Source organism: Leptolyngbya sp. PL-A3, from assembly GCF_039962325.1.
In the GTDB taxonomy this organism is placed as follows: Bacteria; Cyanobacteriota; Cyanobacteriia; order Elainellales; family Elainellaceae; genus Vacuolonema.
The window spans coordinates 1-230,686 of the sequence record NZ_JAMPLB010000005.1 but is presented as its reverse complement, the minus strand read 5'-3'; the positions used below and the strand labels follow the sequence as shown (position 1 = coordinate 230,686).

At 52.1% G+C, this 230,686-nt stretch carries 187 protein-coding genes (1 of these 187 cut by a window edge); 83 read left to right on the top strand and 104 right to left on the bottom strand.

The window, feature by feature from the left end; genetic code table 11:
- Together mnmG and NDI52_RS06840 are read left to right on the top strand one after the other, a co-directional pair.
- Nucleotides 1-1,287, top strand: partial view of a tRNA uridine-5-carboxymethylaminomethyl(34) synthesis enzyme MnmG gene (mnmG, locus tag NDI52_RS06845; RefSeq protein WP_190771857.1) — the 3' portion only. The gene continues 624 nt to the left of window position 1, outside the view; the window shows 1,287 of its 1,911 coding nt (coding positions 625-1,911); its start codon lies off the left edge, out of view; the stop codon is at nt 1,285-1,287.
- 284 nt (nt 1,288-1,571) lie between these two features.
- On the top strand, nt 1,572-2,531 hold the full coding sequence (locus NDI52_RS06840; protein ID WP_190771858.1) for an aldo/keto reductase family protein: 960 nt from the start codon (nt 1,572-1,574) through the stop codon (nt 2,529-2,531).
- 177 nt (nt 2,532-2,708) lie between these two features.
- On the opposite strand, the gene NDI52_RS06835 is transcribed toward NDI52_RS06840, so the two are convergent.
- Nucleotides 2,709-2,996, bottom strand: a complete 288-nt coding sequence (locus tag NDI52_RS06835) for a hypothetical protein (protein WP_190771859.1) — start codon at nt 2,994-2,996, stop codon at nt 2,709-2,711.
- Nucleotides 2,997-4,023: 1,027 nt separating this feature from the next.
- Here NDI52_RS06835 and NDI52_RS06830 point away from each other — a divergent pair.
- Both NDI52_RS06830 and NDI52_RS06825 read left to right on the top strand, forming a co-directional pair.
- Nucleotides 4,024-4,527: a DUF4149 domain-containing protein gene (locus tag NDI52_RS06830; RefSeq protein ID WP_190771860.1), complete on the top strand. Its 504-nt coding sequence runs from the start codon at nt 4,024-4,026 to the stop codon at nt 4,525-4,527.
- A 336-nt stretch (nt 4,528-4,863) separates the two neighbouring features.
- Complete coding sequence (locus tag NDI52_RS06825) at nt 4,864-5,118, top strand: UPF0175 family protein (RefSeq protein ID WP_190771861.1); 255 nt, start codon at nt 4,864-4,866, stop codon at nt 5,116-5,118.
- Between the two features lie 242 nt (nt 5,119-5,360).
- Here NDI52_RS06825 and NDI52_RS06820 read toward each other — a convergent pair whose 3' ends face one another.
- The 4 genes from NDI52_RS06820 to NDI52_RS06805 all read right to left on the bottom strand — a co-directional run bounded on the left by NDI52_RS06820 (nt 5,361) and on the right by NDI52_RS06805 (nt 10,820).
- On the bottom strand, nt 5,361-6,881 hold the full coding sequence (locus NDI52_RS06820; RefSeq protein ID WP_190789402.1) for a TolC family protein: 1,521 nt from the start codon (nt 6,879-6,881) through the stop codon (nt 5,361-5,363).
- 36 nt (nt 6,882-6,917) lie between these two features.
- Nucleotides 6,918-8,114 (bottom strand): ABC transporter permease, encoded by a 1,197-nt coding sequence (locus NDI52_RS06815; protein WP_190771863.1) that lies wholly within the window; start codon nt 8,112-8,114, stop codon nt 6,918-6,920.
- Nucleotides 8,111-9,433 carry an efflux RND transporter periplasmic adaptor subunit gene (locus tag NDI52_RS06810; protein ID WP_190771864.1) on the bottom strand — a complete coding sequence of 441 codons (1,323 nt, stop codon included), beginning with the start codon at nt 9,431-9,433 and terminating at the stop codon, nt 8,111-8,113. Before NDI52_RS06810 ends, NDI52_RS06815 begins: the two co-directional genes overlap by 4 nt.
- Before the next feature lie 652 nt (nt 9,434-10,085).
- Nucleotides 10,086-10,820: an ABC transporter ATP-binding protein gene (locus tag NDI52_RS06805; RefSeq protein WP_199307872.1), complete on the bottom strand. Its 735-nt coding sequence runs from the start codon at nt 10,818-10,820 to the stop codon at nt 10,086-10,088.
- A gap of 608 nt (nt 10,821-11,428) precedes the next feature.
- Between NDI52_RS06805 and NDI52_RS06800 the strand changes: the two genes are divergently transcribed.
- The 4 genes from NDI52_RS06800 (at nt 11,429) to NDI52_RS06785 (ending at nt 13,213) form a co-directional block, all read left to right on the top strand.
- Nucleotides 11,429-11,719 carry a hypothetical protein gene (locus NDI52_RS06800; protein WP_190771865.1) on the top strand — a complete coding sequence of 97 codons (291 nt, stop codon included), beginning with the start codon at nt 11,429-11,431 and terminating at the stop codon, nt 11,717-11,719.
- Nucleotides 11,720-11,756: 37 nt separating this feature from the next.
- Nucleotides 11,757-12,161 (top strand): hypothetical protein, encoded by a 405-nt coding sequence (locus tag NDI52_RS06795; protein WP_348256326.1) that lies wholly within the window; start codon nt 11,757-11,759, stop codon nt 12,159-12,161.
- Nucleotides 12,162-12,349: 188 nt separating this feature from the next.
- Nucleotides 12,350-12,598 (top strand): hypothetical protein, encoded by a 249-nt coding sequence (locus tag NDI52_RS06790; protein ID WP_190771867.1) that lies wholly within the window; start codon nt 12,350-12,352, stop codon nt 12,596-12,598.
- Between the two features lie 120 nt (nt 12,599-12,718).
- Nucleotides 12,719-13,213, top strand: a complete 495-nt coding sequence (locus NDI52_RS06785) for a DUF427 domain-containing protein (RefSeq protein WP_190771868.1) — start codon at nt 12,719-12,721, stop codon at nt 13,211-13,213.
- On the opposite strand, the gene NDI52_RS06780 is transcribed toward NDI52_RS06785, so the two are convergent.
- Complete coding sequence (locus NDI52_RS06780; RefSeq protein ID WP_190771869.1) at nt 13,182-13,937, bottom strand: cobalt-precorrin-6A reductase; 756 nt, start codon at nt 13,935-13,937, stop codon at nt 13,182-13,184. The genes NDI52_RS06785 and NDI52_RS06780 overlap by 32 nt on opposite strands.
- 499 nt (nt 13,938-14,436) lie before the next feature.
- Between NDI52_RS06780 and NDI52_RS06775 the strand changes: the two genes are divergently transcribed.
- The gene (locus NDI52_RS06775) at nt 14,437-14,889 is read left to right on the top strand and encodes an RNA-binding protein (protein ID WP_190771870.1); all 453 of its coding nucleotides are present in this window, start codon (nt 14,437-14,439) and stop codon (nt 14,887-14,889) included.
- A 100-nt stretch (nt 14,890-14,989) separates the two neighbouring features.
- Here NDI52_RS06775 and NDI52_RS06770 read toward each other — a convergent pair whose 3' ends face one another.
- Complete coding sequence (locus NDI52_RS06770; protein WP_190771871.1) at nt 14,990-17,338, bottom strand: ATP-dependent helicase; 2,349 nt, start codon at nt 17,336-17,338, stop codon at nt 14,990-14,992.
- Nucleotides 17,339-17,725: 387 nt separating this feature from the next.
- On the opposite strand from NDI52_RS06770, the gene NDI52_RS06765 reads away from it, so the two are divergent.
- Complete coding sequence (locus NDI52_RS06765; RefSeq protein WP_199307873.1) at nt 17,726-18,541, top strand: type II CAAX endopeptidase family protein; 816 nt, start codon at nt 17,726-17,728, stop codon at nt 18,539-18,541.
- A gap of 174 nt (nt 18,542-18,715) precedes the next feature.
- Here NDI52_RS06765 and thrS read toward each other — a convergent pair whose 3' ends face one another.
- On the bottom strand, nt 18,716-20,542 hold the full coding sequence (gene thrS / locus NDI52_RS06760) for a threonine--tRNA ligase (protein WP_190771872.1): 1,827 nt from the start codon (nt 20,540-20,542) through the stop codon (nt 18,716-18,718).
- A 491-nt stretch (nt 20,543-21,033) separates the two neighbouring features.
- On the opposite strand from thrS, the gene NDI52_RS06755 reads away from it, so the two are divergent.
- Together NDI52_RS06755 and NDI52_RS06750 are read left to right on the top strand one after the other, a co-directional pair.
- Nucleotides 21,034-21,360, top strand: coding sequence for a DUF2605 domain-containing protein (locus NDI52_RS06755; RefSeq protein ID WP_190771873.1), 327 nt, complete (start codon nt 21,034-21,036; stop codon nt 21,358-21,360).
- A gap of 48 nt (nt 21,361-21,408) precedes the next feature.
- Nucleotides 21,409-21,714 carry a DUF2973 domain-containing protein gene (locus NDI52_RS06750; protein ID WP_190771874.1) on the top strand — a complete coding sequence of 102 codons (306 nt, stop codon included), beginning with the start codon at nt 21,409-21,411 and terminating at the stop codon, nt 21,712-21,714.
- Nucleotides 21,715-22,187: 473 nt separating this feature from the next.
- Here the strand turns inward: NDI52_RS06750 and NDI52_RS06745 are convergent, their stop codons facing one another.
- Nucleotides 22,188-22,805, bottom strand: a complete 618-nt coding sequence (locus NDI52_RS06745) for a ParA family protein (protein ID WP_190771875.1) — start codon at nt 22,803-22,805, stop codon at nt 22,188-22,190.
- Nucleotides 22,806-22,968: 163 nt separating this feature from the next.
- Between NDI52_RS06745 and NDI52_RS06740 the strand changes: the two genes are divergently transcribed.
- Nucleotides 22,969-23,850 carry a 4-hydroxybenzoate solanesyltransferase gene (locus NDI52_RS06740; protein WP_190771876.1) on the top strand — a complete coding sequence of 294 codons (882 nt, stop codon included), beginning with the start codon at nt 22,969-22,971 and terminating at the stop codon, nt 23,848-23,850.
- 474 nt (nt 23,851-24,324) lie between these two features.
- On the top strand, nt 24,325-25,338 hold the full coding sequence (locus NDI52_RS06735) for a hypothetical protein (protein WP_190771877.1): 1,014 nt from the start codon (nt 24,325-24,327) through the stop codon (nt 25,336-25,338).
- A 106-nt stretch (nt 25,339-25,444) separates the two neighbouring features.
- On the opposite strand, the gene NDI52_RS06730 is transcribed toward NDI52_RS06735, so the two are convergent.
- From NDI52_RS06730 to NDI52_RS06720, 3 genes are all read right to left on the bottom strand, one after another.
- Complete coding sequence (locus NDI52_RS06730; protein ID WP_190771878.1) at nt 25,445-26,578, bottom strand: CO2 hydration protein; 1,134 nt, start codon at nt 26,576-26,578, stop codon at nt 25,445-25,447.
- Between the two features lie 10 nt (nt 26,579-26,588).
- Complete coding sequence (locus NDI52_RS06725) at nt 26,589-28,109, bottom strand: NADH-quinone oxidoreductase subunit M (protein ID WP_190789409.1); 1,521 nt, start codon at nt 28,107-28,109, stop codon at nt 26,589-26,591.
- 102 nt (nt 28,110-28,211) lie between these two features.
- On the bottom strand, nt 28,212-30,047 hold the full coding sequence (locus NDI52_RS06720; protein WP_190771879.1) for an NAD(P)H-quinone oxidoreductase subunit F: 1,836 nt from the start codon (nt 30,045-30,047) through the stop codon (nt 28,212-28,214).
- A 1,282-nt stretch (nt 30,048-31,329) separates the two neighbouring features.
- On the opposite strand from NDI52_RS06720, the gene NDI52_RS06715 reads away from it, so the two are divergent.
- From NDI52_RS06715 to NDI52_RS06695, 5 genes are all read left to right on the top strand, one after another.
- Complete coding sequence (locus NDI52_RS06715) at nt 31,330-31,671, top strand: carbon dioxide-concentrating mechanism protein CcmK (protein ID WP_068507759.1); 342 nt, start codon at nt 31,330-31,332, stop codon at nt 31,669-31,671.
- Nucleotides 31,672-31,676: 5 nt separating this feature from the next.
- Nucleotides 31,677-31,979 (top strand): EutN/CcmL family microcompartment protein, encoded by a 303-nt coding sequence (locus tag NDI52_RS06710; protein ID WP_190771880.1) that lies wholly within the window; start codon nt 31,677-31,679, stop codon nt 31,977-31,979.
- Between the two features lie 327 nt (nt 31,980-32,306).
- Nucleotides 32,307-33,977 (top strand): ribulose bisphosphate carboxylase small subunit, encoded by a 1,671-nt coding sequence (locus NDI52_RS06705; protein WP_190771881.1) that lies wholly within the window; start codon nt 32,307-32,309, stop codon nt 33,975-33,977.
- A gap of 149 nt (nt 33,978-34,126) precedes the next feature.
- Nucleotides 34,127-34,831, top strand: a complete 705-nt coding sequence (locus tag NDI52_RS06700; protein WP_190771882.1) for a hypothetical protein — start codon at nt 34,127-34,129, stop codon at nt 34,829-34,831.
- Nucleotides 34,832-34,911: 80 nt separating this feature from the next.
- Nucleotides 34,912-35,664 (top strand): carbon dioxide-concentrating mechanism protein, encoded by a 753-nt coding sequence (locus NDI52_RS06695; RefSeq protein WP_347280052.1) that lies wholly within the window; start codon nt 34,912-34,914, stop codon nt 35,662-35,664.
- A gap of 168 nt (nt 35,665-35,832) precedes the next feature.
- Here the strand turns inward: NDI52_RS06695 and NDI52_RS06690 are convergent, their stop codons facing one another.
- The gene (locus tag NDI52_RS06690; protein ID WP_199307874.1) at nt 35,833-37,779 is read right to left on the bottom strand and encodes a serine/threonine-protein kinase; all 1,947 of its coding nucleotides are present in this window, start codon (nt 37,777-37,779) and stop codon (nt 35,833-35,835) included.
- A gap of 1,232 nt (nt 37,780-39,011) precedes the next feature.
- On the opposite strand from NDI52_RS06690, the gene NDI52_RS06685 reads away from it, so the two are divergent.
- A complete protein-coding gene (locus NDI52_RS06685) occupies nt 39,012-43,856 on the top strand; it encodes a translocation/assembly module TamB (RefSeq protein WP_190771884.1) in 4,845 nt (1,614 codons plus the stop codon).
- A 70-nt stretch (nt 43,857-43,926) separates the two neighbouring features.
- Here NDI52_RS06685 and NDI52_RS06680 read toward each other — a convergent pair whose 3' ends face one another.
- The 3 genes from NDI52_RS06680 to NDI52_RS06670 form a co-directional block, all read right to left on the bottom strand.
- Entirely contained in the window at nt 43,927-44,280 is a 354-nt protein-coding gene (locus tag NDI52_RS06680) for a phenylpyruvate tautomerase MIF-related protein (protein ID WP_190771885.1), read from the bottom strand.
- A 156-nt stretch (nt 44,281-44,436) separates the two neighbouring features.
- Complete coding sequence (locus tag NDI52_RS06675; RefSeq protein ID WP_190771886.1) at nt 44,437-44,916, bottom strand: flavin reductase; 480 nt, start codon at nt 44,914-44,916, stop codon at nt 44,437-44,439.
- 61 nt (nt 44,917-44,977) lie between these two features.
- The gene (locus tag NDI52_RS06670; protein ID WP_190771887.1) at nt 44,978-46,030 is read right to left on the bottom strand and encodes a DUF1517 domain-containing protein; all 1,053 of its coding nucleotides are present in this window, start codon (nt 46,028-46,030) and stop codon (nt 44,978-44,980) included.
- 680 nt (nt 46,031-46,710) lie between these two features.
- Here NDI52_RS06670 and NDI52_RS06665 point away from each other — a divergent pair.
- Nucleotides 46,711-47,235 (top strand): GIY-YIG nuclease family protein, encoded by a 525-nt coding sequence (locus NDI52_RS06665; protein ID WP_190771888.1) that lies wholly within the window; start codon nt 46,711-46,713, stop codon nt 47,233-47,235.
- Between the two features lie 158 nt (nt 47,236-47,393).
- Here the strand turns inward: NDI52_RS06665 and NDI52_RS06660 are convergent, their stop codons facing one another.
- On the bottom strand, nt 47,394-48,908 hold the full coding sequence (locus NDI52_RS06660; RefSeq protein ID WP_190771889.1) for a CHASE2 domain-containing protein: 1,515 nt from the start codon (nt 48,906-48,908) through the stop codon (nt 47,394-47,396).
- A 265-nt stretch (nt 48,909-49,173) separates the two neighbouring features.
- On the opposite strand from NDI52_RS06660, the gene NDI52_RS06655 reads away from it, so the two are divergent.
- The 9 genes from NDI52_RS06655 to NDI52_RS06615 all read left to right on the top strand — a co-directional run bounded on the left by NDI52_RS06655 (nt 49,174) and on the right by NDI52_RS06615 (nt 59,262).
- Nucleotides 49,174-49,998 (top strand): DUF928 domain-containing protein, encoded by an 825-nt coding sequence (locus tag NDI52_RS06655; RefSeq protein WP_190771890.1) that lies wholly within the window; start codon nt 49,174-49,176, stop codon nt 49,996-49,998.
- Nucleotides 49,995-50,879, top strand: coding sequence for a sugar ABC transporter permease (locus tag NDI52_RS06650; protein ID WP_190771891.1), 885 nt, complete (start codon nt 49,995-49,997; stop codon nt 50,877-50,879). The genes NDI52_RS06655 and NDI52_RS06650 overlap by 4 nt, the downstream gene beginning before the upstream one ends.
- Before the next feature lie 133 nt (nt 50,880-51,012).
- Nucleotides 51,013-52,680: a glycosyltransferase family 39 protein gene (locus NDI52_RS06645; protein WP_190771892.1), complete on the top strand. Its 1,668-nt coding sequence runs from the start codon at nt 51,013-51,015 to the stop codon at nt 52,678-52,680.
- A gap of 324 nt (nt 52,681-53,004) precedes the next feature.
- A complete protein-coding gene (locus NDI52_RS06640; RefSeq protein WP_190771893.1) occupies nt 53,005-54,357 on the top strand; it encodes a mechanosensitive ion channel domain-containing protein in 1,353 nt (450 codons plus the stop codon).
- A gap of 750 nt (nt 54,358-55,107) precedes the next feature.
- Complete coding sequence (gene radC, locus NDI52_RS06635) at nt 55,108-55,839, top strand: DNA repair protein RadC (RefSeq protein WP_190771894.1); 732 nt, start codon at nt 55,108-55,110, stop codon at nt 55,837-55,839.
- A 532-nt stretch (nt 55,840-56,371) separates the two neighbouring features.
- Nucleotides 56,372-56,710: an STAS domain-containing protein gene (locus tag NDI52_RS06630; RefSeq protein ID WP_199307875.1), complete on the top strand. Its 339-nt coding sequence runs from the start codon at nt 56,372-56,374 to the stop codon at nt 56,708-56,710.
- Nucleotides 56,694-57,137, top strand: a complete 444-nt coding sequence (locus tag NDI52_RS06625; RefSeq protein ID WP_190771895.1) for a ribonuclease III domain-containing protein — start codon at nt 56,694-56,696, stop codon at nt 57,135-57,137. Before NDI52_RS06630 ends, NDI52_RS06625 begins: the two co-directional genes overlap by 17 nt.
- A 110-nt stretch (nt 57,138-57,247) precedes the next feature.
- The gene (rlmB, locus tag NDI52_RS06620) at nt 57,248-58,870 is read left to right on the top strand and encodes a 23S rRNA (guanosine(2251)-2'-O)-methyltransferase RlmB (protein ID WP_190771896.1); all 1,623 of its coding nucleotides are present in this window, start codon (nt 57,248-57,250) and stop codon (nt 58,868-58,870) included.
- Between the two features lie 116 nt (nt 58,871-58,986).
- A complete protein-coding gene (locus NDI52_RS06615; RefSeq protein ID WP_190771897.1) occupies nt 58,987-59,262 on the top strand; it encodes a DUF1816 domain-containing protein in 276 nt (91 codons plus the stop codon).
- Nucleotides 59,263-59,276: 14 nt separating this feature from the next.
- Here NDI52_RS06615 and NDI52_RS06610 read toward each other — a convergent pair whose 3' ends face one another.
- The 4 genes from NDI52_RS06610 to NDI52_RS06595 all read right to left on the bottom strand — a co-directional run bounded on the left by NDI52_RS06610 (nt 59,277) and on the right by NDI52_RS06595 (nt 63,474).
- Nucleotides 59,277-60,152: an alpha/beta hydrolase gene (locus tag NDI52_RS06610; RefSeq protein WP_190772019.1), complete on the bottom strand. Its 876-nt coding sequence runs from the start codon at nt 60,150-60,152 to the stop codon at nt 59,277-59,279.
- Nucleotides 60,153-60,263: 111 nt separating this feature from the next.
- On the bottom strand, nt 60,264-61,316 hold the full coding sequence (locus NDI52_RS06605; RefSeq protein ID WP_190771898.1) for an EI24 domain-containing protein: 1,053 nt from the start codon (nt 61,314-61,316) through the stop codon (nt 60,264-60,266).
- On the bottom strand, nt 61,313-62,221 hold the full coding sequence (locus NDI52_RS06600; RefSeq protein WP_190771899.1) for an alpha/beta fold hydrolase: 909 nt from the start codon (nt 62,219-62,221) through the stop codon (nt 61,313-61,315). The genes NDI52_RS06605 and NDI52_RS06600 overlap by 4 nt, the downstream gene beginning before the upstream one ends.
- A 335-nt stretch (nt 62,222-62,556) precedes the next feature.
- Nucleotides 62,557-63,474: a branched-chain amino acid transaminase gene (locus NDI52_RS06595; protein ID WP_190771900.1), complete on the bottom strand. Its 918-nt coding sequence runs from the start codon at nt 63,472-63,474 to the stop codon at nt 62,557-62,559.
- Nucleotides 63,475-64,084: 610 nt separating this feature from the next.
- Between NDI52_RS06595 and NDI52_RS06590 the strand changes: the two genes are divergently transcribed.
- Both NDI52_RS06590 and NDI52_RS06585 read left to right on the top strand, forming a co-directional pair.
- On the top strand, nt 64,085-65,755 hold the full coding sequence (locus tag NDI52_RS06590) for a SpoIIE family protein phosphatase (protein ID WP_190771901.1): 1,671 nt from the start codon (nt 64,085-64,087) through the stop codon (nt 65,753-65,755).
- Nucleotides 65,756-65,760: 5 nt separating this feature from the next.
- Nucleotides 65,761-66,228 carry an anti-sigma regulatory factor gene (locus NDI52_RS06585; RefSeq protein ID WP_190771902.1) on the top strand — a complete coding sequence of 156 codons (468 nt, stop codon included), beginning with the start codon at nt 65,761-65,763 and terminating at the stop codon, nt 66,226-66,228.
- A 322-nt stretch (nt 66,229-66,550) separates the two neighbouring features.
- Here the strand turns inward: NDI52_RS06585 and NDI52_RS06580 are convergent, their stop codons facing one another.
- The 3 genes from NDI52_RS06580 to NDI52_RS06570 are packed head-to-tail and all read right to left on the bottom strand — an operon-like array spanning nt 66,551 to nt 69,954.
- Nucleotides 66,551-67,042: an AEC family transporter gene (locus tag NDI52_RS06580; RefSeq protein ID WP_347280047.1), complete on the bottom strand. Its 492-nt coding sequence runs from the start codon at nt 67,040-67,042 to the stop codon at nt 66,551-66,553.
- Nucleotides 67,043-67,047: 5 nt separating this feature from the next.
- Nucleotides 67,048-67,542 carry a hypothetical protein gene (locus tag NDI52_RS06575; RefSeq protein WP_242035828.1) on the bottom strand — a complete coding sequence of 165 codons (495 nt, stop codon included), beginning with the start codon at nt 67,540-67,542 and terminating at the stop codon, nt 67,048-67,050.
- A 24-nt stretch (nt 67,543-67,566) separates the two neighbouring features.
- Nucleotides 67,567-69,954, bottom strand: coding sequence for an IMS domain-containing protein (locus tag NDI52_RS06570; protein ID WP_190771903.1), 2,388 nt, complete (start codon nt 69,952-69,954; stop codon nt 67,567-67,569).
- A 439-nt stretch (nt 69,955-70,393) separates the two neighbouring features.
- Between NDI52_RS06570 and NDI52_RS06565 the strand changes: the two genes are divergently transcribed.
- The 3 genes from NDI52_RS06565 to NDI52_RS06555 all read left to right on the top strand — a co-directional run bounded on the left by NDI52_RS06565 (nt 70,394) and on the right by NDI52_RS06555 (nt 72,655).
- A complete protein-coding gene (locus tag NDI52_RS06565; protein ID WP_190771904.1) occupies nt 70,394-71,122 on the top strand; it encodes an FkbM family methyltransferase in 729 nt (242 codons plus the stop codon).
- 216 nt (nt 71,123-71,338) lie between these two features.
- Nucleotides 71,339-72,370, top strand: a complete 1,032-nt coding sequence (gene pdhA / locus NDI52_RS06560) for a pyruvate dehydrogenase (acetyl-transferring) E1 component subunit alpha (protein ID WP_190771905.1) — start codon at nt 71,339-71,341, stop codon at nt 72,368-72,370.
- A 27-nt stretch (nt 72,371-72,397) separates the two neighbouring features.
- Nucleotides 72,398-72,655 carry a chlororespiratory reduction protein 7 gene (locus tag NDI52_RS06555; protein WP_190771906.1) on the top strand — a complete coding sequence of 86 codons (258 nt, stop codon included), beginning with the start codon at nt 72,398-72,400 and terminating at the stop codon, nt 72,653-72,655.
- Between the two features lie 203 nt (nt 72,656-72,858).
- Here NDI52_RS06555 and NDI52_RS06550 read toward each other — a convergent pair whose 3' ends face one another.
- On the bottom strand, nt 72,859-73,410 hold the full coding sequence (locus tag NDI52_RS06550) for a DUF2854 domain-containing protein (protein WP_190771907.1): 552 nt from the start codon (nt 73,408-73,410) through the stop codon (nt 72,859-72,861).
- A 377-nt stretch (nt 73,411-73,787) separates the two neighbouring features.
- Here NDI52_RS06550 and NDI52_RS06545 point away from each other — a divergent pair, with 377 nt between their 5' ends.
- The 5 genes from NDI52_RS06545 (at nt 73,788) to NDI52_RS06525 (ending at nt 76,402) form a co-directional block, all read left to right on the top strand.
- Complete coding sequence (locus tag NDI52_RS06545) at nt 73,788-73,979, top strand: hypothetical protein (RefSeq protein ID WP_190771908.1); 192 nt, start codon at nt 73,788-73,790, stop codon at nt 73,977-73,979.
- Between the two features lie 88 nt (nt 73,980-74,067).
- Nucleotides 74,068-74,397 carry a 2Fe-2S iron-sulfur cluster-binding protein gene (locus NDI52_RS06540; RefSeq protein ID WP_190771909.1) on the top strand — a complete coding sequence of 110 codons (330 nt, stop codon included), beginning with the start codon at nt 74,068-74,070 and terminating at the stop codon, nt 74,395-74,397.
- Nucleotides 74,398-74,405: 8 nt separating this feature from the next.
- Nucleotides 74,406-74,591 carry a hypothetical protein gene (locus NDI52_RS06535; protein WP_190771910.1) on the top strand — a complete coding sequence of 62 codons (186 nt, stop codon included), beginning with the start codon at nt 74,406-74,408 and terminating at the stop codon, nt 74,589-74,591.
- Entirely contained in the window at nt 74,588-75,664 is a 1,077-nt protein-coding gene (locus tag NDI52_RS06530) for a DUF3326 domain-containing protein (RefSeq protein WP_190771911.1), read from the top strand. The genes NDI52_RS06535 and NDI52_RS06530 overlap by 4 nt, the downstream gene beginning before the upstream one ends.
- 153 nt (nt 75,665-75,817) lie before the next feature.
- On the top strand, nt 75,818-76,402 hold the full coding sequence (locus NDI52_RS06525) for a CPBP family intramembrane glutamic endopeptidase (RefSeq protein WP_347280048.1): 585 nt from the start codon (nt 75,818-75,820) through the stop codon (nt 76,400-76,402).
- Nucleotides 76,403-76,604: 202 nt separating this feature from the next.
- Here NDI52_RS06525 and NDI52_RS06520 read toward each other — a convergent pair whose 3' ends face one another.
- The gene (locus tag NDI52_RS06520; RefSeq protein ID WP_190771912.1) at nt 76,605-76,820 is read right to left on the bottom strand and encodes a hypothetical protein; all 216 of its coding nucleotides are present in this window, start codon (nt 76,818-76,820) and stop codon (nt 76,605-76,607) included.
- A 368-nt stretch (nt 76,821-77,188) separates the two neighbouring features.
- Here NDI52_RS06520 and NDI52_RS06515 point away from each other — a divergent pair, with 368 nt between their 5' ends.
- Nucleotides 77,189-77,545 (top strand): DUF565 domain-containing protein, encoded by a 357-nt coding sequence (locus NDI52_RS06515; RefSeq protein WP_190771913.1) that lies wholly within the window; start codon nt 77,189-77,191, stop codon nt 77,543-77,545.
- Between the two features lie 9 nt (nt 77,546-77,554).
- Nucleotides 77,555-78,592, top strand: a complete 1,038-nt coding sequence (locus tag NDI52_RS06510; RefSeq protein ID WP_190771914.1) for a glycerate kinase — start codon at nt 77,555-77,557, stop codon at nt 78,590-78,592.
- A gap of 5 nt (nt 78,593-78,597) precedes the next feature.
- Here the strand turns inward: NDI52_RS06510 and NDI52_RS06505 are convergent, their stop codons facing one another.
- A complete protein-coding gene (locus NDI52_RS06505) occupies nt 78,598-78,987 on the bottom strand; it encodes a cupin domain-containing protein (RefSeq protein WP_190771915.1) in 390 nt (129 codons plus the stop codon).
- A gap of 118 nt (nt 78,988-79,105) precedes the next feature.
- Between NDI52_RS06505 and NDI52_RS06500 the strand changes: the two genes are divergently transcribed.
- A complete protein-coding gene (locus NDI52_RS06500) occupies nt 79,106-79,831 on the top strand; it encodes an aspartate/glutamate racemase family protein (RefSeq protein WP_190771916.1) in 726 nt (241 codons plus the stop codon).
- Between the two features lie 28 nt (nt 79,832-79,859).
- Here NDI52_RS06500 and NDI52_RS06495 read toward each other — a convergent pair whose 3' ends face one another.
- Entirely contained in the window at nt 79,860-80,417 is a 558-nt protein-coding gene (locus NDI52_RS06495; protein WP_190771917.1) for an alpha/beta hydrolase, read from the bottom strand.
- An 835-nt stretch (nt 80,418-81,252) separates the two neighbouring features.
- Between NDI52_RS06495 and NDI52_RS06490 the strand changes: the two genes are divergently transcribed.
- A complete protein-coding gene (locus tag NDI52_RS06490; protein WP_190771918.1) occupies nt 81,253-83,472 on the top strand; it encodes a serine/threonine-protein kinase in 2,220 nt (739 codons plus the stop codon).
- A 106-nt stretch (nt 83,473-83,578) separates the two neighbouring features.
- Here NDI52_RS06490 and NDI52_RS06485 read toward each other — a convergent pair whose 3' ends face one another.
- The 16 genes from NDI52_RS06485 to NDI52_RS06410 form a co-directional block, all read right to left on the bottom strand.
- The gene (locus NDI52_RS06485) at nt 83,579-85,366 is read right to left on the bottom strand and encodes a DUF3352 domain-containing protein (RefSeq protein WP_190771919.1); all 1,788 of its coding nucleotides are present in this window, start codon (nt 85,364-85,366) and stop codon (nt 83,579-83,581) included.
- A 492-nt stretch (nt 85,367-85,858) separates the two neighbouring features.
- The gene (locus tag NDI52_RS06480) at nt 85,859-86,146 is read right to left on the bottom strand and encodes a cupin domain-containing protein (RefSeq protein WP_190771920.1); all 288 of its coding nucleotides are present in this window, start codon (nt 86,144-86,146) and stop codon (nt 85,859-85,861) included.
- 67 nt (nt 86,147-86,213) lie between these two features.
- Nucleotides 86,214-87,083, bottom strand: a complete 870-nt coding sequence (locus tag NDI52_RS06475) for an NAD(P)-dependent oxidoreductase (protein ID WP_190771921.1) — start codon at nt 87,081-87,083, stop codon at nt 86,214-86,216.
- A 108-nt stretch (nt 87,084-87,191) separates the two neighbouring features.
- Entirely contained in the window at nt 87,192-87,452 is a 261-nt protein-coding gene (locus tag NDI52_RS06470; RefSeq protein ID WP_190771922.1) for a sulfiredoxin, read from the bottom strand.
- Between the two features lie 166 nt (nt 87,453-87,618).
- Nucleotides 87,619-87,933, bottom strand: a complete 315-nt coding sequence (locus NDI52_RS06465; RefSeq protein WP_190772021.1) for a resolvase — start codon at nt 87,931-87,933, stop codon at nt 87,619-87,621.
- Nucleotides 87,934-88,211: 278 nt separating this feature from the next.
- A complete protein-coding gene (locus NDI52_RS06460) occupies nt 88,212-89,507 on the bottom strand; it encodes a D-Ala-D-Ala carboxypeptidase family metallohydrolase (protein ID WP_190771923.1) in 1,296 nt (431 codons plus the stop codon).
- A 471-nt stretch (nt 89,508-89,978) separates the two neighbouring features.
- Nucleotides 89,979-90,989, bottom strand: a complete 1,011-nt coding sequence (locus NDI52_RS06455; RefSeq protein ID WP_190771924.1) for a threo-3-hydroxy-L-aspartate ammonia-lyase — start codon at nt 90,987-90,989, stop codon at nt 89,979-89,981.
- A gap of 310 nt (nt 90,990-91,299) precedes the next feature.
- The gene (locus NDI52_RS06450) at nt 91,300-91,716 is read right to left on the bottom strand and encodes a DUF1499 domain-containing protein (protein ID WP_347280053.1); all 417 of its coding nucleotides are present in this window, start codon (nt 91,714-91,716) and stop codon (nt 91,300-91,302) included.
- Between the two features lie 346 nt (nt 91,717-92,062).
- Nucleotides 92,063-92,497, bottom strand: coding sequence for an SRPBCC domain-containing protein (locus NDI52_RS06445; RefSeq protein ID WP_190771926.1), 435 nt, complete (start codon nt 92,495-92,497; stop codon nt 92,063-92,065).
- 2 nt (nt 92,498-92,499) lie between these two features.
- Nucleotides 92,500-92,982, bottom strand: coding sequence for a GNAT family N-acetyltransferase (locus NDI52_RS06440; protein WP_190771927.1), 483 nt, complete (start codon nt 92,980-92,982; stop codon nt 92,500-92,502).
- Between the two features lie 100 nt (nt 92,983-93,082).
- Nucleotides 93,083-93,682, bottom strand: coding sequence for a tRNA isopentenyl-2-thiomethyl-A-37 hydroxylase MiaE (gene miaE, locus NDI52_RS06435; RefSeq protein WP_347280049.1), 600 nt, complete (start codon nt 93,680-93,682; stop codon nt 93,083-93,085).
- Nucleotides 93,683-94,080: 398 nt separating this feature from the next.
- The gene (locus tag NDI52_RS06430; protein ID WP_190771928.1) at nt 94,081-103,140 is read right to left on the bottom strand and encodes a DUF4347 domain-containing protein; all 9,060 of its coding nucleotides are present in this window, start codon (nt 103,138-103,140) and stop codon (nt 94,081-94,083) included.
- Nucleotides 103,141-104,010: 870 nt separating this feature from the next.
- On the bottom strand, nt 104,011-104,547 hold the full coding sequence (locus NDI52_RS06425) for a helix-turn-helix transcriptional regulator (RefSeq protein WP_190771929.1): 537 nt from the start codon (nt 104,545-104,547) through the stop codon (nt 104,011-104,013).
- A 409-nt stretch (nt 104,548-104,956) separates the two neighbouring features.
- Nucleotides 104,957-106,747, bottom strand: coding sequence for a translational GTPase TypA (gene typA, locus NDI52_RS06420; RefSeq protein WP_190771930.1), 1,791 nt, complete (start codon nt 106,745-106,747; stop codon nt 104,957-104,959).
- A 175-nt stretch (nt 106,748-106,922) separates the two neighbouring features.
- Nucleotides 106,923-107,546 (bottom strand): TenA family protein, encoded by a 624-nt coding sequence (locus NDI52_RS06415; RefSeq protein WP_190771931.1) that lies wholly within the window; start codon nt 107,544-107,546, stop codon nt 106,923-106,925.
- 407 nt (nt 107,547-107,953) lie between these two features.
- Entirely contained in the window at nt 107,954-108,967 is a 1,014-nt protein-coding gene (locus NDI52_RS06410) for a phosphoribulokinase (RefSeq protein ID WP_190771932.1), read from the bottom strand.
- A gap of 632 nt (nt 108,968-109,599) precedes the next feature.
- On the opposite strand from NDI52_RS06410, the gene petH reads away from it, so the two are divergent.
- Nucleotides 109,600-110,817, top strand: coding sequence for a ferredoxin--NADP reductase (gene petH / locus NDI52_RS06405; protein ID WP_190789405.1), 1,218 nt, complete (start codon nt 109,600-109,602; stop codon nt 110,815-110,817).
- 378 nt (nt 110,818-111,195) lie between these two features.
- On the opposite strand, the gene purN is transcribed toward petH, so the two are convergent.
- Nucleotides 111,196-111,855, bottom strand: a complete 660-nt coding sequence (purN, locus tag NDI52_RS06400) for a phosphoribosylglycinamide formyltransferase (RefSeq protein ID WP_190771934.1) — start codon at nt 111,853-111,855, stop codon at nt 111,196-111,198.
- Nucleotides 111,856-112,350: 495 nt separating this feature from the next.
- Between purN and NDI52_RS06395 the strand changes: the two genes are divergently transcribed.
- Nucleotides 112,351-113,715: a hypothetical protein gene (locus NDI52_RS06395; protein WP_190771935.1), complete on the top strand. Its 1,365-nt coding sequence runs from the start codon at nt 112,351-112,353 to the stop codon at nt 113,713-113,715.
- A 163-nt stretch (nt 113,716-113,878) separates the two neighbouring features.
- On the opposite strand, the gene NDI52_RS06390 is transcribed toward NDI52_RS06395, so the two are convergent.
- Together NDI52_RS06390 and gatA are read right to left on the bottom strand one after the other, a co-directional pair.
- Nucleotides 113,879-114,730 (bottom strand): alpha/beta fold hydrolase, encoded by an 852-nt coding sequence (locus NDI52_RS06390; RefSeq protein WP_242035830.1) that lies wholly within the window; start codon nt 114,728-114,730, stop codon nt 113,879-113,881.
- A 156-nt stretch (nt 114,731-114,886) separates the two neighbouring features.
- Nucleotides 114,887-116,350 (bottom strand): Asp-tRNA(Asn)/Glu-tRNA(Gln) amidotransferase subunit GatA, encoded by a 1,464-nt coding sequence (gatA, locus tag NDI52_RS06385; protein ID WP_190771937.1) that lies wholly within the window; start codon nt 116,348-116,350, stop codon nt 114,887-114,889.
- A 639-nt stretch (nt 116,351-116,989) separates the two neighbouring features.
- Between gatA and NDI52_RS06380 the strand changes: the two genes are divergently transcribed.
- A complete protein-coding gene (locus tag NDI52_RS06380; RefSeq protein WP_190771938.1) occupies nt 116,990-118,330 on the top strand; it encodes a serine hydrolase in 1,341 nt (446 codons plus the stop codon).
- Nucleotides 118,331-118,353: 23 nt separating this feature from the next.
- On the opposite strand, the gene NDI52_RS06375 is transcribed toward NDI52_RS06380, so the two are convergent.
- The 3 genes from NDI52_RS06375 to NDI52_RS06365 form a co-directional block, all read right to left on the bottom strand.
- Nucleotides 118,354-120,159, bottom strand: a complete 1,806-nt coding sequence (locus NDI52_RS06375) for a serine/threonine-protein kinase (RefSeq protein ID WP_190771939.1) — start codon at nt 120,157-120,159, stop codon at nt 118,354-118,356.
- A 3-nt stretch (nt 120,160-120,162) separates the two neighbouring features.
- Complete coding sequence (locus NDI52_RS06370; RefSeq protein WP_190789406.1) at nt 120,163-122,094, bottom strand: serine/threonine-protein kinase; 1,932 nt, start codon at nt 122,092-122,094, stop codon at nt 120,163-120,165.
- Nucleotides 122,095-122,215: 121 nt separating this feature from the next.
- Nucleotides 122,216-122,500, bottom strand: a complete 285-nt coding sequence (locus tag NDI52_RS06365; protein WP_190771941.1) for a Ycf34 family protein — start codon at nt 122,498-122,500, stop codon at nt 122,216-122,218.
- Nucleotides 122,501-122,892: 392 nt separating this feature from the next.
- Here NDI52_RS06365 and NDI52_RS06360 point away from each other — a divergent pair, with 392 nt between their 5' ends.
- Both NDI52_RS06360 and NDI52_RS06355 read left to right on the top strand, forming a co-directional pair.
- The gene (locus NDI52_RS06360) at nt 122,893-124,239 is read left to right on the top strand and encodes a CCA tRNA nucleotidyltransferase (RefSeq protein WP_199307876.1); all 1,347 of its coding nucleotides are present in this window, start codon (nt 122,893-122,895) and stop codon (nt 124,237-124,239) included.
- 183 nt (nt 124,240-124,422) lie between these two features.
- Nucleotides 124,423-124,611, top strand: coding sequence for a hypothetical protein (locus NDI52_RS06355; protein WP_190771942.1), 189 nt, complete (start codon nt 124,423-124,425; stop codon nt 124,609-124,611).
- Nucleotides 124,612-124,862: 251 nt separating this feature from the next.
- On the opposite strand, the gene NDI52_RS06350 is transcribed toward NDI52_RS06355, so the two are convergent.
- From NDI52_RS06350 to NDI52_RS06340, 3 genes are all read right to left on the bottom strand, one after another.
- Nucleotides 124,863-125,561, bottom strand: a complete 699-nt coding sequence (locus tag NDI52_RS06350) for a hypothetical protein (RefSeq protein ID WP_190771943.1) — start codon at nt 125,559-125,561, stop codon at nt 124,863-124,865.
- A 144-nt stretch (nt 125,562-125,705) separates the two neighbouring features.
- Nucleotides 125,706-126,833 (bottom strand): aldo/keto reductase, encoded by a 1,128-nt coding sequence (locus NDI52_RS06345; protein WP_190771944.1) that lies wholly within the window; start codon nt 126,831-126,833, stop codon nt 125,706-125,708.
- Nucleotides 126,834-126,962: 129 nt separating this feature from the next.
- Complete coding sequence (locus NDI52_RS06340; RefSeq protein ID WP_190771945.1) at nt 126,963-127,466, bottom strand: bifunctional nuclease family protein; 504 nt, start codon at nt 127,464-127,466, stop codon at nt 126,963-126,965.
- Between the two features lie 399 nt (nt 127,467-127,865).
- Between NDI52_RS06340 and NDI52_RS06335 the strand changes: the two genes are divergently transcribed.
- A complete protein-coding gene (locus NDI52_RS06335; RefSeq protein WP_190771946.1) occupies nt 127,866-128,564 on the top strand; it encodes a riboflavin synthase in 699 nt (232 codons plus the stop codon).
- A 252-nt stretch (nt 128,565-128,816) separates the two neighbouring features.
- On the opposite strand, the gene NDI52_RS06330 is transcribed toward NDI52_RS06335, so the two are convergent.
- Together NDI52_RS06330 and NDI52_RS06325 are read right to left on the bottom strand one after the other, a co-directional pair.
- Complete coding sequence (locus tag NDI52_RS06330; protein WP_348256325.1) at nt 128,817-130,244, bottom strand: M23 family metallopeptidase; 1,428 nt, start codon at nt 130,242-130,244, stop codon at nt 128,817-128,819.
- A 466-nt stretch (nt 130,245-130,710) separates the two neighbouring features.
- On the bottom strand, nt 130,711-131,538 hold the full coding sequence (locus tag NDI52_RS06325; protein ID WP_190771947.1) for a biotin--[acetyl-CoA-carboxylase] ligase: 828 nt from the start codon (nt 131,536-131,538) through the stop codon (nt 130,711-130,713).
- Nucleotides 131,539-131,759: 221 nt separating this feature from the next.
- Here NDI52_RS06325 and pgeF point away from each other — a divergent pair, with 221 nt between their 5' ends.
- Nucleotides 131,760-132,563, top strand: a complete 804-nt coding sequence (gene pgeF, locus NDI52_RS06320; RefSeq protein ID WP_190771948.1) for a peptidoglycan editing factor PgeF — start codon at nt 131,760-131,762, stop codon at nt 132,561-132,563.
- A 251-nt stretch (nt 132,564-132,814) separates the two neighbouring features.
- Here the strand turns inward: pgeF and NDI52_RS06315 are convergent, their stop codons facing one another.
- The gene (locus NDI52_RS06315; protein ID WP_190771949.1) at nt 132,815-133,588 is read right to left on the bottom strand and encodes a phycobilisome rod-core linker polypeptide; all 774 of its coding nucleotides are present in this window, start codon (nt 133,586-133,588) and stop codon (nt 132,815-132,817) included.
- A 559-nt stretch (nt 133,589-134,147) separates the two neighbouring features.
- Nucleotides 134,148-136,325: a CHASE2 domain-containing protein gene (locus NDI52_RS06310; RefSeq protein ID WP_190771950.1), complete on the bottom strand. Its 2,178-nt coding sequence runs from the start codon at nt 136,323-136,325 to the stop codon at nt 134,148-134,150.
- A 508-nt stretch (nt 136,326-136,833) separates the two neighbouring features.
- Here NDI52_RS06310 and NDI52_RS06305 point away from each other — a divergent pair.
- Entirely contained in the window at nt 136,834-137,184 is a 351-nt protein-coding gene (locus NDI52_RS06305) for a hypothetical protein (RefSeq protein ID WP_190771951.1), read from the top strand.
- 125 nt (nt 137,185-137,309) lie between these two features.
- On the opposite strand, the gene NDI52_RS06300 is transcribed toward NDI52_RS06305, so the two are convergent.
- The 9 genes from NDI52_RS06300 to NDI52_RS06260 all read right to left on the bottom strand — a co-directional run bounded on the left by NDI52_RS06300 (nt 137,310) and on the right by NDI52_RS06260 (nt 148,233).
- A complete protein-coding gene (locus NDI52_RS06300) occupies nt 137,310-140,018 on the bottom strand; it encodes a tetratricopeptide repeat protein (protein ID WP_190771952.1) in 2,709 nt (902 codons plus the stop codon).
- On the bottom strand, nt 140,015-140,419 hold the full coding sequence (locus tag NDI52_RS06295) for a hypothetical protein (protein ID WP_190771953.1): 405 nt from the start codon (nt 140,417-140,419) through the stop codon (nt 140,015-140,017). The genes NDI52_RS06300 and NDI52_RS06295 overlap by 4 nt, the downstream gene beginning before the upstream one ends.
- Nucleotides 140,420-140,526: 107 nt before the next feature.
- Nucleotides 140,527-140,697 (bottom strand): ssl1498 family light-harvesting-like protein, encoded by a 171-nt coding sequence (locus tag NDI52_RS06290; RefSeq protein WP_190771954.1) that lies wholly within the window; start codon nt 140,695-140,697, stop codon nt 140,527-140,529.
- A gap of 381 nt (nt 140,698-141,078) precedes the next feature.
- Nucleotides 141,079-142,251 carry an LL-diaminopimelate aminotransferase gene (locus NDI52_RS06285; RefSeq protein WP_190771955.1) on the bottom strand — a complete coding sequence of 391 codons (1,173 nt, stop codon included), beginning with the start codon at nt 142,249-142,251 and terminating at the stop codon, nt 141,079-141,081.
- Nucleotides 142,252-142,320: 69 nt separating this feature from the next.
- Nucleotides 142,321-142,644, bottom strand: coding sequence for a thioredoxin (gene trxA, locus NDI52_RS06280; protein WP_190771956.1), 324 nt, complete (start codon nt 142,642-142,644; stop codon nt 142,321-142,323).
- Nucleotides 142,645-143,193: 549 nt separating this feature from the next.
- Nucleotides 143,194-144,225: a thiamine-phosphate kinase gene (gene thiL, locus NDI52_RS06275; RefSeq protein ID WP_190789407.1), complete on the bottom strand. Its 1,032-nt coding sequence runs from the start codon at nt 144,223-144,225 to the stop codon at nt 143,194-143,196.
- A gap of 198 nt (nt 144,226-144,423) precedes the next feature.
- Nucleotides 144,424-145,530 carry a peptidylprolyl isomerase gene (locus NDI52_RS06270; RefSeq protein ID WP_190771958.1) on the bottom strand — a complete coding sequence of 369 codons (1,107 nt, stop codon included), beginning with the start codon at nt 145,528-145,530 and terminating at the stop codon, nt 144,424-144,426.
- A 522-nt stretch (nt 145,531-146,052) separates the two neighbouring features.
- Nucleotides 146,053-146,925, bottom strand: coding sequence for an MBL fold metallo-hydrolase (locus NDI52_RS06265; RefSeq protein WP_190772025.1), 873 nt, complete (start codon nt 146,923-146,925; stop codon nt 146,053-146,055).
- Nucleotides 146,926-147,060: 135 nt separating this feature from the next.
- The gene (locus NDI52_RS06260) at nt 147,061-148,233 is read right to left on the bottom strand and encodes a benzoate/H(+) symporter BenE family transporter (protein ID WP_190771959.1); all 1,173 of its coding nucleotides are present in this window, start codon (nt 148,231-148,233) and stop codon (nt 147,061-147,063) included.
- 895 nt (nt 148,234-149,128) lie between these two features.
- On the opposite strand from NDI52_RS06260, the gene NDI52_RS06255 reads away from it, so the two are divergent.
- Nucleotides 149,129-151,642, top strand: a complete 2,514-nt coding sequence (locus NDI52_RS06255; protein ID WP_190771960.1) for an EAL domain-containing protein — start codon at nt 149,129-149,131, stop codon at nt 151,640-151,642.
- A gap of 113 nt (nt 151,643-151,755) precedes the next feature.
- Here NDI52_RS06255 and glyS read toward each other — a convergent pair whose 3' ends face one another.
- The gene (gene glyS / locus NDI52_RS06250; RefSeq protein WP_190772026.1) at nt 151,756-153,906 is read right to left on the bottom strand and encodes a glycine--tRNA ligase subunit beta; all 2,151 of its coding nucleotides are present in this window, start codon (nt 153,904-153,906) and stop codon (nt 151,756-151,758) included.
- A gap of 74 nt (nt 153,907-153,980) precedes the next feature.
- Nucleotides 153,981-154,208, bottom strand: a complete 228-nt coding sequence (locus NDI52_RS06245) for a hypothetical protein (RefSeq protein WP_190771961.1) — start codon at nt 154,206-154,208, stop codon at nt 153,981-153,983.
- Nucleotides 154,209-155,048: 840 nt separating this feature from the next.
- Here NDI52_RS06245 and NDI52_RS06240 point away from each other — a divergent pair.
- Nucleotides 155,049-155,246: a hypothetical protein gene (locus NDI52_RS06240; protein ID WP_190772038.1), complete on the top strand. Its 198-nt coding sequence runs from the start codon at nt 155,049-155,051 to the stop codon at nt 155,244-155,246.
- 198 nt (nt 155,247-155,444) lie between these two features.
- Nucleotides 155,445-155,984: a phycobiliprotein lyase gene (locus tag NDI52_RS06235; RefSeq protein WP_190771962.1), complete on the top strand. Its 540-nt coding sequence runs from the start codon at nt 155,445-155,447 to the stop codon at nt 155,982-155,984.
- Between the two features lie 194 nt (nt 155,985-156,178).
- On the opposite strand, the gene NDI52_RS06230 is transcribed toward NDI52_RS06235, so the two are convergent.
- The gene (locus NDI52_RS06230) at nt 156,179-159,694 is read right to left on the bottom strand and encodes a response regulator (RefSeq protein WP_190771963.1); all 3,516 of its coding nucleotides are present in this window, start codon (nt 159,692-159,694) and stop codon (nt 156,179-156,181) included.
- A gap of 716 nt (nt 159,695-160,410) precedes the next feature.
- Between NDI52_RS06230 and NDI52_RS06225 the strand changes: the two genes are divergently transcribed.
- From NDI52_RS06225 to NDI52_RS06210, 4 genes are all read left to right on the top strand, one after another.
- Complete coding sequence (locus tag NDI52_RS06225) at nt 160,411-161,073, top strand: GNAT family N-acetyltransferase (RefSeq protein ID WP_190771964.1); 663 nt, start codon at nt 160,411-160,413, stop codon at nt 161,071-161,073.
- A 100-nt stretch (nt 161,074-161,173) separates the two neighbouring features.
- Nucleotides 161,174-161,773 carry a hypothetical protein gene (locus tag NDI52_RS06220; RefSeq protein WP_242035833.1) on the top strand — a complete coding sequence of 200 codons (600 nt, stop codon included), beginning with the start codon at nt 161,174-161,176 and terminating at the stop codon, nt 161,771-161,773.
- Nucleotides 161,774-162,433: 660 nt separating this feature from the next.
- Nucleotides 162,434-162,844 carry a YggT family protein gene (locus NDI52_RS06215; protein WP_190771965.1) on the top strand — a complete coding sequence of 137 codons (411 nt, stop codon included), beginning with the start codon at nt 162,434-162,436 and terminating at the stop codon, nt 162,842-162,844.
- 135 nt (nt 162,845-162,979) lie between these two features.
- Nucleotides 162,980-163,840 carry an alpha/beta hydrolase gene (locus NDI52_RS06210; protein ID WP_190771966.1) on the top strand — a complete coding sequence of 287 codons (861 nt, stop codon included), beginning with the start codon at nt 162,980-162,982 and terminating at the stop codon, nt 163,838-163,840.
- A gap of 72 nt (nt 163,841-163,912) precedes the next feature.
- On the opposite strand, the gene NDI52_RS06205 is transcribed toward NDI52_RS06210, so the two are convergent.
- The 3 genes from NDI52_RS06205 to NDI52_RS06195 form a co-directional block, all read right to left on the bottom strand.
- Entirely contained in the window at nt 163,913-164,710 is a 798-nt protein-coding gene (locus tag NDI52_RS06205) for a pantothenate kinase (RefSeq protein WP_190771967.1), read from the bottom strand.
- 230 nt (nt 164,711-164,940) lie between these two features.
- Nucleotides 164,941-165,855, bottom strand: coding sequence for an inositol monophosphatase family protein (locus tag NDI52_RS06200; protein WP_348256324.1), 915 nt, complete (start codon nt 165,853-165,855; stop codon nt 164,941-164,943).
- 146 nt (nt 165,856-166,001) lie between these two features.
- Nucleotides 166,002-167,288 (bottom strand): GTP cyclohydrolase II, encoded by a 1,287-nt coding sequence (locus NDI52_RS06195; RefSeq protein WP_190771969.1) that lies wholly within the window; start codon nt 167,286-167,288, stop codon nt 166,002-166,004.
- A 429-nt stretch (nt 167,289-167,717) separates the two neighbouring features.
- On the opposite strand from NDI52_RS06195, the gene upp reads away from it, so the two are divergent.
- Nucleotides 167,718-168,353 carry a uracil phosphoribosyltransferase gene (gene upp, locus NDI52_RS06190; RefSeq protein ID WP_190771970.1) on the top strand — a complete coding sequence of 212 codons (636 nt, stop codon included), beginning with the start codon at nt 167,718-167,720 and terminating at the stop codon, nt 168,351-168,353.
- Between the two features lie 45 nt (nt 168,354-168,398).
- Here upp and NDI52_RS06185 read toward each other — a convergent pair whose 3' ends face one another.
- The 6 genes from NDI52_RS06185 to NDI52_RS06160 all read right to left on the bottom strand — a co-directional run bounded on the left by NDI52_RS06185 (nt 168,399) and on the right by NDI52_RS06160 (nt 173,512).
- Complete coding sequence (locus NDI52_RS06185; RefSeq protein ID WP_190772028.1) at nt 168,399-168,692, bottom strand: DUF3288 family protein; 294 nt, start codon at nt 168,690-168,692, stop codon at nt 168,399-168,401.
- A 230-nt stretch (nt 168,693-168,922) separates the two neighbouring features.
- Complete coding sequence (locus NDI52_RS06180) at nt 168,923-169,426, bottom strand: GNAT family N-acetyltransferase (RefSeq protein WP_347280051.1); 504 nt, start codon at nt 169,424-169,426, stop codon at nt 168,923-168,925.
- Nucleotides 169,427-169,447: 21 nt separating this feature from the next.
- The gene (locus NDI52_RS06175; RefSeq protein ID WP_190771971.1) at nt 169,448-169,693 is read right to left on the bottom strand and encodes a hypothetical protein; all 246 of its coding nucleotides are present in this window, start codon (nt 169,691-169,693) and stop codon (nt 169,448-169,450) included.
- A 200-nt stretch (nt 169,694-169,893) separates the two neighbouring features.
- Entirely contained in the window at nt 169,894-171,162 is a 1,269-nt protein-coding gene (locus tag NDI52_RS06170) for an AmpG family muropeptide MFS transporter (RefSeq protein ID WP_190771972.1), read from the bottom strand.
- A 431-nt stretch (nt 171,163-171,593) separates the two neighbouring features.
- A complete protein-coding gene (lexA, locus tag NDI52_RS06165; protein WP_190771973.1) occupies nt 171,594-172,211 on the bottom strand; it encodes a transcriptional repressor LexA in 618 nt (205 codons plus the stop codon).
- Nucleotides 172,212-172,357: 146 nt separating this feature from the next.
- Nucleotides 172,358-173,512: a GTP-binding protein gene (locus NDI52_RS06160; protein WP_199307877.1), complete on the bottom strand. Its 1,155-nt coding sequence runs from the start codon at nt 173,510-173,512 to the stop codon at nt 172,358-172,360.
- Nucleotides 173,513-173,877: 365 nt separating this feature from the next.
- Between NDI52_RS06160 and cysS the strand changes: the two genes are divergently transcribed.
- The gene (gene cysS / locus NDI52_RS06155) at nt 173,878-175,350 is read left to right on the top strand and encodes a cysteine--tRNA ligase (protein ID WP_190771974.1); all 1,473 of its coding nucleotides are present in this window, start codon (nt 173,878-173,880) and stop codon (nt 175,348-175,350) included.
- Here cysS and NDI52_RS06150 read toward each other — a convergent pair.
- Complete coding sequence (locus NDI52_RS06150; protein WP_190771975.1) at nt 175,328-175,489, bottom strand: hypothetical protein; 162 nt, start codon at nt 175,487-175,489, stop codon at nt 175,328-175,330. The genes cysS and NDI52_RS06150 overlap by 23 nt on opposite strands.
- Nucleotides 175,490-175,592: 103 nt before the next feature.
- On the opposite strand from NDI52_RS06150, the gene NDI52_RS06145 reads away from it, so the two are divergent.
- Both NDI52_RS06145 and NDI52_RS06140 read left to right on the top strand, forming a co-directional pair.
- On the top strand, nt 175,593-176,774 hold the full coding sequence (locus tag NDI52_RS06145; protein ID WP_190771976.1) for a spermidine/putrescine ABC transporter substrate-binding protein: 1,182 nt from the start codon (nt 175,593-175,595) through the stop codon (nt 176,772-176,774).
- Nucleotides 176,775-177,339: 565 nt separating this feature from the next.
- Nucleotides 177,340-177,552 carry a replication restart DNA helicase PriA gene (locus NDI52_RS06140; RefSeq protein ID WP_242035834.1) on the top strand — a complete coding sequence of 71 codons (213 nt, stop codon included), beginning with the start codon at nt 177,340-177,342 and terminating at the stop codon, nt 177,550-177,552.
- 355 nt (nt 177,553-177,907) lie between these two features.
- Here the strand turns inward: NDI52_RS06140 and NDI52_RS06135 are convergent, their stop codons facing one another.
- The 5 genes from NDI52_RS06135 to sufU all read right to left on the bottom strand — a co-directional run bounded on the left by NDI52_RS06135 (nt 177,908) and on the right by sufU (nt 181,771).
- On the bottom strand, nt 177,908-178,138 hold the full coding sequence (locus NDI52_RS06135) for a DUF3253 domain-containing protein (RefSeq protein WP_348256327.1): 231 nt from the start codon (nt 178,136-178,138) through the stop codon (nt 177,908-177,910).
- 15 nt (nt 178,139-178,153) lie between these two features.
- On the bottom strand, nt 178,154-179,380 hold the full coding sequence (locus NDI52_RS06130; protein WP_190771977.1) for an aspartate aminotransferase: 1,227 nt from the start codon (nt 179,378-179,380) through the stop codon (nt 178,154-178,156).
- Between the two features lie 3 nt (nt 179,381-179,383).
- Nucleotides 179,384-180,568, bottom strand: a complete 1,185-nt coding sequence (locus NDI52_RS06125) for an iron-containing alcohol dehydrogenase family protein (RefSeq protein WP_190771978.1) — start codon at nt 180,566-180,568, stop codon at nt 179,384-179,386.
- Between the two features lie 36 nt (nt 180,569-180,604).
- Entirely contained in the window at nt 180,605-181,138 is a 534-nt protein-coding gene (locus NDI52_RS06120; protein ID WP_190772032.1) for a DUF2518 family protein, read from the bottom strand.
- Between the two features lie 162 nt (nt 181,139-181,300).
- Nucleotides 181,301-181,771: a Fe-S cluster assembly sulfur transfer protein SufU gene (gene sufU, locus NDI52_RS06115; RefSeq protein WP_190771979.1), complete on the bottom strand. Its 471-nt coding sequence runs from the start codon at nt 181,769-181,771 to the stop codon at nt 181,301-181,303.
- Nucleotides 181,772-182,078: 307 nt separating this feature from the next.
- Between sufU and NDI52_RS06110 the strand changes: the two genes are divergently transcribed.
- The 5 genes from NDI52_RS06110 to NDI52_RS06090 all read left to right on the top strand — a co-directional run bounded on the left by NDI52_RS06110 (nt 182,079) and on the right by NDI52_RS06090 (nt 186,510).
- Nucleotides 182,079-182,858: a photosystem II S4 domain protein gene (locus NDI52_RS06110; RefSeq protein WP_190771980.1), complete on the top strand. Its 780-nt coding sequence runs from the start codon at nt 182,079-182,081 to the stop codon at nt 182,856-182,858.
- Nucleotides 182,859-183,463: 605 nt separating this feature from the next.
- Nucleotides 183,464-184,252 (top strand): DUF1868 domain-containing protein, encoded by a 789-nt coding sequence (locus tag NDI52_RS06105; RefSeq protein ID WP_190771981.1) that lies wholly within the window; start codon nt 183,464-183,466, stop codon nt 184,250-184,252.
- A 9-nt stretch (nt 184,253-184,261) separates the two neighbouring features.
- Nucleotides 184,262-184,702: an NUDIX domain-containing protein gene (locus NDI52_RS06100; protein ID WP_190771982.1), complete on the top strand. Its 441-nt coding sequence runs from the start codon at nt 184,262-184,264 to the stop codon at nt 184,700-184,702.
- 29 nt (nt 184,703-184,731) lie between these two features.
- Nucleotides 184,732-185,610 (top strand): PfkB family carbohydrate kinase, encoded by an 879-nt coding sequence (locus tag NDI52_RS06095; RefSeq protein ID WP_190772033.1) that lies wholly within the window; start codon nt 184,732-184,734, stop codon nt 185,608-185,610.
- A gap of 207 nt (nt 185,611-185,817) precedes the next feature.
- Nucleotides 185,818-186,510, top strand: coding sequence for a DUF3592 domain-containing protein (locus tag NDI52_RS06090; RefSeq protein WP_190771983.1), 693 nt, complete (start codon nt 185,818-185,820; stop codon nt 186,508-186,510).
- Nucleotides 186,511-186,665: 155 nt separating this feature from the next.
- Here NDI52_RS06090 and NDI52_RS06085 read toward each other — a convergent pair whose 3' ends face one another.
- The 4 genes from NDI52_RS06085 to NDI52_RS06070 are packed head-to-tail and all read right to left on the bottom strand — an operon-like array spanning nt 186,666 to nt 191,148.
- A complete protein-coding gene (locus NDI52_RS06085) occupies nt 186,666-188,411 on the bottom strand; it encodes an NAD+ synthase (RefSeq protein WP_190771984.1) in 1,746 nt (581 codons plus the stop codon).
- A gap of 9 nt (nt 188,412-188,420) precedes the next feature.
- The gene (locus NDI52_RS06080) at nt 188,421-189,158 is read right to left on the bottom strand and encodes an NUDIX domain-containing protein (protein WP_190771985.1); all 738 of its coding nucleotides are present in this window, start codon (nt 189,156-189,158) and stop codon (nt 188,421-188,423) included.
- Nucleotides 189,092-189,718 carry a nicotinate-nucleotide adenylyltransferase gene (locus tag NDI52_RS06075; RefSeq protein ID WP_190771986.1) on the bottom strand — a complete coding sequence of 209 codons (627 nt, stop codon included), beginning with the start codon at nt 189,716-189,718 and terminating at the stop codon, nt 189,092-189,094. Before NDI52_RS06075 ends, NDI52_RS06080 begins: the two co-directional genes overlap by 67 nt.
- Before the next feature lie 50 nt (nt 189,719-189,768).
- Nucleotides 189,769-191,148, bottom strand: coding sequence for a nicotinate phosphoribosyltransferase (locus NDI52_RS06070; RefSeq protein WP_190772034.1), 1,380 nt, complete (start codon nt 191,146-191,148; stop codon nt 189,769-189,771).
- A 2,176-nt stretch (nt 191,149-193,324) separates the two neighbouring features.
- On the opposite strand from NDI52_RS06070, the gene NDI52_RS06065 reads away from it, so the two are divergent.
- Nucleotides 193,325-194,419 carry a sn-glycerol-3-phosphate ABC transporter ATP-binding protein UgpC gene (locus tag NDI52_RS06065; RefSeq protein WP_190771987.1) on the top strand — a complete coding sequence of 365 codons (1,095 nt, stop codon included), beginning with the start codon at nt 193,325-193,327 and terminating at the stop codon, nt 194,417-194,419.
- A 16-nt stretch (nt 194,420-194,435) separates the two neighbouring features.
- On the opposite strand, the gene NDI52_RS06060 is transcribed toward NDI52_RS06065, so the two are convergent.
- On the bottom strand, nt 194,436-195,827 hold the full coding sequence (locus NDI52_RS06060; RefSeq protein ID WP_190771988.1) for an NYN domain-containing protein: 1,392 nt from the start codon (nt 195,825-195,827) through the stop codon (nt 194,436-194,438).
- Between the two features lie 281 nt (nt 195,828-196,108).
- Between NDI52_RS06060 and NDI52_RS06055 the strand changes: the two genes are divergently transcribed.
- A complete protein-coding gene (locus NDI52_RS06055; protein ID WP_190771989.1) occupies nt 196,109-196,609 on the top strand; it encodes a hypothetical protein in 501 nt (166 codons plus the stop codon).
- A 111-nt stretch (nt 196,610-196,720) separates the two neighbouring features.
- Here the strand turns inward: NDI52_RS06055 and NDI52_RS06050 are convergent, their stop codons facing one another.
- Complete coding sequence (locus NDI52_RS06050; RefSeq protein WP_190771990.1) at nt 196,721-197,854, bottom strand: SpoIIE family protein phosphatase; 1,134 nt, start codon at nt 197,852-197,854, stop codon at nt 196,721-196,723.
- Nucleotides 197,855-198,032: 178 nt separating this feature from the next.
- On the opposite strand from NDI52_RS06050, the gene NDI52_RS06045 reads away from it, so the two are divergent.
- Both NDI52_RS06045 and NDI52_RS06040 read left to right on the top strand, forming a co-directional pair.
- Nucleotides 198,033-198,461 carry an ATP-binding protein gene (locus NDI52_RS06045; protein ID WP_190771991.1) on the top strand — a complete coding sequence of 143 codons (429 nt, stop codon included), beginning with the start codon at nt 198,033-198,035 and terminating at the stop codon, nt 198,459-198,461.
- Nucleotides 198,462-198,709: 248 nt separating this feature from the next.
- Entirely contained in the window at nt 198,710-199,555 is an 846-nt protein-coding gene (locus tag NDI52_RS06040; RefSeq protein ID WP_190771992.1) for a neutral zinc metallopeptidase, read from the top strand.
- Nucleotides 199,556-199,762: 207 nt separating this feature from the next.
- Here the strand turns inward: NDI52_RS06040 and NDI52_RS06035 are convergent, their stop codons facing one another.
- Nucleotides 199,763-201,322, bottom strand: a complete 1,560-nt coding sequence (locus NDI52_RS06035; protein WP_190771993.1) for a peptide ligase PGM1-related protein — start codon at nt 201,320-201,322, stop codon at nt 199,763-199,765.
- A 227-nt stretch (nt 201,323-201,549) separates the two neighbouring features.
- On the opposite strand from NDI52_RS06035, the gene NDI52_RS06030 reads away from it, so the two are divergent.
- From NDI52_RS06030 to NDI52_RS06015, 4 genes are all read left to right on the top strand, one after another.
- Nucleotides 201,550-202,773: a DUF790 family protein gene (locus tag NDI52_RS06030; RefSeq protein ID WP_190771994.1), complete on the top strand. Its 1,224-nt coding sequence runs from the start codon at nt 201,550-201,552 to the stop codon at nt 202,771-202,773.
- Between the two features lie 297 nt (nt 202,774-203,070).
- Complete coding sequence (locus NDI52_RS06025) at nt 203,071-205,272, top strand: phosphoketolase (RefSeq protein ID WP_190771995.1); 2,202 nt, start codon at nt 203,071-203,073, stop codon at nt 205,270-205,272.
- A gap of 479 nt (nt 205,273-205,751) precedes the next feature.
- Nucleotides 205,752-206,240, top strand: a complete 489-nt coding sequence (locus tag NDI52_RS06020; protein WP_190771996.1) for a hypothetical protein — start codon at nt 205,752-205,754, stop codon at nt 206,238-206,240.
- Between the two features lie 128 nt (nt 206,241-206,368).
- Entirely contained in the window at nt 206,369-207,004 is a 636-nt protein-coding gene (locus tag NDI52_RS06015) for a hypothetical protein (RefSeq protein ID WP_190771997.1), read from the top strand.
- A 266-nt stretch (nt 207,005-207,270) separates the two neighbouring features.
- On the opposite strand, the gene pyrC is transcribed toward NDI52_RS06015, so the two are convergent.
- Nucleotides 207,271-208,299: a dihydroorotase gene (gene pyrC, locus NDI52_RS06010; protein WP_190771998.1), complete on the bottom strand. Its 1,029-nt coding sequence runs from the start codon at nt 208,297-208,299 to the stop codon at nt 207,271-207,273.
- Between the two features lie 272 nt (nt 208,300-208,571).
- Here pyrC and NDI52_RS06005 point away from each other — a divergent pair, with 272 nt between their 5' ends.
- Complete coding sequence (locus tag NDI52_RS06005) at nt 208,572-209,006, top strand: GNAT family N-acetyltransferase (protein ID WP_190789212.1); 435 nt, start codon at nt 208,572-208,574, stop codon at nt 209,004-209,006.
- 161 nt (nt 209,007-209,167) lie between these two features.
- Complete coding sequence (locus tag NDI52_RS06000; RefSeq protein ID WP_199307599.1) at nt 209,168-209,581, top strand: hypothetical protein; 414 nt, start codon at nt 209,168-209,170, stop codon at nt 209,579-209,581.
- 55 nt (nt 209,582-209,636) lie between these two features.
- On the opposite strand, the gene NDI52_RS05995 is transcribed toward NDI52_RS06000, so the two are convergent.
- Complete coding sequence (locus NDI52_RS05995; protein WP_190770243.1) at nt 209,637-211,184, bottom strand: hypothetical protein; 1,548 nt, start codon at nt 211,182-211,184, stop codon at nt 209,637-209,639.
- Nucleotides 211,185-211,709: 525 nt separating this feature from the next.
- Nucleotides 211,710-212,747, bottom strand: coding sequence for a polysaccharide pyruvyl transferase CsaB (csaB, locus tag NDI52_RS05990; protein WP_190770242.1), 1,038 nt, complete (start codon nt 212,745-212,747; stop codon nt 211,710-211,712).
- A 201-nt stretch (nt 212,748-212,948) separates the two neighbouring features.
- On the opposite strand from csaB, the gene NDI52_RS05985 reads away from it, so the two are divergent.
- Nucleotides 212,949-213,254 (top strand): DUF2499 domain-containing protein, encoded by a 306-nt coding sequence (locus NDI52_RS05985; RefSeq protein ID WP_190770241.1) that lies wholly within the window; start codon nt 212,949-212,951, stop codon nt 213,252-213,254.
- Nucleotides 213,255-213,621: 367 nt separating this feature from the next.
- Here the strand turns inward: NDI52_RS05985 and NDI52_RS05980 are convergent, their stop codons facing one another.
- A complete protein-coding gene (locus tag NDI52_RS05980) occupies nt 213,622-214,113 on the bottom strand; it encodes a hypothetical protein (protein WP_348256323.1) in 492 nt (163 codons plus the stop codon).
- A 277-nt stretch (nt 214,114-214,390) separates the two neighbouring features.
- On the opposite strand from NDI52_RS05980, the gene NDI52_RS05975 reads away from it, so the two are divergent.
- Together NDI52_RS05975 and NDI52_RS05970 are read left to right on the top strand one after the other, a co-directional pair.
- Nucleotides 214,391-214,702 carry a carbon dioxide-concentrating mechanism protein CcmK gene (locus NDI52_RS05975; protein WP_190770239.1) on the top strand — a complete coding sequence of 104 codons (312 nt, stop codon included), beginning with the start codon at nt 214,391-214,393 and terminating at the stop codon, nt 214,700-214,702.
- 134 nt (nt 214,703-214,836) lie between these two features.
- Nucleotides 214,837-215,184 (top strand): carbon dioxide-concentrating mechanism protein CcmK, encoded by a 348-nt coding sequence (locus NDI52_RS05970; protein WP_190770238.1) that lies wholly within the window; start codon nt 214,837-214,839, stop codon nt 215,182-215,184.
- A 113-nt stretch (nt 215,185-215,297) separates the two neighbouring features.
- Here the strand turns inward: NDI52_RS05970 and NDI52_RS05965 are convergent, their stop codons facing one another.
- From NDI52_RS05965 to ilvC, 3 genes are all read right to left on the bottom strand, one after another.
- Nucleotides 215,298-215,915: a DUF4126 domain-containing protein gene (locus NDI52_RS05965; protein WP_347280003.1), complete on the bottom strand. Its 618-nt coding sequence runs from the start codon at nt 215,913-215,915 to the stop codon at nt 215,298-215,300.
- Between the two features lie 80 nt (nt 215,916-215,995).
- A complete protein-coding gene (locus NDI52_RS05960) occupies nt 215,996-216,613 on the bottom strand; it encodes a DUF4126 domain-containing protein (protein WP_242035604.1) in 618 nt (205 codons plus the stop codon).
- Between the two features lie 181 nt (nt 216,614-216,794).
- A complete protein-coding gene (gene ilvC, locus NDI52_RS05955; RefSeq protein WP_190770237.1) occupies nt 216,795-217,790 on the bottom strand; it encodes a ketol-acid reductoisomerase in 996 nt (331 codons plus the stop codon).
- Between the two features lie 654 nt (nt 217,791-218,444).
- On the opposite strand from ilvC, the gene NDI52_RS05950 reads away from it, so the two are divergent.
- Together NDI52_RS05950 and NDI52_RS05945 are read left to right on the top strand one after the other, a co-directional pair.
- The gene (locus NDI52_RS05950) at nt 218,445-218,603 is read left to right on the top strand and encodes a hypothetical protein (protein ID WP_190770236.1); all 159 of its coding nucleotides are present in this window, start codon (nt 218,445-218,447) and stop codon (nt 218,601-218,603) included.
- Nucleotides 218,584-221,889 carry a DEAD/DEAH box helicase gene (locus NDI52_RS05945; RefSeq protein ID WP_190770235.1) on the top strand — a complete coding sequence of 1,102 codons (3,306 nt, stop codon included), beginning with the start codon at nt 218,584-218,586 and terminating at the stop codon, nt 221,887-221,889. Before NDI52_RS05950 ends, NDI52_RS05945 begins: the two co-directional genes overlap by 20 nt.
- Nucleotides 221,890-222,152: 263 nt before the next feature.
- Here NDI52_RS05945 and psbA read toward each other — a convergent pair whose 3' ends face one another.
- The 6 genes from psbA to NDI52_RS05915 all read right to left on the bottom strand — a co-directional run bounded on the left by psbA (nt 222,153) and on the right by NDI52_RS05915 (nt 230,028).
- Nucleotides 222,153-223,235, bottom strand: a complete 1,083-nt coding sequence (gene psbA / locus NDI52_RS05940) for a photosystem II q(b) protein (protein WP_190770234.1) — start codon at nt 223,233-223,235, stop codon at nt 222,153-222,155.
- Between the two features lie 636 nt (nt 223,236-223,871).
- Nucleotides 223,872-224,219, bottom strand: coding sequence for a histidine triad nucleotide-binding protein (locus tag NDI52_RS05935; RefSeq protein WP_190770233.1), 348 nt, complete (start codon nt 224,217-224,219; stop codon nt 223,872-223,874).
- A 215-nt stretch (nt 224,220-224,434) separates the two neighbouring features.
- The gene (locus NDI52_RS05930) at nt 224,435-224,821 is read right to left on the bottom strand and encodes a hypothetical protein (protein WP_190770232.1); all 387 of its coding nucleotides are present in this window, start codon (nt 224,819-224,821) and stop codon (nt 224,435-224,437) included.
- A gap of 347 nt (nt 224,822-225,168) precedes the next feature.
- The gene (locus NDI52_RS05925) at nt 225,169-227,034 is read right to left on the bottom strand and encodes a CheR family methyltransferase (RefSeq protein ID WP_348256322.1); all 1,866 of its coding nucleotides are present in this window, start codon (nt 227,032-227,034) and stop codon (nt 225,169-225,171) included.
- A gap of 370 nt (nt 227,035-227,404) precedes the next feature.
- Complete coding sequence (locus NDI52_RS05920; RefSeq protein ID WP_242035603.1) at nt 227,405-228,478, bottom strand: chemotaxis protein CheB; 1,074 nt, start codon at nt 228,476-228,478, stop codon at nt 227,405-227,407.
- A gap of 185 nt (nt 228,479-228,663) precedes the next feature.
- Nucleotides 228,664-230,028 (bottom strand): ATP-binding protein, encoded by a 1,365-nt coding sequence (locus NDI52_RS05915; RefSeq protein ID WP_190770230.1) that lies wholly within the window; start codon nt 230,026-230,028, stop codon nt 228,664-228,666.
- Nucleotides 230,029-230,686: the final 658 nt, after the last annotated feature.

Here is a 230,686-nt window from a genome sequence, read left to right as displayed (position 1 = left end):
CCAGCCCGGGTGGATCGGCGCTCAGTCGATTACACCGCCATGGAGTTGCAACCCGGTGATGAGGATGTGCGCTGGTTCAGCTTTGATCCGGAGGTCTGGGTAGAGCGGGAGCAGATGCCGTGCTATTTAACCCGCACGACAGCAGAAACTCACCGCCTGATTCGGGAAAACCTGCACATGTCTCCGGTCTATGGGGGTTGGGTTGATGCCAAGGGGCCACGCTACTGCCCCAGTATTGAAGACAAAATTGTACGGTTCGTCGATAAGGATTCTCACCAAATCTTCATTGAGCCAGAAGGACGGGATAGCCCAGAACTCTACATCCAGGGGTTCTCCACCGGGTTGCCCGAAAACCTACAGTTGCAGATGTTGCGATCGCTCCCCGGCCTCGAAAACTGCATTATGCTACGCCCTGCCTATGCCGTGGAGTACGATTACATTCCGGCTACCCAGTGCTACCCCACGCTAATGACGAAGAAAGTAGAGGGGCTATTCTGTGCCGGACAAATTAATGGCACCACTGGCTACGAAGAAGCCGCGGCTCAGGGCTTAGTAGCAGGCATTAACGCCGTACGCTTTGCCCAGGGCCAAGAGATGATCGTCTTTCCCCGTGAGCAGAGCTATATCGGCACGCTCATCGACGACCTGTGCACAAAGGATTTGCGGGAACCGTATCGGATGCTAACCTCACGATCCGAGTATCGGCTTATTCTGCGCTCCGACAATGCCGATCAGCGGCTCACCCCTCTGGGCCGCGAGATTGGCCTGATTGACGATCGCCGCTGGGATTTGTATACCCAGAAGCAGGAGGCGATCGCGGCTGAAAAAGAACGCCTTCACAGCACCCGCGTTAAACAACACGATGCGATCGGTCAACAGATCGTGGAGGATACTCAGCAAGCAATCAAAGGTTCGATTACGCTGGCCGATTTACTGCGTCGTCCCGGTTTCCACTACGGCAACCTGACACATTACGGATTAGGCAATGCATCCCTGAACCGGGAGGAACGGGATGGCGTCGAAATTGAAATTAAATATTCCGGATACTTACAACGGCAGCAGAATCAGATCGACCAGATCAGCCGCCAGGCAAACCGTCCCCTCCCCGCAGATCTGGATTACCACACCATCGACACTCTTTCTAAGGAGTCGCGTGAGAAGCTGGCAGCAGTACGGCCCCTGACCATTGGTCAGGCCGCACGTATTGGTGGCGTGAATCCAGCCGATATTAACGCGCTGCTCCTACATCTAGAGATCAGCGCTCGCCGAAAAGCCGCAGCAGTTTAGCCGCTGTAGGCTGACACCAGTTGATTACAAGTGATGCATTTTGTTGAGTCGAGTGTATGAGACGTACTCAACTCAACAAAATGGGTGACTTTGACTAAAACGCACTTCAGAATGGGCTGACTGATTCACCATCCGCTACATATGGCGTAATTTGCTGTGTTCGTTGAGTTTTCTCACCAGACACAGCAAGGTGAATAAGCTTTGAAAACCACCCAAATTGATGATGAATCCCTTCAGCATTTCCCTCACACTGCGGGAGACAACACTAAAACGGATTCATAGCTATGAAGTATCGGAGACTCGGTAGCAGTGATCTGAATGTTTCTGAGATCAGCTTGGGGTCGTGGTTAACCTACAGTGGGGGAGTCGAGCGGCAACAGGCCGAAGCGTGTATCCACAAAGCCTTTGATCTGGGCATCAACTTTATTGACACCGCCAATGTTTACGGGCGCGGTGCAGCAGAATCTCTGTTAGGGGAAGTGTTGCAGGGAGTCGATCGCAGCTCCTATGTTCTCGCGACCAAAGTGTACTTTCCCATGTCAGATACCGATCGCGGTCTATCTGCAGCACAAATCCGCAAACAAGTGGATGCCTCTCTACAACGACTTCGCGTAGATTATGTGGATCTCTACCAGTGCCATCGCTACGACGTGAATACACCTCTGGAAGAAACCATGATGGCGCTCACGGAAGTCGTACAGCAGGGAAAAGCCCGCTACATCGGCTTTAGCGAATGGAACGCTAGCCAAATTCAAGCCGCGTTAGATATGCCCGATGCGGCCAAGTTTGTGTCTAGCCAGCCCCAATACTCAATGTTATGGCGACAGCCTGAAGCAGAAGTTTTTCCCCTATGTGCAGCCCATGGGATTGGCCAAATTGTGTGGTCACCTTTAGCCCAAGGAGTCTTGACTGGAAAATACAAACCCGGTGAAGCACCACCCCAGGATTCCCGCGCATCCAATGACAAGATGAATGGATTTATGAATGATTTGATGAGCGATCGCACCCTCGCTGCCGTTCAAAACCTCAAACCTATTGCCGAACGGCTTAATATCTCCATGGCTCAACTGGCCCTCGCCTGGATTCTACGTGATGAGCGCGTGTCGTCGGCAATCGTTGGAGCCAGTCGCCCCGAACAGTTAGCGGACAACGCAGCTGCATCTGACGTTGAGCTGAGTGCTGAGATACTGCGGGAGATTGATAACGTTCTGGCTCCAGCCATGCCTCAAACCGCAGCCCGGTAAAGTAACGGGTTGCTTGCTAGGTGTCGTGTGCGTACACCATACCCAGCAAGTATGCATAAGCTAAAAAAAACTCGGCTCCAGTCGCAGGGCCGAGTTTTAGACTTTGTGTTGTTGATACAGTCTTCAGCAGGGAACACACTTAACAAAACCAAAGCAGGGGGCTAAAAGCCCGAAAAATTAGTCGAAAACCCAATCAAACAGGGAGGCATTTAGCGATCGCCATTCCTCCAGACTGAGTTGATGTTGCTCGTACCAATCCCGCACCAATTGGCTCAGTTGGCTACAGGCTTCATAGCGGCTAATCAGTTGTTTCGCCGCCCGAATGGCCTGAAACTGTTCTTCATACACCTGACGAATATGAAGACGCTTTCGAGAGGCCGAATAGCAAACGCTACGGTAGCCGTCTTCCTCCTTCACCAATTCGATTACCCAACTTTGGTAGAAATCAATCAAATCACCACTCATTCCGGTCAAATCCTTCAGGTAACAACACAACTCGAATAATGGAATGGGGCTTTGTTCAGGGATGTCTCTACTTTAACCAAGTCTTCTCCTAACAACCCATGGCAACTTAGCGGAATATAGTTCCGCCAACTGTGCAAATTTCATCCCAGAATCAAACTTGAACCATTAAATACGCACCTGAAAGTAACCCTTTTTCAAGGAACCACTGCGTTTAACTGAACTTGCTAAACAGCTCGCAGCCTTAATCGCACGATTTTTGAGAAGGTATTCTCCCTGCCCAAGCGTTGGATACAAGCAGTTTTACGAGGGCGGTGGACTTTACCCGCCCCCGGATAGCCTTGGCCTGGTTAGTTAGGCATTCGAAGCTAATTGAAGGCATTGCCTTTAATTAGCTTCGAATGCCCTAACTAACCAGGCGATCGCAATAAAACCGGATTTAACACTTACAGAAGTGAGATTTACCCGATACGTTTCACTCACAAAAAACACGACCTACAACACCAGCCCAAATTATTGTTGAAAAACTGTCCAGGAAACTGGTAGATCCAACATAGTTGGTATGCTTTGGATGAAACCTTGCAAGCTCGCTTATGTGTAACAGCACTTCTTCAAAGCCCTCATCAACTGGCCAGCACCTTGTGCTATATCCGTTGGGTTTCAACCGGTTCTATAGCTTCCTACACTCCTAAGGAGCGTGCGTCGAACAACCTGTAACTCTTTTTGTGGGAGTGGTGGCTTTGCTACCACTCCCACAAAAAGAGTTACAGGTTGTTTTATTTGTGATTCCTAAGAAACACAGCTGTTTCTTTCATGTTTCACGGTTCTACCCAGTGAGGAACTCACATCTTGTAGCCAACCCCAGAAGCTCTATTTTTCGTGGAGGCACACGAAAAATAGAGCTTCTGGGGTTTGGTGCAAAATCCGACCTGAGATAGGGCACGCCATCAACTCTAAGACAGACACGATAGTTCACACTTTCCACTAGCAGAATTCGATAAGCTAAAGGGGAGAGCAATCAGGAATTATTATGAGAGCAATCAATTTTGCCAATGAGCGCAGATCCTGGGCATCCGTCATTCTATTCACCCTGGGTCTGTGGCTGGGCGGTAGTCTGGTAGTCAGCTTGATCGTCATGCCTACGCTATACGTTGCTGGCATGATGGCTGAAAGCGGCTTTACCTCCGTGGGCTATAGCCTGTTTTGGGTACTGAATCGGACCGAGTTGCTGTGTGCCTCGGTGGTTTTGACAGGCGTACTGGTGCTAGCCCAAAACTCGATTATCCATGATGGCCGACGGGCGATCGCCCTGGCTACACTTCTTCTCACCATCCCGCTACTCTACACCTACATTCTGACGCCCGAAATGATAGCGCTGGGAGCACAGCTCGACCTGTTCAGCGATCGCCTCAGCATTTCGCCCACGATGGATTGGCTGCATGGCGGCTACTGGAGCATGGAAATCCTCAAGTTCGGCCTTGGCCTCTGGCTGTTCCGGCAGATTGATCAGGCTCGTACGCTTCCATCCTCCTAAAAATAAGGAACGGCTGCGATCGCGAGTTTATTAGCAGAAGAGTGGAGCTTACTCCACTCTTTTTTTGGCTCGGTTCCTACAAAAAATCTATTTTTACGGTTCTTTAATATGCCAGCACACAAATTTCGACTGCCAAATTAGGACAAAGAGAATATGAAGCTGCGCCCTGTTCTACGCCCTGTTCCACGCCCTGCCACCTTATAGTACAGCTCCATATCGAATTGGTATTAAGTATGAAAACCTGGAAAACAAAGTGTGAAAATATACCTTTAGAACGTGGGATCTTCCGGCTGACAGGGCATCCTATACATAGGTCTGGATGAGGAAAAACACACTATGACGATGCAATTAATCATTCCTGATCCTGTTTTGGAAGCGCTGCGGATTCCCAATCAGCAGGTTGAGCAGGAGTTGTTGAAGGAATTGGCGATCGCTCTGTACGATCGCGAAATGCTCCCCTTTAGCAAAGCTGCCGAACTGGCGCAGATGGACAAACAGGAATTCAGCCGAATTGCCGCCCATCGAGATATTAGCCGCCGTTGTACTGTCACCGATGTAAATGGGCATCCCGTCTACACTTGCAGCGAATAAAGTTCAATCACAAGTAAATTTAGATGTCTATGATAAAAAGTGGCACGGCGCAAAGCACCGTGCCACTTTTTATCATAGACATTTAACCCAACATGACCAGGACTTACGCATTTACGTTGGGTGTGGTGTGCGAAGCACACCACACCCAACGTAAATGCTCTAAATATGGTGGGCTTGCGTAAGCCCTGATGACACAGGATGCTTTTCTCTCCAAGGGCAAGAGAAATCATCTTAAACGGGCTTTAGGGTAGGGTTGGTACGTCCAAAGCAGGTGTGAAATTGATCTGAGATTCCCAGGTAATCAGGGTAATGCCCACCGCTTGCTCCAGTTGGGTCAGGCTGTTCAAGAACGCGATTTCTGCTTCCAGTTGTGCATTTTGGGCATTCACCAACGCTTCTTCTCGCTGGCTCAGATCCAGTAAGGTAACCCCGCCCCGGCCCCGCCGAAACTTTTCGCGATCGCCCTGCAATTGCAACGCGGCCGCCTCGGAGGCTCGGCGTGCTGCTTCTACCCGTAGTTGATTCGATCGCACGTCCTCCAGGCGCGTCGTTACCTCGTTGCGAATTGCCGTCGTTACACGTGCCAGTTCATTTTCGCTCTGCAACAGGTTTACCTGGCTACGGCGGCGCTCTGTCTCCAAGCGTTCATCCCCCAAAGGTCGGGTCACGACCAACCCCAATCGGGCCTCCGCATCATCGCCCATAGTAGCGCGCCCCTCCGCATCCAGTTGCCAGCGCTGATTATCCGCTGCAATATCCACGCTCACCTGCTCTACCTGGGTCGCAAGCTGAGCCCTGCGATAGTCAGGCCGTTGTTGATAAGCCGTTTCTAATAATGCCGTGAGCTTCAGGCTGGGTACTTGCTCCAGTGCCGCTGTAAACCACCGAGCAACTTCATCCAGTGATGCGACAAACTGGATCGGCTCATCACTACCAATTAAATTCAGCAGATTTGTATTAGCCTGGGCCAATTGGTTACGTGCATTTTGCAAGTCTCGTTCGGCATTGGCAATATTGCCGTCGGCTTCCACCAAATCAACTCGGGGACGCCGACCAGCCTGTACCAGAGCGTTGATGATTGCGTTCTGGTCACGACGTCGCTCCAGGGCCTGCTCCTGAATCCGAACCGCTTCCTGTTGCTGAATCAGGTCAGTGTAGCTAGTTATGGCCTGAGTGATGGTCTCCGTGGTTTGCTGTTGCAGGGCCAGCTGATTACGCTGCTCGGTCAGGCGTGCCTGGGTGATAGGGGCCCGGTTAATGCGTTCACCAAAGCCTCGCAGAAGCGGTTGGCGCACAATCAATTCGACAGGCTGATCATCGAGTGGGTCGATCGCCAATTCTAACCTGGTACCAATTGGGGTCAGGGTTTCGGCTGTGACCCGGGCCGACTCATCGGTGGTCGTGCGGTCTTCCCTCACAAACTCATTCTCCGAATCTTCTAAGCGTTGCGTCACGGCCAGGGAAAGCCGGGGAGTAATGTCGGGGTCAAATCGGCTCTCTGCCTCCACCAGTTGTTGTTGCTGCACAATCCGCTCTAGCAGGGCATCTCGTAGTTCGCGATTGCCTTCAAGCACCAAATCAATGAGTTGAGGCAGACGGAGGGGTACCTGTTGGAAATCAGTGGATTCTGAGAGAGAAGTTTGGGGTGTGGACTGAAACAGGGGAGAGACAGGGGCAACTCCCGTTGGGATAGTAGGATCGAGCGGCTGTGCAGTTCCGGCTGGAACTATAGAACCCAACAGCACACCTGTGAGAAGACTCATTTTGAGCCATGGATGGCGATCGCCCAACATCCTCCTCTAATCTCCCCGCAGTGCATCAACAATATCTAAGCGAGCGACCCGCAAAGCTGGCAGCAGGCTGGCCCCGACCCCTACGGCAAAAGCAGCTCCCATGGAGATTGCTGCATCCTGCGAGCGAAACGTGTAGGGAACCTCAAAGACTTGCTTAGCCGCCACCTGGGTCAAGAAGTGTACCGTTACCACTGCAGCGACTCCACCTAGCAGGCTCAGAACCGCTGCCTCGGTAATAAACTGAGCCATCACCTCCAGATCTGTGGCACCTAACGCTCGCCGCAGACCAATTTCTCGGGTTCGCTCTACCACCGCTGCCACTGTGATATTGGCAATTCCCACTCCGCCAATCACCAGGGCCAGCAGCCCCACTCCTTTCAATACTCGGGCTGACGCTCGCTGCTGCTGTTCTTCTTTGTAGAGATCTTCCGCATTACTTCCAATCTGAACATTAAAACCGGGATAGCGCTGCTTGAAAAAGGTTTCCAACGATTCCTCTACTGTCTTGTAAGTGCTCAGTTGGGCAAGAGCAAGTTGTGCCCGTTCCATGTTGTACCCGCCGGCCAGCACACTGGTATAACTCTGAGTAAACCAGACGGTTCCAGTTGGTTCTTCGTCTGCCCAGTTTTTCTTGGTTTCGCTTACCCCAATTACAGTGAAGCGGGTTCCGGCAATATAGATACCTTGCCCAATCGGAGACACGTCCTGAAATAGGCGACCGGCTAACGCTTCATCCACGATGACCACAGCGTAGTACTGCTCAAAATCCACCGGGCTGAAAAATCGCCCTTGCAGAATTTGCCGTCCGGTCGTTTGCTGGTAGTTCTGTGAAACACCAACCATATCTACCTGGGTGGCTACTACATCCTGGTATTGCACCTCAGAAATGCCCCAAATGTTGGTCGTAAAGCTATAGTCACGGATGCCCGCCACCTCCCGACGCGCCGTTTCGATCTCCTCGGCAGTGAGGCGAGGTGGATCTTTATCCCAGGTGGGGTCGTAAATAAAGGGAGAGACGTAGGGGTTATCACGTTCTGCAAGCTTCTGATTGAGCTGGGTCGTAGTAATGGCATCGATGTTAAGAGTGGCATTGACCGCAGCAACTCCCATAAAAATGCCGAGAGCCGTCAGCCCCGATCGCACCCAATTACCTCGCAGATCGTTGAATGTAACCTGCAATAAATCTAGAGGAGAGAGGCTCATGGCGACGGAGCCTCCCCCGGTGCGGTGAGGGGTGTACCCGGAGTTAGCGTAACGCCAGAGGGAAGGACGGGAATAATCTGGTCTCCCGGAGCCAGACCAGACCGGATTTCCACCTGTTCCACGCTCTGAAGCCCCAGCACGACCGATCGCCTCTGTGCCGTCCCATCCTCACCTCGCACCCAAACATAGGGGGAGTCTCCATTCTGAACGGCTGTAATGGGGATGGCGATCGCATTCCGGCTTCGCTCTAAAATAATTTCCACACTGACATCGCTACCGGGAATTAGGGTCTGGCTGGGAGCATCCAACACTACTCGTGCTTCCACAGTGGTTGGGTCGTTGCGGCCAGAATTGTTGGCACTAGGGGCAGCAGCCTGGGGCGCGACATCAGCAATCCGGCCTGCAAAGGTACGTGCATTGGGGCCAATAACGCTGACCCGCACGGGCATGTTGGGTCGAACCCTTTGGGCATCCAATGTCAATAATTGAAGCCGTACCATTTCCTGGGTGGGGTCACCGATGGTGAGTAACTCCCCCTCCTGCTGAACCCCATCCCCCGGATTAACCAGGACGTTCAGAATAACGGCATCGAAAGGGGCCACAATCCGAGTGTCGGCAAGCTGGGCCTGCAGGGTTTGCAGCTGTAGTTCATCATTACGAAGCTCCAGCTCAGCATTGGCAAGATCTACTTCCGCATCCCGCAGGCTACTCTCAGCGTCTTCCAAAGCATTTTGGTCCCCTCGAAAATCGTCTTCAGAAATAAAGCCCTGGTCCAGCAACGACTGGGATTCCTGAACCCGTTCTTGTGCTCGAGCGCGGCGACCCTGACGTTCTTGAATGCGCTCTCGTTCTCGGTTGAAGGTGTTGCGGGATTTTTGCACATCCACCCGCGCCTGGTTTAGTTGCTGTTGTAGGTTGCGATCGCGCAACACCAACAAAACCTCCCCTTTAGCTACCCGCTGCCGCTCGTTCACGGCTACCGCTTCCACGGTCACATCAGTTGGTGCTTTGAAGGTCTGCTGTCCCCCCAATTCCACCACACCAGACCCAGTCACGATGACCTCCACATCCCCCCGCTGAGCCGGAATGGTTGCCACACTCACGGGTTCTGCTGGGGCACGCAAGGTTTTCTGATAGGCAAACCAGCCTCCCAATCCCAGTAGTAAAACTAGACCAGAACCAATGATCCAACGTACCCCTCGGCGCTGCCGAGAATCGATATCCTCCTCCAGTAAACCCAGACCCGTTGCAGACGTATTTTCAGGAAAATCGGATGGAGGTTGCTGAGGCTCCAAATCCGAAGATAAATCAGGTTTCACCAAACCCCCTTAACTGACACCCAGATTCAGGTAGACGACGTTGAACAGCACCATTTAAGCCAACACTTTAGAACACATTTCTTGAGATTTTACGCGCAAAAAAGAGTGGTGCCAACAGAAAGCCAAACCCTGTATTCTAGCAACCTCACAAAATGCCAATCTAAATCTCTAAAATACAGGCGACACAAACCCTATCTATATCGATGAGGTGGGCGAGACTATTCCAGAAATAGCCAAAGATAGCATACAAAGCAGGACACCGAAAATGATTCTTAGTGTAATACTTAGAACAGCTTTCGCTCATGTTCACAAGCCTCCGTCAAGTATCCAGACTCAGTACAAAAGAGAAGTATTAAACATCAAATTCAGAGATAAAATATCAGGCTCTATTAAAACGGGTAGACAAATAATAAAATCCTGAGGTAATTGCAAAAAGCATGAGCCATAAACACAGTAATTTTCAAAATGGCCTATCAGACAAACACATAATTGGATATTCTGCGAGAACTTAGTTTTTGTTTTAACAGAACAACAAAAAACTAAGTTCTCAAACATCTCGACGGATGCTGATACAGCTCCTCAATCTATAACCCTTTCCGAGCCGATGAAGTACAAGAGATGGATGTAAGGCCTTGTCCTACGCCCATTTGGCTTAACGAGGTATAGCGGCCGGCGTCGCACTATCATCTACAATACGTCCATCACTCATACGGATCATGCGCTGGCTGTAGCTGGCCACTTCCTGGGAGTGGGTAATTACAATCAGGGTCATACCACTGGCATGCAGTTCATCGAAAATCTGGGTGATGACTTGAGCTGACTGCGTATCCAGTGCCCCCGTTGGCTCATCGGCCAACAGAAGGACCGGACGATTCACCAATGCGCGGGCGATCGCCACCCGCTGCTGCTGTCCCCCCGACAATTGCCCTGGCTTTTTGTGGAGGCGATCGCTCAACCCCACCCGCTGCAAAGCATACTCGGCACGTTTACGCCGAAGCGAGTGCCCTACTCCGGCATACATCATGGGTAAAATGACGTTTTCTAGAGCCGTCAGATTTGGCAGCAGCTCATAGCGCTGAAACACAAAGCCCAGCTTGCGGTTGCGAATTCTCGCCAAGCGGCTCTTGCTAAGCTGCGACACCTCGACTCCATCCAGGTAGTAGCGCCCTGAAGTCGGGCGATCGAGGCAGCCTATCAAGTTCATTAGCGTGCTTTTGCCGGAACCAGACTGGCCAATAATAGCGCAGTACTCCCCAGCGTGGATGGAGAGAGAGATGCGATCGCACGCCCGAATCATCGCTTCTCCCTGACCATAGACACGGGAAATGTTATCCAGGCGAATCACCGCCTGACGTTCCGCTTCAATACCAGAATTTGATGCGCCCATGCCCAGCCTTATCATGCCGACACCGAGAGGGGTCGTTGCTACTGTAACCCTAAATTCTGCCCATGAGGAGCCTCACTCCTGAGGGGCTAAACAATTACACTCAACCCGCATGGATTTAAACAATCAGAAGGGTATAGCGCGAACCTGCATCATGGAATTTTGAGAGGTAATTTGATTGGGCTGTGGAGTGGGGTTTTGAGAGGAGAGCGATCGCCATATATAGCACTTTCATGCTATATCCTCATTTTGCCCAACTTTGACTGTGCTGTGGTCGGCTTTGCGCTTAAGAAATGATGTTTAAAGCGGCCGCTATACGGCCCAAATCTGCCCATTTTCGCACTAGAACAAAAGTACGCTTTTATGGCTTTAAATAGGGTATTTTTTGCCCTTTCTATAGCGTAGGTACGCTATAATGAATACATAAATTAAGTGCTGTGGCGATCGCTCTCTCTATTGACCAGCCTTGGCTTACAGATATGAGCCAGTGAGCGAGCGTGTGTAACGTGCGGTATCGCCCAGTTTTCTGCCCCCATCCGTCTTCAAACTATCCCGTCTGATCGTTCGCCTCTGAGCCGAGGTCGTTCAGCCCAATTTTTAGAGGAGTTCCCATGGAACTGTACATCAACTCGGCCCGCATTCGGCAGGCCATGACTGATGCGTTGCCTGACCTGAAGCACAACCTCCGGGAGCGATGGGGCGAAGACCCCTACACCGATCCAGAACTCATGGAGGCGATGCAGCGCTGGTTAGAGTTATCCATCGAAGCACTCGTGAATGAGATGGATTACCACCTTTACAGCGGAGCCTATCCCTTTAATCGGCACGACTTTGAACACGCCCTGAGGGCGATCGACCAGCGGCAGCAACAGGATTCGGGTGCCGGTCAAGCTGTGGCGTAAAACAGATTTTTTCAATAAGGATTCACACACTATGGTTATGCAAACCCCTCGGAAACCAGAATTAACGATCAACGACTATCCCCATGAGATTGCCAAGTTGAGGACAGCGATCGCCCGTCTCGACCGCGAAGTTGCGAGTTTAGAGTATGCGATCGCCCGAATTGACCTGAGCATTGAAAACACCATTGCCAGCAACCGTGAGCTGAAGAACGACACCCAGCGTCGGGCGAAGCGCGGAGAGTTGCGTGGGTTCCATCCAGAGCTACGGACCTATCAAGAGCAGTTGACACGAGCCCGAGAGAAGCGTACCCGCAAGGAAATCCAACTGGAGATGCTGCGGAATGCGTTTAGTGTTGCCAAGCTCAAGCTACGGCACGAGATTGCTTCTATGGTTTTAGACCGCGATGTGGACTTGGCGATGGATTTGGCCTTGGCTGCCTAGGTGTAAAGCCCATTTTGAGAGCGATGGGACAGGCGATCGCTCCAAATGGGGTTGCTTCTCCGTTATCCTCTCTCACGACCCATTTGAGCTATTGTTTTCTCGGGGACTCTCTCCGTGAACAACCTCAAATGGGTTCTTCAATCAAGCATGATTACCGTTAGCGTTTACGGCATACCGTCCTGATGGACATGAAAGAAATTTTGGCTCACCGCATGCAGCAGTTGGGCTATAGCCAGTACAAACTCACGCAGGAAGTTTGCAAATTGCGGTCCGAAGATGGCGATGTCCCCCCAGTGCTGAAATACAACTCCAGCATCGGCAAAGCTCTCAACGACCCCGACAATGTCAAGCTCTACATCATTGAGGATATTGTCAACGCATTGGGTGGCGAGATCATTATCCGGTGGAACAACCCCCAGGAGATCCGCGTGGATTAACCTTTCCAGGCTTTATCACCCGTTCCAAGCAGATGAGGTACGTGAGACAAAGCCCACGTACCTCATCCGCCTGGAAAATGCTGTATCTTTGTTTTTCCTACTCTATCTTGAGAAATCGCCATGCGACCCGCACCCATCCCCCCCGGCCCTGGTCAAGAATCGGTCTGGGACTATCCCCGTCCCCCACGCCTGGAAGAAACCTCCAAACCCATCCAAATCATCTTTAATGGGGTCACGATTGCTGATACACACCGCGCCAAGCGGGTGTTAGAAACCAGCCATCCGCCAACCTATTACATCCCGCCAGAAAACATCAAGATGGAGTACCTGGTGGCGGCTGAGCGGGGCAGCTTTTGTGAGTGGAAGGGGCAGGCCCGCTACTTTACCGTGAAAGTGGGCGATCGCACAGCTACCGACGTTGCCTGGAGCTATCCCAACCCCACACCTACCTTCGCTGCCATTCAAGACCACGTAGCCTTCTATGCTCATGCCATGGATGCCTGCTATGTGGATGGCGAAAAGGCTCAACCTCAACCCGGAAATTTCTATGGCGGTTGGGTTACGTCAGATATTGTGGGCCCATTCAAAGGTGAGCCGGGCAGTTGGGGTTGGTAAGCAGCACCCATTCCACCGCTTCTGCAACAGTCGCAACTTGCGGCCCCTCAGGTAATGGGGGTCGTTCCACCATCACGACAGGCAGGCTCAACTCCCGAGCAGCCTGAAGCTTGGCATTTGTGGAGCCGCCGCTGTTCTTGCAGACTAAGGCCTCGATCCGATACTCCAGCATCCAGGTTCGCTCTTGCTCAACAGTGAACGGAGGACGGCCATAGAGAATCTCGCCACCAGGAAGAGCGGCATCCGGTTGAGGAGCTTCCAGCAACCGCATGAGAAACCACAGGCTACGCAGAGGCGCAAAGGTGGCCAGATCCTGACGGCCAATCGCCAGGAAAATACGTTGGGCCAAACCAGGAAGTATTTCGGCGGCGGCTGACAGCGTTGGGACGGATAGCCAGCGATCGCCCTCCTCAGCCTTCCAGGCAGGGCGCACCAGCATAAGCCGGGGGATATGGCAGGTGTGGGTGGCGATCGCCGCCTGCTGAGACATCTGCTCGGCAAAGGGATGCGTAGCATCTACCACAACATCAATTTCTTCCTGCTGCAAGTAAGCGACTAGCCCTGCTACCCCGCCAAAGCCGCCCACCCGCCATAATCCAACTGGCGTACGAGGCTGTTGAGTTCTCCCGGCCAGGGATGTCATAACGGTCAAACCCAGACCAGTAAGGGCTTCTGCCAACTGAAACGCGGACTCTGTACCACCCAAAATCAGAACGCGATTCATCCCAAATGCTGAGTTTCGTTGCAAAGGTTGCACACAAGTGTTACATTTCTTAACAGGGATTTGGAATGGCGATCGCGGCTTTGAGCCAATGAGTTTTCATGACTACCGGTCGTGCTGTCAGCCAAACTTGAATTCTCCTTCCAACACAGCAAGTATAACCAGCCTCCTTCCGTGGCTGGTTTTTATTTCAGCTTGGGCACGAGATATTCTACAATCCTTTCTTCCGGCTGCAATGCCAAACGTTTGTATTAATTCCTGTTGGCTATAAATGAAATCTCCCACAGATACACATACCTGCGGTTTAACCGTGATACCTTAGTGATTAGTGTGATAAGCCTGGGCATTGGGTATTAAGCCAGGCGAATTGTTTTGAGTAAAAATCTTTTCTTTTCTCATGACAGAATCTATCACCTTAGAGGGGCTAGCTCTATTTGTGGTTAGCAAATAGCTGTTCTAAGCAAATTTGTCTGAAACCGACGTCTGGAGGAATCTTTAATCTATGTCTGTTCGTCTCTACATTGGCAATTTGCCTAAAGAGCTTGAGCGCCAGGAACTAGCCGCACTTTTTGAAGAATATGGCGATTCCGTTAGCACCAAGGTCATTACCGATCGCAAAACTGGCAAGTGCCGTGGTTTTGGCTTCGTTACCGTGAAAACGGACGAAGAAGCGGATAAAATCATCGAAAAATACAACGGATACACCCTGAAAGAAAGCACCCTCAAGATTGAGAAAGCGAACCCTCGTACCAAGGGTGAAGGCGAAGAGGGTAGCGAAGTGAGCGCACCCGCCCCATCGGGTGGCGGTCGCCGCAAGAATAACAGCGGTGGCGGTGGCAACAAGCCGAAGCGCACCAGCAGTGGTGATTCCGATTCCGTACAGCCTGACCCTCGTTGGGCTCAAGAGCTCGAGAAACTGAAGGAATTGTTGGCGGCTCAAACTACCAATTCCTAATTAGGGCTATCAATAGTCCTCTATGGCAATGGGAGCGTTCTGTAGAACGCTCCCATTTTTTATCGGTTAGACCGCCGCCAGTCGGGGCGGGAATGATGGGTTACCGTTTCAACCATTGAACGGCCTGTTGTTGGAGCATTGCGATCGCTGGGCTTGGATTCTGCGACTGAATGTTGCCCGGATTGCTCCAGGTAAAGGGGGCTTCTCGCTCTGCGGACATCCACAACAATCGTCGGGCACGGGTCATGGCTACATAAAGTAAACGAAATTCCTCAGCCAGTTTAAGATAGTTGGCCTGTTCCCAGGCTCGTTGAGTTGGGGGTAAGGGAAATTGCCCATGAACGATGGCCCGAATTTGGGCTCGGGCAATTTCTGCCAGACTAAAACGCCCTAAAAATTCACCCTGGGGCGGAATCCAGACATCACCGGGAATAGTGTTGGCATGGAGAAAAGGAAGAAAAACTGCATCCCAATCCAATCCCTTAGCCTTGTGCATCGTCATAATGGTGAGCTGTCCGGCACGGGTATAGCGAGCATCCGTATCTGTTTGAACCGGCTCAAAACGTTCGGCTCGTACGATTTCTCCCAGAGCGCTGAGAATGGCCGGCAGAGAAGATTCAAACGTCGTTTGGCGAGCAATACGAACAGCTAATTTGTCAGCAGTCGCTAACTCAGTCTGGTCATAGCCCAGGGTTAATGCCAAAAACGGGATGAGTTGGTACGGGGGTAGCTCCAATCGGGCACGCAGCAGGTTGTTACAGTAGCGACGGGCCGTCTGCACTGACTCCAGCTGCGCCGAATCCAGGGGGCCGGGGAAGAGAAATTGCTCTGGCTGGGGGGTAATTTCGTTGAGATCCTGGGTGGGTACTCGCTGGCGGTTGACCAGCACTTGCAGGGCCGCTTTCAAGTAATCCGGCGAGTGGGGCCGCTCCAAAAATTGCAGCAGAGAAAAGATTTCAGCGGGAATGTGGGAGTGGCGATCGCGCTCTCCAACCTCATAAATCTCCAGACCCAACCGCTCAAAATCGACCCCAGTATCGACAGACTTCGAATTGCGAAGGCAATCGGCAATAAATTTACCCTGACGATTTTCCCGGACTAGAATGGCTAGACGGACTTCCGGATCACTCTGGTACAAATCCGCCACTCGCCGCGCAATCAGAGTGACCGCATGGACTGGATCATTGGGAAAGCGAATTTCCAGGCCTTGACCCATCGGAGCGGGGTTAGCATCTGATTGCGGATCGCCAGCAGCCACCGGAAGGATATTTTGTGGTCGAAATGGAACATTGAGACCATTTGGGCCTGGATAACGCTGGTTCACCCAGGCCAGCAATGTGTTAGCTGCTTGCATCAGAATCGGGCTGCTGCGGCCTGCCTGATCCATCGTCGCCAGTTGGCCCTGTGCCTGACACGCCTCGCAAAACTCCCGAAAAAACACGGGGTCTGCTGGGGTAAAGGTAGAGTTGATGGCCTGGTTGGGGTCACCTACTCGCACTAGGTTCATAGCTCCTGTTTGAGGATGGGTCGCCAGAATCTCTAGCAGGCGAGTTTGCAGGGGCGATGAATCCTGCGCTTCATCCTCAAAAACAGCCGCGATCTGTCCCTGCCAGGTATAGCGGGCCTCGTTATCCTCCAGCACCCGGAGGGCCGCCAGAATCATGTCGTCGTAGTCGATGAAGCTACGCTGTTGCAGCAAGAGCTGGTACTGCTGGTAAAGGCCTGCAGCGATCGCCAACAAATCATAATCTGCCGCCGATTCTGCTTCACTAACATTGCGAATGCGATCGCGACTATGGTGCACGAGCAGTTCGGAACTCAACCCCGAACTCTTCGCCTCCCGAATCACCGTGTGAGCCAGGCCCGGAAGAATTTCTGTGCGCAACACTGACTGCCGTCGCAACCGTTCAGTCTCTTCCCCGTCAAAACTCTGACCCTCAATTAACCGCTGGTAGAGAATGGGGTTAGCGGCCACCCACTGATCCACACTGGTACGAATCAACCGATGACTCTGATTCGGAGACACCAGGGTCATGCGATCGAGGGTGAGGCCTGATAGATCAGGATGACGGGTTGCGATATTGAGAGCTAAACCATGCAGGGTGTAAACGACAAAACCACTAATGGGTAAGCCAAGCTTTTCAAGTTCCTGCCGCACCTTGAGGCGAAGATTGGCGGCAGCCGAGCGGGTGAAGGTGACCAGGAGAATTTGGCTATCCGATGGACGGCCCACCTCCCGCGCCTGAAGATAGCGACGGCCCAGTTGAATGGCAGTGGCGATCGCCATCCCCGTTGACTTCCCGGCACCTGGTACTGCCGACACGGCCAGCGGCCCTTCCGTCCAATCGGCCAACGCCTGCTGGCCGGGCCGCAATTGGTCGCGCAACTGTCGCAGTTGTACATCCAACTCCTGCCACCGTTGCTCAATATTCAGAAATGCGTCAACCATACCCTGACCTGACAGAGGGGCTATCTAGCCCTATTCTCGCTTATAGCAATGTGCAAGTGCGTTAAGTGCAGAAACGGTGGTGTGGGGCACGAAGTCCCCCACACCACCGTACTTAATCAACGTGCACAGCGCTATGTACAGAACTGACGCAACCTGAGTTCACCTTTTTCAAGGACCATGTAAAGTCATTAGTTCGGACAGTTTTTCTGAAACCCTTGATTTTGCGTGCGCTTCGCGCACGCAAAATCAAGGGTTTCAGAAAAACTGTCCAGAGTATTGTAAAGTGCAACCCTTGAAAAAAGCGAGTTTTGCGTGCACAAAGCGCACGCAAAACTCAGCACTTCAACTTATCCCAAACTCACGTTACGCAATTTTATTGGATGGGCTGTGTTTTACCCATCACATCCAGCAAATTTGGAACGAGGACGAGCGCTACGAGCTGAGATTCAGTACTTTGGTGGTATTGCATTGTACGCCACCTATCCCTGTAGCCAGCTTATGGTTCAAGGTCAAATCAAGCAAAAGGCAGCCCTCGCATTACTCCTGTTTGTGCCCGCAGCCAGCCTTGGTATTGCGGCCCGATTGTACAGTCCTGGCCTATTTGGGGCAATCACCTTTGTTGCAACACGAGTATGGCTGATTGCACTGCCGCTGCTGTGGTTTCTAAAAGTGGATCGAGCACCTTTTACGCCCTCTCCTCCATCGGCGAAAGATTGGCGAACTGGACTGGGACTGGGGCTCCTCATGCTGAGCATCATCTGGATAGCTTACGTATTAGGACAGCACTGGCTCAACCCCATAACAGTTCAGGAAAAAGCCCAACAAGTTGGCCTTACAAACCCCACGCTTTACATCGTAAGCACCCTTTACTTTACATTCATCAACTCCTTCATCGAGGAATACACCTGGCGCGGGTTCGTCTATCGTCACTGCGAAACCCTTATCCCCGGTCTTGGCGCAGTTTGTCTTGCAGCTCTCTGCTTCACCCTGCATCACACCATTGCGCTGGCCGCTTACACAGGCAATGGGTGGGTTGTTCTATTAGGCTCTTTAGGGGTATTTAGCGCAGGGGCCTTGTGGTCCTGGTGCTATCTCACCTCTGGTTCTTTATGGGCCTGTTATATCAGTCATGTATTAGCAGATGTAGCGATCGCCCTCATCGGCTGGCAACTCCTCTTCAGCCCAACCATTTCCCTAACCTAAAACTTGCCCTGCCAGTGAAGCACTCCTACCGGCAAACCATACGAACTGACCTACATACCCCTCACAAACCTGATCCAAACCCCACCAATGCGAAGCGGCCTAACACCATCGGTATTTCGCCACAAAAAAAGCGACGGGCTAAACCGTCGCCTTTTTTAACTGAAAGAAAATGACTTAAAAGTCCTTAAACTGGGCGATCGCCTCATCCATCCGCTGAATCACCTCACTCACCGCCAGGGAACCCAACTCTCCAGACGCCCGAGTCCGAATGCTCAGCGCTTGAGCCTCGACTTCCTTGGCCCCAACAATTGCCATGACAGGAACTTTCTCCTTCTCAGCATTGCGGATCATCTTGCCCAGACGTTCGCCGCTCTCGTCAACTTCCGCGCGGATATTGTGCGATCGCATCTGCTCCACCACCTGACGGCAGAACGGCAAAAACTCCTCCGTCACCGGCAGCAAACGGGCCTGAACCGGAGCCAACCAGAGCGGAAAATCCCCTGCATATTCCTCAATCAAGATCCCAATTAACCTCTCTAAAGAGCCAAAAGGTGCCCGGTGAATCATCACAGGACGTTGACGAGAACCATCTTCCGCCACATATTCCAGGTCAAACCGCTCCGGCAGGTTGTAGTCTACCTGCACCGTCCCCAACTGCCATTCCCGCTCCAGAGCATCCTGAACCATAAAGTCCAGCTTGGGACCATAGAAGGCCGCTTCCCCAACCCCCATGAAGTGAGGCAAGCCCAGGGTTTCAACCGCGCGCTGAATCGCATTCTGAGCCTTTTCCCAGGCATCATCACTTCCAATGTACTTATCGGAATTGGGGTCACGGAAGCTGAGACGGGCCTTGAAGTTCCCCAAGTTAAGAGCCTTAAACACCGTCTGGATCAGGTCTACAACCTTCAGGAATTCATCATCCAACTGATTCGGCGTCACGAAGAGGTGAGCATCATCCTGGGTAAAGCCGCGAACCCGCGTCAGACCGCCCAGTTCCCCCGACTGCTCATAGCGATAGACCGTACCAAATTCCGCTAGACGTAAGGGCAGGTTTCGGTAAGAGCGCAGCTCAGACTTATAAATCTGCACGTGGAATGGGCAGTTCATCGCCTTCAGCACAAACCCCTCTTCCTGCTGACGGGTTTCGTCGTTATCTGACATCAGCGGGAACAGGTCATCCCGATACTTCTGCCAGTGCCCCGAAGTCTTGAACAAATCTACCCGTCCGATGTGAGGAGTCACAACAGGAAGATAACCCCGCCGGATTTGCTCCTGCTTCAGATAATCCTCCAACGTGGAGCGCAGGAGAGTGCCTTTTGGTGTCCACAGAGGCAAACCTGGGCCAACCAGATCACTAAATACAAACAGCCCCAGTTCTTTGCCCAGCCTGCGGTGGTCGCGACGAATGGCCTCTTCCTTGCGGCGTTTGTACTCAGCGAGCTGCTCAGGCGTCTCCCAAGCGGTACCGTAGATACGCTGCAATTGCGCCTTCTTCTCGTCACCTCGCCAGTAAGCTCCAGCCACGCTCTCCAGATCGATCGCATCGGGATTAATCATCTCCGTGTTCTCGACGTGAGGACCCGCACAGAGATCCCACCAGGCCTCTCCCAGGTGATAAATGGTGATCGGCTCTTTCAGGTCCTCCAGGATTTCAAGCTTGTAAGGCTCCTGGATGGACTGGATCCGCTTCGTCGCTTCTTCTCGACTCACCTCTTCGCGGATAACCGGCAGCTTACGGCGGATAATTTTAGCCATTTCTTTTTTAATAGCCTTGAGATCTTTCTCGGTGAAAGGTTCTGGGCTATCAAAGTCGTAATAAAACCCGTTCTCGATCCAGGGGCCAATTGTCACCTGGGCCTTAGGAAAGAGTTTCTGCACTGCCATCGCCATAACGTGCGACGCAGTGTGACGAATCTTTTGGAGGGTTTCGGATTCGCTGGTCTTGGGCAGATAGATCTTTTCCGCTGGAGAAGGAGCCACGGGTGGCAGATCGTTTGGCATTGGATTGAACACTTTAGGAATAACAACGTATGACGGGCGGGGGGAATGCCGATAACATTCATCACCGTCTAGCCGCCACCCTCTGGATGGCAGTTCTTCTATCTTAAGCCGTCAAATTCGCAAGGGGTGACCTTTATACCAAATGAAGCTGAGTCTTATGATCTGAGCCCTGACGGGTAGGGCTTAGACCATAGGACTCAGTTTCGTATTGAAAAAAATATCATAGTCAGCTCTACATAGCCCGAACTTAAGTCCTATAGATCAATAGATCAAGAGCCATACCTGACCCTATAGTCAACGTGAACAGACACAGTAGTGACTTTAGTCAGACCATTTGACGCAAACCTTAATTTTGTATATAGAAGACACACAAAGCCAAAATTGAGAAAAACTATGTGAACTATAGCTTTGCCATAGTCATGAAAAATTATTACGAAACGTAAATCGCGTTAAGATTACCAGTAATGTAGGAACAAGTTTTATAAAATCAGATGTTTGACGCGCATCCCCCAGAGCAAGAGGTCCTGAGTTCATTGCTGAAGCCGCTCCTGGAAGATTTTCAGTATTGGTTTGGGCGATCGCGCACCCTGCTTGAAGAACAAACGATTGATTTTTTAGGGTCAGAGGCACAAGCAGCTCTGCTAGAGAAAATCAAACAGGCTGAGCAGGAAGTTCGTACTTCTGAGCTTCTACTAAATGCAACGGATGGTCAGGCTGGCGTAGAAACAGGGGTTTTAATGAACTGGCACCGTCTGGTTTCCGAATGCTGGCAAGTGGCTATCCGTTATCGTTTAGAGTCCTCTCCACAACAAAATTAAACCGATTAAGATCTAAATACAGCGCTCTGCATACAAGCACACCCCCGTATGTTGCACTTACTTTATATCCTCGCTTTTACCATTCTGGCTTTCCTGGCGGTTATGAACATGGTTCGTAACCTGATGACGCTTGGCTCAGAGGCCAGTCGGCCTGTAGGTTCCGGGAGACCGGGTTCAGGGCAACGGCGTAATCCCCCTCACCCTGAGTTGGTTGACGAAAGTGGCAGCTTGATTGACGAACCCTATTTGGTGATGAAGTCAATCTCAGTAGATGATGCCCGAGAACGTCTGGATGCTCTGTACGAATCCTCTCCTGGCCCTAGCACGCTAGATAAAGGCCCAGATGAAAGCTGAGGTTTGAGATGCAGAGCGAGGGTAGGTTGCATCTATCCCTCTAAGTTTTTAAGAACAGGTCAGAAAATCTCACCCGTTCTATTCAAAGGGAAGTGCGCGGTTTAATCGCACTTCCCTTTTTGTCATGCCTTATGGGATGAGCGTCTTGCCCATTTGGATCTTTACTCCCGTAGTGCATGGACTACAGGTAAGTTTTTGGACAGAAATCTTTGTAGTGGTACTTCGAGGGAGTGGGTAGGTGTCAATAGTCCTACTTGGAGGTGCATCGCCCTCCAAACCTCCCGACTCGGGGACGGGGTGCCCCTCCCCCAGACCCTCTAGGCAAGGAGATTTTGCAAGGGTGGTGTTAGGCCGCTTCGCATCTGTGAGGTTTTGATCAGGTTTGGGTGATGAGATTGCACCTCGTACTAGACCTCCTGTGTTGAATATTGTGCGGCTCTGCCGCATAACATTCAATGCCCTTAACAAGTGCTTTAAGCTTTCACAGGAACTCCAAAGCTAGCCAAGAGTTCTGTTCCCACTTGAACGTAATCTTGCCAGCCTTCTAAAGCGCGGGGATCTTTGATGGCGGCGATCGCAGTTCCTGCTTGAGCTGCTTTCTGGTAAGCCGAAAGGCGGCGGATACCGGTTTCGAAGACAGGCATTTTTGCGTCCTGAAGCATGGCTTTGACGCGATCGCCATCCCTATTTGGCTTGGGTGGCACAATCGTAATCAAAATTCGGTAGCGGGTTGCGCCTACCTCGTGGAGATGTTCCAGGGTCAATGTCAGGGCATCCAGGGCCAGGACATCTGGCGTTGTAGGTAGCACCAGCAAATCACAGCCGTCGGTAAGTAGGGCCAAATCTTCGTGGGCAGGGCGGGCGCGGGTGTCGATCACCACGTAATCGAAGCGGCGGATACGGGAGGGCGATCGCCACTCATCAATCACTTCAAAGGGAAGGCTACCCCGGCTAGCCCAGGTCGTTGCCGAACGGTTGGGATCCGCATCAATCAGCAGAGTTTCTCCCTGGGTTTGCAAAAATGCCGCCAGGTGAATAGCCGTTGTGGTTTTGCCAACCCCACCTTTAAAACTGGCGACGGTAATGATCATCGAAGGTACAGACGTCCTATCCTACAAATCGTCGTTGGTTGTTATAAAGAGGACAGGCTCTATCCCGGCCTTAACAACCACTTTCCCATTGTCGAGGCTGGTGCCACGGTTTTGGGTTCCCTTTCCGGCAAAATGAAGAAGTAGCCGCCTTGATAGTCTGCCCATGTTGACCGAGCAAAATCCCAGAAAAGAACCGACCTGGCTTACGATTATTCGGCTGCTGCGCTGGCATAAACCCGCCGGACGCCTCATTCTCATGATCCCTGCACTGTGGGCAGTGGTACTGGCATCTCGCGGTGCGCCGCCGCTGCTCCTGGTGGGCATTATTGTCCTCGGCACCCTGGCTACTAGCGCCGCGGGCTGTGTCATCAACGACCTCTGGGACCGAAATATTGACCCACAGGTGCAGCGTACCCGCACTCGCCCTTTGGCTTCCCGTGCCCTGACAATTCAAACGGGCATTGTGGTTCTGCTGGTGTCTCTCCTGTGTGCTTATGGCTTGTCCCGCTTCTTAAATCCATTGAGTTTTTGGCTGTGTGTGGCGGCAGTTCCGGTCATTCTGCTATACCCCGGTGCAAAGCGAGTGTTTCCTGTGCCGCAGTTGGTGCTGGCGATCGCCTGGGGGTTTGCCGTCCTGATTAGCTGGACAGCGGTCACTGGCTCTTTAGAGCCTGCTACCTTCTGGCTTTGGGGGGCAACCGTTACATGGACCCTAGGCTTTGATACGGTATACGCTATGGCTGATCGAGAAGACGATCGCCGGATTGGGGTAAATTCCAGCGCATTATTTTTTGGCAAACACGCACCGTTAGCTGTGGGTATCTTTTTTGCCGCGACGGTGGTGTTGCTAGCGATCGAGGGCGTCGCATTATCCCTCAACTGGATGTATTGGTTAACAGTGGTGTTTGCAGCGATCGCCTGGGTTCGTGAAACCTGGCAGTTGACGCCATCGCAACCTCACCCATCCATCTATGGCAAAATTTTTGGTCAGAATGTTTGGATTGGTTTCATCCTTCTGGCTGGCATGATTCTTGGCAGTCTCTAATATTTTTTCAATCTGAGATTGTGTATGAATAACCTGTAAAAGTTTTTGAGGGAGAAGCGGCTAAGCCGCTTCTCCCTCAAAAACTTTTATTGATAATTCTAAATAACCTGAGTCCGGTTTAAGTAACCTTAGTTCGGGATAAGCCCAAAAGCCCATTTTTGCGTGCGCGAAGCGCACGCAAAAATGGGCTTTTTCGAGTGCCGCGCTTTGCGCGGCACTCGAAAAAGCCCTTAACCCGAACTGGGGTTAAGTACAGGAGAAAAATTAAAACCCTTCCAAAACCTGAGTTTTTTGTTGCAGTAGCTTTGTCACGGCAACGAAAAAATTCGGGTTTAGAGGTTTTGCTTGAGGTTGAGCTTTTTAGTAAAGTGCGTTCTTCCCTTCGTGGCTGATTTTAAGAAGCTTTACTGCCCCTTCCCCAAATCTTTCAAAACCCGTCATAACAGCAGATAAAGCCCACGTCTTTGTCTTGACATGAACCCCATTGCCAGTTGTCCCGGTTGCGCCCGTTCCCTTGGTCGGTTTGAAGCAGACGGACGGTTTCGTGCCACTTGCTTTAATTGCCGACTCAAAGTGGAAGGATTTTGGGGCAGGTTATCTCACTGGCATTCAAAAGGTGAGCCACTGTTATACCTGCACCCTCAATTACCCAAGTTATTTCGACGCCGCTACGAGTTTCGCATTGCGACTCCAGGCCGTGAGTTAAAGCTTCTGAAGTTCACAACCCCCGGACTCGTTGATCAGGTACCCGCAAGGCCGGGCGATCGCATTGGCATTCTCTATTCGGGTAGCGCCGATCACCTGGAGAAGCTGATGGCAATTCAGAATTATTCCCTGGGACAAACCTTCCGGCCCAGCGCCGCAATTCCTAGCACGGCCCATCTATGGAAGGTACGGGGTGGGATGTCTGCCGCACTGGGCATTAGTGCTCTCATTGGTGGGGTTAATCTGGGCATCATCACAGCCGCAGCCGTCGCTATTTCGCTGCTCTCTCGCATTGACAGTGCGGCTGAACTATCCAGTCCGCCATTGCGGCGCGATCGCCCCGATGAGGTGCGTTTGATGGCTGAACTCAAGTTGGTACAGCAAAAGGCCGACTTACAGTACCACAGCGAAGTTTTAAAGCAAGAAATTCAGGAGCACCGAGAGTTAATTAAACGGTTCCAAACCCTTCGCAGTAAGATGATGGCTCACAATGCCAGCCTCTACGCACCTCGGGTTAGCCGTCTTGAAGGGGCAATTCAGCTGCTCAAACAACGTATTAACCATACCCAGCAGCTTATTGAGGGCTACCAGCAGACAACACAGATGCTGGATATTGAATTAGAGGCCGCTAGTTTGGCCGATCGCCTTCCCAATGCCGATGATTTCACGCGTCAGGTATTGAAACGGGTGGAGGAACTGCGGGCGATCGAAGCCGAACAACAGGCCGCTTGGCAACGGGTACAAAGCCGCTCAGATTTTTATCGTCTTGTCCAGGGAACTTAACACGTCACAACAACAAAGAAGGGCGGCACTTTGTGCCGCCCTTCTTTGAAAGATTCACCTGAGTTCGGGTTAAGGGTATTCGGGCCTACTCTAAATTGAGGCTAAATTATGCCGTTTGAATCCAAAGCAAACGTGAATCTTCTAAGCGCTTTAACCATGCCATGATATGCGCACGATTAGCCTCCTGCTCTGCCGGATTGGTTGTATCCAACGGGTGTGGCATCAGGCCAAAAACGGTGGCCGTCGTCACACAGAACATAGACTTTTGGAAGCTGACGCAAATTTTAACCCGCAGGTCATCCTCACCCCGTCCTTTCTGCTGGTAAAACCTATGCAGATAATCTGGGATGAAATGCCGCATATCCTGCATGAGAAGCGTTGGTGGAATTCCGGCTCCTCCGACAGGCAATGGATCAGCAAACAGTGCCCCGTAGTTAAAGTCCCCCTGTTCAGGAGAAATCTGATTGGCTTGAGCGTTATAGGAAACCGTTCCAAAGAATGGGAACGATCGCAGAAAGACCGCTTCTACATAGGGCAACGCCGTATCCACCAGGAAAGTCAACCCAGCAGACTTTGGAATGATGTCGTAGGATTTGCCCTTGATTTCGACCGTGTAAGTAATTGGTTTAGCCGCAGCATTAACCAGACCCTGCTTAACATGCTCTACCACATCGGCAATGGAACGAATTTCTCCCTGGTCATACCGATCTGACAGCTTCAAGAACATGTCACTCATCACTTCCCAAAACTGCCCTAAGCCGCTGTAGAAACAGAGCTGTCGCACCTGTTCCACTAAGAAATTCGGCATTAGACCATTCAACCCTGACATCAACGGGTTACTCTTCACCTTGGCCTGGATAGCAGCTTTTGCGTTTTGTTCAAACTCGGGGGTATCCAGGTAAGCATCCAGACCACCGCCACCATGCCAGAACATAGCCTTCATGCAATATTCAGCAAATTCATAATTGATGCGATCGTGCCACCAGTGCCGCAGCAGCTTTTGTGTCGTCACGTCCCCATTGAAATATTTGAAAAAGGGAAACAACACCAAAAACTGATGGTCTGCAATGTAGGTCAGGTTGCGCCAGTAAGCACCCAGTACAATGCCGTAGCTCTTGAGAATCCCTACGACTTCCAGCAAGTTTTCGGGAGTATCGGGTAGCAGTGCTCCTCCCGACTGGACACGCTCCAACAGGCCGTTTAGGGCAGGATTGGTTGGCTTAGCTTCGAGACTTACCATAGAGTATCGATCACTGCGAAACGATAGGAAGAGGAGTAACAGAAGGTGTTGCTAAAGCAGTGGCAGTTGGCGTAGTTGGGGGAACTCCCAGGGCTACGCTGGTTTGTTCACTCCAGCGCAACATCCAACCCGGCTGTAAGCCAAAGATAATGACCAGCGCGACCATAATGATGGAGGGAATGCGATCGCTCCAATAAATCCGGGGCAGGTTTGACAGACTCTCGGGCAAGCGTCCAAAAAAGGCCCGGTTCACCAAATTCAGGAAATAGACGGCGGTCAACGCGGTACCAAGCATACACAGCAAGGTTTGTACCGGAAACACCGTAATGCTGGCTCGGTAAACAATAAACTCTGCAATGAAGCCCACCATGCCAGGAATTCCTGCGCTGGCCATAGCCCCCACAACCATAAGCGTGCCAATCAACGGTAAACCCCGTTCCGGAGCCAACAAGCCCCGCAAAATGTTGACATCGCGGGTACCGGTTTTCTCGTAAATCACCCCAACCAGTAGGAAGAGGAGAGCCGAGATCAAGCCGTGGCTGACCATCTGGGCGATCGCCCCTGCCAAGCTCAGGGGGGTCGCTGCCGCCACAGCCAGCAAGATGTAACCCATGTGACCGATAGAGCTATAGGCCACGATTTTCTTCATATCGGTCTGGGCGATCGCCACGAACGACCCATACAGCACGTTAATAACGGCAAAGATAGCGATGGCTGGAGCTAATACATGCCAGGCTTCCGGGAAAAGCCCCAGACCAAAGCGCATGATGCCATAGGTACCTAGCTTCAGCAGGACACCCGCCAGTAGCACAGATGCCTGAGTGGGTGCTTCCACGTGAGCATCGGGCAACCAGGTATGAACAGGTACCACCGGAATTTTGATACCAAACCCAATCAGTAGGGTAGTCAGCAAGGCGAGCTGAGTCGCCAGGGGCAGGCCATGATCGAGTAACCGAGCATAGTCAAAGCTACCCACACCACTTAACAGGGCCAACCCGAAGAAACCTGCCAGCAGCAAAATGCCAGAAATGGCGGTATAAATCAAAAACTTCATGGCGGCATAGCCCCGCCGTGCTCCCCCCCAGATGGCAATCATCAGGTAGAGCGGAATCAATTCCACCTCGTAGAACAGGAAGAACAGCAGAAGATTCTGAGCAAGGAATGCTCCAGCCACCCCAGCAGACAGCACCAACATCAAGCTGTAGTAAAGCTTCGGACGATTGACGTCTGGTTTGCTGCTGTAAACCACCAGGAACACTAACAAGCTATTCACGGCAATCAGAGGCAATGACAGACCATCGACCCCCATCTGGTAGGTCAGCCCTAAGGGCTCAATCCAGTTCAGGGATTCGATGAACTGCATCCCTGGAATCGCAGGGTCAAACTGCGCCATGATTACCCCTGTCCAGAGCAGCACCAGCGTGGCGATCGCCAATGTCAGTTGCCGCAGCCGCGCTGCCGTCAACGAAGCCGGTGCCAGGGCAATGAATAAAGCCCCTAGCAGTGGCAATCCAATCAACACACTCAGCATGACTGTCCCGTTCTCCCTTGCAATGCCTACCCAACACTCGACCCGTTCAATCCGCTTCAGCATCCAGGCAGCAAGCCTGTTGCCTCCTCTCTGCCGTCTGCCTTACAAAAAGGCAAAACCCAGCCAGGCAATCCCCACAATCACGCCAACAAACAACGTCAGCAGATAATTACGGGATTGTCCCGAGATTGTATATTTCAAGCTTTCGCCCCCCAGAATGGACGCGACACCCATCAGGTTAATCATGCCGTCTATGACGTAGCGGTCAAACCAGGCGATCAGAACCGCCCCCTGGCGCACCGCAAAAACAACCGTGACGCGATAGAGCTGATCTGTGTGAAAGTCATAAGCCAGAATGTTTTGCAGAACCTTCCACCCACGGCCCCGAAGTTCGGGCGATCGCGGTGTTAAATACAACGCTGCCGATAAGCCCACCCCAACAGCACTGGAAAAAAGCAGTGCTCCTGTCGCCATCCAGTTCATATCTTCCATCGGCGGTAGAAGATTCCACTGCCACAGCATGACCGGTACCAGCAGCGTCGCGATCGTCAGAGAAATCGAGGGTACTGCCAGTGACCAGGGCACTTCTGGAGCCCGACGCGTTTTAGGCTGTGGCTCACCCCAAAAGATGAGACCAAAGACCCGCATCAGGTTAAACGCGGTCAAACCATTCACCAGAAGCAGAATTAGCAACAAACCAGAGGAATTTTGAGCAACCGCACTGGCCCACTGCTGCATTGACCAGAAACTGCCCAGGGGCAAGAGGGCCACCATACCCAGCGCACCCACCACATAAGAGAGCACCGTTGCGGGCATCCGAGAACCCAAGCCGCCCATCTCGGTCAAGTTCTGGGTACTGGTCGTCAGAATAATAGAACCCGTACTCATAAACAGCAGCGCTTTGGCCATCGCGTGGGTAAACAGGAACAACAGCGCCGTATCCTGTTGTTGCATCCCTACAGCCAAAAACACCAACCCCAGATAGGCACTGGTTGAGTGACTCAACGCCCGTTTAATGTCGATCTGGGCAATTGCTACCAAAGATGCCCCGACGGCTGTCACCGCTCCCAATGTCATCAAAACTGTTAGGGCAACCGGAGACAACGCCAGCACAGGCTCAAGGCGAATCAGAACGTAGGCACCACATGCCACGACCACTGAGTTTCGCAGGATGGAAGCAGGGTTAGGGCCTTCCATCGCCTCATCGAGCCACAAGTTCAGGGGGAATTGAGCACACTTACCGACCGGCCCGAATATTAGCGCCAGTCCGAGCAGCGTGGCGACGAGGGGCGACAGTTGTGCCGTTTCGGCCCAGATGCTGAGCTGACCAAAGTCAAGGGTTCCGGCGATCGCACTCAACGACACCACACCCATCAGCAGCAATAAATCTCCAACACGCTTGGTCAGGAAAGCATCCCGAGCTGCCGTAACCACCAATGGTTGCGCATACCAGAAGCCGACCAGCAGGTATGTGGAAAGCGTGAGAATCTCCAACAGAGCATAGCTCAAGAACAGAGAATCACTCAGAGCCAAGCCTGTCATGGCCCCCTCAAAGAAACCCATGAGCGCATAGAAGCGGGCCAATGCCCAATCCTTTTCCATGTAGCCCAGGGTGAAGATCTGCGCCAGCAGGCTTAGCGCGGCAATTAGCACAGCAGCCCCTAAGCTGATACGCGACAATTCCACAGAAAGGGTCAACTGCAAATCCATGAAGTTGAGCCAGGGGCGGTCGATATGGAGTACTGGCAAATCCCACACGATGAACAGCAGAGTCACTGCATGCCCCAGGGACAGCAAAGTCATCAACACATTAAAGTAAGCCGCAGGTCGGGGGCCAGTACGCTGAATTATCCCCGTTGACCAGGGCAAGGTCAGCAAGGCTCCCAGCAAGCCATACAGGGGTACCCACCAGACCGTATCCACCAAGAACTGTGCCATCCGCAACCGATCCTCAAAGAATAATTCGCCAGAAGTACACTATGCCCCACCCAGAGGATATAAGCAGCCTACAGGCCAACTCAACCTTTAAGCCATACCTGGCTAACCCAAATCTCATCACCAAACTGCATACAAACGAATTATTTGCAATACCAGCTGGGAATGAACTAACCCTCCATTAGAGCCTGGAATCGACGATATGACCCGAGTCAATCCGCAACCCAATCGATCTGAGCCACGCCTGTATCGTCGAAGGACACAATTCCAAGCTCAACGTTAATAAATTAGTGGGAATTATATCACTTCCAGCAAAAGCTTTTACAAAGTGTAAACAAAAAGGATTGCGCTTTGAAAAACAATATTGCAAGCCTTTAAGACAATACTTTTAATACAAAGACTTTCTCCGCTGCATCTATCCAACAGCATAGAGACACCCGGCAGAAAAATTATCCAAACTTTACAACTAAACACAAAAAAGTATTTTTACAAAACAACAGAAATACGCTTAGTGAATACCTTTTAAGCTTTCAAAATTCTTTGCTAAAAGTTCTATAATTAGCACCCTTTCTTCTTACAATTAACGATGGTCTATATATCAGCTTCCATCTATTTATTCAGGAGGTGTTTCGATCCACAATCTAAGCTCAACAAGAGTAAACCGGGTCCGTTTTCGGGAACGGTATTAAATACTTGCAGGGAGAAAGGCGATCGCGCCCTGGTAGTATAATCCGCGATTATATCCAGTATAAAAACAATCACTTTGGTTTATATTGCCAAAGCTACACACCTCCCTGTATTCTGACGATCGGGAACTGAGAGGTGCATTCCCAATTAAAATCAGGTGGTTGCCGTTTTCTCAGACGAGAACTGCGGTGAGGAGTCACTCTATCTTCTGCACCATCTTGCTTACGGCTTCATACGAACAGAGTGTCGGAGGTCAGTTGGGCAAGGTTTATTAGAAGATCCTGTCAGAGCCGTTGTTATTAGAGCGTACGCGAGCAGATTAAGCCATCACTTTAGCGAACCTAATAACGACATATCAAATATCTATCTGACAGAAGGGTAAGAAGGGTTTCTTTGCAACCTGCTTTTATAAGCCCAACTTTGTTGAGGTTGACTTGATCTTTTGGTCATAGCCTCTGGGTTTTGGCGGTTTTAAGGGGCTGTCTGTAGCTCTGCGATCGCTAATGGGGAATTTCTTGCTGGATGGACTTCATCCCGCTGGGAGCACCTGCTGAATTTAAATAACTTGAACAGTTGACATTCTGGAAGGGAGAGAACGATGGCTATTGCAGTTGGCATGGTAGAAACGCTGGGCTTCCCCGCCGTAGTTGAAGCAGCGGACGCCATGGTGAAGGCGGCACGGGTAACCCTGGTGGGTTATGAAAAGATCGGTTCCGGTCGCGTTACCGTAATCGTTCGTGGCGATGTTTCTGAAGTTCAGGCTTCTGTTGCTGCCGGTATCGAGAACGTGAAGCGAGTGAATGGAGGCCAGGTGCTCTCTACACACATCATCGCGCGTCCCCATGAGAACCTCGAGTACGTTCTGCCGATCCGCTACACCGAAGCGGTTGAAGCATTCCGTGAGAGCGTGAGCGGTATCCGCCCCGTTAACCGTCCGTAATCCTAATGCAGATTGCAAAAGTATGCGGAACCGTTGTTAGTACTCATAAAGAACCCAGTCTCCACGGTGTCAAATTCCTGCTTCTCCAATACATCGATGAGCAGGGCGACCCACTTCCTGAGTTTGAAGTGGCAGCTGATACCGTTGGGGCTGGATGGGGAGAGTGGGTTTTGGTAAGCCGGGGTAGTGCGGCTCGGCAAACCCCTGGAGGAGAAACTCGGCCTCTAGATGCTCTCGTCATTGGGATTATTGACACGGTCAGCTTCGACAATCATCTGCTTTACAGTAAGCGAGACCAAGATCGGTAGTCGTTCTGATATAGCTTTTTTCCAATCAAGGTTTGGCATCTTTATAGATATCTAACTTTTTAAGAAAAGAGCATTTAGGCGACCCTGCTGAGCTAATTTCAAGAGCGTGAGCGATGGGGCAACGAACATGTGGAATGCAGCGCTGAGCCAGTCCACGTTGAGCGTTCGCCCGATCGCTTTACGCCGTTTCAAATCTTTATCATGCTCTCTTGATATTGATGACAGAACGGCAGCTCATGAAGACTACTGAGCAATAGATTCTGAGATTGGCTCCTGAAATTGGCGTAAACCCTAGCGACGCCTGGCACGACAGGAGAAGTAATGACAATGGTGGCTCACGCAAGTGTAACTCCCCCGACGACGGGGCAGCCACGCCTTTCAATTCATAAAACAGCCCAGGTACATGCCTTTTCCCAGGTGGCGGGAGATGTATACGTGGGAGCCGACGTACTGATTGCACCCGGTTGTTCGATTCGGGCCGACGAGAGTAGCCCTTTCCATTTAGGGGATGCCAGCACTGTTGAAGAAGGTGCCATTATTCATGGGCTACCACAGGGTAATGTATTAGGAGACGACCAACGCCCGTACTCCGTCTGGATCGGTCAGCGAGTCACGCTGACGCACATGGCCCTGGTACATGGCCCAGCTTACGTAGGGGATGACTGCTTCATTGGTTTTCGCTCGACGGTCTTTAATGCGAGGGTTGGCCAGGGTTGCATCGTAATGATGCACGCACTGATCCAGGATGTTGAAGTACCGCCTGGTAAGTTTGTTCCGTCCGGTTCGATTATTACAACCCAACAACAAGCCGATCGCTTGCCCGATGTGCAATCGGTTGATGTTAATTTTTCTACGCAAATTGTGGGGATTGCGGACGCTCTGCGGGCAGGAGCACCCAGTACTGGGAACGCTATCCCTATGGCTCCGGCTCGATCTGCTGCTATCTCGCCGCCAGAAAGTTCTACTCGTTCCAGCTACAAACCCGATATGCAAAATACACAATTAAACCCGGAAGTTGTTGACCAGGTGCGGCACCTGCTGGCACAGGGGCTCCGCATTGGTACCGAACATGCTGACAAGCGCCGTTTTCAAACCAGTTCCTGGTATAGCTGTTCGCCCATCCAGGCTAATCGCGAGTCTGAAGTGCTGTCTGCTTTAGAAGCCTGTCTGGCCGAGCATGGGGGCGAGTACGTACGGATGTTTGGTGTTGATACTCGCAATAGACGTCGCATTGGTGAGTTGGTAATTCAGCGTCCCAACGGCAATACTTCCAATGGTTACGCTTCCCGCAACAGCGCTCCGGCTCCCAGCAGCTACAGCTCCTCCAGCAGCTACAGCCAGCCCAGCAGCGCTCCTGCCAGCAACTACCGTGGGGGTCTGGATCCGTCAGCGGTTGAACAAGTACGTGGTTGGTTGAGCCACGGCTTCCAGGTGGGCATGGAGCATGCGGATCATCGCCGCTTCCAAACTAGCTCCTGGCATAGCTGCACCCCCATTCGCTCTAGCCGAGACAGCGAGGTGCTGGCCGGACTAGAAGCTTGCCTGGCCGAGCACGGGGGTGAGTATGTTCGCATCTTTGGGATTGATGCTCGTAACAAGCGTCGGGTTGGCGAAATTATTGTGCAGCGTCCTGGCGGCAACAGCAGCAATGGGCAATCTGCTCGCCCTGCAGCTCCCGCGCCTTCTTACAGCTACTCCAACTCGGCTCCGGCTTCTAGCAGCGCACCCAGTGGTGGCAACACTGGCTTGAGCCCTGAGGTTGTTGATCAAATTCGCGGGTGGGTGAGCCAGGGTTGCCGCATTGCCGCTGAGCATGCCGATGCCCGTCGCTTCCAGACCAGTTCCTGGACGAGCTACGGCATCCTTGAAGGTGACGTTTTTGCTGCGTTAGAACAGTGCACCAAGGCAAACAGCAAGCACTACGTGAAGGTTTACGGGGTTGATCCTCAAACCAAGCGTCGGGTTGGTGAACTGATTGTTCAACGTCCCTCCCGTTAAGTTCTATCAAGATTTTTTAGGGGCCTGTGGCCCCTAGAGAATTTCAAAGATACATCTGCGGGGCGATCGCCCCGCAGATGTCGTCAGTAAGCTTTTAAGATTTGCAGATATTAATCAAACGATTTTATTGGTGACAGGTTTCCAGACGGATGCACAGCTCCCTCCAAGCCGGAATACCTGAGATGAATGGCCACCTTGAGGCACAGAACCCAGAGATACCCTATTGGGTAGTAGGGGAGGTTGTTGTTGACCCAAGTGCGGCGATCGCCCCCGGCACATTACTATTAGCTGAACCCGGTTGCCGTCTCTTCATTGGCCCTGGGGTTTGCATGGGTACCGGAAGCATTGTGCATGGATTTGGTGGAGACTTAACCATTGAAGCTGGAGCGGTTGTTGGATCTGCAGCGCTTCTGTTGGGCAATGGTAAGATTGGAGCAAAGGCTTGCATTGGAGCCTCTGCTACCTTGGTAAACCCGACAGTCGAGGCGGGACAGATGATCCTTCAGGATTCTTACAATGGCTCGTTGGGCCTGGAAGGGGTTTTCGAACCGCCCTCTCCAGAAGATTTGGTGGCGGCAATCCCTGATGCACCTCGGACATGCGAGGTCAGTCCTCATGAGCAAGGTCCAGACTCAGATTCTGAAGCCAAATCCGTTGCGGAGCCTTCTCAAAATTCATCGGTTGGCGGCACTTCAATGCCTCCCATCGCCTCTCAGGTTTACGGCCTCGAAGCCTTCTACCGTCTAATGACAATGATATTTCCGAGTCGGGATTTTCCGACTGGATCACCTGCATTATCCAATACGCCCCCTGCAAGTCCGACCCACGATCTGCCTGAGGGCGGGGAGTCCTGATGACGTCAACGAATGACAAGGCGGCTCCATCTGTCAATCCAGCCCGTCCGGAACGGGACTTCGGCGATGCTGCCCTGGGAATGGTTTCTACCCGTAGCTTTCCGGCGATCGTCGGGACAGCCGATATGATGCTGAAATCATCTGGGGTAGCCCTGGTGGGATTTGAGAAAGTTGGAAGCGGTTACTGTACTGCCGTTGTTCGAGGCAATATTTCCGATGTCCGGATTGCCGTTGAGATGGGTGAGCAGGCCGCCAAAGGCTTTGACCAGTTCGTCTCAAAGTCCATCATTGCGCGACCGTCTCGGAATTTGGAGGCCGTGCTGCCCATCGGTAGTCGGTTAGCTCAGTATGTGTCTGATCGGGGTACCAGCCGCCTGAACCGCATGGCGGTAGGACTAATCGAAACCCGAGGATACCCGGCTCTCGTTGGGGCTGCAGATGCCATGCTCAAAGCGGCTGACGTGCATCTAGCTGCCACGGAAACCATTGGCTCAGGATTGTGTACGGCCATCATCCGAGGGCGCGTATCGGATGTGGCGATGGCGATCGAGGCGGGAATGCATGAGGCGGAGCGCATTGGTGAGCTTCACGCAGTCATGGTAATTCCTCGCCCACTGGAAGATTTGGAAGAGGTGCTGCCACTGGCAAGCTGCTGGATTGAGACACCCCGACCTCTGGTGCTACCGATTGAGCTCAAGCAGCGGGAGCAGGAAACTGTGGAGCAGCAAGCTCCTGCAGAAGAATCCCATCAACAACAAGCTCTCCCAGAACCAGGACCGGTAGCGCTACCAGATTTACGAGCGATTCCCCAGAAAGAACCCGAGGATGCGTAGCTAACACAAAGAGAAAGAGACAGCGGTGTCTCTTTCTCTTTGTGTTGATGGTCACTTTTATCAAAAGCAGGACTTACGCATCTATGTTGTAATTGGGGTGCGAAGCACCCCAATTACAACATAGATGCTCTAGATATAGCGGACTTGCGTAAGTCCTGAAAAGGACTTTTATTTCTGAACCTGCGTTGCCACTGAAACATTCGTGACAGCTGGATCCGTTTTGAGGCTATTCAAAGCCCGCTGCCGCCCTTCGATCGCAGCCGTCAAATCAGGCTTAAGCTGGAGCGCCTTATCGTAGGAGGAAAGTGCTGCATCGTACTTTTGCAACAGTTCCAACACCCGCCCGCGATCGTGCCAGGCCCAAGAATTATCGGGCTGAATTCGCAGCACCCGGTTGTAACAGACGAGCGCCTCGGCAGGCTTGTTGACCATCTCCAGAACGGCTCCTAACTTGAACCAGGCCAAATGGTCATCGGGTTGCAGTTTGACTACCTGGCTGTAGGATGCGATGGCTGCCTGGTATTGCTTCAGATTTTCCATGGCCATGCCGCGCATGAGCCAGGCTAAAGGGTCTTGGGGGTTGGCTCGGATAGCCGCTTCGCAAGAGGCGATCGCCTCTTCATAATGCTGCAATCCATACAATTGATCCACCTGCTTCAGCTGGCTGAGCAAGCGTTTGCGGCTCTGGATTGCCAGCTTAAAGTCGGGCTTGAGTTGAACGGCACGAGCGTAAGAAGAAGCAGCATCTTCATAACGCTGGGCCGCTTCCATAGCACGGCCTCGGTCATGCCAGGCCCAGTAGTTATCGGGCTGAAGTTCAATGACTTTGTCGTAGGAAGCGATCGCCTCATCCGCATACTCTAGATGCTCTAGCGCACGACCCCGCTTGAACCAGGCCAGATAGTCTTCAGGTTGCAGTTTGAGCACCTGATCGTAGGATTCTACTGCTTCGCCATACTGTTTCAGGTTGTCGAGAGCGATACCTCGCTTAAACCAAGCCAGATATTCATCGGGCTTAATTTGGAGCACCTTGTCGTAGCATTCTACTGAAGCCCGGTAGCGCTGTTGCTGAAACAGGTCATCCCCTCGCTCCATCCAAGCTAAGTGCTCTTCTAAGCTGTGGTGACGTACTGAAGGTAGGATAACAACTTCGTGGGTGGGAGCAGGGGATAGGCGTTGCAGAGCCTGAAGAGCATCGGCCGCTGTCTGATAACGCTGACGAAAATCGTAGCGGATCATTGTGTCGATGACTTCTGCCAATTCAACACTGACATCAACGCGATCGCGCCAAATGATTTCTCCAGTGCGGGGGTCTTCCGGAAGCTGACTGGGTTTACAGCGAGCCAGAGCTTGAATCCCTACAATACCCACGGCATAGACGTCGCTACTAAAGCGAGGCTTACCAGCAATTTGCTCATTGGGCATGTACCCGTTGGAACCGATGGCAATGGTAAAGCTGGTTTGTTGATTCAGGGTCTCAGACATCTGATGAACCCCAATTTGCTTCACGGCTCCAAAGTCGATCAGCACCACGCGCTGGTCACTGCGGCGTCGGATCAAGTTGGAGGGTTTGATGTCGCGGTGGATAACTTGTTGCTGATGGACAAATTCCAGAGTTTGCAGGATGTCTTGAAGCAGGTTGATGACATAGGATTCATCCTCCCCCTTGGCCGCTTTTAGCTCTTTGCTAATCAGCGTGCCTTCAATATATTCCTGTACGAGGTAAAACTCCTCGTTCTCTTCAAAGTGAGCATACAGACGTGGAATTTGGCTATGGCTTCCCAGACTGTAGAGTACCTGGGCTTCCCGATCAAATAACCGCCGCGCCGCTTGTAGAGACTCCGGATCGGTAACACGAGGTTTGAGTAGCTTGACCACACATAGGGGCTTACCGGGTAGGTGCTGATCGGCAGCCAGATAGGTTTGGCTAAACCCTCCCCCCCCTAAGTGACGAACAATTTGATAACGGCCCCCGATGGTTTTTCCCAACATACCTAAGCGAGGCTCCCGATGTTGTGTTTTGACGTGTGACGAATCAGGGGTCGGCTTCTCCTCACTGGGTCTTGAGGAGGTAGATGCCCATTGTTTTGCGGATATTACTTCTGCAGTAGACATATCTAGCATTCCCACAAAACTCCCTGATTCGATCGCACTTCAAGATTCATGACGTTGTTGAGCCGTTGGCTAAGCCCGGCAGAAGCCAGTTTTACGGGTAAGATGCAGTTATAGGCCTGGCTCTCTCCAGTATTTCCTATAAATTAATGAGTACGGCTAAAGACAGTTTCAAGATTGAATCAAGTTTTAGCTTAGCTTTGTTACTTTTCAACCGTGTAAACCGATCCGAACCGTAATTTCACGGGGACACTCTGCTGTAAATTCCTGGGCGCTTCTAAGACTTTGCAGTTTTTACGGAGGCGGATATCCCTGAGGCCACCTGGTTTTTCATTGAAGATACTGAGAGAAAATCCGTATCGCTAAGAGCTGATGCAAAAAGTTAATTGGGAGGGCGCGGTGCATACGCACTACACCTTCCCAAAATCGGGTTTTCGTTTTTCGAATAGGTTCTTAAAATAAACCACGTTTAAATTTCTGATACGTTTAAGCAACCTGAGTTCGGATTAAGAGAGTTTTCAAGTGCCACACGTTGTGTGGCACTTGAAAACTCTTATCTTGGCCTGCGCTTCGTGCACACCAAGATGGGAGTTCAGTCTATCCTCGCACAGAGCTACTTGGAAAGATCAACGCTACTACTTAGCCCTACAACTCAAGACAAACATTAAACTCCTCCAGAACCGATTTATAGACGGATCTCATGCGAAATAAACCCCGCTTTTTTGAGGAAAGTTCAACTACGCCGAACTTTCCTCAGAAAAGCGGGGTTTATTAAATTCAGGCTCCGACAGTAGTGATATAACTGTCCGGATGTTTTGGAGAACCCAAGTGAGATATGTTTATCCCGTTTTTTAAAGAGCATTCGCGAATTCGGTAGAAGCACTATATCTTGCAGAAGGAGAAAAAATTCTTTTGAAAATAATGTTGTAGAAAGTTGAAACGAGCAATAACTTCCATTGTCGATTTAAAACATTGGAACCAATTCCTTAAAATATCGATCTGAATGCATAGCATAGACAGAAAATCAACATCTCCAGAAAAAATGTACAAAGTTTCAGTTGTTGCATCCATGGCAACTTTATGGATTGGAATATTCTAAAATCCATTCGGAAACTTCAGGTTGTGGGCTAAAGTCTTAACTGAAAGTTGTACGACAGCCAAATTTTTGGATCAGGGTAAGATTCAGGGGTTTAAATAGTGGGCTGTGGCTTTGGGTGTGGGGTTAAGGAAAGGACATGACCAATTCACCAAATGGGGAACAACCCCCAGAGCAGGAACACGTCCCAGCAGGACGACGAAGCCGGAGACGCCGACTTTGGCGGCGGGTAGGCTTGGGCATTGGCGCAACCCTGCTACTTGGAGGAGCCGGGGGAGGGCTATGGCTCTATCTTTTCGTAACCCGAGATTTGGCTCCTACGGTGGCAAAGCAACTTGCCAATTTGGTGAACCGCCCTGTAGAAATTGAAGATGTTGAATCCTTCTCACTGACAGGTGTCACCTTTGGGGCTTCCACCTTACCCGCCACAGACACCGATCTCGATCAGATCGATATCAATCAGATTGTTGCCACCTATGATCTATGGGAGATTCTCTGGACTCGGCGTGTGGGTCTGGACGTTACCCTGGTCAATCCGCGCGGCGTCATCGATCAGACACCCGATGGAAAGTGGATTGTTACCAAATTTGGCCGTACGGAGGAGGAAGAGGAAGACGAGAAAGCCGGGCCCTTTAAAGTCGAGTTGGATAACCTCAAGGTACGTAATGGGGAGTTGACATTACTTCCCTCCCCAACCGTACAACAGGAGATTGGTAAACCCAATGTGGGTAAAAGCCTTGGGGCCAGGCCGGAAGTTAACTTTTCCGACGTGAATGGAGATTTGTCCTTACAGGACGACAATAACGTACTGACATTTGACGTACGGATGACTCCTCGCACAGGGGGACGGGCCCGGTTGTCAGGCCGGTTACTGTTGGAGGAGGAGCTATATTCCTTTACTTTGCGAAGCCGGAACCTGGCAGCCGCTGATGTCAGCTCGTTAATTGCGATTCCTGTCACTCTGGATGCTGGGTTACTGACGACCAATTTAACGGTGTTGGTAGAGGAGAATACGCTGCGATCGCTCGATGGATTCGTCCGTGTGCGTCAGGGTAGAGCGGTCGTGCAGGATGTACCGCAACCCATTCAGAATGTGCAGGCGAATGCACGGTTTCGGGGGCAGCGAATCGTTATTCAGAACAGCACGTTTGAGTACGGTGAGATTCCGGTTGCCCTGCGGGGAGATATTCACTTAGAGAGGGGCTATGACCTCGTCGCAGAAGCGAAGAACGTTCCTTTCGGAACCATCCAGCGTACGGTAGGGTTTGATGTACCCATTCCGATTGCAGGCAATTTTGATGTAGCCGCGACCCTGGGGGGCGACATTGACGACCCCGATGTTGCTGGGCGGGTACAGACCAACGGTCCAGCTCGGGTGGATCGGGTCACATTAAACTCAGCCAGTACCACTTTTGCCCTCGACGTTGACGAAGACGGCAGTATTCTGAACTTGCCCGAGGTGCGCGCCAATGTTGCAACGGGAGGAAGCCTGCAGGGTGGTGGCTCTGTCACCCTGGGCGATGCAGGGCAGATTGCACTGAACTTTGCAGTACGGAACGTAGCCAGTGATGCGATCGCCCAGTCCTACGGAGCCAACCTTCCCAATCGGCTACGCCTGGGCATCACCGATGCGGATGTTCGAGTATCAGGTCCCCTGCAACGGGTACAAACCCAAATTCAGGCACGCTCGCGCGGAGGTACTTACCCACTCCAGGGTGAGGTGTTAATTGCGGGAGGAAATATCGGCTTCCGCAATGTTCGAGCGCAAGTGGCGGGGGGCACCGTAACGGGAACAGGGGCGATCGCCAATAACCGCCTGGAAGCGGCTGTCCGGGTCAACAATGTTTCTTTAAGCGAGTTTTCGCCCCAAGTACAAGGGGTGCTGAATACAGATTTACGGGTTGCCGGGAACCTGCGTGACCTGGGCCCCGGTAGTGTGCGAGCCGAGGGGAATGTGCGCCTAACCCAGGGAGTTCCCTATCTGCAAGGCCCTCTGAATGCGTCATTTGCCTGGTTGGGCGATCGCCTGCAAATCAACCAGGCCACCGCCCCCGGCTTTTCCGCCAGCGGTACTGTGTTTACTAGCCTTAGTGGTTCACCCCAAATCTCTCGCTTGGATGTAGGGCTACAGCTTCGAGACTATAACCTGACTCAACTACAAGCCTTTCTGCCCGATCAGGTGCAATTGGCAGGGCGAGGCACATTTGACGGGCGAGTCACAGGTACCCCGCAATCCCCCAGTGTGGAGGGTCGTCTACAGACCCGTGACCTGGTGGTCAATCGTCTGGCATTTGATTCGGTGCTGAGCGGACCGATCGCCTTTACCCGAAATCGAGGCGGACGCATTGACTTAGTAGGAGCCCAGGACCGAATTTTTGCCGAACTCAACAGCCGCAACCGACCGACCGAATTTTTAATTCGCCGTGGAGAAACCGTAGCTCAGGGAACCACAGAGGGCGATCGCTTGCAAGCCCAGGTCGTTAACTTCCCGGTGGCATTTCTCAACTTGCCCCCTGTCGCAACGTTGGGAACACCTCGAGGTACTCTGACGGCGGGCAACTTTACAGTGAATTTGAATACCCTGGCAGCCAGTGGAGATATTCAAGTCGCTGACCCGGCGGTGGGATATGTGAGTGGCGATCGCCTCAGCACACGATTCCGTTATGAAGAGGGCGTCCTGGCTCTACAGAATGGCGAGTTACTGCTAGGGGACAGCCGTTTTCTGGTGGGAGGAAGTGTTGAGACGCGGGGCGATCGCACAGTCCGAGTGCAGGTAGCTGCTGATCAGGGCTATGTGCAGGATGTATTAACAGCGTTGCAATGGTATGAGTTTGGAGACATTGGTCGGGGGTTTGGGGCACCCAATTTTGCAGCAGCTGAAGATGTCACAACCGTTGCCGTGGGAAACCCCGAAGACTCGTTGCTGAATCAACTCCGTCGTCTAGCCGAAATTCAGGCTCTTGAAGACATTGAGGAGCAGGAAGCCGCCCAGGGCATCCAGCTACCAGACCTGCGGGATTTATCCGGGGTGTTTACGGGAGTTGTATCGGTGAACGGCTCTCTCGCGGAAGGCCTAAACACCGAGTTCGATGTAAACGGTGTCGATTGGGTTTGGGGAGAATACCAGGCGGATCAGGTGATTGCCCAGGGTAGCTTTAGTGATGGAGCCGTCACACTGCTTCCCTTGCGGGTGCAGGCCAACGAGGACGCCTACATCGATATTTCTGGCCAGTTCGGCGGCGAAAGCCAGGATGGACAAATACAAATCTCCAACATCCCAGCAGAAGGGGTACGCGATCTACTGAATGTGCCGGTAGATGTGACAGGAGACTTAGACGCCAACGTATTAATTGGGGGGAGCCTCGATAACCCCCTGGCTCGGGGTACCATTCTGCTCGATCGTGGCACCTTCAACCAGAAAGCATTGGACCGGGCTCGTACCAGCTTCAGCTATACCGATGCACGCCTTAGTTTTATTGGCGAGGCTGCCATTCCCGATACCAATCCCCTCCGGGTCGAGGGAAGTATTCCTTATCAACTCCCCTTCATGGCTGTGGAGCCAGCGTCTGACAATATCACCTTAAATGCTCGGGTTGAGGATGATGGCCTGGAACTCCTCAGCTTGTTTACCAATCAAGTGCAGTGGGAAGGCGGGGAGGGAGTCGTTGACCTGAATGTGACAGGCACTTTATATGAGCCCCAGATCGTAGGAACTGCCACCTTCACGAATGGGATTGTTTCTGCCCTTGCTCTACCTGAGCCTTTGACCAATGTAAATGGCAATGTCACCTTTGATCGCCGGTTGATTCGGGTGAATGGCTTGCAGGGGCAATTCGAACAGGGGTTTGTGACAGCCCAGGGGTTATGGCCGATCTTCAATGAGTATGACTTACCAGAGTCGACCGAACTCGAAGCAAGCAACCCATTAGCTGTAACCCTCAGCGATGTAGTGCTGAACTTTAAAGGGCTGTACCGGGGAGGCGTCGACGGTCAGGTTGAGTTGTTGGGAACTGCGTTTGCTCCCATTGTGACTGGCGATATTGAGCTGTCCAGTGGGCAGGTCGAACTGGCCAGTAATCGGGGCGGAGGTGCCGCTGCTCCCACCCAGGAACCCTACCAGAGTGGCCCGACTCGACCTCCACGACTGGAGGATTTGAAGATTACTCTGGGCGATCGCCTTCGCATTACCCAGAACCCGATCCTCAATTTTGTGGCGCGGGGTGATCTGCTGATTGATGGCCCTATTGGCAATCTTCGGCCCGAAGGTACGATTCGGTTACGCAGCGGGCAGGTGAACTTGTTTACGACTCAATTTGGACTGGCAGGCGGCTATGAAAACATTGCCCGGTTCTACCCCAATCGGGGGCTCGATCCATTCTTGGATGTCCGGTTAGTAACCTCGGTACCCGAACTTCAACGCGTGCCGGCCCCCTCCACTTCGCCATTTGGTACGGCTGAAATCGCAGAAACTCTGGCAACGGACATTGGAGCTGTGGGCACAGTACGGGTTGAAGCCCGAGTCGAGGGATATGCCAGCCAACTCTCAGAAAACCTGGAGCTGAGTAGTAGCCCTGCTCGTACCCAAAGCGAGATTATTTCTTTGTTAGGAGGAAACGTGGTGGCGTCTTTGGCTGAAGGGGATGGATCGTTGGCGATCGCCAACCTCGCCAGTTCGGCCCTTCTAACCCAGCTGCAAAATCAGCTGACTCGTGCTCTAGGGATCACAGAATTCCGGCTGTACCCAACAATTTTGCCGGAGGATGAAACGGCGAGAGGTTCTTCTACCGGCACGTTGGAGCTTGCATCCGAATTGGGGGTGGATATTACAGGGCAATTCTCGGCATCGGTCCTGGCTATTCTTACGGCAGATGCACCCGTACAGTTCAACCTGCGCTATCGTCTCACGGATCAACTGCTGCTGCGCGGTTACGTCGATACAGAGGGAGGACAGGGAGCTATTCTGGAGTTCGAAACGCGTTTCTAAAGTCTGCTTTAAAGGTTGTTTTTTCGTGCGCTTTACGCACGAAAAAACAACAATAAAAAAAGGGCTCTAGTTAACCAAACGTGGAACCATTCCAGCCCCAGAGATAACCTTTTGCGTCTGCAAATTCAATATAAATACGATTGGTAGGTACCCCAATCGCAGAGCTGACTTGATTGCAAAAGTCCTGGCTCATGGCTTGCGTTTGGTCGGCACTAAAAGAACCCACACTTTTCACTTCTACGTAGCAGACCGGATCAGTCGTGCCGCCAAATGTCATAGGAACATTGCTTTCAAAAGCCGTCATGACATAGGATTCGGGCTTTCGGGTATGTTTGGCAAGGCTACCTGACAGTTGTTTGAGCAGCGTTTCGATGCTGGCAGCATCGGGGGTAGGGATGGAGGTTTGAACTTTAATCAGCGGCATAGACAGTTTAGGTATCGCTCATATTCTTACGGCATGGGCATTTGTGTAGCCCACACACGATTGAAGCGGATAGAACAATTGGGACTAACAGCATTTTCGAGGGCGGCCTATAGACTGCCCTCGAAAACGCCTACTTTTGCTGATCTTGACCTGCTGTTATCCACCGTAATTCCAGCCGGTGGTCTCCAACCGTAGCGGGTTGCCTTCACGATGCACACCCGCCGCAACCACTTCACCGACAAAAACGGTGTGATCGCCCTGTTCGACAGAACCAATAACACGGCATTCCACGTAACCAAGGGTGTCAGTAATGATGGGACAACCTGTTTCGCCCAGGTAAAATTCCACGTCCTCAAATTTATTGCCAACCCGACGCATGGGTTTAAAGAATTTTTGAGCCAGTTCTTTTTGCCCATCCTCCAGGACACTAAGGGCAAACACATTGCTGGCTTTAATCATGCTGTGAGAAATGGAAGAGGTGTTGACGCAGTTGACTACCAGGGGCGGTGTAAAGGAGCCTTGCATGACCCAGCTCGCCGTAAAACCATTGACCTCCTCCCCATCTGTGACACCACAAATATAGAGACCGTGGGGAATCTTGCGGAGAATCGTCTTTTTCGCCTGTTCGTCCAGCACAGTTGTGACTCCGGTTACACAGTACAGGGTTAGTGTATCCGGTTTGGTTATGGCTGAGTCGCTAGATCTGCACCATGCCAGAATAGTTTGTCAGTAGTTCATCCCGGGTCAGGCTATCACTCGGATCTTGGGGCGACCAGAGGACTTCGTAGATCAGCAGGGATTCTGGCGAGATGGAACCCAGGCGCTTGAGGGCCGTACGGAGATCATCTGAGTTATAGATAGGCCCCGAGATGAGTGGGCGATCGTCCGTACTGCCAACCAACAGGGTCACGACGATGTAGGACGCCGGGTCTTCCTCTCGGTGAAGGCGATCGCGTCGTTGAACCCGCCCACCGACATTCACCAGTGACTCCACATCAAACTTACTGCGTTCTTCCAGAGACAACTGCTCAAAGAGCTGGGATGCATGAGCTCGACTATCAACGCTTTGGGATTGGGACAGGACATGCGTCCAGTTTTCGGGCGATCGCAACAGCACCAAAACCGTTTCCCGCAGAGCTTGAACCAACCCCTCCTTGGTATTCAAATTCCCCTGCTCCGCAATTTGGTTGAGGGTATCTTGAATGTACCGAGCTTGAGCCAGGAGGGCGACCTGAAGTTGCGTCACAGTCACCCGGTCGTTGTGCAACTCACCCGAAGCACTACCGTACCCATGGCTAGCCGGGCCTCGTCGGGATGAAGCCAGCTTCAGGTAAGTCATGATAATAGGCAACACGCCAAAGCCCAGGAAGAATAGCAGGAATATAAAATCTAACCCTGAGGAACTCGGCCCAGGAATCACCGGACCAGAACCATAACCACCACCCGGAACGGGGACAATCACCGGGCCAGATGGATAACGGCGGTAAGGACGGCCGTAGGGCTCCTCATAGGGACTGTAGTCCGAAGGGTAGTTCCAACCACTGGGCGGAGACGAGGGTCGATAATCGGAGGGCGGCAGTGTTCCGCCGCCGCCAGCAGGAGGAGCGCTATCAAAACCACCGCCTCGAGTGCGTCCGCCGGAGGTGGTGCTCAGGGCAATGTCGCCCACGCCCAAAATGCCCAGGCTGAGGAGAGCGATCGCCCCTGTTCGGATCCATCCTTTCGTTCCTGCACGCTGTAGTCTGCCCATGATGTGCGTCCTGTGCTATTGCAGTTTGCTTAAAATTGTGGCGCTCATTTATCTCACAAGCTTCTTAATTAAGCACGCCAATATGAGGGCTTCGTGCCCCACAGCACTATTAATTTGCACTGAATATGACGGCTTATTATTAACAGCCAGTGTGAAAGAAATCGAGATGGCTTACAACCGCCCTGAGAAGGAGGCCTAAAGAAGCAAAATTAATACTTTTATTCACTTTTTTGAAAAAGTTTTTTCCTGTTCCCATACAAGGGAATAGTGGTGTATCTCGAAATCTACAGCGCTTTGCGCTTGAGTCAGCCATGGTTGTTTTTGTGAGAGCCGCGCGGAGCGCGGCTCTCACAAAAACAACCATATTTTAAGTGTTTGAAAAGCGCTGTAACTAATACCAAGCGATAGAAATCAGGTACATCCCAGTTTTGTTAATATGGCGGGCTTTGCCCACCACATTAACAAAACTGGGTTTTCAATCTGCAAGAGTAGGATGTACCCTAGAAATCAACCGATGTTTAGAGATAGGGGTACGAAGCATTCCCCATCTCTAAACATCAGCAACTTCATGAGAATTGTTGATTGAATTGTTTTTTTACAGTTAATGAACCAAAGTTGATAGGAGAAACTTAGCGATTACTCTGAAAAGAGCGAGTGTTCCTCCCCCAAACGACTGACCCATGACACCCTTATCACAACTCGATTTTCAGCCTTATTTAACAGAGCAAGGCCAAATTGCTCCCGACCTGGAGGGAAAAATCGGAGTTTACGCCATTTTTGATGCCAATCAGGTGCTGCAATTTGTTGGTTATTCCCGCGATGTGGCTTTAAGCCTGCGTCAGCATCTGGTGCGCCAACCCGATCATTGCTACTGGTTGAAGGTGGAGATGTGCGATCGCCCTAACCGCACCCTCTTGGAGGAAACTCGCACAGCCTGGATTACTGAAAACGGCACCACACCTGCTGGCAATAGTACCGACACAGATGTCTGGAACCAGCCTATCGACGTCCGCCCCTGGCTTACCTCCGAGGAAGTCACCGCCTGCGCCCAAGCCGAAGAACTGGAGCGAGCCAAGCTCCTTAAAACAGCCGCCAGGCGGGCAGAAGCGGAAGTCTTGGCCCGTCTGGAAGCCAGGGGGGTTACGATCCCTTTACGATTTGACCCAAAACTCAAAGACGTAGGGCAGCTGAACCTTAAAGCATAAGCTACATAGTTCCAACTTTGGGGTAGGGGTGTTGCTTACATCGCTACCTCCAAGGTTTTGGGCTTTTACTCGGGTCTGTTTTAAAGGTTATTTACTCGTGTACAAAGCGCACGAATAAATAACCTTTAAAACAGGCCGAGCCAAGCATTGAACACTTTCTATTCAGGGCTCCCATCCGTCTTCTCAAACTCCAGGGTTGATTTAGAGAGACTTTGCTTCCGCTGCTCCCGAATTGTCTTCGCTCGCGAAACTAAATCCTGAAAGTATCCCGAATCTGTGATCTCGCTGACCTCCCGTTCCCGCTTTGCCTGATCAATCTCAATCTTGGGTTGCACCATCCCCTTCACCTTCTCCCGCATCTGCTCATAGATGGCCTGCGTATATCCACCTTCATCGGCACGGCTCAGCAACGCCACTCCAAATGCTGAACCCAGCACTGCAAAAACAGCTGGAATAAGGGGGAGCCATCCTCCCTCGATAAAGGCTACAAAACAGATCAAATACAACCCAACTAGAAGAGCCTGTTCTAAAACAATAAAGAGCCAGATGCGATGGTTGGTATAGGCGATCGCACCGCCCGCGATCGCCCATCCCAGAATCCACAAAACTTCCACCGACCACGGCCAGTACCACATCAAGGGCCGTTCTCCCAACGCCGCACTGATGAGCTGGCTGGTTCCCTGAGCATGGATTTCTACCCCTGGCATCAGGTCGCCCCCATCTCCCGCCGCACTAAACGGAGTGGCTAGTAAATCCTTCGCGACTGCTGACGTGTACCCAATCAGCACAACCTTGCCCCGAATCCAGTCGGGCTTCACCGCACCCTTTAACACGTCTGACAGGCTTACCACTCGAATAGTCTTCTCAGCGCCCTGATAATTCATCAGCACCTGATAGTCATAGGCCTGAGTGCGCCGGTAGCCCGCAGCCTGTTGCCCCAGACGGTGCAGCGTGGCCTGCCCTAACTGAATTTCACCATCCTCTCCCGCTGTCGCTTCGATCCCCTGGGAGGACAGGTAAGCCAACGCCATGGAGAAATGTAGAGAAACCATTTGGTTCTCCGGGTTCGTATCATTGCACAGGTGCTGAACCGGAAGCGGCACCTCCGATGGCCCCGGTACCGATACCAAAATGCTACGACGCACTATTCCATCTGGGTCCTTAGGGAAATCCGCAAAGGCTGTGCGCTCTGGCGGAGCACCGGGAGCCGGAGGTACTCCTGGATTGTCACCCCCACTCATCTGACAACCAGAAATAATTTGCTCGTTTTTAGCCATGACCGATGCGAGCTCTGCTCGGCCATCGCCTTGAGGAATATCACGGGCAATATCAACCCCAATCGCTAGAGGATCATTTGCCACCAGCGCCGTGAGAACATCCGCCAGGGTGCGATCGCGAATGGGGAACTCTTGCCGGGTTTGAATATCTGTTTCATCCACTCCCACCACCAGCAATCGATCATCCAAAGGAGCAACTGGGCGGCGACGCATGTAGTGATCATAGGCAGCTAATTCAGGGCCTTGTAGCCACCCCAGCCAACGGGCAGCCACCACACTTCCCGTTACCAATAAACTGGCAGACAACGTCGTCGCCACAATAGCGGGTAGGCGTGACGTCAGGGTCGATGTTTTTTCCCGAACTGCCGCCCCAAGTTGCGTAATTTTAAGTGGCATTGCTGTAGTAGATTTAGGCGAAAACTTTCTAGCGTTCCAGCTATCACGACTGTTATACCAGGGGCCAGAGGTATACAGGCTACTGCTGATGTGAATCGTCACTTGTATTCGTAAGCGATTCAGCAAAGCCCCGGTATGATGCAGTTAAGGTGAGTTAGCAATTTTCCGTTAGGACAATAAAAATTCAGCTCCTTACCAAGCCAACCCTATGGATATATTCCCCTTGAGTCGAGCTTTCTCTCTTGGATTCTGCCTGGTAACGGGAATGTTGACAGTATTCCCTAACATCGCCCTTGGGGCTACTACCACAGCTGGGCGTTCGGTGCTATCCCACCGAGAATCGTCCTTCCCCTCAACCCAAGTATCTCCTGCGGCCGCTTCTTCCAGACGCGTCGCTCAGCGTCTCAACTTCTCAGTGCGTAATGTTCGTTCTTCCCCCAGCCGCATTGGGGGGTTTGCCCGAGGGGATGCGTGTTTCTCTAACCCTCAGGATGCTCAGCGTCCGATGGCGCTTCTTCCGGTTCCAGCTAACGAAACTGGTAGCCAGGAGTTGGAAACCCAGGCCATTGGCCTGATGAACACCCTTGAAGACCGCCCGACATTTTTTGTTTACGTCCCTGCGATGGGCGTACAGAAAGGGGAATTTACTCTATGGAGCGACGATCAGACTGAGCTTTTGACCGAAAAAACCGTAACATTACCTGAGCAAGCCGGGGTGGTCGCCCTGACGCTGCCTGAGGAAATCGTTTTGGAGCCAGGAGACACCTACTACTGGACATTAGAGGTGTTGTGCAATGAAGACGATCGCTCGCGCAATGCCTTTGTGGAGGGCTTGGTACAACGGGTAACGCCCGACACCGCCCTGGTTGAGCAGCTACAACAAGCACTTCCGCGCGATCGCCCGGCTCTCTATGCCGACGCAGGCTATTGGTACGAAACCCTCTCCTCCCTGGCCCAGTTGCGCTACGAAAACCCAGCCGATACGAGCCTCCAGGCAGAGTGGGAAAACCTGCTTGACTCCGTTAACCTGGATACCGCAGCTGATGCTCCCCTGGCCCCTCCGCCCCCCTCAGAGCCTGCGCCCCAATGACATCAAAACGCCCCCAGCAAGCCGAACACAGTGAAACGGTAGAAGCCTGGTTGTTTCTGCTACCGGCCCTGGTGTTGCTGGGGGTCTTTGTGGTGTATCCCATTGGATACCTGACCTACCTCAGCTTCACCCAAGGCAGCTTCACCCGCGAAGGGGTGCACTGGGTGGGAGGCCAGAACTATCTACGGTTGGTGTTAAACCCCGATTTTTGGCAGGTTTTGGGCAACACGATTTACTTCACCCTTGCAACAGTCATTCCCAGTCTGGTCATTCCTCTGGGCCTGGCCGTGTTGCTAAACCGCTCAGTAGCTTTGCGAGATTTGTTACGAACGGCCTATTTTATTCCCTCGATCACCTCCCTGGTGGCCGTCGGGTTGGGGTTTCGCTGGCTGTTTCAGACAGATGGTCCGGTCAATAACCTGCTGGAACCCCTGGGTATCGTCCCCATTCCCTGGCTAGGCAGCACTACATGGGCTATGCCGGTGCTGATTTTGCTGAGTTTCTGGAAGCAAATCGGCTTTAATCTGGTAGTTTTTCTGGCCGGGTTACAGACGATTCCCCAAAACCGTTACGAAGCGGCAGAGTTGGATGGGGCAGGGCCCTGGCAACAGTTCTGGCACATTACCCTACCTGGCCTGCGGCCTACGCTCATTTTCGCCGCTGTCACCACAGGTATTTTCACATTGCGAAGCTTTGAGCAACCCTATGTGATGACGGGGGGTGGCCCTCTCAATTCCACCAACCTGCTCGTGTTTTACATCTACCAGGAAGCCTTTGGTCAGTTCGACTTTGGCTATGCCGCAGCGGCGGCAACAGTGCTGCTGCTGGTGGCCCTGGTGCTGGTTTACATTCAGTTGCGTGTGACACAGGACGAGGGATGAGAACCGTTTTTGGTAGTGCTGAATAGGGGATGAAATGGGATTTGGAACTGTGGTTCCAGATCCCATTTCATCCCCTATTCAGTAACACCCTTTTTGATAGGCCAAGATGTGGGCATCGCTATAAAATGGCGGAATGCGACGCATTGGGAAACTCAATCATATTTTGTCTGATCGGGGCTTTGGGCTGGATCACTACATCGCCCTGGCGCTACTGGGAGCGGCACTCGTCGCATTCACTTTCAACTTAGGTGGGTTAGCTCTGCGAGATTGGGACGAGGGCACCGTTGCTCAGGTCGCCCGAGAAATTTGGCGATCTACCTGGCAATCTCCGGCCGATGAAGCGTCTCAATCCCTGACCTGGCTTTTTCCGACTCTGGGTGGCGAGCCCTACGTCAACAAGCCGCCGTTGATCCATAACCTGATGGCGATCGCCTTCCAATTAGGTGGCATCAACGAATTCACAGCCCGGCTCCCCGGTGCTTTACTAACCGCAGTATCCGTACCCGTCCTCTACGCTCTGGGCCGGGAAGTCTTTCGACGGCGATCGGCAGCATTGATGGCTGCGCTGGTCTATCTCACCAGCCTGCCCGTCATGCGGTTAGGTCGCCTGGCCATGTTAGATGGAGCGGTGCTGTGTTTCTTGCTGGTGATGCTGTGGTGTACGGTGCGATCGCGCCGAGACATTCGCTATTCGCTGGGTATTGGCATTGGTTTTGGGCTCATCAGCTTAACGAAGGGAGTGCTGCTGGGGATTCTGTTGGGGGCGATCGCCCTTCTATTCCTGGCCTGGGATACGCCCCGATTACTACGGCAGCGGTATCTGTGGCTAGGTTTAGCTTTGGGGGGTCTGCCCGTCGCACTGTGGTATGGGGCGCAAGTGTGGCACTATGGCACTGATTTTTTGGGGCGCAACCTGGTCAATCAGTCCCTCAGTCGCGTCTGGGATAGCGTGGAAGATAACAGCGGCCCACCCTGGTATTACCTGCTAGAGCTATTGAAATACGGCTTACCCTGGCTGGTTTTTCTGCCCATTAGTTTGCAAAAAGCATGGCAGAACCGGGATTTGGGTTGGGCCAAGCTGGTATTGGTATGGGCTGGAGTTTATTTTGTCACGATCTCCTTAATGGGAACAAAACTGCCCTGGTATATCCTGCCGCTGTATCCAGCATTGGCCCTGGCGATCGCTTCCCACCTGGCTGACATGTGGGAGAACGGGCGACACATTAACGAGCGGCAATATTTTCTGGGTCATTACAGCTGGAGTTGGTTTTGGGTGTTTATGGGTCTGGCTGCACTCAGCCTCGGCGCTGGCCTCTACCTGGGATTTTGGCAGATTCTGCCACAGCCAAATGTAGGTTGGATGTGTCTGGTTCTGGCGGGCACCCTGTTTTCGACAGCCATTCTTCTGGCTCGCCGCAGCCCTCGATTTATGGCTATTTTGGCCTGGGGAACATTCTTGACCCTGCTCTTACTGATGGGCTCCTCCCACTGGGTTTGGGAACTAGCAGAAGACTATCCGGTCAAGCCCGTAGCCACTCTGATTCAGAACAACACACCCCCTGGGGAACGAGTCCATATGTCGGCCTCCTATCACCGACCCTCGTTGGATTTTTATAGCGATCGCCAGGTCATTCCTGCCAACCGCAAACGCCTGCAACAACTTTGGCAATCCGAACCTCAGGTTTACCTGCTGCTAAATCGCAATACCCTGAAACAATGGCGTCCTTCACCACGTCCTACTGTGCTTGGCACAGCTGAAGGTTGGACACTGGTTCATCACGGCAACAGTCAAGCTCAGTAGCGGGTGAAGAGCTACTCACCCCACTGGCTAACCGATCGAGCCACAGCTCATGCTGCCAGGAGGTGCTGTTTTAGACGTGTGGTTGGTTGTTGTGAGAGAAGAACTGTAACCTTGGCCCGGTGAGTTAGGACATCACGATTGAAGGCAATGCCTTCAATCGTGATGTCCTAACTCACCGGGCGATAGCAATAAGCGCCCCTCTCACAACAACCAACCACATTTTTGCAACACGACCTGTCAGGCCAGAATAGGGGATGGAAATAGGGCAATACACTGAAGGCATTCAGTTCCTGTCATTTCGAAAGACTATAAAGGGGTTATGTAATGGTTCGATGCTTAGTTGGGCTGAGGCGCCTGGGGATTGTAGGAGTAATATTTCCCCTATTGATACTGCTGGTGCTGGGAAGCCCGGCGTTTGGCTTCACCCTCTCAACAGGAATTGCCCAGACTACCATCCTGACCAATCTAACCACTGGGGAGTGGGCTGTCGTTGCAATGGGCAGCATCCTGGCCCTGGCGATCATCCTGCATCTGACCTTAGGGCGGTTAGCTCGCCGTTCCTGGCTACCGTTTCTACAAACGACGATTCCGCAGCCCGAAGGAGCTCCAGAATCCCGCATTTTGTCCGCAGAGACACTGTATCGCACTCTGTTACTGGGCAGTCGAACTGTGCTGTGGGTCGGGGTTGGCCTGGCCCTAACCCAGTTGTTTCCGATTACGCGTGTTTGGAGCGATCGCGTTCTCTGGGCCCTGGTTAGCAGTTTCACCGCCCCCATTCTCTCCCTCGGCCGCAGCCAGTATTCCCTCAAAGACATCATCCTGCTGGTGGTCATGATTCTGGCCCTGATCGCGATGTCTAAGACCGTAGCAGAAATGTTCAAGCGTCGGATCCTCTCCCTGGCCCGGATCAATCGAGGGATGCAGGAAGCGATCGCCGTCATTTTTCGCTATATCCTGATCGTCATCGGCGTCATGGTCTTGCTACAAGTTTGGGGGCTAGATATTAGCTCCCTGGCAATTCTGGCCAGTGCCTTGAGCGTCGGCGTTGGTTTTGGTCTACAGGATATCGCCAAGAATTTTGGCAGCGGTCTGGTCCTGGTGTTTGAGCGCCCTATTCAAGTGGGCGACTTTGTCGAAATTGGCGAGTGCATCGGTACCATTGAGCGCATCGGAGCCCGCAGTACCCTCATCCGTACCCTGGATCAGGTGTCGATTATCATGCCCAACTCTCGCTTTCTTGAGCATGAGGTAATCAATTGGAGTCATGACAATCCCCTATCACGACTGCATGTTCCGGTAGGAGTCGCCTACGGTTCTGATACTGAGCAAATCCGAGGCCTACTCTTGGAAGCAACTCAGAACCATCCCCATATCCTCAGCCACCCCAAGCCAACGGTGATGTTCACAGAATTTGGGGAGAATAGCCTTAATTTTGAGCTCCTTGTCTGGACCCGAGAACCCAGTCTGCAAGCTGTTCTCAAAAGCGATCTCAACTTTCGTATTGAACGCCTCCTACGCCAAAACGGCATTGAAATTCCATTTCCTCAACGGGATTTGAATGTACGAGGCACCCTACCCGTCACCCTACCCGATGGCGTGGTTGACGCGCTGCAACAGATGGCAGGGCAGACATCACCCGTCACAAAATCCACGGCTGATACACCGACGGACTCCTAATTTTTCGCAAACCGGTTTGGTTACACCCTTCTGACCATCGTTTTATAGCGATGTGCGAATTGGTTCTATACACAAGGGATAGGGTATGGGGTGTAAGACACCTCATACCCTATCCCTTGTGTACTGGGCGTACTTGCATACCCTGGGGCTAGTCCAACCTGTGATCGCGGTCACAATTGGATGGCGATCGCAGACATATTCACCCCCCCGTAGAATCACTGAGAGAACCCTCAATTGCCCTAATACTGAAGATGTTGGTGCTCTACTTTTCGCCCCCAATCTATGCTGAATCTACCCCCTTTCCATCTGGCCATTGTCCACTTCTACGCAAACCTCTATAAAACCGTCACTTGTGAAGTAGCCCCAAAACCCAGCCAGCTCACTGGCCCCACTTGTGAATCCCTTCAAAATGTCCCAGTTGAGTTTCAGGCTCTCCTGCCTGCCAAGGTCTATCCCCATTTACATCCCCAAAACTACCCCGTACCCGATTCAACTCAGCGGAAAAGATGGATTTGAGAATGAGCCACTCAACGGTAGAAGGCCTATGGTGGCGAGTTTAGAAACATCTCGGTAGCTCCGTAGCCATTCTCCGTACACAAGTATTTGGCTGATAGATCTTCCCCAAAAACACGGTCTCGATTCCCTTGAGAAAATGGCTTAGTAAGAGAGAACAGGACTTCAGGATTGGGAGTACGTGGCATACCTACACCTAACCCTGAACCCCTACAGATTTTTCTATTGGGTGTTTCTATGACCTATAGCTTGCGGGTGGCGGATTTACCCCTCACCGAGCGCCCCCGTGAACGATTGAAGGAATCGGGGGCACGCCACCTATCAACAGCAGAACTACTAGCTATTCTCCTGGGTACCGGACAAGGACCCGGGAAGCTTTCCGCCGTCGGTTTAGGGCAACATATTTTGCAGGTGTTGGGCAGTAGCCAGCGAGAGCCCATGACTGTCATGCGCACCGTCAGCATCCATGAGTTGACGCAAATCCCTGGGGTTGGAGATGCAAAGGCATGCACCATCATTGCAGCCGTGGAGTTAGGCAAGCGGGTATTTCAGTCACGGCCAAGCGATCGCCCCATTGTGGATGACCCGGCGATCGCCGCCGCCCTCCTGAGCCACGACCTGATGTGGCAAACTCAGGAAAAATTTGCCGTTCTCCTCCTCGACATCAAACACCGTCACCTCGGTAGCCACATCATCAGCATCGGCACCGCCACCGAAACCCTGGCTCACCCCCGCGAAATTTTCCGTGAAGTCATCCGTCAGGGAGCCACGCGAGTCATCGTGGCCCACAACCACCCCTCCGGCAGCACCGATCCCAGCGCCGAAGACATTGCCCTCACCCGGCAACTGCTCCAGGGAGCACGCCTGCTAGACATTCCCCTCCTCGATCACCTCATTCTAGGAAACGGAGACTTCGCCAGCCTCCGTCAAAAAACCACCCTCTGGGAAGAATGCCCCCAGGGAGCCTAATGTCCAATCCGGTTGAATAACCGTAATCAATCTCAACTCGGGATAAGTCCAAGAGTCCACTTGCCGTGCGCAGAACGCACGACAAAGTGAGCTTTTTCGAGGGGCACGCTTTGCGTGCCCCTCGAAAAAGCCCTTAACCCGAACTCAGGTTAAATAGAGCTATGAGATGGGATATGTGACTACAGCTCCATATCCCATCTCATATCTTTCGGCAACGGAAAAGTTCTGTACTAACGCCCGCCAGCATAGCCGGATAGAGTTTTAGGGAGAAAGAAGCACGAAATGCCCCTCCTCCCTAAAACTCTATCTGACCCTGTACTCAGACACGAGGAAGAAAGAACACCTACTCCTCTACTTTCTCTGCCCCTACAGAAACCAAAAAATCGACATTTTGAAAGACATTCGAAAAAAAGCCTTTACCACGTTGCAGGTGATAGCATCCTGCCTTATACTAAAGCCTCGAAATTAGTGCTCAACGCCAACGAAACGGCAGGAGGCAATTATCCCTGAAACGTTATCTCTAACGGTTAGTTTGAGAGGCAACCGCGAGGTGCGAGAAAACCTGCAGCTCTTCCGCCTTGCCGGTTTACTCGACGCATTTTCTGAGCCCACCTTCCGCAAAGTCATGGACAAATGCGTCGAAGATGGCCCAGCAAATCTGATCCTCGATTTGTCTCAAATTGACTTTATCGACAGTTCCGGTCTCGGAGCTCTAGTTCAGGTTGCCAAAAAAGCTCAGAGTGCCGGAGGCATGATTCAAATCGTCACCAACCCCCGGGTCACCCAGACGGTCAAGCTGGTGCGATTAGAACAGTTCCTTTCGCTGCAACCCTCAGTTGAGGTCGCCATTCAAAATGTCAAGCAGTCTTAGCTGCCTGACACCTGCCATTACCCCGGATGATTTACGCCGGTTATCACCGGGGGTATTGGCGCATCTAGGCGATGCTGTGTACGAACTCTTTGTACGCACATCCTGCCTATTGCCACCCCGCCGCTTGCAGGCTTACCACGCTCAAGTTGTGCGGCAAGTGCGAGCCGAAAGCCAGGCTCAATCTCTCAAGGTTTTATTACCCCAGCTAACCCCCAGTGAACTAGAAATTCTTCGCTGGGGGCGTAATGCGTCTCCTAGAGGCCCTAAGCGGCTTGATCCGGGCACTTACCAGGAAGCAACAGCCCTGGAGACGCTACTGGGCTATCTGTATTTATCCGATGCTCCCCGCCTGGATGAATTGCTGATGGCGCTGCGAGAACAGATGCAATTCGACGAGGCTTCCCCCTCCAGTTCGGCAGATTTGTAAACTTGCCCAGCTGGAGGAAGGGGGATCAATTTCAAGGTGCTAGGCTGGAAGCCGGCGAAATTTTTATTGTGCAATTCACTGTGCGGGCCTGAACAGGCCGGGGGAAATCTATGGCAGCAAATGATCGGAAATTTAACCGGGGTAAGCAAGACGGTTATAGCAAACCGTCTCGGCCCGGGACTAAGGCTGGCCCCCGGCGCCCTGACGCAGAGGGGGAAGGCTATAGCCGGGGAGGTGGCAAGCGATCGCCCTCCTCACGCGACTTTCGCCGCCCCGGAGAAGGCGGCTACTCTGACAAACCCCGCCCGAAGCGAGAAGGACGCCCCGATCGCGACGGTAAACCCGAAGGTCGTCGTGATTCTCGCCCGGATAACCGCGGGGAATATCGGCCCAAACCTCGCCCGGATAACCGGGGGGACTTCCGCCGCGATGCCCGCCCAGAGAACCAGAAGGAGTATCGTCGGGACGATCGTGGCAATGAGAATTTCCAGCGAGAAGAACGCCCCTACGAGGCGCGTGAACCTCGTTATGAGGATCGTCCTAAGAAAGACTTCCACCGCGACAATCGTCCGAGTGGCCCAAAGAAGGATTTCCGCCGCGAGGAGCGTTTCAGCAAGCCACGCGACTTTGACCGCGAAGAACGTTCCAGTGGCAAGGATTCTCACCGTGAGGAGCGTTTTAGCAGCAAGGATTCTCGCCGCGAGGAGCGTTTCAGCAAGCCGCGCGACTTTAGCCGCGAGGAGCGTTTCAGTGGCAAGGATTCTCACCGTGAGGAACGTTCTCATGGGCCACGGGATGCTCAGCGGGAGGAGCGTTTCGCGAAGACACGTGACTTTAAACGTGAAGGGTCTGGTGATACGCGTAACTTCCGTCGTCAAGATTCTCATGCAGAATCTCACTCTCAGGCCCGCCGGGGTACCGCTGCGATCGCCACAACCGAGCGCAGCGAGACAGAAGAAAACCCTGATTTGGTCTATGGTCGGCACACAGTGCAGGCCTTGTTAGAGAGCGAGCGTCAAATCAACCGCATCTGGCTCTTGCCCCACCTGCGCTATGACCACCGTTTCCACAGCCTACTCAATCAGGCCAAAGCAAACGGCACCGTTATCGACGAAGTAGAAGCTCGTCGTTTGAGCCAGCTCACCCAGGGTGCAACCCACCAGGGCATCGCCGCCCAGGTCGCCCCCTACGACTATTTGGAACTCTCCGTTCTAATTGAGCAGGCCAAAGCAGCAACCGAATACCCCGTGATTCTGGTTGCGGATGGCATTACCGATCCGCACAATTTGGGAGCCATTATTCGGACAGCAGAGGCTATGGGAGCACAGGGGCTCGTAATTCCCCAACGGCGTTCTGCTGGCATCACCTCGACTGTCATGAAAGTCGCAGCGGGAGCCATGGAAAACTTCCCCGTATCGCGAGTCGTTAACCTCAGCCGGGCTCTGGACGAACTCAAAGAAGCAGGTTTCTGGGTCTATGGTACCGATGCCCAGGCTCCCCAGACTATCCAAAACACTGACCTGAAAGGTCCCGTCGCCCTGGTCGTTGGCTCGGAAGGTGAAGGATTGGGAATGTTAATCCAAAAATCTTGCGATGCACTGGTTGCGATCCCCCTAAAAGGCAAGACATCCAGTCTTAATGCATCTGTCGCAACAGGGATGGTACTTTACGAAGTTTATCGCCAACGGGGATCACAAAGCTGGACTCTTGATCCCCAAAATCCAGTCAGATAGCCTACTTGAGAGCCTTGAATCTTTCGTTTAAACCCGTTAATTTGAGGGTGTTATTACTCCTATCACCCGATTAAAACCGACTAAAACCTGTTTATCCTGGAAGCGGCCAAGAAATTATGAGTGAGATTTGGACTAACATCCTGCATACATTGGGGCTTGCCTGGTGGGTGGAAGTGATCACAGAGTCACCTCGCTGCACCTACTACTTTGGACCGTTCGCCAGCTCTGAGGAGGCAAATGCTTCCAAGCAAGGGTATGTGGATGACCTTGTACAAGAGGGAGCCCAGGGAATTAAGGTTGCTATTAAGCGGTGCAAACCCAGAAAACTGACTGTTTCGGATGAAGCTCCCGAGCTCAGCGGTCGTTCAACAACGCCACTATTTAGCCGTTAGCTCCCATAGTTGCGTTATCGATCGACCGATTCTAACCCCTCAATGGCTTCGGGATGTCGCTCCAGCCATTGATCTAAGTCTCTAAGAACCAGGTGTGGAATTTCCCATGGAAAAAGGTGAGCGGTATTGGGGTAACAATGCCACTCACTTTGAGTTAAATGTTGAGCGGTTTCATAGCTGGACGCAGCCGTAATGTGGCGATCGCCCTCCCCTGCCATGACTAAACAGGGCACCTGAATTTTTTCTAACTCTGCCTGGCGGTTGTAGCGCTGACGCAAAGCTGTGTTGAGGGCTCGGTTTGCCTGGGGGGATGTTTTTTGATAGGCATACACCGCATCCTGAGCCAGGTATTGGTAGGTTTCTGGGGTGTGCTGATTAATCAGGTAGCGAAAGAGCGATCGCTTGCCAAACATCTCAATGTTCCAATCCCAACCGGGATTCGCCCAATTCACCAGGGCGGCCACCCCGGTGAACAGATTGTCTTGCCAGGAAATCGGTGGATGGCTGCCTCGAGGGTACGCCGCTGTTGCCACCAGAACTAGCCCACTGATACGCTCTGGCTGCCGGAGTGCCAGCTCCATCGCTAAAATCCCTCCTAGCGACCAGCCCAACACCAGACAGCGAGAGATATTCTGCCGGTCTAGCAGGGCCTCCAGATCTGCCAGATGATCTTCCATAACAAAATCTTCCTGGGTCTGGCTCTGCCCATATCCCCGTAAATCAGGGGCCAGAGTCCGAAAGCGGCGGGACAAGTGTTGGGTAAACACCGACATGCTCCGTCCGCACCCTGGGTGCCCATGCAAGCACAACACAGGATACCCTTCCCCTTGCGCCAACACATGCAAGGGATAGGCTGACTGAGAAGACGCATTAGAAATCAAACCAGACATAGGCTCCAGGAAATAACGTTGAACAATCATCGGGGCGTAGCATTGGGTTCAGAATCTCTCGCCGTTTTCCTACTTTCCCCGAATGCTTCGCGTTACCTCAGCAAATTTGCCCTAATCTAAATTCTGTTCCACAGCAGATTCAGATAGCGCGGCAGCAGATTTATCCACAATCGCTAAATCCCGTTCCTTCATCCAGGGATAAACCCAGTCACAGAAAAATAGCGTCCCTGCTGTCACACAAACGGGGATTGCGAGCAAGTTCACTAGTGGTACACTCACCAACACCAAACACACCAGCCCAAAACTTGCGCTGGCAGGCAGTGTGCGTATAAATACGCCCAACTTCTCCCGAAACCGGAGACGGCGACGCTCTAAAGCAGAGTCTAGAAAATCAAGACAAACAATGGTGCCAGCAAGAGCAATACTCAGGGGCGTAGCGATCGCCGCTACCAATGGAACAAACCCCAACACAAACAGCGGCACCCCCACTCCCAGGCTCAGCACCAGCTTCTTCAATTCATACAGAATGGCTCGGCCAATATCCCGCGCCACCCCAACTTCCACAATGGTCACCTGCCCTGTCTGCCGCTTTTCCAGTTCCTCAGACAGCTTGCCGTACCAGGGAGCGCCCAGCAATACTCCAAACTGCAACAGGATAAACCCCGTAACCAGCAGCAGCACCAGGGTGAGCACCAAGCGCACCACCCAGAGGAGCGCGATCGCCAACCAATCCGGAATTTCAGCAAACCAATTAGGTAACGCCGGTCGCCAACTGAAGCTCCATTGAGGCCAGGGAATAGACCAGTTAGAAGGGTTAAGCCAGGTGGGCCAGCTCACATGCCAGCTAGCAGGCCAGTGGGGAAACCATGCGGGTACATGGGTCATCCAGGCCGGAAAGGTAAAGTGCCAATCCGGTAAGGTGTCGGCCCAGGCAGGAATTTGCGCGGTCCAATGGGGAATGTCGAGGGCGATCGCATCCACCAGGCGCAAACCCCCTGTAATCAGGGCAGCATAAAGGGTAATCCCCAAAGCAAAGTTAATGGCAATGGGAATCAGGACATATCGCCGCAGGGGAGGGGTTTGAATCAGAAGCCACAGTGCCCGCAGGGGATAGACAATTCCTGCCAGCAACCCGGCAGGAATGCGCATCAGGCCGTTATTCATGGGTCTATGCCGTACTCAATCCAGTGGAGAATTTCCTGGTTAACACGTTCTGCAGCCTCATCATAGGGGCAATGGCCTGAATCCGGCAGCTCCACCAGCTTCAACCGCGAGTTAAAGTCGGTCAATTGCCGCCCCCACTGAATGGGAATCACGCGATCCTGCTCGCCCCATAGTACCAGGGCAGGAATGTGCAGGTTGTTCAGGAGAACTCGTGTATCGGCACTAAAATCCGTCGCAGTTCGTGCCCGTACCAGCTTCAACAGCGTTCTCTCAGCTCCCGGCTCTTGGGCTGGAATAATGAAACTGGAAACTAGCTCATCCGTTACGTTCTGGGCATTCGCATAGACCTTCTGCAAAGCCGAACGGATAAAAGAAGGGCGACGGGCAACCCGCAAAATCAGACTAATGAGAAAGGGATTTGCAAAAGCAGTTTCGATGGATTGCACCATGGATTGCAGCCAGTTGGGCAACATCTCCTGGCGGGTGGAAGGTAACGTCACCAGCACAAGACGCTGCACTAGATCAGGGTCAGCAATGGTAGTGCTTAGGGCTACAAGTGCTCCCAAGGAGTGCCCTACCAGCACCACAGGTTCCCCCACAAACTGCTCGCAGAAATCACGCACCTGTTCCACCCACAGGTTTACCCGGTATTCAGTCGACGCTTTTTCTGATGCACCGAAACCTAAGAGATCGAGAGCATAAATCGTGTGATGTTGGCTGAGTGGCAGCAGGTTAGCATGCCATTGGGTGAGAGCGGCTCCAAAGCCGTGCAAAAACACAATCGGGCATCCGTCGGGGTTGGGCGATCGCAAACAGGTATAGCGCACTCGCCAACCTCGCCAGATCCAATCCCGTTGTACACCCAGTTGATCCTGCCAGAGAGTAGGGGGGGATCGCCGTGGCATCCTCAATCAAACCTGATTCGACTCTTCCCATGCTAACCTCTTCACCCAGGGGTTTTCATCAGGTGAGGTTTCATCCCCCTTGCTGTCAGTCAGTACTATTCATTTCCAGAATTTTGACAGGTGGCATGGGGCAGCAAAGCCCGTCCTACACATCAACTACCAAAATCTTCTTGCAGAACCCGTCAAATAACCTGACGGTGGGCTAAGGGCATTTTCAAGTACAGCGTAAGATGCAGCACTTCAAAATGCCCTTTTTTGCGTGCGTTCCGCGCATGCAAAAAAGGGCACTTCAGCTAATCCCGAGAGATTATTAATATTGAATTAGGTTGGGCTACTTAATTGTTGATGGGAATTGCAAAGACCCAATCTTTGTATTGAGGGTCGCGGTTCTCGGTAATCGCTGTCAGCTTATCCCGTAGCTTTTCGGTGATGGGGCGATCGCTCCCATAGGTGTAGTTTTCCACCCGGCTTACAGGGGTTACGCGAGCAGCGGTACCGCTTAAGAACACCTCATCCGCAGCAAACAATTCCGACTTGTCGACAGAGCGCTCCTCGACCGGAATACCCAAATCTCGGGCAACGGTCAGAATACTATCTCGTGTAATTCCTTCCAGGATGTCCTGGTCAAACCCAGGGGTAATAATGCGACCATCACGAACGATGAAAATATTCATTCCCGAAGCTTCACTGACTTTACCCTGGGAGTTCATCAGGATAGCTTCGTCAAAGCCTGCATCAACCGCCTCCGTTTTCGCCAGAGAAGAGGTAATGTAAGCGCCACTAATTTTGCCGCGCAGGGGCAAGCTGCGGTCTTCTTGCCGATACCAGGAACTAATACGACAGCTCACGCCCTCAGGAGAGAGGTAATCGCCCAATTCAAGACCATAGATAAAAAAGTCTTTCTCAACATTGTGCAGGCGGGGAGAAATTCCTAGATCCGAGGTGTAAACAAAGGGGCGGATATAAAAGGATTTATTGGGCCGGTTTTTCTGAACGAAGTCAACAATAACTTGCTGAATTTTATCGGCAGGCAAATCATAATGCATGAAGCGAGCACTCTGGCTCAGACGCTTGCTATGCCGATCCAACCGAAATAACAAAACCTGATTCGGATTCTGGGGATCAGGGATACCCCGCAGCCCGCCAAAGGCTCCCGTCCCATAATGCAGCGCATGGGTTGCGATGGAGATATTCGCTTCAGCAAACGGAACAAATTGATTTCGAAAGTAGGCGAGCGGCAGGAAGGTATGCATAAGTCCGTATGAGAGATTCAGAAAGCCGTCTGCGGCGTTGAAATAAGTTGGATGGTGGGGCCATTCCACTGGAACGGCAAAGCTGAACGCACCCGCCAAAGGCCCAAACAAAGCGCCAATCCACCCAGAGTGAGATCACTCTAGATAGCCTAAGAGGATCGGGACCATTGATCAAGCATACAGTCCTGACTGACCATTAATTGCCTCATCTGCCATGGATAGCGATCCCCCTATTTTGCGCCTCCCTTTTCGCGATCGCCCTGTCGATCAAGCACAGGGGTTGCATGCCAGAGCATGCTTTAAAGCAACACAGGAGAGTTAATTTTTAGGGCACTTCACACCATAAAAATTAGCTCTCCCAGGCAGGAATGGTATGAGATTCCAGTCAACTGATCCGCCCAATGCGGGCTAAAATCTTCTGGCCCGGTCGTTAGCATCACCGCTATTCAGGGTACTTTTTGTTCAGAGGTGATCAGGTATCTCTGTCCAATCTGTAGCAGCCCAACAACGGCTATGGATTGGATGATGTAAGTGTGTGGTGTTGATGACAGTAACCTGCGTTCGAGCGTAAGGCTCAGCGTCCGCAGAACGCGACGAGGTGAGACGGGGAATGGTTCAGGAGAATGACAATAAGCTGCGATTGATGGTCGTCGATGACGAATCCGACAACCTGGATTTGCTGTATCGCACCTTTCGACGGGATTTTCAGGTTTTCCGCGCAGAAAGCGCCCTGGAAGCCCTAAAAATTCTGGAATCATCGGGCGAGATGGCCGTGATTATCTCAGATCAGCGGATGCCACGAATGAATGGGACAGAGTTGCTGAGCCGTGTGGCTGAGCAATCTCCCGATACTATCCGCATTCTGCTGACAGGCTATACCGATGTAGAAGATCTGGTCGATGCCATCAATAGCGGCCAGGTGTTTAAGTATGTCACTAAACCCTGGAATCCAGAAGAACTGAAATCTGTTGTTCAACAAGCTGCTGAAACCTACCGGCTCGTTAAACAACGCATTCGTGAACTCAATCGCGCTCTACGGCGAGAATCGGCCTTCAACGCCGTCATGAGCGCCATTCGAGAATCCCTCGACTACGACAGCATGTTGCAGACCATCGTAGCCACCATGGGGCAAACCCTGGCCGCAGATGTCTGTCTCCTGCATCCTCTAGATGCCATAGGGGAATCTGCTGACACCTACCGGGTGTTATCAGGAACCTACGCTTATGAGAGCGACAGCCTTGAGAAGGAGGGGGCGATCGCCCAAATTGATCGCACAGGGGTTGGGCTTGAAGTCTATGCCCACAACTTGCATCCTCAAGTGCTTCGCCTTGGTGATACGTCCTACACCTGTTTGCTCAGTGCTCTCACCTATCAGCAGCACCCTCTGGCACTATTGGCCCTTTACCGTCATACCAGTAAGGTGCCCTGGGCAAAAGATGACATTGAGTTATTAGAAGCTGTAGCCAGCCAGGCAGCCCTAGCCATTTTCCAGGCTAAGCTTCACCAGCGCATCCAAAAACAATCGGAGCAGATGCAAGCAGAGCTGGCAGTAGCCCGCCAGATTCAAAGCAACCTGCTACGCCAGCAACTTCCCAAGTTAGATCAGGTGCAAATTCAGGCCTGTTGCCACCCAGCACGGGAAGTGGGAGGGGACTTCTTCGAGGTGTATGTGCATCCGAAGGGGGATGTCTGGCTTGGAGTCGGGGATGTATCAGGGAAGGGAGTCCCTGCGGCTCTCTTTATGGCCAGCGCTATTACGGTTTTGCGGCGGGAGCTCTCCCAGGAAATCTCCCCAGAACCGGATCGTGTGATGCAAAACCTGAACAGTACCCTATCGGATGATCTGGTCAGTAATAACTGCTTCATCACGATGGTGTTGGCCCGCTACAGCCCCCAAACCCAGGAATTGGTTTATGCCAATGCCGGCCATATCTACCCCCTCACATGGGAGCGGATAGCGGCAGCAGAGCAGGCGATCGCTGAACCCACGTACCTTAAAGTGCGCGGTGTTCCCCTCGGCATCCTGCCTCATTGGAAAGCCCCTGCCGGGCGGCTCACCCTGAAATCGGGTGAGGTTCTCCTGTTAGCCAGCGATGGTTTAACCGAAGCGACCCTGGACAACCCCGTGTCTGGAAGCCAGGAAATGCTCCGTCAAAGCGGCCTCTGGAAGCTTTTCTCCCAAAGGAACGATCTCAACTTGTCTGAAGTCCTGCACTATATTCAGTCCCACAGTCCTATCCAGGAAGACGATCAAACGATCCTTTCACTGGAGGTTTTGTAAAGCTTATGAGAACAGAACTACACGTACCCAGTGATCTCAAGTTTCTATCCATCGTGGAGAATTGGCTGCTGGGTGCCCTGGAGATGGAATTCGGGCATGAGGTCGATTGGCAAAAGCAATGCACTCGCCTACGCTTGGTGCTAGTGGAAGCCTATTCCAATGTTGTTCGCCACGCCCACCGAGACAAACCCAATCTGCCTGTTTTGATTCGTTTGGAATTGCGCGATCGCGATGTCCACCTGGAAGTGTGGGATCACGGCAAAGGCTACGACCTGGGCACCTATCTCCCCCCCTCCCCCGATAGCTGGCAGGAGCAGGAGGGAGGTTATGGCTGGTTAATTCTGAACCGCTTGATGGACAAGGTCGAATATCGTCTGCAAATCAACGGCTACAATTGCCTCACCCTGGAGACAACCCTTCCAATGCAGGAGGGGGAAGCGGCCCCGCTTCCAACCCAGACCGAAGCACCCTGACACCACTGACCTGACATCAGGAGGAGGGTGGCCGCTAAGCGGCCACCCTCCTCCTGATGTCAATTTTGGATTACAGCGCTTTTCAAACACTTAAACAGGACTTATGCAAGCCCGCTATCCGTAGTGCATTTGTGTTGTGGGTGGGGGTGCTTCGCACCCCACCCACAACACAAATGCGTAAGTCCAGATCTGGTTGTTTTTGTGAGATTGGCACTTCGCCTAGCTCTCATAAAACAATCGTGGCTGATTAAAGCGCAAAGCGCTGTAAGAGTAGTTGCAAGGGCGATTCCCATCGCCACTCGCTCATGCGCCCTTCAGGTTGTCAACGACTGTAGAGCCAGAGCCAAAGGGGAAGGGTGGCTAGTAACATGAGCGTACTGACCACAATGCTGCTGGCAATTAACTCTCGCTCCAGGTCATACTCTTCAGCCAAGATCAAACCTGCGAAGGCAGTGGGCATCCCTGCCATCAACACCATGGCTAAACGCGGTTGATCAGGTAGGTGGAGCAGCGATATGGTACAGCCAATAACAATCGGTAGACTAACGGTTTTGATCAGCGTGGGGATGAATGCCATTTTCAACCCTGCCCAGCCCTTGATCTGCCGTAACCGAATACCCATTAACAGCAAAGCCGCTGGAATAACAACCCAGAGCGATCGCCGCAACCCTAACTCCACAACCATTGGCAATACGAGAGGACGGGATAGCACCCCAAACCCAAAAGCCCACAGTGAAGGAACCGTGAGAATATCACGCACAATAGTCAACCAGGAATTTTGGGCCTGCGATCGCCCATAAAAGCTTGCTAACACTACCCCTACACCATAGAGGTGCCTAGAACGTTATGGGCTACGCTGTAGAGCACGATCCACCCCCGATATGGCTCATCAATAAACGTGGGTACTACCGATAAACCCACAAAACCTGTATTGCCCAGAATGGACGCCAACAAAAAGGCACCCCGCCGAGAAGCAGGGTGCCAGGGATTTTCAGGGTGATTAGAGAGCTGGTCTGGGGTAGATGGGGCCTTGGGAGTGAGTAGGGTTGAGCGGCAATCGAGGCCCCAGAGGGTAAGGGTGGCGATCGCCAAACCAGCTAGCAGACCCCAGAGCGTGATTACGGGAACCAGCGTTGCCCGTACCGAAAAATTGGTTTGGTGCGCCAGGGTAAAAATTTGAACAGGCACCCCAACCCAGTACAAACCTCGCCCCAGGAGCCGGGGAAACGCTTCTGGCAGAAAAGGAACCAGCAGTAGCCCCAACCCTGTCCATAGCAATAAAGGGACATAGGCATGGAGCAAGGTATCAGTCATGCTGGGTTAGGTTTTAGCAACAGGTTAGTTGGGCTGATCTGGGGTTTGAGCATCACCCGTCGAATCGTCAGTATCCAGCGTGGCCGGTAAAGGTGTTCGATTGGGGGAAGACGATGGACTAGGTGAGGGGGCGATCGCATCCGGCGAGGCTCCTGTTTCATCCGGGGTTGTGGATGTTGCATCGGGAGTTGTGGAAGTATCAGAGGTGGCTGCCCCATCCGAGGTTGTGTCTTCCTCTACTGCCGTAGCCTCTCCCAAAGGTTCAATCTCCTGGATCAACCAGTTCGTCCCCTGGCGAACAAGGCTATAACGCACTCGTAATTGCTCATCTGGTTCGTCATCAATTCCCTCAACAACCGTGGCAATCATCTGGGCTTGATTCGGCTGCTGAGGATTGGGTTCTTCCACTTCCACATTGACAATTCGGTGTCGGTACTCCTGTACCTCACTACTTTGGGCAGCGGCCTGTCGCTCTGCAAGAATTGACCCTGTCAGAACCGTAGCTAACTTACTTGTATCCCGACTTGGGCTAGTAGCCGCAGCCTTCGCCTCCAGCCAGCGCTGAAGAACACCCCGAGCGACATCTACCGTGATCGGGCCAGTGGCCGAAGCGGCTGAGGCTGCATCAGCAGATGGAATCTCGATAGGTGGATTGTTAATGCTGATTTCGAGTTGTTCGCCTTTCAAAGTAGGGCCACCCAATGAACGGGTAATCCAACCTAGCAATACCCATGCCAGGTAGAGTAGGCACAAACCCGCTACCCCAAGGGCAACCAGGAACAGCATTCGATCTAAGCGAGGGCTATTACTACTGCGGGGAGACAGGGAAGTCATCCGAGGTGGGCTACCAGACGAGGAGCGACGGGCCGTCGGAATTCGGCTGGGCGGAGAACTGGCTCCATTGTCTCCTGTACTCAAGCGACCTTCTGGAGAAAGTTGAGAAACGCGTTCTGCCGTCGGAAGGCTACCGGAAAATCCATTGCTGCCAACCCCCGGCTCCATCGTGGCTGTTCCACTTACGGTACGGGTCTGGTTGGGAGTCCCGACAGCATCATAGGGGGCTCCCCGCTCTGCTATGCTTTCGCGGGTGCTGGTACGCCCAACCACTGGCGTTGTGTCAGGAGGAGGTGGATAACTTTCAGGCTCGTTGGGCAATTCTTCGAGGTAAGTCTGCACCTGAGGATCTGCAAAGTAATCCTTTAAGGAAGCCTGCTGTTGTACCAGATCGCGGAAGTGAGGGAATACTTCGCCCTGTAGCCAACGCTCACTGTAAAGGCACAGGCCAGGTAAGAGGTCTGGAGAACCTTTTGAGTGCTCACGGATGAAGGCAATGGGTTCGTATTCCTGGCTCAGCTCCAGTGCTCGATTTGCCTCTTCCGTTTGTCCTAATAGAAGAGCACAGACGGCCTGCTCCAGATGGACGTCCTGACGGGTTCCAAGCCGAAGTAGCAGATGCTTCGCTCGACGCACGAGGGAGGGTTGGCGGTAGGCAAACCCTTTGGCTATCAGCGCATAGATCGCTAAATAGGTGGCAACTGCCGAAGGACGACGGGCTTCCGTTTCAAACAAAGTGACCTGTTCAGAAGCGGTGAGATAACTCCGCAATTGTTGAATAAAGCGGAGAAAATCATCGACATTCAAGCCTGACTGGTCATTACCGCTGCCATCAATGCCGCCTCGTTCTTGCAGCATGTCTTGTAGCAGGCTCAATCCCTGACGCCGTTCTCGTTCACTGGAAGTCGGCAAAGACAGCAGTTCCAGCACTCGGTAGGGCCGTAGCTTGTAAAGGTCTGACTGCATTTCACCTCGCACGCTGGCAAAGATCCCTTCCCGTAGCAGCAGGTCTTGACCGGCTTCTAGAGAACCAGCAGCACTTTCGTACTGGCCTTGTTGCCACTGTTCGCGGCCTAGCTCTAAATAAGCCAGAGCCACCGTCAATAAAATGTCAGACCGGACAATGTCAAATTGAGTGGGTTGCCCGGCGGATAAATTTGCATGGCCACTCAAGCAGGGACGGCCCAGTTTGAGCACCAGCTCATACTCGCCCAGTTCCAATAGAATCAGCAGGGCACCCACTAGCTGGGATTCCCGAATGTCAATGCTAGGGCCATAGGGGTCAGTCTGGGTCGGAACGACACTCAGTGACGCCCCACCAATGCTAGCCATGAGCCCATCTCCAAGATCTTCCTGAGTGCGATTCAGGAAGCTTGAATCGTAAAGGCGCCGCTGCTCTGGGTCAGACAGCACGGCATAAGCTTCATCCAGGAGCTGTTTGCGTGAGGCGATCGCCGCTTCCGAATATTCTCGACGCGGGAGTTGCAAGGCGCGATCGCGGTGAGCCTGCTGTAACTGCTCAGCGGTTGCCTGAATGGGTAGGCCCAATATTCGGTAATAGTCCAGCGGAATCCTCACAATTCAGTTCCCCAATATCCATATCGTCCGACTAACCGGTTGGCGCGGGCTTCTTAGCCCCACTCAGCCTCTTAATTCCGCAGAAAGTGAACCACACCCTGCGAAGCCAGTCTATATACAATAACCGTTTCAAAAGTAGTGGCTACCCTGTTCCGAAATTTACTCACCAGCATACAGAAATCTATAGACTTTGCCACAGGTCTTCATATCTTGTTGGCAGGTTTTTCCTACCTTATGATCAAGGCTGTCGTTTCTGACACTTGATCTCGACTTGCTAAATCTCAGGGCCAAGTTTGCCAGCGTTTTACGAAAGCTGGCCCAGCGTATACATCCTCTCCCACAGGCAGTTCCGGAACGTTGTCCAGGAACTTATTTAGGAAATCACCGTTATCTAACCACCACAATTCATGGGCACAAACTATTTCTGGATTCACGGGATGTGAGCTTGAGCCCACACATCATTTTGGATGGAACCTGGGAACCCTGGATTACGGCTCTCGTAAAAGATTTGGTCAAGCCGGGAATGCGCGTTCTAGAAGTCGGCAGTAATTGCGGCTGGTATACCTTGTTGATGGCTCAAGGCATTGGCCCAGAGGGAAGGCTGATTACGTTTGAGGCCAATCCAGGTTTAGCGCAACTCACCTTTGACAGCCTCAACATCAACGGATACAGCGATCGCGTTCGTCTACACAATCTGGCAGCCAGCAATGCTGACGGGGAAGCGACTTTCCGGATCTTTGAGCGTCATCTGGGAGGAGGCACGCTGGGAGCGGTGGGACAGGAGCACCTGGATAGATTTCAAGAAACCATCAAGGAAATTACCGTTCCTACCGTGGCATTGGATGAATTCCTGGAAGGAGGCGATCGCATCATTGACCTGATGAAGATTGATGCGGAAGGAGCCGAGCCTATGGTCTTTCAGGGTATGCACAATCTTCTGAAGGAGAACGAAAATCTAACAATATTAATGGAGTACAGCTTCTCCCAGATAAAAAATTGTGGGTTTAAACCTGTTGCTGAAATGGGTGCGCTTTTTGATCTGGGGTTTAAGGCATTTCGCATCGCAACGACACAACAATTGATCCCCGTAAACCTGGCGGAACTATCCAAACTCCGGCACTGTGAACTTTTACTGACTCGAGATGAGCAGAAGCTCCCAGGTTTGTGAATACTGAACTCTATTCGCAATCAGCCCCAGTGCCGCTTTGGCGTGCGCTCTAACCATTCAGTGATTTTCGCCGCACAGGACTAAGAGTCTTATTTTGCCGCCACAAAGTGACAGCGAAATAAAGCCCTCAGGTTTTGCCTTTGGACAGGTGCAACATGTGTGATTAGATAGGTTAGGATGTTCAATCCACTCCATGACTAGATACAGGACGCGTTGATGGTACAAGAGCGAGTACTGCCGTCATTTTCGACTGCCCAGGCCAACATCACCCGTGAAGAAGGGTTGACTATCTATGAAGATATGGTCCTAGGGCGGCTGTTTGAAGATAAGTGTGCCGAGATGTACTATCGCGGCAAAATGTTTGGCTTCGTTCACCTCTACAACGGCCAAGAGGCAGTCTCGTCCGGCGTCATCAAGGCGATGCGGAAGGATGACTTCGTCTGCAGTACCTACCGGGATCACGTTCATGCTCTCAGTAGCGGAGTTCCTGCCCGGGAGGTCATGGCTGAGCTGTTTGGTAAGGTGACCGGATGCAGCAAAGGACGGGGCGGTTCTATGCACCTGTTCTCGGCTGAGCATAATTTGTTGGGAGGATATGCCTTCGTTGCAGAAGGGATTCCCGTGGCAACCGGAGCCGCATTCCAAAGCAAATATCGCCGTGAGGCCCTGGGTGATGCCTCCGCAGATCAGGTGACTGCCTGCTTCTTTGGAGACGGGGCCAGCAACAATGGTCAGTTTTTTGAGTGCCTGAACATGGCTGCTCTCTGGAAACTGCCCATTCTGTTTGTGGTTGAAAACAATAAGTGGGCGATCGGCATGGCCCACGATCGCGCTACCTCTCAGCCCGAAATCTACAAAAAAGCCAGTGTCTTTGGCATGGCTGGTGTAGAAGTAGATGGGATGGATGTGTTGGCGGTTCATTCAGTCGCTCGCGAAGCTGTAGCCCGCGCCCGTGCTGGAGAAGGCCCAACTCTGATTGAAGCCCTCACCTATCGCTTCCGTGGTCACTCCCTGGCTGACCCAGACGAACTTCGCAGTAAGCCTGAGAAGGACTTCTGGTTTGCCCGTGATCCAATTAAACGCCTTGCCGCTTATATGACCGAGCAAGGATTAGCGAGTGTAGACGAATTGAAGGCAATTGATAAGCGCATTCAAGAGAGCATCGAAGATGCGGTGACCTTTGCCCTCGAAAGCCCCGAACCCGACCCTGCAGATTTGTATAAGTACGTATTTGCTGAGGACGAGTAGGTCGTCACTCCCGTTTCGGAGAGAACCATGCCTGATCCCATCATGTACCAGGAAGATGCTTACGTCGTTCTGGAAACCAACCAACCGGAGGTTTTCCTGACGGCAAAGGAACTTCTGGAAAAGCTATCGGGTATCCTGGCTCAACGGCAGGATGATCTTCCCCGTGACTTGCAGAGTATTCCTCAGATATCAGCTCAGGCTCAGCATTTGATGGAAACCTCCTGCGAACTGGATGTAGGACCGGGAGAATACCTGCAATGGTATGCGGTTCGGCTTGAGAAGTAGGTATTAAGAACCTCAAAGAAGGAGTGTGCGTTGTGCATTGCATGACGCACACTCTTTTTTAAGTAACCTGAGTTCGGGTTCAGATCTTTTCGGCGTGCGTAGAGCGTGCGCCAAAATAGGCACTTAGGCTTATCCCAAATTGAGATTGAGTAAACAAAAAAGCGCGGCGTTTAGAGCCGCGCTTTTTACAATCCGGTTTGTAGTTATGCAACCGGGCTGGATATCAATTTGATTTCGATCTGGTGGGGAGCCGGTTCTGCAACCTCAGCACGAATACCGGGACCAAAGAAACGTTCAAGTTTGTCGCGTTTCGCCTGCCAGCTTTCCAGGCTGACGTACTCAGAGTCAAACTCTAAAACCAGAGCATAGGAACCGGCGATCGCCTCCTCTCGAATTCCCTGCAAAATTGGCTGCTCATCATCCATGACCCCAAGCTGTAAGGCATCCAGAGAGCTATCCAAGTGAGCGTTCTGGCCGTAGCGGTAACGGGTGACATCCTTGCGAATCTGATTCTGGGTTTCGGTAGCCTGTTGTTCCCGCAAAGCCAGCACGTCTGAAGTGGTGGGCTGGCTAAAGGGAACAGGCTGAAGTTCAGCAGCGCTAAGGGCTAAGCCGCCCAAGAGGAGAGGAATACCATAGAAAAAGCCGACCAGGTTTAAGGTGGCGCGTTCAGTAAAGTAGGCAAAGAAGCCTACTAGTGTCAGCGCCCCTCCCACAAACAAACCAAGTTTTCCAAGCGAAAAGCGACCAAACATAAGTTTATGTATCCAGGGCGAGTCTTTGTTTATTATTCACTATCCAGTTCTGTTCTAGACCAGCGGTTGGTTTTCGCGGCGTAGCACGGCTCCACCAAAACCAACTGCTGGTCTAATACTCAGCGGCTTCATAGTAGTTGATTTCCCTGTGCAGTCTCGTTCAGGTTAACGGTTTTTTTGGGTGCCTAAAGCACACGCAAAAACCTCGTTAACCTGAGCTGACTTAGAATCTATCGAGAAAGCAAAAACCCACTTTGGGAGGGTGGGGGGTGTACATACCTCACCCTCCCAAAGTGGGTTTTTGGATAGGCGCTTAGAACAGAATCCTCACGGTTTGATAGGATGGAATCTGTGTCAAATTCCGGTGGGACGTACTCATGGCAGACCCGCAAATCCTTAGAGAACGATTCAACCAGATTCGGAGCAAGCGCGATTCCTTGCTGCGTCTCCTGGAGCAGCCAAATTTAGGAACACTTCGCATTGATGTCAACCAGGCTCTAGAAGAACTGGATGATCTGATTGACGACTTCAATCGTACGTTCCCAGAAAGCAATTTCCCCCAGAATTAAGACCTTGTTTTGTTTGTTCCTTCGTGCTCAAAAGGCACGAAGATTTTGCATTCCCCACGTTATCTTTTAACATCACGCGATTACCATCATGGCCGAGAGCTACACTGTCGAAATTCGCCACCAGGGCAACACCCAAACCATTACCGTTCCTGCCAACCAAACCGTACTGGTAGCAGCTCAGGCCGCTGGATTAGATCTGCCGTCTTCCTGTAATGCAGGTGTTTGTACCACCTGTGCCGCGCAACTTCTGTCAGGGACGGTTGAGCAGGGTGACGGTATGGGCATTAGCCCCGAGCTTCAAGAGAAAGGGTATGCTCTGCTGTGTGTCGCCTATCCGACATCAGATTTGGTGCTGGAAACCGAGAAGGAAGACGTGGTTTACGAGTACCAGTTTGGGGCAGCCCAGAGCAAAAAATAAGCGGTCTGATGTTGACACAGTTCGTACAAGTTGAGGTGCCCCTGCAAAACAACCCGGCGCACCTGGAACGAGCGATCGCCCAAACACTCCAAACCCATGGCGACCCGCTCCGCTGGGCCATTACCGGTATTGATGCAGTGCAAGGAATTGCCCGCATTGAAGCTGTGGTGACAATTTCAACGAGGGTAGTGTGAATCAGCGACCTTACACGGCCATGGTGGTCATCCCCACCGGAATTGGCGCGGCGATGGGGGGCTATGCTGGCGATGCCCTGCCCGTGGTCCGGGCGATCGCTCAGGTTGCCGATCGGGTCATTACCCATCCCAATGTTTTAAATGGAGCCAGCCTCTACTGGCCGTTGCCCAACGTTTTCTACGTCGAAGGCTATGGGCTCGATCAGTTTGCATCGGGGCATTGGGGGCTGCGCCCTGTACACCAAAACAGAATCGGGCTGCTGCTCGACCAGGGAATTGAGCCCGATCTGCGGTGGCGTCACTTACAGGTCGCTGATGCTGCTCGGGCTACCCTGGGGCTTTCTCTGACCGATTACGTTGTCACGGATCAACCCCTGGGAGTCGAGCTGCGTACCGCTTCTTCTGGGGCAACGTGGGGCACCATTCAACATCCCGATAGTTTGCTGCGTGGGGCAGAGCGTCTGATTCAAGCAGGGGCAGAAGCGATCGCCATTGTTGCCCGCTTTCCTGACGACGAAGGTAGCCCCGAGCTACAGAGTTATCGGCATGGGCAAGGAGTTGACCCGCTGGCAGGAGCTGAGGCGGTTATCAGTCACCTGCTGGTGCGTCAGTTTCGCGTACCTTGCGCCCATGCTCCAGCCCTCTCGCCATTACCCTTAGATCCTGACATTTCTCCCCGTTCGGCTGCGGAGGAATTAGGTTATACCTTCTTACCTTGTGTGTTAGCTGGTTTGAGCCGTGCTCCTCATTACGTCACGTCGATAGCTCAAGCGAACGGTATCTGGGCCAATCAAGTGGATGCCCTGGTGGTACCCGAGGGAGCCTGTGGGGGAGCTGCGACGCTGAGCCTGTCTCAAACGGCAACGACACTCATTACGGTGGCTGAAAATACCACACGCATGCAGGTTTCGGCGGAGGCATTGGGGGTACGAGCGATCGCAGCCTCGTCCTACCTCGAAGCCATTGGTATTATGGCGGCTCATCGAGCCGGGGTTGCCCCCTCAGCCCTTCAGCCCCAGATCTCATCTCTAAGGCCCTTACAGGAATCTACAATTTCCCTGAGAATGGCTTAAAAATTAGTCTGGAGTCTAACCCGCAGGCTTACCTTAATATCTTCTGTCACTGTTTCTGATAGACAAATGGTAGTCTGAAGCCATCGCCCCTTGTTTTTGAGAGTGCGATCGCTGTTGACCCATAGATTTCTTTTCTCATGCTCTTGACCTACTGTGGCTGAACTCCCGCCTCCTCAACCCGCTGAATCCTTAAGCCGCGTGCAGCTTCTGGCTGCGATGGGCATGACTGCTGTGGTGCTTCTGATCATCGCTCGCCTCTGGATCTGGCTGGATGATGTGCCGCTAATGGCAACCAAGCTAACGACAGACGTGTTACTTCTAGGTTGTGTCATTGGCTTGGGCATTACGCTGTGCAGTGAGGGGTTGTATCGCATCTGGAAGGACTACCGAGAGGGAGCCGACGTCTATCTGAGTATGATTCTCAGACCTCTTAAAATGGCTGATCTCATTTGGTTGGGGGTTCTACCCGGCATGAGTGAAGAACTGCTATTTCGAGGGGTTATGCTTCCGGCGATCGGGCTGAACTGGTTTGGGATTCTCATTTCCAGCCTGTGCTTTGGGGTGTTGCACTTTTTTAGTCCGCGTCACTGGTGCTATGTGGCTTGGGCAGCAGTTGTCGGTGGAGTTTTGGGCATCAGCGCTTTACAGACCCAAAACCTTTTAGTGCCCGTCGTAGCGCACATCGTGACCAACATCCTCTCCAGTCTCCTCTGGAAGTACAAGCAGGCACATCACTGAAGGATTTCTGGCAGCAATTCTCAGTATGGGCATCAAAGCCAAGAGTTCACGCCCTACGGGCGTGAACTCTTGGCTTTGATGCCCGAAAATCGTTCACATGGGGCAGCGGTTTTCGGGCTGGATTCCAAAATGAGAGTTGCTAATAAACGGCTGAGGCGTTCTTTCGAACGCCTCAGCCGTTTATGCTTTGATTTTTTAAATTTTATCGTACTTGACGGGAAACAAATTTCTCGAAGCTAGCTTGAGTCTGGTGTAGTAGGCTTTCACGACTATCCATCGACTGAGTGAGAGTCGGTACAAGCTTGCGAGCTTGCAGAGCCATGTGGAGTTGAAGATGTGCAACGTATTCGCTGAAGTCTTCCCGCTCAGGAGATGAAGAAAGATGTTCAGGATGGGTGATGACAGTGTTCTCGTTCATCCGCTTCAAACGCTCAAGTATTGCTCAACCAACACTGTTGAAGCTATCACGAGGGTAGCCCTCTTTGGAAGCCTGCAACGAACCGTAATGCTTTTTACCCCCTTCGGTTGAGTTTTGTAAAAGAATTTGTACGAACTGTAACCTACTTCATTACGCGCCTTGAGTTTGAATCAGCTACGGTTGTTTTTGTGAAAACCCGCCCAGCGCAGTTTTTACAAAAACAACCAGATTTTAAGCACTTGAAAAGCGCTGTAAGCTGCTCAGAAAAAAGTTTGGGAAAGGAGTAGCTTCGCCGATTCTTTCCCAAAAGCACTCCTTTGAGCATAAGAACCGCTATAGGATAAAGCCATCAGTTTGACAAAAACGCGATGCAGAACACCCGCCTTAATCGCCTTGTTAGCGGTACAACGCAGCAATTTGGCCAGTGGATTCGTAACCCCTGGCGGCGTATTTCTCTGATTGTGTTAGGGCTGCTCTTTGGCAACTTCCTGGCAACAGCTTTTGCCACCAGTGCCGGACAACAGGCTGAGCTGGATATTTTGGCAGGGGCAACCCTGGTAGCTTTCACGGAGGGAACCAGTTGGTTCTTCTACAGACGCAGTGGTCGGGGAGGCCGAACGGTACTCCCCAACGAACCAAGAGCCCTGCTGACAGAAGTGCTGAACGCGATCAAAATTGGGCTTACCTACGGCCTGTTTATTGAAGCCTTTAAGCTGGGAAGCTAAAGGGTGAATATGGATACTAAGCTGGAAGGTTATCTACAAGGAGTCTTAAGGGGAGAGGTACTGACATCAGAGGCGATCGCCTACCTCTCCGCCATCCCCTCTGCCTTTTCCCAGAGCCCGTCGGCGCTGCAAAAACGGGCTGCCCAACTGCACCAGTATTTCCCCGCTATTGAGGATTTGTGTCTCAACACCTTGGACTGGTCTCAGGTACCCCTCCTGACCCTGTGGCAACTCTGGCTTCCTCTGGCACAGCAAATCGTGGCCTTACGGACCGAGCGGCAGCGGCCCGTTATCCCTGGTTTTTTGGGTGGTCAGGGAACAGGGAAAACAACGCTGGCTCAAATCTTGACCCGCTTGTTGACCGCTATGGGTTGCTGCGTTGCTAGCCTTTCCCTGGATGACCTTTATAAAACCCACGAGGAACGCCAGCGTTTACTCGAAACGGACCCGCGCCTGCGCTGGCGAGGCCCACCCGGAACCCATGATGTTGAGGACGGGCTGAAGGTTTTGCACCAGGTACAAATGGGTACAGATGCACCCATTTGGGTTCCTCGTTTTGACAAGTCCCTGCATGGAGGGATGGGCGATCGCATTCCCCCTGAGCCTATCACCAGCATTGATGTACTGCTCTTTGAAGGGTGGTTTGTGGGGATTCGCCCTATCAACCCCGCCCTGCTGGAAACTGCCCCCCCGCCTATTGTGACGGAGAGCGATCGCACATTTGCCCAGGACTGTAATACTCGCCTGCATGCCTATATCCCCCTGTGGGACTTGCTAGACATGCTGGTCGTCTTGAACCCCGTGGATTACCGCTTCAGTAAAACGTGGCGGAAACAGGCAGAACATCAGATGGTGAAACAGGGGCGATCTGGCCTATCCGATGATGAGATTGAGCAATTTGTGGAGTACTTTTGGAAAGCTCTGCATCCAGAGTTGTTCTGGCCACCGTTATTGCAGGACTCGCAGCGGGTTGATGTGATTGTGGACATTCAGGCCGATCACGCGCCTGGGATGGCGTATCGGCCGGGACACAAACCCTTGGGTTAGGCCGTTCAAAAGCCGAGTTCGTAGAGCTGCACGTTTTCCTGCTCGTTGGGGTCGTTACGAGCGACAAGGGCGATCGCCACTTCCGTGTCACTCAAATTGCGCGGCTGATGCGGCACCCCAGCGGGAATGAAGATGAAGTCTCCCGTCTCATTGATGACCGATTCCTTAAGACCCTCACCATAAAGGGTTTCGACGCGACCTTGCAGGAGATAAATTGCCGTTTCATACCCCTTATGGAAGTGAGGTTCCGCCTGGGCACCGGGAGGAATCACGACCATATTCATGGATATTCCTGTCGCCCCTACAGTCGCTTCAGAAATGCCCACGTAATTCGGTAGCCGCTGAACGGTGTCGATGGTGACATTCGGTCGTACCGTTCTGATCTTTTCTTGCATAAGAGTCCCTCAACCGGTAAGTCTATAACGCTGTGCGTGTGGACTCAGTCAGGTAGGTGGTGCCATTCACGACCCTGACCGCTATCTCTATTGTCAAGCGTTTTTTAGAGGACGGGTGATGCGCATTAAAGTAATTAATCCCAATACCAGTGAGGAAATGACGGCATCGATTGGGGCGATCGCCCAATGCCATGTCGCCCCTACCACAGAAGTTGTCACCGTTTGTCCCCAAAAGGGGCCAGTCTCCATTGAGAGTTTCTACGACGAGTACCTCGCCATCCCCCAGGTGTTAGCAGAAGTGATGCGGGATGAACCCCAGTTCGATGCCTTTGTGCTGGCCTGTTGGGGTGATCCGGGTATTGAAGCCGTGCGGGAAATCACGACCAAGCCGGTGGTAGGGATTGCAGAGGCATCCATGTACGCCGCGAACGCGATCGCCCCACGCTGGTCTGTGATCACCACCCTACGCCGCAGTTACCACATGGTCGAAGCGATTGTGCAACGCACAGGATTGGGCGATCGCTGTGCCTCTATCCGCTGTGTCGATCTTCCGGTGCTCGCCTGTGAAGAAGACCCCTCGGCCATCATCGAAGGGTTATCTCAGATGGGTTTGCTGGCCCTGAAGGAGGATGGTGCAGAAGCACTGGTGCTGGGTTGCGCCGGGATGGGCGGCCTGGATGAGAAGTTAAGCCAGCGGCTGGGAGTTCCCTGCGTGGATGCCGTCGCCGCTGGAGTTCGTTTTGCTGAAATGCTGGCTGGGATGAAATTGCAAACCAGCAAGTGGCTAACCTATCGTTCACCTGAACCCAAGCTTCGCAAAGGAATGGAACATCCATTCTGTTGATGCTACGGGTGCTTTACGCACGTTTGCCCTACCTGGCCGTACGCATGGCAGAGAGTTCTTCCATGAGAGGCATCAGGTTTACCCCATTGATGTACATCTGATCCGTGGGGTAGTTCTCCATCAGCTCCAGCAGCGTAATCTGTTGATCTGAGCCAGTCGATTGGGCAATAGCTGAGCGCAGGGCAGGAATGTTATCCTCTCCCGAACCGGTATGTATGACGTCCGTAAAACGGGCCAGAAGGCGATCGCCCGTAGGCCCATTCATCAAATCATTGAGCAATGTTTCACTCAAAGGCATTGAAGTATTCAAGGCACCCTGGGCGGTAGCTGTATCGACCCCAGCAATTCCCAGGTAGAACGCCAGGGATTGCGACGGTTCCCCAGTACGAGCCAGGGTTTGCAAGTCACGTAAGGGGAAAGAGGCTGACAGAGGCCCGTAGGTTACGACAACTTCCTCAGCCGCCAGGGAGGGTGCTGAATGACCGAAAGCACCTAGAGTCACCAGCAGTGCTAAAGCCCCTGTCCAGCAGACACTCCGGGCGAGGCGGGTTAGAACAGTAGAGAGTAGGGGACGGGAGGCACGCATAGATCTTAAGGATGCACAGAGTAAAGGTCATGTTTGAGTGACGACACCCAGAGTCTAAAAGCTCCCATTGTAGGCTAGGGATCTTCAAATTCTTCTGCCGGGAGTTAAGAACGTTAGGGCCAAGGTGATTAACCAGTCCCAATGATACGATTGTTCTCAAATACCCCCAGTTGGGTTTCTAAGGATCACCAATAGAACAACCTCAGGACTTATGCAAGCCCGCTATATCTAGAGCATTTATGTTGTAGTTGGGGGGCAAAGCACCCCAACTACAACATAAATATGTAAGTCCTGAACCTGTCCTTCTTTTTGCGGGAGGGGCGGCTGCGCTGCCAATCCTACACAAAGAAGGACAGGTTATTAAATAAATGCACGCTCCTAAGGAGACAACATTGCAGAACAGAATAAAAGCGATCGCCTGCGCTGAACCGTTCTTGCCATTTATCTGCACTCAGTACAGGCAAACTGACACGAACTGTCCAGTATTAAGCGGCGGCAATCAACCAATTCCAAACGGAGGCAAACTTAAGCCAGCGAAGACTAGTAGGCTGCGGCCTAAGTTCACAACCTATGTTTTGTGTGGGGTGCTTCGCACCCCACACAAAACATAGGTGATGGATTTCCGCCTCAGCGTACTAGAGTGTTGTTACTTTGTAATGCAAAGAATTCTATTCCTTGGGAATAATGGTGGATGTCACAAATCCCGATTGCTTGGATGCGTGCAGAAAATGGGTGTCATGCCATCCCCCCGCATCCCCCAAATCGGTTGATAATTAGTAATTAGATGAATCATGCATAACACCGAGATCATCGGCTGTTCCAGGAACGCATTGCCATGAGCCTCTGTATTAATCCAAACTGCGCCCAACCCGACCACCCTGGCAATGATGGGAGCCGCTACTGCCAGAGCTGTAAGTCTGACATGGTATTGCAGGGGCACTATCGGGTGATGCGGCTGGTCAACAATCGAAGTGGCTTTGGCCGAGTCTATGAAGCCTATGAACGCAATATCCCCAAAATTCTCAAAGTTCTAAAGTCTGCTCATAATCACAATGCCAAGGCCGTACAACTGTTTCAGCAAGAAGCTTACGTGCTGAGCCAGTTGAACCATCCCGGCGTACCCCGGGTTGAAGGGGAAGGTTACTTCCAGTTCCACCCGGCAGATGGAGGGGAGCCCCTGCACTGCCTGGTCATGGAAAAAATTGATGGTCCTAACCTGAAAGAATGGATGCGCCAACAGGGCGGCCATACCATCAGCGAAAAGCAGGCACGAGAGTGGCTATGGCAAGTGGCCGATGTGCTTCATCTGGTGCACCAACAACATTACTTTCATCGGGACATTAAGCCAGAGAACTTGATGCTTCGCTCCAACGGCCAAGTGGTGCTGGTGGATTTTGGGGCAGCGCGGGCTGTCACTGAAACTTATATGGCCCAATTAGGGGCCACCGGAGGAATGACTCGCATCAGCTCTGCTGGCTACACTCCTCCCGAACAGGAGAAGGGGCAGGCCGTACCTCAGTCTGATTTCTACGCTCTCGGCTGGACGTTTATCTATCTGTTAACGGGGAAGCAACCCACCGATCCTGAGGTCTACGATCCGTTAATGGATGCGGCTCATTGGCGTGAATTTGCGCCACAAATTTCACCCGCCTTTGGAGATTTTATCGATCGCCTGATCGCTCCCCGGGCGGTCGATCGCCCCCAGACAACTACAGCTCTGCTCAATGCTTTAGGGAACCTACCCGATCTCACAACTTCGTTGCCCGGCCTACAACCTCTCACCGCTGTGGAACCCTCCAGCGACATTACAGAGCCCCTGTATAACCCGGATAACTCTGCTCCCCTGACCAGTCTGCCCTTTGTCCACTACGCCGCCACCAATGGCCACCAGGATTCTAGTGCCAGCGCGAATGGTCACAAGGATTCTGATGCCAGCGCGTTGGATACCAAGCCGGGTTCGAAGCCATTGTCTAACAAATCTCTAGTCGATTCAGGCCGATGGATGTGGGTTGGCAGCGGCATTCTGACTTTGATGTTGGTGACAGGAGGGGTGAGCTGGTGGATGGTGCAGGAGACTAACCGGACAGGTACACTACCGTTCCCAGCCCTATTTGGCCGTCTCCCTGACAGCCTGCCGGTGGAACATATCAAACCTCAAGCGATTTTGACGGGTCACGCTGGATTTGTAAACCAAACCATCTTCACCTCGGATATGAAGACCCTGATCAGTGCTGGAGCAGATGGTCAGATTTTGCTGTGGGATCGGCAAACTGGACAAAAAATCCAGGCTCTACCCGAAGGCCATAGTAGTTTTATCAATGCGTTGGCCCTGAGCGGCAATGGTCGATGGTTAGCCAGTGGTGGTGCCGATGATGCGATCATCATTTGGCAAATGGACCGAAAAACCAGGACAGGCAAGGTGCTTCACACCCTGACGGGGCATACCAGCCCAGTCAACACCCTGGCCATGACACCCAATAACGTTTTGGCCAGCGGCGGTGCTGACAACACGGTGCGGACCTGGGACGTCGCAACTGGCAAACCCTTACGTACCTTCAATAGCCATGAGGGCATTGTGAATGCGATCGCCATCAGCCCCAATGGGAAGTACCTGGTAGCTGTCGGAACAGCCCCCGAGGCCGTCCTTTGGAATCTCGATACAGGCCAGGAGATGAAGCGTCTTAACGGGTATGACGGAAATCTTAATGCGGTTGTATTCAGCCCCGACGGATCTAGTGTGCTCGCTGCGGGAACGGAGCGCAAGGTCTATATTTGGGATGCCCGTACAGGTGAACTGGAGGATACCTTAGAAGGGACAACGGGTTATATTAATAGCCTTTCCATGCAGGGCTTAGGCAACCGTCTGCTGGGCACCGACTCCGATGGCAAGCTGTATCTGTGGGATTTGCGCAATCACGTCTTATCCCACATTTTCAAGGGAGACGACGGCCCGCTGGATCACATGACCGTTAGCAGTGATTGGCGCGTTATCGCAACCGGCAAAGGTACAGATAAGGTCTATCTCTGGGAAACGCCCCCTGCTGCAGTGCAGTAATTCCTAAGAATCAACCCGCATAGCGCTATAAAACAACCTGTCATTGTTTTTGAGGGAGCTTAGCTCCCTCAAAAACAATGACTAAACGTCCAGAACAGCACCATGGTTATCCCTGGGGAGATGGGCTGGCGCTAGGACTTGGGGTTGCTCCCGGAGGGGGTAAAGGTGGGGCTTCTCCTTCCTTACGAAGGCGCAAATACAGGTCGAAGCGGCTCGTGCGATCGCTTCCTAGAGCGCTGGTCATACCGATTTGCTGCATGGCCTCCATGGCTGTAGCGGCCCCTTGGGGAAACTGCGGCAAGGGTAGGCTGCCACCCAAGCTTCGTAAACCATCAACATCAACGAATACACGCCCATTGTGAGCAGCCAGTTCTCTAGATTGAGTGGCCTCGAACAGGTCGTTATTCTTTAGTAGAGTTTTTGGGGCTGGGAGCACGGTATTAATGCTTCCAGCTCCCAGGGTCAGCACCGCGGTATTGTCATCCAGCCAGCCGTGGGTTACCGTCAGGGAACCAAAAGGCGACACCCAGTTCACCAGAGATTTGCCACCAATTTCAATGGGGCTAACGCGAAACTGATACCGCTCACCCATCACGGCGTCTAGTTTTTCAAAGGTTGCTTCCGCCGCTGCGCGATCGCTTGTCTGAGCCAGCAGCACTACCCCGACCTGGGCTGTTCCGGAGGGAGCCGTCATCGGCACCAGTGCCAGAGCAAATTCCCCATCCATCCATTTCAAGAAATCATTGTTCCAATCCAGCCCAGTGGTGCGATTAATGCCCTGCTCAAAGGTGCTGGGGTTCAGGGGATTGGCGGGGCTGGCGATCGCCTGTTGACGATAGCCTTCCCAAAACTGCCGCATGTTTCCCCCCGACATCAAGAGGCGGGTTGCATCGGGCAGCAGGGCTGGCAGTTCCCCTGCATCGTTGCTAACGGTGTAACGGGTTTCACTATTTGGAGCCAGCCAGTTTGAGCCTAAAATGCGTAAGCCCTGAGATTCCAACGTCATGTTGGCAACGACTCCCTGATTCCGCTGCACAGGGGTCAAACTGAGCAGGGGGACAGGTTGAGCCGTGTTAGCTGCGACCACCTGACGCACTTCTGGCCCATTCAGGTAAAGCTGCAAAAACGGTTGATCGACACGGCTATTGGCAAGAGCCTCTCGATATCCTGCGGCATCCCTCAGGGCCGGACGACCTTTGTAGGTATCAATCACCCGCTCCACAGCGCTGGCTTGATTACTGACCACGGCATATTTACCTTCCAGCACAGTTGCCGCATAGCTCTGCTCCCCCTGCCCGGTCACCTCACGAATGGTAAACCCCTGGTAGTCGCGGGTCTTCACCTGTTGCCCTGTCGCTCCAGGCGCATTTTCCAGGACCTGCCGGGCTCTCCCTGCATCGGCGATCGGCAAAATCGCCACCAAAGGCAATGGCTGCTTCGGATCGACCAGGGTGGCCAATCCTTCAGGTGCCTCCGGTGATGCTTGAGGAGATCCGGTCGGAGATGGGGAGGGCGATGGGGGCGTTTCACTATCCCAGGGCAGGAATGCCAGCGTTACATCCTCACCCACCCAGGGTTGAATATCCCGGCGATATTGCAGGCCATTGGCTGTGAGAAAGCGATCGCGCCAACGCACCAATTGCGCATCAAATTGTGACCGCGATTGCGGTGTACCAAACCCCCGCAGCCGTCGCCATTGCCCCTCATTGGTGCTGACGGTCATGCTCATCACCGCATCCTGCGGTAGAACCTCCACCCCAACGGGCACCACCGCTCCCGCTCCCGGCCCCCGTGCCAAACGATAACCGAGATACCCCCCCAGGGTAAGGGCGATCGCCGTTCCCGTCGCTACCACTACATAAGGATTAAATTTCTTACCCGACAAACGCTTCATTTCGGTTCTACCCGCCTAGCCAATACAGAGACACAAGGCCTATCAATGCAGCAACCCTACAGCATCTTAGAGGATGTTTGAAAATTCCAAGCAGGTTGATCTGCGGTGTTACGCCCATGAAATCAACGGTTCAAACAACTTCTTAGAAGTCTCATCTTAACGAATGTTCCAGGGCTCCTTGGGAGATTTACCTTTAGGAAAAATCCTCCCAACTGAGACGTATATAGCCGTTATTGCATGACACTAGCCTTAAGTTTCAGACCTCCGGATTCTGCGAGAATCCGGAGGTCTGAAAGCTTAAGTAACATCTGTTTGAGATCAGCTGACGTGCTCATTTCTCCGGGCACTCTACACACTCAAAGTGAGCGTTTTTGAAGCCCACATACTGGGCAGCGCTCGAAAACATGCTAATAGCCAGTCGTGCTTATGATCAGAAGTGGCGCGGCCAGCTGTGTTGAAGCAGGAACCAACCGCGCTTTGATGAATCAGGTGTTAGCCAAAGCTGTAGTGTTTTTTAACCGCAGCCTGAATCTTCCAGGTACAAGCCATCCCAGCCGGAAAGGTTACGAGATCTCCCTTCCCCATCGGCACAGGGTCACCCCCCTCCGGTGTCACAATGACATCTCCTTCCAGAAAATAGCAGGTTTCAGCATCATCGTAGACCCAGGGAAACTCTGACACCTCTTTTTGCCAGATGGGCCAGGTGAATACACCCTGCTGCTCTAGATCGGCTGGAGCGGGTTGTCGCTCAATACGAATGGTTTGAGTGGCTTGGCTCATGGTTATGTCTCCAGATACGACATTTGAGGTTTTGGGCAAGTACGGCTGAGCCATGCTTGCCGGAGACTCAAGGTTGCTTTTGAGGATACACCGCCGCGAACAAAGCTGAGTAGTCAGCATCTACCAGTTCAGCTTGAGCACAGGCATCCTCTAAAATTTGCCGGATTCCTTCCAGGCTATCCACTCGCACTCCAGCGGCTTGGGCTTCTGCCAGGAAGAGCCGCACATCTTTCAACATGTGCCGAGTGGGGAAATTGGGATTGGCAAAGTCGCGATTCAACATCCGATCCAACTTCTTATCGAAGGTCGAAGCATAGAGCGCACTTTCGCGCAGAATTCCCATGAACGTCTCCACATCTACCCCTTGTTCCTGCACAAAGGCAAGGCTTTGGGAAAAGGCTGTCGTTAAGGAGGCAATCAGCTGATTGAGAGCCAATTTCAGGGCCGCAGCACTACCAACAGGGCCGATATGTTGCGGTTCTCCAAGATGTTGCAGGAGTGATCGCCATGTCTCAAACTGCTCTGGCGTACTGCCCACCATGATCTGCAACGTCCCTGCCTCTACCTGGGGAATGCTGCCCAAAACTGGAGCTTCCAGGTAATGACCTCCAGCCGCTTCAGTATCTGTTTGCAATGCACGACTTTCATTGGGGCCAATTGTACCCATTTGAACCAGAGTGCCCCCACTCAACTTTCCAGAGACATCCTCGGAGAACAGCAGAGAGCGGATAGCCCTGGCATCACTGACCATGAGTAAAACCGCTTCCGTTTCCTGAAAGAGGTGGGGGAGAGAGGGGGCGATCGCCACTCCCTGCGCTTGCAACGACGCTAACTTATCAGAACTCCGGTTCCAAACCATCGTCGGCACCCCAGCTGCATGAAGTCGCGCTGCCATCGGTGCCCCCATCAACCCAGTGCCTATTAGTCCAATTGTCATCGGCTCTCCCTCTCACATCTGCACTCTCAAGCCTACAGCGATCGCCTGTCATAAAGAGGAGAGGGGGATGCGTTGCATCCCCCTCTCCTCTTTATGACAGGCAAGTTTTTAAGCAAGGTGTTTTTGCAAAATCGAGCGGGGAGCTTTTCGAACCCGACAGCGAATGGTTTCATGGCCCAACCGCGTGCAAGCTTCGTAACGGTGACAGCCCGAAAAGCCGTAATACTGGCCATCCACCTCCAGCACATCAATCGGCTCCTGCTGACCAACTTCCTGAATTGACTGCATCAGGGCGATCACCTTGGCCGGGTCATTTTGCCGCAGGAAGGGGCGGCGAATTTGATTGAGAGGAATATCTTCAATACGCATAAGGAACTTCTCAGCATCTCTTCCTAAATCATACTCATAATGAGTATGAGTTGCAAAGAATGCGTGAGGTTGCCCATGTCTCTCTACGTTCAGGGCTTAGTCGTTCCTGTTGTGAGTGATGGGCTTCGCACACAACAGGAATGCACTCAACATAGAAGACATGTTTTTAAGAGCGCTGGTCTTCCAACAATTGCCGAATTTGTTGGAGTTCCACGAGAATCTCCTTCAGAATGGCGTGGGTCGTATTTTCTGTTGGCTCACGCTTCTCAATCAAGACCTGCTTAATACCCAACACATCACGGGCAAAGCGGGCGACCTCGTTGGGGTCAAACTTTAGCGGTTCATCGCGATTCTGACGCAGTTCGGGGTTAAGGCGCTTGGGGTCATACTCCATATTGAGGCGGTTGGGGTCTGTGTTGGCGTAACGGTAAACCGACGCCCGAGAGCGGTTCAAGACCCGTTGTACCGCATCAATATCCATGTATCCCTGACGATTGGTGGCGACTGTTGTGTCAGGTTCCCAATCTGTGCGGTTTGTAGCAAACGCATCCGTCATGGTGAACGTGCTGTTTGAAAGATCCTGTTCCATGGTTTAACGCATTTCAAAGCAACCAATTAGAAGATGCTGAGTCAGACTCAAAAGGAGCTGATTTTCGTGCATGTACGCACGAAAATCAACATTTCGGGCACCTCTAAAAACCTTCATTTCACTGAACGTAACAGACTTGCAGATAAGCTGCGAGATGCGAATCAGTGTGTTTAGAAACCCCAGTAACGCCGTGGCCCTGTGTCCAGATGCACCACACTTGGCATGTTGCTGTAGATGCCAATGCCGCCATTCCACCAGCCGAACACCGCGTTAGCAACCTGTCGTCCACTGAGCCCTGACACTTGAATATCAGCAGCCCGGCCAAACAGGTGTTGACTCCGGCTGGCTCCACCCACCTCGTTGTTCACTTCCGGCGGACGATACCAGGAATTAATCTGGAACGGCCGATCCAGTTGCTCTCGTGCCCGTTGCAGCTGACGGGCCAGGCCAATAATGTTTTCGGTAACGGCAACCGTAGGGGGAATGCGTGAGCCGTTCTTGGTAGCCTCGCCCCAGGTAAAGTTCCCACCCGGAATAATGGGCTGATCCGTATAGACCGTGCCATAGCTCCCCGGAAGCCGGAATCGCGTACCACTGTACTGGGGTGGTGGCGGTGCCGTCGGTGTGGGAGGCGGATAAACAATTTTGCCGCTAAATTCAACCCGAGCATGGCCCTTATAGACGTACCAGGTGCTTAAGTCGTTAACAAAGTCTTTGGGATACTTCAAGGCAAACTTGATGTGGTCGTCAAAATCACCTTGGGCATCGGCATAAGCATAAGATTGAAGAATCCAGGTGCTACCCTGGGCAACATCAACTTTTTCATTTGCCGGAAGCTGGGAGGTCTGCAGTGGGCGGCGCTTGAAGAGGGTGCTACGCGTTACTCGCAGCACAAAATCATTCGGCTCAATTTTGGGATAAACAACCTCTCCATCAAATTCCACATAGGCATGTTGGTCATACACATACCAGGTGCTACGACCATTTAGAAAATCTTCCTGGTCGTTAATAGAGATTTTGATGTGGTTGCTGAAATCACCCTGGCTGTCAGCATAAGCATAGGACTGCAAGACAAAGCGCCGACCAGCAACTACATTCACCGTTTCGCTGGGGTCCAACACAGACGTTTGCAGGGGACGTCGCTTGAAGGTTGTATCGCGTACCACCTTGAGAATTGGAAGTGATTGTTGATCCTCATGGGGATACACAATCACTCCGTCAAACTCTACCTGAGCGTTGGAGCTATGGACGAACCAGGTGTTAAAGCCCTGAATGGATTGGCCCATCAAAGCAAACTTGATGTGGCCGTCAAAGTCACCGTTAATGTCGGCGTAGGCATAGGATTGAAGCTGGTACGTCTGCCCGGCCTTAACGGCGTAGGTTTCTCGGGGCGAAAGTTCGGCGGAGGGATCTGGGCGCAGTTTAAACAGGCCGTCCCGTATGACTCGCAGAATTCGCTGCACCATTGCATTGCCTCGTCGCTAGGGTTTCCTTTTCTTGGAAAGTAGCCCAAGGAGCTATTTCCCCTTCACCTTATACACCGTCGATCGCCCAATGAACATAACATTTCGCAACAGAGACGACTAATTTTGACGGAGTAGATGGGAGACCACAGATTTCCGCTCAAAACCATAGCTGAATCCGCTCAAAGTAGAAACGTACTGAGGGAGCAGTTAATTCTCATTCTCAGGAGCTACAAGTTTTTATTGACTGTACTTTAACCTCAGTTTGGGTTAAGGGCTTTTTCGAGAGGCGCGCAAGGCGCGCCCCTCGAAAAAGCCCATTTTGTCGTGCGCTATACGCACGACAAAACGGGCTTTTGGGCTTATCCCGAATTGAGGTTACTTTATGCAGCATTTTCCGGTCTGATGAGGTTCGAGAGATGGATATGGAGCGCAGTCCCACATCCATCTCTCATGCCCCACTGGGTTATAGCTTCACAGCTCCATTGCGGCAAATAAGGATGCTACCTGACGCAAATCGACATTGCCGCCGCTGAGAATAACGCCGACTCGGCTTCCTGAAGGCACGGCATAAAAGTTCTCCAGCAAGGCTGTAGCCGCCAACCCTCCCGTCGGTTCCAACACCAACTTCATCCGCTCCCATAGGAAAAAGAGTGTGCGAAGGAGCGCTTGATCGGGCACCGCCACCATATCGGTCACATAATGCAGCACCAGCGGAAAGGTCAACTTCCCTAGAAATGGTGTGCGAGCCCCATCGGCAATCGTGTCAGGATTATGCACCGTTTGCAGAGTGCGGCTGTAGAAAGATCGGGTGGCATCGTCTCCAGCAGCAGGCTCTACCCCGACCATCCGGCAGTTTGGAGCAAGGTGGTGAGCCGCGATCGCACTTCCCGACAACAACCCACCTCCTCCACAACACACCAGCAGGTAATCCAACGGCCCCACGTCCTCTAACAATTCCTTCGCTGCCGTTCCCTGCCCCGCAATAATGTGCGGATGATCGTAGGGCGGGATGATCACAGAACCCTGCTCTGTAGCCAGTTCCTGGGCCAGGGCTTCTCGGTTTACGGAGGTGCGATCGTACAGCCGCACCTCTGCCCCATAGCCCTGAGTTGCCTGCTGTTTAACGACAGGAGCATCGTCCGGCATGATGATGGTCGTGGCGACCCCAAGTAGTTGGCCTGAAAGGGCGATCGCCTGGGCATGATTACCTGACGAAAAGGTGAGAACACCGCGTTGACGCTGTTCGGGGGTGAGTTGAGCGATCGCGTTATAAGCTCCCCGAAACTTAAATGATCCCGTCCGCTGGAAGTTTTCACACTTGAAAAATACCTCGCAGCGTGTGCGTTCATTCACCGTACGGGAGGTCATCACAGGAGTCTTGTGGGCAACACCAGATAACCGTTCTGCCGCTGCCGCTACATCAGCAAAACTGACGGGTAATTCCGCTGCATCTGCCACAAATTCAGAAGCATGAGTTGCCATCGCCTAAGTCTCCGGGTTGTATAGGGCCATGCGCTTAAAACGAGGAAGATTGTTTTTGAAAAGCCATGCAGAGTGTAGCTTTTCAAAAATTAACCTGTCCGAATCAGGTTCGTAAGGCTATATAGCGCTTTGCGTGTTGATTCAGTACGGTGGTGTAGGGCGCTTCGCACCCTACACCACCATTTTTGTACTTAACGCATTTGCACGCCGCTATATCCGGGCCGATGGAATCACTCTAGAACCCGAAAGAGGATGGGTGGCGCAACGCACCACCCATCCTCTGTTTTGGAACAATACGAGCTTTATAGAATTACGCGTTATACGCAGCCCGGATTTCCTCGATCCGCTTGCGATTCAAGCCCAAGTCAGACTGCCCCAGACGCGATGCCGATCGCACGTGCAGTGTACCCGTTTCGGCATCCGCAAAGAATTCTACATCGTCCACAAAACCCATCAATGGTGTTGTGAATTCGGCATAGAGGTAGTTTTCCGTTTGTTGGATTACTTCCGTGCGGGGCAGGTTGGTGATGACCGATTTGAGGCGGGCGATCGCCTCCGGAGCACTGTCAGTAAAGGTCAACGGTGCAACATAGTGTTCTGCATCCGCTTCAAGGCTTTGGCTACAAACACAGTTGGGAGAACCAGGGCAGGCTGCCAGCTTGCCGTCTTTGACGCCCAGGGTAGCAGGGCGAGTACCGGAAAAAGAAAACAGCGATTTCTTAGCCATGGTTTGAGCTATCAATACATCGGAAGGGGAAAGGGACAAGGGATAGGCTACGGCAGGAGCAGCCGTTCCTATAAACAGCGCAACGGCCACCAGCCATGTCATCAAAATTTTCAGCATAAACTTCTCAGAACAAACTCCAGGATGGATAACGTTGCGTTCAATGAACGTCTATAGCCATCCTATAGCGCCACATCCCACTCCTCAATGAATAGACCTCCTGCATGAATCGTTTTTTTGGGGCGTGAATCGTTGCGCGGCGGAGCCACGCAACGATTCACGCAGGAGTTCTAATACTTCTACGAAAGAGGTGCAAAGATGGCCCTTGCAGCCAGCTTTAAAACACGCCCTAATACTTTTCCAGGTAACGCTTCAATTCCTGGGCCATGCGACGTAGCCCCCGCTGTTCCTCCCTGCGAATAAATGGCAGAAAAACGCTCGATAGTGCGCCTGAAAATCTGACCCGGTGGGTATAGCGCGTCCGATTTCGCCCCACCTCCTGTAGCTCAAATCCATGCTGACAGCGAAACCCAGGAGCCGTGTAAACCCACTGCAAACTCACATCGGGTTGCACCAGCGTAATTAACGGCTCAATTTCTGTTTCTGTCTCCCGTGACTCTCGCTTCAGCCATAGCTTAACCGTCTCCCCCTGGCGAAATGGCCGTTCGGGTGAGCGATCGTATAGATACGTGTTCCAGTACAGCCAGTCGCGCTTCCGTACCAGAGCATCCCAAACCGCCGCTCGGGGCGCATTAATTTCAATCTCGGTGTAAAGGCTGGGCATAGTTAAACCAGATACTTCACATAGGCGCGATCGCACCGCGTTGTTTCTACTTCCGGGCTGGGCAAATAGCCATGCCCCTCATACAGGCGCACGGCTTCCTTCAACACACTGGCGGTTTCAATCCAGATTTGGGTATAACCGAGGTGGGCAATCACCGTCTCTAACTCCCCTAACAAAAATCGCCCCAGCCCCAGCCCCCGCGCCTCGGGCACCAGATACATCTTACGGATCTCGACCGCCTTTTCGCCCCGTTCTACCGGATAAAAGGCTGCCGTTCCCACCATACGCCCTTCTTGTTCTACCACCCAAAACTGCCCACCCGTAGCCTGGTAAGCCTGCTCCACGTTCCACACATCCCAGTCGGCCAGATGAGGTTGGCTATCCAGGCCACATTCTTTGAGAACGGTAGCAATCAGGTCAAAGGCCGTTTGGCGATCGCCCGGTTCCCAATCGCGAATCAAAAAATTTTGATAGATCGTTTTCATAAGCCTCTGCATGAGGTTCCAGAAACCCAGTCTCGGCAACGCTCAGGGTCTGAATACCTTTTATCCAACAACACATTAAGAGACTTCTACGGAAATCTCTTTAGCTGTGAATGCGGGGTTCTGGGTGCAGCGTTGCCAGTAATTCGCTCTCCACAGTAGCGAGTTCATCAAGACGGTGGTTAACCGTATCCCGATCGAAGTCAGCGATCGCTAACGTCCAATAAGCCCCATAATGCCGCGCCTCTGAAGCCATCAATCCTCGATAGAAAGCAGATAGTTCTGGGTCGGGGCAGTGGGCCGCCAGCAAACCCAACCGTTCATGGCTTCGGGCTTCAATCAGTCCGGCTACTAGCAGTAAATCCAGCATCCGCTCCGGCTCATCGCGCCGAACCTGCGCTTTCAGCCCAGCTCCATAAGGTGGAGCCGAAAGGGGAGCCAGGGGAACGCCCCGACGGTCGAGCCATTGGTTGACCCGTTCGAAGTGTTCCAGTTCTTCCTGAGCGATCGCCGTCAATGCCCGCACCAATTTCCGATGGGAGGGATAGCGAAACATCAAATTGAGGGCAACGCTGGCTGCCTTGCGTTCGCAGTGGGAATGGTCGAGTAGAACCGTATCGAGATGGGCGATCGCCTGCTCTATCCACGCCTCTGAGGTGGGCTGTTTTAGAAATTTGATCGGTTTAGGGGCCAAAGTTTCCACAGGCAAATCCAGCAACTGTTGCAAAGCAAGCGGTGCAGGTTATTAGATATAACCCAACCGCGTCTCTTCGATCTTATGCCATCCAGGTTAGAACAACGAGAGCGGCCCTGAACCTGGATGTCACTCTAGTAGGCTGCGGCCTAAGTTCGCACCCTACACAAAAACATAGGTGATGGATTTCCGCCTCAGCGTACTAGAAGCTTCATGACCATCCAATACACGAGAACTTACGCTAGCTCGCCTATGTTGGGTGCATTTTTGTTGTGTATGGGTATGAAGCACCCATACACAACAAAAATTGCGTAAGTTCTGACATAGGAGGCAGGGGAGACTGTATCCCACCTTCCTCTTGTGTATTAGACAGAACCCTCAGGTTGCGATTGGTCATCGCGACCCACTCATCCTTGGGTAATGACAAAATTATTCGAACTCAGTTGACCTGGACGAACATTTTGCACAGTGGCCAGAGTCACAAACTCCTGCCCGGTTCCCACACCGTCTCGATCAATCTGTAGACGGGTCGAAGTGCCTGCCGCTTCTAACCGAACATATTGGATGAAGCGTGCAAACGGTGTGCCTTGACGGAAACCTGCTAGCTTGAAGATCTCAGATAGATCAATTAGATCCTGACCGGCCTGGAAATCGCGGATTGTATCCCCCCCATCCTGCAACGTGTTGTACCGGAAAATGTCACGCCCTTTGCCCGCCGTTAAGACATCCGTACCCGTACCACCGTTTAGAATATCGGCTCCGTCACCCCCTAATAAGGTGTCATTGCCCGCGTTACCAAACAGGAAGTCGTTGCCAACCTCGCCATAGAGAACGTCATCCCCGGTTCCGTCGACTAGCTGGTCATTCCCCAACCCGCCATAAACAACATCATTGCCACCACTACCACTGAGCCTATCGTCACCCCCCAAGCCGAAGATGGCATCCTTACCACCCTGACCATAGAGGATGTCGTGGATTGAAGTCCCCCGGACCGTTTCATTCGCTCTACTTCCAGTAAATTTGCGACCGAGGGGCGACGTCACAAACTGGATAGCAGGCGGTTGAAGTGCCGTCACACCTCGCAGCCAGGTCATAGAGCCACCCTGAGTCAGCGCATTACCCGTCGCATCGGCAATGCCAGCACCTGCGGCTCTGAGCGTAAAGCTATAGCGACCCTGAGCTGTCGTTAAGGGCGCCAGATTACTCAGGGTATAGACAGTCCTATTGGCATTTGCCGTTAGGGTTGCCCGATCCAGGTTTAAAGCAACACCATTACGTGTCAGGCGCAAGTCGCTCTTGCCCAATCCCGTAACAGCTTCATTAAACCGAAGGAACAGTCTTCCTGTGGCTGCATCAAATCGGCCATCCTGCAGGGTTGCCGCGACCATATCGCATGAGACACTGGGTAGAGCCGTGTCCAGGGTATAAACCTCACCCGTCGTAAAGCCCCCAGCGAGAGTCTGACCTGCCGCATCAGCGATGGTTGCACCAGACAACACATCCAATCTCAGATCACCCTGCCCCGCTGTGATGTTGACCGTGACATCAATCGCATTACCCTGATTGGCAGAAACGGATGCGACAGTCGCCTGCAGATTTCCTGTTCGGTTCAGCCTGAAGTCATTGATGTTGACACCCTCTACCGCTTCACTAAAGTTGACGGTAAAGACTACGCTACTGGCCCCTGTAACAGGTGTAGTCGGAGTTTTCCGAAGGATGGAGGTTACGGTCGGAACAACGTTATCCAGGGTGTAAACCTGATCCACATCCGGTTCACCTGGCAGAAGGGCATAATCTACGGCATCGATAATGTTGTTGCTCGTCGCGAGATCCAGCCCAACGGTGCCGTTGAAGTTGGCCAGGTTCCCACCGGATACGGTGACGTCATACATCGTGCCACCAACCGGAGTGACTCCAGTAACCGTGGCACCACTTGTACCATTCACCTGAAAGTCAGTTGCATCAACATTCTGTACCACTTCACTGAAGGTCAGTCGGAAGACCAGGCTATCTGCATTAGTGGCAGATGTATTGGGAGTTTGTAGAGCGATCGCCGTCAGCTGAGGAGGTGCCGAGTCCAGCACGATATTCTTGATGCTCCCGAGGGAATTCGGGCTATCCAGCGCTGGCAGTGTGAGAACGGCATCATTCCCCGATACATCCTGAATCGAGCCACCATTCAAAGACAGGGCTGTCGTTGAGACATAGTTCAGGTCTTCACTCACATCCCCCTGGCCCACGACATATCGGAAGGTCAAAACATTCGTACCGCTGCCGGAGAAGTAATCGGCTACAGCATCGGTTGTCCCCGTTTCTAAGGCCAGACGTGGCGCACCTGCAACATTGGTCACCTCTGACATCTCCAGGGTAATGTCAATCACATCACCCACCTTGTAGCTCCCATTCGCAGCTAAGGAAGACACCCGCACCACTGTTGGCCCACTATTGTCTAACGTGTAGGTTTCATCTGTGGTGGGTTCCACCGTTGGCAGTGCGTTGCCGGCCACATCTATGATGTTTTGGCCTGGCTGCCCTGTTGCCAGGCTCAGCCCCACTGTTCCCGTGAAGGTCGCCAGGTTTCCACCCGATACCGTTACGTCATACACAGAAACCCCAATGCTCGTGACATTCGTCACCGTAGCGGTGGTTCCCCCCACGACGGCAAAATCATCGGCTGTCACGCCAGTAACCGCCTCACTAAAGCTCACGCGGTAAACCAGTGAGTCGGTACTGGTCAGTTGATCAATTGGATCTTGTCGGGTAATTGCGGTCAGTGTAGGAGCCGTCGTGTCAATGATGAGGTCCTTGTTCGCCCCCAAAGAGTTACCTGCACCTGGAGCGGGCAACGTCAGATCAGCAGCATTACCCGCAGCATCCCCAATGGTTCCACTGTTGAGAGTCAGAGCATTCGTGCTGGTGTAATCCAAATCGGGCGTGCTGTTTCCAGCTGCAACCGTATAGGTAAAGGTGAGGGTGTCAGTTCCACTGCCACTGGCATAGGTCGCGATCGCATCCGTCGTGCCGGTCTCCAGAGCAAGCTGCGGTGTCCCCGTAACGTTGACGGATTCCGAGAACTGCACCGTAATCGAGACAGTATCGCCTGTGTTGTAGCTGCCATTGTTCGTCGAGGAGCTAACACCCAGGATGGTTGGCTGCGTGTTGTCGAGGGTAAAGGTCTGATCAGTGGTCGGCTCACCCGGCAACAATGCATTAGTTGCCCCGTCGGTAATATTCTGGGTTCCTGCCAGGTTCAACCCAACGGTGCCATTGAAGCTAGCCAAGGCCGCATCCGCAACGACTACTGAGTACACGGCTCCACTGCCCGTCACACTGGTAATGCTGGCGGAGGGTATGCCGTTCACGGTAAAGTCCGACACATCGACCCCCTCTACCGCCTCGCTGAACGTCACTTTAAAGGTGAGGCTGTCAGCATTGGTAGGGCTGTCCGTCGGAGTTTGGCGCTCGATGGACAACATAGTGGGAGCGATGGTATCAACTACCAGGGCTTTGCTGCCCCCCAAAGACGTTGTTGGTGCATTCGGGGCAGGCAGAGCCAGGTTCGCATCATTGCCGGAGGTATCTTGAATGGTGCCGCCATTCAGGGTCAGGGCTGACGTACTGATGTACGTGAGGTCAGAGCTGTTTTGGCCAGCCGCAATGGTGTAGGTAAAGGTGAGTGTGTTGGTACCGTCACCCCCTGTATACTCGGCGATCGCATCCACAGTCCCCGTTTCCAGGGTCAACTGGGGTGTTCCCACCACATTCACCACCTCAGAAAACTGCACGGTCACAACAATGACATCGCCCGCATTGTATTGACCATCGGCAGTGGTGGATGTGACGCTCACCACCGTAGCAGCAGTGTTGTCCAGGGTGTAGCGTTCATCCGTGACGGCAGCAGATTCGGCAGTAGTTGGCAAAGCATTACCAGCCAGATCGGTGATGTTCTGCGCAGTAGCCAGGTTCAAGCCCACGGTGCCATTGAAGGTAGCCAAGTTGCCGCCTGCAACGGTGACATCGTAAATCGAGTTACTGATCTGAGTCACACCCGAAACAGCGGCGGTGCTAGTGCTATCCACCACAAAGTCTGCCGCATCAACCCCCTGAACATCTTCACCAAAGGTGACACGGTAGGTCAGGCTATCAGCATTCGTCGGGTTGGTTGTCGGCAGTTGGCGGGCGATCGCCGTCAGGCTAGGAGCCGTTGTATCAACGATGAGATCTTTGTTCGCCCCCAGAGAGTTAGCCGTGCCTGGTGCGGCTAGAGCCACATCGATCAGGTTGCCAGCCGCATCTCGAATGCTGCCACTATTCAAATCCAGAGCAGTCGTGTTGGCATAATCTAAATCGGCACTGGTTTCCCCGGCTCTAACGGTATATGTAAAGGTCAAGGTGTTGGTACCGCTACCACCGCTGTAGGTCGCCAATGCCCCCGTTGTACCACCCGTCGCTAGCGTCAGTCGAGGAGCACCTGTGACAGTGACTACTTCCGAAAATTCGAGCGTAATCGCAATGGTGTCACCTGCGTTGTAACGCCCATTCGCTGTCGTAGCGCTGACATTCGTAACCGTAGGCTGGATATTATCCAGATTGTAGGTTTGGTCATTAGCAGGAGCAGGTTCGACCAGCGGCAGCAGGTTGCCTGCCAGATCAGTAATATTCTGGGCGGGCGCGAGGTTGAGCCCGATGGGACCATTCACACTGGCCAAATCTCCGCCAGAAACCGTGACATCGTAAACCGTGGTTGAGCCGTTAACCGCAAGAACATTGGTGACGGTAGCGGAGGTAGAACCATTAACAACAAAGTCTGCGGTATCAATGTTGGTCACCGCTTCACTAAAGGCCACCCGGAAAACCAGGCTATCAGCATTGGTCAGCTCGACCCCCGGATTTTGGCGCACAATGGACGTCACACTGGGAGCCGTAGTATCGACGATGAGCGACTTACTGCCACCCAAAGACGTCGCGGCCCCCGGGGTTGGTAAGGTGAGATTCGCATTGTTGCCACCCGCATCCCGAATAGTGCCTCCATTCAGCATTAGGGCAACGGTACTGCGGTAGTCCAGATCAGAGCTGTTTTCTCCGGTGCCGACGGTGTAGTTAAAGGTCAGAGTGTTGGTGCCGCTGCCGCTGACGTAATCGGCGATCGCATCATTCGTTCCCGTTTCCAGAACCAACTGCGGGGTTCCCGAAACCGTCACGATTTCCGAGAAGGTAATGGTGATAGGAATCAAATCACCCGCGTTGTAACGGGTATCCGCAGCAGCAGAGGTGACGCTAGTAACCGTAGGCAGAGTATTGTCAAGGCTGTAAACCTCATTCAGGGCAGGCGGTGCGGAGGGTAACGAGTTCCCAGCCAAATCCGTGATGTTTTGCCCAGTTGCGAGGTTGAGCTGTAGATCTCCGCTGTAGTTGGCCAGGTTACCGCCAGAAATGGTTACGTCATAGACGGTATTCCCTGTTCCCTGCACAGGGGTTACGGTAGAGACTGTAGCCGTCAGCGGGTTGGGGCCCAAAGCGAAGACAACAAAGTCAGAGACATCCACCCCCAGCACCGCTTCATTGAAGGTCACCCGGTAGACCAAGCTATCAGCATTGGTAATCGGTGCCAGCGGTGTCTGTCGGGTCAAGGCAGTCAGCACAGGTGCAGCCGTATCAATGATCAGGTCCTTATTGGCTCCCAGAGAACTGGCCGTCCCAGGCGCAGGCAGGGTCAGGATAGCCACATTACCGGCCGCATCCTGAATGGTGCCAACTAAGGCTGCCGTGCTCACATACTCAAGGTCAGCGTTGGTATCTCCGGCTTGGACGGTGTAGGTGAAGACAAGGGTGTCGCTACCACTGCCACTAGCATAGGTTGCTACACGATCGGTTATCCCTGTTTCCAGCGTTAATTGGGGAATACCCGTGACCGCGACCTTCTCCGAAAACTTGACGGCAATCTGGAGAACATCTCCAGCGTTGTAGCGCCCATTTGCCGTCGGTGATGTTACATTCAGCACCGTAGGCGCGACGTTGTCGATGGTATAGAGCTGGTCGGTTGTAGGCTCCACCGTTGGCAAGGCATTGAGCGCTACATCGGTAATATTTTGTTGAGCCGCCAAGTTCAGCCCAACATCACCGTTGAAAGCGGCCAGGTTCCCCCCCGAAACGGTGACATCGTAAACCGTAGCAGAGCTTCCCACCGGAGTTACTGCTACGCTCGTCCCCGTAGCCCCTGTCACAACGAAGTCTGCCCCATCCACCCCTACCATGGTTTCGCTAAACGTTACCCGGAAGGTAACGCTGTCCAGGTTGGTGGTAGCAGCACTCGGCGTTTGCCGAATGATTGATAACAGATTGGGGGTAGTGGTATCAACAACCAAATTTTTATTGGCAGCCAGGGAGCCAGTTGCGCCAGGAGCTGCAAGGGACACGTTGGCGTTATTACCGGCCAGATCCCGAATCATGCCTCCATTCAAAGCCAGTGCTGCAGCGCTGTGGTAATCCAGATCAGCAGCAGTATCCCCGGCTTGAACAATGTAGGTAAAGGTGAGGGTGTTGCTACCGCTTCCACCGGTATAGGTGGCCAGGCGATCGCTAACACCTGTTTCTAGCGTTAACTGCGGGGTACCTGTTACATTCACGGTCTCCGAGAACTGGATTGTAATGGCAATGGACTCGCCCGCTTTATAGCTTTTATCCAACGCTGGCGAACTCACACCACTCACTGTGGGAGCTGTATTGTCGACGTTATAGGCTTGGTCAAATACCAATGGGTCGCCAGCTGGCTCGGCGACAGGCAAGGCATTACCCGCCAAGTCGGTAATATTCCGGGTACTGGATAGGTTAAGCCCAACACTTCCATTAAAGTTAGCCAGATCGCCACCTGAAACGGTCACGTTGTAAACCGTCCCGTCAGTGCCAACAGGTATCACGCTTATGACGGTTGCGGTGGTGAGCCCTCCAACTGTGAAGTCGGATATATCTACGCTTTGAACCGCTTCGCTAAAAGACACCTGGAAGGTCAGACTATCGACATTGGTTGTGTTAATAGTCGGGTTTTGCCGGGTAAAGGAAAGCAGGCTCGGTGCCGTCGTATCCACTACCAGATTCTTACTTGCCCCTAGGGAATTAACAGAATCCAATGCTGGCAAGGTCAGAGCCGCATCGTTACCAGCAACATCTTGAATGGCCCCACCGTTGCCTAATTGCAGGGAATTGATATCTACATAATTCAGATCAGCGCTGGTATCCCCGGCTGCAACGACATAGGTAAAGGTGAGAATTTTGCTGCCACTGCCACTCGTATAGTTAGCCGTTGCCCCTGTTGCACCGTTCCCCAAGAGCAGCCGTGGAGCACCCGTAACGGTAACAACTTCCGAAAATTCAACCGTAATTTGAATCAAGTCGCCTTCGTTGTAACGTCCGTTAGCGGTAGGAGACGTCAATTTAACGACGGTTGCTGAAGTATTGTCGACGGTGTAGGCCTGATTGGTAGCCGGTTGGGTTGGCAATAACGGGTTACCTGCCAGGTCAACAATATCCTGCTGAGCAGCCAAGGCAAGGCCAACCGTGCCATTAAAGTTTGTTAAACCGGCCCCACTAACCGTCACGTTGTAAACCGAAGGACTACTCCCCGGGGTTACGCTCGTGACAGTTGCTGTAGAACCTCCCGTGACGACGAAGTCGTCAATAGTTAGAAGGGGATCTGCATTCGGAAGAACATTGTTTACACCTTCATTAAAGGTCACCTGAAACACCAAGGTGTCAGCATTGGTAACGGCCCCTGCCGGAGTCTGGCGGACGAAGGAGACCAGGGTAGGAGCTGTGGTGTCGACGATGACCTCACTGGTAGAGTTGAGTGAGCCCGTAGTGCCGGGAGTTGGCAAGTTCAGCACAGCATTGTTGCCAGCCGCGTCCCGAATGGCACTGCCATTCAACATGAGAGCCGTAGTGCTTTGGTACGCGAGGTCTGGGCTGGTATTGCCAGCTTGAACCGTATAGGTAAAGAGCAGAACCTTTGGATTGGTGGCATCAACGCCGCTGTATGTGGCGATCGCATCCACCGCCCCCGTTTCTAAAATCAGTTGGGGCAGTGAAGTCGAGGACGAACCTTGCACCACCGTAATGGCTTCTGAAAACTCGACAGCCAGGGTTATTTGATCCCCGGTATTGTAGCGAGTTGGTGTGGCTGATGCAGGCACAGCAGAGACATTGACCACTGTGGCAGCAACATTATCCACGTTGTAGGTTTGGTCGTTCTCAGGAGTGGGTTCTTGGATGACGAGGGCATTACCCACGACATCACGAATGTTGCTAGTTGGCGATAAATTAATGCCAACCGTTCCAGATGGAAGATTCGTCAAGTTACCACCCGCAACCGTGATGTCATAAACACCTGGAGAACCGGCTACCGAGCTCACCCCCAGAATGCTGGCCGTTGTGCCGGTAACGACGAAGTCAGAGGGATCAACATTAATGACCGTTTCATTAAAGGTGGCCCGAAAAACCAGGACATCGGCATTTGTATTAGCACCCGCAACGGGCTGCCGCAAAAACGACACCAACGTGGGAGGCGTGTTATCCAGGCTGTATTCTTCTTCTGCCGTCAGATTTGTACTCACAAACGGCGTACCACCAGCCACGGCAGTAATATTTTGACCAGTCGCAAAGTCTAGATTGAGCGTACCGTTATAGCCTGTAATTCCAGTCACGGCAACGTTGTAAACCAAAGGCGTGACCTGGGTGACAGCAATAGAGGCTCCGGTAGTATTACCACCAGACAGCACAAAATCTGTAGGATCAACATTCTGTACGCCTTCACTGAATGTGACCTGAAATGTCACATTGTCAGCATTCGTGGAAGCGCTTGTCGGGTTAAGTCGGGCAATACTCGCTGTAGTCGCTAGCAGTCCAGAATAGTTTTCTAAAACCCCATTTTGAAAAGCTGGAGGTGCAGTGACGCTGCCGCGCTGTGTGTCTAGTACCCAGTTACCACCCTGATGGCGATGGCCGATGGGAGTACTGCTAGCCGCAATGCTAGCGCCTGTAAAGTCATAAAGCTTTTCGAGAAACTCGGCTCCAGCATCCCCAGTGGCAACATTACAGCCATAGAGCAATAACTCAGCACCAGGTACTGCGAACCATGATTTTAGTTGAGTTGCATAGCGGTCAATTGTTGCAAGATCTAGTTGAGCGGCACCCAAATACAAAATGCCAGGCGATCCATGGGAAATGATATGTAGGGCTACCGTAGTTAGCGCAATCTTTTCTCTATGGACTTGGAGAATCCGAGTAATTTGCTCAATTCCGTCTCGCTGAGGTTCAAGTATATAAACATTAGCCCCACTAGCAATACCATTTGCTAGACTCTCAGGGGCCTCAATAGAGGGGTCGATAATAACAATTGTGGAAGCAGCAGGCCGAATGTCAGAAGCGCTGCTTTGTTCGCGGATAAAGCCAGCGGTCACGGCACAATAACTCATGGTAGAACCTCGTAAAGCCGATGAATACTTCGCGACACTTCCAACGCCAATCCGAAGTATTTTTAGACACCTATAGCCTTCCCAAGCTCTACCGAAGGAATACCGTGATAATTACCTAACAAAATCTTGAAATCCCTAAACAATGGGAATTTATAGCTCTTCAAGAAATTAGTTTTCTTCTAAAAAACTCGGTATTTTTAATGAGGACATTTATAGAAACAGAAGCTCTAAAAACAACTCTTTCTATTATTTAGAAACAAAAATGTATAACTTTATTTTCAATAGAAACATCCTCACAAGAGAAATCTCACTAAGCAGCCATAAAACATCCCACTTTCTATAAAAGTAGCGTTCTTTAATAAGTTAGTGAAACACTCAGTACTTTTTCTTAGTTCCCATTTAGATATGCTAATTTTTTCGGCTAAAAATCTTTGTAGATAGTTTCCTCGGTATTTCTTCAGTCATTAGTCAGCAGGCATCATTAAACATGCAATCCAAAATGCGTATCAGCTGCACGAGTGACATAACAAATGCGCACAGCACTGTAGTTGAGTTGAGCTACTTAACCTGAGTTCGGGTTAAGGGCGTTTTCGAGTGCCGCGCGTTGCGCGGCACTCGAAAACGCTCATTTTGGCGTGCGCAAAGCGCACGCCAAAATGAGCACTTCAGCTTATCCCGAACTGAGGTTACTTACAGCATTTTTCAATTTCATGAGGTGCCGGAAAGGGATGTGGGACGATGCCCCTTACCCCTCTCCTGCGCCACATGAAATGGAAGGGAGTATAAGAACAGCTGGATCATTCATAAAAGGGAAGAGCTGGAGCTATGGCTCTAACTCCTTCCTTTCATCTAAAACATCTGCAAAGGAGCCTAACCCTGTTCAGCCCACTCAGTAGCTTCCCGTTTGGCATAAATATTTTTTAGATGCTTCTTGACTGTATCAATCGTCACAAAGAGCTTGGCCGCGATTTCGTTATAGGTCATCCCCATGCGACGCCACACCCAAACCTCTGCTTCCCGGGGGGTGAGCTTGAATTTTTTGATTTCGGCAACCGCCGCCCGCCGTACTGTTTCCTGCCGATCCTCTAGCACAATCAGAAAACACAGACCCTCCGTCTGCTCTAACTGCACCGTCTGAACGCGAACGCGGATGTCGTTACCCGGACCGGTGTAGAATTCTCCCTCCATGAGAGCAAGGCGTTCGGGAGCGATCGCCCCATCACTGGCCTTGCGCAGTAACTGGTAAAGTTGCCAGATTTCATCAGCGACAGGAGCAGTGGTAGGAGTTTCCTCTAAAAGTTTTTGGCAAATTTGATTGGCATAGGCGTTGGAAAAAACAATGTCGCCGTGGTGATTCAAAACCAGAACACCATCGGGGAAGAAGTTGACAAGGTCGTTGATTTTCATGTCTTCGTGGGGGGCTCAATGGGACAAGAAATACAGGCTCTAAGACCCGACAGCCAATGAACCGAATGCATTAGCGGCAAGCGGTACGTTGAAGAAACAGGAATTACAGGGAATCACGACGGGAATACACAGTTGGGGGCTGGCAAGCTCAAGCAATTTTTCTGATGGATATGACCCAGACTTCGTTAGAAGTGCATATAGACGATGGCATTTTCCGGAAGTGCCACGAAACTGGGATTGATGTACTTGCAAAAATTTCTACAGTGAGCCCCTATGAAATTTCGGCAAAGTTGCAGAAAGAAAAATAAGGAAGCCCTAAAGCGGGCTTCCTCAAAGCGTAATTATTACGTTCTGTTGATCAACAGGTTCATGGAAAAAAGGGGGAGCAAAGCTCCCCCTTTTTTATTGCTTAACGCTTCGCGAGCTTCTTCGACACCTTCCGGAGGCGAATAGACTCAGGAGTTACTTCTAGCAGCTCATCGGGACCGATGTACTCTAGAGCCCGTTCCAGGCTCATATCGATGGGAGCCTGAAGCTGTACCAATTCCTCACCACTGGAAGCGCGGTGGTTGGTCAGCTGCTTGGTCTTACAAACGTTGAGCTCCAGATCTTGAGGACGATTGTGCTCACCCACAATCATGCCCTTGTAGACCTTCGTACCGGGGGTAATGAAGAAAACACCCCGATCTTCAGCGTTCTTCATGGCATAGAAGGTAGCCGTGCCTTCTTCAAAGGAAATCAGCACCCCATTGCGGCGTAGTTCCATATCACCCGAGAGGGGGCGATAGTCGAAGAAGCTGTGGTTCATGATGCCTTCCCCACGGGTCATGCGCATGAAATCACCCCGGAAGCCAATCAGACCACGAGCCGGGATAACGAACTCAAGCTGAGTCCGTCCCATATCGCCAATCCGCATGTCCTGCATTTCGGCGCGACGCTGGCCCAACCGCTCGATACAGCTACCGGACGCACTTTCGGGCACGTCGAGCACGAGCATTTCATAGGGCTCGCAGGGCTGACCGCCGACTTCACGGTAAATCACCTGAGGCTGAGATACCTGGAATTCGTAGCCTTCCCGACGCATAGTTTCAATCAGGATGCCCAGGTGAAGTTCACCACGGCCTGATACAGCAAACTTGTCGGGAGAGTCGGTGGGTTCTACACGTAGAGCCACGTTGGTTTCCAGTTCGCGCATCAGGCGATCGCGCAACTGACGCGACGTAACAAACTGTCCTTCCTGACCTGCAAACGGCGAGTCATTGACCGAGAAGGTCATTTGCAGAGTCGGCTCGTCTACCTTAATCAGGGGCAGCGCTTGAGGAGAATTCGGATCGGTAACGGTCTCGCCAATGTTGGCATCTGCAAAACCAGCAACGGCAACGATATTGCCTGCCGTAGAGGAGGCAATTTCAACCCGCCGTAGACCTTCAAAGCCTAATAGCTTGGTGATTTTGCCCTTCACAATAGAACCGTCTTCCTTCATCAGAGCCGCCTGCTGCCCCATGTGGATGGTGCCGTTGTGAATCCGTCCAATAATGATGCGGCCCAGGTAATCAGAGTAGTCCAGGGTTGTGACCTGCAATTGCAGGGGCTTCTCAGGATCACCGACGGGAGCCGGAACGTGCTTCAAAATGGCGTCAAACAGAGGCTGCATATCAACGCCTTCGTCGTCCAGGTCGTTTTTAGCAAAGCCACCGAGGCCAGAAGCAAACAGGTAAGGGAAATCACACTGATCGTCATCTGCACCCAGTTCGAGAAACAGATCCAATACTTTATCGATCGCCCCAAAGGGATCGGCCTGGGGACGGTCAATCTTGTTCACGACCACAATAGGACGCAGGCCCTTTTCCAATGCTTTTTTCAGTACAAAGCGGGTCTGGGGCATGGGGCCTTCGTTGGCGTCCACAATCAGGATGCAGCCATCAACCATGCCCAGAACACGCTCCACTTCACCGCCGAAGTCAGCGTGACCCGGAGTGTCAACAATGTTGATGAGGGTTTCTTTGTAATGAACAGCGGTGTTTTTGGAAAGAATGGTAATGCCCCGCTCCCGCTCCAGGTCGTTGGAGTCCATCACGCAATCCGGAACCTCTTCCCCCTCACGAAAGGTGCCAGATTGTTTCAGCAGTGCATCAACAAGCGTAGTCTTACCGTGGTCAACGTGAGCAATAATGGCAACGTTGCGAATGGGAGAAAGCATAATAGAACCTGAATTGGGAGGGATTGGATGGGGAGGCCGAGGGGGCCTGCGACCCGGAACGCGATCGGACTCGACTCCCCGGCTGAGGAGTTCATAGAAAAATGAGTCTAAACAAACCGCAATATTTCTATATTAAGTTCACAATGGTCAATTGGGCAGGGGGAAAACCGATCGCTTATTTTATTTCCCAGGCTCCTTTAAAGAAGTCCAATTCGCATCGCATAGCGTAACGGTAAGTGGCTTCAACGGTACGGCCTGCATGAGCGTAGCGATCGGTGAGTTCAGCCAGTTGTTGAATCAATGGTTCGAAGTCACCACTACTATAAGTTTTTATCCAATTGCTATAGGGATGATCAGGAATACCCCCTACAGCTAACTCCTGGCCTAAAAATCCATAAAGCTTCATGCAGGGCAACATTGCTGCCGCCGTCATACCCACTTCTTGCCCCCATGCAGTTGCGAGTAAAAAGTCGGTGTACTGACGGGTGGCAGCACCAGGTTGCACGTCCCGCAGGTTAACTCCCCACTCTGCTGCATAGGATTGGTGCAGCTTTAACTCTTGCAGCACGCCATCTGCCAGTGCGTGAAATGTAGAGAAGCCATTCCAATCAGGAGCTTTCGCCGCTGCAACACTATAAGCGCGGGCAAAGGCTTCCAGGAAGAAGGCATCTTGCCCAACATAATAAGCAAAGATCTCGCGGGGTAGGGTGCCGTCACCAATGCCCTGGACGAAGGGATGGTCGAGGCAGGCGATCGCCAAGTCTTGATTGACGTTCCAGAGGGTATCAGCCAGGGTCATGGTTAGGGGAATGAGAGCTATCTAACAAGGATTCCCAGGTGGGGTCTGGGAAGGAGCAGGGTGAACAGGGATATAGCGAGAGCCATTTAGGTTAGGACATGAAAAGCGAGTACTTCGGTTCCCTTCTCACGTCCTAACCCAAATGGCGAAGAGGATAAGAGTGAGGCCGCTCCAGTTCTTTTGGATAGTAAATAACCTCAGTTAAGGGCATTTTCGAGTGCCGCGCGTTGCGCGGCACTCGAAAATGCCCTTAACCCGAACTCAGGTTAAATAGGGTGCAGAAGTCTCGTCGGAGGCGCGTCACCCTCCAAACCTGCTGGCTGGGGAGCAGCTCTTCGTATTTTTCGGTGTTAGAAATGCGAAAAGGGGGCCTAAAGCCCCCTTTATGTCCACAGTATGGCCAGTAATTAGTTGGCGGAAGCCTTGGCAACCAGAGGTGCTTCGGCACTGACCAGACGCTCGTAGGTGGCGCGCATCTTTAGACCAACTAGCACCTGGAAGAGACCAGAACCGTTTGCGGAACCGGGGTACTCTTTGTGCTTCAGCAGCAGCTCGGTCAGTTCACCGTAGTGCTTCACAGAGGTGTTGCTGAGGTGGCTTTCGATGTAGATCACTTCTTCCAGGCGATCGAATTGACCGTCGACTTCCAGAACGGAAACACTGTTGCCGTAGTATTCGTCGGGGCCGTAGTGGAGACGAATACCGGGGTAAGAGCAGGTCAGCTTGCGGCCGCAGGGGATCCAGTCGATGGTGGAGCCTTCGTCAAACAGGTAGGCGGGCTCGAAACCTTCGATGCCATCCTTCTGGATGAGGCGAACGCGAAGAACTTTGCGCTCGGTGTCGTTGGGGATAAGCTGGGTGGGAAGAATTTGGATAACGACGTCAGCGTATTGCTTTTGTACGTCAATGTAGGCTTCGAAGTCGGGGCGACGGGAGTTGATAGCCGCCATTACGTCTTCGTAGGTGTGGCCGCGCTCAGCCATGTCTCGCTGGATCTTCCAGGCGATTTTCACTTCGTCGTCGATGTCGAGGTAAACGCTAAAATCGAGCAGCTCACGAACGCGCTCGTCGTACATGGGGTGCAGGCCTTCGATTACCACAATGCGGTTGGGGTGAACGGTCTCAGGAGGATCGATCATGCCCGTCTCGTGGTTGTAGATAGGCTTCTCGATGGACTTGCCTTCTTTCAGAGCTTTGATTTGCTCATACATCAGATCGAAGTTGTTAGCCGCAGGGTTCAGAGCGGTGACACCGTGCTCTTTCCGCTGCTTCCGATCCAAAGAGTGGTAGTCGTCCAGACAAATGACCGTCATCATTTCCTCGCCAAACAGGTCGGCAAGACGACGGAGAAACGTGGACTTGCCGCAGCCGGAATCCCCTGCGACGCCGATGAGTACTACACGGTCGATGTGACTGGTCATAATTCCCTCAAACTACCCTACAGAAGACACAAGTTATCTGAAACGCAATACCCGCCCTACGACAAATCACCGGCAACGGCACTAAAAGACCGCATTGATCGCAACGTGACCTGTTTGTCAGGATGACGCTGGCCGGTGATGCATGACATTTAAATTTAGCAGGAATGATCCCCGTAATTAATCCAACGGAAAAACAAAGCCCGCAAAATGCTCGGGTGAATACACCTGTCGTTACTAGGTATTAATACCATCCATTATGGCTGATCCTATCAGAAGAGGGGCGATCGCTACAAGATGATCTGTCGGATTCCAGATTTTTTAAGTCCGACCTGAATGTATTCATATTAAAAGGAAGAGGGGCAATTGCTACGAAGCATGAAGAAATATCTACCTAATTCCTGAATGTAAAGAAGCTGTGAAATTGAAGCGAAAGTAACATTTCGCAACGAAAGAGGCCGATATGGTGGGGCTGGAGGGTCTGACGCCATATCTGCCCATAATTCCATCAATGATGCGTCCTCCGGCGATGCTAATCTAGATACCAGTCTGGTGATTCCACGGGCCACTGTGATAACCAGATACGCTTTTTGATCTTGAACAGCAATAGTCGGTTTATAGGGCGTCAATTAACGATGTATAGTCCAAGCGCAATGGGCAGTTCTTCTAGCTCACAGGCAGATTCTCGGCTCTTCGTCTATGAGGTCGAAGGGCTTCGGCAAACGGATGACAGTGAACCTTCTTCATCTTCCATTCGGCGGAGTGGCAGCATCTTTATTACAGTGCCCTACGCTCGGATGAATCAGGAAATGAAGCGGATTTCCCGCATGGGAGGCCGCATTGTCAGCATTCGTCCCGTATCTCCTGCTGGTGAATCGAACGGGCAGGTTGCGCCTGGGTCAGCTCCCTCCGAAGCAAGCCAGTCGCAGGGCAAACCATCCATGACGCAAGCAAGCGAAAAAACCAAGAAAGATGTTCCCGTGAACACTTACCGACCGAATGCTCCTTTTATCGGTAAGTGCATGAGTAACGAGAAGCTAGTTGGTGAAGGTGGTATCGGGATCGTTCAACACATCACCTTTGACCTCTCTGGTGGTGATCTGCGTTATCTGGAAGGCCAGAGCATTGGCATTATTCCAGACGGAATTGACGCGAAAGGCAAGCCCCACAAGCTACGCCTGTATTCCATTGCGTCGACTCGCCATGGCGACAATATGGACGACCAAACTGTTTCCCTTTGCGTTCGTCAGTTGGAGTACAAGCATCCAGAGAGCGGCGAAACCGTTTATGGTGTTTGCTCGACCTTCCTCTGCAACCTTGAGCCCGGTGCCGATGTGAAAATCACTGGCCCCGTTGGGAAGGAAATGCTGTTGCCCGATGATCCCGAAGCCAACATTATCATGATGGCGACCGGTACTGGGATTGCACCTTTCCGTGCTTACCTATGGCGCATGTTCAAGGATGCCGAGCGGGCTAAAAACCCTGAGTATCAGTTCAAAGGCTTTGCCTGGTTAATCTTTGGTGTACCGAAGACTCCAAACATCCTTTATAAGGAGGAGTTGGAGGAGATGACCCAGAAGTATCCCGACAATTTCCGTTTGACCTATGCCATCAGCCGTGAGCAGCAAAACGCTGAGGGCGGCCGGATGTATATCCAGAACCGGGTGGCTGAGCATGCGGATGAGATCTGGAACATGGTGAAGCAAGAGAAGACCCATGTGTACATCTGCGGTCTGAAAGGTATGGAAGATGGCATTGATGCAGCGATGGCTGCCGCTGCCGAGAAGGAAGGCATTGTGTGGAAGGACTACCAGCGCTCGATTAAGGAGCGTTGGCACGTAGAGACCTACTAAGCCACCTTTGCTTAAAAACAGAAAGGCTCGGCGATCGCCGAGCCTTTCTGTTTTTCTATCACTGGCTTTTTTAGTATCAGGGCTTACGCAAGTCCGCTATATCTAGAGCATTTACGCTGTGAGTGGGGTGCAGAGCACCCCACTCACAGCGTAAATGCGTAAGTCCTGAGTGTGTTACACGTACCCAACGAGGCATACGTTCTGTTGGGGTTGAAGGCCTGGCTTGGGGACGGGCTGCCCTTCCAAAAAACTCCCTCGGCAAGGAGGTTTTGCAGGGGAGGTGTTAGGTCGCTTCGCATCTGTGAGGTTTGGCTCAGGTTTGGGTTACGTCGTGTTGTGCCTGAGATTGTGGTGTCTACAGGCGTTCTAGTCTTTCGTTTAGGATGCGGCAGCGATCGCAATTCCCAACGGATAAATTCGATGTTCCTGAGCTTGAATACGCTGGTGCAGAGTTTCTACAGTATCTCCGGGAAGGATGGGAACGGCCGCCTGCACCAGAATTGGGCCGCTATCAACCTCTAGGGAAACGAGATGAACGGTACAGCCAGTGATTCTGGCACCGCTCGCTAGGGCTTGCTCGATCGCATGGGCTCCTTTGAAGGAGGGGAGCAGGCTGGGGTGAATGTTAAGCAGGCGTCCGGGAAAGGCGTCGATCAAAACCTGGGTGACAATGCGCATCCAGCCCGCCATAATCACCCAGTCAACCCCCTGGTCGTAGAAGGTTTGGGCGATCGCCCCATCCAGTGTTTCTCGACTGGGAAACTCGCGGTGGTTGAGGAGCACTTTGGAGATGCCCAGGCGATCGGCCCGTTCGGCGGCTTTGGCCTGAGGGTTGTTGTAGATAAGGCCACAAATTTCGGCGTTGAGTTCTTTTTTGGCAATGGCTTGGGCGATCGCCTCAAAGTTGCTGCCACTGCCCGATGCCAGTACCCCAAGCCGGAGGGGCGGCCCATCCCAGTGGCGCTGCCACAACTCTGAGGAGATGGGAGGGGAAAGCAAACTGCTCTCCAAGGAGGCGGACGCAGGACTGGCACTCATGGAACACTTACAAAATTCAACAAACCTCATTACTATCGCACTTCCTCATCCCATGCTGCGATAAAAACCAATGAATGTCAGCAATTCTCAGTATGGGCTTTGAAGCTGAGAGTTCGTGCCCTTCGGGCATGAACTCTCAGCTTCAAAGCCCGAAAATAGCCCGCCTTCGGCGGGCTATTTTCGGGTTGAATTCCAAAATGAGAATTGCTGAATGAATGTGTTCTGCCAGTTCTTTTCCTACAGGTGCAGGCAGCCATCATTACGTAACGAACTTAGGGTAAGTTGAAGCGCCGATTTTGGCGTGCGCTAAAATCAGCGTTTTCGTTGCCGCACGTTGCGCGGCAACGAAAACGCCCTTAACTCGAAGTCAGGGTGACAAGCTCAACAGTTAGAAATGAGGCCAGCTAACATTATCAAATCTCTACATGACTTGGGTTGAAAACGATCCCCTCTGGATGGTCTACTAAACTTGGCATGATGGTTAGGGGTTCTAAGATGCGCTCTCAAGAGATATTAGGACGGGCACGGGAAGGCGATCCAAGGGTAATTGCGGCCATTCTCAACCACACCTTAAAGCCATTGGAGGTGCATGTGCAGGCAGCACGGCGCGATCGCACTCTCCACCTAGTTTTGGAAGCTGAGCCAGCACCGGATGCTAGCCGGATGAGTGCCCTGGTCGAAAAGCTGATGCGAGAACTCAAGGCTGAAAGTCTAGAGCAAATTGTTCTGTATGGGCAGCGGGTGGGAGAGGAGTCAGTAGCATGGAAGCAAGAACTTGTGCTGAAGATAGAACCCGCCGTGAGTAGCATGACCACCACCCCGTCGGAAACCGCCCCAAGTGCTCTCGAAGCCGATTCCACTGCCCCAGAAGCTACCCCTGGAACATCCGAAAGGTCAACAAAACTCGTAGAAACCTTTGCGGTTGTTATGACTTCCACAACAACCTTGTCAGCTTCTGAAGTCGAACCAGAAGTTTCACCCGAACCCGCAGAAGCCCCTGAAGTCGAACCAGAAGCTTCACCTGAACCGGCAGAACTTGTAGAACCCTTTGCGGCTGTTGCAACCACGACAACCTTATCAGCTCCCGAAGTCGAACCAGAAGCTTTACCTGAGCTGGCAGAAGATCCTGAAGTCACACTAGAAGCATCACCTGAACCGACAGAACTTGTAGAACCCTTTGCGGCTGTTGCAACTTCTACAACAACCTCGTCAGCTCCTGAAGTCGAGCCAGAAGCTTCACCCGAACCTGCAGAAGCCCCTGAAATCGAGCTACAAGCTTCTGTTGAACCTGCACAACTTGTAGAACCTTTTGCAGCTGTTGCAACTTCTACGGCAACCTCGTCAGCCCCTGAAGTAGAAGCTTCACCTGAGCTTACAGAAGACCCTGAAGTAGAGGCAGAAGCCTCAGCTGAACCTGTACAACTTGTAGAACCTTTTGCAGCTGTTGCAACTTCTACGACAACGCTACCGTCCCCCGAAGCAGGAGTACTGGCCCGCCCCGAGGAAACTGCCCTGACAGTTGCAGAAGCTGAGACAGAAGAATTTCTTGAAGACGTTGATGACTCTATCAAGGCTCTGCTCAAAACCTTACAACGCCCAGAAGCCGTGATCCTTTTGTTCGCGCTATTGCTCGTTACCTTCTGGGAGTTTTATCTCGATCTGGCAGAAGGGGATCGTAACGAAGCTCTCACCCGCATTAGCCTGGCCCAGCGCCTACGGGTGAGCCCCAGCACTGTGAGCCGACGCAAACTACAGGAAGATTTTAGTGCTTGGAGCCAAAGCCTTGACCCAGACGGAATTAGTTGGATCTATCAGAAGGGTCGTTACTGGCCCCTGGAGAGCACTATCGTTTCTAATTAATCTGAGTTCGGCAGGGCTTACGCATTTGTGTTGTGGGTGGGGTGCTTCGCACCCCACCCACAACACAAATGCGCTACGGATAGCGGGCTTGCGTCAGTTCTGTTCGGGTTAAGTTTTTGCAGGGCAGGCAAAAAGAAGCGCTCGGGCTTATCCCGAATTGAGGTTACCTATGTTGAGGCATAGCTTGTTCTAAAAAAGCTTCGACCTGATTAGAGAAAGCTTGGCCCGCGACCTCTGCTAAGCCATTATGGCCTGCGTTCGGCACCAGCCAAAGCCGCTTGGGTTGAGGACTCGCTTCATAAAGTCTGTCGCTCATATCCGATGGAACCTGATGATCGGCCAGGCCATGAATGTAGAAAACTGGCATTTGCAAACGTTTGACCTTGCTTAGGGAATCAAAGCGTTGGGTTAGAAGCCAATTAATAGGTAGAAATCCAAACGATAGAGTGCGCTCTGCCATCTCCTGCATGGAGGTAAAGCTGCCCTGAACAATAAGCCCAGCCGCATCTGGGTGCTGGACGGCGAGATTGATGGCGATCGCCCCTCCCAAGGAGTGCCCAAACACCATCACCTGTTCTGGCTGATAGCCTAACGGCCCTGTTAAGTAGTCCCAGGCCGCTTGGGCATCTTCGTAAACCGTTTTTTCTGAGGGAAAGGCTCCTCCACTTTGCCCATAGCCCCGATAATCAATCATCAAAACTGATAATCCCAGGCGCTGAAATCGGGCCGCATGGTTTACGTTGGCACCAATATTGTCGCCATTGCCATGGAGATAGAGCAGAGCGCCTCGTTCTTGAGTTCCAGCGGGTACCCACCAACCGTGGATGCGTTCAGTGCCCTTCGCCGCTGGCACTCCAATCCATACATCCTTAAAGGCGAGGCCAACAGTGGCAGGCGTGCTTTCAATAATCGATGAGGGGAAAAAGATAAGACGGGTTTGCCGGAGGTAAAGGAGCAGGCTCAAAATGCCGTAGAGGGAGAGGGCGATCGCTAAACCTACCCCAAACCATTTCATCAATTTTGCTCTCCTGGCGTGTTTGGCCATTCATTCCTACCCATCCTGGGGGCCCAAATAGATAGTGCGCGGTACTTCTACCGCGCACTATCTATTTTGTGTTGTTTCAATCAGCTTTGACATGATTCGTGCGGGTCACGCACGAAATCCACGAAACTACCCTTCAAGTTTTGGCATGGGCTCATGCCAACGGGTGGATTGTTCATAAGCATGAGCCACGCTGAGCAGCAGGTCTTCCTGCAAGACGTTACCGATGAGCTGCAAACCAATGGGGAGACCTTGCTCATCAAAACCGCAAGGTAGGCTCAGGGCAGGCAATCCTGCCAGGTTTACAGGAATGGTCATCAGGTCAGACAAATACATGCTAATGGGATCGTCCGTCTTCTCGCCCGCCTTAAAGGCCGTGGTAGGAGAAGTGGGGCACACCAGCACATCCACCTGCTGAAACGCTTTCTCGAAGTCCTGCTTGATGAGCGTACGGACCTTCTGAGCCTTGAGATAGTAGGCGTCATAGTAACCCGCTGACAGAGCGTAAGTTCCAATCATAATCCGACGCTTCACCTCCGCTCCGAACCCTTCGGCGCGGGTCTTGGCATACATATCCAATAGATTGGAAGGATCATCGGCTCGGAAGCCATACTTCACCCCGTCATAGCGGGCCAAGTTCGCGGATGCCTCAGAGGGCGCAATGATGTAATAGGTGGGCAGCCCATACCGGAACTGTGGGCAGGAAATAACCTGAATTTCAGCGCCCAATCCCTGCAATTGCTCTACAGCTTTCGTGACGGCCTGTTCAACCACAGCGTCCAAGCCTTCACCAAAGGTTTCCTTGATGATGCCAATTCGCAATTTGCCGCGTGGCTTGAAGTCAGGACGCAGGGCAGAAGCATAATCTGGAATGTCAACTTTGAGGCTGGTAGCGTCCTGGGAGTCATAACCCGCGATCGCCCCCAACAAAATTGCAACATCCTCGACCGTACGGCCAAAGGGCCCAATTTGATCCAGTGACGAAGCGTAGGCGACTAAACCATAGCGAGACACTAGACCATAGGTGGGTTTCAAACCGACCACACCACAGAAGGAAGCTGGCTGGCGAATTGAACCACCCGTATCAGATCCCAGGGATACCACGCACTGCCCAGCCGCTACTGCTGCCGCCGAGCCACCAGACGAACCACCCGGTACCCGCTCCAGATCCCAGGGATTGGCTGTGAGCTGAAACGCTGAGTTCTCAGTGGAGCTACCCATAGCGAACTCATCCATATTGGTTTTACCCAACATGACAGCACCGGCATCCTTGAGCCGCTGGGTCACCGTGGACTCATAGGGAGGCACAAAATTTTCTAGAATCCGCGAACCACAAGTCGTCCGGATTCCCTTCGTACACATGTTGTCTTTAATGCCGATGGGAATGCCAGCCAGCGGGCCAATCGCCTCTCCAGCCGCAATCTTGGCATCCACCTGTCGGGCTTGCTCCAAAGCATAGTCAGCGGTAACCGTCAAAAAGCTATGCACTTTTGGTTCTAGCGCTTGCAATCGTTCCAGCGCCGCTTCGGCAATTTCAACCGCCGTTCGTTCCTTACGAATAAGTTGCTGGTGCAACTCGCGGATGGATGGCATCGGGGAGTTCTCCATCGGGTACATCTAACAGTAAGCAGGGGGGAAATTTTCCCATCCCTCACTGTAGACGATTTTTTGGTCAATTAAGGCAGAGTTGCGCTGAGGGCAGCAGTTCTCATGATGAGCTTCAAAGCCAAGATTGCGCGCCCGACGGGCGTGCAATCCTGGCTTTGAAGCCCGAAAACCGCGTGCCGAAGGCACGCGGTTTTCGGGCCTGATTCCATACTGAGAATTCTGCGGTGAGGAGTCGGAGACGAAATAACCTCAACTCAAATTAAATAACCTGAGTTCGGGTTAAGGGCATTTTCGAGTGCCGCGTGTTGCGCGGCACTCGAAAATGCTTATTTTGGCGTGCGCTTTGCGCACGCCAAAATAAGCACTGCAGCTTATCTCGAACTAAGGTTAAATAAGTTTCAAAATAAACCGGCTAGAAGCTTGTAGGCTATGAAGGTTTAAACCCTCCAGTCCTCCCCTGCCCCAGATTGTTTAGCAAATTTAATTCTGCGGAGGGATGTGACATTTTAAGGAATTTTGATTACCGTAAACGGTCTTGTAATGCTTTTTCAGGAAAAGTGATTAAATCTAAAGATAAGTTGGCCCTGTTGAGTCAGCCCTGGTGTGGGGTATCGAGGTAGTGGAATGCGTCATTTGTGGTGGTATCTAACAGTTACACCCCTGGCAACTTTTGGGATTTGGGCAACCAGTTTGATTGTTCCTTCGTTCCCAGTTCTGGCTCCCGTGCTAGAAACTCCGCACTCGAAAACAGTGCCGTTTCCAGAAGCCAAGTCCCTTCAAGAGCTTTATCAGATCCGCGATCGCCTTCAGGCTGACCTCGCCAAGCGTCAGCCCGTCCTGATTTCCTCCCAGACGGGTACCGCCACAGCTCCAACAGAGTTGTTAGACAGCTTACAGGCTGTCGAAATTCACATTCAAGTAGAAGAGTCGGCTAAGCAAAGCTGGAATGATGCCATTCGGTTTGCGAACCAGGCAACCGCCCTGAAATCTCAAGCTGATGATTCAGAGGAGTCTGCCAAGCAGGCTTACACCCTCTGGAAGCAAGCTATGGACTCACTGAAAGAGGTATCTAAAGATTCCTTCATGGCAGCCCAAGCCGAGGCAAAGCGGAAGGAATATGAAAATAACTATGCTGTCGCGGCCTATCGCTACGACACGGTTCGTTCCGGTTTCCTGAAAGCCATTGCCGAGAAAACGGGCATGGCCTCTCGGGTTCGTGTCACGGTCTGCAACATGCAGCGAGAATGCCGTCGCTTGCGGGGCAATGAACCTCCAGCCAGCCCAGCCAGCTTGATCAAGGTGCCTGTGGCCGTTGCCCTGATGGCAAAACTGGATGAAGAGAAGATTAACCCAGAGACCAAGATCATGGTCAGTCGGGGGAACTGGACGGAGGATGCTGGAAAGATTTGGGTCGGCTCAGAATATTCCCTGAAAAAAATCATGCTTGACATGATTAGCTACAGTGGCAATATTGCAACCAATCAGCTCATAGACTATGTCGGGCGGGACTACATCAATCAGGTGCTGCGCGATCGCGGCTACACCACCACGACCGTACGCACCAAGCTGGTAGGCCAAAGCACCTACCCCGCCAACTTGGGCACCCCTCCCAACGTCATGACCACCGACGAACTTACCGACATGATGGTGGGCATCTACAACCAGGAGCACCCTGGTGATGACTTGATTCTCGAAGGACTGGTGAACCAGTACGATTGGGAGCTCGGCTATGAAGCGGTGAAGCGTCCTGCCGTTTGGATTGGGGAGAAAACGGGGCAAAACTCTAAAGTGCTGGGTAGCACAACTGGCGTGAATATTCAGGGCGAGCGATACGTCATTACGGTTACTATCGACTACACCGCTAGCGAACCTGCCGTGAAGACCGTCATTCAAGGCGTTGTTGAATATCTCGTCAAGAACAACGGGTTTGGAGGCAACACCGCAGCACCTCCGGCTGAAGGCTAAGTTCTGTTTCATAGCGCTACGCACTATATCAGGTGTGCAGGCTTCCAACAGCGAAGTGTTCGATCGCGCCCTCCACTCCAAAGACAATCGCCCTGCGCACCAAACGCCAGCGCATCAACAGAACCCGTATGTCCACTCAGCACACTCTGGAGTTTCCCATCGTGAGGATTCCAGAGTTTGATCAGCATGTCGTGACTTCCCGTTGCCAGGAGATTGTGGTTGAGTTCCAGAGCAAGGGCGCTAATGGGGAGTAGATGCCCGGTTAGATTACGACGTAACCCTCCAGTGTTAAGGTCGCGCAATTTCAAAGTCATATCCCAACTGCTGCTGAGGGTTGTTTGAGTAGCAGCAATGAGCGCAACAGCGCTGACACGGGCCGTATGCCCCGAAAGCGTTCGCAGCAGTTCACGAGTACCCAGGTACCATAGTTTGACGAAACCCCCGGCATCACCACTCACTAAGATTTGAGAGGCGGGATCGTAGGCCAGAGACTCGATGGGATGGGTATGCCCCTGGAGCACACCGAGGGGTTGACCGGAGGGCAGTTCCCAAAGACGAATGGTTTCGTCATGACTGGCACTGATTAACAGGGAAGTATCAAGAGCGATCGCCGTCACTTTCCCCCGATGCCCCCGCAACACGTGCTGCACGTTGCCCGTGTTCACATCCCAGACCCGTAACGATTGATCCTGGCTACCGCTGACCATAGTGGCTTCATCCTGGGCGATCGCGATACAGGACACACAATGCTCGTGGCCTTCAAAGATCCGCACCATTACCCCCGTCGAGGCATCCCATCGCCGAGGGGTGCCGTCGTTGTGGGCGGTTATGATGCCATCGGGAACCAGCGCTAGCGCATTCACCTCCTGCGCCACCTCAATCGTCTGGACACACTCCCACTTCTCTGTTCCGGCATCCTGCCAAATCGCAGACCAGACAGGCTTCTTCCAACTAGCTGCCAGTTGAATCTGGGTCGGGGAAGCACCTAAGTCACGCAGAATTTCGGCAGCGGTGGCGTAGCGATCGCTCAAACTATTAGCCATCATCCGATCCAGCAGGCAAGCCAGGCTGTCGCTGATGCCCACAGCGACGGATCGCCATCGCCATTCCCCTTGGGCAGAGTCAAATAAATCGAAGGGCGATAGCCCAGTCATCAGATGCAGGCAACTAGCCCCCAGGCTGTAGAGATCGCTGGCGGTGGTAGCCTTTCCCATCAGTTGCTCAGGGGCAGCATATTCAGCGCTACCCAGAAACGTACCCGTATTACCCAGAGTGGATTGGGTGGAGAACTTCACGGCACCGAAGTCCACCAGCATTAAAGTGCCAGAGCGATCGCTCCGGCGAACCAGGTTATCGGGCTTCACATCGCGATGAATCACGAAGTGGTCGTGCAGATACTGCAACACGGGCAGCACCGTACGCAGCATCTCTCGAATTTGTGCCTCATCAAAAGTCCCCTCCTCCTGGAGCTGCCGCAGCAAACTACGCCCATCGACAAACTCCTGCACCAGGTATTGCCAGCGATCGCGCTCAAAGTAGGCCAGGACATTTGGAATTTGGGGATGCTCCGATAGCTCTGCCAGGCGTGCTGTCTGCTGTCGCAGGGCATCCGCGTCAGTGCCCATGGGAAATTCTTTTAGAACGCAGCGCGGGTCGAGGATTTGATGCGTATCCATGCCTAGAAATGTGCGGCTAGACCTTCCCTGGCCCAGCGGTTGGTAGGCACTGTAGCGATCGCCCAGCCGCAACCGTTGCCCACAGTTCTGGCAGAAGTTCGTCTTTTCTGGGTTGATGGGTTTATCGCAGCGTGGGTTGAGACAGTAAGGCATAGACTAAACCATCTGCCAAACACGTACAGTTTCATCGGGACTACCGCTCACCAACACCTGACCGTCTGGACTAAAGGCGAGGGCGCTGACGCTCCAGGCATAGGGAAGCGCAAGGGGGCGATCGCCGGTCGGCACCAGCACACCTGATTCAGTCCGCTTCAAATCCCAAAGCTTAATTCGGTTGTCTTCGCTGCCGCTAGCCAGCAAGCGGTTGTTGGGGGAAAGGGCAAGGCAGGTGACCGCATCCTGATGAGCCAGTTGCGTGTGTACAGCTTTGCCCTCGCTTAAGTTCCAAAAGCGCAGCGTGCGATCCCAACCTGTACTGATGAGGGTTAACCAATTGGAGCTGATGGCGGTAGCACTGATGCGATCGCTATGGCCCCAGAGGGTACGAATGATGCGATCGCTCCGCAGATCCCACAGCCGCAGGGTGCGATCATAGCTACCACTGATGAGGGTTTGTCCATCGGGGCTGAGCAGGAGACTGCTGATGCGATCGCGATGCTTGTGCAAATGGGCTAAAGGTTCCCCGCTCTCTTGCTCCCACAGGTTGATCAGGCCGTCGCCCCCACCACTGGCGACCAACGCTCCATTCTGGCTCAGCGCCAAGGCCGAAATCAGCCAGCCATGCTCCGGGCTCCGGCGGATTAACTTGCGCGTCTCCAAATCCCACCAACGCAGCGTGCAATCCTCGCTGCCACTGATGAGAGTACAGCCATCGGCACTAAAGGCCAGCGTGGTGATAGCCTCGGTATGACCCGCCTGAAACCGGAGCGATCGCCCACTCCAGGTGTGCATTAACGTGCCAGACTCCAGATGCCACAGCTTAATGCTACGGTCGGTGCTGCCACTGGCTAGCAGAAGACCGTCGGGACTGATGGCGATCGCCGTCACAGGCCCTGTATGCCCCTCCAGATTAAATACACACTCCCAATTGCGGCGAACAGGCTGAGACTCAACAGATTCCGCTGGAGCCAGAGTCAGATCAGGACGGCTACCCACGGCAAGAGGCACACGGCGGCCAACTCGTATGACAGGGCTGCTGGTCTGATTGAGCGCTTGCAAAACGGCTGTGGCCGAGCGAAATCGTTGGGAAGTGGGACGACGCAGAAGTTTGTTCAGCACCTGGGCAAGGCGATCGCTCACGGGCTCCGTCAGGAAATCCTGCCAAACCCAGGCATCATCACTTGCTGAATATAGATCAAAGGGATGCAGCCCCGTCATCAGGTGAATGCAGGTCACCCCTAGACTGTAGAGATCGCTAACAAATTCAGCACGGCCCATTACCTGCTCAGGAGCCGCATATCCAGCACTCCCGATGAGGGTGCCCGTACGGGCCAGCACCGTAGGGTTGGCATACTTAGAAGCGCCAAAATCCACCAGCACTAAGTCCTCTAGAGGAGCATTTGCAGACTCCTGTCGTCGGATGATGTTGGTGGGTTTGATATCACGATGAATAATTTGGTGGTCGTGCAGCGCCTGCAACACCGGCAACAAGCTGTTCAACAGATGGCGAATTTTTAGCTCACTGAAAGGTCCCGCTTCGGTCAGTTCCTGTTCTAAGGTGCGCCCCTTAATGAACTCCTGAATCAGATACTGACAACCCTCCTCCTCCAGGTAGGCGTAGAGCGTGGGGATCTGAGGATACTTGCCAATTTCCCGGAGTTGCTCTCCCTCTTGCCGGAATAGCTCAGCGGCTTTTTGGCGAGCTTCTTCGCCAGGCTGTTGCGGCAGAAATTGTTTGATGACACACAGGGGATGGCCTGGCTGCCCTTCGTCACGAGCCATAAAGGTGCGCCCAAATCCCCCCTGCCCCAGCAGCTCTAATGGATGGTAGCGATCGCCCAACCGCAGCGATCGCCCGCAAGCCATACAAAAACGGGCATCTCCTGGATTAATTGGCTGAGGACAATCAGGGTTTAGGCAATGGCTCATGGAGGGGAAACGGATAGATGGGTGGATCAATCGAGAGATAGATGGGCGAGCCAGTGGACTCCATCACTGACTCATCCACTCATTTCCCCATCCACCCATTCCCTCAAGGCAAATCTCCCAATCACGTTGGAACAAGCTCACCCGGTCGCAGCCGGGACCACTTGCCCATATCCGCTTTGAAGCTATCACAGCCCACTACGTCATACTCTTCACTGAGATCCCCTTCCTGGACGATTTGCCCATCCTCAGTCACCCGCACTTCGGGCAGCGAGTAGTTGTAGTTAATGGTAGGGTTGACCGCCTCAAAATCAGGATGGTCAGTCAAATGAGGCTGCTGGTGTAGCCCTTCCACCTCGTGATACGTGGTGCAGCGATCCACGTAATGGCAGTTAACACAGATACACATCCCGAACACCTCATAGTGCGACAATGGCGGGCATTTTTGATAATCTAGCCTAAATTTACCGATGACGGCATCAGCACCCGGTCCCTAACCTCAGGTTATGTCTTAAGCCTATGGAGGGGGATATTCTAAAGGCTGTTTTTTGGACATGCTGGATGCTTCACGGAAAGTATTTCTAACCCTGGATTGCCGGGCAGAAGCGATCGCCCAAGCCCCCCAATTGGATGTAGCAAAATGAAAAGACACCAGCAAATAATAGGGGAGGCCGTGGTAGTGATCGTGGTAGTGATTTAGAATACCGTGGCCCATTTTCCGGTATGTTTTTTGATTGGGCTTCCTGAAGCATCGCCCGTATTAACTATCGCCCTACCATCAGGCCGTAGGCCATCAAAATTTTGAATATTACTTCCCTATCATCGCTCCACTCACCCGAGATTTGGCTCCACTTCCCTCATATTCAGTCAGCGCTTTCCCCAGAAACCTGGCCGTTCAGCCTGGATTGGTTGCCACCAACCACCTGTCTTGTAGGGGGTAATGTTCGGGATGCGTTGCTGGGACGGAAAGCCGAGTACCTGGATCTAGATTTTGTGCTGGCTGAAGGTGCCGTCGCTGTTGCTGAGGCGATCGCCCGCCACTACAAAACAGGCTACGTACTACTCGACCAGGAACGTCAGATTGCTCGGGTGGTGTTTGATCGCGCTACGGTAGATTTTGCCCAGCAGGTGGGCGACTGCCTGGAGGAAGACCTGCATCGGCGTGACTTCACGGTGAATGCGATCGCTTACCACCCCCATAGCGATCGCCTGATTGATCCCCTCAGTGGGTACACCGATCTGCAACATCAGCGGATCCGCATGGTGGCTCCTGAGAACCTGAAAGAGGATCCCTTGCGCCTGCTGCGGGCCTATCGGCAGGCAGCCCAGTTAGGATTTAGTCTGGAGCCCGAAACCCAGGCAACTATTCAGGATCTCGCCCCCTTACTGGAGCGGATTGCCCCTGAACGGGTTCAGGCCGAGCTGAACTACCTGCTGGGGACCCCTAAGGGTACGTCTTTTCTGAAGATGGCCTGGCAGGATCAACTCCTGGCCTACTGGCTCCCCCATGCTACTCACGACAGCATGGAATACATCGCCGGGATCGACCGAGCCATGATTCTACTGGAGCAGCTTTGGCCCGCTCTGGCTGAAGAAGCAACCAGTTGGCCCAAAGATCAGCAAAAAGCTTCGGGCATGGGACGAAGCTGGCTACGGGTCGCAAAGCTAGTCTGCCTGACAGAACCCATTCTCGACATTGCCGAGCAAGACCTTTGGCGGTTGAAATACAGCCGCCTGGAAGTACAGGCGGCCATGACAGTGGTACGAACGCTGCCCCTGCTAGCGACTCTCACGGGGACGGCAAGCGCAGGGCAACAATACCGCTTCTTCCAGAGTGTTGGCAGCACATTTCCTGCGCTGGTGCTGGTGGCGGCTGCCCAGGGTTTAGATCTGGAGACGATCGCCCCCCTACTCAACCACTACCTGGATCCCACAGATCCAGTCGCGCACCCACAAGCGTTAATTAGCGGACGTGATTTGATGAAAGCGTTAAATCTGCGCCCCAGCCCCCAGATTGGCAAATTACTGGACGCCATTCATTTAGCCCATGCGGAGGGGGCGATCGCCAATCGCGAGGACGCCATTACCTGGGCCAGGCGCTATGCTGAGGAGGGCATTCTGCTCCCGCCCTCGGCGGATACCATCTAACCTTGTCCGACGCAGTCTTACTGCTGGTTCCAGCATCTGGAAGCCAGGGAATGGAGCAAGACTTTACTGACGTCCCCGGGCTTGGTAAGATATGAAGTTTGTGAACTTTGCGATCGTCAATTTTCTGCGCACAGCCCACTCTTCTAGATTTTTCACTGCACACCACTAGCAAACGAGGTTCGAATGGCTAAACGCCGTAACTTGAAAAAGGAAAAAGCACTGCGTAATTTAGAGTACGCCCGCAAGTTTCGGAAGCGGGGCGGCACCGGGCGCATGGGCGGCCGGAGACGGTTCCCCGGTTCAGGCGCTCAATCGGGTAGTGACGACAACCAAGAGGATATGAGCGGGAACACAGAAGGAGCAGCAGATTAAGCTCTTCAGCTTAATGCGCGGTTCCCTCATCCCCGATAGTTTTACGCCATCAATAGGGACAAAATTTTTGCCCCTATTGAGTGCAACTATCCCTCTTTACGCCCAATAGAACTGTGACTACAGAACAAAAAGAATCGAGTGGAGGCTAAGTCTCCACTCGATTCTTTTTCTATCTTTGAAATGCCTTGCATAGACAGGTCTTTCAAAAATAAGCGTCCTAACGCTGGGCGCGTAACGCTACATATCAGCGATTACAGGCGATTACAAGTAAACGTGCCTGTGACGCGAGCACTGACCCGACAAGCTTCACCTGCACGATTGCGCCATTCCGTAAATGCCGGCCCTGACGAAGACTCTGCACCCATTTCACGCGGCAGATTTGGGTTGGAGCAATAGCAAGTATAGCTGGCTTGATTGGGAGGACTTAAGCGGCGACGGAGCGTTGTCAAATTGACAGCCTGACAATTGGTGATGACATCCGATAAGGGAAGCTGGGGTGTTGCGGTAGGGTCGTCAACAAGTAGTGTTGCATTTGAGCGCCCTGAAAACCCGATGACTTCCTGGGGATACACACGAATATCCTTTAAAGCCACTTGCCCAATCGGTTGAGCCTGGCCACGGGATGCTTCTTCAAGCGATCGCATTGTCAAGGTCACGGGTGCTGCTGGGGGCGGATCGCTGGGTAGCGAGAGCATACTGGCGCTTTCTATGCGATAGGATGAGCGACCACTAATGTTGATAACCGTATTTCTCAGCGTGCCATAGCCTCGCCAGGTCACCCCACTGGCCCCCTCGGGCACCATATTCAGCTGGAGAAACCCACCCTCTGGTTGACAGTAGAGGGACATAAACCAGGGTGTTTGAGACTGGGCAGTAGCAGTATCAGTGAATCCAACCCAGATGGACAGGCTCAGCAGTAAAATGCCAACCCAGCTAAAGGCTTTTTTCATCCTGTTCTCCAGAGACGATAAGAGATATGAGTACGGATAATTGCAGTTATAGCAATCGCCATTCAGCCTGAAGCATAACTTTTCTAAATTTTTTTAGGCAAGATTCTAAAGGGTAGCGCACCATAACAACTCTTCTGCCCGGGCTCAGCCCCATAATCGCCGCCGGGGTGGCCCACCCAAACGCTCCTGCGTATCTCGTAACAGGTCTGGAATATTAAGCTGTTCCGGGCAGCGAGGAAGACACTCACCACAGTCGGTACAGCGATCGCCCCGCCGCCCCGGAAACCAGTGCCCCGCATTTTCAAACATGCCATAACGGTATTGGCCGTAGGACTGCATATCATAGGCGACCGCCAAATTCCGCAACCGTAGCACTTCAGGGATATTGATCGCCTCAGGGCAGGGAAGACAGGCATGACATTGGCTGCACTGATCTGTGCCGAGACGATCCTTCTGTTGCTCCAATCGATGAAACGCCTCCTGCTCTTCCAGGGTTAGAGGCTCCGTTTGATCCATCACAGAGCCAATGGCTTCCAATTCAGCTGGGTTTGCGGGGCCAACGCTGAGGGTGGTAATGCGGCGATCGCTCAGTAAAAAGCGATAGGTCAAATCCAGCGGGGTAAAAGGAAAACACAATTTTTCCAGGGTTTCAGGAGGCGTGTAGAGCTGCCCACCCTTATCTGCTGGAGAGATGATGAAAATGCCCATGTCTTTCTCATGGGCCAGATTAACGGCAGGATTATTCCGTTGAAAGAAGTAATAGTAATGAAGGTTAATAAAATCGAACTGATCAGTGGCGATCGCCCTCAAAATAACCTCTAGAGGGCCATGGGTTGAGAAGCCGACGTGGCGGATACGGCCATCCGCGATCGCCTGCTGTACCGCCTTCATACAGCCCTCACGTGTCTGCACCCATGCTAGATGCTCTTCCGTATTTAGACCGTGAATAGCTAAGCCGTCCAGATAATCCAGCCCTAACCGCTCCAGAGACTCGTCAATTGCTCTGGCCATACTTTCGGCATCGGGGGTGGGGGAAAGCTTTGTCGTAATCCACAGGTCACGGCGAGGTACGCCCACCCCTTGCCTCAAAGCACTTCGCAAAAACAGTTCACTTTTGCCGTAGCCTCGGGCTGTCTCCAGGTGATTGATGCCGAGAGCGATCGCCTGCTCAATCGTTTGTCGGGCCACAGCTTCAGAGGCCAGACAGCGCATTGTCCCCAGGGAAAAGACCGACAAGTCCCGATTGGTTCTGCCAAAACGGCGGTAGCGCATTCCCAAGTATGTCTCGTAGTAACTCTAAGTTTCCGTAAACATTTAAGTGTCGGCTTCCCGGCACTTAAATGTTCAGGTAGAGAACTTTTTGAAGAGACGTTAGCCCTTCAAAATAGTGTTCAGAGGATACTAGCTCTCGCTGCTAGTAGAGCGGCCCCGTTCTGCAAAGTCTGAAGGGTTCAGACCCGACAGAAAATCGCGAAATGCCCGTTGCTCGGCCTCATCCGCATCTCGATCGACGGGGATGGAGGCGTCGGCGATGACCTCTTCCATTACCCAGATGGGGCTGCGAGTACGGAGGGCAATGGCGATCGCATCGCTGGGTCGTGCATCAATTTCCTTGCGCGTTTCGCCGTGGCGAATCGTCATTACCGCAAAGAAAGTACTTTCTTGCAGAGAGTGAATAACCACCCGCTCCAAGGTCGCGTCCAGTTCATCCAGGATGTTAACCATCAAATCATGGGTGAGGGGACGAGGATGAGTCTGGTTTTCAAGCACACTGATGATGGCCCGCGCTTGATCCTGTGCTATGTAGATGGGGAGTTGCCGCCGCTCTGAAGCATCCCTCAGAAGCACAATGGGGCTGCGAGTAGCAGCCTCCAGAGCGATGCCAGCGACCTTCATTTCAATCATTGCTGAGCCTCTAAAATCCGTTATGCGGAGAAACGAAACCCGGTGATGAGTTGTAGTGTAATGGAATTAAATCTAACGTTGCAGGCTATAAAATGGCAGATTTGAACAGTCTGGTACGAGTCTAGCCCTAAGATCCGAGCGACCGTAGTGTAGAAACATACGTTGTAGGGCTGAAGAGCCAGCGCTACGGGTTAGATTCTATACATTACGTTGCTGTTCTTCGAGAAACCGGATATGAGGGGTCTGAATTCCAGTATGCCCCGAATCTAGGGTCAATCAGTAGGCTGAAATCTGAAAGTTTAACTAAAAAGTTATAACGTTAAAGCCACTCTGCGCGATCGCCCTGAGAAAAGCCTCTCCTATCGGTTACCAAAGTTATTAATTTAGTAAGGAATAGCTGTGTTTACTGGACTCATTCAGGCCATCGGACTGATTCAGCGCCACGGGGATTATGAGGTGCAGATCACCTGCCAAACAAACTCCCATGCCATTCTAGACGGAATCGCTCTGGGAGATAGCATCGCCGTCGATGGGGTGTGTCTCACCGTTTCCGAAATTTTGGAGCAGGGATTTATCGCGGCAGTTTCCCCAGAAACCTTACGGCGGACAACGCTGGAAGCGAGTTTAGGCGATCGCCCGGTCAATCTGGAAGTTTCGCTGCGGGTTGGCAGCAAGTTGGGGGGACATTTTGTCACAGGTCATGTGGATGGCCTGGGATATCTGGAATCTGCAACGAAAACCGCGACATCCTGGGAGATGAGTTTTCGGGTTTCTGACGAGCGTATTGCCCGCTATATCGTGCCCAAGGGCAGTATTGCCATCAATGGCATTAGTCTCACAGTGGCAACCTGCAATGCCGCCGGTTCCTGGTTCCAGGTCGCGGTGATTCCCGTAACCTATGCTGAGACGAACCTGGGACTGCTGCAACCGGGAGACCCGGTCAATCTAGAAGGAGACGTACTGGGCAAGTATGTTGAGAAGTTCGTTCGTATAGGACCGCTGCCCGCAAAAGGGATGGAGGCTCCCGACGAAATTCAAACAACGGCGCTCTCCGACGACTTGATGTCAGACTTTCTGGCAGAACACGGTTACTATTAGGAGCCTATCCAGAAACTCAATTTTGGGAGGGTGTGATGCATACGCACCTTTCTAAAATTGATTAATGGAAATCAGGATTTGCGTATTTGAGTGGTGTGAAAAGCACATCACTCAAATACGCTTGGTACAGTGGGCGTGCGTAAGCCCTGGAAATTGAGTTAAATGAGCGTTTATAGCGATCGCCGACGACCCAAGCACACAAAAGGAGCAGAGGCAAGCCCCCACTCCCCTTGTTAAGCTATTGCGCCAGAGTTAGCGTTTGACAACAGCAGGTACAACAACTTCGGGTAGATCGTCTTCAGATTTTGCTGCAGAAGCCGTTTCCTTAGTGGGTACCGCAGCCACAGAGGTCAAGGTTTTCTCGGATGCAACGGCAACTTCAGGAAGAACATCGGAGGCCAGCTTTCCGAAGTCAGCCAAGTCCTTTACATCGGCCGTCAAATCGAAGTTAACCATTTGTGGAGCAGGAAGCTTGGCGATCTGGAAGCCGTTAATGACCTGAGCCATAGCTCCCTGAAGGAGCTGACCTGCATCCATAGCCACCCAACCCTGAGAGGTATATTCCCGATACTCAAAGTGTAGGTGCGGGCCAGTGGAGTTTCCAGTGCTACCAACCCGACCAATCACATCGCCTTGCTGTACTACCTGCCCAGGCTGCACAAAAATTTCTGACAGGTGACCATACAGAGTCTGGGTACGGCCTTCACTATGGGTCAGGACAACCGCCAGCCCGTAGCCACCCATCCAGTCAGCACTATTGACCCGTCCAGAGAAGGCCGCCAGCACTGGGGTTCCTTGGGGCGCACCGATGTCTGTCCCCGCGTGGAACCGTTGCGTACCTGAAATGGGGTGAATACGCCAGCCGAAGGCCGAAGTAATTGTGGCCGGGATGGAAAGAGGGTAAAGCAGGCTGGTATTACCGTTCCCCAGAAAAGCAAGGGGTCGGATGGTGCGATTGTAAAAGTTCTGAACAGAAGCCGGAGTAAGGGCAAAGCCACGACCGCCCCCGCCGGAATGACCCGCGGCAGCAACAGCACGCGTCCCTCCCACCGTACGGGGGCCAGCACTACCAGCACTAGCGCCAGCACCGGCGCCTTGAGATTGCTGAGCCATTCGGGTTTGAATGGCGCGACAGACACCTGAAACACCTTGGCCGGGCTGCAATGCGGTTTCGCATCCGCTAGAGCGTTCGGTCAGGACAACCGTGGGGTGATCGCGCTCAGTTGCTCCCACTCCATAGTTAGTAGGGTCAATATAAAGTTCGCTGTAGTCTACGTTAGGACGAACAGGAGCAGCCGGGTTCGCTTCCACGACAGGAGCATCGGGTTGAGGCGCACTGGATGCCGCCGGAGCGGGGCGAACAGGTGCTTCCGCAGTCGGAGCGGGGCGAGCGGGTACCTCTGCTTCAGGAGCGGGGCGAGCAGGTGCTTCTGCTGCAGGACGAGCAGCGGGACGCTCGACGCGACGAGCCGGACGCTCAACAGGAGCAGCCGCCGGTTCGGGAGCGGGGGCGGATGCTCGAGCAGGGGCGGCAGGAGCCGGAGCAGAGAGTAATTCTTCAGCACTGGGGACGGCGATCGCTTCCCCGTCGACACCCCCTTCGGCGTAAGCCAAGCTACCACCTAAAAGGCTAATGCTGCTGGCTAGCCCAAGACTGAGGAGGAGGGAACGCTGTGTCATAGATCGAGAGGCGGGAAGTCCTGAGTTGTTTTGACGAGTCATCGCAATCCCTTCATTACTAACATTCAGTCGATTGGCGTAGATGTCCGGCAGGTTTTCCAGTTTTTCCCCTGAACGAGTCAGACTGATTGTACTGGATTTATGTCGATATATGAATTGACCCCCATCAGGGTTCATCCCGGCTTCATCTATGTGGATGATTTTTAAATGAAGCCTGCTGATTTTCACGGAAGTCGACGAAATTTCCCCTGATAAGGTTCCCCCAATGGGGTAGAAAACGATCCACATCCTGCTAGATTCATCCCGACATCTTCCTTTACATTGGTTCGGACAGTTTTCCTGAAACCCTTGATTTCGCGTGTGCTTAGCGCACGCGAAATCAAGGGTTTCAGGAGCCTTTAGAAAGTTCTGCTTAAGGGCTTTTTCGAGGGGTAGGCTTTGCATGCCCCTCAAAAACAATTACGGGTTATTCAATACACGATCCGAAGCGTGGAGTTGGATAACCCAGTTGAATCTGACCGGGCTCCAGATGGGTCTCCGCACCGGAGTGCTCTAGCCGAATGCGGAGTTGGCCGCCGGCTGCGATCCCCAGAACTGTTGCGGCTTGGCCCTCATACATAATGGACTGCCCCCGGTTGACCAATAGACGCTCGTAGTGGGAAATGAACCCAGATGTGCCAACGCTTTTCCAGAAGCAGTACCCACCCATCGCCCCTTGAAGGGCGATCGCCGCCAACATTTCTAGAGAATCAATCCCTTGCTTGCCCTGCTCGACCAACCAGGGTTCTAGCGCAATACCTGTTTCCGGTACGGGGTTCGCCCAATTCAAACCAACACCAATAACAGCGCGATGCATGCGGCCCTGCTGAATCCGGGTTTCAGTTAGAATGCCCCCTAACTTCAAACCATCCAGCACAACATCATTGATCCATTTAAGGCCCACTGGAATTTGCCAACCTTGAAGGGCAGCGGCAATACCCCAGGCACAGCAAAGGGTAAGCCCCGTTGCATCTGATGGATCCCGATCGGGGAATAGGCCCAGGGAGAGGTACAAACCTCCGGGATGGGAGTGCCAGAAGCGACCCCGCTGGCCCCGCCCAGAGTCTTGTTGGTGGGCGATAGCCACCGTTCCCTCAGGTGCCCCCTGCTCCAGCAAATCCCAGAGAATTACATTGGTGGAGGTCACCGTTTCATAGATGTGAATCTGGAACGAGGGGATGGGCTGTGGAGAAATACTGCCCAGCTGACCCACGGTTTGCTGAAGAATAGTGTTAAGTTTTGATCGATCGAGCACGACCTATCCCACCCTTATCCGATCTAGCGGTTTGTCAATTTTTTGTGGAGTTCAAGACCTCACAAAAATCTTTGTTCTTTCAGTGTCGAACACCAAACGCTTAAAAATTTCACAGAACCCTGGCTGACTCTATAGTGCTTTCCACTTTGATTCAGTCGGTGGTGGAGTTCCGGCAAACCACAAACTGCCTAACAACACAAAGCACACCGCTATAAAATCCTATGCATACTTGGACATGGCAACAATGGCAGGGGTTACCTTATCTCACCTGTAGCCTGTTGGAACCCTTCGCCCACGGCTTCTTTACCCGGCACTGTACACCCCGATTGCCCGCAGAACTCATTGACTCATTAGACCTAAATGCGCAACCATTCCGCCTACGACAGGTGCATGGCAATACGGTACTGGCCCCCTCAGAAATTCCACACCTGGAAGAACCGGAAACAGAGCTGGCCCCTGGCGATGGGCTTGTAACCGAAGCAACACAACAGGGCGTTTGGGTTTGCAGTGCAGATTGTGTGCCTGCGCTCATTGCCGATATAGAAACGGGTCAGGTGGCTGCCGTCCATGCCGGGTGGCGCGGTACGGCAGCGGCCATTGTGCCACGGGCGATCGCCCGTCTCCAACAACAGGGCAGCCAACTCGAAAACTTGCGCGTTGCCCTGGGGCCTGCCATCAATGGTTCCGTGTACCAGGTCACTACAGCGGTCGCTGCCGAGGTAGGAGCGTCCGTGGTACCTGTAGCTGCTACTAGCTCGGTAACGGGACGGTCACCCCAAGCGGTCGAAGAAGTTTTGACAGCACTCCATTCATTACCCAACTCCCCCCTGCTACCCGACTCCCAACCGGGGCGGATACGGCTGGATGTACGACAGGTCAATGTTTTGCAGTTAGAGCGGTTGGGAATTGGAGCAGAGCAGGTGGCGATCGCCCCCTATTGCACCTATCAGACTCCCGAGCACTTCTTTTCGTATCGCCGTAACCCTGAAAAGAAAGTGCAGTGGTCGGGCATTGTGAGCCGTTAAAACTCCTCTAAGATCCCTTCAACGATGAAGACGCGGCTAATGTTCTAATGCCTGCTGAAGCAAGGGATAGAACATTAGGAAGGGTTGTTTTTTCGTGCGCTTTACGAACGAAAAAACAACCCTTAGAACGGACCCCGAGCATGTCTTGAAGCTATATCGTGCCAAAAAAAGAGCACGGTATAACCGTGCTCCTGGTGAAGCAAAAACGGTGGGGTATGTCGTCGTGCGGCATACCCCACCGTGCTTAAGCTTTAGTGAATCGCTTTCCGTAATACCTGCCGCTGTTGCGGTGACAGGGAGGCAACCACCTCGCGGGCTTCGGCAGGGGTTGCAGTACGCAGCAACGCCAGCAATTCTTCAACAGACATATCCGCTGCGTTAGCCGTCATCAGTTCTACCACTTCTTCTACCTCTGGATGCTGAGCAACAGCAGGCTTCAGAGGCTCCAGAATTTCGTAGGCTTCGGGGTGGCAGGTACCGTTTTCGCAAACGTAGCCCAGCTCATGCCAGTAGAGCGTGGGCATAATCCAGCCTCGCTGCCCGATGTGCTCATCATTGATCAGGCGGGATTCGAGATATGCCTTGGGCGATTCGTAGTAGTTCACCTTGCGGGCATAGGGTACGGTGAAGCAACCAAAAGCCTTCCGGTATTCTTCAGAATCCAGAATGGCTGTGATCAGACCCTTCACCCCATGGGTCATTAAGACGTGGCAGTACTCCCGCATTTCGTTATGGTTGGCGATCGTTCGTCCAAAAAAATGCTTGAAGCAATTTTCCAGGAACTTCACATTGGACGACGGATAATAGAACGAATCGAGATAAAGGGAAGAGCATCCCAGTTCCTTCAAGAAGCGGCGAACACCAATCTTATCTTTCAGGAAATCTTTCTCCTGTTTGGCCAGTTGCTTCCGCTCATACTCGTAAGGCATCCGCTCAAGAACCTGATAATAAATTCGAGTCAGAGCCAGTTGCCGTTCTTCAACTGTGGATTGGCGGCTTACGGTGATGGGTGTGAAGTCATTCATGAGGGATCTTCCTTCCAATAGGTCGCAAATCAAATAGTGTCGGTCTTATCCCCTCGTTGCTTAAAGGTTGCTGGCACAAATCAGATGTGCAAAAGCGAACCTAATCAGCTCTGGGGCACAGGCACGAGGGTTCACGAAGGCTGTCAGTGAACGCCTACGGGATGCAAGATGCACGTCATTACGAGGTCGAGTACAGATTATTTTTCGTGCACATGCACAAGAAATAACGAGTCAAAAACCCTTTAAAGCTTTAGTTGATGGGATGCAGTGCCTTAAATTCAAGCGCTAGCGAGAACAATCACAGCCAGTGGGATGGAGGCGAACCCTGGTGTAACATCCGTACGAAGTAGAAGGATGGGGAGGCAAACCTTGTTCTAAGTTCAGATTGCCCGATGGAAAAGCGAGAGCAACAACGTGACGTATTTCTTAACGAGGCGATATAACGCTACGCACTCAGAAACAGGAAGTTGATTTTTGAAAAGCCGTGCTCTGCACAGATTTTCAAAATTAATTGTCCTAACCAGAACTGTATAGGCCGATATGATCTAACCAGGAAAGCCTAGACCTTCTCTGCCAACCAGTACCGATTTTTTCCCTGGTGTTTGGCCTGATACATGGCAAAGTCAGCTTTTTCTAGCAGTTCTCGGGGGGTCGTGCCGTCCTGAGGGAAGATGCTAATACCGAGGCTGGTGGTGACTCGGAGAGTTTGTTCTTCCAGGGCAAAGGGTTGAGTCAGGGCGTCGATTAATTTCTCAGCAACAATAAGGATGTCCTGAGTGGAAGGAATGGCGGGTAACAATACCACAAACTCGTCACCCCCAAAGCGGGCCACCATATCGCTACTGCGTAGGGAGCCAGTTAGACGCCGAGCTACCGCTTTTAACAGGAGATTCCCCATCGTATGGCCATAGGTGTCGTTAATTCCCTTAAAGCCATCCAGGTCGAGGAATAGCAGAGCTGTCAGGCGTTCTGGAGGATGGGGACGCGAGGTAATTTCGTGCAGATGGGTTTCAAAATAGTCGCGGTTGGGCAGCTCCGTCAGGCTGTCGTGGTAGGCCAGGTGCAGCAGACGATTCTCCTGCTGTCGCAGTTCATCGTTTGTGCGGATCAGCTCCTCCGCTTTGCGCCGCAATTCGACCTCGACATGCTTACGCTGGGTAATGTCGTGGATCACACCCACCAGAAAGAGGTTGCCAGCCGCATCCCGGTGGAGCGATCGCTTCGTCGCGATGTGATAAATTTTGCCCTGAGTATTGGTCAGGGCTTCTTCCGTTTCTGTCTCATCCCCTGTTCTGAAGGTGTAATCATCCTGTTCCCAGAAGCGTTGGGCTTGCTCCTGGGGAAAGATAGTGAAATCTGTCTGGTCGAGCAACTGCTGCCGTGGATAACCAACGAAGCGGCAAAACGCTTCGTTTAGCACGATCCATTGATGCTTTTGGTCCTTCACAAACACCGGGTCGGGAATGGTATTGATAACCGAGTTGAGAAACTCCTTCGATTTTTTCAGCTCCTCTTGCAAGCGTGCTGTGTGCACAATAATAGCCAGGCTCCCGCCCCAAAAAGTCAGCAGGGACGGGACTAGAGGAATCCACGACGCGAATAAAAAGGCTGTGTAGCAAAGGGCTACCAGAGCTGAAGCGATCGCCAGCAACCACAGCAGTAACCACCGGGAACGGCGCATACGCCAACTAATACCCACCCCCAGCAATGCCCAGACAATGATCCAGGTAACTTCTAAAGGTTCCGGCCAGACCCGTAGGAGCGATCGCTCATCGACGGCTGCGCTGAGTATCTGGCTGATGAGATGGCCCTGAAGCTCAACGCCAGCCATGGGATAGGCACTGCCCTGTTGCCCACGGGTGGTAGAAGTATAGAAAAAGTCTTTCAAGCTGGAGGCCGTAGAGCCAACTAGAACGACGCGATCGCGGAATAACTTCGGGTCTACAGTGCCGTCTAGTAACTTTGTTAGCGATACGCTGGCAAAGGTCTGAGGATTCTGGCGGGGTTGCGCCAGAATTTGATATCCCCCTGCATCCACACGCACATAGCCGCCACCGTTAGACCCTAGCCGCACAAACTCCTGTGATCCCAAGACGAAGTTGGTCGAGTTTTGGGAGCTGGGTTGTAGTGTGATGCCATCCGCTTCCAGGTAGCGGAGCGCTAGTTGTAGAGCAAAACTACGGTGATTCTTGCCATCCACATTCCACAGCAAGACAGAACGGCGTACTCGGCCATCGGCATCCACAATGACGTTGTTAAAGCCGATCTGCTTTTTGTCGGCCAGGGCCGTTGGGGGAGAGATACCTGGACTCGTGCTATCGGGAATTTTTTCAATGCCAATGAGATTGGGTGTGTTAGCGAAAACCTGTTCTAGCCGTTCGCGCCCCTGCCCCACCGAAATATCACGATAAATGTCTAACCCGATGGCCCGGGGTTGCTGGCTCCGAATTTCTTCTAGCACAATGGCCAGCGTCTCGTCGGAGAGGGGCCATTTGCCGACCTGTTGAATATCCTGATCGTCAATTGTCACCAGGGTAATGCGTGGATCTGCGGCCTCTGGAGGCTGTGAGCGATAGAGCCAGTCTAGAGCTGCCAATTCAAAGGGTTGCAGTATCCCCAGCATGCGGATTCCCAAAACGCAACCGGAGGCAGCGATCGCCGTTGCCCACGCACGACGAGTATGCCAAATGCGTTTTGATGCAGACGCAAAGCTAGATGAGAGAGGGTTGAACGGCATCCTCAGCCACATGTATTCAGGTTAGGGAATCAGGTTGGTGTGATGGAAAAAGCCGTATCAATCGTATGCGATGACAGACTTTTCGTTCGCCATTCAACGCTATGTTCAAAATACCCAAGATTCCTTGAAAACTAGCAGGTAGAGCTGTTGCCTTGATAGGGATTTGGGGTGAAATAAGGCAGGCTTCCGGTCATACCTCGTATTGAATCCCTATCAGGGCAATTTATCTTTAGCATCACCCGGCTAGCTAGCATTACAGGATGAAGACGCTCCTCCCATTAACCGCCTAGAGTGGATAGTGTTCTAGACGCGTAGACAGAGTGTGGTGAAAGGCGTACTTGTACCCCTTCTTCAGCCCATCCACAACAGGATTGAAATATGACTAGTACGCTGAGGCAGAAATCCATCACCTATGTTTTGTGTGGGGTGCTTCGCACCCCACACAAAAACATAGGTTGCGAACTTAGGCCGCAGCCTACTAGATAGTGTTCCCTAAGGAGGGGAAACCATGTCTGAGCGAAGATTTCTACAGCTTTCTGGGTTCACCACAGCCGAACGAATTGGGCTGACAGATCAGGTAAGCGAGGCAATTAATCGGGCAGGAGCCTGGATTACAGACTTTCATCAGTACTCGAATATCTCAATCTGCATCAACTTTGAGGTACCTGTTGCAAACTTGGCCAAGCTTGCTACAACCATGCAAGAAACGGGCCTGATTCTCAGCCAAGAGAGCCTGGCACAACTCATGCCTGCCAACGGGTTCACGCCCAAACAGACAGAGATATTTGGGACATTACAAATCACATTTGTACACAACGAACCTGATTTGTACCGAGAGATACCTGCTGTTCCAGGCTAGGAAACTCTTAATGACAGGCCCTAATCGGATGGAAGACACGCTGTTTTGTAAGAACCCTGCTCACCCACACACAAAACAAGTAACTTCACCGTGAAACACGATCGCCGTGTCAGAAGAATAAACGTTTAGAGCCTGGGCAAAATCTCCGGGAGCAGATCGGCGGGAACCATGGATAAGGCCATGTTTTGCCCACTTAAACCACTGCGGCGATAGAGAGCCCGCATGGTTTTGATAATGTGTCCCAAGGCCGTCTGCCGCAGTTGAGGTTTTTGCTGCCAACCCTGGAGAGCACTGACGTGATGATTCAAGGCCAGTTCTAGATGACGACTACAGGCCTCTGGGGCAACTCGCAGTTGAGTGTCTGTAGCCATTTGATAATGGGCCAAACCCAAATTGGCATGGCTGGCATAAAGGTCAAAGCTGAGGTTGGTGCGAGGAAGTAATTGACCAACAGCATGGAGCGCCATGTCATAGGCATGGATAGCGTTCTGCCAACACTCCAGACGTTGAGGCGCTTCTTCCAGTTGGCTGGCTAGATGCCAGTAGGCCGTCCCTAAGTTATTTTGGGTGGCGGCATGAGCGGTTAGCGAGACTTCAGGGGTGCGATATTTCAGCGCCAGTTGATAGGACTCGATCGCCCGTTGGAGCCAGTGTTGGGGCTGTTCAAACTGAGCCAGATTCCAATAGGCTGTACCCAAGTTGTTGTGAATCATCCCAAAGCTAACTGGGTCTTCCTCGGAGGTGCAGTACTCCAGGGCTTCGCCGTAGGATGCGATCGCCTCCTTCAGGTAATGGCGCGGCCGCTCCTGTTGTGCCAGGTTCCAGTAAGCCGTACCCAGGTTGTTTTGGGTTGCAGCATAGCGACTCGGATCCCGCTGTGGAGTGCGATATTCCAACACCTGCTGGTAACACTGCACGGAACGTTGCAGGTTGGCCCCGGGTTCTCGATAGCGGGCTAGATCTGTGTAAGCAGCTCCCAAATTGTTCTGGATCATCGCGACGTTTTGAGGCAGCAGTTGATCATCGAGCCGCGCCAGCCCTAATTCGTATGATTGAATAGCCTGCTGGAGATGAGATTCAGCGCCTTCGGGTTCACCCAACTGACGGGATAGCATCCAATGCAAATTCCCTAAGTCATTCAGTACATCCGGCCATAGGGGAGAGGTTTCAGACAACCAGATCAGCACCTGCTCGTATGACTGGATGCCCCCCCGCAGATTGTCTGGAGTAGGGCCTTCCTGGTCGATGCGATCGCGATAAATATCCCCCAAGGTGCGATAAGTATCAGCCAATAATGCAGGGGACGCATTCTGCCGAAGGAGTTGTTCAATGTATTCCTGGAATAGAGCAATTTGGCGATCGGCTTCCGTCTCTAACTCCGGTACATTCAGATTCAGCAGTGGGCTTTTAAGGACAGCTTCCTGGGGGTTAAGGTCGAAATCAGGAAAGGGTTCTTCCTCCTTCTGGTCAGGTATTAAATCCGTGGCCACCCCAAATTGCAGCAGTTCATCCTGAATTTCCTCGGCCTCAAACTCCAGCAACGCATCCCGGCTGTACCCGTTAGGTCCATCCTGATTTTTTTTGGCCTCAAATGCCAGCAACCCATTCTGATGCCCATTAGTCTGTTCTGGAGGATAGGGCAAACGGCTTGCCGTTTCATCAGGTAGAGCATTCGTGGCCCTTTCCTCAGGCTTCTCCTTGAGCGCAACAGCAACCGGAGGATAGGGCTCTAACTCCTTGGTCGGTTCAGATGGAAGGATGGGTGGAGGCGGAAGAATAATTGGCCCAGGTTTCACCGTTTTTTGGGATGATGGCTGCCGATTTTGGGGCTCATCAGCGGTAGGAACCGTTTGCTGTGTGCCATTAGCGCTGGCAAGAGCCACGATCTTTATAGGAGCTGCTGCCGTTAGCAATACTGCCGCTCCATTCATTTCACGATGCGTGGTATCCACTACAGTCGAGAGAGTTGCGGGTGCCGCTGCTTCGGGCTCCTCACGATGATCAAATCGAGTCCGTTCCTCCTCCAGGACGGGCCATAAATTGGATAGTGGTGGTGGGGAATCCGAAGATTCTTCGGGTGGGGAACCTCTCTCCAGGAAGTCTTGCTCAGCATCAAACTCGATAAGGGGTTTGATATCGGATACAAGATCAGGTTCGATGTTCGTGTGAGATTCACGATCAGGCTCGATCGGTAAGGCATCTGACCTGATATCCGATTCGATATGGAGCAGCGGTTTCATCTGGTGATGTGTCCCACCCTCATCCACGGTTAGAGGACGGGGTTCCCCGATAAACTCAAAAATAGCGGTGCGGCAGCGCCAAAACTCTTGAGCGGATTGAGGCAGGGTACGGAACCAGGGACGCGGCATCCAGAACAACAAACTGGAATCCAACACAGGTAGCGTGCGCTCGATGCCCTGTAAGTGCGTCAGGAATTGCTGTTGAACCGTTGCAGGCTGACGAGTGAGTTGCTCAATACCCAAAAACTGAAACGCGGGGACGGGATACCGCCGTTTTCCACTCCGGGGAGGTGGGTTAAATGAAAGCCACTGGGCAATTTGTACTACAGGATTGGGCGACTGTAGATCCAGCGTGAGGGTAACCAAGCGTGGGTACTCCGGTACGCCTGCATTTACGGACATCCGGTCAGATTGGAGTGAGGCAGTCTGGAGCAGATCCTGCTGCAAACGGCTAGCAAGGCGATCGCGCAACGGCAAATCATCACACACGGCAATGAAGATTTGACGACGCAGACTCAAACTAAGAGCCAGCTTCAGCCGCAGGTAGGTCTGTTGGTTCAGCCCCACAAGATGTTGGGAGGAGGTGTCGATCACAGGAGGGGAACGATTTCAGGAAAAATACGGATGTCTTTTTCGGAATACTTAGTCTTTCCGTCTGTCTCACCGCAATTCAGGATGAGTTGGGGCTTTCGCGGGCGGATAAAGCCCAGAGAGACGGCGGCAATGCACAACCGCAATAAGAGAACCACAGGAAATCCAATGCACGAATTCTTTTTGATCTGATGAAGCACAACCTGATTCAGCTGCAATGGATTTGCTTTCCCTTTTCCACTGGAGTACCAGTGATTCCGGGAACCTCTGGACTGATGAATAACTTGAGCCTGGGCAAAAGCATTTTCGAGTGCCGCGCAACGCGTGGCACTCGAAAATGCTTTTGCCCCAACTAAGGCATCCAGAATTGGTGTATAGACCACTGGATGCGGAGTTTTAGCCATAAAAAAGAGAGCATGGAGGTGTTAGCCTCACGCTCTCTTTTTTATGGCGATGTGTAGCTTATTTTAAGCTGCACTTTGCCGATAATTCTTTAGAACAAGTGATTGAGTTATGACACGGCCACCGCAATCCAGAGCAGGCTACCAACCAAAACGGCTGCACCGATACCTAAAACCAGGTAGGTCGTTTTTTGCTTCTGAGTCGGGGGTTCAGCCTGATACATTTTGGGCTCAACCGCGAAGTTATTCAGACGACCGCCCTCTTCGGAGGTATAGCGCATATCTCAAGTCCTTTTTCTTTGCTTTTCGTAATTGTATCAAACTAGGAATGATTGCCTAAGGGGGCGATCGCAACTTCTTTCCCAAGTAGGAGTGAATTGATCAGAAACCAGGAGGTTCAAACCCATGCCAGCAAAGCAAGGTACTGATATCTTTAAAGCCAAATCACAGGACAAACTTAGCCTATAGACGTACCCGTTAGCAGACTGAACAGTTCTTTAGAAAGAATTAACTTTCTCCGAGAACAACTAACTTTTAAGAAGCAGCGATACAGAACTTTACCCGTTGATTTGTGCAACGTGTTTTGCTGACCAAGTCTAGGATCTCTAAAATGGCTGGTTCACAAGCACAATAATGTTGCAGCGATCAGGTTCTGCAGCCGGTTAAGGGGTTTCGAGAAAATGAGCGATCGCTTCCACAGCTTGAGCCATTACCTCAGGGGGTTGAACCAGGGCAAACCGCACATACCCTTCCCCAGATTTACCAAACCCGGCTCCCGGTGCCACAGCCACCCCCGTTGCTTCTACCAGGCGCGTACAGAATTCGATCGAACATTGGCTCCAGGCTTCCGGTAATTTTGCCCAAACATACATGGTGGCACTGGGTGTAGGTACAGACCAGCCCTTCTGCTGAAGCGCCTTTACTAACGCATCACGCCGCTCACGGAAGGTATTGACAGCGACTTGAACTGTATCTTGAGGGCCTTCTAGAGCGGCGATTGCCCCATTCAAGATCCCGAGATACTGATTGAAATCCACAGCCGCTTTCACCTGGCGCAAGGCTCGAATCAGCTCTGCATTGCCGATGGCATAGCCCACCCGAAACCCGCCCATGTTGTAAGACTTGGACATGGTGAAAAATTCAATGGAGACGTTTTTTTCCGGGTCAGCCTGGAGCACGGAAGAAGGCGTCTCCCCTTCAAACACCAGGTCGGCGTAAGGAAAATCATGCGCCAATACCAGGCCATACTGCTGGCAAAAAGCCACGGCTTCTTGAAAGAAGGAGAGGGGGGCGATCGCTGTCGTCGGGTTATGCGGATAGCTCAGGACCATCATCCGGGCCTGAGACAGTACGGCTTCAGGAATATCCGACAGCACGGGCAGGAAACCGTTTTCTTCCCGTAAGGGCATGGTATAAACCTGCCCACTTGCCAAGTACACCCCCCCTGAGTGGGAAGGATAGCCCGGATCTTGCAGCAGAGCAAAATCTCCTGGATTCAGCACCGCTAGCGGCAGGTGGGCCGTTCCCTCTTGGGAGCCAATGAGCGGCAACACTTCTGTTTCTGGGTCTACGGCAACGCCAAATTTTTGGGTGTACCAGCGTGCCGCAGCGTTGCGAAATGCCTGAGTGCCGTGGAACAGAAGATAGCCGTGGGTGCTGGGATCTTGAAGAGAAGCGGCGATCGCCTCCAACACATGAGGTGGTGTCGGCAGGTCTGATGACCCCAGAGAGAGGTCAACAACCGGATGGCCCGTTGATTTGGCCCGCGATTTGGCCCGGTCCATATCGGCAAAGACATTGACCTGAAGCGGTTGAAGGCGATCGGCAAATTGCATAGTTTCCCCCACAAATCATTCAACTCTCGTTTGCTGGATGATTTGTCGGGTTCAACCGCAAACCATCGTTTAAAGATGAGGCGAAAGCAAGTCCTCAATTTTCTGTTTAGGAATTGCCCCTTCGGAAGCGACAACCTGTTCTCCCTTCTGAAACAGTACCAACGCAGGGACTCCCTGCACTTTGCAGCGCGCCACTGATTCAGGGTTGGGATCTACTTCCATTTTGACAATTTTGAGGCGATCGCTATATTCTGCCGCCACTTTTTCCATAACAGGCGACATCAACCGACAGGGCCCACACCAGGGAGCCCAGAAGTAGACCAGCACGGACTGATCTGCCTGAAGCACTTCTCCTTCAAACTCTGCGTCGCTAATGACACGAACACTACCCATGCTGGAAGTCCCACTAACCATTTTAGAAATTTGATGAAATCAATAGAGATGGAATCAGGCGAAGAGCGGCCACAGCAAATGGCATGGCGAGCACCCCTGATCTAGATTAGGTCAAAACTGTAACGGAATGAAGATAATAAGGTTGTTGAGAGTTTGATTGAGAAGTTGCTTTTGGGGCACACCACGCCCCAAAAGCAACTTCTCAATTAAACTCCTTAATTTGGATCACAGATAAGGAGGTTTCTGAGAAACAATATCCCCATTTTTGGGAAAAAGGACACGGCGAAGCCGCGTCCTTTTTCCCAAAAATGGGGAAGTTCTTTTCTGGAAATCTCCTAAGCAACATGAACGGCTTAGTCAAGCCTGCAACGGTATAAAAAACTAAGCTCTACTTTCAAGGTTATTGTCTGTGCGCTTCGTGCACGAAAAATAGCACTTGTAGAAGATTTTAGGTAAATGAGAGTAATTCAATAAAATTTCAGTCATCTGTACCGCTTGCGAAGCGAGCAGCACAGATGACTGAAATTTTATTTAGTTGAGTTGAGTTACTCATGAGGTGGAAAAGTGCTGAAATCCTCGAGCCAAGTTTAATGTTTCAGATTTCGAGTTTTGATGAGTTCCCATCAAAATAACATCGTTTCCAAAAGTTATTTTTCCAATCATGTGCGTATTGGGGAGCGATCGCCCCACCTCTTCCGCTAACTCTTGCGGCAAGCACAACACCAGCTCAAAGTCTTCACCGCCGTAGAGTGACCATTCCAGAGCTTTTTCGGAAGAGAGCCATTGGGCCAAAGCGGGAGGGATGGGGATGTGCGATCGCTCCAACACGGCTCCGACGCCACTAGCCCGGCAGATTTGGAGTACAGCATCGGCTAAGCCATCGCTGCTATCCATGCCAGCGATGCGGAAGGGAGTTGGGGGCGGAATGAGAGCATCGAGGATGGAGAGGATGTCAAGCCGGGCCTGGGGCCGTTGATGAGCCTGGATGAGGAAGCGGCGATCGCCCTCATCCAACCCTTCGCCTTGCTCGGGATGCAGCAATAGCTCCAGTCCTGCACGAGAGGCTCCATGTAGCCCAGTTACCAGGATCACGTCTCCAGGTTGAGCAGCAGCACGGCGGATAACACGGCCAGGGAGAACGTCTCCGAAAGCGGCGATCGCCACAGTTAGCACAGGCGATCGGCACACATCGCCCCCCACAATACTCGTATTCCAGGGTTCTAAACAGGCAACCATACCTTTGTAGAGATCCTCGAGCCAGGAAACGGGAAGATCACCCGGAACCCCAAGGCCCACTGTGATACCCATCGGTGTAGCTCCCATGGCTGCCAGGTCTGACAAATTCGCTGCCATAGCCCGCCATCCGGCATCAAAGGGGCTGGTCGTGTGGACACCGGGAGAGGCGAGGCCCAGGCTAAAGTGAACGCCGTCCACAAGCATATCTTCAGTGACAACGAGCGATCGCCCTTCCCGCACCGATAGCACGGCCGCATCATCGCCCACGCTATCGACTGCACAGTATTGGAATAATCGGGTTAGCAAACCCTGTTCCCCAACATCACGTACCTTCAGTTCACTCATCCTCCCGCCCTACCCAGCACACATCACAAATCAAATCCCCAGTTTCATTTAGAAACCGGGGATCTTCTCAAGTCTAGAGCCTGCTTTATAAAGTTGTTTTTTCGTGCGCTTTGCGCAAAAAAGAACCTTTCCAGCAAGTTTTAGGAGGTGCCCTAGATCTATGACCTTTTAAAGAAGCCGCAGATCAGATTAAAGCTCCTAAGCTGGCTCAACCAAGTTTTCCATCCCGTTCAACACTTTAGCGGAATCAATCTTATCGCCTGGCTTGAGTTTCCCCAAAACCTCTTCGCCTTCAATCACATAGCCGAAGACTGAGTAGCGACCATCCAGCAAGTTAGCACCCGCAGGGGTCAGCTCAGGTTCAAACAGGAAGAAGAAGAACTGAGACGACCCGCCATTGACATCATCACCGGGACGGGCCATTGCCACCGTTCCATAGGCCGAGAATGGCAGCACAGGTTCTTCTAAGAAGCGGCCAGCATCTTCCAAGGTGATGCCATAGGTCGGTACATCATCGCCCTTGACCCGTACTTCCAGAGGAATAGCACGGTATTCCTTCGTTTTGGGATCGATAAAGCCTTCTGCATCTCCTGGTGGATCACCGACCTGTACCACGTAGAAATCTTCAGCACGGGTAAAGGGCAAGCCGTTATAGAAGCCCCGGTTCACTAGATCCACAAAGTTTCCAGCGGTAACGGGGGCACTGTAACCATCCGCCACCAGCACAACCCGGCCCTTGGTGGTCAAGACTTCCACAGTTGCACGGCCTTTGAGTTGGGGGAGGTTGCTATACTCTTCGGGCACCTCGTAAGGGAACGCTGGCACCATCAATTCTTCCAGGATGCCAACCATATCCAACAACTCGCTGCGCTTTTTCCAAACAGCGTCTTTGTCATCGTTCTCGACAGCGCTCCGCATGTCGTTAATCCCCATTTGTAGCTGGGTCATGAGGAAACCCGCTTCGGCACGTCGATCTTCCGGAACGCTGGCGAACAGAGCGTCTTGTTTATTGGTCAGAATCCGCTCGGCTTGGGTCAAGCTAGAGTTGATGGCAGACAGCCGTTTGCGCGTTCGCAGGGGCGTGGAGATGTCTTCCAGAACTTTTTGCAGTTGCCGCACGGGCTTATTGTCAATAGGCAGGGCGTAGCGCAACAGGGCTTTACCACTGGTAATGGCGTTGCCTGCCGGAAGGCTGCCAATGAGAACCTGGGCGGAGGCGGGCATCAAGCCCCAGCCCCATAGCCCCACTACGAGGAGGAGGGTCAGGATAGCTTGCTTGAGCCATTGTTTAAGCAGGTTGGCCATGATTCCTGGGCAAGAGTTGGGTTTACACGGTTCGATGCAGGGCATTCAGATATCGTCCTACTCGCCAACTTATTTGTAGGAGAAGGGGAACTACCCACAAATCTTAGTTTGCACCGAACTGTTCTCTGTTCAATCTTGCCATAGCCTGATCCCGCTTTCGGGATTTGGAGCATTTTGAGTTCCCCACATCTTGCATCGATGTTTAAAGAGTGTTGATTATTCATGTCCTTATACAAACCCATAGAAAGCTGCACACCTCCCATTCCGTGCGGTTTCATATAAAAACGGTATTAGGCACAAATAATCAACTTCAATGGCTTTTCAAAAATAAACCTCCTGGTTCTGCTCAATACCTTCGCCATTTTCTCAAGCTCTTGCATGCGCGACGTGTATGCAAGGTCATGTTTCAAATGTGTGAATGGGGTGAAAGGGGCACGAAGTAGCCCTTTCACCCCATTCACACGCCTAGAACACCACCCAAGGGCTTGAGAAAAATGGCGAGTATGTTGCTGTTATGGGAACCTACTGTTTTTCCATCCACTCAATACACAGACGCATTTGTTGTTGCATTGTGGTGCGATCGCTCCAAAACCGCCGCCCATGCCCCGGCAACACCCACTCAAACGAATGGTGAGATAAGCGTTTCATCGATTTCAATAACTCGCTCCAGGAATACCAGCAGGCTGACCGAAACGCGTAGAGATGCTGCAAACTTTCTGACCAGGCCAGGTGATCGCCCGTGAACAGGAATTGATCCTGATATAACAGCACCGTATGCCCTCGTGTGTGCCCCGGTACCGGGATAATGAGCAAATCTGGCTCAAGCTGTACCGGATCAAGTCCTTCTAGCTTGATTTCGACCGACGCTGTGCCGGAATTGATTTCGTCGCGGTGGAGAATGCGATCGCACCCAAAATGGTCATGAAATGCCTGGTGATCAGCCACATCATCCCGATGGGTCAGGTAAAGGTAGCGCACTCCGCCCATCTCCTCTAAGCGTTTAACCAGCGGTGCCGTGAAGCGCGGTGAGTCTACCAGTACATTCCCTTCGGGGCGTTGAATGAAATAGCTGGCAGCCCCATAGGACTGCTCGGAGTGATAGCCACAGTGGTAGACGGAATCGGCGATCGCAATAGGAAAACTTGCCTGCACCGCCTTCACATCCTGAGGCGGCTTAACGGTACCAATGGATGCGGTTGGGCAGGCTAACAACGCCTGCATAGCTGCTAATCGTTCAGCCTCGGAAACAGGCTGATGGGTTACAGCAGATTGATCACCAACGCGGCCATAGACAGTTGGAGCCATCCAACGGCAGGTATCACAATCAATGCAACTGTTGTCTACATAAATGTCCCCGTCAGTATTTTGGGGGCGGCGTTCGGCAAGACGAGCCATAGTGAAGCGAGGCTGAAGCCAGGATGAGGGGGTGGTTCGATCATAGCGACTGGATGGGTAGATAGGGTCGGTATGATAAAACATCAGACTCAAAGGGCTGTGTTCCTCGCTTCATGGGCGGCACAGCATTTTGAGCTACTTCTTCAACCGCAACAGGGCGATCGCCAACACGCCTGCTAACAATCCCCAGAAAGCAGACCCAATCCCAAACAACACGACACCGGATGCTGTGACCAGAAATGTAATCAGGGCAGGTTCCCGTTCCTCTTCGCGACTGAGGGCAGCAGCCAGGCCGTTGCCAATGGTGCCGAGAAGGGCAAGACCCGCGATCGCTAACACCAACTCCTGAGGAAAAGCGGCGAACAGGGCACCGACCGTGGCTCCAAATAAGCCAACCAGGATGTAGAAGAAGCCAGCGGCGATCGCCGCCATGTAGCGCTTATCGGGATCCTCGTGGGCTTCACGGCCCATACAGATCGCCGCTGTGATAGCGGCCAAATTCAGGGCATAGGCTCCAAACGGTGCCAGCAAAACAGTGGCAAGTCCAGTCCAGCCGATAAGGGGCGAAATGGGAACGGTGTAGTGAAATGCTCGTAGAGTTGCAACACCAGGCACATTTTGGGATGCCATCGTGACCACAAATAGGGGCAGCGATATGCCCACTAGAGCCCTCATTGAGAATTGAGGTGCAATCAATATCGGTTGTGCCCACTCAAAGGTAAGGGAATTAACCTGAAGTAACCCCTGAATTCCCGCGATCAAGACACCCAGAATCAAAGCTAAAACAACCGCATAACGAGGTTGTAAACGTCGTAATAGTAAATAAGTGACAAACATCGCGAACACCATGATGAATTGTGTTTGCATCGCCACAAACACATTCATACCAAAGCGAAGCAGAACACCCGCCAACATCCCCGAAGCAAGGGAAATTGGGATACGATTCATCATGCGCTCAAACCATCCGGTGAATCCGCACAGAGCCATGAGAAAGCCTGTGATGAGGAAAGCGGCGATCGCCTCCTGCATCGATACTCCCGCCGCCGAACTAATCAGCATTGCGGCTCCGGGCGTCGACCATGCCGTGACCACCGGCACACGATACCACAGCGACAATCCAATGGACGTCAGCCCCATGCCCAATCCTAAAGCCCACATCCAGGAAGCAATTTCGGCCGAAGATGCTCCCAAACTCTGGGCCGCCTGAAACACAATCACCGCGGAGCTGGTAAATCCCACCAACACAGTCACAAAGCCTGCAATGATCGCCGATAGGGATACATCTTTCAAGACGGAAGGTTTTGTCATCGCCATACCCCCACTCCAATACAACCCCCAGGGTCTCGGCCTGGTTGGTGTCAGCTTAAAGGGGCGATCGCTCCACAGTATTGGACAAAATTGCCCTGTTGGATTGGCCAGAAGGAGCGTTTTAGGCTCGTGTACTCAGCAGCTTAAGTTTGCCTGTGCTGGGTGATGTGAAGTGTGAAGCGCCCCACATCACCAAACATGGATTGATTTCCGCTGTGCAGTACTCGCCTAGAAATGTTGCCTGAAAAACTATTTGAAAACCTATTGATCAGGTTGTTTAAAGCTTAAGTTTGGACAGTTTTTCTAAGACCCCTGATTTTGCGTGCGCATTGCGTAGGCAAAATCAGGGGCTTTAGAAAAACTGTCCAGAGTTATTGTTACAGCATTTTCCGATCTTCTAAGGAGATTTCTGAGAAACAATATCCCCATTATTTGGAAAAAAGGCGCGGCGAAGCCGCGCCTTTTTTCCAAATAATGGGGAAGTTCTTATCTGGAAATCTCCTAATGAGGTACGAGAGAGGGATATATATGTAGCCTCTAAGCACGAAAAAGCAGCCGGACTCAGTCAGTTTTGAAGTAAGCAGGCGAACGAGTTACACCATGATACGAACAGGGAAACCTAATGGGGTGTCCAGCATAGTTACCGCTGAAGCGCTTTGCTCACATAGAACAAATCGGTTATAACCGCTTCTATCGTGAAAAATAAGATTCAATAGATACAGAAAGGTTCCCATGATTTTCTGGCTTAGCTGAGATGTAAAGAATACGTTCTGCATTTGTTGTTATCAAAATGACAGAAAAGGATCTTGTGGGAAACCAAAGCCGTCAGCACCGTGGGAAAGTCCCTCTCAGATTAATTTTGGTAGTTCCCTTTGTCCTACAAATATTTACTGTTGTGGGATTAGTTGGATATTTTTCCTTTAAAAATGGGCAGAGGGCAGTCAATACTGTTGCCGAACAACTTCAACATGAGGTAAGCGATCGCGTCAACCAACACTTAAATGATTACCTCGCCCTTCCCCATCAGTTAAATCAGTTGAATGCTGATGCGATCGATCAGGGTATCTTAAACCCTCAAAATTTAGAAGAAACGGGGCGTTATTTCTGGAAACAAGCAAAAACCTTTGAGAATATTAGTTGGATCGGCTATGCCCTAGCCGATGGTAAAGGGGCAGGAGCAGGCCGTTGGTTAGATAACCACGGTGTTGTGATTGATGAAACAATCAACAACTTAAATTACACCTATAACACTGATAGCCAGGGCAGGCGTATTCAAGCCGTTTATAAAACAGAATACGATGCCACTGCTGACGAGTGGTACATTGACACCGTCCGTCTACAGCGACCAAACTGGAGCCGAATTGCTGTATCCGAAGGGTTTGGGAATTACATTGCGGCTTCAGCAAACTATCCCCTTTATGATCGAAATCATCACCTGATAGGAGCGCTTAGTATTGACTTACTGCTAGCGAGTATCAGTGATTTTCTAAAGAGTTTAAAGGTTAGTCCATCGGGACAGATTTTTATTATTGAACGGAACGGATTGCTCATTGCCAGTTCTGAATTATCAGAACCTTATGAAATTACTGGAGACAAAATTCAACGAATTAACGTCCTCACAAGTTCTAATGACCTAATTCGCGCAACTAGCCAGCAGTTAAAATCCCAATTTGGTTCTTTCAGTACCATTAAAGCTTCTCAAGAATTGCAATTTAGAGGGAAAGCCCTTCAAGGAAGTGGCCGCAAAAAGGACAACTATTTCGTCAACGTAACCCCCTGGAAGGATCATTACGGTTTGGATTGGCTGGTGGTGATCGTGATACCAGAATCCGATTTTATGGCCACCATTCACAACAACGCACGTATGACCGTTGGGTTGTGTCTGGCAGCTTTGGCGATCGCCACTGGCATGGGGCTTCTAACATCTCGTTGGCTTGTATGTTCCATCACTCGGGTCATTCGTGCGGCCGATGCCCTTTCTCGTAATGATTGGCAGCAAGTACCCGAGGCTAATACCCAAGAAATGGCTCAACTCGCTGGAGCCTTTAACCGCATGGCAGAGCAGCTCCAGGAATCCTTCACCCAGCTGGAATACACTGCTCACCATGATCCACTAACGGGTTTACCCAATCAACGGGCTTTCCGCCTCAAGTTATTGGAAGCCATTGTTCGACGCCAACACAACTCCAACTTCTTGTTTGCTGTTTTATTTCTTGACTTGGATTACTTCAAGCTCGTCAATGATAGCCTGGGGCATTTAGCTGGAGACAAACTATTAACCATTACAGCTACTCGTTTGAAAGCATGTATTCGTCCAACAGATACTATTGCTCGATTTGGTGGTGATGAGTTTGTCATTTTGCTTGAAGATATTGCAGATGTTAATTCAGTGATTCACATCGCTGAACGCATATCCCGAGAAATCCAACATCCCTTTTATTTAGACAATAGCGAGGTCTTTATTAGTACCAGTATTGGTATCGTTCTAAGTAGTGAGCAAACGCAGCACCCAGATAGCTTTTTAAGCAATGCAGACATTGCCTTATATCGAGCCAAAGTAAAAGGTAAAGCGGCTTATGAGCTATTTGACAGCGCGATGCAAACAGAAGTTGTCGAGCGATTGCAATTAGAAACAGACCTACGCCGAGCAATCGAACGCCAGGAACTAGAAGTTTATTACCAACCAATTTTCAATATCAGAACAGGTCAGATTCTCGGTCTAGAAGCTTTGGTACGCTGGCATCATGCGACCCAGGGGCCAATTCCTCCCAACAAGTTTATCCCTGTTGCAGAAGAGACTGGATTAATTGTTGAAATTGGGATGTGGATTTTGTACCAAGCTTGCTACCAGATGCAGATTTGGCAACAACAATTTCCGAATTTTCAGAGTATGACCATGAGTGTCAACTTATCAAGCAAGCAGTTTTTACAAGTTAATTTTATAGAGCAGATTGAAAAGGTTCTGCAAAAAACAAAGCTACTGCCTGGCAACCTAAAGTTAGAAATTACAGAGAGTGTTTTTCTAAATTATGAGGATGTCACAAGAGCCAAATTTCACAAGCTTCAGGCATTAGGTGTAAAAATCAGCATTGATGATTTTGGAACCGGGTACTCTTCTCTGAGCTATCTTCATCGTTTTCCCATCAATACATTAAAAATCGATCGTTCATTTATTCAGCACCTCAATCCTCAAAACAAACACTTAGCGATTATCGAAGCAATTGTGAGTCTGGCCCACAACTTAGGAATGGACGTTATTGCTGAGGGAGTCGAGACTGAAGAACAAATTCGATATCTCGATGCAATCGGTTGTGAAAAAGCCCAGGGTCACCTATTTTCTCCTGCAGTGCCTGCGTTCGAAGTAACCACTCTTTTTCAACATCAACTGGAAGAGCTTTCACAGAGTTGAGTTGGGGATAGGGTGAAGTAACCATTTTTGCAGCGTGAAGCATATACAAAAACGGGCATTTCCGAGTTTCCTACATACGGAACTCGGAAATGCCCTTCGCAAACTCAGACTTGTTACCCTTTAACGATCGCCCCAAAATCTGCCAACACCCGAGCGTGATTGCGCAACAGTCCCAACAAGTTCAGACGATTGCGGCGCACCTTGTCATCATCGGCCATGACCAGTACGCTGGTTTCCCCATCAAAGAAATTGCTGACTGTGGGAGCGATCGCCACTAATGCATCCACCAATTTCTGATAGTTACGTTCGGCTTTCGCGGCCTGGGTCTGGGGCAACAATTGCACTAGAGAGTCATAGAATCCCTGTTCAGAGGGTTTCTCAAATAGAGAAGCCGTAACGAGCGGAGCCGGATCAAGAGCATCAAAGTCCAGATCACCCTGTTTTGCCAGCCGGGTGGAACGGTTGACCGTCTCGTAAATGGCATTGAGGGTACCATTGGCTCGGATCGATTGGAGGAAGAGGGCGCGATCACGTACATCTAACAAATCCTGCAATGCACGCTCGGTATAGGCGGGGTCGTCTCCTAACACGGCGTTGACCAGATCGTAATCAACGCCCTGCTCCTCCAGCAACGTGCGCACCCGTTGCAGGAAGAAGTCCCGTAACTGATCGCGCAGGGCTGTCACTTTCGTGGAGCCCACTAGATCCGCTGCGACGAAATCAGCAATCACTTGATCCAGCAGTTGCTCTAAATTAATAGCCAGATTCGCATCCCAGGTGATGCTGACGATTGCATTCGCGGCCCGACGGAGTGCAAAGGGGTCAGAAGATCCCGTAGGAATCATGCCCAGGCTGAAGATCCCGACCAGGGTGTCGAGGCGATCGCTCACCCCTGTCACCTGCCCCGCCAACGTCTTAGGCATCTGGTCATTGGCTCCGCGTGGCAGATAATGCTCAAAGATAGCATCCGCTACGGCAGGAGACTCGTTGCTGGCGATCGCATATTTCTGGCCCATCACCCCCTGCAATTCAGGGAACTCGCCGACCATCTGGGTCACTAAGTCTGCCTTGCAGAGCAGGGCCGCTCGTTCGACGGTGGCGCGATCGCCCTCCGACAAGTTCAGCTGACGGGCGATGTGCCCAGCAATCTGTACAATGCGCTCTACCTTCTGCCGTACCGAACCCAGATCTTCCTGGAATGTGACGGTTTCCAGCTGAGGCAAGTAATCCTCTAGAGCCTTCTTGCGATCGGCATCAAAGAAATAGCGGCCATCGGAAAGGCGAGCGCGGATAACGCGACCATTTCCCTCGGCAATAATGGTAGACTTAGCCGGATCGCCATTGGAGATGGTGATAAAGCAGGGCAGCAGTTCATGAGAGCCTTCAGCCTTCAACACTGGGAAGTAGCGCTGATGGCTTTCCATTTCCATCACCAACACTTCGGCGGGAACTTCCAAAAACTCTGGCTCAAATTTGCCAACGACAGCGGTGGGGTACTCTACCAGATCTGTCACCTCGTCCAGCAAGCCAGTATTGATCGAGGCTACACCACCTACCGTACGCGCGGCTTCCTCCGCTTGAGCCTGAATGGTTTGACGGCGCTGAGCGGGATCTGGCTCCACAAAAGCTTTACGTAAAGTTGCCAGATAGTCCGAAGCCTGAGAAATGATAACGGGTTCTGGAGATAGAACACGGTGGCCCTGGGAAAGGCGATCGCTCGTCACCACCTCCGCCCCATTTTCCAACGTCAGCGGCAGCACCTCTTCATCCCACAGTGTGACTAACCAGCGTACCGGGCGGGAGAAGCGCTGATCTCCATCGCCCCAACGCATAAATCGCTTGCCCTCCAGCCCAAAAATCCACTGGGGCACCAATTCCATCAGCAACTCTTTGACAGACCGACCCGGTATCTTCAGGGTGACAAAAATAAACTCCCCTTTATCCGTGGCCCGTGTCTCAAAATCCTCGACAGACACGCCCCGGGAACGAGCAAACCCTTCGGCTGCCTTGGTCGGCTTGCCATCCTTAAACGCCGCCTGCACCGAGGGCCCCTTCACCTCTTCTTCACGATCAGGCTGCCGCTCCGGTAAACCCTCCAGCACCAGGGCTAATCTCCGAGGCGTACCGTAGATGTGGATCGCCGATGGGTCTAGAAATTGCTCCTTTAAACTGGCAGAAATGCGCGATCGCCACTGCTGCATCGCACTGGCCACAAAACTGGCCGGCAATTCCTCGGTTCCCACCTCAAGCAAAAAAGTCGCCATAGCGCGATCGCCCAAACCATCCCAAATTTTCAACTCTCCCAGTCTATCGCAGAGGTGGGTGCGCTTCCGACTTCCTACTCCTTAGGTGGCTCAAATCCAAACACTTCGGCTTCCCGGCCAACCCACCATTCCCCAAGATTCATCAAATCTGTCTGGAGTTCGTCCAACGCCGCTATATATTCAGCATCAGACAGCTCCGCTCGTCGTTCTTGCAACTTCTTCAAACGCAGTTGCACCAGCAACCAGGGCTTCGAAATACCATCAGTCGCCTCAATAAAACGAGCCAAATCTGTACTATCCATAACCCACAAGAAGAAGGGATGGATTACAGCATAACAAACCCTTTCCCTACTCCCCGGTTCCCCGAACCCAGCAATTCTCATTTCGAAAGCAGGCCCTAAGCTACGCGCCAAAGGCACACAATTTAGGGCTTCACAGTCGAGAGTTCACGGCCTACGGGCGCGAATTCTCGACTGTGAACCATGCGCCGAATCCGGAGTGTGAGTTCATTATCAACCCCTTTCCAACTCAGCGGACGAGAGAGGAGTGTAAGATTTCGTCCCACGCTCCCCTCTGATACCTCACTCGTAGGCTGCGGCCTAAGTTTGCAACCTATGTTTTTGTGTAGGGTGCGAAGCACCCTACACAAAAACATAGGTGATGGATTTCCGCCTCAGCGTACTAGATTGGGAAATAGAGCTTAGCTCAACTACCATGTTTTCGTGATTACATTTATAGAAAAAATTAAGCTACTAATCCTTTCTCATAGGCATAGAATCATTGTACCGAAGGGAACTCAGCTGCAGTTCTGGTTGCAAAATTCAGCTTCTTACTACTCCAAACGATTGTTTAAACAGCCATTTTCAGGAATTTCATACTACGAGTGGGTAGAGATAGAAATAAGCGACTACCCCTGCCCTCAGAGTTAAATCATGAAGCGAGATTAATATTTCCGGAGCGAGATGGCGATCGCGCGAGAAATTGTGATCACTAGGTATAGAGCAACTTAGATACTGAACGCTCAGCCAACTCAAAAACAGTAAGTATAAATGCTTACACTGTTATTTTTGTGAGTTTGCCACAATCAAACACATCACACGGTCGTTCAATTCTGCCCCTTCTAAAGGAGTAAAACAAATTACATGGATCCTACCATTGGACAAATGACCTGGAGACCCGAAGGGATAGCGGAACGCTCGCTACATCTGCGTCTTGACCCTTCAGAGTCCTGGCGGCATTACAAGGAGTGCCCCGAGTACAGCCAGCCCGATCCCCCCGATTTTTCAGAAGGCTTCGCCACATTCATGCACTTGCTTAAGAACGGCTGGGAAATCATTTAGGGCACAGTAGTTCCAACCTACCTCTGAAGCTGGGTCAAGCTCAATCCGTTCTAACGCTCCCCATCCCCAATTACCTCATTACTCATACCCACTCGAACCAACCCTGAGGTATTATCAAAAAACCGGCCTTTTTTGTTAAGTTTTATTTCAGACTTGACGTCAGGTGATCGCCTGCCCGCTCGCGCAAGGAGCCTACTCATGACCTCGTCCGTTCAAACCGTTCAGTCTCTAGAGTCTTTGGTGGCGGAATATTTCCGTCAGTCTGAAGGGCATTGGGAATCCAAACGTCGCTACTACACTCTCAAAAGCGGGGAGGTACAGGAAGTCGTCAGTCAACTCACCGTCCGGGCCTTGGCTCAAGGTAGCCCCGAGCTGCGAGAACTGGCTCGTATGCATGGTCTGGAGGATGAAGCAGCCATGACCAGCGGAGCCTATACCGCTTGGGAAAGCAACTACATTGGCCCCAGCCCTAAAACCCTCAACGGTTCTACAATCTTTGGGGTAATTGGTGATGTCCTGTACCGCGATCGCGGCTTTGCTACGGGCAAGCCCATCACCGCTCATTACACGATGCGTGATCCTCGTACAATGGCGCTTCACACCGAGTACCAGGGCAGCACCTTTGAAGAAGAGATCAAGCTGATCGGCACTCAGTACCGGACCCGTCAGACTATCATCTCCCGTGCCGGAGAAGAGCAAATGATTGGGCAATATCTGGAAACTCGGATGCCCGACTAATATACTCTTCGCCATTTTGGTTAACGTCAGTTCGGGATAAGCCGAACCGCCCATTATTGTGTGCGCGACGCGCACGCAATAATGGGCTTTTTCGAGTGCTGCGCGAAGCGCGGCACTCGAAAAAGCCCTTAACCCGAACTGAGATTTGGTTAGGAAAAGAGAAGGGAGGCAAAGCCTCCCTTCTCTTTTGACGTCTAATGCTCAATTCGAATTGAGAACGTCAGCACCGTCTCATCTACACCCTTCAATTCAAGGGGGCTGAACTTAGTGATGGTGTCCTGGTCAAGGTAGTCTGCGACTGCCGCCGATACAAGGATGGAATTGGCCTCAGCCGCTTCCTGAATCCGAGCCGCAATATTGACGCTGGGGCCGATCGCCGTATAGTCGGTGCGCTCCTCACCACCAAACATACCCACGACAGCAGTACCCTGGTGGATGCCGCAGCGGAACTGCACCTGATAGTCTTCGGGAATAATGCCCCGACTCACCCACTTGGCGTTGAGCAGATCCAACGTTTTATACATTTGGCGGGCAGCGGCGATCGCTCGATGCACCTGCTCATTGGGACTAATCTCCTCAGGCGCTCCAAAGATCGCCAGAATTGCATCGCCCATAAATTTATCAACGGTGCCCCCATGCTCGAAGATAGCGTGGGTCATCTCCGTCAAATATTCGTTGAGAAGCTCAGCAACACGGCGCGATCGCAGGGTATTGGACAACTGGGTAAACCCAATAATGTCGCTAAACAACACCGTAATCATTCGGGGTTCGGGCCGAAGATCCAGCGCTAATTCCCCCGCGGCTGCCCGTTCGACCAGGGAAGGCGGAAGGAAACGCTTGAGTACCGACTCAGTGAGGTAGGAATTCAGCTCCGCTACCCGTCGTTCGTTTTCCTTCAGAGCCAGCAGGTTTCGCACCTCTGCCAACAGTTCCCGCGCATTGAACGGTTTGGAAAGGTAACCATCAGCTCCCTTTTCGACCCCCTCAATACGAGTCTCTTCATCCGCTTTGGCAGTTACTAGAATGACAGGCGTGCCCTTCAGCGCCTCATTGTGACGAATCCACTGAATCATCTCCAGACCTGACACCATCGGCATCATCAAATCTGTCACGATCAAGTTGGGGATTTCTGTTTGTGCAACTTCCAGCCCTTCAGCACCATTCCGGGCTGTTAGCACTGTGTAACCGGCCTGTTGCAAAATACTCGACACGTAGGTTCGCATGTCGGTGTTGTCGTCCACCACCAAAATGCGAATTCCCTCTGAAGGCGAGAATGCTCGGGCATTAGCCAGCTCCATTGGTACCGCGCCCACCTCCGCCAGCTTGCCCAGGCCGTCTACGGCAGTCTCAACCTCGACATCGGCCAGTTCGACCATCGCGCGGCTATGCTCAATCTCGGCGGGCACTTCAATCACCTGATCTAGGGGCAGGTGCGAAAAACCTGTCTGCACCCAGATGGTAAACGTGGAGCCTTCTCCATAGGTGGAATCGACAGAAACGCGGCCTCCATGAAGCTCCACCAACTCCTTAACTAGAGACAAGCCTAGCCCTGTACCCTCATAGCTACGATTTGTAGAGCCATCTGCCTGCCGGAAGCGCTCGAACAGATAAGGAATTTGGTCTTCACGAATACCAATGCCTGTGTCCTGCACCTTAATCTGGCAATGCTCTCCACGAGGATACACGCTAACGCTGATGGTGCCACCACTAGGGGTGAACTTCATAGCGTTGGAAAGCAGGTTGTAAAGCACCTTATCAAAGCGCTCTAGATCCAGATAAACCGGAGGGCAGTCTCGCAGATTTGTGTTGAGCTGGATGTGTTTGCGATCGCAATAGGGTCGGAAGGAATCGACAATGTGCACCACAAAATCCAGCAGATTGCAGGGGCGGAAGCTGGGCTGCATCCGCCCAGCATCCAGTCGCTGCAAATCGAGCAGTTGGTTAACCAGGCGCAACAAGCGGCGAGAATTGCGTAGAGCAATGTCGGCCTGCTCATAGCTCAACCCCTGGCCCTGACTAACCGCAGACTCTAACGGGCCAATGGTCAGGGTGAGCGGCGTCCGAAACTCGTGAGAAATATTCTGGAAGAACTCAGTTTTTTGCCGATCCAGCTCCAATAACTGCTCGGCTTGTTGCCGTGTTTTCTGATAAAGGCGCGATTGTTGAACGGCGATCGCGGCCTGTACCGCCACCGCCTGAGCCAAGTCCACCTCCTCAGGTTTCCAGTGGCGAGGCTCGTGGGCCTGCCGCAGGGAAATGCTGCCAATAATCCGACCATCAGCCAGGAGAGGCACCACCAGGAGAGCACGAGCGGGCGATCGCAACGGCAAATCTGGAGTATTTAACTCTGGATGTTCATCCAGGTCGTCGATGATTACCGGAGACTGAGTTGCCAGCAGGTGCTGCAATACTGGGTTTCCTTCAATGGGAACCATAGACTGCGGCAGAGCATGCTGACGGGTATCTTCCGCTCCACGATTCAGCCCCCCAGACGTACGGGGGGAAGTCAGCTCAGGCCAGAAGGCATCCCATTTGGGGGCAACTTCCTCAGAATGAGTAGTGTCATGCAGCCCTACACACTGCACATACTCATCCCCCTCGGTCCAGAGGGAGAGGGCACACCCATCCGCTGCAAGCGCCTGCCCCAATTGCTGGGTAATGGCTGCAAAAATCTCCTGAGGTTCCAGGCTAGAGCGAATAGCCGATGTGATGGTATTGACCAGGGTTTCTCGACGCGCCAGAGCCCGGGCCTGCTCAAAGGCATAAGCCTGCGAAAGCGCCAAAGCAGCCTGATCGGCTACCATAACTGCCAGCTGCACCTCATCATCTCGCCACGTACGGGGTTGGCCAAACTGGTGCAGAGCCAGCACGGCCACCAAATCCTGCTGACACACCAGCGGCACAATCACGCTGGACATGATATTAGCGGCTGTAAAGGCTTGAATCGTTTCCTTTGGAGGCACCATTTGCAGGGGGCTGTCTGCTAGGCCCAGGAGCCGCTCATCGGTGGCGGCATCCTGCACGACCAAAATATCCCGAGTTTCCCAAACTGTTTGGGCCAGCGTATTGGCAAGTTCTTTACACAGTGTCGCTTCGCCACCCTGAGCTTGGGCCAGGTAGATGAACGGCTCGATGTCCATCTGGCCATCCTGGAAAGGACGGATGATGCAACAATCTACCTCGAACATGTGCCCGACAGTTTCCACAATGGTTTGGAGAATCTGGCGGTAGCTGGGAGCGCTGCGGATGGTGTTGGTAATAGCATTTAGCAGCGTCTCCTGGCGCAGAGTTCGCTGCAAGTCTTGAGTACGAGCCTTGAGCACGTTATGGGTATCAACGGCTTGCCGTACCAACGCCTTCAAGTCCTCGTCATCCCAGGGCTTCGTAACATACTTAAAGACCTTTCCGGCGTTGATGGCTTCTACCAAATCACCAACATCGGTATAGCCTGTCAAAATAATCCGGATAATGTCGGGATACTGCTTGGCCGTCAGGCTCAGGAACTCCGTCCCGCTCATGGACGGCATTCGCTGATCAGAGATAATAACCGCGACTTCCCCTTCTTGCTCAAGCAGGGCAAGGGCTTCAGAGCCACTTTCTGCCCGCAGCACCGTATAGTCCCGGTAAAACGTGCGATAAAGCAGATCTAGGTTATCTGTCTCATCGTCAACGACCAGGATCTTAGGTTTTGCGGAGTCTGACGCTACCATGCACTGCGCTCCTGCTGTGAGGGCAGCCAATGAACTGAACAGCGATCGGGAGAGAGGAAAAAACGGCGCAGAGACATCGTTGAATTCGTTGGGAAAGGTTTACCAGAGGCCAGCATGGCTTTGCTAGATAAGCAACGGGCCATCCTGGACAGGTGAAAACCTGTAGAACCTTGTGTACCTTGCACCCTGAAGTTGTGCATTAACGCAATGCGATCCAATACCTTACGATAACCTCTTCATAGGGTGACTGGTAGATATTGGAAACAAGAGCCAGAATCCTGGCTCAGGATGAATTCTTTCCTGCATTGGTTATAGCTCAATACAAGAAGACAGATCCGGATCCAAGCACAGTGTCGGCTTATTTTCCCACACTTTTCAGGTATCCCGACGGTTGATGAACCTGGGTTCGGTGCCTTTTCCTAGGGTGCCCATTCCTTTATCCAATGTAACGAACTGCCCTTCGGGATCGATCCAAATCTTTTGTAAACATTGTTCCTAGAGCAGCCCCTTTATGCTTTAAGCAAAGGCATTTTGTTAATTGTTGTAGAAGGAGCGCTGAGCGTCCCTTCTACAACAACCAGCCTCAGGGTCGAATCCGACTAGCCTCAGCTTCTCAGAGGTGGCATGATGAAAGGTATCAAAAAGCAGGGTTATGAACGCTCATGCCTCTCCTGAGGCTAGCGATTTCTCCTTTTTATCTCCGGATGGTTGACGCTTTGTCAGACTCAAACGTTCCTGATCCCTCCACAGCTTCTTCTGGATTTGATGCGATCGCCCAACCCTGGCAGATTCGCGCGGCCCGCCGGTCTGACGTAGACCCTCTGGCCGAGATCCTCGCGAGTAGCTTTCACAGCAAGGAGGGAATCGGGAGGTGGTTTTATCCGATGCTAAAAGCGACCTTGCGGGAAGATTTACGCGGACGGTTGCAAAATGGTGGCACTTACTATCGATGTCTAGTCGCCGTTAGCACGACAGCATCCCCCTCAAACACCACTCCCCAAGAAGAAGTACTCGGTACACTAGAAATTGGTTTAAAGCCCCAGTTCTCGTTGCCCTGGTATCACTGGTTCAAGCTCTTTCCCTATATTTCTAATGTGGCGATCGCTCACGCCCATCGTCGCCGGGGAGTTGCGATAGATCTGCTACGGGCCTGTGAGCCGATCGCGCGACAGTGGGGGTACCACGACCTTTATCTACATGTGTTGGAGAACAATCAAGCGGCACGGAGGCTCTATAGCAAAGCAGGGTTTCGGTTCTGTCAGGTTGAGATGAACCTCCCATCCTTGGTGCTTGGGCAACCCCGGCAACTATTACTACACAAGGGGATTCCCATCCAACAACCCATGGAAGCTAACCGCACGGGCTCGCTGTCAACCTGATAACTCGCAATGTTTTTTTGAGGGAGCGAAGATCTGGTTCGCTGATAGGATAGGAGGAAGATCTCGTCAAAATTTGGTTATCAATCCGTTTTGACGATCCATGTTTCGAATCATCAGACGTGCAGACGTTCCTTATCCACCCGTGACTGTGCCTAAATCACGCGATAATGCGCCCCCCCAGGCCAGTGGTGACCCCCCAGCGGAACCCATCCAGCCCACTGAGCAGACTAACGTGGCCCCACCGGACGGGTCTGATCCGGAAGCGCTTATTCAATATTTACGTCAGGGCAATCTGCTAGTTGTGAGCAAGCGCCGTCGCAACGGGTTGATTATTTACAAGCAATTTCATGCGGAATTTGCAGGCCCCGGTGCTGCAGTGGGCGGGCTGTTTGATGCGAATTGCGATCGCGTCATTCCAGTCGGAGATCTCTCCCTTATGCCCCCTAACAGTCACGAAGAGCGCCAGGAAGCCTACCTGATCCGCCGCCAATGGATTCGGCTGACTCAACAATTTACTGATACCTCCGTTGCCCTGGAACGAGCACGGATGATTTTGAACCAGTTTGAAACCTACTTCGATGCTGAGACCGTAGCCAAAGTCACAGACGAAGCTTTTGCCCTCCTGGTGGGAGTTCTACCCAACACTATTCGTAACGCCCGGCGGCCACCTGGCAAGGCCAGCATGAAAGTCAAAGTTTAGTTTGTTCCCCAAAAGAGCGAGAGTGGAGCGTAGTGCAATCCGTCGCTCTTTTTGAGGGGTTGCCTACTCAAACTCAATTTGGGGCCAGCCCAAGCGCTCATTTTGGCGTGCGTAGAGCGAATGTCAAAACGAGCTTTTTCGAGGGGCACGCAATGCGTGCCCCTCGAAAAAGTCTTGAATCCGAAATCAGGTTAGTTACATTCGGATTTGCAAGCAGGTAATTGTCATTCAACATAAAACTCAAAATACTGTGTTACGCCCGAAGTGGTCGATACAGCACTTTGAGTTTTATGTTGAATTCAATTGAGTGAATAGTCCAAACAATTCTTATTGAAAAAAGATCTATCTCTTGCCTTATGACAGCTCATCTACAGGTCGGTTATGACTAAACCATAGGGAGTGCATCAGCCTGTGGTTGGTTGTTGTAAGAGGATACAGACACCGCTTCTTACAACAACCGGCCACAGGTTCAAAACAAAATTATCCCCTTTCACAATGGCATCTCCAGCGATGTTTGAATCGTCGTCTTTCGTGTACGGTACCCACACGAAATAGATTCATTAGAAATTCATTTGAATTGTTTCAACCATCACTTCAATGGGATGAATTTAACCCATTTCAAAGCTACTAGCTGAGACATTATTTATAAGGAGTGATACGATGAACCGCCACCCGCGCGACCCCCGTAACATCGAGCGTCGATACGAATTACAGCAGGAAGAGGAAGCCTTTCGGCTGCGGCAGGAGGAACGCCGTTTAGAATTAGCCCGACGAAATGCCACTCTATTCTGGGTAATCCGCACCATTTCCTACTTGGTGGGTGCACTCGTTGTATTACTTGGCCTCCGATTTGTATTACGGCTGGCCGGAGCAAACCCCGACAACGCCTTTGCTCAAGTCATCTATGGGTTATCGGATCCCTTTGTGGCTCCCTTTTCGACCCTGTTCATTAGCCCTACAACAGCAGACGCCACAAATATCTTTGACGTCAACGTGCTGATTGCAATCGTGGCGTATACCTTATTGGGATGGCTGGTGATCTGGCTAATTAACCTGCTCCAGGGACGCTGAGGTCAGCGACATATTATGTTCTGGAAGGATACAGAGCCTTCCAGAACACCTGCTATAACCACGCAACCCAACGGCCTACGGATGATGGTAGGCTGAAGGGCAGGTTTGAATCATTTGGTAGGTTGCATCAGTCGGATGTCTTTGCCCACTCGGAATGTTCGTCTTCAACTCGCGCACGGGTCGCTATTCTGGCGCGAAGTGGGCATGGGTCTGCCACTGGTGTTCCTGCATGGCACTTGGCAGGATGGTGAGCAATGGATGCCGTTGCTACAGTACTTAGGCAGTTCTGCCTCATCTGGTGAAAGGATACCACGACGGAATAATCGGACTGAAGGGTATCACTGCTTTGCTCCGGATTTGCTGGGTTTTGGTGAGTCTTCTCGCCCCAAGCTGCCCTATTCCATCGACTTAGAGGTGGAAGTGCTGGCTGAGTGGCTGGATTCTCTGCGGTGCCCTCCGGTGGTTCTTGTGGCAGAGGGTCTGGGAGGATGGATTGCAGCGAGCTACGCCTTGCGCTTTCCAGAACGAGTATGTGGACTCGTACTCATAGCTCCAGAAGGGGTACAAACCAAAACTCGACGATGGGGTCTAGAGCGCAGCTTGGCCGGGCGGTTTCCCTGGCGAGCCTGGGGGTTACAATGCATTGCGCCAGTTGCCCGTCTTCTGGGCTGGCCGTGGGTTGCTCACCAGCTGGCCTGGCGTCGAGAGTTGCGGCGATCGCCCGCCGCCTGCGACATCCTCTTTCGCCGCCGCTCTCGCCTGATCGCGGCAGAGCAGCTGGATGAGAAAGTAGGCTGGTTGAAGGTTCCGGTACTGCTCCTGCAAGGAGAAGAGGCGAATTCTACAACGGTAGCCTTAACCCATACCTACGCTGCTGCACCTCTCTGCGAGCTACGGATTCTCCCCGGTGGAGACGATTTAGTGCATACAGAGGCAGAGGCGATCGCCGCTGAAATTCGCACTTGGCTCCAAACTCTGAATAGCAAGACGAAATAATCTGAGGATGTCCATTTTGGGAGTGCAGGATGCACACGTTCAAAATGGGCTTCCCCTGGGTTCCCGGTTCGTTTACTGAGACGTTTTATAACGAATGGCAGGCAAGCCTCGAAAGGCCAGATGGGAATCCAACGTAATCCGTTGCGCTAACTCTGGCAGGCTAGACTGAAGTGCCTGGTAGAGGCGTGGCCCATCCCCACCTGTGAGGGCGATCGCTGCTCCTGGAAAGCAGCGTTGCCAATCTCCAATAAAGTCTCGTACTGTTGCCAGCAACCCAAACACCACGCCGCTCCGGATTGCATCCGGAGTCCGAGTCGCCCAACGCATGGGAGGCTCCTCATCCTGTAAGGAAGGCAGAGGAAGTGCCGCTGTGCCTTGCACTAAGGCTCGAATTTGCAACGACAAACCCGGTAGAATTGCCCCTCCAAACAGTTGCAATTTCTCATCCAGCGCTGTGAACGTAAGCGCCGTTCCCGCATCAATGACGAGGGCAGGGAAACCGAGGATCTGCACAGCTCCCCAAAGGGCCAGAGCACGGTCAATCCCCAAAGTAGGGTATAAGCCCTGGAGTGGAATTTGCTCTAACGTTATGGGGTGGATGGCGGGATAGTCCTGCCACAGGAGGGTTTGCTGCGGCACAACCGAAGCCAGCCATAAAGGAAGAGCAGCGGAGGGCCGAGGCAAGCTTGGAAACGCCTGGAATTCAGACTGACCAGATAGAGGTAAGCCAGATTGAGCGAAATAGGCGATCGCTTGCTCAGACAGATAAGCGGTATTCCAGGTTTGCTGGAGTTCGTCCCGATCGAACAAAGCCCAGTGCAGGCGACTATTGCCAATCGCGAGAGCCAACCAGGGATCAGGTAAAAACATGAGAGTTTACAGGAGCAACCGTGTCCAAACGGTACAGCAGTTTGGGCCGAAATGGAATGCAGCAGGTTCAGGACTTACGCATGGACGCTATACTTGGCGCGTGTTTGCTGTGTATGCGTGTGAAGCACACTACATAACAAACATGCGGAAGTCCTGAGGTTAATCGGCAGATGGGTAGCCCGTCATCCTGTTTCTGCATGACTTTTCATGCCACCCATCACCCGTCTTTCTTAACCGTCTCCCATTCCCGCATCAAACGCCTGTAGAATCTGCACAGCTTGCTGACAAAGGTGAGCATGGCAGGGACCGTTGCTCGCCATGAGACCACCCCACTGATTGACATCGCCCCGGTTATAGCGAAGGGGTGTTTCGTCGAAGTAAGTAAAGCTGCCTCCAGCCTCGGTCAAGATTAGCTCTGGAGCGGCCATATCCCAATCCTTAGGAGCTGACTTACCCGAGAGGGAGACGTAAACATCGGCTTTACCTTCGACAATGGCCGCTATTTTGCCACCTACGCTACCCACATAGAGCCGTTCCTGGCAGGGGAGTTGGGTGAGGAGATGATTAAAACGAGCGTCGCGGTGGGTACGGCTAGCAACAACGGTGAGGGTTTCGGGGCGATCGCCCGCTCTCACGTGTAACTGCCGAGTTACCCCATCGGCAGTTTCTACAAAGGCGCCATGGTTCTGAGCCGCATAATACACCCGTTCAGCTTCCGGGCAGGCAACGACGGAGATGATAGGCCGTCCCCGGTGGGTTAAGGCCAAATGGAAGGCATATTCACCGGTTCTATCAATAAAGTCGCGGGTGCCATCCAGGGGATCAAGAATCCAGACCCACTCCTGAGGCAGCGCTTGCCCAGTCCCATGGATCTTATAAGTTTCCTCACTTAAGTACCCAAACGAGTCATGCCCAAAAATATTGTGTAGATGACTCAGCACATAGCGATTCACGGCCAAATCTGCTGCCGTTACGGGGCCATCCTTCAGCTCCTGTACATCCAGTTCCAGAGGCCCCCCATCGACCGATGACTCACCTCGGTAATAGGCGCGCAGAATCTTTGTCGCCCCCCAACCCAGACGGCGAGCGATCGCCAATATGTCTTCAGTTGGGGTATCCAGCACAAAATCTTGGGTTGCGGTCACAGGTGCTACTCCTACACACAAAGCGAACACACAAAAGGGATATGTCGCCCTGCCTATTATACGTTCAGCCATTTTCGCCGAACTCATTAGAAGGGGGTGAGTGTTGTTCACTCACCCCCTTCTAGACAAACTCTTCAGCTGCCTTCTTAATAATCCCGTCCTTTTACTTGGGACAGTTCCTCCACACTCAGCACCCCGCTGTCTGAGAAATAACCTGCGGCCTTTTTCGCTTCAATTTCCACTTGAGCATCCGGGGGAATCATATCGGGGGGAATCGGAATTCGCTGGACAACTTTAATGCCAGAGTTAGTGATGGCGTCGTACTTCATGTTGCTCATAGACACAAGCTGGTCGATCTTGGTAATCCCTAACCAGTGCAGCACATCAGGCATAAGCTCCTGGAAGCGCATATCCTGCACGCCAGCAACGCATTCAGTACGCAGGAAGTAGGCATCGGCGCGATCGCCCCCCTCCTGGCGTTTACGTGCGTTATAAACGAGGAACTTGGTGACTTCACCCAGAGCACGCCCCTCTTTACGGCAATAGACAATCACTCCAGCTCCACCCGCCTGAGCCGCCTGGATACAGACCTCAATCCCATGGACCAAATAGGGGCGGCAAGTACAAATATCCGAGCCAAACACATCGGAGCCATTGCATTCGTCGTGAACTCGCACGGCTAGCGGTTTGCTAGGGTCTGTCAGGGCAGACTCATCACCCACAATATACACAGTGGTACCGCCAATCGGTGGGAGGAACACCTGCAAGTCGCGACGAGTGACCAGCTCGGGAAACATGCCACCCGTTTGCTGGAACAGAATGTGGCGCAGATCCGATTCATCCACCTCAAGCCGTTTGGCAATGCCCGGAAGGTACCACACGGGATCGAGCGCCGCCTTGGTCACCACGAGATTGCCATCGGCCTTGAGAAACTTCCCGTCGACCTCTAGGCGACCTTTGGCAATTTCATCTTTCAGTTCTGGAATCTGGATGTGAGCCCGGGTGATGGCGATGGTAGGACGCAAATCGTAGTCCTCAGGAAAATGCGGAGCCATATATTCCGCGACAAAAGCTCCATAGGGATCGAGAGATACGATGCGATCCGGATCGCTCCAACTAGGATGAGGGCCAAAATGCACAACCGGAGACGTGTTCGTCAAATCAGCCCGATGGTCGGGGTCGAGGCGACCACTGGCTACTGCCAGCGCCCGGTAAACACTATAGGAGCCACCATGAGTGCCGATAACATTGCGATATTTATGGTTGCGAGGAGAGCCGACGATAGGACCGCGATCGCGCCAATCGGGGGCGCCCCATTGAATGGGGGTCGTCTTTGTCCCTACCCCATTGTGGTGGGATGTGAGGATGATGTGGCGTGGCTTTGATTTAACTTGACCGTTAGACAATGGAGCACTGGGCTGTTCGTTTGACATAAAAGTAAACCTGCACCCGGATACCGTAAACGATGTTTAAAAAACCTCGAAAACAGTTGGTTTTTGCGCGCCTCACGAACAAAAAGCAACTTTTTACACACTCTCTTAAACCAGTATCAGAAATGATAGATTATTTCAATCCTTAAGTTTGCTTTGTTCCTGTTTGTAAAACCAGCCTTCAAACTTATCGAAATATTGTCTTGACTTGAAGAAGAATTCTTTAGAAATAGAGGATTCTCAGATCTTTTGCTGGGTAGATATAGGAACGCAGACGTTGAGATTTTGGTTGTGGGCGATCGCCCTAAAGCCTGGCTGCAAAAGCAATTTATAGATTCTCAACTGGATGCTGTAGAATCTTTTTTCTTTATGCTAAGGGTTGAGAATCTCTCTTTTTTCTGACCATTTGAGGAGTGCATCATTTAACTGTTTATGCAACCCAACGTTTTTCTGATTAAGCATCCTTTGATACAGCACAAATTGACCTTAATGCGGCGCTCAGATACTCATACTCAAGATTTTCGCCGCTTGCTAAGGGAAATTTCTCTGCTGCTTGCCTACGAAGTTACCCGCGACCTACCCCTGCGGTATGAATTGATTGAGACTCCTCTTACCAAGATGGAGGCTCCTATCTTAGCAGCTGAAAAAAACATGGTAATTGTCTCCATCATGCGAGCTGGGCAGGGGCTGTTAGATGGAATGTTAGAACTCATTCCTACAGCCAAAGTTGGGCACATTGGCTTATACCGAGAGCCCTCGACTCTACAAGCGGTGGAATATTACCTCAAACTGCCACAGGATACGGAACAACGTGACATGCTGGTGGTCGATCCAATGCTGGCTACTGGCAACTCCGCTGTAGCCTCTGTAGACCGACTGAAAGAGGCCAATCCTCTCTCGATCAAGTTTGTCTGTCTACTGGCGTCACCTGAAGGTATTGCAAACTTCCATGAGCAACACCCCGATGTGCCCATCTATACAGCGGCAATCGATCAGGAGCTGAATGAGCACGGCTATATTGTGCCCGGCTTAGGAGATGCGGGCGATCGCCTCTACGGCACGAAGTAGGAGTATGGCAAGGGCCCAGTGCCATACCCTACGCCCTTGCCATCATTAACTCCAATCCTCACGCTGAGCATCTCGACTCTTGTAGATCTGCCCCTGCTGGTGAATCTGGCGCGTCCGCTCAAACAGAGTATCTTCCGTCAGCCCCCACTGCTCCATTGTTTTTGTCAAATCCTCCTGAATATCACGGGCACCAGGAAAGCCATCGTAGCGAATCCAGAGCCGTGCTAGCTCGCACAGATTGAAGTCGGTTGGCTCACCCGCTAACAGGGTATTCACGATTTGGCGATCGCTCTTCCACAATGGGTGTGTCTGCTCGGTCTGCGCCGCATCCTTAGCCATAATTTGCAGGAGAAGAGACAACCTAAAAATCTTATCAGGACTTATGCGAGTCCACTATATATAGGCATTAACGTTACACAAATCAAATTTAATCCGCTATATATAAAACTAACCGTGAGCTTTATACTCAACGTTTTTTCCCATATTGGGCAGTGAGAAGGACGAACACCTCCACCTCCCACCATAGGTTACTTTCCGACACTTAATAAGAGTCATAACCCGAACGTAAATTATTCCTGGGTGTTCAAGCCTTTCGTCATGAGCAATGACTGCACCTGATAGCCAAATTTCTCATAGAGCCGGATCGCAGGCTGATTAAATTCAAAAACCTGGAGGGCAACCTGGCGATCGCCCCGCTCCCGAGCCCATGCTTCAACCTGTTGCATCAGAACAGACGCAATCCCCTGCTGGCGGTGAGATGGAGAGACATAAAGGAGAAAAATGTGGGCGTGGCGATCGCCTTTCACCTGATCGATAGCTGACCCCGCCCAGAGGCAACCCACCACCTGTGTATAAGTGAGGAGCCCCTGACTGTTCCCCGCAGGAGCTGTTTCTACAAACCACAGGGGTGTTTCCTGAGAAAAATATCGCTCAACAGTTTCTGCCAAGTGACTAATATTTGAACCCGGGTGCAATTCCTGGTAAGTGCGCTGCATTAACTTCAGCAACAGCGCTTGGTCAATGCTGCTACCCAACCGCAGGCGATATCCCTGTGGCAGTTGTTGATCGTTCACATCGCTCACCCTGCTCTGGAACTACAGAGCCGTCTCAGGCTCCAATTCTACAGGAATGCCTCGCACTAACTGCTCTAGGGTTGGTGGCACATCTGCAAGAGCAGAGCTGTCTGGCATAGGAGCTCGGCCCACTTGATCTACGTCTTCAATTGGAGCGGGCGCTGCCATATCTGTAGGTAAAAAGATACGAGCACTAACGGCCACTAAAGCCAATGCAAAAATTAAGACAACGAGTAATGGTGCAATATACTGGCGGAAAATTTGCATAGTCGTAAATCTCCAGCTTGGAGATCAGCGGTATCAAGTTTTGTATCGATCCTTAAATCAATCCTACCCTGGTCAGGTAGGGTCTGAGCATCCTCAGTACAACTTGTTCCTAAGGGAGTACCGATCAGTCATTTCATGCTTGAAGCGGTATGGAAAACTAGCGTTTTCCATACCGCTTCAAGCATAAATAAAATTTTCGTTTACAACGTAGAAACCGACTCATCTGGAGGATTAGAAGGTCCTTGCCAGGGTGCAAAGAATGGCAGCAAGAGTAAGCCGGGAATAGCGGCCAATAATGTGATCAGGAAAAAAGTTGGCCATCCAGTTTGCTCAGCCAATTTCCCTGCTGGAGCCACCAAAATATCTCGGCTGACAGCCATAAGGCTTGATAGAAGCGCATACTGGGTGGCCGAAAAGCGCGGGCTACACAGGCTCATGAGAAAAGCAACAAACCCCGCAGTCCCCAGTCCTCCACAAAAATTTTCAACATTAATGGTAAGGACCATTAGAGGGTAGCTCTGGCCAGCATTGGCCAGAATGAAGTATGCAACATTACTCAGAGCCTGTAATGCGCCAAACACCCAGAGGGAACGATGGATTCCTAACTGACTCAGCCAAGCTCCACCTGCTAAAGTTCCGACAACAGTAGCCAACAGACCCATTACGCCCTGAACTCGTCCAAGATCTGCCTGGGAAAAGCCTGTTTGTAATAGAAACGGAGTTGCCATGTTTTGTACCAGGGCGTCTCCGTAGCGGTACAGGGTAATGAAAACCAGAATGAGAATCGCACGTCCTACCCCAGAACGCTGGAGAAATTCGCCAAAGGGCATCATCACAGCTTCACTTAGAGTGGCGGGCGGACGTCCTGGATTAGCGGGCTCCGGTGCCCAGAAGGACACGACAATGCTAAGGGCCATCAGTACAGCCATACAGAGGTATACCAATGGCCAGGATATTCGGCTGGCTAGTATTAATGCCAAGCCTCCTGTAGCAAGCAAGGCAATCCGATAACCCAGCACTGCAACCGCGGCCCCAGCACCCATTTCAGGCTGCTCCAAGACATCAGTACGATAGGCATCAAAGGCAATATCCTGGCTGGCACTGAAAAATGCGATGAAGAGCGCATTGATCGCCAGCATGAATAAAGCCTGACGAGGATTTTGCAGAGCCATGGCAGCGATCGCCCCAACCAACAACACCTGCGTCACCACCAGCCATCCCCGCCGCCGCCCTAAGAAAGGTGGCACATATCGATCCAGCAGAGGCGACCAGAGAAACTTGAGGGAGTAGGGCAATGCCACTAAGCTAAACAACCCAATGGAGGCCAAATCTACTCCTTCCACCGTCATCCAGGCTTGCAACGTGCGGCTGGTGAGAAATAGGGGTAACCCGGAGGCAAACCCTAACGACAGCAGCGCCAGCATTTTAGGACTCTGGAAAACCTTGAGGGAGGAGGCGATCGCTTTCATGCCGAAACCATAGAGCAGCTAGTTCCACCTATCCTCTCATATAGCGCTGTGAAGTAAGGCCGTGTGAGATGCAAGCAGCACGACCGCCCACTACATGCAAGCCATACTAATGTTGTACAGCAATTCTCATTTTGAAATCAGGCCCGAAAACCGCGCGCCAAAGGCGCGGTTTTCGGGCATCAAAGCCGAGAGTTCACGCCCTACAGGCGTGAACTCTCGGCTTTGATGCCCATACTGAGAATCGCTGAATGTCGTATGACAGGTAAGACCTGCCACACAGCACTAATATAGCTAATGGAGTGAGCTCCGCAATGAGGGTAAAAAAAGCGGGCAGGAGCAATCTTTGCACCTACCCAACCGGAGCATGCTCAAACTCGTTTAAGCAGATAGACGTTTCAGGAAAAAACTCCTGAATCACCTATCTTTAAGAATTAACGGGATGCTGTAACCAGACCGCGCCATACCCCTACCAAAACTCCCTGAATATCCACCTCAGAGGCGGGAGCTTCAATGGGTTCATAGCTAGGATTACCAGGCTTCAGCGTTACCTTGCTACCCCGACGATGGAAGTACTTGAGGGTGTTACCAGAGCCCTCGACACGAGCAGCGACGATAGTGCCATTCTTAACGCGATCCTGCTCAGGGGCGGGACGCATAATGACGAGATCGCCATCGGCAATCATCGCCTCGATCATGCTGTCACCGTTAACCCGTAAAGCATAATCACCGGGGCGGAGCTGTATTCCGGCAATATCGAGAAACTCGGCGGCATCGGTCACGGGTTCACGAACTTGCCCAGCAAACACCTCACCCATGATGGGAATGCCACGCTCAGTGGAATGCAGGAGCCGAATGGTACGGGCCTTGCCCTCCGTCCAGTCAATGTACCCTTTGGAGCGTAGGTGTTCCAGTCGGCTCTGGATCGGGGCGGGGGACTTCAATCCCATCGCCTTCATCATTTGTCGAATTGAAGGGGAATGCTGGTTCTCACGAATATAGTCAACCAGCCATTCATAAAGCTGTTGCTGAACTTTTGTTAGGGTTTCCATAGGGGTACTCACTGTTCATGCTCTGCTCCGCAAGAACATTTGTACCAGATAATACCAGTCCGTGTCTAGTATTTTTGAATTAATTTTCACAATGAATTGGGTGAGGGACCACTCATGTCAGCAGATGAGTGATCCACTCCCGTTAGTTAGGCTTTCGCGAAACCTCTTCCCCGAAACGGAGATGCGTTGGTGAGGCAGGCTTCCAGCTGCGATCGCAACTGATCATGATCCAAATTCTGGCCGATCAGCACGACTTGATTCTTGTGGGTACCTTTCCACTCACTGTCGTCCAGGGTGAAGCGCTTGCCACTGAGATGGAAGATGTGGCGCTTGGGGCTTTCCTCAAACCACAGAATCCCCTTAGCTCGGAACACAGAGGCCGGGAGCTGGTTGTCGAGAAAATCCTGGAACTTGCGGATGGAGAAGGGGCGATCGCTCTGAAACGACACCGACGTAAACCCATCTACCTCTAAGTGGTTGGAGTGATGATGGTGGTCGTGATCGTGGTCATGGGTGCAGTGCCCGTGATCGTGATCGCAGGCAGCGTGATCATGGTCATCATGAGCGTGGGCATGGTCATGATGGTCGTGGTCGTGATCATGATCGTGGTCATGATGATCGTGGGAGTCTTGACCGAAGTATTTATCCGACTCAAACAAACCGACGCTGAGGATCAGGGGCAGTGGAGCCTGAGCTTTCTTAGTACGGAGAATCCGAGCATCTTGTTTGACGTCACGGATTTTGATTTCCAACGAATCTAGATCGCCTTCATCGACAAGGTCTGTCTTGTTCAGAAGAATGATGTCACCGTAGGCAATCTGATTGTGAGCTGCTTCGCTGTTGAACAGATCGAGGCTGTAGTTGGCGGCATCTACCACTGTCACAATAGAGTCGAGGCGGGTAAGGTCGCGCAGTTCGGTACCCAGAAACGTGAGGGCAACGGGAAGGGGATCAGCGAGCCCGGTAGTTTCGACCACTAGATAGTCGATATTGTCACGCCGCTCCAAAATACGATAGACCGCTTCTACCAGGTCGTTGTTGATGGTGCAGCAAATACAGCCGTTACTCAACTCCACCATAGAGTCGTCGGAGGAGTCAGTCTGTATCACCAGCTCATTATCAATACCGATCTCGCCAAACTCGTTTACCAGAACGGCAGTCTTCAGACCTTCCTGGTTACTCAGAATGTGGTTGAGCAGTGTCGTCTTTCCACTGCCCAGAAAGCCTGTGATGATGGTGACCGGAAGCCCCTGCTTGGCGTCTTCCATCGATTTGGGTTGGAGGGTTGCGGCTGATGACATAGCAGTTGGGTTTTATTCGATCAAAAAGTATAGTCTATAGCCTGGGACGAGATCCGTAGCGTAGCTTTACCGTCCGCAGATTCACTGTCCATTATTGCGTATTGTTCCGAGTGGTGGTGATCCTCAATTCAAACGATTTTCTCTGGAGTATTCGTTTCTCGCCAGGCATTGAAGCAGCAAGATCAATACTTCCAGGAAATTGTCCAGAGGATTGGGCGATAGATTGGTAGGCTGGCATTAGTATTGAGAATTCTTTAAGGAATGGGAGGCGATCGCACAGATTCCTTGTGTAAGGTGAATTTGGTGGCGATCCCGCTTCTCGGCTCTCTTTGACCTTCTGTTACACCGCTCAAGTCACACGGCCCATGACGCTTACTCTCTACAACTCCTTAACCCGTCAGAAAGAACCCTTCGAGCCATTGGAACCGGGCACGGCGAAAATTTACTGCTGCGGTGTGACGGTCTATGACTTCAGCCATGTGGGCCATGCGCGCTCTTATATTGGCTGGGACACCGTGCGACGCTACTTAATGTGGCGGGGCTACCGGGTCACCTATGTGCAAAACTTCACGGATATTGACGACAAGATCATTAAGCGATCGCACACCGACAACCTTCCCTGGGACACCATCACCGAAACCTACATCCAGGCCTACCTGGATGACATGGCACGGTTGAACATCCTTCCTGCCGATCGCTACCCCCGCGCCACCCAGCTGATTCCACAGATGATCGCCTTCATCGAATCGCTGATTGAGAAGGGATATGCCTATCCGGCGGCGGGGGATGTGTACTATGCGGTGGAACGCTTCCCGACCTACGGCAAGCTCTCTGGACGCAAGCTAGATCAAATGGAAGCCGGAGCTAGCGGGCGAGTGGATGATGAAGCCGAATCTAAGAAGCATCACCCCCTAGATTTTGCTTTGTGGAAAGCAGCCAAACCCGGGGAACCTGCCTGGGATTCTCCCTGGGGACCAGGCCGACCGGGCTGGCACATTGAGTGCTCTGTCATGGTAGAGGAAGAACTGGGCCCCAGCATTGATATTCATATGGGTGGGCAAGACCTGATTTTCCCGCACCATGAAAATGAGATCGCCCAATCTGAAGCGGCTCTGGCTCAGCCCCTCTCTCGCTATTGGATGCACAACGGCTTTGTGAACATCAGCGGCGAGAAAATGTCGAAATCGCTGAACAACTTCACGACCATTCGGGCATTCCTGGATGCGGGAGTTGAACCGATGGTGCTGCGGCTCTTTGTGTTGCAGGCTCACTATCGCAAGCCAATCGACTTTACGGACGCGGCGATCGCCTCGGCTCAAAACGCCTGGGCCACGCTTCAGGACGGTCTACTATTTGGCTATCGACACGGCCAAGCTCTGGGCTGGACAGACACAGACGATAGCTCCTTCGGCAATCCAGCCGATATGCGGATTGATGAAGATAGCGATACCGTACGCCAGTTTCAAGAGGCCATGGATGATGATTTCAACACCTCCTCAGCACTGGCCGCACTGTTTGAGTTAGCGAAGGAGCTGCAGAAGGAAAGCAACCGTCTGCTCCACGAAGGAAAATCGGTGGAAACCGCCGAGGTGTTACGGCAACGTTGGCAAACTCTGGTGGTACTGGCAGAAGTGCTGGGCCTGAAAGCATCTCCTGAAGCCGAGGAGCCTACTGGCGGATTGTCGGATGCTGAGATCGAAACAAAGATCCAGGAACGGCTGGCGGCGAGGAAGGCAAAGGACTTTGCGGAGGGCGATCGCATCCGGGACGAACTGAAAGCCCAGGGTATTGTTCTCGTGGACAAGCCTGGCGGCCTCACCGAATGGCATCGGGCATAGCCGTTTGTTTATCAAGGATCAGTGATTCAGCGCCAAACCTCAGCGTCTTAAAGGCACTGAGGTTTGGCGTTTTAGCTGGGACGGAATTCAGAATGAGGCGATCGCCAGACGAAATCGTGCTTCCATGTTCGTCTGTCACCTACCTATGGCATGATGAGGGCGGCTTGTGCGGTCTGATCTGGAGAAATCCGTTGTTACGTCGGAGCTGTGCAGCCTGATTTCTTAATTTCAGGAGCTGACCCATGCGTCCACAGAAGTTTTCGTCATCGCGGCGTTCGCGAAGCGTCTCTAGAGGGAAGTCGCCTCTCATCCTCCCCTCTCGCCGTCGTTTTCTACAATACTCCTTGGCGGCTTTCTCGGGCGTGGCTCTGGCTAACTGCCAGCGTTCTACATCGAACACATCAGCTAATCCCAGTGCTAGCTCTAATTCAGGCGCTAACCCTGCCGCCAATGGCGAACCGCTCTATATCTATACCTGGGCTGACTACCTCAGCGAGGAAGTCAACCAGCGCTTTACCGAAGCGACCGGGATTGAAGTCGTTGCGGATGTGTACGACTCCAACGAGGTCATGCTCGCGAAATTACAAGCAGGCGGTGGCAACCAGTACAGCATCATCTACCCCTCCGACTATATGGTGCGGCAGATGATCGAGCTCAATCTCCTGACTTCCATCGATAAAAGTCGGCTAACGGGTCTGGAAAATCTGGTGGAGCGCTGGCAAAACCCCACATACGATGCAGACAATGCCCACAGCATTCCTGTGAGTTGGGGAACAACAGGATTTATCTACAACAACAAGGTCATCAACCCAGGGCCAGAAGATTGGGATTTCCTTTGGGAGAACAAGGACTCACTGTCGCGTAAAATCACCCTCCTGGATGACGTACGCGAAGTTATGGGCGCAGCTCTCAAATCCCTGGGATATTCCTACAACTCCACGAATGAGCAGGAATTGAAGGCGGCTTACGAAAAGCTCAGAGAATTAAAACCTAGCGTGGCATCCTTTGAGTCCTTTGGTTGGGAGGATCGGCTCATTTCCGGGGACCTGAACCTGTGTATGAGCTACTCTATCCTTGGCAACGCCCTCACACCCGAGAACCCCCAACTAACCTACGTCATCCCCAGCAGCGGCACCTCAGTCTGGACAGATACCCTGGCCATTCCCAAAACTGCTCCTAATGTGGATGCAGCCTACGCCTGGATGAACTTCCTGCTAGAACCAGAAAACTCGGCGTTTGCGGTTTCAAAGCTGCGGTTTGCGACACCTAACAAGCTGGCCTTTGAACAGCTTCCATCAGAGTTAAAGGAAAACGAGAAGCTATTTCCGCCTGAAACCATGCTAGCTAAGTGCGAAGGTATTAAGTCAGTCGGGGATACGATAAAAATCTATGATGGTCTCTGGACACAATTGAGAAGCGTTTGAAGCGACAATTGTAAACCGAATTACTTCATCAAAAGTTTACTGTTTTTGTTGAAATGCCCCTAATTGAGGGGCATTTTTTATTGAAGAATAAGCCTTGGGCGATTGCTTTCTTATACGGGATATTTCACTCAATATTTCTTCAATTTCTTATAGCTTGCAACGTGAGGATTGAATATGTTTTCAAATTTACAAATTGAAGGCTTTGAAATTAAGTCTTTCTTAAGTTTCATCCGCCTTGAGTTAGATATTGAAAGCCGTTGTAAATACTTTAGAAAAAATACAGATGAGTAAAACACTGGAAAATAGAAGATTAGAGCCTTTCGATAGCATTTCTGCCTTGGGATCAAGTTGCTACCCCATGATTCCGATGACATAATGATTTATGAGAATGACGGGAATAACATTTAATAAACCTGATTTTGGTTTTATCGAAATTGTCATCACGTTAAAAATTCCATCTTTTGAGAGAAGGAATCAATAATTCTCCCCTGTTAGGCGGTTCTGCTTTCAGAAGTTTTTGCTGCTTTGAAGTTAGTTTAATAATCTAAAATCTGAGGGTTTTCCAATGGCTACGTATGAGATCAAGGCAAATCCAAGTGAAGCAAAGGTGCAACAAATCCACTGCCCTAACTGTGGTAGTCATGCAGAAAAGCATTATCTTTCCGACAGCACCCTCGTTAGAGTTCAGTGCAGTCATTGCGACTATTTAATGGTGACTTGCTCTGCAACCGGAGTTGTTTTAGAGGCTTATGCTCCAGGCATTTACGCCAAGCGTTGAACTTATTAATTGAATAATCGTAGCCACATAGAGCGGAGGCTGTGCTTCCGCTCTATCTTTTACAAGACTCACGCATTTGTGTTGTGGGTGGGGTGCTTCGCATCCCACCCACAACACAAATACACTGCGGATTGCGATTTGTGTAAGCCCTGTTTTATTCAGGAACAGCTATAGTTGGCACCTGAGGATAGCAATGCACTTAACGTACTTGCACACTGCTATAGTCGTTTACCTAACCTGAGACTAGGTTAAGAGCTTTTTCGAGAGGTGTGCAATGTGCGCCTCTCAAAAAAATCATTTTGGCGTGCGCGAAACGCCGCTCTCAACCCAAACTCAAGTTATTCATAACTATTCGTCAAGGTTTCAACCCATAACGAATGGAACCACGAGCTGTACGAGGATCAACCACTTGGCCCTCTTGAAGAACCTGAATAATGCCAGCATTAGCCAATTCAATACCAATTTGGCGAACGCGCTCTATAAGCGATCGCCATCTCTCCCCAACCAAATCTTGGGCCACTTCCGCCGGGGAAATGGTGTTGTTAGGGCCACGAGCCTGAAGTTTAGCGAGAATACATTGACGGATAACGCTCGAATCCAGTCACCGCTGAGAGGGGCTCAGGACAGTTTCAGGAGTCATTGAGTTATAGCGGATACCCGCATCCTTTAGACGCTGAAGGGCTTCCCCAAGGCGATCGCAATCCGCAATCAAACTCACCCGTACATAACCTTCACCGCCGCTACCAAAGGCATTACCCGGTGTTACGACCACACCTGTCTGCTGGAGAACATTCAGTGCAAAATCGGTCGATGAAACGTTAGGAGGCGTGGGTACCCAGAGATACATGGTGGCTCGGGTCTTAGGTACAGTCCAGCCCAATTCCGCAAAACCATCAATTAGGAAGTCTCGACGCAGGCGATAGCGCGACTGAACCTCATGCAGGTAGACATCGGGTAGTTGCAGGGCGGTTTCTGCTGCCTTCTGGAGAGCTGAAAAAATACCGTAATCCAGGTTTGTCTTCAGCGTCCGTAGACCTTGAATGATGTGGCGGTTGCCAACCACAAAGCCAACGCGCCAACCAGCCATGTTGTAGGTCTTGGAGAGGGTGTGGAACTCGACACCAATATCCTTAGCGCCAGGAATTTCCAGCAAACTGGTGGGCTGATAGCCATCAAAGGCTAACTCTGCGTAAGCCTGGTCGTGAACCAGCAGAATTTCATGTTTCCGGGCAAAGGCAACAATGTCCTCGAAGAACTCCCGGGGAGCGGTAGCTGCCGTGGGGTTACTGGGATAGTTGAAATAAAGAATCTTTGCCCGTTCTGCAATATGGTCAGGAATAGAACCCAGATCGATCAGCCAGTCATCCTCAGCCTTAAGCAACATGGGATAAATGTCACCTCCGGCGATCGCTGGCCCCCGGAAGTGGGCCGGGTAGGCCGGGTTCGGCACCAGCACCACATCACCCGGGTTGACGTAGGCCATGGCTAGATGGGTTAACCCTTCCTTAGAACCCAGCAGAGGCAGGGCTTCCCCATCCGGATCAAGGGTTACACCATAACGACGGTGATACCAGTCGGTAATCGCCTTACGGAAGCTGGCTGTCCCCTCAAAAGGTGGATAGCCATGGTTGGATGAATCTTGAAGGGCTTTCACAGCCGCTTCCACAATGGGTTGCGGAGTCGGGCCATCAGGATTGCCCATCCCCAGGTCAATCAGATCCAACCCCTGCTCGCGGGCACGGGCTTTGAGTTCGTCGAGGCGGGCGAACACGTAGGGGGGCAAAGCACTCAGGCGATCGGCGCGACGGCTAGTCCAATCTGGGGTCATCCCTTATTTCTCCTCAGTCAAATCGACGGCCTCGTGCGCCGTGCTCGTGAGTTCTCGACCTCCCATTTCGACGGTGGGCACCGTAGTCGATACCATCGCTGCCATCAGCTGAGCCGGGCTAACCGGGAATGGCAAACGGTGAATATCGGAACCGGGGCGACAGGCCACTTCAGCAGCTTGTTGCAATTCCGTCAGGCGAATATCGCCTAAGCCCAGGTCAGCCAAAGTCATGGGTAAGCCAATGGCCTCATAAAACTGGAGCAACTGTTGTCGAGTGGTGGAGGCTAAGCGATTGCCCTGCACCATCTCCTCTAAACGAAGTTGCACCAGAATACCGTAAGCAACCTTCTCTCCATGCAACATGCCATGGCTTTGAGGCAGATGTGTGAGGCCATTGTGGACGGCATGGGCGGCAACCGTACGACACTGAGCACCACCCAGGCCACCAATAACGCCAGCCAGCAATACCGTAGCATCTACCACTTCCTGCCAATCGGCTCCCCCTGGAGTCGCCAAAGCCGCGGCTGACTTCTGGAACAGCAAATCGCGCAGCACCCGTGCCTGCTGTACTGCGGCAATGATGAGGGTTTGCTCAGAGTGGCCGCTACTCACAGAGGACTCGTACCACTTGGCTAGAGCATCACCAATCCCGGCTACCAGGGTACGGCGATCGCTTGTGGCCAATACCCCATAATCCAGAATGAGTAGATCAGGACAACGGGGCAGTGCCACATCATAGAGAAATGCACCGGCCTCTGAATATACATTCGACAGAGCCGTCCAGGCGGCGCAGGTGGCCCCTGATGTGGGAATCGTTACAACGGGCAAGCTGTGCTGATAAGCCAACAACTTAGCGGCATCCAGAGCTTTACCGCCCCCCATACCAATGATGAAATCGGCTTCGTGGTCGGTGACAGCGCGCCCTATCCGGGCCAGGCTAACTTCGCTGCAATCTGCACCATAGGTTGTGTCGGCAGCTTGCAACCCATGCTGCTTGAGAATCGGCTTGAGGAGAGGGCGGACGACCTTGAGAGAGCGATCGCCCCCCACTAACAGTGGGCGCTTGCCCAAACGAGCAATAGCGTCCCCCGACTGAGACAATGCATCGGCTCCGCGTACCACTTGAGCCGGAGCCATCATCGAAACCAGCGGTGGAGCTGACGCAGATAAGGAAGTAGAACGTGCCATAGAAAACACAGAAGATAAGGATGAGACAGGCGACGCCTATGCAGGATTAGAGGCGGGGGGCGGGGGAAGTTGAGCCAGGCGATCGCGGTATATTGTGATCTCCATATCTTGGTCGTCCCGTTCCAGAAGCGATCGCTTCACTTCTCCTAGATAAAACGGTTGGCTCACCCCTTCTTTGGGATGCAGTACCGTACGGGCACGAATCGTCAGTTTTTCTCCAGTGGCGCGACCCAGACGACCCGGCGAAAAGAAATCGCTAGCGGCCTGTTGCAGTGTCGCCGTCAGAGTCTCTTCGTTGATGGGCGTGGGAACGGTAATTACGACCTGCGTTGCGCCAGAATCGTAAACGGTGGCAAAACGCCCTGCACCGGGAATAACAGCCCGAGTAATAGGCACCAGACCCAGGGCGAATAGACCAATGGTCAACACGCCCATGAAACCTGTAATACCAACAAAGCGGAAGCGGAAACCCCACTTAAACAGAAATGCTACGAACGCGATCGCCCCACAAACCAGCGTCAGAATTCCCGACCACTGGGCAAACTGTAGAAAATTGGCTGGGGTAGGCACAGACAGCGACATGGACGTTTTTCCTCACAGGCACTACGGGGAAGATGTAATGCGTAATACCCAAATTATCACAGGACTACACCCTGGATAGTTTTTCTGAAAGCCTTGATTGTGCATACGCTTTGCGCACACACAATCAAGGCTTTCAGAGCTAATCCAGTGCTATTCGTTGCTAATAAATCCGGCGGGTTGGGCCTCCGCAGCATTTTCGATCGCGGCTTTCAAGGTATGCCAGGAGAGGTTAGCACACTTAATCCGTACAGGAAACTGTGCAACCCCTTGCATTACATTCAGCTTGCGCTGTTCCTGGGGAAACTCCTCTTCACCGCGCATCATGGCCTGGAACCGCTGCACCATCGCCAGGGCTTCCGTCGTCGTTTTGCCCCGCAATGCCTCAGCCATCAGATCCGCAGAGGCCATAGAAATAGCGCACCCTTCACCGTCAAAGCGCACCTCTTCAATGCGATCGCCCGCCTCATTCAAATGCAGGGTCAACTCGATCGTGTCACCACAGGACGGATTGTGTCCCTTCTGGTAGCGATCTACCGGATCGGTCTTGCCCTTGAACTTGGGCTTCTTGTAGCGCTCCAAAATAACTTGCTGATACAGGTCGCGGAGATTATCGAGGGACATGATAGTTCTGGCTACGATGATTCAGACTCTTACCGAATAAAAGCCTCCACCTCCATCCTAACAGCCCTATCGAGTTTCACTCTTTGGTTCGCTTGTGTGGAGGAGAGTTCTAAACCTGGTACCCACCTAACCCTTCTCCCGAGAGAGGGGAGATAGAGCGGGACGGTTCAAACTCTAAACAGACTCGGTTCGGTCAGCCACACGTCCCACGACCCCACAGCCAATTCCCTCTTCACCCATAATGAAAGAAAACTAAGTTTTTCTGCTGTCCTCCCCCCGATCTACTCATTCACTCATCGGCTCGCCCATGCTCCCTCGCGACGAACTTCTCAAAGGCATCGAAAACCGTGACACTGCGACCCGGATTTTGGATCAGGCCGAACAGGCAATCAAAACCTGGGATGTGGTCTGCTCCGATTTTCTATCTCCGCCTGAGCTGGCCGAGGTGCAGCGCATGTTTGCCCGATTGACGGAGGTGCAGCTCTTTCCCTGGGGCGGCTATCCTCAGGCAGAGCGCCAGCGAGTCGCGATCGCCCGCGCCGACTTGCCCTTAGAGGCGGAACAGGTGGCGATCGCAGCGGTTTCCATCAGCGGCAACTTCTTGTTTGACCCGGCTACCCACCGAGATTTTCTAGGGGCACTTTTAGGAACGGGAATTGTGCGCGAAAAAGTCGGGGATATTGTGGTGCTGGGAGAGCGCGGTGCCCAGGCGGTCGTGGTGCCAGAGTTAGTCGATTTTCTGGGAATGAACCTGACACAGGTGCGATCGGTACCCGTAAAGACTACCCCCATTCCTCTGAGTGACCTGAAAGTTCGGGAACCAAAGAAAAAAGAGATGACAACCGTTGAAGCCTCGCTGCGATTGGATGCAGTAGCCTCCGCCGGATTTGGTATGTCTCGTAGCAAGATGGTGGATCTGATTAACGCTGGGGATGTGCGAGTCAACTGGAAGGAAATTACCCAGGCCAGTCATTCCTTAAAGGAAGGGGATTTAGTTGCCATTCGTGGCAAGGGGCGTCTGGAAGTAGGTGAGGTTGCTGTGACGAAAAAAGACCGCTTTCGGGTGCAGTTAACGCGTTTCATGTAATTTCTTCAGCCAATTCTTAACCTACACATTGGCAACCTCAGTCTGGGATAGGCTGAAGCACCTATTTTGTCAGCAATTCTCATTTTGAAATCAGGCCCGAAAACTGCGCTAAAGGCGCGCGGTTTTCGGGTATCAAAGCCAAGAGTTCACGCCCTAGGGGCGTGAACTCTTGGCTTTGATACCCATATTGAGAATTGCTGCTATTTTGTCATGCGCCTCGCGCGTGCCAAAATGGGTGTTTTCGAGTGCCGTGCGATGCGGGGTCCTCGAAAACACCCTTACCTCAAACTCAGGTTTGACGCTACTTAGTGACGCCAGTGTATAGGGTTAAGGGTTTGAACGACGTGATTGAAGCAAATGTAACAGAGTGTCAAACAGTTTCGTCCAGATTCCCGTTACAGTAATTAAATGTTCCTTGCTGGGTTCACGGGAGTCTGGGGCATTGGCTAGAGATCCCGCCCTATCTCAGTCCAGTATCTTTGGAGTTTTCAGGTACTTCTCGACCCTGCTGGAACCTCCTGGGTACGGTCTGTAGCACATGCATGATGGACATCCCTGTGCACTCATAACTGTTTGCACCTTTCTCACACTGCGAGGCGATTAGATTGGACGACACGTTTCAGGTATACATCAACCGGGTTGCACGGCTGACCCTACCGGAAGCTCACCGCACTCAGCTTCAACATATTCAAACCTCTCCGAAGTTTCGGTTGGGGCCGGATGGTGCTGTCGAGACTATGCCGTTCCCGGGGTTTTCGGTCATCACTCCTCCCTGGCGCGATGATGCCGAAAATAGTGAGTTCTATAGCCAATTACAGGAACTGCAGCAGTCGGTGGTCAAAGCATTGCCACCGGGCTTACTCGTACCCGTTCCGCCCGAAAGCTTCCACGTTACCCTGGCCGATCTGATTTGGGATGGGATTTATCGGGATGCTGCGGCTCGGCCAAACTTTGATCAGTTGTTGCGCGATCGCATCGCCCAAATCCTCCACGAAGTTCAACCAAGTCTACAAACCGGCATTCCGGCCTACTGGCAAATGCTGGGGCTCGCCATCCGTACCCGTGCCGTTAGTGTGTGCCTGGCTCCCAAAGATGAAGGAGCCTATGAGCAGGTGCTCGCTTTGCGGCGTGCCATCTATCAAAACTCTGACCTGATGGGCCTGGGAATTGAGCAGCAGTACCATTTGACCGCTCATATTACCCTGGGTTACTTCGGCAACATCCCGGAAGACTTAGACCGGGATGGTATCAGCGAAACCTTAAGCAACCTCAATCTGGATTGGTTGAGTCGAGAAAATATGCAATCTGTCTGGTTACACCGAGCAGAACTGCGTAAATTTGATAACATGACCTACTACTATCGGGAGCCCGATTGGCCAGTGGTTGAGTTATAACTGCTAGGTATGAAACCGGAATATGCCCCTCAAAAGAAAGATGAAGCCTTTGGGCTTGTGCCAATCTGGAAAAATCCAGCGGGCGATCGCGTGTTGTTAATTCAACACCACGCGGGCCATTGGGGCTTTCCGAAGGGGCATGCCGATCCGGGAGAAACGGCTCTAATGACCGCTTGTCGGGAATTTGAAGAAGAAACGGGGATTACCGAGTACAAGGCACTCCCCGATAAGACCTTTATTGAGCAATACCGCTTTATGCGGGATGGCTACAGGGTCGAGAAGACCGTGACCTATTTCCTGGCCTGGGTTTATTCCACAACTGTGGTCTGTCAGGAACAGGAAATTCGTAATTACGCCTGGCTCCTGTTTGACGATGCCGCCCGCCAGATTAGCTTTAATCCAGCTCGGCAAGTGTTGCGGCAGGTGCAGGCCCATCTTCCCACCCTTTGAGGCAACCGTCTGTGCCTTCCTGGTCAACCATGCGAACCCGCCGTGGCTTGTTTGTGGGGCTGGTAACGCTGGATCTGCTCTACCAAGTAGAATCCGTTCCTCTCCCTGATCAAAAGATTGTCGCCCTTGACGATACCCTGGCTGCTGGCGGGCCAGCTACGAATGCTGCCATTACCTTTGCCTATTTAGGTGACCTCCCCACCATTCTTGGGGTTCTAGGTCGCCATGCTTTGACCCTGCCGATTCAGGCTGACCTGGCTCAGCATGGAGTAGATTGGCGTGACCTGGATGAGGATACGTTGATCTCGCCCCCCGTGTCTTCGGTCCTGGTAACCCGTAGTACTGGGGAGCGGGCAGTCATTTCCCGTAATGCCACGCGGACGAAGGTGCCGGGCGATCGCCTTCCCCCATCTGTAGCAAAAGAATTAGAACAGCAAGCCTTCCACATCGTTTTGATGGATGGCCACCAAATTCCTATTGGGCGAGAAGTCGCCCAACACGCCCGTCAGTATGGCATCCCGGTAGTGATGGATGGTGGCAGTTGGAAAGACGACTTTGATACGGCGATGCCATGGATCGACTATGCCCTTTGCTCGGCACACTTCTCCCCACCGGGTTGCCGGGATGAAGCTGATGTAATTGCGTTCCTGCGCGATCGCGGTATCACGCACATCGCTATCACCCACGGCGGCGACCCCATCACTTATGTCACACCTGAAGAGACGGGCACTGTAGCCGTACCCACGATCCGGCCCGTTGATACGCTGGGAGCGGGGGATATTTTTCACGGTGCATTTTGCCATTTCATCCTGCGAACCGATTTTCGAGAAGCGTTGGCCCAGTCCGCAGAGGTGGCGGCACGTTCCTGTAAGTCTTTTGGCACGCGCCACTGGATGCGGGAAGGATAGATTTTCTCGTTTTTGAATGGAGTTATGACATGGGATGTGGAATCGCTCTACATCCCATGTCATAACTCCATTCAGCAATATCTAAACTTTTACCCGCTTTTAGTAATTCGCATGCATCAGCATGATGTAGGTTATAGCAGAACGCTACGACCTGTCGCGCTGATGCGTCCGAATGCCTATTGACTGGGAGCCGAGAAGAGGCAAGCCATGGCTAAGAAATATTCCGTCAACCTCGAAAACGATGAACTGATTTCCGTAGAAGTGGATGGCATAACCTACGGCAGCCCCTACGAAATTTCAGATAGCGCGGATCGAGCCAAGATACTGGCGATGGTAGAAAGCCAGGGTGCTCACGATAATACCCTTGAGGAACTGGGGATAGACGACGACATCTTTGATATGACGATGGATAGGCCGTCGCTAGAGACAACAAGCTCCGACGTTGACGTATCTATCGTGCCGAAGGTCGTCGGTTCCATTTTTCTGGGAGTTTCGGTACTGCTGTTAAGCCTGGCAGCCTATACCGGGCTCAGGACACGGGAAGCAATTGCTCACGAAGTTACCACTACCGGCAAAGTCGTAGACGTCGTGACCCGTAAGGATAAGGAGGGGGACGCTTTCTCTTACCCCACCGTCACCTTCTGGTTACCCGACGATCAGCAGCACACCACTGAGCTGGGCGGTGGTAGCACCCAATCGCCTTATGAAGTTGGTGAGCAGGTGACCATTGCTTATGACCCCGCCAACCCCGATGATGCGCGGATTAAGTCCGTCAGTAGCACCATCGGCCTCTGGTTTCTGCCCGTTCACCTTGGCTTTATGGGCACCCTATTTGGCGGTGGAACGCTTCTGGCACTCTGGCTGATCAAAACCGATTTTGGGAATTCCTCAAAGTCCTAATTTTTTGGGAAAGAACAGCTTCGCAACCCTCAAAAAACATTGCAGAAACGGGTTATGGTTTAAACCCACAGATGGGGTGTGATGAAAGGGGCACTTCGCCCCCCTTTCATCACACCCCATCTACAGGTCCAGAACACTACCCCGATCCGGAAGCCTTAGCTCACAGAAACAGGGTTGGACTTCGCCACACTGGGCCGCCAACGGTTTGCAATGGGCATGCGCCAACCAGAGCCAAAGGCGCGATCGCTAATCTTTAACCCCGGTGCAGCTTGCTTGCGCTTAAATTCTGCAATGGTCACCAGGCGCACCACCTTGTCTACCACAGCCGGATCATGGCCTGCCGCGACAATCTCAGCAGGGGATTGGTGATCCTCAACAAAGCGATCGAGAATGTCATCCAGCACATCATAGGATGGCAGAGAATCCTGATCCACCTGTCCTGGCTTGAGCTCAGCACTGGGGGGTTTGGTGATGACATTGTTAGGAATGACTTCTTGAGGATTTGACATGCCATAGTGCCACTCCTGCCAACCACCCTCGTTGAGCCACTGGCACACTGAATAGACCCAGGTTTTGGGCACATCGGCGATCGCCGCTAATCCCCCATTCATATCCCCATACAACGTGCAATAACCCACCGCCATCTCAGATTTGTTACCCGTGGAAATCAGCAAATGGCCAAGTTTATTGGACACAGCCATCAGCAACACACCCCGAATGCGTGATTGAATATTTTCCTCGGCTATCCCAAACTGGGTTCCTGCAAACACAGGTTCCAAACTTTTATCAAAAGCCTTCATGGGCTCTTCGATGGGGAGCGTATGGGTTTGTATACCCAGGTTGTCGGCCAGGGACAGGGCATCCGTGATGGAGTGGTCAGAGCTGTAGGGGGATGGCATCAGGATGCCGAGTACATTTTCAGAACCGAGGGCGGCGGTAGCGATCGCCGCGACCAAAGACGAATCAATTCCCCCGCTCAGCCCCAACACGACCCGCTGAAAACCACACTTTTGCACATAATCTCGCACACCCAACACCAACGCTCCCCAAATTTCCGCTTCGGGACACTCGGGCAATGGGGTGATCGTACCCCGCTTGATATTTCTGGTGTTAGGGTCAAAGGTGACAATGCGCAAATCGGTTTCGAAGGATGTGGCCCGTTCCACCACTTCGCCATGCCGATTAAATGCAACGCTATTGCCGTCAAAAATCAGGTCATCGTTGCCACCCACCTGATTGGCGTAGAGGATGGGCAAATGGCACCGCTTCGCCCCATGGTGCAGCATTGCTTCGCGCATGTGTTGCTTACCTACACAGAAGGGCGAGGCCGATAAGTTCACCACCAGATCAGCGCCTTTCGCTGCTAAATCATCCACCGGATTCACGTTATACGTGCGCTTGCCCCAAAACTCCTCGTCATTCCAGAGGTCTTCGCAGATGGTGACGCCGACCGTAACTGTGGTATCTCCGACAGCTACTTGAAAGCAATCGCTGGCATTGCCCCGCTCAAAATAGCGATCCTCATCAAACACGTCGTAGGTCGGTAGCAGCCGCTTGCGGAAATACTGCTGCACCTGCCCGCCTTCCAACAAAGCTGCCGTATTGTAAAGCGGTTTCCCACCCGACACGATCGCCTGATCATTGCGCTCCACTGTCCCCACCAGCACCGCTAACTCTGGGGGCAAATCTCGCGCCAATTGCTCCAGGGTGCTTTCCATCGTGGTGATAAAGCTGGGTTGCATCAGCAAATCGCGCGGTGGGTAACCACACAAAGCAAGCTCAGTGGTAAGGAGTAACCGGGCGTCTTGAGCGATCGCCTGCTGTGCCGCCTCCAAAATACGCTGAGCATTACCAGCCAAATCTCCAATCGTGGGGTTGAGTTGAGCGATCGCAATTTTCATAGCTATTAATTAGATAAACACCAAAGGTTTGTCTTTCAAAGGAGCAAACGCATCAGCGTCAAAGCGATAGAGCGCCGCAGGACGACCCGCCCCACGGGTTACTTTGACACCCGTATCCGTCAAGAACCCTAGCTTCAAAAGCCGCGAGCGGAAATTGGAATAATCAGAAAACCCATCCCCCAACACGGTGGTGTAAAGCTGGTACAGATCCCCCAGAGTAAACAGTTCAGGCAGCACATCAAAGGCGATCGGGCTATACTCCAACTTGTTACGAAGGCGGCGGTAGCCGTATTGCAGAATTTCACTATGGTCGAACGCTAAATCGGGAAGCTGGTTCATGGGAAACCAGGCAATGCCGCTAACCCCATCCGCAATAAGCTCGGCTTCTGCAAACCGTACCAGGGCGAAGTAGCTGACAGAGAGGTAGCGATTGCCATAACTATCCGTCGCTTCCCGTGGATCTCGACTGGGACCGCCAAAGGTATAGAGCTGTTCCAGGTACAAATTATTGACGCGAATCTTCTCAGCCAGCACCCGATAAGCCGCTTCCTCCAGGGATTCCCCCTCCCGCACCAGAGTTCCTGGTAAGGACCAGCGATGCAAAAACGGCTCTTTATCACGCAACACTAACAGTACCAGCAGCCGATTCTGGTCGGTATCGACCGAGAAGATGACATTGTCTACCCCGACTTTGAACTGGGCGAGTGCCCGCTGGGCAATAGACTTTTTGGGGCGGCGTCCTGGCATGTATACAATTTCTCTCGATGAATATATTCCTCAATGGGCGGCGTGAGCACGCCGGATGCGTGAGTTTCGCGGAAACGGGTGGATGAGATGGGAAGACCCATCAGGTCGGCGATCGCCACCCTGGCTCCCATCTGCTTTACTGTCTCCAGATCGGCTGTTTCAAGCTGGAAACCAGGGCGCGGAACTACCAGTAGCTTAACTTGCCGTAGCAGGTCTTCCACCCGATACCAGCGAGGGAGTTGGGGCACGAGATCCGAACCGATGACCAGGGTAAATTCGGCCTGCTTCCAGTGTGCCCGAGCCCGTTCCACCGTGACTACAGCCCGAGGGCTACTCAAGTCAGGAAAGAGTTGAATAGTTTGGCGAGGTGGATCGATCGCCTGAATCATCAGGCTCAGCATCCGCATTCGGTGCTCCAAAGGGGTCTGATGAGATTTAAAGGGGTTGTCAGAAGCCCACACAGCTACGCCATCAAAGTGATGGGAGAGCCAAACCAGAATTTCCTGATGGGCAGCAGTAGGGGGATCGGCGCTGGTGCCGAAGAGGGCGATGTGTTGCATTTTCAGGGGTAGATGGGTGGATGGGTAAATGGTGGATAGGTGGGGAGTTATTAATGGTGTTCAGTATAGGTTTGGTGGATGCGGTTGTGGATTTGGGTAGTAAGCTCAACCAGGGCGGGGGAGAGTTGGGGGGTGTAGAGGGTGGGTTGAGTAACTTGGCGGAGGTTAGCGGGAAGATGGCGAACCTGAGTAGTAGTGCGTCGGGCGATCGCACTTAAGGATTCCGGGTGCAATAACCGTTCTCCAGAACGCATGACAGGCTTTAAGAGCGGCTCTTCATCGGAATTTGGGGCTTCATTAGAAAGGACTAAGCGATCCTGGAGAAAGGTTCCGTCGCGATCAGTCTGCCGAAAAACTTGCTTGCGTCCGGGGTAGGTTACCTTGCCGCTGGCCGCTTTCATGGTGGGGATGCCGTCAATTTCAACCAACTTATACACCCCATTCACGGGGGAACCGCTGACAAGCCGAGTGCCCAAGCCATAACCGTCGATACAAGCTCCAGCCTCGTTTAAGCGCTGGATTTCGTACTCGTCGAGGTCGCCACTGGCAAAGATAGTGACATCAGGGAGAAGCGATCGCACCTTCTGCGATAACTCGATGAGGTTACCCGAATCCAGTCGCACGCCACTGAGCTCGATCTCCCCTGCCCGTACACGCCGAGCCAACGCCTGGGCAGCTTCCAGCGTATCGTACGTGTCAATGAGCAATGGGGCTTTTGGGAAATAACGATGGAAGGCTGTAAATGCCTGTTGTTCGCTTCCTTCCATTGCCTCTAGTGCCATCACCAGGGCATGAGCCATTGTGCCGCTGGGTCGATAGCCCAATTCCAGCGAGGCCAGCACGTTGGAGGTCGCATCCATCCCTCCAGCCAAAGCCGCCCGCGCGGCCCAGAGGGAGGCTTGAGGGCCAAAAGCACGCCGGGTACCAAACTCCAGCAGGCTAGCGGACTCACCTGCCACGTCCCGTAAGCGCGCTGCTCGCGTTGCCACTAGGGTTTGATAGTTCAGGGTATTAAGCAGATAAGTCTCAACTAACTGAGCCTGCCATAGGGGCGCTTCGATCCGTAGCAAGGGTTCGTTCGCAAATACCACAGTCCCTTCCGGCACAGCCCAGACGTCCCCCTCGAAACGAGCCTCTGCTAACATCTGCCAGAAGGCATCTGGGACGCTATCAAATACTCCGGTCGCTTGTAGCGCCTCGATATGCTCGGCAGTAAATTGCAAATGCTTCAAATAATCCAAAACTTGCGTCAGTCCCATGGCAACCAGATAGCCAAAGTTATCAGGAAGACGACGGGCAAATAGTTCAAAGCTAGCCCGCTTTTGATGCAGCCCTTCTCCCACATAACAGGCCGACATGGTGAGTTGGTACAAATCAGTTAGCAGACTGGTATCAGACAGACGCACTTGAGAAAGAGCCAGGGATTGCATAGGGCCACCATCCGGTAAGGGGCACGGGATAATTTTGTGATCTGGATGCATTAACCTCGACCGGGTCGACTACACCAACCCTCTATCTAGGCCCGATATTCCTGGTAACACAAGACATCGAATATAGTGATTTTAACCAAAAATATTCTGTCCGTCCAGAAAGCAAACAGCTATTTTTTCAACGTTCTCTAACGTTTGACTGAATCAAAGCCACCTTAAGAACCCCACATTATATTAAATACAACTAAAACTAAATATTTCTTAACTTCAATTTCTGCCAGTATTGTCCCCGTCACAGCAACCTTAATTTAGTTGCTGTAGAGTGCGAAGTAGCTCTGCCACAACAACCCATCACACATCTAAAACAGTATCTAACCTATGTTCAGGGATGGGACATTTTTCGCCCCCATCCCTAAACATAGGCAAGCAGAAGACTCAAAAGGCTGTGCCGCCCACTTCGGGGACGGCGCAGCCTTTTGAGTCTTCTGTTGATCAAGCCAGCAATTCTCAGCTTTGAAGCCCGAAAATAGGCCGCCGAAGGCAGGTTATTTTCGGGTTGGATTCCAAAATGAGAATTGCTGTGATCAAGCTGAGCTACTTGACTGTGAATATAACAAGGGCACAGCTAATGTAGCTGTGCCCCGAGTGTTTACAGTGATTCGTCATGTATTGATAGCAACAGCACTCAGATACGTAACTAAGGAACTTTCCCAAATTCAATCAGCCTACCTGGAGCGAAAACGGTATGACTCGTTAAGGAACGGGTCTTATTTCTTCAACTCCCGTTTAGATCACCTTAGAAAGTATTAGAAACCCTTATTGGGTGCTGCACTTTGACAAAGAAACCGATGTAATGAAACAGCTCCTTTTCCTTAATGGAGTGAACGATCCGTAACTTTACAGAAATCAGGTCGATTGAAAAGCAACATCCACATCGGCGAACTAAGGAACCTTCCGCGATTGATGTATTCGACTTGGAGCGAAACCTTTTAGCAATTCAGTTAGATAACTAAATTGTGGTTTTAAAACTCCCTTCTGTTTAGCTGGGAAAGTATTAGAACAACCTGTGAACTGCTGGATTGAGACAATGCAACAGAACTTGACTTAACAGCTCCTTTTACCTCATGTGGTGAATGATTTCAAAACCTTGTGGATTGAAATCGTCGGATAACAGGACTTTGCTGATAGCAGCGCCCAGGTAAATCAACTGAGGAACTTTCTTACATTTTCAATCGATACAAATGGAGTGAAATAATCTCAATAACCAGTTCAAGACTGTGCTTATTGTTTTCAATCTCCCATTTTGACTAGATTAGAAAGTATCAGGGCCACCTGTTGGGTACTGCACTTGGTCAACGAGACAGATTTGATAGGACAGCTCTTTTACCTCATGTAGTGAATATGAACTTGGCTGTTTAATCTGCCAGGGAAGCTATCTGCTTCAATTACTACTATAAAGCCTACAAACCAGGGATCAAGACCTTGAAATCAAAGTTTACTTTGAATGAGTATCTACTTCACAAAAAACCCCAAAGCTCCGTATACCAGAGGTTATGAAAAATGAAGATAATGCAGAAGTTTGCATTTTTATTCTCTAAATATCACAACCGTATTTTCAGGGATCATCTATAAATTATGATTAATTCCATAATTTTTACGTTTCAAGCAATTCAAATAAAACAAAAAAACCTCATTCCAAAGATGGAATTGAGGCTTTTTTATGGGCACTTACGCTCTCTCAATTGGCTCAGAGATGAGAACCACTAAACTCTGTTATTTGATCTTTCAAGCAAAAATAATCAATCTAATACAAGTGAATTGATCGTAGAAGATGATGAGATTTCTGGATCTAATCCACTATTGAGTTATTTTTCATCCTAGTAGTCTTCCCAGGAAGGAATTGGTGAATGATACTAAAGTTTACCTTGTTCCAAGTAGCTCGATTTGAATATATAAACCCCAAAATGCTGTATTTCGTATTCAGCAAGCGACACCGCGTTTTGGTTTTATCTTTAATAATGCAGAGCCCTCCTTCTAATATCATTTTGTTCCAGCAGAAATTTCTGTGTTTTAGGGCAGGATTTGAACCGCAGCGATCGCCCATCCTCCTCAAGCCTCATCCATTGCACCAAAACCCTGCCAAAATAAGAAAAATCGCGTCTTGGAAGAGAAAGCCGTGGCCAGGGTCGTTCTAGACAGCATTACCCGTCGCTTCAATAACGTAACCGCCATTGAAGACATAACCTTCGAAGTACCCGATGGAGAGTTTTGGGTGCTGGTTGGGCCATCAGGGTGCGGTAAGTCTACAATCCTGCGCACCATTGCGGGCTTAGAGGCGGTAACCGGAGGGAATCTCTATATTGGCGATCGCCGAGTCAACGACATTCCTGCCCGGCAGCGCGACGTAGCAATGGTCTTCCAGAATTACGCCCTGTATCCTCACATGACGGTGGCAGAGAACTTGGCCTTTGGACTGAAGATGCGGCAGGCCGAGCCGTCGAAGGTGCGCGATCGCATCGAAACCGTTGCCCGCTCCCTTAATATTGCTCACCTCTTAGACCGCAAGCCCCGGCAGTTGTCGGGAGGGCAGCAGCAGCGAGTGGCACTAGGCCGAGCGATCGCCCGTCAACCCCAGATTTTTTTGCTAGACGAACCTTTGAGTAACCTGGATGCTCAACTACGCGATGATACCCGCGCTGAACTGAAGCAGTTGCATCGAAATGTGGGCATCACCACCATCTATGTCACCCACGACCAGATCGAAGCCATGACCCTGGCCGACAAGATTGTGGTGCTCAACCAGGGCCGTATTCAACAAATTGGCGACCCGCAGACTGTATATGCAGACCCTGCCAATGCAATGGTCGCATCCTTCATTGGCAGCCCTCCAATGAATTTGCTTAACAGCATTTATCGCGAAGGTAAGTTCTGGATCGAGGGGCAAGCAGTCTCCTGCCCGGAACGGTTGCAAGGAATGTTGCGGTCAGCTCAGGGCCAGCGGTTCTCTTTAGGGTTGCGTCCAGAGCAAATTCAACTGGTTTCAGCCAACGGTTTAGCCTGCCTGGAAGGTATCGTAACCGTGGTCGAACCTTTGGGACGGGAAATCTTAGTCCGGCTGGAAATTCCCAGCCAGAATGGCTCCTCCACCCCGGTGATGAATCTTTGTGTTGCACCAGCTGAGCGGCCTGGAGTGGGCGATCGTCTCCACCTATCCTTCAACCCCGACCACTTATATGTATTTGACGCCTCCACAGGAGAGCGACGAGGATGAATGCTTCAACAGCCTTCTATCCTTTGTTTTTGGAACTACGAAGTTTCACCATCCATATATTACCATTCTGCTGAACTATTAATTTCTTGCACGACTGTAGAAAAGCTGGATACTTCTTATTAATATTTAGCTGTTTAAGCGCTGTTGTAATAGGGCACTTATACTTCTGGCTGAATTGGCTACCAACTATGGAAATAGTGATAAATTCCGAAGGTTTATTTGCTTCTATTGCTTCAATTATGGATACTATAGCTGCTTCTAGCTCTTCGGCGCTTTTAAGATTTAATTGTGCCTTTTGCACTGAATTGCTAGTAATTGTAATAGCAGATTTTCGAGTCTCACTTAGTTGTTGTTTAGCCTCCTGTCTTGCCTGATATTGTTTGACTTGCTCTGAATCTGGAAGAGTAAAGAGGCTAACATAAAGCCCAGATTCTCCTGGAACCTGATGAATAGCAAACAGGTTGGAATAGCTAACTAATAATTCCTTTACAGATCTACCAGGCAAGTAAGTTCCAATGATTTCAGAGATGCGAAAGCCTATTCTTTCCTGGAATCGTTTTGACACAACTGCAAGCTGAATAAAGGTTTGACTTGTTTTTTGTTGTTCTTCCCAAACAATATGTTGTAGGTGCATGATCGCATCTTCCAGGCTGGGCAACATTGCAGTTGGATATATACAGGTGTCTCCAGTACGGCTATTCAGAATAGAAAGAGTGCCATCCGACTGCTTTTGAATCTGGTAGGCGATCAACCCTTGTTGTTGTAACTTTATGTACAGGCTGGTCATTACTTTGTCAGAAGAACACACTAAAACTTCTTGAACATTTTTATAGTGTTCTTTCAGAGAAGTACCAACTGTAATCATCTTGCCATCGGCCATGTCCTTGCCTTTTGGTACATGAATCAGGTCATAATGGCGTTGATGCAATTCCTCATCATGTTTTCCGAGTTTTTTCCAGTCAGCAAAGGCAATCTTGACTTGAAGTGGATAAGTGCATAAACTAGCCAGAAAATTTTCTTGCTCGGCACTCAGTTGTAGATTTTCAGCATCAAGAAGCAGAAGGGAAATTCCCCTGTTTTCTAGCTCAGCTACGGTTGTTCCTTGATCAAGAATTTCTAAGTCAGATACTAGAAGCTGATATTCTTGCGTGCTTAAGAAGGTGGTATCAAAAAAAAGCTTCAATAGTTTTTGGCACTTCAAGACCTTTTGGTCATCGGGAACTTCGCCTAAAGTAGTGGCTAGTTTTTGAAATAGTTTGGACTGATTCGTCGGATTTTGCCAGTCATTCTGGCGAATGCCTTCAGCTAGCCAGTTTGGATTTTGTTGGTATTGAGTAGCGATCGCCTGACAAACCCTGTGGGCAAGCTGGGATGCAATATCCAAAGTATTTCTGGTGTCTGTAGACATTTTCGGTCTGGCAATACTGAGGTCATAACGTTATCAGTCAGTATTCCCGGTAGAGCTTGATTTATGACAGGAAACTAAGCCGGTAAGAACCAGTAAAAATTTACACTTCACAGAATCAAAATCGGCCTTCCAGGTGAAGTCAGGTCATACAGTTGGGTGACTTTTGTAGGGCAACTTGGTGGTTTTGCGTAATCAGTAGTCTGACATTGGGTATTCCTCAAAGGAGCTGTCACTACACCGCAACTCCTCGTCACGATTTACCGTTGGAAGGTTATAGACCGATGATTCATCACATTTCGATTGCAGCCCAAAATCCCCTTCATGTGGCACAGGTTCTCGCCGAAATTATGCAAGGCCAGTGGGCGCCCTTCCCGCCTCACCCCGGCAGCTATATGGCCATGGCGATGGATGAGCAAGGAACTATGATTGAGGTGTACCCCGCTCAAACGGTACTGGTTCCAGGAACAGAGGACGTTGCTTTTGCACAGAACTCCGAAGCCGGTTACTTTAGCCCTACCCACGTTGCCCTTTCTGTGGCGATGGAGCAAGCCCAGATTGAGGCGATCGCCCAACGGGAAGGTTGGCACGCGATCCGCTGTAACCGAGATGACTTGTTTGAAGTGATCGAATTTTGGGTAGAAAACCACCAGCTCGTGGAGCTGCTGACTCCTCAACTGGCTCCCCGCTACATCGCCCTGATGCACCCTGAAAATCTACAAAAGAACTTGGAAGCCTTCCTGGCAGCGGCCGATTTAGCCGTACCTGCCATGGCAACAGCCTGAAAAGTTTTTACAGCCTCGGTCCCATAGGTTGTATCAAAGGGCAAGAGTCGGGGGAACCCCCGACTCTTGCCCTTTGATACAACTTAATTCTGAAAAATAGTCAAAACTTGGTTAATCAAACAGAACTTTAAGGATGGATAGGTCATCACCAAAGGTTTTAGTTTGACTCAGGGTGCTAATTTCTTTGAGCATTTGATCCAGATTGGCCGTGATTTTCATATCTGCCAGTAAATCGATGAAAGTGTTGAATGTCCAGGCATGCGGTTCAGGTTGGCCGGGCACATCGTAAATGCCATCGCTGAACACGTAAAGCAGGCTACCCGGAGGAATTTCGCAGCGATTGCTGACGTACATTTCGTCGGGCATCATCCCAACAGGCATCCCAGGGGTCTTGAGCTTTTTGATTTGCACTGTGCCACCGCTCCCTGGAATCACGAGCACCGCAGGAGGATGGCCGGCACTGGAGTAAAGCAGTTGCCGCCGCACACGGTTATAAACCCCATACCAAATGGTGAAGTACTTGTCGTTCTGGTCGTCCATCTGAAAGGTTTCATTGAGGGCGCGCAGAACACTATGGGGTTGGTAGAAGTTGACGCTGGGGAGAGATTGCGATCGCAGCAAGTTTAGAACAGTAATGGATGGCAGCGCCGAACCCAACCCATGGCCTGATACATCCAACAGATATAGGGCCAGGTAATCCGGATCCAACCAGTAGTAATCGAAGCAATCGCCTCCCAACTGGCTAGAGGGGATGAAGCGCGAGTCGATCCGCACGCGCTCATTCATGGGAGATGGCAGAAGCGATTGCACATAAGAGGCTGCTTCCATCAGCTCCTTCTCCAGCAGCAGCTTCTGAGTTTGTAAATCTTCACTTAACTGGTGCAACCGCAGCCCAGCCCGCACTCTTGCTTGTAGTTCCGGCAGCTCAATGGGCTTGGTTAAAAAATCATCAGCTCCCGTATCCAGCCCCTGAACCCGGTCTTCAACACTTCCCCGAGCCGTCAGCAGGATAAAAAAAGTTGTGGAAAGATTGCTATCGGCCTTAACCTGACGGCAGACCTCTAATCCATCCATCACGGGCATCATCCAATCACAGATAATTAAATCGGGAGGATTTTGATGGGCATGGGCCAACCCTTCTTGGCCATCAGCTGCCAGATCCACGGTATACCCCTCAGCCTGCAATGCCTTGTGCAGGATGGTCTGCATTGTTTTGTCATCTTCTATTACGAGGATCCGGGTCATGGGAGCGTTATGCCGTTAACCGTAAAGCGTTGAGTGTAAAAGTTGATTATCAGAATGATCCTTATTAACGATTTTGGGAACATTGAGATAGAAATTTATAGAGAGGCATGACGTTCTTTCTTCGGCTTGCTAAGACAGGATATAGAGCGCAGTGCGACTTCACCATTAGGTCAGGGTCTTGAAAGTACTCCAGAGCCAACAACTTCAGGTCAGTACGGAACTTGTAGCCCTCAATCAAGTTCTATCCTGGTTTGAGGATTTTGACCACACTTTCATTCCAGAGGCGGTTTGGCTACAATGCCAGCTTGCTCTGGCTGAAGGCTTTACCAACGTTGTGCGTCATGCCCACAAGGGCAAGCCCAGCACAACGGTCATTGACTTAGAGGTGGTGATTTTGGAAGATCGCCTCGAAATTCGAATTTGGGATTATGGCCCACAAACCAATCTCAACGAAGTGATCGACACCCTATCACAAGAAATGGATCGAGAGGCTGAAGGAGGGCGCGGCCTGAAGCTGATGAAGAAAGTCGCCGATGTGTTGAAGTATCAGCGGGGAGATGATCAGCGGAATTGTCTACTCATCGTTAAGCAATACAACGCTCTTTAAGGGAAGCCAAAGTACCCTCTCTTGGGTCATGTTTCAAACGTGTGGATGGGGTGGAAGGGGCCCGAAGCGCCCCTTCCACCCCATCCACATGTCTAGAATGCGTGAGATCGCTAATTGTGGCAAAATTTGAGCCCGAGTACTGCCGTGTTGCACGACGACAGTACTCGGGCTCAAATTTTATTGTGGCAAGAGAAAACACGAATAGAAATATTGCTATAGAATTCCCTTAGCGTTTGGGGAGTAGGGCCATGCGGTGGGAAATGGGGCGTCGCAGTACCAATGTGCAGGATCTCCGGGGGGCTGGCGGGGGCCGCACAATGGTTGGAGGTGGCATTGGGGCTATCCTGGTGGCCTTATTGGTGTTCCTCCTGGGTGGAGACCCTTCAGCCATTCTGGGATCAGGGCCATCAGATTACTCTGCACCTCCCACGCAGACAGCCGGTAATGATCAGGAAATTGAGTTTGTCTCACGGGTCTTAGGCTCGACGGAAGATGTCTGGAGCCAGATATTTCAAGCCAATGGTACCCGGTACGTAACACCAGAGTTGGTTGTTTTTTCAGGAGCTGTCGAATCCGCCTGCGGTCGAGCTGGGGCATCTGTAGGACCCTTTTATTGCCCGTTAGATCAGAAGGTTTATATTGACCTGAGTTTCTACGATGACCTGAGAAATCAATTGGGGGCCCCAGGGGATTTTGCCCAGGCTTATGTGCTGGCTCACGAGGTCGGCCATCATGTGCAAAACCTGCTTGGTATCTCTGAGCAGGTGCAGAGTCTACAGCAGCGGGTAGGTCGGACTCAGGCTAATCAACTCTCGGTCATGTTGGAGCTTCAGGCTGACTGTTTTGCTGGGGTATGGGCTAACAATGCAGAGCAGTATTACCAGCAGCAGTACCTGGAAGAGGGTGACGTCGAGGAAGCGTTGAATGCCGCAGCTCAGATTGGAGACGATCGCCTGCAGAAACGATCGCAGGGCTATGTAGTGCCGGAGTCATTTACTCACGGTACATCGGCTCAGCGGGCTCGCTGGTTGACTACAGGTTTGCAATCGGGCGATATAAATCAATGCAATACATTTGAAGCCTCGCAACTGTGACTTTCTTCTAAAGGGGGGCCGGAACGGCGGCGCGTCCCCACACCCCCTCGGTCCCAGCAATTCTCATTTTGAAATCAGGCCCGAGAACCGCGCGCCAAAGGCGCGTGGTTCTCGGGCATCAAAGCCAAGAGTTCACGCCCGTAGGGCGTGAACTCTTGGCTTTGATGCCCATACTGAGAATTGCTGCCTCGGTCCAGGAGTTTTTCCTTAAGATACGTATTCGTCGGTATACTCTTGGGTTTCTACATCGAGTACATGAATGGCGCGATCGTAGATGGCTTGCGCTTCTTCTGGCGAGTTGCCGACGCTGAGCATGCCTAACTTGCCGTACTCAGAGAGGCAGCCGATTAAGTGGAAGACACATCCTGTCTCTAAGCTGCTGCTGAAATATAGACGGTTCTGGACAATGATATCCATCAGGTCTTCAGGGAGGAGCCCCTTATAGCGATCGTTCTGCAAGTTATCAGTTGCTACATAGTATTTGGGCTCGTTTCGCTGATTTAGAAACAAGCCTGTCTTACGGTCAAACCGTCCACCCGTTAATAGCTTCAGGGTCATGAAGGGGTGCGTTGTCCCCCCCTTTCGGAGGTTAATTTCGATCGCTTGAATATCCCAGGAGCCATCGGGTTGATGAATTGCCAGGAAATCGACGCTAAAGCGCTCTAAGGCTCCTTTCTCGGCTAACAGTTCGCCTACAGCGTAGCCATAATCCTGTAACTGAAGCCGATAGGCCTCGTCAGCAGGAAAATTACAGCCCAAAAAGATCTGGCCATCTGGCCCGCCCAAAATTTGGTCATGGGTGGAAAGAATTTCTACAGAGCCGTCGGGGTTGATACGAGCCTGAACACTCGGCGATCGCTTCTCTTCCCCTTCAATAAAGGCTTCCACAATGGCTCCCAACTCAGGAATACGGCGACTGTAGTACTCCCAGGTTTCGGTATCGCACTGGAAGCTGAGGTTGTGCATGGCCTGGGCGATCGCCTCCTGCCGTTCCGCAGAGCTGGCAACACCGGGTGCTACATGGCTAAGGGGCCGTAAATCTAGCAACGCATTGCCTTGGCCAGAGAAGCCTTCATTCAATTTCACCACCATCCGCTTGAGATGGGGCTGCCGTTCCCAGAGCTCGGCAGCTCCAGCTACCAACTCGTCAACGGTCCACGCTTCAGGACAACCATCGGGATGAGGGACATTGGCTTCGGCAAAAATCTGGCGGCTGCCGCTCTTGGTGCCCCAGTGCAGCAGATCGGGATCTAGAGCCAGCAGAGGAATTCCTAAGGCTACTGCCAGATCTCGTTCCATGGACGTCGAGTTAAAGCAAGTCATATAGGCGTCTTCTGCACGCAAGGCCTGACGGATGCGGGCCAGAAGGCGAGGCCGCTCCAGGATTTTTTGTGTCAGTGGGCGCGACGAAGAATCGTGGGTGGAGAAGAGCAGGAGACGATTGCGCGCGTGAGAAACCGGAATATCTGGCAACAGCTTCAGATAATATTCCACAATCGTCTCGGGAATCGGCTCAGAGGTAATGTAAATCAGCCGAGTATTCGGGTTCTGTAACCGAATTAATGAGAACAGCAGCCGTTCTTCGTAGTGAATGGCTCCTTTAATTTTGAGCAATTCCTGTTGATCCAGGCTGAGAGAAGGCACAATGACAATGTCGTGCGGTCGCTGATCGAAGTGGTCAACCGCCATCCAGCGGTTAGCCAATTGAGCCTGCAACGAGTGAAACTGATCGACCTCAAGCATAGGGGCAAGCGCGACTCCTAGCATGTTTCCTCTCCTATCAAACCTGGTGTTGAAAGCCCGTACTGTCCTGAAACGCCCCTTCTCAATAGAATTTCGGAAATTACATCACAACGACCTATAGACGTGATTATCCGTCGGCAACGACTGAACTGCTGAGTCTATTGCGCAATCTTAACCGGGGTATTCTGAAGATACCGCCCCTCAAGGTTTCCGTCCTCTCTCTTGATTCGTATAGATGGGATTATTAAGCAATGTTGCCCTCTGACCTCCTGATTAATCGTGTTCGAGGTGAGACGCTGGAACCCAAACGGTTGGAGCTGAATGGGAAGCATCGGGCGATCGCCACTGACCTGATCACCCTCTTTCAAAATCACGTCGGCCAAACCCAGGGAGAGCTGGAAAACCAACTGCGAGAATTGGAGGGGGAGGAGACTGATTTCAAAGTAAAGCGTGGCCTCGCCCATCTGCTCAAAAGTGAAGCCTTCAGCCAGTTCGACATCGTTAGCCCGTTGGAACCTCAGGAATTACGCCAGCGCATCTTTGCCATGTCGGCTCATGCTGCGCCCATTCCCCAAAACGCTACCGCCACCCTCAGCACCCTCGCCAACCATCTCAGCACCGAGCTCGATCGCGAAGTTCTTCCTGCCGAAATTCAGCGCGGGTTGTATGCTGACCTGCGCGAAAATCGCATTCTTACCAGCTTTGACGCCCCTGAGCCGGATGCTCTGCTACACCGTTACAACCTCTCCCAGGTGCAGGGCATTTTCTACAAAGCGACCCATATTCGCATCAACGCCCACCGCAACGATCCGGGGGAGTACAAGCTACTATTCCGTTACTTGAAGCTGTTTGGCCTAATGACCTATATCGAAGGGGATGCCGACCATGGCTTCACCCTGACCATTGATGGCCCCGCCAGTCTTTTTTCTACCAGCACCCGTTACGGCACCGACCTGGCGAAGCTTCTCCCGGCTCTACTCCATGTCACCAAATGGAGCCTGGCCGCCGAGCTTCAAGTCAAAGACAGCTATACCCAAAAGCGCACCACTCGCCGCTTCACCCTCCAGTCCGATTGCGGCCTGGTCACCCACTACCCACCGGGTAAACCCTACGACAGTATGTTAGAGGCTTCCTTTGCCGATCGCTGGGATGACCTCAAAAGCGACTGGAAACTGGAACGGGAAGTTGACCTCATTCCCATCCCGGGCAGCGTAATGATTCCCGACTTCCGCCTGGTTCACGCGGATGGTCGTAGCTTTCTGCTGGAAATCGTCGGCTACTGGCGACCGGAGTATCTCCGCAAGAAATTCTCTCAGGTGCGCCAATCGGGCAGCGACAATCTGATTCTCGCTATCTCCGAACGGCTCAATCTGGAGAAAGCAGGGGTCCGAGTGGATAATATCCCTGCTCGCGTCGTGTGGTTCAAAGAGAAATTGAAGCCGAAGGATGTATTGGCAGCGCTTGAGTTGGAATGAGCCTGGCCCATTCAACTTAGGAGATTTCCAGATAAGAACTTCCCCATTATTTGGAAAAAAGGCGCGGCTTCGCCGCGCCTTTTTTCCAAATAATGGGGATATTGTTTCCCAGAAATCTCCTTAATTACTTGGCTAATACGAACGATAGAGAACCCTTGACTTTCAACCTTTAGAGGATTGGCCACAAGGCGGTAGGATCGTTAAGGACGATGAAGTTTTGATGGGTTTGCTTGTAACGATGCAAACCATTGGGTCGCCTGAGTGGGGCGATCGCACAGTTTTATGAGGGATTAACCGATGACGGCAGTATCAGCGAAGGTTCCGGCTTTTTGCGAGGGAATTCAATATTTTGGTGAAGACCTGCCTGGCTTGCGTGAGTATGGTCAGGAGGCGGCGATCGCAGAAGGGCAAACGGCGATCGCTTCTCCTCAAGATCCCGCTGCTGTCTATCAAACTCTGCTGTATGCAGATGCTCTGCGTTATCTGACGGTACAGGTGTGCGCCAGCAAGGCATCTGGCCACCCCGGCGGTTTCGCCAGCCAGGCTGAAACCTACGCCGCGATGGTCATGCTGGGCCACAAAAATATTCTGACGGAAGTGGGTCACCATGCCCCCGGCTTCTACAGCGCCATGTTCCTCGATCGCTCCCTGGAGGATATGGGGATTACGACCGTGCAGGAATTGCGCGATCGCTTCCGGGAAAAGCATGGTCTGCTGGGTCACCTCTCCGGCTTCATCCCCGGCATTCTGGCTCCCGCTGGCCCGTTGGGTCAGGGACAACACTTTGCGATGGGGGCGGCTCTGCTGCACCGCAACACGCTGTTCCCCTTCACGGTGGGCGATGGTGGTCTGGGTGAGCCGTACATCATGAGCTCCTTCATGCACTTCCACACGGCGTACCCCAGCGTCACCAACTTCCTACCGGTGCTGGTGTGGAACGGTTACTCTCAGGAACACCACAGCATGGTGTCTCTCAAGACCAATGAAGAGATGACGGCCTACTGGCAGGGCAACGGCTTCGAGGAAGTCGTGCTGATCGACGCAAAAGATTTCGACGACCAGAACCAGCCCGGTGATTATGTCGATAGCACCGCTTTCTCCTTTGAAAAGCGTCTCGCCTTCACCCAGGCTGTGCTGGAAGCTTCGGATCAGGCAGCCCGTTCGGCCCTCGGTGGAAAGCTGACTGTCTTGATCATCAAGCAACTGAAAGGTGCCGGGGTTCACGCTCGCGGCGCGAAATCCCACAACCTCTACCCGAAAGACACGCTGGATGCTCCTCACATCGTTGAAGCCCTGAAGACCCGCGCCCTGCCTTCCGTCGCGTGGGAACTGGTGCGGACAAACTGCGAACGGGCCGGTGGTGGTCCTTCGGCTAAAACCGCGGTGACCGAGTTTGAGTACCCCCTTGCCGATTTGGGAACTCTGCCCCTGGAAGAGTACGAGGTGGGTGGTGAGCCCAAGATTTCGACCACCGCAATGGGTCGGCTTGTGGGAGAAGTGGGGACGCGCGATCGCACGTTCCTGGTCACCAACGCCGACGGTAACGAAGCCTCGGGCATTGGCAACATCAACCAGGCACTCAAGATCATCCACCCCACCACGGACGACCTCTATAATCAAGCACCCAACGGCCAGGTGTATGAACCCCTCAGCGAAGATGCCTGCGCGGGTTTAGCAGCCGCTCTCTGCTTGATGGGTGCCCGTACCCTCTGGTGTTCCTACGAATCCTTCGCGATCAACGGCTTACCCATTTGGCAAACCGTGACTCAGGCGATGGCCGAGTTGCGCCGCCCCACTCCTTCCACCATAACCCTGTTCACTGCTGGCGCTCTGGAGCAAGGCCGTAACGGTTGGACGCACCAACGCCCCGAAATCGAAGCCTACTTTGCGGCGATGATGCGAAATGGTAATGTCTTCCCCATGTTCCCGCCGGATGCCAACAGCATTCAGGTGTGCTACGACTGGGCACTGACCACCAAGAACAAGGGCATCGTCATCACCGCTAGCAAGTCGCCGCTGCCCATCCGCACCACCTTTGAGCAGACTCGCCAGGGATTGCAGGATGGAGCCGTTGTGCTTCAGGAAACCCCCGGTGAGAAAAGCGTGGTGTTCGCCGTAGTCGGGGATATGGTGTTGAAGCCTGTGTATGCGGCGGCTGAAGCGCTGCAAGCTCAAGGTATTGGCTCTCGCATTGTCTCTGTCATCAATCCCCGTCGCCTCTACCGCTCCAGCGATGTCGCCTGGGACATCTGCTCAGAGCCGGATGGTGATTTCCTCAGCGATGCCAAATTTGCTGAGATGTTCGGTGGCGATGTGCTGCTGGGTGTGACGGGTGGCGTGGCCTCCATGCTGGAACCCATCATGTTGCGATCCACCAGCCAGCGTGACACCTTCGCCTGGAAGCGTGGAGAAACCACCGCAACGGCAGATATGTTGCTGGAACTGAATGGCATTACAACGGATGCGATGGTGAAGCGGGCGATCGCTCTCCTCGGCTAATGTAGATAGCCGTTATTTATGTTGATCAAGTAAGAGAAAGTCGTGTGTGGTTTGTTACGCCATACACGGCTTTTTTTAATACTCAATTCACTGACAAGTTGGTTAGATTGGGCGATCGCTCCTGTTGATTAAACTCCCTGCGTGAATTGTTACACAGCAAAGCCGCGCAACAATTCACATCTGCCAAAAGCAATTCATACAGGAGGTCTATTCTTTAGGTCTTAAGGTGATTCTAAAATCTATGAATTTCATCTGAAGTATTTGGCAAATTTCTTGCGATCCTCCTAACCGGGAATAATATGGAGAAAGTTTCTTGCGATCTTCGCCATTCCGGGTGATCGCAAGAAACTTTCCACCTACCCCCTCATTTTGAGATGATAGGCAGCAAGTTTCTGTATACCAAGTTCTTATATCGCCGCTTTGCGTAAGTAATTACCTATTAGGAACAACTAGTAGGTTATTCTCAGGATATCAACATTATGAGTTGTCCGAAGTGTGGTGCGGTTACCTACAAGTCGATCAGTGGAGCAGACATCTGCCCATCCTGTGGATTTGGCTCAGCTTATATGGCTCAGCAAGCTGCCAAGAGACAACAGGCAATTGACGAATTTAAGCGGCTAACAGAAACCAAACCAGATAAGTCATTTGTTAACGGTTCATGGACACTGCATATCCATTACTGGGCGCGTCGTACAAAGAACGAGGGGCAGTATGGTGTGCTTCTTCATCAAGGTGCAGTAGTTGAGCCTCAACAAATTGGTGAAGTCATCGAAACAGATTTAGGGAAGTTAAAGTATTACTGCCATCTTGAAGATGAGAAACCAACCTGGGAACCTTCAGGCTGGAACTTTGCAGATCCCAGCAAGATTCACTCATCGTTGGGCAAAACAGTTGAAGAATTTGCCGTCAACCACATGGATAACAAGACTGATTATTATAAGAAATTGGAAGATGATGAAATGAGATAAAAAGCCTGTTGCACACTAACCCAGCCAAAATTGGTTGATGCCCCCAACAAGCTGTCTGCGGCAGGTAAAGGGAATTGTTAGATCAGTCTAGATATCTCAAATATAGTTGAATAAGGGGCTTGCAAAGTATGTCAGAAACAAGCAGATTTCCTTCCATTGCCAAATTGGAAAGACGAATGCGCCCAGGAGGCTACTCTACACAAGGATTTCTTGGGCCGATCGAATCACTTCAAGTTGTTATAGCGCGTGACCAAGAAACTCTTGAGAATTTAGGTGTTTCACATGAAGAAATTGCTGAAGCTTTGGAAAACATATTGCAAGTGGTAAAGGAGCAAATAAGCCAATTATTACAGTTTAGACAACGCGGAGAAAAAGTACAGGAATATAGGAAAAGGGGAGAGGAGTATAGTGCAAGAAGTGTCCATATTCCCGACTTATATCATCATGAATCTATTCCTAGTTTCTCCTTAGAAAATCTGCCCAGCGTTGATCAGGGTTACTTAGTAGGGAATAAGTTTCACGTTTTCATCGCCCAGTATCGCGGTTTGCAAGAGTGCCCATGGGAATGTGAACATGAAGAATGGAGTAGCTTTGACTTCCTCCTTCTAAATCGTGAAATAGGTGAATACGTGACCGGCCCTGGTATGATTGTTCACCTACTGCGTAAACATCATTTTTTTGAGGGCTTAGAAAGCCCGTATCGAGTAGACCCTGCAAGAGCCGTTCGAGTTCTGGGTCTTGGTTCTAACACAACTATTAAGTGAAGTAAGCGATCGCAATCTAACTACTTTGATGTAGCAAGAGCAGGCCCCTTGGGTCGAATATAAAGGTATTGCAGCGCTTTCTGAGTGAGCGGCTAAAATACAACTCTTCAACCATCTGCAACTAAAGAATAGCGTGTCTATAACATGACCATCAAAAGCAGCCCGTTACTGAATAGAGCTATAAAATGGGGTGCGGAACTGCAGTACCGCACCCCATTTTATAGCTCTCAGCAACACCAAAAGCAGTTGGCTTCTGTCATGTTGCGTCAAGCCATTTGCCACGTCATTTCCTGACCTGCCCGTAAGGGCACGAGCCCGGATTCCGTAAATGGAACTTCATCGGGAACGCGCCACGTCGTTCTGGTCAACGTAATCTGTTCAGTATTGCGTGGGAGTTGATAAAAATCTGGCCCATAAAAGCTGGCGAACGCTTCAAGTTTATCCAGTGCATCAACGCTCTCAAACGCTTCTGCATACAGCTCCATCGCGTGCAGAGCCGAATAGCAACCCGCGCAGCCACAGGAACTCTCTTTGCCATCGCGAGGATGGGGGGCGCTATCGGTACCCAGAAAAAACTTCGGATGGCCAGAGGTCGCCGCTTGCAAAAGTGCGAGACGATGCTCCTCACGTTTCAAGATTGGCAGGCAGTAGAAATGGGGTCGAATGCCACCTTGAAATAGAATGTTGCGGTTAAACAGGAGATGTTGTGGGGTGATCGTTGCCGCAATATTGTTGGCAGACAAAACGTACTGCACCGCATCCGAGGTAGTGGCGTGTTCAAGCACCACGCGCAGGTTCGGAAATCGCTGCTTGAGGGGAATCAGATGTCGCTCGATAAACACTTTCTCGCGATCGAACATATCAACATCTTGATCCGTCACCTCCCCATGCAGTAGTAAAGGCATGTCTACCTGCTGCATCGCTTCAAAGACGCGATCGCACTGACGAATGTCCGTCACACCGAAATCTGAATTGGTCGTTGCACCCGCTGGGTAGTACTTGACCGCTTTAACAAACTGAGCTTCTTTAGCCGCGATAATTTCTTCAGGGCTCGTGTTGTCAGTCAGGTAGAGCGTCATCAATGGCTCAAACCGTTGGCCATCTGGAATGGCTGCGAGGATGCGATCGCGATAGGCCGCAGCATCAGCCACCGAGCGGATTGGGGGCTTCAAATTCGGCATGACAATAGCGCGGGCAAACTGACGCACCGTATGGGGTAGAACCGCTTTCAGTGCCGCACCGTCGCGTAGATGTAGATGCCAGTCGTCAGGTCGAGTTATCGTAAGCTTTTGCATGTTTCAAGTATAAAACCGCTCGTGCTTCAACAAGGCAGACACATGTTAATAACAGCAATTCTCATTTTGGAATCCAACCCGAAAATAGCCCGCCTTCGGCGGGCTATTTTCGGGCTTCAAAGCTGAGAGTTCCTGCCCGAAGGGCAGGAACTCTCAGCTTTGAAGCTCATACTGAGAATTGCTGTGTTAATAACGGCTATGCACACCGGCTATGGAATACTGAGCTGACTTGCTGCCGCTTATCCTGGTTGCAAGTTCGTTTTACAAATCTCATGCAAATTAGAAGCGCATTGCCATCCGATAGTACAACTATCGCAGAATTACTCACCTCATTGGACTATCCGGGCACTGAAGCATTCATTGATACCAGGATCAAGCAACTGCTTTCGCATCCCGATGCGGTTCTTTTGGTGGCAGCAGAAGGTTCTGCAGTTCTCGGATTTGTCTCACTGCACTTTATTCCCCAGATAGCGCTAGAAGGAGACTTTTGCCGCATCAGCTACTTCTGCGTGGCAGAGACGGCGCGCAGCCAAGGCATTGGTGCCATGCTGGAAGCCGAAATTACTGCTCAGGCCCAACAGCGTCGGTGCGATCGCATCGAAGTTCACTGTCACAGCCGCAGAGAGGCCGCCCACAGGTTTTATCACCGCCAAGGATATACGGAATCCCCTAAATACCTGATGAAGTCCCTCAAAGAAACCTACTAGTACGCTGAGGCGGAAATCCATCACCTATGTTTTGTGTGGGGTGCGAAGCACCCCACACAAAACATAGGTTGTGAACTTAGGCCGCAGCCTACTAGGTGCTTGCGGTAGACTCACCCTCGCTCCATCCCTGAGCCCGAAAGCTATGCCACAGAGAGCGCATCATGCAACGTGACATCACCGCCAGACCCATCACAAACTTTGTCAGCGGGCACCTCGATCTAACTCAGGAGGAGTTCGATACTCATTACCGCCCACGCCTGGACGAAGCCTTGGCTCACGGCGATTCATTTATAATCGGTGATGCTCAGGGTGCCGACATCCTGGCCCAGAATTACTTGTTTGGTAAAACAACGGCAGTAGTGGTTTATCACATGTTTACCAGCCCACGAAACAATGCCGGATTCAACATGCGCGGTGGCTTCAAAACCGACGCAGAACGAGACGCACAAATGACTGCGGATTCGGATCAGGATATTGCCTGGGTTCGGCCCGGACGTAAGAATTCTGGAACTCAGAAGAACATCGATCGCAGAACTCAGAACAGCGGGCCAGCCCCTTCCAGATCCAAAAACTAATTGTGCCGTCGCTCAGCAACGGCACAATTAGTTTTTGGATCCGAGTTTTTCGGATTTACCCGACCGTCCCAGGGCGTGGGAAGCTTGGCAAATCTACCGACGCAAGGGAATCAATTTTTTTGAGGGGCCGAAATGGGTAGACAATTGGAGCCGGAGAAGTCCCGTTAGGGTTTTGTGGGGAAACCGGGGGAATGGGCTGAGACCGGGTAGCTGCATTCTTTTGCTGGAACACCTCAGACGGCATAGAAAGCTGAGGCTTGGGAGTAGGATCTTTCACCCGTGGAGGCGGGACGAACTGCCCAACGTCCTCTGCCTGACTGGCGCGGACAACATCCTCAGGCGAAACTTCAACCAAGCGGGCGAGATCCTGCCAAACATCCTCCTCTGCGGTAGGGTCTGCTACCGGATCCTGCCGCAATAAATTCGTAAGCACAGATTTTAACTCTTCTGCTGCCGCTTGCAGAGCACCAGACGATGCCTGAAGCTCGGGATCGGCGTGTCCAGTTGACTCGATTGGAAGCTGCAAAGGCGGGATGGGAGACCCATCTATCAAGGGGGTGTACGGCTCGGGGGCGGGGGCGATCGCCGCACTTTGAGCCGCGTTAGGCTGATTCGGAAGCGGTAAGGGTTGCCCCCGCAGCACATCTAGCTTGGAAGGCAAGCTGGCATTGTCACCGGACGACCAGGGCTGAATCTGACGTACCTTTGGCGACAACGGCGGCGCAGGAATCACTCCAGGAATAGGTTCCACTACCGAAGCATTAGCCGCCGACATATCCGGCAGATCGAAGGGTGGCGTGGAAACTTCTAGGCACCGTTCTAGCGCAGCCTTGAACTGAAGGGTATAGCGCTGTTGTCGCTGCAAGCGCACCTGTAGGTCACGGTTCACCTGTTCACGTTGAGCTAACTGTTGGGCTTGCTCTTGCAGTCGTTGTTGCAACTGGGCATAGTTGCTTTCCAGATGGGTGATATGGTCCTGGTTGCTATTTAACTGCTCTGAGAGAGTTTCGATTAGCACCTGCTGCCGCTGGCTGGCCTGATGAGCGCTTTCCAATTCTTGAAAGAGCTGGGTGACCTGCTCAGCCGAGATCAAGGGGCTTGCTGAGGTGGGAGCGACTTGCCCGAAGTCCGTCCTCTGGCTATGTTCTAGAGCATCCTCTAAGTGGGCAACCCGATCGAGCAGAGCACTGTTACATTGATTGAGTTCCTGAATCAAGCTGATGAGCTCGTTCACGTCAGGGGCGTGCTCCGAAGGCTCCTCAACAACCTGAGCCTGGGGAGCGGGCATGGCGACAGCGGGCGCTTGAGGCGGAATTGTGCGCACCGACCAGTTGGGCAGGTCGATGGGAGGACTGGGTTGAGCCCCTGGAGGTGGTGCTTTAGCAGCCGTGGCCTGTTCCAAATCGCTAACCCGCATGGCTTGAGGCGGATCTACGGGATGCCAGTCCTGCTCTGCGATCGCGGGAAACTCTCCCTCAGAAACCGAAGCTGAATCAGTTTCGGCAGCTTCGGAGAACTCTTCCCAGCCGGAGTACCAACTTGCAGCGTTCTGGTTGGGCTGAGAGGAATCCGAACGGTTTTCAGCAGGATAGTTTTCGCTCATAGTTTAGGAGGTGCCATGAATTAGCAGAACTGAACCAGCGCAGAGGCTCTAAAGCGATTAATGAATATACAAAGGATAGCGATTGCACCCGAAATATTCACGCAATTTGTAGATTTTTAGATGCGAACGAAATAGGTTTTCCAGAGCAATTCGACTGTAGCGCTCAAGGAGCAAAACGATTCTACATTTAGTAGCACAGAATTGAGCTTATTCCGCTACCTCATATCCCTTTTCGATCAGATAAGGGATACACGGAACAAAATTCTACTCCATCCTTATATCCGTTCTGATTAAGAATAATCGGGAACGATTGGGTTGATGGGCGATCGCCATCCAGAATGTTGTTGGGACAGGTGTGTGAAGCACATCTTCCTCAACAACCCTCCACAACAGACTTGTCGAGCTTAGGAGATTTCCAGCAATGGAATTACTCCCCGGATGTTGGTGCTCTGCCCGCTTCGCGGGCAGAGCACCAACATCCGGGGTAAATTCTTATGGAGAAACCTCCTTATGCCATGGAACACCTCAGCTCAGGCATTCCCAAAGTAGTTCTTTGTGCAGCAGGGCACGATCCACTAGAGAGCTGCGTTGCTCTGGCAGAAGGGCATCTCCGTTGGCATAGACTTCGAGCCAGGCATGGGTGATTTTGGCAGGGCTATCAGGAATTTCATCCAGCGTCCACCCGGCCAAATTTAGCTCCTCCATCAACCGAGAGACCTTGGGATCATAGCTGAGGGCAAAGCAGCGACACTCGGCGGCAGCGGCCATAATGAGCCCATGCAGCCGCATGGCGATCGCCATCTCCACCCCATGAAACACCCCCATCAACTGCTGCGGATGGGTCAGTTGCAGAATCTCGCTGGGGCCGGGTAAGCGGGGTTGAATGGCCTGGGCGATCGCCAAATCCTGCACCGGGTAAAACGGCACCAGCAGAATACACACCTGGGTTGCCGTTTGAAAATCAATGAGAGCACGGGTGAGAGCTTCCAGGCGAGCTTCAGTGAGTTGAGCATGGGGCCGCAAAATAACGGCCACACGGGGAGCCGGTAAATCCCATAAGCCCGGCACCACCTCCCGATGCAAAGCCCAAACCGGATCGGGGGCGAGGGTTACCGGGATGCCCCAATCACTCAAAAGTTGAGCAGAGGCACCATCGCGCACACTGACTGCCGAACATCGAGCAAAGGTTTGACGAGCCAGCCAACGCGTCGGGGTGCGATGCAAAGGGCCGATACCCTGAGCCCAGGCAATCGTCTTCAGGCCCAAACTCTGGGCCAGAGCCATGAGCCCCCCATAGTACCAGGGGTTGAGCCAGCTGGTGGCATCCTGCATCAGACTCCCGCCACCCCAGATAAACACGTCGGCGCGGCGCAAAGCACGAATAACCTGGGGCAGGGCTTTGCGATCGCACGCCTCCACTTCATAGCGTGACTCCGTCCAGGGCGGATTGCCCGATAGCACCAGCGGCGTCACCGTTGGGGGCAGCATTTGCAGCAACGCCCCCAGCAATGCTTCATCACCGCCATTGCCCATGCCGTAGTAGCCACACAAAACTGCCCGCATCGTTATCTATACACTCGACTTCAAAGTTTTCAGAGCCATCTGTTCAATCGCTATCCTCGGAGGGTGGGCATACGACCCACCCAAAACGCAGGCAGGCAAGATGCCCACCTCACACAGGAGCTATTGACCTGTAAAAGATAACAAGGGGGCTCCTGCTCCTTACAATAGGGCAAAAGGTTTCTCTCGTTGGGTCTTCTCCCCATGCATGTTCTGTCGATTCCCACCTGGATGATTCACATTTCTAGCGTGGTTGAGTGGATCATCGCCATTTGGCTCATCTGGAGCTATGCCGAAATCACGCAAAACCGCTCCTGGCGCGTGCTGTCTTACGGCATGCTGCCAGCTCTGGTCAGTGCAATGTGTGCCTGTACCTGGCACTTCTACGACAACGCCCCTGAACTCTCCTGGCTAGTCACCGTTCAGGCAGCAATGACCCTAGTCGGCAATATCACGCTGTGCCTGGCAGCCTGGTGGATCTGGCGGCGATCGCCCTCCCGCCAAGCCTGAAGCATAACAAAACCTCAATTCGGAATAAGCCCCAAAAGGGCTTTTTCAAGGGGTACACAATGTGCGCCCCTTGAAAAAGCCCTTAACCCGACACCACCCAAACCTGATCGAAATCCACGGATGCAGCAGCTCGCACCTCCCATGCCAAACCTCCTTGCCGAGGGGGACTGGGGAACGGGAAGCCATTCCCCAGTTGGGAGATTTGGAGGGCAACGCGCCTCCAAGCGAGATCGTTGCAGCTACCAACTATCTCCGAAAGATCTCCTGCATGAATCGATTTTGTGAGGGTGTGAATTGTTGCACAGCAAAGCCGCGCAACAATTCACGCAGGAAGTCCAATGCGGTTAGTGACAAACCCGCCAGGAAACTACTGCCCAACCGCCGCAGGCATATACACATCACAAACAGCGATCTCGCGCCCATCAATCACTTTGAAATTTCGACCTATACCGGTTTGCGGGTCGATCATGCCACCTTCCCCACCAAAGATACCCTCCCGACGCCCCATGATGACTTCCCACTCCATCGCCACATCGGCTGCGTTTTTATACACGCAAATGGTTTCCATGCCGGTTCCTTCAGGAATCTGCTGGTTGAAGGCGAACAACTGCTCAGTGCGGTTGTAGGTTACGCAACTACCTCCCCGCAAACCCCACACTTCCATGCTGGTATCGGCTGAGGCAATGTCAATATTGATGGCTGTACGGTACTCAGCAGGGCTGCAGTCAGCCAGAGCCGCTGCCCAGCAGGATTCATCGTTACAGGCCTCCAGGCTATCCGGACGGGTTTGGCTATCAAAAAACGATGGGGGTTTGAGCCAAAGCCCCAGGGGCCACCAGCATCGACAGAAACACAACAAGCCCCCTTAACCCTTGATGCACCCTGCACCGATCGATTGGACTGATACTCATTTCTTCTAGCCCTCATAGGTGCAGGTGATAGATTGCGATTATCCAGGCACACGATCTAGATAGGACGCGTATTTGAGCCTTCAATCTAACCCATGCGATCGCCAACCGCCAGAGGGAAGAGAAAGCTGAAGATTTACACAAGGGAACTCTCCGGGGTACCAGATATCCATAGAATAAGTTGATGGGTCAGGAGATCCAAAAATCAATCGTTCAAGGAGTTGAGGGATGCCTGCCGCTGTTGGTGTCATTCAAACACTGGGGTTTCCGGGGGTGCTTGCTGCCGCCGATGCCATGGTTAAAGCGGGCCGGGTCACACTGGTGTATTTTGGGCTGGCGGAACGGGGCGAATTTTTAGTGGCAGTTCGAGGCAGTACCTCTGAAGTCAAACCCGCTGTGGATGCTGGGGTCGAAGCGGTTACGAAGGTTTACGGTGCAGAATTGGTGGATTATTGGATCATCCCCAATCCTCCCGAAAACCTGGAGGCCACTCTCCCCATCAGCTACACTCCCGAGGTCGAGCCCTTCATGTTTATGTAGGGTTTGTGGTGCGTTCAGGACAGGAAATGAACGCAACTTTAAGGTTTCTAACACAAAGCCGGGCCACAGCCCGGTCAGTTCTAATGACCCCTTCGCTGAATTAGTACGAAGGATTTCACGTTCAGGAGAAAACAATGCCTATTGCGGTCGGAGCACTTGAAACGAAAGGTTTTCCTGCGGTGTTGGCAGCAGCGGATGCCATGGTAAAAGCAGGACGGGTTACCCTTGTGGGCTACATCCGGGCTGGAAGCGCCCGCTTCACCATTATGATCCGGGGTGATGTCTCGGAAGTGAAGCAGGCTATGGATGCCGGCATCGAAGCGGCCCAGAATACCCCCGGCGGTGCCCTGGAAACCTGGGTCATTATCCCTCGCCCCCATGAAAACGTGGAGGTGGTTCTCCCCATCGCCATTGGTAACGATGTTGAGCGTTTCCACTCCACCCTGGGTGGCGGTTTTACCCTTCCTCCGGCAACGCGATAACTGGGTCCCAGGTTTAGGTAGGGCGATCGCCCTACACAATTCCTACATAACAAAGAGGGGGTCGTGCAATGCACGACCCCCTCTTTGTTGTAAAAGCCTTAACGCAGAATGAATTACGTAGCAGCATCAGAAGGAGGTACCGGGTTAGGGTTAAGCCACCTCCCCAAAAAGCGACGGGTCTGCCGCACAAATACGATCCATCCGACGATCACCAGGATGCCTGCCAGCACGGGAACCGTGAGGGCCAGGAGCGTGAGAGCGATCGCCAACCCCAACTCGATCGTAGCCAGCACCGGGTTTGCCAGCCCAGCCGAAGTCGCCGTCAGCAAAATGCGAATGATCCAATTGCCCCCACGGGTGATCCCCGCCGCACCGCCGCCGACCAGCAGCGCAAAAATCCATTGAGCGAGAGGATTCATCGTGTCGGGAGCCGCAGAAGCGGTAATCAGGGTACCTGCCAGCATGGCCAGGGGAAGGGCACCCAGTTCCAGAATGTGATCGAACCAGGGAATGTAGTAGCCCCCGACTTCAATAGCGCTGGCGATCGCAAACAATACCAACGCCTGATCCGACTCCACCCACTGAAAATCATCGGGGATGGGCACATGGCCTAACACCGAAGCGGCACTCAGCATGAGCAATGGTACGAACACTCGAAAGCCAGCGGCAGCGCTCAGGCTAATGCCAAGCATGAGTTCAATTAGCGTATCCAGACTCAACCAGTGTTCCACAAGCGTCCTCCGGCCGGGGTTGGGGCTTTGTGTTCAGTCTAATCGTTGCGCCAGGATGCCGGGGTGTTGTGCCCCCTCGTTTATGCCCGACGACGTAGCAAGTTGCGGAGTTTAGTGACGGCAAGCACGAGAACACCAATGACGAGGAGCCCTGTGAAGAGAGGAAGGGCGATCGCCAACAAAGATAACACCGTCGAAGATCCCAGCTCCATCGTCGCCAGAAGAGGATTGGCTAAGCCCCCAGTTGTAGCCGTAGAAGTCAGGCGAGCGACATCCGTCATGCCTTTCACTAGACCCGCAGCACTGCCTCCAGCAATGATCGCCAGTGTCCACTGGAATAATGGGCTCATTTCTCCGGTCACAGATGCCGTCGTGATGACGCCTGCAACCACCGCGATCGGAGTCGCAATCAAATCGAGTAACTCGTCAATCCAGGGAATATAATAAGCCCCCACCTCCAGCAGGGAGGCAATGGCAAACATGATCAGGGCGGGCACCGTGCCAATCCAGGAGAAACCCTGAGCCAAAGATAAATGACCACTCTGGGCCGCAATACTCATCACAAGAAATGGGACAAACACCCGAAAGCCAGTTGCGGCACTCAGGCTAACGCCCAGCATTGAACTGAGGAGTAACTCCACAACACCCTCCAAATCTGCTCGCTCATTGTAGCGAGGCTGTTCTACTTGCTCGTGCAAATTGATTCAGTCCAGCACTATGGCGTCCATAGGCACCCTAGTGCTGGACTGAATCAATTTGCAACCACTATGAAAGAACTGATCGGACTGGTTATACAAAAGTTCCCGGCTTCCTTGCAGAAACCGGGAGCTTTTGTAATCGTCAGGCCTTACGCAAGCCCGCGATGTCTAGAGCCGAGGCTTAGACTTTCTTCAGCCAGCTGAACATGGCACGCAGATCCTTGCCCACTTCCTCAATGGGATGCTCGGCTTCGCGGCGACGGATCGCGGTGAAGCTGGCATTACCCGACTGGCTCTCCAGAACGAAGTCACGAGCAAATTGACCCGTTTGGATTTCCGACAGAATCTTACGCATTTCAGCGCGAGTTTCGTCGGTGATGATGCGAGGGCCACGGGTGTAGTCACCATACTCAGCGGTGTTGGAGATGCTGTCGCGCATCTTGGCAAGGCCACCTTCAACCACCAGATCCACGATCAGCTTTACTTCGTGCAAGCACTCAAAGTAGGCCAGCTCGGGCTGGTAACCAGCTTCTACGAGAGTTTCAAAACCAGCTTTGATCAGTGCGCTGAGGCCGCCGCACAGTACCACCTGCTCACCAAACAGGTCGGTTTCCGTTTCTTCGCGGAAGGTGGTTTCGAGAATGCCGGCGCGAGTACCACCGATGCCCTTGGCATAGGCCATGGCGCGATCGCGCGCCTGCCCCGTCGCATCCTGGTATACCGCAAACAGGCAGGGCACCCCTTCCCCTTGCTCATAGGTACGGCGTACCAGGTGGCCGGGTCCCTTAGGAGCCACCATCAGCACGTCCACATCAGCGGGGGGAACAATTTGACCAAAGTTAATGTTGAAACCGTGGGCAAACAGCAGCGCCTTACCTGCGCTCAGGTTAGGAGCGATTTCGTTTTTGTAAATGGTTCTCTGCACTTCATCGGGCAGCAGAATCATGATCATGTCAGCTGCGGCAGACGCATCCGCCACGGATTTAACGGGCAACCCTTCGGCTTCGGCTTTTGCCGCAGACTTACTGCCGGGGTACAGACCCACAATCACGTTCACGCCGCTGTCACGCAGGTTGAGGGCATGAGCATGCCCCTGGGAACCGTAACCAATGATGGCGACCGTCTTACCGGCTAATAAGTCAAGATTCGCGTCCGAGTCATAGTACATCCGAGCCATAGGGAAAATTCTCCGTGGAGCAAGCGGTAGTTTTTGTGCAGCCTTTCATCTTACCAGAGTGGTAGAACCATCGGGCAGCTTGGGAAGATTTCCGTGCAGAAATACGCCAGTTTTATGAGCCTGTTCTCCCCCCTGAGGCGTAGGTCCGTGAATAGAATCCACAGAAAATACCGAGAACCCCGTGTGGGAAGGGTGGATACATCAGCACCTCACTCTCCCCACATTGGGTTTTCGGAGAAGCTCCCAGCAAGAGGTTAAGTTCTAAAGATTTTCCTAAGTTTTGTATGGTCAAACTCATTACTTTAGAGGATCAAGTTGTGGCTCTAGACAGCCCCTCCAGCACGACGATCGCCATTCTTTTCCCGCCTTTATGGCAGGGGTGAAGAACCTCGAATTCGACAGGATGGGTTGTACAATGAGGCCATCAATGCCCTACCAAAGGGGTCGTATGTGTAAGAGTGCTTCCCTGCTCTTCATTTACAGACGTTTCGTTAATCGCCTGAGCCGCTCTACCGTTGGTAAGCTAGCCGCCCTAGAACAACCTCAAATACTCAAAGTAAGCTTACCGCTTGGATTGAAAGGCTGTTTCAAAACCCTGCTTGGCCAAGGGCACATCAAATAAACCTTCTGCATTCCTTACGTTCCCGTACGCCTGTGCCTGCTGCTCCTGATCTGGCGATCGCCCTACGCTCTGGCCACCCTCAAGTCTTGGCGTCGAGCGACTGCAACATCTCTGTGGGGCACCAGGCGGTTGAATCAAATGCTCTATTGGCTGTGAACACCCGTAACTGGCATGGCAGTATTACACGGTAGTTGGCTCCCCCAGTCCCTTAATCCTACAGTTCCTCTATCGTCTCAAGTAGAGGAAGCTCCTTCAGAACGGCGATCGCAAGCCTGCTTTTTCCTCTGGGGTGAAATGTGGCGGCGGGTTGATCCCTTACCCGAAGGGGATGGGCAGGTGGCTCATCCGTTTGCGATGGAGTGGCCCGAGTTGCGCTCGATGCTACAAGAGTTGGTGCAATCGCAACAACTGGTTTGGCCCCTAACCGACGTTCCTCTAGAAGACCCTGTGGCCGCGACTCCCCGGCGAGGACGAGGACGTAAAGCCTCAACCGTTGAACCAATCCCGACTCCCGATGCTGCGCGCTGGCAGGCGATCGCCTTTTCCCTTCCGGCCGATCGCATTCAAACCGACGTGGGGGTTGCCTGGCTACCTCGACATTCGGCCCAGGACGTTGACTCCGATCAACCGCCTCCAACCCTGCAAACCTGGCAAGTCTGGGGGATTTGCCTGACCCCGTTGGAAGCCTTTCGTGTCCTCAACGCGCTTCCCCTGGGTTGGGTCAATACTTCAGAATCATTCATGGGGGACGATTTGCGGTTCTGGTCGCACAGTGCCCGCTGGAGCCTGGACCTGTTAGCGCGATCGCGCTTCTTGCCCAGTCTGAAACAGGATGGCATATCGGGGACGGGGCGCTGGCAGGTACTCCTCGATAGCAACGTCGACCAGGAGCGCTTGCAGCAGTTTGTACGCCGCATGCCCGGAGCATGTTGCACCTATCAGCACCGATCAGAGGTTCCCACTGCACCCCGCTTTACCTCACCCCGCTTAATTCTGCTGGATTTTCTCAACCATACGATTGAGGCTCAGGTGCGAGGGGCGATCGGTCACAACACGGTTCCGACGTTGCCGTTCCCTAAAGATTCCGTCGTTTACCAGTGGCTCCAGAGCCTCGGCTCAGAACCTCAGTTGAACGCTGACACCAATCATCTAGAGCGTCTTAGCACCCTGTTGCTCCAGTGGAGCGCCCCGCTGCAACTGCACCTGGCCCAGCAGATTGCCAGCTTTCGCGTTTGCTTATGTCTGCAACCGCCACCTCAGGGAGAAACAACCTGGACGCTGGCCTACGCATTGCAGGCCACCGACGATCCCGAATTTCTGGTCAGCGCTCAGCGTATCTGGAGCAACCCCATCGAACGGCTTACCTACCAGGGCCGTGTGATTGAGCAACCCCAGGAAACCCTATTGGCTGGGTTGGGGCTGGCCTCTCGCCTGTACCCGTTGATTGAGCCCAGCTTATATGACCGCCAACCAGAACTCTGCACGCTTGATCCACGTCAGGCTTACGACTTCATCAAGTCTGGTGCAGCTCGCCTGCAAGACAGTGGCATCGGGGTTGTTTTACCCGCCAGCCTGACCCGTCAGGAAGGTTGGGCCAACCGTTTGGGTCTGAGTGTCAAGGCAGATCCGCCTAAAAAGGGCAAAGGACTGGGGCTGAAAAGCCTGCTCAATTTCCGTTGGGAGCTGACCATTGGGGGCCAAAATCTCAGCAAAGCGGAATTCGATCGCCTCGTTGCTCTCAACACCCCTTTAGTCGAGATTAATGGCGAGTGGGTTGAGTTGCGATCGCAAGACATCAAAGCTGCCCAAACCTTCTTTGAAGGCCGCAAGGATCAGATGTCCCTTTCCCTGGAAGATGCGCTGCGCATCAGCACAGGGGATACCCAAATAATTGAAAAGCTACCTGTATTGAGCTTTGAGGCTTCGGGCGCGTTGCAGGAGTTGATCAACACCCTGACCCAGGGCAACGAAACTATTCAAGATGTTGAACCACCCTCTGATTTTCGGGGGGAATTGCGTCCGTATCAGCTTCGGGGGGTTTCCTGGTTGGCGTTTTTACAACGCTGGGGTTTGGGAGCCTGTCTTGCGGATGACATGGGTCTGGGCAAAACCATTGAATTTATCGCCTTCCTGTTGCACCTGAAAGAACAGGGAGCACTGGAAAAACCGACCCTGCTGGTATGCCCTACCTCTGTATTGGGCAACTGGGAACGGGAGGTTAAACGGTTTGCCCCCAGCCTGAAGGCATTTGTCCACCATGGAGATAAGCGATCGCAAGGCAAAGATTTCCTCAAAACTGTGAAGGGGAAAGACCTGTTGATCACCAGCTACGCCTTGCTCTACCGAGATGAGGCCGACTTAAAGAAGGTGGAATGGCAGAGCGTGGTGCTGGATGAAGCCCAGAACATTAAGAACCCAGAAGCCAAGCAATCTCAGGTGGCCCGACAGCTAGAAGCTGAGTTTAAGGTTGCCCTCACCGGGACTCCCGTGGAGAATCGTCTGTCAGAACTGTGGTCCATTATGGACTTCCTCAACCCTGGCTACCTGGGGCCGCGCAACTTCTTCCAGCGACGATTTGCAGTGCCGATTGAGCGGTATGGAGATACGGACTCGTTGCAGACATTGCGATCGCTCGTTCAACCCTTCATCCTGCGTCGTCTTAAAACCGATCGCACCATCATTCAAGACCTGCCCGCCAAACAGGAGATGACGGTGTTCTGTGGCCTGACCGCTGATCAAGCCGCCCTCTATCAAACACTGGTAGAACAATCGATGCAGCAGATTGATGAAGCTGATGGCATCCAGCGACGAGGGCTCATTTTGGCGCTGCTCACCAAACTAAAGCAGGTCTGTAACCATCCGCTGCTGCTGCAAAAAGAGGCCGTAGAGGATGAAGACGTTAAGGAAATTAATGTCAATACCCTGCCACCTTCGGGTAAGTTGCAACGCTTGCAGGAAATGTTGGAGGAGGTGTTAGCGGAGGGCGATCGCACCCTCATCTTCACCCAGTTTGCTACCTGGGGCAAATGGCTCCAGGCCCATCTGCAGCAGCAGTTCAACCGCGATGTGTTGTTCCTATACGGCGGCAGCAGTAAGAAACAGCGGGAGGCGATGATCGATCGCTTCCAGAATGATCCGCAGGGGCCACGTATTTTCATTCTCTCTCTCAAAGCTGGGGGCGTCGGTCTGAATTTGACCCGCGCCAACCACGTCTTCCACTACGATCGCTGGTGGAACCCTGCTGTGGAAAACCAGGCCACCGATCGCGCTTTCCGCATCGGCCAGACCCGCAACGTGCAGGTTCACAAATTCGTCTGCACCGGCACCTTAGAGGAACGCATTCACGAACTCATCGAAAGCAAAAAAGCTTTAGCTGAGCAAATCGTTGGGACTGGCGAAAACTGGCTCACGGAGCTGAATTCAGATCAACTGCGAAATCTGCTTCTGCTCGATCGCAGTGCTGTCATTGACGATTAACGTCCCTACATAACCCCAGTTTGGGGTAAGGGCTTTTTCGAGGGGCGCGCAAGGCGCGCCCCTCGAAAAAGCCCATTTTGTCGTGCGCTATGCGCACGACAAAATGGGCTTATCCCGAATTGAGGTTACATAGTTGAACCCTTTTGGTGGCATTCCATAACCGTCACCACAAAGGGTTCAACTATGAGCATCCAGAATGATGCAGGTTAACCATACGAAAAAGCGCCCCCTTAGGGGCGCTTTTTTAATCAATCAGTTAAGAATTAACCGTTGATAGCAGGAGCGGTCAGAGCGACAGGAGCAGCCTCACCAGCAGCCAAGTCGAGGGGGAAGTTGTGAGCGTTGCGCTCGTGCATTACTTCCATACCCAGGTTCGCACGGTTCAGAATGTCCGCCCAGGTGTTCACTACCCGACCCTGAGAATCCAGAATCGACTGGTTGAAGTTGAACCCGTTCAGGTTGAACGCCATCGTGCTGATACCCAGCGCGGTGAACCAGATTCCTACTACAGGCCATGCACCCAAGAAGAAGTGCAGTGCGCGAGAGTTGTTGAAAGAAGCGTATTGGAAAATCAGACGACCGAAGTAACCGTGGGCTGCCACGATGTTGTAGGTCTCTTCTTCTTGTCCAAACTTGTAACCATAGTTCTGAGACTCAGTCTCGGTGGTCTCACGCACCAGAGAAGAGGTCACAAGAGAACCGTGCATCGCAGAGAACAGAGAACCACCGAACACACCCGCTACACCCAACATATGGAAGGGGTGCATCAGAATGTTGTGCTCTGCCTGGAACACGAACATGAAGTTGAAGGTACCGGAAATACCCAGGGGCATCCCGTCAGAGAAGGAACCTTGACCGATGGGGTAGATCAGGAACACTGCGGTTGCTGCTGCAACAGGTGCAGAGTAAGCAACGCAGATCCAGGGACGCATACCGAGACGGTAGGACAGTTCCCACTCACGACCCATGTAGCAGAAGACGCCGATCAAGAAGTGGAATACAACCAGTTGGTAGGGACCACCGTTGTAGAGCCACTCATCGAGGGAAGCAGCTTCCCAGATGGGGTAGAAGTGCAGACCAATGGCGTTGGAAGACGGAACAACCGCGCCAGTGATGATGTTATTGCCGTAGAGCAGAGAACCAGCTACAGGCTCACGGATACCGTCGATGTCCACAGGAGGAGCAGCGACGAAGGCAATGATGTAGCAGATGGTGGCGGTGAGCAGGGTGGGGATCATCAGAACGCCGAACCAGCCTACATAGAGGCGGTTGTTGGTGCTGGTGACCCAGTTACAGAACTGCTCCCACACATTGGCGCTCTCGCGCCGCTGAAGGGTAGTCGTCATAATGAGTGCTTCGTTATGTATGAAGAATTGATCCGGGAACAGGCCGGGGTTGCTCTCACGAATGTGAACAATCCGTAACCGTTCTTAATTAAGAGCTTAAGGGGAAAGTTTCGTTTTGTAAAGGGTCTCCGCACATCTTTAAGGGCTTGTTCTGTAGGAGTTGTGAGCTAACACAGCAGAGCAATCCAAGACCTCTATCCAATAACGGATTCATAAACGCAGGACTTACATAGGAGATTTCTGAGAAACAATATCCCCATTATTTGGAAAAAAGGCGCGGCTTCGCCGCGCCTTTTTTCCAAATAATGGGGAAGTTCTTATCTGGAAATCTCCATAGGCGTGTGGCGTGTGGCAGACGAAACCGGCTACACACCACCCAGGCAGTGGTTACAGCGAACTTGCCTAAGCCCCGAAACGGCTAAAATCCGCTCATTCTTGTCAAAGCCTTCTCATAATCTGAAACCCTTGCAATGGGGGCGGGGCATGCAGCCTCGCTATCGCAGGGGTTTCAGATTGTTAAGCTCGGTAAACGAATGCCCCAGAGGCCTTGTGCGTAAAGGTCAGCTATGGGGCATGAAGAATAATTCAGGCTAAAAGACAAGGGAGCCAGGCTATACCCGCCTCCCTTGTGAGGGTTCAGCCGGGAGGCCAGGTCATGGAGCGCCCACCCAGTACATGCAGGTGCAAGTGATCGACGGTCTGCCCGCCGTCTTCCCCGTTGTTAATAACAACCCGGTATCCCTTCTCTAAGCCCAACTGGTCGGCGACCCGTTTTACTGTCATGAGCAGGTGGCCTAGAACTCGGTGGTCTTCGGGGACGGCGTCTGCCAGTTTGGGTAGAGGTTGTTTGGGAACGACGAGCACGTGGACGGGAGCCTGGGGGTTGATATCGCGGAAGGCGATCGCCAGCTCATCTTCATAAATAATGTCGGCGGGGATTTCTCGCTGAATAATGCGGGTGAAGAGCGTTACGCCATCACTCATAATCTGACCCTCATAAACGATTCAGTAGGGTTGTGTGGTGTGCGGTGCCACTACACACAACCAGTTTTATGTTGCAATGCTGAAATTTTAAGGGTTTCCCAGGATTTATGAGTGCCGGGATGAAGGTGGTGTTCTAGGGATGTGGATGGGGTGTAGTGAAAGGGGCACTTCGTCCCCCTTTCACTACACCTCTTTGAAACATAGCCACTTCAGGCTTAAGACGCCAGTGGGGATTTTTCGAGAGCCTGAATGTGTTGGGCGATCGCCTGACTACGGCGTTGAATGCGAGCTAAGCAATCCATTGAACCCTGAGAATCCAGGGGAAACTCTTCGGCAAGGATTTTGTAATTTTCAGCCTGGCGTGCTGTCTGGTAGATCAACCGAAACAGGCTGGGAGAACAGTCTTTAAATGTAGTTCTCCGGCGTTTTCTGGCTTGCCGAGTCACCTCCTGAAGCAATAGCTCCAGTTGGCTTTGTGAGTGACGAATCCGGCTGAGCTGCTGCTGAAGGGATTCCTTACTGGCAGGCAGGCGCAGATAGATGGATTGATTAATGGAGTACAGTTCAGTTAAAACATAACCGAGAGCTTCGGAGTCACTCATACCTGTAACGTGACCTCAGGAAACATCGATGAAAAGTACTATAGGGTTTACAGAGCGGAGCCCGTAGCATCCCTGGAGACAAAACACCAAGATGACGGGCTCTACCAGAACACGTTGCACCCTATACTTCTGTTTATACGTGTTTTTACGGGATACTCCGTAATGGAAGCGAGCTCTTCATAGAAGATTCATTGATTGGTTCTGTAAGTTCACGAGGCTTACAAATTTAGCTCACAGCAGAGCTGGAGCGTCTTATAGGTCGTTGATAGAAAGTCGGTATGGCTGGCGTGATGCGGCGTCTCACCCTTCCGTTCCAGCAAAATTGGCTATGAGTATAAAAAACGGTATTAGGATGTTGACGGTGGATTTTCCTGTTCTTCCATCAGCATAATGATGCCTTGAATAGAGCCTTGCAGGCCGATGAGGGGTGTACAGGTGATGTAACATTGGATACTTCGGCCCCGACGGTTGATGGCAGGTAGGAAGATGCCCGCTCCATCTATGGAGGTGCCAGAGAGGCAGGCGCGGATGGGGTTACGGAGTTGTTCGACGGGGAGGCCAATGTCCAGGTTGAGAAAATTTTGATCGATCGCCTCTTCAGTGCGGATACCCCAGAGGTCTTCGGCCTTGTAGTTCCAGATTTGGACGCGGAGATCGCGATCGACCACGATCACACCACCCTTCAGACTGGCCAGGATGGACTCTAGAAAAGCATTGCTCTGGTTGAGTTCTTCGCTACGGCGCTGGAGTTCGTCGTTGACGGTTTGCATTTCCTCATTGGTGGACTGCAACTCCTCATTCATAGTCTCCAATTCTTCGTTGGTGGATTGGAGTTCTTCGTTGGTGGTTTCTAGTTCTTCGTTGCTGGATTGTAATTCCTCGTTGGTTGTCTCCAACTCCTCATTGGTGGACTGGAGTTCCTCGTAGGCCGTTTCTAGCTCCTGGTTAGCGTACTCCAGTTCCTCTTGTAACCGTTTGTAACGGGTGATCTCGACAAAGTTGATGGAGACGCCCAACACTTGATTGCCTGCATCGAACAGCGGAGTCACTTGTATATCTAGAAAGATTTGCTCGTGTTGAGATTGCCAGGGCACATCGCGAAGGTGTACGGTGCGGCGATCGCCATAAGCCTGGTCAATACACGATCGCAACTCCACGGGGCGGTAGGAGATCTCCAGGTCTTGCAGCGGTCGCCCAATATCTTGAATGGCGAGATTAAAGAGGTTGCGGGCCTGCTCACTGCACAGCACCAGAGAACCCTGAATATCGACCACAATCCGCGCAATGGGGCTGTTATCAAAGGCCAGATCTCGAAGTTTAACCATGTTAGACAAAGGACTCAGCTCCTCGTCATCGCTTTGCTGAGTCATTTTCAACAGTTGATTGCCCAAACGTAGGCGGGGCACGTTGGTAAAAACGTGATATTTCAAGCTAACGGGGGTAAACATAGCTGATTGGCTTAGCAACATTTCAGCTTTGCCCAAAAACAGAAACCCGCCATCCCTCAACGCCAAGTGAAACCGAGACAAAATTCGGGCCTGAGTTTCTGCATTGAAATACATGAGGGTATTGCGACACACCAACAAATCAATTTTGGAGATGGGTGCATCTTGAATCAGATCATGCCGGCCAAAAATTACAGAGCGGCGCAGATCCTTACGAAAGGTGTAGCGGTTATCGTTCTTTTCAAAAAAGTTTTTGACCTGAACTGGCGACAGCCCTTCAATATCTTGAGCAGAATAGGTAGCCGACCGAGCATGGGCCAGAGCTTCCTCATCCACATCGGTTGCGTAAACTTTGACCCGCTCTTGAAATTGGTGAACGCCGAGGGCGTCCGCTAACACCATCGAGACTGTATAGGCTTCTTCCCCCGAAGCACACCCCACACTCCACACCCGAATCGGTTCGCTGCTGTCTTTAGAAGCCAGAATACGGGGGATAATCTCCTCACTGATGTAGTCCCAGAAGGGGCGATCGCGAAAAAATGATGTGACATTAATCAGCAACGTATTGAAGAGTTCATTGAACTCTTCGGGATGCACCTGCAAATAATCGAGATAGTCGTTATACCCAATTATTGAAACAACCTGCATTCGCTTATTAACGCGCCGTATCAGGCTGGAGCGTTTATACCCTGTAAAGTCAAAACCCCGGCTGTTTTTGATGTGGGTCAGTAAGGCTTCGAAATCAGCATCGGGTTGTGTCTCTGTCACGGTAGGGCTCCCTTATAGCCGGCCGATGATGGAAGGTTAGAGTTATCCATCTAAATCGCAAAATCAACTTTACCGCATCGGTTTGAGCTTGGTTAAGAGCATGTTGAGACGGCAACTCTACTAGACGTATCGGACGTCATCCAGCCCATTCTGAATCACAGGTCCGGTGTTGCTTAGCATGGGTTAAAAAATTCTAGAAGGAGTTGAGTTGAATCTTCCTACGCTGCACACACGGCAATAACGTTTCATACCCGCTCTCACACAAGTCTTTAGGAGATTTCCAGTCACGCAATGACCACCATGATGTGGGTGATTTGCCCACGCAGCAAGCAAACCACCCACATCACAGGGAAATTCTTATGCAGAACTCTCATGAATCTTCAGGACTGATCGACGTATGGGATTTTGTTAACTTCTGTTGCATGACCACCTGGCGCACTATGGTGGCATGCTTCTCTGCTTCATCAGCCCGAGTCATAAACTGGTTCTCTGATAGGGAGCGAGCCTGGCTACGGGCATGAGCTGCCAGGCGGCGGGCCAGAGCTGCCTTCTCTTCTAAAGCGCGAAGCGCCGACCACAATGCCCGCTCAACGTCGTTGGTTTGCTCGGCCACTAAGCTGTCCATAGAGTAGGCATGCCCCACGTGACAACGGAACCGAATTAATTCCCCCTCACGCAGTTCCCACAGCACCCCTCCACAATCAGGGCAAGTCATTGGGCTGGGGGAATTGAAATGCTGGCCCTCTTCCCGTTCGGTCTTGTCCTCGGCAACCCGCTCTGCTTCGTGGATCATATCTTCTGGCATGGCGATGGCACCTTCAAGAAATTCTTCAGAAAGCTGAACCAGTTGATGGGCGATCGCTTCAATCGGCAGAATGTAGTCTACATCAACGTTGGCGATCGCACTCCGCACCATGCCATCAAAGGCGACCTCAGCGGGGTCTTGAACGATCGCCAGCCCTCCCTGGGATTTAACCATTGCCAGACCTGCAACGCCATCGTCTAGCGCGCCAGATAGCAGCACCCCGGTAACCCATCGCCCATAGCTGCGGGCAGCCGAGTGAAACAGGGTGTCAATCGCTGGACGGTGGCCGTTTTCCCGAGGCCCCTGGCTAAGACGCATTTGCCCTTTTTGGATCAACAAATGGTAATCAGGAGGGGCAATATAGATATGCCCAGGGCGGATTGATTCACCATCCTGGGGGTGCCGTACTGGTAACTTCCCAACACGGCTCAATATCTTGGGAAGGAAGCTGGTGCTTTGACTCGGAAAGTGAACCACAATGAAAAGGCTGGCCTCTAAGGTTTCAGGTAGATGCTTAGCCAGTTGGGTCAGCATTTCAACACCACCCGCCGATGCTCCAACGACGATGATATTTAGTTTGGCCGGGATGTAGTCAGGCTGAGCATTCAAGGTATCGTCCTGTGGTTTGGTTACTGGCAAGTGAGTAACCGTTATTTTCTAGGAGCCTGTGCAAGCCTCCAGAAGATAACCCATCACCCATTGCGTAGAACCAGTTTATAAAGCTGGAAAAGTTGATTCTTTGTGTAAGTAGCGCCAAAAAACCAATTCAAACAGACTCTTAAGTGATACCAGGTTACAGCCTTATATTCATCATCCCAGGGGAGTTATTCCTCTGTTTCAGTGGGCAACCAGCGGGGCAATTCAACCCGAAAAATAGCCCCTTCCCCTAACCGGCTCTCAACGGTAATACTGCCTTGCATCAGCTCAACAATAGCTTTGCAAATAGACAGCCCCAATCCTGCTCCCCGGTTCTGGCGACTGTTTCGTTGGGAAGCCTGCCAAAATTCTCGGAAGATACGGAGTTGATCTTCGGGAGCAATACCGATGCCCGTGTCACTTACCACGATAGCGATGCGGCCTTCCGGCAACTCCCACAAGTTGACACAGATACTGCCGGTATCGGTGAATTTGATAGCGTTCGATAGAAGGTTCACCACAACCTGACGCAGGCGCAAAATGTCGTTGGTGACCACAAGTGGCTCTGTGGGCAGGCGCAGATGAATTTGTAGCGCTTTTTGATCGGCGAGCGATCGCAACTCATCTACCGTAGACAGCAGCAAATCCCGCAAATCAACAGGCTCAGGATTGAGCGTTAAACGAAATGATTGGAGCCGCGAATGACTCAACATGTCTTCAATGATGGTAAGCAAGCTTCGACCATTATTGACAATGCGCTCAGTAATACTGACAAAACGCCCTTCTCGTTTTTGTTGAAAGTGTTGTTGCAGCAGTTGCGCCAGCCCCAGAATAGCGCTCAAGGGCGTAATCATTTCATGAGAAAGGGCTGCAATAAACTGGGTTTTGAGGTGATCAACTTCTCGTAATTCCAAATTTTGCAGTTGCATCTGGCGCAGTTGCTCTTCAGCTCGTTTTTGAGGCGTGATGTCGCGCACGAGCCAGCGAATGGGGAGTGGCGTTGCCTCTGACGAAGAATTTTGTGAAGCGGGATGCACCATTTCCATGGTTAATGAGGCATCAAATAACGTTTGTCCACGGCTGCAAAGTTTCGCTTGCCAATCTTGCACCCGATGCAGCGTGGGGAGTTGATTGAGCAAACTCAGAAAGGCGTGGCGGTGGTCATCATAGACAAAGCTCACGAGGGGCTTACCGACCATATGGTCAGGTGGCATATTGAAGAGCCGCCCGGCTGCAATGTTTGCCTCCTGTATCAGGCCATAGCCATTGGTAATGAGATAGCCATCTGGGGCAAAATCAAACAAATCTCGATATCGCTGACGCTCCCGCTCTAAATCGGCTTGCACTCCCGTTAGGGCTTCTTGCTGCTGACGTAGCTCTTCATCAGCAACCTGCAATTCTTCTACAGTAGATTGCAACTTCTCTAGGCACTGGACGACGAGTTCAGGCCGTTGACAGGCAGTTTCGGCAATACTCGCAAATAATTGCTGTGCTTCCTGAGAGACCAGGGAGAATTCTTGTGTAGATAGATCTTCTACGTTTCGGTCAATCATACCCATCTGCTCCAACTTCAGAAAACAGCTAGCACTCTACCCAAAAACAAAAGCTACCAAAAAAGAAATAGCTGTCGCCCCTCTAAAGTATGAAGCATTTTATTTAATTTTAGAAACAAGCAAAACAGCCCCGAAAGGTAGTGATAATCATTAATTTTAGAGTCTACAGCTCAGGCCGTAAAGGCAAGTTTGAACACTTTTCCACCCTTTTTAGGCAAATGCATAATGCGCCTTACGGCAGACCTATAAAAGCTACTTTTTTTCTAGGCTAGATCATGCTTCTAGTTCTCAGAAGGATTGATTAGCCTCAATTCAGCGAAAAATGTAGTGCAAAAAACAAGTGATAAACCTAATAGTTTCTATAATTTAGTTCTATCAGGAAGCTTTTTGTCCTCGGGCTATTGATTTATAGAGGATTGAGGCTGTTTAATTCATCATTAATCCTGTCATAAGTTTTCCATTGGGTGACAATGGGTTTGAACCTATTGCATGTAGATAATCCCCAAATAATAATGACAGAGAGAATTTATAAGAAATTTATCTTGCTAGGGCGTGTCATCAATTAGCCCCTCTGTCGGCTTAGAATCAAAAATCTGAGTTTTTGAAGCCAAAGAGGGAGATGTTACTATGGTGCGCCGTTATGGCCTGCGGGATGAGC

Bases quoted from the DNA above. Each gene is read 5' to 3' on its own strand.
- NDI52_RS06085 (WP_190771984.1), bottom strand. From the start codon at position 188,411: ATGAAAATTGCGATCGCTCAACTCAACCCCACGATTGGAGATTTGGCT.
- NDI52_RS06440 (WP_190771927.1), bottom strand. From the start codon at position 92,982: ATGAAAACGATCTATCAAAATTTTTTGATTCGCGATTGGGAACCGGGC.
- thiL (WP_190789407.1), bottom strand. From the start codon at position 144,225: ATGAGTGAACTGAAGGTACGTGATGTTGGGGAACAGGGTTTGCTAACC.
- ilvC (WP_190770237.1), bottom strand. From the start codon at position 217,790: ATGGCTCGGATGTACTATGACTCGGACGCGAATCTTGACTTATTAGCC.
- NDI52_RS06790 (WP_190771867.1), top strand. From the start codon at position 12,350: ATGAAAGAAATTTTGGCTCACCGCATGCAGCAGTTGGGCTATAGCCAG.
- NDI52_RS06175 (WP_190771971.1), bottom strand. From the start codon at position 169,693: ATGCAAATTTTCCGCCAGTATATTGCACCATTACTCGTTGTCTTAATT.
- NDI52_RS06375 (WP_190771939.1), bottom strand. From the start codon at position 120,159: ATGCCTTACTGTCTCAACCCACGCTGCGATAAACCCATCAACCCAGAA.
- NDI52_RS06535 (WP_190771910.1), top strand. From the start codon at position 74,406: ATGTTGACACAGTTCGTACAAGTTGAGGTGCCCCTGCAAAACAACCCG.
- NDI52_RS06770 (WP_190771871.1), bottom strand. From the start codon at position 17,338: ATGGTTGACGCATTTCTGAATATTGAGCAACGGTGGCAGGAGTTGGAT.
- NDI52_RS06285 (WP_190771955.1), bottom strand. From the start codon at position 142,251: ATGCAATTTGCCGATCGCCTTCAACCGCTTCAGGTCAATGTCTTTGCC.
- NDI52_RS06600 (WP_190771899.1), bottom strand. From the start codon at position 62,221: ATGCCACGGCGATCCCCCCCTACTCTCTGGCAGGATCAACTGGGTGTA.
- NDI52_RS06035 (WP_190771993.1), bottom strand. From the start codon at position 201,322: ATGCTAGGAGTCGCGCTTGCCCCTATGCTTGAGGTCGATCAGTTTCAC.
- NDI52_RS06685 (WP_190771884.1), top strand. From the start codon at position 39,012: ATGACCAATTCACCAAATGGGGAACAACCCCCAGAGCAGGAACACGTC.
- NDI52_RS06125 (WP_190771978.1), bottom strand. From the start codon at position 180,568: ATGGCACGTTCTACTTCCTTATCTGCGTCAGCTCCACCGCTGGTTTCG.
- NDI52_RS06815 (WP_190771863.1), bottom strand. From the start codon at position 8,114: ATGAGCCTCTCTCCTCTAGATTTATTGCAGGTTACATTCAACGATCTG.
- NDI52_RS06670 (WP_190771887.1), bottom strand. From the start codon at position 46,030: ATGGGCAGACTACAGCGTGCAGGAACGAAAGGATGGATCCGAACAGGG.
- NDI52_RS06775 (WP_190771870.1), top strand. From the start codon at position 14,437: ATGTCTGTTCGTCTCTACATTGGCAATTTGCCTAAAGAGCTTGAGCGC.
- NDI52_RS06015 (WP_190771997.1), top strand. From the start codon at position 206,369: ATGTCAGAAACAAGCAGATTTCCTTCCATTGCCAAATTGGAAAGACGA.
- NDI52_RS06515 (WP_190771913.1), top strand. From the start codon at position 77,189: ATGCAGAACACCCGCCTTAATCGCCTTGTTAGCGGTACAACGCAGCAA.
- NDI52_RS06755 (WP_190771873.1), top strand. From the start codon at position 21,034: ATGTTTGACGCGCATCCCCCAGAGCAAGAGGTCCTGAGTTCATTGCTG.
- NDI52_RS06495 (WP_190771917.1), bottom strand. From the start codon at position 80,417: ATGCGTGCCTCCCGTCCCCTACTCTCTACTGTTCTAACCCGCCTCGCC.
- NDI52_RS06720 (WP_190771879.1), bottom strand. From the start codon at position 30,047: ATGGCACAGTTCTTGGTGGATACGGTCTGGTGGGTACCCCTGTATGGC.
- NDI52_RS06060 (WP_190771988.1), bottom strand. From the start codon at position 195,827: ATGTCTACAGACACCAGAAATACTTTGGATATTGCATCCCAGCTTGCC.
- lexA (WP_190771973.1), bottom strand. From the start codon at position 172,211: ATGGAAACCCTAACAAAAGTTCAGCAACAGCTTTATGAATGGCTGGTT.
- NDI52_RS06510 (WP_190771914.1), top strand. From the start codon at position 77,555: ATGGATACTAAGCTGGAAGGTTATCTACAAGGAGTCTTAAGGGGAGAG.
- glyS (WP_190772026.1), bottom strand. From the start codon at position 153,906: ATGGCGACTTTTTTGCTTGAGGTGGGAACCGAGGAATTGCCGGCCAGT.
- NDI52_RS06430 (WP_190771928.1), bottom strand. From the start codon at position 103,140: ATGAGTTATTGTGCCGTGACCGCTGGCTTTATCCGCGAACAAAGCAGC.
- NDI52_RS06555 (WP_190771906.1), top strand. From the start codon at position 72,398: ATGCCTGATCCCATCATGTACCAGGAAGATGCTTACGTCGTTCTGGAA.
- thrS (WP_190771872.1), bottom strand. From the start codon at position 20,542: ATGCCAAACGATCTGCCACCCGTGGCTCCTTCTCCAGCGGAAAAGATC.
- NDI52_RS06825 (WP_190771861.1), top strand. From the start codon at position 4,864: ATGACGATGCAATTAATCATTCCTGATCCTGTTTTGGAAGCGCTGCGG.
- NDI52_RS06840 (WP_190771858.1), top strand. From the start codon at position 1,572: ATGAAGTATCGGAGACTCGGTAGCAGTGATCTGAATGTTTCTGAGATC.
- psbA (WP_190770234.1), bottom strand. From the start codon at position 223,235: ATGACGACTACCCTTCAGCGGCGCGAGAGCGCCAATGTGTGGGAGCAG.
- NDI52_RS06265 (WP_190772025.1), bottom strand. From the start codon at position 146,925: ATGGCTCGTCTTGCCGAACGCCGCCCCCAAAATACTGACGGGGACATT.
- NDI52_RS06700 (WP_190771882.1), top strand. From the start codon at position 34,127: ATGCACAGCTCCCTCCAAGCCGGAATACCTGAGATGAATGGCCACCTT.
- pgeF (WP_190771948.1), top strand. From the start codon at position 131,760: ATGCATACTTGGACATGGCAACAATGGCAGGGGTTACCTTATCTCACC.
- NDI52_RS06030 (WP_190771994.1), top strand. From the start codon at position 201,550: ATGTTGCCCTCTGACCTCCTGATTAATCGTGTTCGAGGTGAGACGCTG.
- NDI52_RS06220 (WP_242035833.1), top strand. From the start codon at position 161,174: ATGTTTCGAATCATCAGACGTGCAGACGTTCCTTATCCACCCGTGACT.
- NDI52_RS06785 (WP_190771868.1), top strand. From the start codon at position 12,719: ATGCGACCCGCACCCATCCCCCCCGGCCCTGGTCAAGAATCGGTCTGG.
- pdhA (WP_190771905.1), top strand. From the start codon at position 71,339: ATGGTACAAGAGCGAGTACTGCCGTCATTTTCGACTGCCCAGGCCAAC.
- NDI52_RS06005 (WP_190789212.1), top strand. From the start codon at position 208,572: ATGCAAATTAGAAGCGCATTGCCATCCGATAGTACAACTATCGCAGAA.
- NDI52_RS06610 (WP_190772019.1), bottom strand. From the start codon at position 60,152: ATGTCTGGTTTGATTTCTAATGCGTCTTCTCAGTCAGCCTATCCCTTG.
- NDI52_RS06710 (WP_190771880.1), top strand. From the start codon at position 31,677: ATGCAGATTGCAAAAGTATGCGGAACCGTTGTTAGTACTCATAAAGAA.
- NDI52_RS06800 (WP_190771865.1), top strand. From the start codon at position 11,429: ATGGAACTGTACATCAACTCGGCCCGCATTCGGCAGGCCATGACTGAT.
- NDI52_RS06130 (WP_190771977.1), bottom strand. From the start codon at position 179,380: ATGACCCCAGATTGGACTAGCCGTCGCGCCGATCGCCTGAGTGCTTTG.
- NDI52_RS06465 (WP_190772021.1), bottom strand. From the start codon at position 87,933: ATGGATATTGATGCGGTACAACGGGTCTTGAACCGCTCTCGGGCGTCG.
- NDI52_RS06725 (WP_190789409.1), bottom strand. From the start codon at position 28,109: ATGCTGAGTGTGTTGATTGGATTGCCACTGCTAGGGGCTTTATTCATT.
- NDI52_RS06140 (WP_242035834.1), top strand. From the start codon at position 177,340: ATGGCTACGTATGAGATCAAGGCAAATCCAAGTGAAGCAAAGGTGCAA.
- NDI52_RS06090 (WP_190771983.1), top strand. From the start codon at position 185,818: ATGGCTAAGAAATATTCCGTCAACCTCGAAAACGATGAACTGATTTCC.
- NDI52_RS05995 (WP_190770243.1), bottom strand. From the start codon at position 211,184: ATGAGCGAAAACTATCCTGCTGAAAACCGTTCGGATTCCTCTCAGCCC.
- NDI52_RS06075 (WP_190771986.1), bottom strand. From the start codon at position 189,718: ATGCAACACATCGCCCTCTTCGGCACCAGCGCCGATCCCCCTACTGCT.
- NDI52_RS06750 (WP_190771874.1), top strand. From the start codon at position 21,409: ATGTTGCACTTACTTTATATCCTCGCTTTTACCATTCTGGCTTTCCTG.
- NDI52_RS06425 (WP_190771929.1), bottom strand. From the start codon at position 104,547: ATGAAAATCAACGACCTTGTCAACTTCTTCCCCGATGGTGTTCTGGTT.
- NDI52_RS06545 (WP_190771908.1), top strand. From the start codon at position 73,788: ATGGCAGACCCGCAAATCCTTAGAGAACGATTCAACCAGATTCGGAGC.
- NDI52_RS06605 (WP_190771898.1), bottom strand. From the start codon at position 61,316: ATGAATAACGGCCTGATGCGCATTCCTGCCGGGTTGCTGGCAGGAATT.
- NDI52_RS06680 (WP_190771885.1), bottom strand. From the start codon at position 44,280: ATGCCGCTGATTAAAGTTCAAACCTCCATCCCTACCCCCGATGCTGCC.
- radC (WP_190771894.1), top strand. From the start codon at position 55,108: ATGACCTATAGCTTGCGGGTGGCGGATTTACCCCTCACCGAGCGCCCC.
- NDI52_RS06355 (WP_190771942.1), top strand. From the start codon at position 124,423: ATGGCTAAACGCCGTAACTTGAAAAAGGAAAAAGCACTGCGTAATTTA.
- NDI52_RS06310 (WP_190771950.1), bottom strand. From the start codon at position 136,325: ATGCCGTTCAACCCTCTCTCATCTAGCTTTGCGTCTGCATCAAAACGC.
- NDI52_RS06485 (WP_190771919.1), bottom strand. From the start codon at position 85,366: ATGAAGCGTTTGTCGGGTAAGAAATTTAATCCTTATGTAGTGGTAGCG.
- NDI52_RS06615 (WP_190771897.1), top strand. From the start codon at position 58,987: ATGAGTGAGATTTGGACTAACATCCTGCATACATTGGGGCTTGCCTGG.
- NDI52_RS06350 (WP_190771943.1), bottom strand. From the start codon at position 125,561: ATGAAAAAAGCCTTTAGCTGGGTTGGCATTTTACTGCTGAGCCTGTCC.
- NDI52_RS06380 (WP_190771938.1), top strand. From the start codon at position 116,990: ATGCGTCATTTGTGGTGGTATCTAACAGTTACACCCCTGGCAACTTTT.
- cysS (WP_190771974.1), top strand. From the start codon at position 173,878: ATGACGCTTACTCTCTACAACTCCTTAACCCGTCAGAAAGAACCCTTC.
- NDI52_RS06050 (WP_190771990.1), bottom strand. From the start codon at position 197,854: ATGACCCGGATCCTCGTAATAGAAGATGACAAAACAATGCAGACCATC.
- typA (WP_190771930.1), bottom strand. From the start codon at position 106,747: ATGCTTTCTCCCATTCGCAACGTTGCCATTATTGCTCACGTTGACCAC.
- NDI52_RS06110 (WP_190771980.1), top strand. From the start codon at position 182,079: ATGCTCCCTCGCGACGAACTTCTCAAAGGCATCGAAAACCGTGACACT.
- NDI52_RS06055 (WP_190771989.1), top strand. From the start codon at position 196,109: ATGATTCATCACATTTCGATTGCAGCCCAAAATCCCCTTCATGTGGCA.
- NDI52_RS06665 (WP_190771888.1), top strand. From the start codon at position 46,711: ATGACACCCTTATCACAACTCGATTTTCAGCCTTATTTAACAGAGCAA.
- NDI52_RS06820 (WP_190789402.1), bottom strand. From the start codon at position 6,881: ATGAGTCTTCTCACAGGTGTGCTGTTGGGTTCTATAGTTCCAGCCGGA.
- upp (WP_190771970.1), top strand. From the start codon at position 167,718: ATGCAACCCAACGTTTTTCTGATTAAGCATCCTTTGATACAGCACAAA.
- NDI52_RS06245 (WP_190771961.1), bottom strand. From the start codon at position 154,208: ATGGATAGTACAGATTTGGCTCGTTTTATTGAGGCGACTGATGGTATT.
- NDI52_RS06315 (WP_190771949.1), bottom strand. From the start codon at position 133,588: ATGAATGACTTCACACCCATCACCGTAAGCCGCCAATCCACAGTTGAA.
- NDI52_RS06625 (WP_190771895.1), top strand. From the start codon at position 56,694: ATGTCAAGCAGTCTTAGCTGCCTGACACCTGCCATTACCCCGGATGAT.
- NDI52_RS06290 (WP_190771954.1), bottom strand. From the start codon at position 140,697: ATGCGCTATACCTCCGAAGAGGGCGGTCGTCTGAATAACTTCGCGGTT.
- NDI52_RS06365 (WP_190771941.1), bottom strand. From the start codon at position 122,500: ATGTGTATCTGTGTTAACTGCCATTACGTGGATCGCTGCACCACGTAT.
- NDI52_RS06095 (WP_190772033.1), top strand. From the start codon at position 184,732: ATGCGAACCCGCCGTGGCTTGTTTGTGGGGCTGGTAACGCTGGATCTG.
- NDI52_RS06455 (WP_190771924.1), bottom strand. From the start codon at position 90,989: ATGGCAACTCATGCTTCTGAATTTGTGGCAGATGCAGCGGAATTACCC.
- NDI52_RS06715 (WP_068507759.1), top strand. From the start codon at position 31,330: ATGGCTATTGCAGTTGGCATGGTAGAAACGCTGGGCTTCCCCGCCGTA.
- NDI52_RS05945 (WP_190770235.1), top strand. From the start codon at position 218,584: ATGGCAGTATTACACGGTAGTTGGCTCCCCCAGTCCCTTAATCCTACA.
- NDI52_RS06735 (WP_190771877.1), top strand. From the start codon at position 24,325: ATGAACCCCATTGCCAGTTGTCCCGGTTGCGCCCGTTCCCTTGGTCGG.
- NDI52_RS06415 (WP_190771931.1), bottom strand. From the start codon at position 107,546: ATGACCCTGGCTGATACCCTCTGGAACGTCAATCAAGACTTGGCGATC.
- NDI52_RS06100 (WP_190771982.1), top strand. From the start codon at position 184,262: ATGAAACCGGAATATGCCCCTCAAAAGAAAGATGAAGCCTTTGGGCTT.
- NDI52_RS06230 (WP_190771963.1), bottom strand. From the start codon at position 159,694: ATGGTAGCGTCAGACTCCGCAAAACCTAAGATCCTGGTCGTTGACGAT.
- NDI52_RS06340 (WP_190771945.1), bottom strand. From the start codon at position 127,466: ATGATTGAAATGAAGGTCGCTGGCATCGCTCTGGAGGCTGCTACTCGC.
- NDI52_RS05985 (WP_190770241.1), top strand. From the start codon at position 212,949: ATGCATGTTCTGTCGATTCCCACCTGGATGATTCACATTTCTAGCGTG.
- NDI52_RS06500 (WP_190771916.1), top strand. From the start codon at position 79,106: ATGCGCATTAAAGTAATTAATCCCAATACCAGTGAGGAAATGACGGCA.
- rlmB (WP_190771896.1), top strand. From the start codon at position 57,248: ATGGCAGCAAATGATCGGAAATTTAACCGGGGTAAGCAAGACGGTTAT.
- NDI52_RS06070 (WP_190772034.1), bottom strand. From the start codon at position 191,148: ATGCAATCCCTGGCTCTTTCTCAAGTGCGTCTGTCTGATACCAGTCTG.
- NDI52_RS06645 (WP_190771892.1), top strand. From the start codon at position 51,013: ATGCGACGCATTGGGAAACTCAATCATATTTTGTCTGATCGGGGCTTT.
- NDI52_RS06185 (WP_190772028.1), bottom strand. From the start codon at position 168,692: ATGGCTAAGGATGCGGCGCAGACCGAGCAGACACACCCATTGTGGAAG.
- NDI52_RS06000 (WP_199307599.1), top strand. From the start codon at position 209,168: ATGCAACGTGACATCACCGCCAGACCCATCACAAACTTTGTCAGCGGG.
- NDI52_RS06740 (WP_190771876.1), top strand. From the start codon at position 22,969: ATGTTGACCGAGCAAAATCCCAGAAAAGAACCGACCTGGCTTACGATT.
- NDI52_RS06330 (WP_348256325.1), bottom strand. From the start codon at position 130,244: ATGACACAGCGTTCCCTCCTCCTCAGTCTTGGGCTAGCCAGCAGCATT.
- NDI52_RS06145 (WP_190771976.1), top strand. From the start codon at position 175,593: ATGCGTCCACAGAAGTTTTCGTCATCGCGGCGTTCGCGAAGCGTCTCT.
- NDI52_RS06585 (WP_190771902.1), top strand. From the start codon at position 65,761: ATGAGAACAGAACTACACGTACCCAGTGATCTCAAGTTTCTATCCATC.
- NDI52_RS06475 (WP_190771921.1), bottom strand. From the start codon at position 87,083: ATGACAATTGGACTAATAGGCACTGGGTTGATGGGGGCACCGATGGCA.
- NDI52_RS06235 (WP_190771962.1), top strand. From the start codon at position 155,445: ATGACCTCGTCCGTTCAAACCGTTCAGTCTCTAGAGTCTTTGGTGGCG.
- NDI52_RS06480 (WP_190771920.1), bottom strand. From the start codon at position 86,146: ATGAGCCAAGCCACTCAAACCATTCGTATTGAGCGACAACCCGCTCCA.
- NDI52_RS06450 (WP_347280053.1), bottom strand. From the start codon at position 91,716: ATGGCTAAGAAATCGCTGTTTTCTTTTTCCGGTACTCGCCCTGCTACC.
- NDI52_RS06410 (WP_190771932.1), bottom strand. From the start codon at position 108,967: ATGACCAGTCACATCGACCGTGTAGTACTCATCGGCGTCGCAGGGGAT.
- NDI52_RS06550 (WP_190771907.1), bottom strand. From the start codon at position 73,410: ATGTTTGGTCGCTTTTCGCTTGGAAAACTTGGTTTGTTTGTGGGAGGG.
- NDI52_RS06705 (WP_190771881.1), top strand. From the start codon at position 32,307: ATGGTGGCTCACGCAAGTGTAACTCCCCCGACGACGGGGCAGCCACGC.
- NDI52_RS06040 (WP_190771992.1), top strand. From the start codon at position 198,710: ATGCGGTGGGAAATGGGGCGTCGCAGTACCAATGTGCAGGATCTCCGG.
- NDI52_RS06395 (WP_190771935.1), top strand. From the start codon at position 112,351: ATGCGCTCTCAAGAGATATTAGGACGGGCACGGGAAGGCGATCCAAGG.
- NDI52_RS06835 (WP_190771859.1), bottom strand. From the start codon at position 2,996: ATGAGTGGTGATTTGATTGATTTCTACCAAAGTTGGGTAATCGAATTG.
- NDI52_RS06830 (WP_190771860.1), top strand. From the start codon at position 4,024: ATGAGAGCAATCAATTTTGCCAATGAGCGCAGATCCTGGGCATCCGTC.
- NDI52_RS06730 (WP_190771878.1), bottom strand. From the start codon at position 26,578: ATGGTAAGTCTCGAAGCTAAGCCAACCAATCCTGCCCTAAACGGCCTG.
- NDI52_RS06590 (WP_190771901.1), top strand. From the start codon at position 64,085: ATGGTTCAGGAGAATGACAATAAGCTGCGATTGATGGTCGTCGATGAC.
- sufU (WP_190771979.1), bottom strand. From the start codon at position 181,771: ATGTCCCTCGATAATCTCCGCGACCTGTATCAGCAAGTTATTTTGGAG.
- NDI52_RS06195 (WP_190771969.1), bottom strand. From the start codon at position 167,288: ATGTCAAACGAACAGCCCAGTGCTCCATTGTCTAACGGTCAAGTTAAA.
- NDI52_RS06690 (WP_199307874.1), bottom strand. From the start codon at position 37,779: ATGTCTACTGCAGAAGTAATATCCGCAAAACAATGGGCATCTACCTCC.
- NDI52_RS06390 (WP_242035830.1), bottom strand. From the start codon at position 114,730: ATGAAATGGTTTGGGGTAGGTTTAGCGATCGCCCTCTCCCTCTACGGC.
- NDI52_RS06025 (WP_190771995.1), top strand. From the start codon at position 203,071: ATGACGGCAGTATCAGCGAAGGTTCCGGCTTTTTGCGAGGGAATTCAA.
- NDI52_RS06780 (WP_190771869.1), bottom strand. From the start codon at position 13,937: ATGAATCGCGTTCTGATTTTGGGTGGTACAGAGTCCGCGTTTCAGTTG.
- pyrC (WP_190771998.1), bottom strand. From the start codon at position 208,299: ATGCAAAAGCTTACGATAACTCGACCTGACGACTGGCATCTACATCTA.
- NDI52_RS06020 (WP_190771996.1), top strand. From the start codon at position 205,752: ATGAGTTGTCCGAAGTGTGGTGCGGTTACCTACAAGTCGATCAGTGGA.
- NDI52_RS06170 (WP_190771972.1), bottom strand. From the start codon at position 171,162: ATGAAAGCGATCGCCTCCTCCCTCAAGGTTTTCCAGAGTCCTAAAATG.
- NDI52_RS05970 (WP_190770238.1), top strand. From the start codon at position 214,837: ATGCCTATTGCGGTCGGAGCACTTGAAACGAAAGGTTTTCCTGCGGTG.
- NDI52_RS06695 (WP_347280052.1), top strand. From the start codon at position 34,912: ATGGTTTCTACCCGTAGCTTTCCGGCGATCGTCGGGACAGCCGATATG.
- NDI52_RS06490 (WP_190771918.1), top strand. From the start codon at position 81,253: ATGAGCCTCTGTATTAATCCAAACTGCGCCCAACCCGACCACCCTGGC.
- NDI52_RS06745 (WP_190771875.1), bottom strand. From the start codon at position 22,805: ATGATCATTACCGTCGCCAGTTTTAAAGGTGGGGTTGGCAAAACCACA.
- NDI52_RS06205 (WP_190771967.1), bottom strand. From the start codon at position 164,710: ATGTTTTTACCTGATCCCTGGTTGGCTCTCGCGATTGGCAATAGTCGC.
- purN (WP_190771934.1), bottom strand. From the start codon at position 111,855: ATGAGTGCCAGTCCTGCGTCCGCCTCCTTGGAGAGCAGTTTGCTTTCC.
- NDI52_RS06080 (WP_190771985.1), bottom strand. From the start codon at position 189,158: ATGCCAGGACGCCGCCCCAAAAAGTCTATTGCCCAGCGGGCACTCGCC.
- NDI52_RS05975 (WP_190770239.1), top strand. From the start codon at position 214,391: ATGCCTGCCGCTGTTGGTGTCATTCAAACACTGGGGTTTCCGGGGGTG.
- NDI52_RS06260 (WP_190771959.1), bottom strand. From the start codon at position 148,233: ATGACAAAACCTTCCGTCTTGAAAGATGTATCCCTATCGGCGATCATT.
- NDI52_RS06595 (WP_190771900.1), bottom strand. From the start codon at position 63,474: ATGCATACCTTCCTGCCGCTCGCCTACTTTCGAAATCAATTTGTTCCG.
- NDI52_RS06445 (WP_190771926.1), bottom strand. From the start codon at position 92,497: ATGCCCAGCCTTTACACCGAGATTGAAATTAATGCGCCCCGAGCGGCG.
- NDI52_RS06805 (WP_199307872.1), bottom strand. From the start codon at position 10,820: ATGGGCGCATCAAATTCTGGTATTGAAGCGGAACGTCAGGCGGTGATT.
- NDI52_RS06655 (WP_190771890.1), top strand. From the start codon at position 49,174: ATGTTGACAGTATTCCCTAACATCGCCCTTGGGGCTACTACCACAGCT.
- NDI52_RS06540 (WP_190771909.1), top strand. From the start codon at position 74,068: ATGGCCGAGAGCTACACTGTCGAAATTCGCCACCAGGGCAACACCCAA.
- NDI52_RS06795 (WP_348256326.1), top strand. From the start codon at position 11,757: ATGCAAACCCCTCGGAAACCAGAATTAACGATCAACGACTATCCCCAT.
- NDI52_RS06660 (WP_190771889.1), bottom strand. From the start codon at position 48,908: ATGCCACTTAAAATTACGCAACTTGGGGCGGCAGTTCGGGAAAAAACA.
- NDI52_RS06270 (WP_190771958.1), bottom strand. From the start codon at position 145,530: ATGGCCAACCTGCTTAAACAATGGCTCAAGCAAGCTATCCTGACCCTC.
- NDI52_RS06460 (WP_190771923.1), bottom strand. From the start codon at position 89,507: ATGGTGCAGCGAATTCTGCGAGTCATACGGGACGGCCTGTTTAAACTG.
- petH (WP_190789405.1), top strand. From the start codon at position 109,600: ATGTATAGTCCAAGCGCAATGGGCAGTTCTTCTAGCTCACAGGCAGAT.
- NDI52_RS06160 (WP_199307877.1), bottom strand. From the start codon at position 173,512: ATGTCATCAGCCGCAACCCTCCAACCCAAATCGATGGAAGACGCCAAG.
- NDI52_RS05930 (WP_190770232.1), bottom strand. From the start codon at position 224,821: ATGAGTGACTCCGAAGCTCTCGGTTATGTTTTAACTGAACTGTACTCC.
- NDI52_RS06305 (WP_190771951.1), top strand. From the start codon at position 136,834: ATGTCTGAGCGAAGATTTCTACAGCTTTCTGGGTTCACCACAGCCGAA.
- NDI52_RS06470 (WP_190771922.1), bottom strand. From the start codon at position 87,452: ATGCGTATTGAAGATATTCCTCTCAATCAAATTCGCCGCCCCTTCCTG.
- NDI52_RS06210 (WP_190771966.1), top strand. From the start codon at position 162,980: ATGTCTTTGCCCACTCGGAATGTTCGTCTTCAACTCGCGCACGGGTCG.
- NDI52_RS06640 (WP_190771893.1), top strand. From the start codon at position 53,005: ATGGTTCGATGCTTAGTTGGGCTGAGGCGCCTGGGGATTGTAGGAGTA.
- NDI52_RS06370 (WP_190789406.1), bottom strand. From the start codon at position 122,094: ATGAGCCATTGCCTAAACCCTGATTGTCCTCAGCCAATTAATCCAGGA.
- NDI52_RS06345 (WP_190771944.1), bottom strand. From the start codon at position 126,833: ATGCGCTACCGCCGTTTTGGCAGAACCAATCGGGACTTGTCGGTCTTT.
- csaB (WP_190770242.1), bottom strand. From the start codon at position 212,747: ATGCGGGCAGTTTTGTGTGGCTACTACGGCATGGGCAATGGCGGTGAT.
- NDI52_RS06240 (WP_190772038.1), top strand. From the start codon at position 155,049: ATGGATCCTACCATTGGACAAATGACCTGGAGACCCGAAGGGATAGCG.
- trxA (WP_190771956.1), bottom strand. From the start codon at position 142,644: ATGGGTAGTGTTCGTGTCATTAGCGACGCAGAGTTTGAAGGAGAAGTG.
- NDI52_RS06650 (WP_190771891.1), top strand. From the start codon at position 49,995: ATGACATCAAAACGCCCCCAGCAAGCCGAACACAGTGAAACGGTAGAA.
- NDI52_RS06505 (WP_190771915.1), bottom strand. From the start codon at position 78,987: ATGCAAGAAAAGATCAGAACGGTACGACCGAATGTCACCATCGACACC.
- NDI52_RS06215 (WP_190771965.1), top strand. From the start codon at position 162,434: ATGAACCGCCACCCGCGCGACCCCCGTAACATCGAGCGTCGATACGAA.
- NDI52_RS05935 (WP_190770233.1), bottom strand. From the start codon at position 224,219: ATGAGTGATGGCGTAACGCTCTTCACCCGCATTATTCAGCGAGAAATC.
- NDI52_RS05915 (WP_190770230.1), bottom strand. From the start codon at position 230,028: ATGATTGACCGAAACGTAGAAGATCTATCTACACAAGAATTCTCCCTG.
- NDI52_RS06575 (WP_242035828.1), bottom strand. From the start codon at position 67,542: ATGACTGATACCTTGCTCCATGCCTATGTCCCTTTATTGCTATGGACA.
- gatA (WP_190771937.1), bottom strand. From the start codon at position 116,350: ATGCCATCCATCCGCGAGTTGCACCAGCAACTTATTCGTAAGGAACGA.
- NDI52_RS06295 (WP_190771953.1), bottom strand. From the start codon at position 140,419: ATGGCTAAAACTCCGCATCCAGTGGTCTATACACCAATTCTGGATGCC.
- NDI52_RS06520 (WP_190771912.1), bottom strand. From the start codon at position 76,820: ATGAACGAGAACACTGTCATCACCCATCCTGAACATCTTTCTTCATCT.